The organism is Enterobacter sp. S-33, assembly GCF_028735835.1.
GTDB lineage: Bacteria > Pseudomonadota > Gammaproteobacteria > Enterobacterales > Enterobacteriaceae > Enterobacter > Enterobacter vonholyi.
Genome location: NZ_CP117838.1, coordinates 3,261,818 through 3,492,503 on the forward strand (window position 1 = coordinate 3,261,818; position 230,686 = coordinate 3,492,503).

Annotated in this window: 209 protein-coding genes, 7 tRNA genes and 2 pseudogenes (2 of these 218 cut by a window edge); 69 read left to right on the forward strand and 149 right to left on the reverse strand. The window is 55.7% G+C overall.

Translation table 11 applies throughout. The features are described 5' to 3' along the window. Positions 1–1,607, forward strand: partial view of a phosphate acetyltransferase gene (gene pta, locus PUP35_RS15380; RefSeq protein WP_045327913.1) — the 3' portion only. Its footprint begins 535 nt before the window's first position; the window shows 1,607 of its 2,142 coding nt (coding positions 536–2,142); the start codon falls outside the window, past its left edge; its stop codon occupies positions 1,605–1,607. Positions 1,608–1,679: 72 nt separating this feature from the next. Here pta and PUP35_RS15385 read toward each other — a convergent pair whose 3' ends face one another. The 5 genes from PUP35_RS15385 to PUP35_RS15405 form a co-directional block, all read right to left on the reverse strand. After that, positions 1,680–2,633, reverse strand: coding sequence for a transketolase family protein (locus PUP35_RS15385; protein WP_047174244.1), 954 nt, complete (start codon positions 2,631–2,633; stop codon positions 1,680–1,682). Then, complete coding sequence (locus PUP35_RS15390) at positions 2,626–3,456, reverse strand: transketolase (RefSeq protein ID WP_115875899.1); 831 nt, start codon at positions 3,454–3,456, stop codon at positions 2,626–2,628. Before PUP35_RS15390 ends, PUP35_RS15385 begins: the two co-directional genes overlap by 8 nt. Then, the gene (locus PUP35_RS15395) at positions 3,453–4,844 is read right to left on the reverse strand and encodes a PTS ascorbate transporter subunit IIC (protein WP_115875900.1); all 1,392 of its coding nucleotides are present in this window, start codon (positions 4,842–4,844) and stop codon (positions 3,453–3,455) included. Before PUP35_RS15395 ends, PUP35_RS15390 begins: the two co-directional genes overlap by 4 nt. Before the next feature lie 21 nt (positions 4,845–4,865). After that, positions 4,866–5,138: a PTS sugar transporter subunit IIB gene (locus PUP35_RS15400; RefSeq protein WP_003861447.1), complete on the reverse strand. Its 273-nt coding sequence runs from the start codon at positions 5,136–5,138 to the stop codon at positions 4,866–4,868. Between the two features lie 80 nt (positions 5,139–5,218). Further along, positions 5,219–5,662, reverse strand: coding sequence for a PTS sugar transporter subunit IIA (locus PUP35_RS15405; RefSeq protein ID WP_274240420.1), 444 nt, complete (start codon positions 5,660–5,662; stop codon positions 5,219–5,221). Positions 5,663–5,896: 234 nt separating this feature from the next. Between PUP35_RS15405 and PUP35_RS15410 the strand changes: the two genes are divergently transcribed. After that, positions 5,897–6,916, forward strand: a complete 1,020-nt coding sequence (locus PUP35_RS15410) for a LacI family DNA-binding transcriptional regulator (RefSeq protein WP_127731794.1) — start codon at positions 5,897–5,899, stop codon at positions 6,914–6,916. A gap of 3 nt (positions 6,917–6,919) precedes the next feature. Here PUP35_RS15410 and yfcD read toward each other — a convergent pair whose 3' ends face one another. The 3 genes from yfcD to yfcF are packed head-to-tail and all read right to left on the reverse strand — an operon-like array spanning position 6,920 to position 8,782. Continuing rightward, positions 6,920–7,474 (reverse strand): NUDIX hydrolase YfcD, encoded by a 555-nt coding sequence (gene yfcD, locus PUP35_RS15415; protein WP_032641987.1) that lies wholly within the window; start codon positions 7,472–7,474, stop codon positions 6,920–6,922. Between the two features lie 55 nt (positions 7,475–7,529). After that, positions 7,530–8,081 (reverse strand): phosphodiesterase, encoded by a 552-nt coding sequence (gene yfcE / locus PUP35_RS15420; RefSeq protein ID WP_147301716.1) that lies wholly within the window; start codon positions 8,079–8,081, stop codon positions 7,530–7,532. Positions 8,082–8,137: 56 nt separating this feature from the next. Next, entirely contained in the window at positions 8,138–8,782 is a 645-nt protein-coding gene (gene yfcF, locus PUP35_RS15425) for a glutathione transferase (RefSeq protein ID WP_115875904.1), read from the reverse strand. Between the two features lie 140 nt (positions 8,783–8,922). Between yfcF and yfcG the strand changes: the two genes are divergently transcribed. The 4 genes from yfcG to PUP35_RS15445 all read left to right on the forward strand — a co-directional run bounded on the left by yfcG (position 8,923) and on the right by PUP35_RS15445 (position 11,457). Continuing rightward, a complete protein-coding gene (gene yfcG / locus PUP35_RS15430) occupies positions 8,923–9,552 on the forward strand; it encodes a GSH-dependent disulfide bond oxidoreductase (RefSeq protein ID WP_023312554.1) in 630 nt (209 codons plus the stop codon). A gap of 75 nt (positions 9,553–9,627) precedes the next feature. Then, positions 9,628–9,996, forward strand: a complete 369-nt coding sequence (gene folX, locus PUP35_RS15435) for a dihydroneopterin triphosphate 2'-epimerase (RefSeq protein WP_023312555.1) — start codon at positions 9,628–9,630, stop codon at positions 9,994–9,996. Positions 9,997–10,009: 13 nt separating this feature from the next. Beyond that, positions 10,010–10,903 (forward strand): TIGR01777 family oxidoreductase, encoded by an 894-nt coding sequence (locus tag PUP35_RS15440; protein ID WP_047652574.1) that lies wholly within the window; start codon positions 10,010–10,012, stop codon positions 10,901–10,903. Positions 10,904–10,947: 44 nt separating this feature from the next. Beyond that, on the forward strand, positions 10,948–11,457 hold the full coding sequence (locus PUP35_RS15445; protein WP_271368567.1) for a GNAT family N-acetyltransferase: 510 nt from the start codon (positions 10,948–10,950) through the stop codon (positions 11,455–11,457). 48 nt (positions 11,458–11,505) lie between these two features. Here PUP35_RS15445 and hisP read toward each other — a convergent pair whose 3' ends face one another. The 15 genes from hisP to pdxB all read right to left on the reverse strand — a co-directional run bounded on the left by hisP (position 11,506) and on the right by pdxB (position 25,549). Beyond that, complete coding sequence (gene hisP, locus PUP35_RS15450) at positions 11,506–12,279, reverse strand: histidine ABC transporter ATP-binding protein HisP (RefSeq protein ID WP_014832781.1); 774 nt, start codon at positions 12,277–12,279, stop codon at positions 11,506–11,508. Between the two features lie 8 nt (positions 12,280–12,287). Then, on the reverse strand, positions 12,288–13,004 hold the full coding sequence (locus tag PUP35_RS15455; RefSeq protein WP_008502590.1) for an ABC transporter permease: 717 nt from the start codon (positions 13,002–13,004) through the stop codon (positions 12,288–12,290). Then, a complete protein-coding gene (locus PUP35_RS15460) occupies positions 13,001–13,687 on the reverse strand; it encodes a histidine ABC transporter permease HisQ (protein WP_014832782.1) in 687 nt (228 codons plus the stop codon). Before PUP35_RS15460 ends, PUP35_RS15455 begins: the two co-directional genes overlap by 4 nt. An 88-nt stretch (positions 13,688–13,775) precedes the next feature. Continuing rightward, positions 13,776–14,558 carry a histidine ABC transporter substrate-binding protein HisJ gene (gene hisJ / locus PUP35_RS15465; protein WP_126303491.1) on the reverse strand — a complete coding sequence of 261 codons (783 nt, stop codon included), beginning with the start codon at positions 14,556–14,558 and terminating at the stop codon, positions 13,776–13,778. 226 nt (positions 14,559–14,784) lie between these two features. After that, positions 14,785–15,567, reverse strand: coding sequence for a lysine/arginine/ornithine ABC transporter substrate-binding protein ArgT (argT, locus tag PUP35_RS15470; protein WP_023616063.1), 783 nt, complete (start codon positions 15,565–15,567; stop codon positions 14,785–14,787). 313 nt (positions 15,568–15,880) lie between these two features. Next, positions 15,881–16,450, reverse strand: coding sequence for a UbiX family flavin prenyltransferase (locus tag PUP35_RS15475; RefSeq protein WP_274240434.1), 570 nt, complete (start codon positions 16,448–16,450; stop codon positions 15,881–15,883). Between the two features lie 89 nt (positions 16,451–16,539). Continuing rightward, positions 16,540–18,057 (reverse strand): amidophosphoribosyltransferase, encoded by a 1,518-nt coding sequence (gene purF / locus PUP35_RS15480; RefSeq protein WP_021241570.1) that lies wholly within the window; start codon positions 18,055–18,057, stop codon positions 16,540–16,542. 33 nt (positions 18,058–18,090) lie between these two features. Continuing rightward, complete coding sequence (gene cvpA / locus PUP35_RS15485) at positions 18,091–18,579, reverse strand: colicin V production protein (protein ID WP_000262116.1); 489 nt, start codon at positions 18,577–18,579, stop codon at positions 18,091–18,093. Positions 18,580–18,744: 165 nt separating this feature from the next. Beyond that, positions 18,745–19,443 carry a cell division protein DedD gene (dedD, locus tag PUP35_RS15490; protein ID WP_111965258.1) on the reverse strand — a complete coding sequence of 233 codons (699 nt, stop codon included), beginning with the start codon at positions 19,441–19,443 and terminating at the stop codon, positions 18,745–18,747. Continuing rightward, positions 19,433–20,701: a bifunctional tetrahydrofolate synthase/dihydrofolate synthase gene (gene folC, locus PUP35_RS15495; RefSeq protein ID WP_274240441.1), complete on the reverse strand. Its 1,269-nt coding sequence runs from the start codon at positions 20,699–20,701 to the stop codon at positions 19,433–19,435. Before folC ends, dedD begins: the two co-directional genes overlap by 11 nt. Positions 20,702–20,771: 70 nt before the next feature. After that, positions 20,772–21,677, reverse strand: a complete 906-nt coding sequence (gene accD, locus PUP35_RS15500; RefSeq protein WP_111965256.1) for an acetyl-CoA carboxylase, carboxyltransferase subunit beta — start codon at positions 21,675–21,677, stop codon at positions 20,772–20,774. Positions 21,678–21,831: 154 nt separating this feature from the next. Further along, positions 21,832–22,491, reverse strand: a complete 660-nt coding sequence (locus PUP35_RS15505) for a DedA family protein (protein ID WP_008502599.1) — start codon at positions 22,489–22,491, stop codon at positions 21,832–21,834. Between the two features lie 28 nt (positions 22,492–22,519). Next, positions 22,520–23,332 (reverse strand): tRNA pseudouridine(38-40) synthase TruA, encoded by an 813-nt coding sequence (gene truA / locus PUP35_RS15510; RefSeq protein ID WP_115875908.1) that lies wholly within the window; start codon positions 23,330–23,332, stop codon positions 22,520–22,522. Further along, on the reverse strand, positions 23,332–24,345 hold the full coding sequence (locus tag PUP35_RS15515; RefSeq protein WP_032646629.1) for an aspartate-semialdehyde dehydrogenase: 1,014 nt from the start codon (positions 24,343–24,345) through the stop codon (positions 23,332–23,334). Before PUP35_RS15515 ends, truA begins: the two co-directional genes overlap by 1 nt. Before the next feature lie 67 nt (positions 24,346–24,412). Beyond that, the gene (gene pdxB, locus PUP35_RS15520) at positions 24,413–25,549 is read right to left on the reverse strand and encodes a 4-phosphoerythronate dehydrogenase PdxB (protein ID WP_111965253.1); all 1,137 of its coding nucleotides are present in this window, start codon (positions 25,547–25,549) and stop codon (positions 24,413–24,415) included. Positions 25,550–25,662: 113 nt separating this feature from the next. Between pdxB and flk the strand changes: the two genes are divergently transcribed. Then, positions 25,663–26,667: a flagella biosynthesis regulator Flk gene (gene flk / locus PUP35_RS15525; RefSeq protein ID WP_045402671.1), complete on the forward strand. Its 1,005-nt coding sequence runs from the start codon at positions 25,663–25,665 to the stop codon at positions 26,665–26,667. Between the two features lie 42 nt (positions 26,668–26,709). On the opposite strand, the gene PUP35_RS15530 is transcribed toward flk, so the two are convergent. Next, positions 26,710–27,888, reverse strand: coding sequence for an MFS transporter (locus PUP35_RS15530; protein ID WP_032659215.1), 1,179 nt, complete (start codon positions 27,886–27,888; stop codon positions 26,710–26,712). Between the two features lie 207 nt (positions 27,889–28,095). After that, positions 28,096–29,313 (reverse strand): beta-ketoacyl-ACP synthase I, encoded by a 1,218-nt coding sequence (fabB, locus tag PUP35_RS15535; RefSeq protein WP_014832795.1) that lies wholly within the window; start codon positions 29,311–29,313, stop codon positions 28,096–28,098. A gap of 158 nt (positions 29,314–29,471) precedes the next feature. Between fabB and mnmC the strand changes: the two genes are divergently transcribed. Continuing rightward, positions 29,472–31,469 (forward strand): bifunctional tRNA (5-methylaminomethyl-2-thiouridine)(34)-methyltransferase MnmD/FAD-dependent 5-carboxymethylaminomethyl-2-thiouridine(34) oxidoreductase MnmC, encoded by a 1,998-nt coding sequence (mnmC, locus tag PUP35_RS15540; RefSeq protein ID WP_274240448.1) that lies wholly within the window; start codon positions 29,472–29,474, stop codon positions 31,467–31,469. Positions 31,470–31,527: 58 nt separating this feature from the next. Here the strand turns inward: mnmC and PUP35_RS15545 are convergent, their stop codons facing one another. Genes PUP35_RS15545 through prmB form a run of 6 tightly spaced genes read right to left on the reverse strand, consistent with a single transcriptional unit; the run spans position 31,528 to position 36,079 of the window. Continuing rightward, a complete protein-coding gene (locus PUP35_RS15545; protein ID WP_274240450.1) occupies positions 31,528–31,806 on the reverse strand; it encodes a YfcL family protein in 279 nt (92 codons plus the stop codon). A gap of 13 nt (positions 31,807–31,819) precedes the next feature. Then, a complete protein-coding gene (locus PUP35_RS15550; RefSeq protein ID WP_274240452.1) occupies positions 31,820–32,365 on the reverse strand; it encodes an elongation factor P hydroxylase in 546 nt (181 codons plus the stop codon). Further along, a complete protein-coding gene (locus tag PUP35_RS15555) occupies positions 32,365–33,174 on the reverse strand; it encodes a sulfite exporter TauE/SafE family protein (protein ID WP_008502609.1) in 810 nt (269 codons plus the stop codon). Before PUP35_RS15555 ends, PUP35_RS15550 begins: the two co-directional genes overlap by 1 nt. Further along, positions 33,174–33,998 carry a penicillin-insensitive murein endopeptidase gene (mepA, locus tag PUP35_RS15560; RefSeq protein ID WP_115875912.1) on the reverse strand — a complete coding sequence of 275 codons (825 nt, stop codon included), beginning with the start codon at positions 33,996–33,998 and terminating at the stop codon, positions 33,174–33,176. The genes PUP35_RS15555 and mepA overlap by 1 nt, the downstream gene beginning before the upstream one ends. A 2-nt stretch (positions 33,999–34,000) precedes the next feature. Next, entirely contained in the window at positions 34,001–35,086 is a 1,086-nt protein-coding gene (gene aroC / locus PUP35_RS15565; protein WP_115875913.1) for a chorismate synthase, read from the reverse strand. A gap of 60 nt (positions 35,087–35,146) precedes the next feature. Further along, positions 35,147–36,079, reverse strand: a complete 933-nt coding sequence (gene prmB, locus PUP35_RS15570; protein WP_008502612.1) for a 50S ribosomal protein L3 N(5)-glutamine methyltransferase — start codon at positions 36,077–36,079, stop codon at positions 35,147–35,149. Between the two features lie 145 nt (positions 36,080–36,224). Here prmB and smrB point away from each other — a divergent pair, with 145 nt between their 5' ends. Continuing rightward, positions 36,225–36,776, forward strand: a complete 552-nt coding sequence (gene smrB / locus PUP35_RS15575) for an endonuclease SmrB (RefSeq protein WP_008502613.1) — start codon at positions 36,225–36,227, stop codon at positions 36,774–36,776. Between the two features lie 46 nt (positions 36,777–36,822). Here smrB and sixA read toward each other — a convergent pair whose 3' ends face one another. From sixA to PUP35_RS15595, 4 genes are all read right to left on the reverse strand, one after another. Beyond that, the gene (gene sixA, locus PUP35_RS15580; RefSeq protein ID WP_045330962.1) at positions 36,823–37,308 is read right to left on the reverse strand and encodes a phosphohistidine phosphatase SixA; all 486 of its coding nucleotides are present in this window, start codon (positions 37,306–37,308) and stop codon (positions 36,823–36,825) included. A 209-nt stretch (positions 37,309–37,517) separates the two neighbouring features. Continuing rightward, positions 37,518–39,665, reverse strand: a complete 2,148-nt coding sequence (fadJ, locus tag PUP35_RS15585) for a fatty acid oxidation complex subunit alpha FadJ (RefSeq protein ID WP_274240454.1) — start codon at positions 39,663–39,665, stop codon at positions 37,518–37,520. Next, complete coding sequence (fadI, locus tag PUP35_RS15590; protein WP_115875915.1) at positions 39,665–40,975, reverse strand: acetyl-CoA C-acyltransferase FadI; 1,311 nt, start codon at positions 40,973–40,975, stop codon at positions 39,665–39,667. The genes fadJ and fadI overlap by 1 nt, the downstream gene beginning before the upstream one ends. Positions 40,976–41,221: 246 nt before the next feature. Beyond that, positions 41,222–41,506, reverse strand: a complete 285-nt coding sequence (locus PUP35_RS15595) for a YfcZ/YiiS family protein (protein ID WP_023294142.1) — start codon at positions 41,504–41,506, stop codon at positions 41,222–41,224. A 372-nt stretch (positions 41,507–41,878) separates the two neighbouring features. On the opposite strand from PUP35_RS15595, the gene fadL reads away from it, so the two are divergent. Then, on the forward strand, positions 41,879–43,162 hold the full coding sequence (gene fadL, locus PUP35_RS15600) for a long-chain fatty acid transporter FadL (RefSeq protein WP_115875916.1): 1,284 nt from the start codon (positions 41,879–41,881) through the stop codon (positions 43,160–43,162). A gap of 44 nt (positions 43,163–43,206) precedes the next feature. Here the strand turns inward: fadL and mlaA are convergent, their stop codons facing one another. After that, on the reverse strand, positions 43,207–43,959 hold the full coding sequence (mlaA, locus tag PUP35_RS15605) for a phospholipid-binding lipoprotein MlaA (protein ID WP_115875917.1): 753 nt from the start codon (positions 43,957–43,959) through the stop codon (positions 43,207–43,209). 313 nt (positions 43,960–44,272) lie between these two features. On the opposite strand from mlaA, the gene PUP35_RS15610 reads away from it, so the two are divergent. The 3 genes from PUP35_RS15610 (at position 44,273) to PUP35_RS15620 (ending at position 46,679) form a co-directional block, all read left to right on the forward strand. Next, the gene (locus PUP35_RS15610; RefSeq protein ID WP_274240456.1) at positions 44,273–45,202 is read left to right on the forward strand and encodes a formate/nitrite transporter family protein; all 930 of its coding nucleotides are present in this window, start codon (positions 44,273–44,275) and stop codon (positions 45,200–45,202) included. Positions 45,203–45,277: 75 nt separating this feature from the next. Then, positions 45,278–45,352: transfer RNA gene (locus tag PUP35_RS15615), tRNA-Arg, on the forward strand. Between the two features lie 160 nt (positions 45,353–45,512). Beyond that, positions 45,513–46,679, forward strand: a complete 1,167-nt coding sequence (locus tag PUP35_RS15620; protein WP_274240458.1) for a tyrosine-type recombinase/integrase — start codon at positions 45,513–45,515, stop codon at positions 46,677–46,679. A gap of 2 nt (positions 46,680–46,681) precedes the next feature. On the opposite strand, the gene PUP35_RS15625 is transcribed toward PUP35_RS15620, so the two are convergent. The 6 genes and pseudogenes from PUP35_RS15625 to PUP35_RS15650 form a co-directional block, all read right to left on the reverse strand. Next, positions 46,682–47,722, reverse strand: a complete 1,041-nt coding sequence (locus PUP35_RS15625; protein ID WP_274240459.1) for a retron Ec48 family effector membrane protein — start codon at positions 47,720–47,722, stop codon at positions 46,682–46,684. After that, positions 47,722–48,906: a reverse transcriptase family protein gene (locus tag PUP35_RS15630; protein ID WP_023330997.1), complete on the reverse strand. Its 1,185-nt coding sequence runs from the start codon at positions 48,904–48,906 to the stop codon at positions 47,722–47,724. The genes PUP35_RS15625 and PUP35_RS15630 overlap by 1 nt, the downstream gene beginning before the upstream one ends. Before the next feature lie 722 nt (positions 48,907–49,628). Beyond that, positions 49,629–49,901 (reverse strand): annotated as a pseudogene (locus PUP35_RS15635) (ogr/Delta-like zinc finger family protein). A gap of 222 nt (positions 49,902–50,123) precedes the next feature. Beyond that, positions 50,124–51,028 (reverse strand): annotated as a pseudogene (locus tag PUP35_RS15640) (DUF927 domain-containing protein); the annotation flags it as partial. A gap of 137 nt (positions 51,029–51,165) precedes the next feature. Further along, positions 51,166–51,447, reverse strand: coding sequence for a hypothetical protein (locus tag PUP35_RS15645; protein WP_164850637.1), 282 nt, complete (start codon positions 51,445–51,447; stop codon positions 51,166–51,168). A 122-nt stretch (positions 51,448–51,569) separates the two neighbouring features. Then, positions 51,570–51,704 (reverse strand): hypothetical protein, encoded by a 135-nt coding sequence (locus tag PUP35_RS15650; RefSeq protein ID WP_274240462.1) that lies wholly within the window; start codon positions 51,702–51,704, stop codon positions 51,570–51,572. A 179-nt stretch (positions 51,705–51,883) separates the two neighbouring features. Here PUP35_RS15650 and PUP35_RS15655 point away from each other — a divergent pair, with 179 nt between their 5' ends. Next, entirely contained in the window at positions 51,884–52,393 is a 510-nt protein-coding gene (locus tag PUP35_RS15655; protein ID WP_274240463.1) for a hypothetical protein, read from the forward strand. A gap of 434 nt (positions 52,394–52,827) precedes the next feature. Here PUP35_RS15655 and PUP35_RS15660 read toward each other — a convergent pair whose 3' ends face one another. The 25 genes from PUP35_RS15660 to PUP35_RS15780 form a co-directional block, all read right to left on the reverse strand. Next, positions 52,828–54,159, reverse strand: a complete 1,332-nt coding sequence (locus PUP35_RS15660) for a VasL domain-containing protein (RefSeq protein WP_274240465.1) — start codon at positions 54,157–54,159, stop codon at positions 52,828–52,830. 103 nt (positions 54,160–54,262) lie between these two features. After that, complete coding sequence (locus PUP35_RS15665) at positions 54,263–54,733, reverse strand: hypothetical protein (RefSeq protein ID WP_223580092.1); 471 nt, start codon at positions 54,731–54,733, stop codon at positions 54,263–54,265. Positions 54,734–54,747: 14 nt separating this feature from the next. After that, the gene (gene tssE / locus PUP35_RS15670; protein WP_274240468.1) at positions 54,748–55,200 is read right to left on the reverse strand and encodes a type VI secretion system baseplate subunit TssE; all 453 of its coding nucleotides are present in this window, start codon (positions 55,198–55,200) and stop codon (positions 54,748–54,750) included. Beyond that, positions 55,193–55,729 carry a type VI secretion system lipoprotein TssJ gene (tssJ, locus tag PUP35_RS15675; protein WP_274243279.1) on the reverse strand — a complete coding sequence of 179 codons (537 nt, stop codon included), beginning with the start codon at positions 55,727–55,729 and terminating at the stop codon, positions 55,193–55,195. The genes tssE and tssJ overlap by 8 nt, the downstream gene beginning before the upstream one ends. After that, positions 55,710–56,813, reverse strand: a complete 1,104-nt coding sequence (gene tssG / locus PUP35_RS15680; RefSeq protein WP_274240469.1) for a type VI secretion system baseplate subunit TssG — start codon at positions 56,811–56,813, stop codon at positions 55,710–55,712. Before tssG ends, tssJ begins: the two co-directional genes overlap by 20 nt. Continuing rightward, complete coding sequence (gene tssF, locus PUP35_RS15685) at positions 56,768–58,531, reverse strand: type VI secretion system baseplate subunit TssF (RefSeq protein ID WP_274240471.1); 1,764 nt, start codon at positions 58,529–58,531, stop codon at positions 56,768–56,770. The genes tssG and tssF overlap by 46 nt, the downstream gene beginning before the upstream one ends. A gap of 20 nt (positions 58,532–58,551) precedes the next feature. Further along, positions 58,552–60,147: a type VI secretion system protein TssA gene (gene tssA / locus PUP35_RS15690; protein WP_274240474.1), complete on the reverse strand. Its 1,596-nt coding sequence runs from the start codon at positions 60,145–60,147 to the stop codon at positions 58,552–58,554. Next, entirely contained in the window at positions 60,147–63,377 is a 3,231-nt protein-coding gene (locus PUP35_RS15695; protein WP_441315738.1) for an ImcF-related family protein, read from the reverse strand. The genes tssA and PUP35_RS15695 overlap by 1 nt, the downstream gene beginning before the upstream one ends. 169 nt (positions 63,378–63,546) lie before the next feature. After that, positions 63,547–64,707 carry a hypothetical protein gene (locus tag PUP35_RS15700; protein ID WP_274240478.1) on the reverse strand — a complete coding sequence of 387 codons (1,161 nt, stop codon included), beginning with the start codon at positions 64,705–64,707 and terminating at the stop codon, positions 63,547–63,549. A 3-nt stretch (positions 64,708–64,710) separates the two neighbouring features. Beyond that, entirely contained in the window at positions 64,711–64,977 is a 267-nt protein-coding gene (locus PUP35_RS15705) for a PAAR domain-containing protein (protein ID WP_274240480.1), read from the reverse strand. Between the two features lie 332 nt (positions 64,978–65,309). Further along, a complete protein-coding gene (locus tag PUP35_RS15710; RefSeq protein WP_274240481.1) occupies positions 65,310–65,576 on the reverse strand; it encodes a hypothetical protein in 267 nt (88 codons plus the stop codon). Between the two features lie 230 nt (positions 65,577–65,806). Next, on the reverse strand, positions 65,807–66,604 hold the full coding sequence (locus PUP35_RS15715) for a hypothetical protein (protein WP_274240483.1): 798 nt from the start codon (positions 66,602–66,604) through the stop codon (positions 65,807–65,809). 3 nt (positions 66,605–66,607) lie between these two features. Then, positions 66,608–67,381: a hypothetical protein gene (locus tag PUP35_RS15720; protein WP_274240485.1), complete on the reverse strand. Its 774-nt coding sequence runs from the start codon at positions 67,379–67,381 to the stop codon at positions 66,608–66,610. Then, the gene (locus PUP35_RS15725) at positions 67,374–69,401 is read right to left on the reverse strand and encodes a lipase family protein (RefSeq protein ID WP_274240487.1); all 2,028 of its coding nucleotides are present in this window, start codon (positions 69,399–69,401) and stop codon (positions 67,374–67,376) included. The genes PUP35_RS15720 and PUP35_RS15725 overlap by 8 nt, the downstream gene beginning before the upstream one ends. Positions 69,402–69,862: 461 nt before the next feature. Then, on the reverse strand, positions 69,863–72,730 hold the full coding sequence (locus tag PUP35_RS15730; protein ID WP_274240490.1) for a type VI secretion system Vgr family protein: 2,868 nt from the start codon (positions 72,728–72,730) through the stop codon (positions 69,863–69,865). 374 nt (positions 72,731–73,104) lie between these two features. Beyond that, entirely contained in the window at positions 73,105–73,572 is a 468-nt protein-coding gene (locus PUP35_RS15735; protein WP_274240492.1) for a putative T6SS immunity periplasmic lipoprotein, read from the reverse strand. Further along, positions 73,566–74,120, reverse strand: coding sequence for a hypothetical protein (locus PUP35_RS15740; protein ID WP_045134535.1), 555 nt, complete (start codon positions 74,118–74,120; stop codon positions 73,566–73,568). Before PUP35_RS15740 ends, PUP35_RS15735 begins: the two co-directional genes overlap by 7 nt. Then, positions 74,113–76,752, reverse strand: a complete 2,640-nt coding sequence (tssH, locus tag PUP35_RS15745; protein ID WP_274240496.1) for a type VI secretion system ATPase TssH — start codon at positions 76,750–76,752, stop codon at positions 74,113–74,115. The genes PUP35_RS15740 and tssH overlap by 8 nt, the downstream gene beginning before the upstream one ends. A gap of 158 nt (positions 76,753–76,910) precedes the next feature. Further along, positions 76,911–77,402, reverse strand: a complete 492-nt coding sequence (gene hcp / locus PUP35_RS15750) for a type VI secretion system effector Hcp (RefSeq protein WP_023325816.1) — start codon at positions 77,400–77,402, stop codon at positions 76,911–76,913. A gap of 4 nt (positions 77,403–77,406) precedes the next feature. Then, positions 77,407–79,131, reverse strand: a complete 1,725-nt coding sequence (locus PUP35_RS15755; protein ID WP_274240499.1) for an OmpA family protein — start codon at positions 79,129–79,131, stop codon at positions 77,407–77,409. 3 nt (positions 79,132–79,134) lie between these two features. Beyond that, positions 79,135–79,788 carry a type VI secretion system protein TssL, short form gene (gene tssL, locus PUP35_RS15760; protein ID WP_115875936.1) on the reverse strand — a complete coding sequence of 218 codons (654 nt, stop codon included), beginning with the start codon at positions 79,786–79,788 and terminating at the stop codon, positions 79,135–79,137. Next, the gene (tssK, locus tag PUP35_RS15765) at positions 79,785–81,122 is read right to left on the reverse strand and encodes a type VI secretion system baseplate subunit TssK (RefSeq protein WP_274240502.1); all 1,338 of its coding nucleotides are present in this window, start codon (positions 81,120–81,122) and stop codon (positions 79,785–79,787) included. Before tssK ends, tssL begins: the two co-directional genes overlap by 4 nt. An 18-nt stretch (positions 81,123–81,140) precedes the next feature. Next, positions 81,141–82,685, reverse strand: a complete 1,545-nt coding sequence (gene tssC / locus PUP35_RS15770; protein ID WP_127731863.1) for a type VI secretion system contractile sheath large subunit — start codon at positions 82,683–82,685, stop codon at positions 81,141–81,143. A 32-nt stretch (positions 82,686–82,717) separates the two neighbouring features. Then, positions 82,718–83,215 (reverse strand): type VI secretion system contractile sheath small subunit, encoded by a 498-nt coding sequence (gene tssB, locus PUP35_RS15775; protein WP_111965220.1) that lies wholly within the window; start codon positions 83,213–83,215, stop codon positions 82,718–82,720. Positions 83,216–83,854: 639 nt separating this feature from the next. Next, entirely contained in the window at positions 83,855–83,992 is a 138-nt protein-coding gene (locus PUP35_RS15780; RefSeq protein ID WP_159427010.1) for a hypothetical protein, read from the reverse strand. A 12-nt stretch (positions 83,993–84,004) separates the two neighbouring features. Here PUP35_RS15780 and lpxP point away from each other — a divergent pair, with 12 nt between their 5' ends. Together lpxP and ypdK are read left to right on the forward strand one after the other, a co-directional pair. Then, complete coding sequence (gene lpxP, locus PUP35_RS15785; protein ID WP_024907634.1) at positions 84,005–84,925, forward strand: kdo(2)-lipid IV(A) palmitoleoyltransferase; 921 nt, start codon at positions 84,005–84,007, stop codon at positions 84,923–84,925. 358 nt (positions 84,926–85,283) lie between these two features. Beyond that, entirely contained in the window at positions 85,284–85,355 is a 72-nt protein-coding gene (gene ypdK, locus PUP35_RS15790; protein WP_099458937.1) for a membrane protein YpdK, read from the forward strand. Positions 85,356–85,408: 53 nt separating this feature from the next. Here the strand turns inward: ypdK and alaC are convergent, their stop codons facing one another. Together alaC and PUP35_RS15800 are read right to left on the reverse strand one after the other, a co-directional pair. Further along, complete coding sequence (gene alaC / locus PUP35_RS15795; protein ID WP_274240507.1) at positions 85,409–86,647, reverse strand: alanine transaminase; 1,239 nt, start codon at positions 86,645–86,647, stop codon at positions 85,409–85,411. 18 nt (positions 86,648–86,665) lie between these two features. Next, on the reverse strand, positions 86,666–86,914 hold the full coding sequence (locus tag PUP35_RS15800; RefSeq protein WP_115875939.1) for a hypothetical protein: 249 nt from the start codon (positions 86,912–86,914) through the stop codon (positions 86,666–86,668). Between the two features lie 119 nt (positions 86,915–87,033). Here PUP35_RS15800 and PUP35_RS15805 point away from each other — a divergent pair, with 119 nt between their 5' ends. After that, the gene (locus PUP35_RS15805) at positions 87,034–88,740 is read left to right on the forward strand and encodes a sensor histidine kinase (protein ID WP_115875940.1); all 1,707 of its coding nucleotides are present in this window, start codon (positions 87,034–87,036) and stop codon (positions 88,738–88,740) included. Between the two features lie 3 nt (positions 88,741–88,743). Further along, the gene (locus PUP35_RS15810) at positions 88,744–89,475 is read left to right on the forward strand and encodes a LytR/AlgR family response regulator transcription factor (RefSeq protein ID WP_115875941.1); all 732 of its coding nucleotides are present in this window, start codon (positions 88,744–88,746) and stop codon (positions 89,473–89,475) included. 35 nt (positions 89,476–89,510) lie between these two features. Here the strand turns inward: PUP35_RS15810 and glk are convergent, their stop codons facing one another. Continuing rightward, positions 89,511–90,476: a glucokinase gene (gene glk / locus PUP35_RS15815; protein ID WP_045285807.1), complete on the reverse strand. Its 966-nt coding sequence runs from the start codon at positions 90,474–90,476 to the stop codon at positions 89,511–89,513. A gap of 205 nt (positions 90,477–90,681) precedes the next feature. Between glk and PUP35_RS15820 the strand changes: the two genes are divergently transcribed. Then, a complete protein-coding gene (locus PUP35_RS15820) occupies positions 90,682–91,917 on the forward strand; it encodes an ion channel protein (protein WP_274240514.1) in 1,236 nt (411 codons plus the stop codon). Here the strand turns inward: PUP35_RS15820 and ipdC are convergent, their stop codons facing one another. Next, the gene (ipdC, locus tag PUP35_RS15825; RefSeq protein WP_274240516.1) at positions 91,918–93,576 is read right to left on the reverse strand and encodes an indolepyruvate decarboxylase; all 1,659 of its coding nucleotides are present in this window, start codon (positions 93,574–93,576) and stop codon (positions 91,918–91,920) included. It lies immediately after the preceding gene. Positions 93,577–93,761: 185 nt separating this feature from the next. Between ipdC and mgrA the strand changes: the two genes are divergently transcribed. Continuing rightward, entirely contained in the window at positions 93,762–94,760 is a 999-nt protein-coding gene (gene mgrA, locus PUP35_RS15830; RefSeq protein WP_274240518.1) for an L-glyceraldehyde 3-phosphate reductase, read from the forward strand. A gap of 127 nt (positions 94,761–94,887) precedes the next feature. Further along, positions 94,888–95,229 carry a DUF2502 domain-containing protein gene (locus PUP35_RS15835; RefSeq protein ID WP_111965213.1) on the forward strand — a complete coding sequence of 114 codons (342 nt, stop codon included), beginning with the start codon at positions 94,888–94,890 and terminating at the stop codon, positions 95,227–95,229. Positions 95,230–95,260: 31 nt separating this feature from the next. Here PUP35_RS15835 and PUP35_RS15840 read toward each other — a convergent pair whose 3' ends face one another. Then, complete coding sequence (locus PUP35_RS15840; RefSeq protein WP_008501590.1) at positions 95,261–96,499, reverse strand: Nramp family divalent metal transporter; 1,239 nt, start codon at positions 96,497–96,499, stop codon at positions 95,261–95,263. Between the two features lie 348 nt (positions 96,500–96,847). Here PUP35_RS15840 and PUP35_RS15845 point away from each other — a divergent pair, with 348 nt between their 5' ends. Beyond that, positions 96,848–98,035: a NupC/NupG family nucleoside CNT transporter gene (locus PUP35_RS15845; protein WP_008501591.1), complete on the forward strand. Its 1,188-nt coding sequence runs from the start codon at positions 96,848–96,850 to the stop codon at positions 98,033–98,035. A gap of 44 nt (positions 98,036–98,079) precedes the next feature. Here the strand turns inward: PUP35_RS15845 and PUP35_RS15850 are convergent, their stop codons facing one another. The 3 genes from PUP35_RS15850 to PUP35_RS15860 all read right to left on the reverse strand — a co-directional run bounded on the left by PUP35_RS15850 (position 98,080) and on the right by PUP35_RS15860 (position 100,676). Beyond that, complete coding sequence (locus tag PUP35_RS15850) at positions 98,080–100,269, reverse strand: sensor domain-containing phosphodiesterase (protein ID WP_115875946.1); 2,190 nt, start codon at positions 100,267–100,269, stop codon at positions 98,080–98,082. 214 nt (positions 100,270–100,483) lie between these two features. Further along, positions 100,484–100,559, reverse strand: a tRNA-Ala gene (locus PUP35_RS15855). Positions 100,560–100,600: 41 nt separating this feature from the next. Continuing rightward, positions 100,601–100,676, reverse strand: a tRNA-Ala gene (locus tag PUP35_RS15860). A gap of 217 nt (positions 100,677–100,893) precedes the next feature. Between PUP35_RS15860 and PUP35_RS15865 the strand changes: the two genes are divergently transcribed. Both PUP35_RS15865 and PUP35_RS15870 read left to right on the forward strand, forming a co-directional pair. Next, the gene (locus tag PUP35_RS15865; protein WP_115875947.1) at positions 100,894–101,256 is read left to right on the forward strand and encodes a YfeC-like transcriptional regulator; all 363 of its coding nucleotides are present in this window, start codon (positions 100,894–100,896) and stop codon (positions 101,254–101,256) included. 1 nt (position 101,257) lies between these two features. Continuing rightward, positions 101,258–101,650, forward strand: coding sequence for a YfeC-like transcriptional regulator (locus tag PUP35_RS15870; protein WP_111965210.1), 393 nt, complete (start codon positions 101,258–101,260; stop codon positions 101,648–101,650). A gap of 44 nt (positions 101,651–101,694) precedes the next feature. On the opposite strand, the gene gltX is transcribed toward PUP35_RS15870, so the two are convergent. Next, positions 101,695–103,110 (reverse strand): glutamate--tRNA ligase, encoded by a 1,416-nt coding sequence (gene gltX, locus PUP35_RS15875; protein WP_115875948.1) that lies wholly within the window; start codon positions 103,108–103,110, stop codon positions 101,695–101,697. 258 nt (positions 103,111–103,368) lie between these two features. Here gltX and PUP35_RS15880 point away from each other — a divergent pair. From PUP35_RS15880 to PUP35_RS15900, 5 genes are all read left to right on the forward strand, one after another. Continuing rightward, positions 103,369–103,444, forward strand: a tRNA-Val gene (locus PUP35_RS15880). Between the two features lie 41 nt (positions 103,445–103,485). Beyond that, positions 103,486–103,561, forward strand: a tRNA-Val gene (locus PUP35_RS15885). 29 nt (positions 103,562–103,590) lie between these two features. Then, a tRNA-Val gene (locus PUP35_RS15890) sits at positions 103,591–103,666 on the forward strand. A gap of 4 nt (positions 103,667–103,670) precedes the next feature. Continuing rightward, positions 103,671–103,746, forward strand: a tRNA-Lys gene (locus tag PUP35_RS15895). A 179-nt stretch (positions 103,747–103,925) separates the two neighbouring features. Further along, positions 103,926–104,264 (forward strand): FlxA-like family protein, encoded by a 339-nt coding sequence (locus PUP35_RS15900; RefSeq protein ID WP_111965208.1) that lies wholly within the window; start codon positions 103,926–103,928, stop codon positions 104,262–104,264. Here the strand turns inward: PUP35_RS15900 and PUP35_RS15905 are convergent. After that, positions 104,255–105,196 (reverse strand): LysR family transcriptional regulator, encoded by a 942-nt coding sequence (locus tag PUP35_RS15905; RefSeq protein ID WP_115875949.1) that lies wholly within the window; start codon positions 105,194–105,196, stop codon positions 104,255–104,257. The genes PUP35_RS15900 and PUP35_RS15905 overlap by 10 nt on opposite strands. A gap of 89 nt (positions 105,197–105,285) precedes the next feature. On the opposite strand from PUP35_RS15905, the gene PUP35_RS15910 reads away from it, so the two are divergent. Beyond that, positions 105,286–106,281, forward strand: coding sequence for a bile acid:sodium symporter family protein (locus PUP35_RS15910; protein ID WP_111965206.1), 996 nt, complete (start codon positions 105,286–105,288; stop codon positions 106,279–106,281). A gap of 1 nt (position 106,282) precedes the next feature. On the opposite strand, the gene PUP35_RS15915 is transcribed toward PUP35_RS15910, so the two are convergent. The 3 genes from PUP35_RS15915 to zipA all read right to left on the reverse strand — a co-directional run bounded on the left by PUP35_RS15915 (position 106,283) and on the right by zipA (position 109,565). Continuing rightward, positions 106,283–106,498, reverse strand: coding sequence for a DUF3820 family protein (locus PUP35_RS15915; RefSeq protein WP_003861328.1), 216 nt, complete (start codon positions 106,496–106,498; stop codon positions 106,283–106,285). 1 nt (position 106,499) lies between these two features. Continuing rightward, positions 106,500–108,515 carry an NAD-dependent DNA ligase LigA gene (ligA, locus tag PUP35_RS15920; protein WP_136195532.1) on the reverse strand — a complete coding sequence of 672 codons (2,016 nt, stop codon included), beginning with the start codon at positions 108,513–108,515 and terminating at the stop codon, positions 106,500–106,502. A gap of 69 nt (positions 108,516–108,584) precedes the next feature. Then, positions 108,585–109,565: a cell division protein ZipA gene (zipA, locus tag PUP35_RS15925; RefSeq protein ID WP_248174832.1), complete on the reverse strand. Its 981-nt coding sequence runs from the start codon at positions 109,563–109,565 to the stop codon at positions 108,585–108,587. A gap of 230 nt (positions 109,566–109,795) precedes the next feature. Between zipA and cysZ the strand changes: the two genes are divergently transcribed. From cysZ to crr, 5 genes are all read left to right on the forward strand, one after another. Further along, positions 109,796–110,557, forward strand: a complete 762-nt coding sequence (cysZ, locus tag PUP35_RS15930; RefSeq protein ID WP_111965203.1) for a sulfate transporter CysZ — start codon at positions 109,796–109,798, stop codon at positions 110,555–110,557. Positions 110,558–110,720: 163 nt separating this feature from the next. After that, positions 110,721–111,692 carry a cysteine synthase A gene (cysK, locus tag PUP35_RS15935; RefSeq protein WP_014884739.1) on the forward strand — a complete coding sequence of 324 codons (972 nt, stop codon included), beginning with the start codon at positions 110,721–110,723 and terminating at the stop codon, positions 111,690–111,692. Positions 111,693–112,009: 317 nt separating this feature from the next. Then, on the forward strand, positions 112,010–112,267 hold the full coding sequence (ptsH, locus tag PUP35_RS15940; protein WP_045909449.1) for a phosphocarrier protein Hpr: 258 nt from the start codon (positions 112,010–112,012) through the stop codon (positions 112,265–112,267). Positions 112,268–112,311: 44 nt separating this feature from the next. After that, positions 112,312–114,039 carry a phosphoenolpyruvate-protein phosphotransferase PtsI gene (gene ptsI, locus PUP35_RS15945; protein WP_023332954.1) on the forward strand — a complete coding sequence of 576 codons (1,728 nt, stop codon included), beginning with the start codon at positions 112,312–112,314 and terminating at the stop codon, positions 114,037–114,039. Between the two features lie 40 nt (positions 114,040–114,079). Beyond that, complete coding sequence (gene crr / locus PUP35_RS15950) at positions 114,080–114,589, forward strand: PTS glucose transporter subunit IIA (protein WP_003861316.1); 510 nt, start codon at positions 114,080–114,082, stop codon at positions 114,587–114,589. Between the two features lie 45 nt (positions 114,590–114,634). Here the strand turns inward: crr and pdxK are convergent, their stop codons facing one another. From pdxK to PUP35_RS16000, 10 genes are all read right to left on the reverse strand, one after another. Continuing rightward, the gene (pdxK, locus tag PUP35_RS15955) at positions 114,635–115,471 is read right to left on the reverse strand and encodes a pyridoxine/pyridoxal/pyridoxamine kinase (RefSeq protein ID WP_115875954.1); all 837 of its coding nucleotides are present in this window, start codon (positions 115,469–115,471) and stop codon (positions 114,635–114,637) included. A gap of 5 nt (positions 115,472–115,476) precedes the next feature. Beyond that, complete coding sequence (gene cysM / locus PUP35_RS15960) at positions 115,477–116,388, reverse strand: cysteine synthase CysM (RefSeq protein ID WP_115875955.1); 912 nt, start codon at positions 116,386–116,388, stop codon at positions 115,477–115,479. A gap of 118 nt (positions 116,389–116,506) precedes the next feature. Then, on the reverse strand, positions 116,507–117,601 hold the full coding sequence (gene cysA / locus PUP35_RS15965; RefSeq protein WP_008501607.1) for a sulfate/thiosulfate ABC transporter ATP-binding protein CysA: 1,095 nt from the start codon (positions 117,599–117,601) through the stop codon (positions 116,507–116,509). Further along, on the reverse strand, positions 117,591–118,466 hold the full coding sequence (gene cysW, locus PUP35_RS15970) for a sulfate/thiosulfate ABC transporter permease CysW (RefSeq protein WP_045325891.1): 876 nt from the start codon (positions 118,464–118,466) through the stop codon (positions 117,591–117,593). The genes cysA and cysW overlap by 11 nt, the downstream gene beginning before the upstream one ends. Beyond that, a complete protein-coding gene (cysT, locus tag PUP35_RS15975; protein WP_004123378.1) occupies positions 118,466–119,299 on the reverse strand; it encodes a sulfate/thiosulfate ABC transporter permease CysT in 834 nt (277 codons plus the stop codon). The genes cysW and cysT overlap by 1 nt, the downstream gene beginning before the upstream one ends. Further along, positions 119,299–120,312, reverse strand: coding sequence for a sulfate ABC transporter substrate-binding protein (locus tag PUP35_RS15980; RefSeq protein WP_274240540.1), 1,014 nt, complete (start codon positions 120,310–120,312; stop codon positions 119,299–119,301). Before PUP35_RS15980 ends, cysT begins: the two co-directional genes overlap by 1 nt. 172 nt (positions 120,313–120,484) lie before the next feature. Continuing rightward, a complete protein-coding gene (locus PUP35_RS15985; protein WP_111965199.1) occupies positions 120,485–121,384 on the reverse strand; it encodes a Dyp-type peroxidase in 900 nt (299 codons plus the stop codon). 92 nt (positions 121,385–121,476) lie between these two features. Further along, the gene (locus PUP35_RS15990) at positions 121,477–122,052 is read right to left on the reverse strand and encodes an RpoE-regulated lipoprotein (RefSeq protein ID WP_127731890.1); all 576 of its coding nucleotides are present in this window, start codon (positions 122,050–122,052) and stop codon (positions 121,477–121,479) included. 63 nt (positions 122,053–122,115) lie between these two features. Next, positions 122,116–122,565, reverse strand: coding sequence for a DUF2919 domain-containing protein (locus PUP35_RS15995; protein WP_115875958.1), 450 nt, complete (start codon positions 122,563–122,565; stop codon positions 122,116–122,118). Beyond that, the gene (locus PUP35_RS16000) at positions 122,552–122,977 is read right to left on the reverse strand and encodes a GNAT family acetyltransferase (protein ID WP_014884750.1); all 426 of its coding nucleotides are present in this window, start codon (positions 122,975–122,977) and stop codon (positions 122,552–122,554) included. The genes PUP35_RS15995 and PUP35_RS16000 overlap by 14 nt, the downstream gene beginning before the upstream one ends. 212 nt (positions 122,978–123,189) lie before the next feature. On the opposite strand from PUP35_RS16000, the gene amiA reads away from it, so the two are divergent. Both amiA and hemF read left to right on the forward strand, forming a co-directional pair. Then, positions 123,190–124,065 carry an N-acetylmuramoyl-L-alanine amidase AmiA gene (gene amiA, locus PUP35_RS16005; RefSeq protein WP_023308739.1) on the forward strand — a complete coding sequence of 292 codons (876 nt, stop codon included), beginning with the start codon at positions 123,190–123,192 and terminating at the stop codon, positions 124,063–124,065. After that, positions 124,065–124,964 (forward strand): oxygen-dependent coproporphyrinogen oxidase, encoded by a 900-nt coding sequence (hemF, locus tag PUP35_RS16010; protein ID WP_274240545.1) that lies wholly within the window; start codon positions 124,065–124,067, stop codon positions 124,962–124,964. The genes amiA and hemF overlap by 1 nt, the downstream gene beginning before the upstream one ends. A 45-nt stretch (positions 124,965–125,009) precedes the next feature. On the opposite strand, the gene maeB is transcribed toward hemF, so the two are convergent. Further along, positions 125,010–127,289, reverse strand: a complete 2,280-nt coding sequence (gene maeB / locus PUP35_RS16015) for an NADP-dependent oxaloacetate-decarboxylating malate dehydrogenase (RefSeq protein ID WP_115875960.1) — start codon at positions 127,287–127,289, stop codon at positions 125,010–125,012. A 289-nt stretch (positions 127,290–127,578) separates the two neighbouring features. On the opposite strand from maeB, the gene tal reads away from it, so the two are divergent. Both tal and tkt read left to right on the forward strand, forming a co-directional pair. Beyond that, complete coding sequence (tal, locus tag PUP35_RS16020) at positions 127,579–128,529, forward strand: transaldolase (protein ID WP_115875961.1); 951 nt, start codon at positions 127,579–127,581, stop codon at positions 128,527–128,529. A 19-nt stretch (positions 128,530–128,548) separates the two neighbouring features. Continuing rightward, positions 128,549–130,537, forward strand: coding sequence for a transketolase (gene tkt / locus PUP35_RS16025; protein WP_111965193.1), 1,989 nt, complete (start codon positions 128,549–128,551; stop codon positions 130,535–130,537). Positions 130,538–130,579: 42 nt separating this feature from the next. Here the strand turns inward: tkt and PUP35_RS16030 are convergent, their stop codons facing one another. The 3 genes from PUP35_RS16030 to aegA form a co-directional block, all read right to left on the reverse strand. Continuing rightward, the gene (locus PUP35_RS16030; RefSeq protein WP_274240546.1) at positions 130,580–131,623 is read right to left on the reverse strand and encodes a DUF1176 domain-containing protein; all 1,044 of its coding nucleotides are present in this window, start codon (positions 131,621–131,623) and stop codon (positions 130,580–130,582) included. A gap of 101 nt (positions 131,624–131,724) precedes the next feature. Further along, the gene (gene nudK, locus PUP35_RS16035; RefSeq protein ID WP_149366406.1) at positions 131,725–132,318 is read right to left on the reverse strand and encodes a GDP-mannose pyrophosphatase NudK; all 594 of its coding nucleotides are present in this window, start codon (positions 132,316–132,318) and stop codon (positions 131,725–131,727) included. 66 nt (positions 132,319–132,384) lie between these two features. After that, the gene (gene aegA, locus PUP35_RS16040; protein WP_274240547.1) at positions 132,385–134,361 is read right to left on the reverse strand and encodes a formate-dependent uric acid utilization protein AegA; all 1,977 of its coding nucleotides are present in this window, start codon (positions 134,359–134,361) and stop codon (positions 132,385–132,387) included. 152 nt (positions 134,362–134,513) lie between these two features. Between aegA and narQ the strand changes: the two genes are divergently transcribed. Next, positions 134,514–136,208: a nitrate/nitrite two-component system sensor histidine kinase NarQ gene (narQ, locus tag PUP35_RS16045; protein WP_274240548.1), complete on the forward strand. Its 1,695-nt coding sequence runs from the start codon at positions 134,514–134,516 to the stop codon at positions 136,206–136,208. A gap of 142 nt (positions 136,209–136,350) precedes the next feature. Continuing rightward, positions 136,351–139,464, forward strand: a complete 3,114-nt coding sequence (gene acrD / locus PUP35_RS16050; RefSeq protein WP_127731904.1) for a multidrug efflux RND transporter permease AcrD — start codon at positions 136,351–136,353, stop codon at positions 139,462–139,464. 109 nt (positions 139,465–139,573) lie between these two features. Here the strand turns inward: acrD and ypfM are convergent, their stop codons facing one another. Continuing rightward, entirely contained in the window at positions 139,574–139,633 is a 60-nt protein-coding gene (gene ypfM / locus PUP35_RS16055) for a protein YpfM (RefSeq protein ID WP_015572204.1), read from the reverse strand. 387 nt (positions 139,634–140,020) lie between these two features. On the opposite strand from ypfM, the gene PUP35_RS16060 reads away from it, so the two are divergent. The 3 genes from PUP35_RS16060 to PUP35_RS16070 are packed head-to-tail and all read left to right on the forward strand — an operon-like array spanning position 140,021 to position 141,731. After that, positions 140,021–140,371, forward strand: a complete 351-nt coding sequence (locus tag PUP35_RS16060) for an ArsC family reductase (protein ID WP_115875967.1) — start codon at positions 140,021–140,023, stop codon at positions 140,369–140,371. Positions 140,372–140,381: 10 nt separating this feature from the next. Continuing rightward, positions 140,382–141,509, forward strand: coding sequence for a succinyl-diaminopimelate desuccinylase (gene dapE / locus PUP35_RS16065; protein ID WP_115875968.1), 1,128 nt, complete (start codon positions 140,382–140,384; stop codon positions 141,507–141,509). 24 nt (positions 141,510–141,533) lie between these two features. After that, positions 141,534–141,731, forward strand: coding sequence for a YpfN family protein (locus PUP35_RS16070; protein ID WP_008501627.1), 198 nt, complete (start codon positions 141,534–141,536; stop codon positions 141,729–141,731). 38 nt (positions 141,732–141,769) lie between these two features. Here PUP35_RS16070 and ypfH read toward each other — a convergent pair whose 3' ends face one another. From ypfH to dapA, 6 genes are all read right to left on the reverse strand, one after another. Continuing rightward, on the reverse strand, positions 141,770–142,465 hold the full coding sequence (ypfH, locus tag PUP35_RS16075; protein WP_115875969.1) for an esterase: 696 nt from the start codon (positions 142,463–142,465) through the stop codon (positions 141,770–141,772). A gap of 73 nt (positions 142,466–142,538) precedes the next feature. Continuing rightward, positions 142,539–144,485, reverse strand: a complete 1,947-nt coding sequence (locus PUP35_RS16080; protein ID WP_274240551.1) for a tRNA(Met) cytidine acetyltransferase TmcA — start codon at positions 144,483–144,485, stop codon at positions 142,539–142,541. Then, positions 144,485–145,351 (reverse strand): KPN_02809 family neutral zinc metallopeptidase, encoded by an 867-nt coding sequence (gene ypfJ, locus PUP35_RS16085; protein ID WP_111965183.1) that lies wholly within the window; start codon positions 145,349–145,351, stop codon positions 144,485–144,487. Before ypfJ ends, PUP35_RS16080 begins: the two co-directional genes overlap by 1 nt. A 120-nt stretch (positions 145,352–145,471) precedes the next feature. After that, positions 145,472–146,185 carry a phosphoribosylaminoimidazolesuccinocarboxamide synthase gene (gene purC, locus PUP35_RS16090; RefSeq protein ID WP_008501631.1) on the reverse strand — a complete coding sequence of 238 codons (714 nt, stop codon included), beginning with the start codon at positions 146,183–146,185 and terminating at the stop codon, positions 145,472–145,474. A gap of 109 nt (positions 146,186–146,294) precedes the next feature. Continuing rightward, entirely contained in the window at positions 146,295–147,329 is a 1,035-nt protein-coding gene (gene bamC, locus PUP35_RS16095; RefSeq protein WP_111965182.1) for an outer membrane protein assembly factor BamC, read from the reverse strand. 16 nt (positions 147,330–147,345) lie between these two features. Further along, positions 147,346–148,224, reverse strand: a complete 879-nt coding sequence (gene dapA, locus PUP35_RS16100; RefSeq protein WP_008501633.1) for a 4-hydroxy-tetrahydrodipicolinate synthase — start codon at positions 148,222–148,224, stop codon at positions 147,346–147,348. A 145-nt stretch (positions 148,225–148,369) separates the two neighbouring features. On the opposite strand from dapA, the gene PUP35_RS16105 reads away from it, so the two are divergent. Both PUP35_RS16105 and bcp read left to right on the forward strand, forming a co-directional pair. After that, positions 148,370–148,939: a glycine cleavage system transcriptional repressor gene (locus tag PUP35_RS16105; protein WP_274240556.1), complete on the forward strand. Its 570-nt coding sequence runs from the start codon at positions 148,370–148,372 to the stop codon at positions 148,937–148,939. Further along, positions 148,939–149,409, forward strand: coding sequence for a thioredoxin-dependent thiol peroxidase (bcp, locus tag PUP35_RS16110; protein ID WP_014171119.1), 471 nt, complete (start codon positions 148,939–148,941; stop codon positions 149,407–149,409). Before PUP35_RS16105 ends, bcp begins: the two co-directional genes overlap by 1 nt. A gap of 95 nt (positions 149,410–149,504) precedes the next feature. Here the strand turns inward: bcp and PUP35_RS16115 are convergent, their stop codons facing one another. Then, on the reverse strand, positions 149,505–150,569 hold the full coding sequence (locus tag PUP35_RS16115) for an AI-2E family transporter (RefSeq protein WP_033146172.1): 1,065 nt from the start codon (positions 150,567–150,569) through the stop codon (positions 149,505–149,507). A 221-nt stretch (positions 150,570–150,790) separates the two neighbouring features. On the opposite strand from PUP35_RS16115, the gene bepA reads away from it, so the two are divergent. Then, positions 150,791–152,254: a beta-barrel assembly-enhancing protease gene (gene bepA / locus PUP35_RS16120; RefSeq protein ID WP_111965181.1), complete on the forward strand. Its 1,464-nt coding sequence runs from the start codon at positions 150,791–150,793 to the stop codon at positions 152,252–152,254. A gap of 18 nt (positions 152,255–152,272) precedes the next feature. Continuing rightward, positions 152,273–152,629, forward strand: a complete 357-nt coding sequence (gene arsC / locus PUP35_RS16125) for an arsenate reductase (glutaredoxin) (protein WP_274240563.1) — start codon at positions 152,273–152,275, stop codon at positions 152,627–152,629. On the opposite strand, the gene PUP35_RS16130 is transcribed toward arsC, so the two are convergent. Then, a complete protein-coding gene (locus tag PUP35_RS16130; RefSeq protein ID WP_252093291.1) occupies positions 152,626–153,450 on the reverse strand; it encodes a helix-turn-helix domain-containing protein in 825 nt (274 codons plus the stop codon). The two genes, arsC and PUP35_RS16130, sit on opposite strands and share 4 nt — an antisense overlap. A gap of 145 nt (positions 153,451–153,595) precedes the next feature. On the opposite strand from PUP35_RS16130, the gene celB reads away from it, so the two are divergent. From celB to PUP35_RS16145, 3 genes are read left to right on the forward strand one after another with little or no spacing between them, the layout of a single operon-like run. Beyond that, the gene (gene celB / locus PUP35_RS16135; protein WP_115875973.1) at positions 153,596–154,915 is read left to right on the forward strand and encodes a PTS cellobiose transporter subunit IIC; all 1,320 of its coding nucleotides are present in this window, start codon (positions 153,596–153,598) and stop codon (positions 154,913–154,915) included. Positions 154,916–154,918: 3 nt separating this feature from the next. Next, positions 154,919–155,875 (forward strand): N(4)-(beta-N-acetylglucosaminyl)-L-asparaginase, encoded by a 957-nt coding sequence (locus PUP35_RS16140; RefSeq protein ID WP_248174853.1) that lies wholly within the window; start codon positions 154,919–154,921, stop codon positions 155,873–155,875. Continuing rightward, the gene (locus PUP35_RS16145; RefSeq protein WP_274243283.1) at positions 155,875–157,296 is read left to right on the forward strand and encodes a leucyl aminopeptidase family protein; all 1,422 of its coding nucleotides are present in this window, start codon (positions 155,875–155,877) and stop codon (positions 157,294–157,296) included. The genes PUP35_RS16140 and PUP35_RS16145 overlap by 1 nt, the downstream gene beginning before the upstream one ends. Before the next feature lie 20 nt (positions 157,297–157,316). On the opposite strand, the gene PUP35_RS16150 is transcribed toward PUP35_RS16145, so the two are convergent. The 4 genes from PUP35_RS16150 to PUP35_RS16165 all read right to left on the reverse strand — a co-directional run bounded on the left by PUP35_RS16150 (position 157,317) and on the right by PUP35_RS16165 (position 161,774). Further along, on the reverse strand, positions 157,317–158,018 hold the full coding sequence (locus PUP35_RS16150) for a DnaA inactivator Hda (protein ID WP_211438414.1): 702 nt from the start codon (positions 158,016–158,018) through the stop codon (positions 157,317–157,319). 96 nt (positions 158,019–158,114) lie between these two features. Next, positions 158,115–159,404 carry a uracil permease gene (uraA, locus tag PUP35_RS16155; RefSeq protein WP_045399708.1) on the reverse strand — a complete coding sequence of 430 codons (1,290 nt, stop codon included), beginning with the start codon at positions 159,402–159,404 and terminating at the stop codon, positions 158,115–158,117. Positions 159,405–159,490: 86 nt separating this feature from the next. Next, complete coding sequence (gene upp, locus PUP35_RS16160; RefSeq protein WP_023308769.1) at positions 159,491–160,117, reverse strand: uracil phosphoribosyltransferase; 627 nt, start codon at positions 160,115–160,117, stop codon at positions 159,491–159,493. Positions 160,118–160,343: 226 nt separating this feature from the next. Next, positions 160,344–161,774 (reverse strand): 6-phospho-beta-glucosidase, encoded by a 1,431-nt coding sequence (locus tag PUP35_RS16165; protein ID WP_274240570.1) that lies wholly within the window; start codon positions 161,772–161,774, stop codon positions 160,344–160,346. A gap of 266 nt (positions 161,775–162,040) precedes the next feature. Between PUP35_RS16165 and purM the strand changes: the two genes are divergently transcribed. The 4 genes from purM (at position 162,041) to ppx (ending at position 167,526) form a co-directional block, all read left to right on the forward strand. After that, complete coding sequence (purM, locus tag PUP35_RS16170; RefSeq protein ID WP_274240572.1) at positions 162,041–163,078, forward strand: phosphoribosylformylglycinamidine cyclo-ligase; 1,038 nt, start codon at positions 162,041–162,043, stop codon at positions 163,076–163,078. Further along, positions 163,075–163,716: a phosphoribosylglycinamide formyltransferase gene (gene purN, locus PUP35_RS16175; protein WP_032646794.1), complete on the forward strand. Its 642-nt coding sequence runs from the start codon at positions 163,075–163,077 to the stop codon at positions 163,714–163,716. The genes purM and purN overlap by 4 nt, the downstream gene beginning before the upstream one ends. 207 nt (positions 163,717–163,923) lie before the next feature. Then, positions 163,924–165,984, forward strand: coding sequence for a polyphosphate kinase 1 (gene ppk1 / locus PUP35_RS16180; RefSeq protein ID WP_111965176.1), 2,061 nt, complete (start codon positions 163,924–163,926; stop codon positions 165,982–165,984). Positions 165,985–165,987: 3 nt separating this feature from the next. Continuing rightward, a complete protein-coding gene (gene ppx, locus PUP35_RS16185) occupies positions 165,988–167,526 on the forward strand; it encodes an exopolyphosphatase (protein WP_045399702.1) in 1,539 nt (512 codons plus the stop codon). Positions 167,527–167,530: 4 nt separating this feature from the next. Here the strand turns inward: ppx and PUP35_RS16190 are convergent, their stop codons facing one another. Next, on the reverse strand, positions 167,531–169,771 hold the full coding sequence (locus tag PUP35_RS16190; RefSeq protein ID WP_274240579.1) for a sensor domain-containing phosphodiesterase: 2,241 nt from the start codon (positions 169,769–169,771) through the stop codon (positions 167,531–167,533). A 371-nt stretch (positions 169,772–170,142) separates the two neighbouring features. Between PUP35_RS16190 and PUP35_RS16195 the strand changes: the two genes are divergently transcribed. Further along, positions 170,143–170,313: a YfgG family protein gene (locus tag PUP35_RS16195; RefSeq protein ID WP_008501648.1), complete on the forward strand. Its 171-nt coding sequence runs from the start codon at positions 170,143–170,145 to the stop codon at positions 170,311–170,313. On the opposite strand, the gene PUP35_RS16200 is transcribed toward PUP35_RS16195, so the two are convergent. Then, complete coding sequence (locus PUP35_RS16200; RefSeq protein ID WP_115875979.1) at positions 170,310–171,200, reverse strand: LysR family transcriptional regulator; 891 nt, start codon at positions 171,198–171,200, stop codon at positions 170,310–170,312. The two genes, PUP35_RS16195 and PUP35_RS16200, sit on opposite strands and share 4 nt — an antisense overlap. 97 nt (positions 171,201–171,297) lie before the next feature. On the opposite strand from PUP35_RS16200, the gene PUP35_RS16205 reads away from it, so the two are divergent. From PUP35_RS16205 to PUP35_RS16215, 3 genes are read left to right on the forward strand one after another with little or no spacing between them, the layout of a single operon-like run. Then, positions 171,298–172,527: an MFS transporter gene (locus PUP35_RS16205; protein ID WP_271368341.1), complete on the forward strand. Its 1,230-nt coding sequence runs from the start codon at positions 171,298–171,300 to the stop codon at positions 172,525–172,527. A gap of 51 nt (positions 172,528–172,578) precedes the next feature. Then, positions 172,579–173,046, forward strand: coding sequence for a DUF6130 family protein (locus PUP35_RS16210; protein WP_111965171.1), 468 nt, complete (start codon positions 172,579–172,581; stop codon positions 173,044–173,046). Between the two features lie 11 nt (positions 173,047–173,057). Then, entirely contained in the window at positions 173,058–173,801 is a 744-nt protein-coding gene (locus PUP35_RS16215; RefSeq protein WP_274240584.1) for an alpha/beta fold hydrolase, read from the forward strand. A gap of 54 nt (positions 173,802–173,855) precedes the next feature. On the opposite strand, the gene iolB is transcribed toward PUP35_RS16215, so the two are convergent. From iolB to PUP35_RS16265, 10 genes are all read right to left on the reverse strand, one after another. Continuing rightward, complete coding sequence (gene iolB, locus PUP35_RS16220) at positions 173,856–174,680, reverse strand: 5-deoxy-glucuronate isomerase (RefSeq protein ID WP_274240587.1); 825 nt, start codon at positions 174,678–174,680, stop codon at positions 173,856–173,858. A gap of 9 nt (positions 174,681–174,689) precedes the next feature. Beyond that, positions 174,690–175,580, reverse strand: coding sequence for a myo-inosose-2 dehydratase (gene iolE, locus PUP35_RS16225; RefSeq protein ID WP_127731929.1), 891 nt, complete (start codon positions 175,578–175,580; stop codon positions 174,690–174,692). A gap of 11 nt (positions 175,581–175,591) precedes the next feature. Beyond that, positions 175,592–177,496, reverse strand: a complete 1,905-nt coding sequence (locus tag PUP35_RS16230) for a bifunctional 5-dehydro-2-deoxygluconokinase/5-dehydro-2-deoxyphosphogluconate aldolase (protein WP_274240590.1) — start codon at positions 177,494–177,496, stop codon at positions 175,592–175,594. A 12-nt stretch (positions 177,497–177,508) separates the two neighbouring features. After that, entirely contained in the window at positions 177,509–178,642 is a 1,134-nt protein-coding gene (locus tag PUP35_RS16235; protein WP_274240591.1) for a Gfo/Idh/MocA family protein, read from the reverse strand. An 8-nt stretch (positions 178,643–178,650) separates the two neighbouring features. Then, positions 178,651–179,679, reverse strand: a complete 1,029-nt coding sequence (locus tag PUP35_RS16240; RefSeq protein ID WP_008502116.1) for an ABC transporter permease — start codon at positions 179,677–179,679, stop codon at positions 178,651–178,653. An 11-nt stretch (positions 179,680–179,690) separates the two neighbouring features. Further along, complete coding sequence (locus PUP35_RS16245; RefSeq protein ID WP_274240594.1) at positions 179,691–181,238, reverse strand: sugar ABC transporter ATP-binding protein; 1,548 nt, start codon at positions 181,236–181,238, stop codon at positions 179,691–179,693. Between the two features lie 54 nt (positions 181,239–181,292). Beyond that, entirely contained in the window at positions 181,293–182,222 is a 930-nt protein-coding gene (locus PUP35_RS16250; RefSeq protein WP_008502118.1) for a sugar ABC transporter substrate-binding protein, read from the reverse strand. Between the two features lie 31 nt (positions 182,223–182,253). Continuing rightward, positions 182,254–183,240, reverse strand: a complete 987-nt coding sequence (gene iolG, locus PUP35_RS16255) for an inositol 2-dehydrogenase (RefSeq protein ID WP_274240597.1) — start codon at positions 183,238–183,240, stop codon at positions 182,254–182,256. Between the two features lie 304 nt (positions 183,241–183,544). Next, entirely contained in the window at positions 183,545–185,470 is a 1,926-nt protein-coding gene (gene iolD / locus PUP35_RS16260) for a 3D-(3,5/4)-trihydroxycyclohexane-1,2-dione acylhydrolase (decyclizing) (protein ID WP_274240599.1), read from the reverse strand. 11 nt (positions 185,471–185,481) lie between these two features. After that, on the reverse strand, positions 185,482–186,987 hold the full coding sequence (locus PUP35_RS16265; protein WP_025912803.1) for a CoA-acylating methylmalonate-semialdehyde dehydrogenase: 1,506 nt from the start codon (positions 186,985–186,987) through the stop codon (positions 185,482–185,484). Positions 186,988–187,278: 291 nt separating this feature from the next. Between PUP35_RS16265 and PUP35_RS16270 the strand changes: the two genes are divergently transcribed. Continuing rightward, positions 187,279–188,112, forward strand: a complete 834-nt coding sequence (locus tag PUP35_RS16270) for a MurR/RpiR family transcriptional regulator (RefSeq protein ID WP_021241828.1) — start codon at positions 187,279–187,281, stop codon at positions 188,110–188,112. Between the two features lie 41 nt (positions 188,113–188,153). On the opposite strand, the gene PUP35_RS16275 is transcribed toward PUP35_RS16270, so the two are convergent. The 4 genes from PUP35_RS16275 to PUP35_RS16285 all read right to left on the reverse strand — a co-directional run bounded on the left by PUP35_RS16275 (position 188,154) and on the right by PUP35_RS16285 (position 189,837). Beyond that, a complete protein-coding gene (locus PUP35_RS16275) occupies positions 188,154–188,465 on the reverse strand; it encodes a hypothetical protein (RefSeq protein ID WP_274240604.1) in 312 nt (103 codons plus the stop codon). A gap of 343 nt (positions 188,466–188,808) precedes the next feature. Further along, positions 188,809–189,027 carry a membrane protein insertion efficiency factor YidD gene (yidD, locus tag PUP35_RS22045; protein WP_094934659.1) on the reverse strand — a complete coding sequence of 73 codons (219 nt, stop codon included), beginning with the start codon at positions 189,025–189,027 and terminating at the stop codon, positions 188,809–188,811. A 5-nt stretch (positions 189,028–189,032) separates the two neighbouring features. Beyond that, a complete protein-coding gene (locus PUP35_RS16280) occupies positions 189,033–189,266 on the reverse strand; it encodes a hypothetical protein (protein ID WP_045260197.1) in 234 nt (77 codons plus the stop codon). A 133-nt stretch (positions 189,267–189,399) separates the two neighbouring features. Further along, positions 189,400–189,837, reverse strand: a complete 438-nt coding sequence (locus PUP35_RS16285; protein ID WP_274240608.1) for a hypothetical protein — start codon at positions 189,835–189,837, stop codon at positions 189,400–189,402. A 259-nt stretch (positions 189,838–190,096) separates the two neighbouring features. Here PUP35_RS16285 and PUP35_RS16290 point away from each other — a divergent pair, with 259 nt between their 5' ends. Beyond that, positions 190,097–191,098 (forward strand): tetratricopeptide repeat protein, encoded by a 1,002-nt coding sequence (locus PUP35_RS16290; RefSeq protein WP_248243786.1) that lies wholly within the window; start codon positions 190,097–190,099, stop codon positions 191,096–191,098. A 224-nt stretch (positions 191,099–191,322) separates the two neighbouring features. Here the strand turns inward: PUP35_RS16290 and guaA are convergent, their stop codons facing one another. Beyond that, on the reverse strand, positions 191,323–192,900 hold the full coding sequence (guaA, locus tag PUP35_RS16295; protein ID WP_045371072.1) for a glutamine-hydrolyzing GMP synthase: 1,578 nt from the start codon (positions 192,898–192,900) through the stop codon (positions 191,323–191,325). Between the two features lie 67 nt (positions 192,901–192,967). After that, complete coding sequence (gene guaB, locus PUP35_RS16300; RefSeq protein WP_008502128.1) at positions 192,968–194,434, reverse strand: IMP dehydrogenase; 1,467 nt, start codon at positions 194,432–194,434, stop codon at positions 192,968–192,970. A gap of 158 nt (positions 194,435–194,592) precedes the next feature. Between guaB and xseA the strand changes: the two genes are divergently transcribed. Genes xseA through PUP35_RS16315 form a run of 3 tightly spaced genes read left to right on the forward strand, consistent with a single transcriptional unit; the run spans position 194,593 to position 197,395 of the window. Then, positions 194,593–195,966 carry an exodeoxyribonuclease VII large subunit gene (gene xseA / locus PUP35_RS16305; protein ID WP_274240611.1) on the forward strand — a complete coding sequence of 458 codons (1,374 nt, stop codon included), beginning with the start codon at positions 194,593–194,595 and terminating at the stop codon, positions 195,964–195,966. Between the two features lie 58 nt (positions 195,967–196,024). Further along, positions 196,025–197,044 carry a M4 family metallopeptidase gene (locus PUP35_RS16310; RefSeq protein WP_111965157.1) on the forward strand — a complete coding sequence of 340 codons (1,020 nt, stop codon included), beginning with the start codon at positions 196,025–196,027 and terminating at the stop codon, positions 197,042–197,044. Then, positions 197,045–197,395: a protealysin inhibitor emfourin gene (locus tag PUP35_RS16315; RefSeq protein WP_024908659.1), complete on the forward strand. Its 351-nt coding sequence runs from the start codon at positions 197,045–197,047 to the stop codon at positions 197,393–197,395. On the opposite strand, the gene PUP35_RS16320 is transcribed toward PUP35_RS16315, so the two are convergent. From PUP35_RS16320 to PUP35_RS16375, 12 genes are all read right to left on the reverse strand, one after another. Further along, the gene (locus PUP35_RS16320; protein ID WP_115875994.1) at positions 197,392–197,613 is read right to left on the reverse strand and encodes a zinc ribbon domain-containing protein; all 222 of its coding nucleotides are present in this window, start codon (positions 197,611–197,613) and stop codon (positions 197,392–197,394) included. The two genes, PUP35_RS16315 and PUP35_RS16320, sit on opposite strands and share 4 nt — an antisense overlap. Positions 197,614–197,671: 58 nt before the next feature. Next, positions 197,672–199,213, reverse strand: a complete 1,542-nt coding sequence (locus PUP35_RS16325; protein WP_133294913.1) for a peptide MFS transporter — start codon at positions 199,211–199,213, stop codon at positions 197,672–197,674. Between the two features lie 300 nt (positions 199,214–199,513). Beyond that, positions 199,514–200,986, reverse strand: a complete 1,473-nt coding sequence (gene der, locus PUP35_RS16330) for a ribosome biogenesis GTPase Der (RefSeq protein WP_115875996.1) — start codon at positions 200,984–200,986, stop codon at positions 199,514–199,516. 112 nt (positions 200,987–201,098) lie between these two features. After that, positions 201,099–202,277, reverse strand: a complete 1,179-nt coding sequence (gene bamB / locus PUP35_RS16335; RefSeq protein ID WP_008502135.1) for an outer membrane protein assembly factor BamB — start codon at positions 202,275–202,277, stop codon at positions 201,099–201,101. A gap of 10 nt (positions 202,278–202,287) precedes the next feature. Then, complete coding sequence (locus PUP35_RS16340; RefSeq protein WP_115875997.1) at positions 202,288–202,908, reverse strand: YfgM family protein; 621 nt, start codon at positions 202,906–202,908, stop codon at positions 202,288–202,290. Between the two features lie 13 nt (positions 202,909–202,921). Next, positions 202,922–204,196: a histidine--tRNA ligase gene (gene hisS / locus PUP35_RS16345; RefSeq protein ID WP_032622984.1), complete on the reverse strand. Its 1,275-nt coding sequence runs from the start codon at positions 204,194–204,196 to the stop codon at positions 202,922–202,924. A gap of 80 nt (positions 204,197–204,276) precedes the next feature. Further along, positions 204,277–205,395, reverse strand: coding sequence for a flavodoxin-dependent (E)-4-hydroxy-3-methylbut-2-enyl-diphosphate synthase (ispG, locus tag PUP35_RS16350; protein WP_133294915.1), 1,119 nt, complete (start codon positions 205,393–205,395; stop codon positions 204,277–204,279). 26 nt (positions 205,396–205,421) lie between these two features. Then, positions 205,422–206,435, reverse strand: a complete 1,014-nt coding sequence (rodZ, locus tag PUP35_RS16355) for a cytoskeleton protein RodZ (protein ID WP_274240622.1) — start codon at positions 206,433–206,435, stop codon at positions 205,422–205,424. A gap of 292 nt (positions 206,436–206,727) precedes the next feature. Continuing rightward, positions 206,728–207,894, reverse strand: coding sequence for a bifunctional tRNA (adenosine(37)-C2)-methyltransferase TrmG/ribosomal RNA large subunit methyltransferase RlmN (locus tag PUP35_RS16360; protein WP_014171168.1), 1,167 nt, complete (start codon positions 207,892–207,894; stop codon positions 206,728–206,730). Positions 207,895–208,063: 169 nt separating this feature from the next. Further along, entirely contained in the window at positions 208,064–208,495 is a 432-nt protein-coding gene (gene ndk / locus PUP35_RS16365; protein ID WP_003860625.1) for a nucleoside-diphosphate kinase, read from the reverse strand. Positions 208,496–208,651: 156 nt separating this feature from the next. Beyond that, entirely contained in the window at positions 208,652–210,976 is a 2,325-nt protein-coding gene (gene pbpC / locus PUP35_RS16370; RefSeq protein ID WP_149366381.1) for a peptidoglycan glycosyltransferase PbpC, read from the reverse strand. A gap of 1 nt (position 210,977) precedes the next feature. Continuing rightward, positions 210,978–215,930 carry an alpha-2-macroglobulin family protein gene (locus tag PUP35_RS16375; RefSeq protein WP_274240623.1) on the reverse strand — a complete coding sequence of 1,651 codons (4,953 nt, stop codon included), beginning with the start codon at positions 215,928–215,930 and terminating at the stop codon, positions 210,978–210,980. Positions 215,931–216,216: 286 nt separating this feature from the next. Here PUP35_RS16375 and PUP35_RS16380 point away from each other — a divergent pair, with 286 nt between their 5' ends. The 4 genes from PUP35_RS16380 (at position 216,217) to PUP35_RS16395 (ending at position 220,847) form a co-directional block, all read left to right on the forward strand. After that, a complete protein-coding gene (locus PUP35_RS16380) occupies positions 216,217–217,761 on the forward strand; it encodes a PTS transporter subunit EIIC (protein ID WP_115876002.1) in 1,545 nt (514 codons plus the stop codon). 12 nt (positions 217,762–217,773) lie between these two features. Continuing rightward, positions 217,774–219,141, forward strand: coding sequence for a 6-phospho-alpha-glucosidase (locus tag PUP35_RS16385; protein WP_274240624.1), 1,368 nt, complete (start codon positions 217,774–217,776; stop codon positions 219,139–219,141). 90 nt (positions 219,142–219,231) lie between these two features. Next, a complete protein-coding gene (sseA, locus tag PUP35_RS16390; RefSeq protein ID WP_274240625.1) occupies positions 219,232–220,077 on the forward strand; it encodes a 3-mercaptopyruvate sulfurtransferase in 846 nt (281 codons plus the stop codon). Continuing rightward, a complete protein-coding gene (locus PUP35_RS16395) occupies positions 220,077–220,847 on the forward strand; it encodes a MurR/RpiR family transcriptional regulator (RefSeq protein WP_133294922.1) in 771 nt (256 codons plus the stop codon). The genes sseA and PUP35_RS16395 overlap by 1 nt, the downstream gene beginning before the upstream one ends. Positions 220,848–220,864: 17 nt before the next feature. Here the strand turns inward: PUP35_RS16395 and sseB are convergent, their stop codons facing one another. From sseB to trmJ, 11 genes are all read right to left on the reverse strand, one after another. Next, positions 220,865–221,641: an enhanced serine sensitivity protein SseB gene (gene sseB, locus PUP35_RS16400; RefSeq protein ID WP_133294923.1), complete on the reverse strand. Its 777-nt coding sequence runs from the start codon at positions 221,639–221,641 to the stop codon at positions 220,865–220,867. Positions 221,642–221,719: 78 nt separating this feature from the next. Further along, complete coding sequence (gene pepB / locus PUP35_RS16405; RefSeq protein WP_149366375.1) at positions 221,720–223,006, reverse strand: aminopeptidase PepB; 1,287 nt, start codon at positions 223,004–223,006, stop codon at positions 221,720–221,722. Between the two features lie 60 nt (positions 223,007–223,066). After that, complete coding sequence (gene iscX, locus PUP35_RS16410; protein ID WP_003860650.1) at positions 223,067–223,267, reverse strand: Fe-S cluster assembly protein IscX; 201 nt, start codon at positions 223,265–223,267, stop codon at positions 223,067–223,069. Between the two features lies 1 nt (position 223,268). Next, positions 223,269–223,604 carry an ISC system 2Fe-2S type ferredoxin gene (gene fdx, locus PUP35_RS16415; protein ID WP_003860652.1) on the reverse strand — a complete coding sequence of 112 codons (336 nt, stop codon included), beginning with the start codon at positions 223,602–223,604 and terminating at the stop codon, positions 223,269–223,271. 1 nt (position 223,605) lies between these two features. Beyond that, positions 223,606–225,456: a Fe-S protein assembly chaperone HscA gene (hscA, locus tag PUP35_RS16420; RefSeq protein ID WP_127731962.1), complete on the reverse strand. Its 1,851-nt coding sequence runs from the start codon at positions 225,454–225,456 to the stop codon at positions 223,606–223,608. Positions 225,457–225,470: 14 nt separating this feature from the next. Continuing rightward, a complete protein-coding gene (gene hscB, locus PUP35_RS16425; protein WP_115876009.1) occupies positions 225,471–225,986 on the reverse strand; it encodes a co-chaperone HscB in 516 nt (171 codons plus the stop codon). A gap of 80 nt (positions 225,987–226,066) precedes the next feature. Then, complete coding sequence (iscA, locus tag PUP35_RS16430) at positions 226,067–226,390, reverse strand: iron-sulfur cluster assembly protein IscA (protein WP_003860659.1); 324 nt, start codon at positions 226,388–226,390, stop codon at positions 226,067–226,069. Positions 226,391–226,403: 13 nt separating this feature from the next. Beyond that, positions 226,404–226,790, reverse strand: a complete 387-nt coding sequence (iscU, locus tag PUP35_RS16435; protein ID WP_003860661.1) for a Fe-S cluster assembly scaffold IscU — start codon at positions 226,788–226,790, stop codon at positions 226,404–226,406. A gap of 24 nt (positions 226,791–226,814) precedes the next feature. Next, a complete protein-coding gene (gene iscS / locus PUP35_RS16440) occupies positions 226,815–228,029 on the reverse strand; it encodes a cysteine desulfurase (RefSeq protein ID WP_008502157.1) in 1,215 nt (404 codons plus the stop codon). Positions 228,030–228,148: 119 nt separating this feature from the next. Beyond that, on the reverse strand, positions 228,149–228,640 hold the full coding sequence (gene iscR / locus PUP35_RS16445) for a Fe-S cluster assembly transcriptional regulator IscR (RefSeq protein ID WP_045399615.1): 492 nt from the start codon (positions 228,638–228,640) through the stop codon (positions 228,149–228,151). Between the two features lie 216 nt (positions 228,641–228,856). Then, positions 228,857–229,582 (reverse strand): tRNA (cytosine(32)/uridine(32)-2'-O)-methyltransferase TrmJ, encoded by a 726-nt coding sequence (trmJ, locus tag PUP35_RS16450; RefSeq protein ID WP_111965142.1) that lies wholly within the window; start codon positions 229,580–229,582, stop codon positions 228,857–228,859. A gap of 131 nt (positions 229,583–229,713) precedes the next feature. Here trmJ and suhB point away from each other — a divergent pair, with 131 nt between their 5' ends. Further along, complete coding sequence (gene suhB, locus PUP35_RS16455) at positions 229,714–230,517, forward strand: inositol-1-monophosphatase (protein WP_003860668.1); 804 nt, start codon at positions 229,714–229,716, stop codon at positions 230,515–230,517. 40 nt (positions 230,518–230,557) lie between these two features. On the opposite strand, the gene PUP35_RS16460 is transcribed toward suhB, so the two are convergent. Beyond that, positions 230,558–230,686 carry the 3' end of a nickel/cobalt transporter gene (locus tag PUP35_RS16460; RefSeq protein WP_274240626.1) on the reverse strand. 852 nt of this gene lie beyond the right edge of the window, so only the last 129 of its 981 coding nucleotides appear in the window; the start codon falls outside the window, past its right edge; its stop codon occupies positions 230,558–230,560.

The window sequence follows — 230,686 nt, forward strand, 5'->3', positions numbered from 1 at the left end:
ATGAGCAGGGCCGTACTCGCCCTGACCTGTCCGAGATCTTCGACGACTCTTCCAAAGCGAAAGTCATCAAAGTTGACCCGGCTAAGCTGCAGGAATCCAGCCCGCTTCCGGTTCTGGGCGCGGTGCCATGGAGCTTCGATCTGATTGCCACCCGTGCAATCGATATGGCGCGCCACCTTAACGCCACCATCGTTAACGAAGGTGACATCAACACTCGCCGCGTGAAGTCAGTAACCTTCTGTGCGCGCAGCATTCCGCACATGCTGGAACACTTCCGCGCAGGTTCCCTGCTGGTGACCTCCGCAGACCGTCCAGACGTGCTGGTTGCAGCGTGCCTGGCCGCGATGAACGGTGTGGAAATCGGTGCGATCCTGCTGACCGGTGCCTACGAGATGGACCCGCGCGTCAGCAAGCTGTGCGAACGCGCGTTCGCCACCGGTCTGCCGGTCTTCATGGTGAACACCAACACCTGGCAGACCTCCCTGAGCCTGCAGAGCTTCAACCTGGAAGTGCCGGTTGATGACCACGAGCGTATCGAGAAAGTTCAGGAATACGTTGCGGGCTACATCAACGCAGACTGGATCGAATCCCTGACCGCGACCTCCGAGCGCAGCCGCCGTCTGTCTCCTCCAGCATTCCGTTACCAGCTGACCGAGCTGGCGCGCAAAGCGGGCAAACGCGTTGTTCTGCCAGAAGGCGATGAACCACGTACCGTTAAAGCAGCGGCTATCTGTGCAGAGCGCGGCATCGCGACCTGTGTGCTGCTGGGTAACCCGGATGAGATCAACCGCGTAGCGGCATCTCAGGGCGTTGAGCTGGGCGCTGGCATCGAAATCGTTGACCCAGAAGTGGTTCGCGAAAGCTACGTTGCCCGTCTGGTTGAGCTGCGTAAGAGCAAGGGCATGACCGAAGCCGTTGCGCGCGAGCAGCTGGAAGACAACGTAGTGCTGGGCACGCTGATGCTGGAGCAGGACGAAGTTGACGGTCTGGTTTCCGGTGCGGTTCACACCACGGCGAACACCATCCGTCCACCGCTGCAGCTGATCAAAACCGCGCCAGGCAGCTCTCTGGTTTCTTCCGTGTTCTTCATGCTGCTGCCTGAACAGGTTTACGTTTACGGCGACTGCGCGATCAACCCGGATCCAACTGCAGAACAGCTGGCCGAGATCGCTATCCAGTCCGCAGACTCCGCGACCGCTTTCGGTATCGAGCCGCGCGTGGCTATGCTCTCCTACTCCACCGGCACCTCAGGTGCAGGTAGCGACGTAGAAAAAGTGCGTGAAGCGACCCGTATTGCGCAGGAAAAACGTCCTGATCTGATGATCGACGGCCCGCTGCAGTACGACGCCGCGGTTATGGCTGACGTTGCGAAATCTAAAGCGCCGAACTCGCCGGTTGCAGGCCGCGCTACCGTGTTCATCTTCCCGGATCTGAACACCGGTAACACCACTTACAAAGCGGTACAGCGTTCTGCCGACCTGATCTCCATCGGGCCAATGCTGCAGGGCATGCGTAAACCTGTGAACGACCTGTCTCGTGGCGCACTGGTAGACGATATCGTTTACACCATCGCGCTGACGGCTATCCAGTCTTCGCAGCAGCAGTAATGTTAAAAAGCCCGGTGGCGCTAGCGCTTACCGGGCAAGAAAGGCGACCACTTAACCGGTCGCCTTTTTTATTTACAGCAGCTCGCGCGCCGCCGATACAATGTCATGTGCCGTCAGGCCATACTCTTTCTGCAGAAAATCCTGCGTCCCCACCTGGCCATAACGCTCCTTAACGCCCACCCGCCGCATCGGCACCGGGCAGGTTTCCACCAGCACTTCCGCCACCGCCGACCCGAGGCCGTTGTGAATGCTGTGGTTTTCACAGGTGACGATGCGCCCGGTCTTCTCGGCGTAGTTTTTCACCAGCATCCGGTCGATAGGCTTCAGGGTAAACATGTCGATGACCGCCGCGCTGACGCCCTCCTGCTCAAGCTGGCGCGCGGCTTCCAGCGCTTCCGACACCATGATGCCGTTGGCAATCAGGGTAATATCGGTTCCTTCGCGCAGCACGTTGCCTTTGCCGATTGTGAAGGTTGAGCCAGGCGCATACACGCTCGGTGCCTGCTTACGGATGGTCCGCACCCAGTAGAAGCCGTCGAGATCGATAAGCTGTCGCAGCACGTCCTCGAACATCACCGCGTCGGTGACCTCCAGCACCACCGAATGCGCCAGCCCGCGTACGATGCCCATATCCTCAAACGACATATGCGTTCCGCCGTTGTGGCAGGCCGTCACGCCCGCGTCTGAAGCAATCACCTTCACGTTGTTTCGCTGATAGTCCAGAGACATAAACAGCTGGTCAAAACAGCGGCGGCTGGCAAAGGCGGTGAAGGTGTGAACGAACGGCTTGCGTCCGGTAAGCGACAGCCCCGCCGCCGTGCCGATGACGTTGGCCTCCATAATGCCGCAGTTAATCACGTGCTGCGGATAATCTCGCGCTACGCCGTCCATCGCCATCGAGCTCATCAGGTCTGCTTCGAGCGCAATGATGTCACTTCCGGCCTCAATCTGTTTTGCCACGAAGCCAGCGTAGACCTTACGCATCTCAACGGCGTCTTTCTGTCCTGCCGGTGCAACCTTAATCATGTGAAGCCTCCAGTTGGCGAATCGTCTCGTTGAGGGCCGCTTTGCTCTCCGCGGTCAATCGCAGGTGGTGCGAGTTGCTGAGCTGCTCCAGATACGGCACCCCCTGGCCTTTGATGCTGTCGAGGATGACGACTAACGGACGCGCATCGGCTGCCCGGATCCGCGACGTCACTGCCAGCAGACCCGGAATGTCGTCCCCCTTCACCGTCGCCACGTCAAAGCCAAAGGCGCGGAATTTCCCCTCCAGGTCGAACGCGCTGATGATCTCGTCCAGCTCGCCGTCGAGCTGCTGTTTGTTCCAGTCGACAAATACCGTCAGGTTGTTCAGGCGATGGTGAGCAATAAACTGGAATGCTTCCCAGCACTGCCCCTCGTTCAGCTCGCCGTCGCCGACGATGCAGAAGACCCGATTCGGTCGCCCGGCCAGCCTGTGCGACAGCGCCATACCGCCGGCGATGGAAATCCCCTGTCCCAGCGAACCGGTGGTAGCATCTACGCCGCGCGTTTTCAGGCGGTCCGGATGGCTCGGCAGGCGCGTGCCGTTCTGGTTTAGCGTGCTTAGCTCTTCCACCGGGAAGTAGCCCTTGATTGCCAGCGTGCTGTAGAGCGCCGGGCCCGCATGGCCTTTCGACAGGACAAAATAGTCTCGCTCCGGCCAGTCCGGATCCGCCGGGTCGATTTTCATCACCGCGCCGTAGAGCACGGCCAGCGTTTCAACCACCGACATGCTGCCGCCATAGTGTCCAAAGCCCAGCTGCGTCAGCGACTTCAGCGTCTCAAGACGGATCTGACGCGCGAGTTCGGTTATCTCTTTCTCATTCATGATTTGGCTCCGGTGTTTTCCTGCGCGTTACCGCCTGCAGGTTTGTTTTTCGCGAAGATGTTGTACGCCACCAGCAGCGCAAACAGCGCTACTACCAGCCCGGTGATGGCCAGCGGCGACAGGAAGCGCGCCAGGTTGCCGAGCACAATCCCGACCGCGCCGAAGTCGGCGTCCGAGAAGGTGGTGTTGGCAAAACCAATGGCGCCCAGTACCGGCAGCAACAGGACCGGCAGGAAGGTAATCAGTAGGCCGTTGGCAAACGCACCAATCATCGCCCCGCGACGTCCGCCGGTGGCATTACCGAACACGCCAGCGGTTGCGCCGGTGAAGAAGTGCGGCACCACGCCCGGGAGGATCAGCACCCAGCTGAACTGACCGCAGATGAACAACCCCACAATCCCGCCGAGGAAGCTGAACAGGAAGCCAATCAGCACCGCGTTTGGCGCATAGGGGTACACCACCGGGCAGTCCAGCGCAGGACGCGCGTTCGGCACCAGTTTCTCCGAGAAGCCGGTAAAGGCCGGGACAATTTCTGCCAGAATCAGGCGTACGCCCTGCAGGATAATGAACACCCCCGCCGCAAAGGTGATTGCCATGATGATGGCGTAGACGAGGTAGTTCTGGCCGGCGCTGAAGGTAGCCTCGACGTACTCGCGCCCGGCGCTCACCGCCATGATCAGGTAGATAATCATCATGGTCAGGGAAATGGAGATCGAGCTGTCGCGCAGGAAGCTCAGATTCTTCGGCAGGTTCATCTCTTCGGTTGAGCGGGAGCCTTTGCCGACCTTGCTGCCAATCCAGCCCGACAGCACGTAGCCCAGCGTGCCAAAGTGGCCGAAGGCAATCTCATCGTTGCCGGTAATGCGCTTCATGTAGCGCTGCGCAATCGCCGGGAAGAAAGCCATGATCAGGCCGAGGATCAGCGAGCCGGTAAAGACCAGACCCACGCCCTCAAAGCCTGCTACCGTCAGGATCACGCCAATCATGCACGCCATGTAAAACGTGTGGTGCCCGGTCAGGAAGATGTACTTCAGGCGAGTAAAGCGCGCGACGATAATATTCGCCACCATGCCGAAGGCCATAATCAGCGCGGTCGCTGCACCGTATTTTTCCAGCGCAATGGAGACAATCGCTTCATTGTTTGGAATAATGCCCTGAATCGTAAAGGCGTGTTCGAACATACCGCCTAACGGATTTAATGACCCGACCAGCACCGTGGCGCCGCCGCCCAGCACAATAAAGCCCAGAATAGTTTTAATGGTTCCTTTCACCACGTCCGAAAACGCTTTTTTCTGCGCAACCAGACCAATAAGCGCAATTAAACCGACCAGCACCGAAGGGACTTTTAAAATATCAACAACGAAATTCAGCGTTTCAAGGATAAACATATCCACCTCGCCTTATCAGGGTTATTGTCTTTCGAACCAGGCGCGCAGCTGCGCTTCAAGTTCGTTGATGTCGATGATGTTGTTGATCACCACCAGCTGGCTTTCCGGCACGCTGGCGCTGGCCGCAATGTCTTTTGCCATCACGAACAGATCGGCCGCGCCCGGCGTGGCCGAGGAGAGATCGGAATGTTCAACCTCAGCCTCAATCTCCAGCTTTTTGAGCACCTTTTTTATATTCATTTCGACCATAAAACTGCTGCCCAGGCCAGAACCGCAAATAGCCATGATTTTCATTGTTGTCCCCTTATTTTGAGTAGAGTACGCCCCATCACGCTGACGCGTAATGTTGTGAAAAACCGGATTAAAGAATTAAATCAGAAGCGGTTAATAATTGTTTTAATTTCCTCCCGCGTATTCGCCTGATGCAGTTTCTCCATATCCTCGTCGCTGGAAAATAACTCTGCCAGCGACGAGATCATCTCGATATGGCTATTTTTGTCGGGTGCCGCGAGCATAATAATGACGTCGACAGGGTCAAACTCACCGGCACCAAACGAGACGCCCTGTTTTAGTTTTAATAACGACAACCCCAGTCCTTTGGCGCCTTCCTCCGGCCGCGCATGCGGCATCGCCAGCCCTGGTGCCAGCACATAATAAGGTCCTAACGTGTGGTGCTGCTGAATGATGGCCGTGACGTATTCAGGCTCAATCACCTGCAAATCCAGCAGCGGCTTCGCGCACAGCTCCAGCGCCTGCGGCCAGTTTTCCACGCTCTCCTGCAGCGTGATGGTTGTATCATATATCCATTTTTTGAGCACTTTTTACTCCCGCTACACGCTAAAGATGAGCAAACTTTATTCAACACATCGCTGGATGACTGCGATCGGGATCACAAAGATAGCGCTACCAATCGTTAACATGCAGAAATGTGATAGCGCTATCAAATTACATTCACGGCGCTAAATCACAGCAAAAAAAGGGATTTAAGGCGTATACTGCCTGTCACGTGAAGCGAAGGAAATGAAGAACGCGTCTGGTCAGCAGGAAGGTGTATGTCTCTAACCCGAAAACGGCGCAGTACTGGTAAAGTGACACTCGCCGATGTCGCACAGCTTGCCGGTGTGGGCACGATGACCGTGTCCCGTGCACTCCGCACGCCCGAACAGGTTTCCGATAAATTACGAGAAAAAATTGAAGCTGCCGTGCAGGAGCTGGGTTATATGCCTAATCTTGCCGCCAGCGCGCTTGCCTCGGCGTCGTCGTGGACAATAGCCATGGTGGTGCCCAACCTCTCCGAAGCCGGCTGCTCGGAGATGTTCGCCGGGCTACAGCAGGTGCTGCAGCCTGCCGGGTATCAGATCATGCTGGCAGAATCCCAGCATCGCCTGGAGCAGGAGGAGAAACTGCTGGAGACGCTGCTGGCGTCGAACATTGCCGCCGCTATCCTGCTCAGCGTTGAACATACCGATACCGTTCGCCACTGGCTGAAAAACGCCTCCATTCCGGTGATGGAGATGGGTGCCATGCGCGCCGACCCGATTGATATGAATATCGGGATTGATAACGTAGCGGCCATGTATGAGCTCACGGAAATGGTGATTAAGCGCGGCTACCAAAATATTGGCCTCCTGTGCGCCAACCAGGAGCAGTGGATTTTCCAGCAGCATCTGCAGGGCTGGTACAAGGCCATGCTTCGCCACCATATGTCGCCGAACCGGGTCATTAACGCGGCGATGCCGCCGAGCTTCTCGACCGGCGCGGCGCAGCTGCCTGAATTCCTGCTGGCGTGGCCGGAGCTGGATGCGTTGGTGTGCGTCTCTGACGAGCTGGCCTGCGGCGCGCTATACGAGTGCCAGCGCAGGCGAATCAAAGTGCCGGACGATCTGGCAGTGGTAGGGTTTGGCGATAGCGACGTGAGCCGCGTCTGTCAGCCGCCGCTGACGACGATGGCGGTGCCGCATCGTAAGATTGGAGTTGAAGCCGGGAAAGCACTACTGGAGCGACTGAATGGCGGCGACTGGCGCGATCAAAAGCCCATCGCGTCCAGTCTGTGTCTGAGAGAGAGTTGCTGAAGCTTACTCAGCCTCTTCCTCTTTCTCTGATTTGGTCGATTCGTTTTTGGCGTTGCGGGTCATCCACAGCGCCAGCGCTTTTAATGAATCCGGCGTAAACTCGTCGCAACGCGCGGTAATTTCTTCCGGCGTCATCCAGCAGACTTCACTCACCTCTTCTTCCTGCAGGGCAAACGGGCCGTGAGAAACGCAGCTAAACAGCCCGCCCCAGACGCGACAGTTTTCGTCTTCGAAATAGAACTGACCGTGCTCGGCAAACGGCACACCGGCGATACCTAGCTCTTCTTCTGCTTCTCGACGCGCGGAATCCAGCAGCACTTCATCTGCCTGGACAACCCCGCCTGCGGTGGCATCCAGCATACCCGGGAGAAAATCTTTGGTGTCCGTACGGCGCTGGACCAGAATTTTGCCCATACCGTCATGCACAACGATGTACGTTGCACGGTGACGCAGACGCTCCGCACGCATTTGTTCGCGGCTGGCCTGCGCGATCACTTCATTCTCTTCGCTGACAATGTCAACCCACTCTGTACTTGCCAAATGACTCTGCTCCACCATCGGGAAACCTTCTCTTCTAAGCGCTCTTTCGGCGCGTTTGCAGTTGAGGTGTAACTTACGGATTAATCGCTACCTGCGCAATAACTTGCTGATCATTAAGTGCGATAACGCTCAGGGTATTTCCTTCCAGCATGCCGTAGCTCGCAGGATATCCGCCTTTTGGGAGGCTAACCGAGCCCGGATTAAAGTGATAAATCTCACCGCGTTTTTCCGCAACCGGAATATGAGTATGACCGTAAACCAGGACATCGCCAGCCGCGAGCGCCGGGAGATTATCCGGGCTGAAAAGATGTCCGTGGGTCAGGAACAGGCGGTGTTGTTCGAGCAGCACCTGCTGCCACGGCGCGGTAATGGGAAAATGCAGCAGCATCTGGTCCACTTCGCTGTCGCAGTTGCCGCGAACGGCAATGATGCGCGAGGCGAACCGGTTGAGTTTTTCCGCGACCTGCGCAGGGGCATAGCCCTCCGGCAGCGCGTTGCGCGGGCCGTGATTCAGCACGTCGCCCAAAAAAATCAGCCACTGCGCACCGCTTTGTGCAAACAGGGAAAGGACACGCTCGGTTGCGGGCAGCGATCCATGGATATCCGACGCAAACATCAGTTTCATCAGTCACTCCTCGGTAAAACAGACTGCCCCCATCATACCTTAAGCGTCCGGGCTTATCAGCCCGCGCGCTTAGCCGAGAGTGCCACATAGCGCTGCACGGAGGCACGCTGCCACTGAAACGCAGCATAATCCACCAGCAGCTGCGGCACCTCATCACCGTTGAGGATCAGGCGGTTTAGCATCAACGCCAGATCGGCGTCGGCAATGCACCACTCGCCAAAAAGATTCGGGTTGCCATGGGCAAGCAGCGAGGTGGCGGTTTCAATGAGTTTTTGCGCGCTTTCACGACCTTCAGCGCTGAGCGCTGGCTTTCTCACCCCGGCGAACACGACGTCCGTTGAGCGTTCCACGCGAATTGGCACCAGATCGCTACGCAGCCACGCCTGGATCTGCCGCGCCCGCGCGCGTTTTTGCAGGTCGTGAGGATAGATACGTTCCCACTCCGGGGGGGCGAACCGATCTTCCAGATACTCATCGATCGCCGACGATTCGCTCAGGGCAAAACCATCAATTTCCAGTACCGGCACGCGTCGGGTCAGGTCGTAACCCTGCCACTGTGGTTTGAGATGTTCACCGCCGTCGAGATCAACGGTCTTCAGCGTAAAGGTGAGCCCTTTTTCGGCCAGCGCAACGTATACGCTCATGACATAGGGAGAATAAAAGTTCGCATCGGACCACAACGTGATGACGGGCTGGTTCATAACATCCTCATAGACTGATCGGTTTTTACTCAACATATAATCTCTTTGCCTCGCTGTCACTTGATGAAAACTCACGATTTACAACAACCACCTATACTCATTTGTCATGGCACCACTATTCGCATGGACAGGAGTTGAGAATGATCGACCTTTATTACGCCCCTACCCCAAACGGCCATAAGATCACCCTCTTTCTTGAAGAAGCCGAGCTGGATTACAGGATCATTCGTGTGGATATCAGCAAAGGCGAACAGTTCAGCCCTCTCTTTCTGGCTATTTCGCCGAATAATAAAATCCCGGCCATTATTGATAACCAGCCGGCGGACGGGGGCAGACCATTGAGCCTGTTTGAATCCGGTGAAATTTTGCTCTATCTGGCGGAGAAAACCGGCAAGCTGCTGAGCGGCGAACTGCGCGAGCGTCACCATACCCTGCAATGGCTTTTCTGGCAGGCAAGCGGGCTGGGCCCCATGCTGGGACAAAATCATCATTTTACCGCTTACGCCCCGCAGCCTATTCCTTACGCGATAGAACGCTATCAGGTTGAGACTCAACGGCTCTATGACGTTCTGAACCGTCGGCTGAAGAAAACGCCGTGGCTCGGGGGCGATCATTACAGTATTGCCGATATCGCCTGCTGGCCGTGGGTGAATACGCATGAAAAACATCGCATTGACCTGGCCGCTTACCCGGCGGTGAACAACTGGTTTGAGCGCATCCGGACCCGCCCGGCGACCGAGCGGGCGATGCAAAAAATCCAGCAAATTTAACCCGGTATGAGGCTGGGTGCCTGTGAAGCTCTCATGTATTATGGGCAGGAAATACTGACACGGAGAAGACCTGCAATGTCACAGCCAGACGCTATTATTCGCATAAAAAATTTACGCCTGCGTACCTTCATCGGCATCAAAGAGGAAGAGATCGCCAACCGTCAGGATATTGTCATTAACGTGGTAATTCACTACCCCGCAGACAAAGCGCGGGCCAGCGAAGACATCAACGACGCGCTGAACTACCGCACAATCACCAAGAACATCATTCAGTACGTTGAGAATAACCGCTTCTCTCTGCTGGAAAAATTAACTCAGGATGTGCTCGATATCGCACGCGAACATCACTGGGTCACTTATGCTGAAGTTGAGATCGATAAACTTCACGCCCTGCGCTACGCCGATTCCGTCTCCATGACGTTAAGCTGGCGGCGCCAGGCGTAAACCTGGAGGTTGTATGAAGATTTTGCTGACCGGCGGTACAGGCCTGATTGGTCGTCACCTCATTGCGCGTCTGCAGGCCTTGCATCACGACATTACCGTGGTCACGCGCAGCCCGGAGAAAGCGCGCCAGGTGCTGGGGGCAGGTGTTGATATCTGGAAAAATCTGGCCGAGCAGCAAAATCTGGACGGCTTCGACGCCGTCATTAACCTCGCGGGTGAACCCATCGCCGATAAGCGCTGGACGGAAGAGCAAAAACAGCTGTTGTGCAGCAGCCGGTGGAATATTACCGAAAAGCTGGTCGAGCTGATCCGCAATAGCCACACGCCACCTTCAGTGCTGATTTCGGGTTCCGCAGTGGGCTATTACGGCGATCTTGGCGAGGTGGTTGTAACCGAGGAAGAGCCGCCCCATAACGAGTTTACCCATAAGCTCTGCGCCCAGTGGGAGCGTATCGCCTGCGCGGCGCAGAGCGATCGGACCCGCGTCTGCCTGCTGCGGACCGGTGTCGTTCTCGCGCCGAAAGGCGGCATTCTGGCGAAGATGCTTCCCCCTTTCCGGCTCGGACTCGGTGGCCCCATCGGTAATGGTCGTCAGTACCTGGCCTGGATCCATATCGACGATATGGTCAACGGGATTCTCTGGCTGCTGGATAACGATCTGCGCGGGCCGTTCAATATGGTTGCGCCGTATCCGGTGCGCAATGAACAGTTTGCCCACGCGCTGGGGCATGCCCTGCACCGTCCGGCAATTTTGCGCGTGCCTGCGACGGTTATTCGCCTGATGATGGGTGAAGCGTCTGTTCTGGTATTAGGCGGGCAGCGGGCACTGCCCAAACGGCTGGAAGCGGCCGGGTTTGCGTTCCGCTGGTATGAATTAGAAGAGGCGCTGGGGGATGTGGTGCGGTGAATATGGTACAGTGACAGGCCGTGTTCCGAAGATATGGCGTAACAATGGCAACCATCACCACACCCCGGCTTTACCTCACCCCTTTCGAACCCACTGACTGGGCCTTCTTCCGCTCGCTACGAGAAGATCGCAGTATCATGCGCTACATGGCCGCCATCGCCCCGGAAAAAGAGACCCGACGCGTGTTTGCCGCGCGACTCGCTGCTGCTCATGTGTTTGTTATTCGCGCGCGGGATGATGATACGCCGCTGGGCGATATCGGCCTGCAAATCAGCGCAGAGAATCGTGAAGAGGCGGATATCGGCTATACGGTTGTGCCTGCCGCGCAGGGCAAAGGTATCGCCAGCGAAGCGCTGCGCGCGGTGTGTGATTATGCGTTCAACCAGACCGGCGTGAAAGCGATTAACGCGTATGTCCTGGCGGACAACGGCGGGTCGGTGCGGGTGCTGGAGAAAGTCGGGTTCGTGCGTACGCAGGTGCTGGAAAAGGCGTATGAGATTGACGGCGTGCGCTATGACGACTGGGTGTACAGGTTGGAGTGCGGTGCGGCCTGATGCCCTCACCTCGCCCCTCCCCCATAGGGAGAGGGGGAAAGACAAAATCTACTTCAACGACCCCTTCAGGAACTGTTGCAAACGCGGGCTTTGCGGGTTCGCCAGCACTTCGTCCGGGTGCCCCTGCTCTTCAATTTTCCCCTGATGCAGGAAGATAACATGGTTCGAGACGTTACGGGCGAAGCCCATCTCGTGCGTCACCACCACCATCGTTTTGCCCTCTTCGGCCAGCTTCTGCATGATGCGCAGCACTTCGCCAACGAGTTCGGGGTCCAGCGCGGAGGTCGGTTCGTCGAACAGCAGCACCTCGGGTTCCATCGCCAGCGCGCGTGCGATGGAGACACGCTGCTGCTGACCGCCGGAGAGATGCACCGGGTATTTCATCTGCTGGCGCTCGTCGATGCCCACTTTCGCCAGGTATTTCACCGCGCGCTCGCGAGCTTCATGCTTGCTCAGGCCCAGCACCTGAACCGGCGCTTCCATCACGTTCTCCAGCACCGTCATGTGGCTCCAGAGGTTGAAGTGCTGGAACACCATCGTCAGGCGGGTACGCAGCAGGCGTAGCTGATTTTTATCCGCAACCTTCAGCTGGCCGTCTTTGTCACGCACCAGGTTAATATTCTGCCCGCTCACCACAATCGAGCCTTCGCTCGGTTTTTCGAGGAAGTTAATGCAGCGCAAGAAGGTACTTTTCCCCGAGCCGGATGAGCCGATGATACTGATTACGTCGCCAGCATTTGCCTGCAGCGACACCCCTTTCAGCACTTCATGTTCGCCGTAGCGTTTGTGCAAATCAATAACGTTTAATTTGTTCTCAGCCATCATCTTTCTCAGTGCGTCGAAGAAGGTTTTATATGCTGCAACCAGCGTTTTTCAGCCTTACGGAACAGGCTAATCAGAACATAAGAGATAATTAAATAGAGCACCGCCGCAATGCCAAACGCGGTAAACGGCTGATAGGTCGCGGAGTTAATATCGCGCGCGATTTTGAGCAGATCCGGCACCGTCGCGGTAAAGGCGAGCGCGGTGGAGTGCAGCATCAAAATCACTTCGTTACTGTACGCCGGTAACGCAATACGCAGGGCCGACGGCAGAATGATGCAGCGATAGAGTTTGACCGACGAGAAACCGTAGGCCCGCGCAGCTTCTATCTCACCGTATGGAACCGAACGAATCGCCCCCGCGAAAATCTCGGTGGTGTAGGCGCAGGTGTTGAGCGTCAACGCCAGCACCGTACAGTTCAGACCGCTGCGGAAGAACGCATTCAGCATCTCAGTGCCTTTTACGATCTCAAGCGTATACATCCCCGAATAGAACACCAGCAGCTGCACGTACAGCGGCGTACCGCGAAATACGTAGGTGAACAGCCAGATCGGGAACTGGATGAATTTATTGTTCGACACGCGGCCAATGGCGAGAAACACCGCCAGAATACCGCCCATCACCACGGAGGAGATCAGCAGCCAGAGGGTAATCGCCACGCCGGTAAAGCGGTAGCCATCTGTCCACAGCAGCGATTTCCAGTATTCCTGAATAATCTCAATCACAGGTCAGCCCTCTTCACACCCACGGAGTAGCGACGCTCGAGAAGAAGCAGCACACCATTGGAGACGGTCGTAAAGACCAGATAGATCACGCCGCAGACCACCGCAAAGTAGAACGGCTCCCAGGTGCTCTTGCCCGCCAGCTGAGTCGCTTTCACGACGTCTTCCAGACCGAGCAGCGAGACCAGCGCCGTGGCTTTAAGGATAACCTGCCAGTTGTTGCCGATGCCCGGGAGCGCATAGCGCATCATGGCCGGGAACATAATCCGACGAAACGTTTGTGAAGAGGTAAAACCAAATGCGGTTGCCGCCTCAATGTGGCCTTTCGGCACGGCCATGTAGGCGCCGCGGAAGGTTTCGGTGAAGTAGGCGCCGTAGATAAAACCGAGGGTAATAATACCGGCCACCATCGGGTCGATATCAATTTGTCCCATGCCCATCGCGTCCGTTACGCTGTTCAGCGCAATCTGCAGACCGTAAAAGATAAGCAGCATCAGCACCAGATCGGGAACGCCGCGAATAAGCGTGGTGTAGCCTTCAAAAATCAGCGCCAGCGGTTTGTTAGCCGAAAGCTTCGCCCCTGCGCCTGCCAGACCTATCAGCACCGCCAGCACCACGGAGCTGATAGCCAGCTCAAGGGTGACAAGCGCGCCCTGTAAAATAACGCCAGAAAATCCGTACAGCATACCGCGAGCCCTGTCGTATCGTGAGTGGTGGAACCGTGTCTTTTCCCCTCCCGCAGCGGGAGGGGCCGCACGTTATTTGACGGGGCGATTAGCCGCCGTAAACATTAAAATCAAAGTACTTTTTCGCCAGCTTGTCGTAGGTACCGTCAGCACGCATTTCAGCGAACGCTTTGTTCAGCGCCTCACGCAGCTCGTTGTCTTCTTTGCGCAGGCCCATACCGGTGCCCACACCAAACAACTTCACGTCCTTAATGGACGGGCCGCCAAACTTGTAATCTTTACCCACCGGCGTTTTCAGGAAGCCTTCGCTTGCCGCGACTTCGTCCTGGAATGCCGCATCAATTCGGCCTGCCGTCAGGTCAGCGTAGATATTTTCCTGGCCCTGATAGGAGACGATTTCAATCCCCTTCGGCGCCCAGTGTTCGTTGCCGTAGGTTTCCTGCGTGGTGCCCTGCAGCACGCCGACGCGTTTGCCTTTTAGCGACTCCAGCGTTGGCTGAATGTCAGAAGCTTTAGCTACCACCAGACGTGAATCGGCCGCATAGAGTTTGTCGGTGAAGGCAATCTCCTGCTGGCGTTTTTCGGTGATGGAGAGCGAGGACATGATTACGTCGATTTTTTTCGCTTTCAGGGACGGGATCAGCGCATCCAGCGGGTTCTCAACGTAGGTACACTGTGCTTTGATGCGTTTGCACAGCTCGTTGGCCAGATCGATGTCAAAACCGACCAGTTCACCCTTTGAATTCTTCGATTCGAACGGCGCATAGGTTGGATCGGTACCAATTCGGATTTTCTGCGGAATGGCTGCGAATACCGCGGTGGCGCTGGAAAAGGCCAGTACCAGAGATAGTGACAACACGAGTTTTTTCATATTTATCCTCAACAAACTGTCTTCATACGGGATTTTTACGACGACGGGGTGGTGCTAATGTGCCATTAATCCCCTCTGCCAGGCAAAGACTAATGCCCTTCAGGCGGGAATTTTTGCATTATAAATGCGTAAGTATGCACAAAGCGATCCAATACAGTGCATTTAACGCACTGTATTGGGTCAACCGCTCCCGCAACGCACCTCTCCGGTGCGTTACCGCCAGGTGTTATTCACCGTATACGTTGAAGTCGAAGTATTTCTTCGCCAGTTTGTCGTAAGTACCGTCTTTACGCAGCTCTGCAAAGGCTTTGTCGAAGGCGGCTTTCAGCTCGGTATCATCCTTACGCAGGCCAATACCGGTGCCGTCACCAAAGTACTTTTTGTCTTTTACAGACGGGCCAGCAAACGCGAATTCTTTGCCCGCAGGCTGCTTCAGGAAGCCTTCGCTCGCGGCGACTTCATCCTGGAATGCAGCATCCAGACGGCCTGCCGCCAGGTCAGAGTAAATCAGATCCTGGTTCTGGTAAGCCACCACGTCTACGCCCTTCTCACGCCAGTTAGCATTGGCATAGCCTTCCTGCGTCGAGCCCTGAAGCACGCCGACGTGTTTGCCCTTCAGAGAGTCGATGGTGGGCTTAATCGGGGAGCCTTTCGGCGCAATCAGGCGAGAATCCGCGGCGTAGAGCTTGTCAGAGAAGGCAATCTCCTGCTGACGTTTTTCGGTGATGGAGAGAGAAGAGATAATGGCGTCAATTTTCTTGGCTTTCAGCGACGGGATTAACGCGTCAAAGTCGCTGCCCACCCATGTGCATTTCACCGCAATGCGCTTGCACATTTCATTACCCAGATCGATATCAAACCCTACGAAATCACCTTTCGCATCCTTGGAAGAGAATGGCGCGTAGGTTGCGTCTGTACCGATACGAACCGTCTGTGGAAGCGCTGCGTAGCTACCTGCTGCCGCACTTAACCCCACGAGCAAAGACAGAGCCAGAACCGTCTTCTTCATACATTTACCCTCAAGTACCGTGATTTTATTATGTATTGTGTTGTGTGTTGTGTGTTGTGTTGTGTTGTGTTGTGTTGCAGGCTTCATCTTGCAGGTCTTATGCCACATTGCCGTCTGGTCAAAACTTCGACGTTAAATATGTTAATAAAACGTTGCGATATTGCCTTAATGGTGAAAGATAGCAGGTCTGCCGAACGAACCGGAAAGAGAAAAAGGGAAAAAACGAATTAAATGTCGAGGATATGATCGCCGTTGCATAATTGCCCTGAAACAGGGCAACTTGTCTTTTCATGCACCTGTTTTGTGCACAGATTCAGGCTCCCTGCCAGCGGGTGAAGAGATCGTCGGGCAGGTCGATGTCAAACTGATCCAGCACGCGGTTAACGGTCTGATTAATCACGTCATCCAGCGAGGTCGGGCGATGATAGAACGCGGGTACCGGCGGCATGATGACAGCCCCCAGCTCCGCAGCCTGCGTCATTAAGCGCAGATGGCCCAGGTGCAGCGGCGTTTCCCGCACGCACAGCACCAGGGGACGCCGCTCCTTCAGCACCACATCCGCCGCGCGCGTCACCAGGGTGTCCGTATAGCTGTTCACAATGCCGGAGAGCGTTTTAATTGAACAGGGCAGGATAACCATGCCGGCCGTTTTAAACGAGCCTGAGGAGATGCTGGCAGCGATATCACGGGCATCGTGAACGACATCCGCCAGCGCCTGAACATCGCGCAGGGAGAGATCGGTTTCCAGAGAGAGGGTCTGCCGCGCCGCCTGGCTCATCACCAGATGGGTTTCGACGTCCGCCACGCTACGCAGAACCTGTAACAAACGTACGCCGTAAATCGCGCCGCTGGCGCCGCTGAGCCCAACAATGAGTCGTTTCATGATTTTCGCCCTTACTGATTTCAGGGCAGACTGTGCAGGATTTTGCGGGGAGTTGCAAGTGAGGGCATTCGCCCTCACCTGCCGGAGCATCAACCTTCGTTGTGCATCTCTAAGCTTTCGAGATCGTTCTGCAGCTGGACGGCTTTGGCGTCGTCGTTGCGCAGTGAATCAAGATAGTCGAGGTACTGCTGGTCAACGTCTTTGGTCACGTAAATACCGTTAAACACGGAGCATTCAAACTGCTGAATTTCCGGATTCTCGGCACGCACCGCGTCGATGAGATCGTTCAGATCCTGGAAAATCAGGCCGTCGGCACCGATGATCTGACGAATTTCATCCACTTCACGACCGTGAGCGATCAGCTCGTTGGCGGTTGGCATATCAATACCGTACACGTTCGGGAAGCGAATCTCCGGCGCAGCAGAGGCCAGGTAGACTTTCTTCGCACCCGCTTCGCGCGCCATCTCGATAATCTGCTCAGAGGTGGTGCCGCGAACGATGGAGTCATCCACCAGCAGAACGTTCTTGTCGCGGAACTCCGCGCGGTTGGCGTTCAGCTTGCGGCGCACGGACTTACGGCGCAGATGCTGCCCCGGCATGATAAACGTGCGGCCAACGTAGCGGTTCTTCACGAAGCCCTGACGGTATGGCTTGTCCAGAATGCGGGCGATCTCCAGCGCGATATCGCAGGAAGTTTCCGGGATAGGAATAACCACGTCGATGTCAAGATCGTCCCACTCACGGGCAATCTTCTCGCCCAGCTTGGTGCCCATGTTGACGCGCGCGCTGTAGACGGAAATCTTGTCGATGAAGGAATCCGGACGGGCAAAGTAAACGTATTCAAACAGGCACGGGTTGCTGACCGGGTTATCGGCACACTGGCGGGTAAACAGCTGACCCTTCTCGGTGATGTAGACCGCTTCTCCCGGCGCAACGTCGCGCAGGAATTCGAAGCCCAGGGTATCCAGCGCCACGCTTTCAGAGGCAACCATATATTCAGTACGGCCATCGCCAAGGTCGCGCTTGCCGAGCACCAGCGGACGAATGCCGTTAGGATCGCGGAAAGCTACCATGCCGTGACCGATGATCATCGCCACGCAGGCGTACGCGCCGCGGATCTGGCGGTTTGTCGCGGCAATGGCAGCAAAGATGTTGTCTGCTTCCAGCGGATAGTGACGGAAGTTATCCAGCTCGCTGGCGAACACGTTGAGCAGGATTTCAGAATCAGAGGTGGTGTTAATGTGGCGACGTTTCTCTTCGAACAGCTTTTTACGCAGCTCATGCGCGTTGGTCAGGTTGCCGTTATGAGCAAGGGTGATGCCATACGGTGAGTTGACGTAGAAAGGCTGTGCCTCAGAGGCGCTGGAACTGCCAGCAGTAGGATAACGAACGTGACCGATCCCCATATTACCTTGCAGACGCTGCATATGGCGGGCTTCAAACACATCGTTTACCAGGCCATTCGCCTTGCGTAAACGGAAGCAGTTGTTTGCATCAATGGTGATGATACCCGCAGCATCCTGCCCACGGTGCTGAAGCACCGTTAACGCGTCATAAATCGACTGGTTTACCGGCATGAAACCGGCGATACCGACAATACCGCACATTCGTCTTTTCCTCGTTAAGCCACATCTCAGGGTTTATGCCCTGGGCAAAAAACTCGACGAGCTTTGCAGATAGTCAAAGAACCATCTGATGATGAAGCTGAACTCTGGAATGAGCTGCGATTTCTGCCAGTCTTCGCTTTTGGAGAACCCGGTGAAGGTATCCAGGAAGAACAGGATCGCGGCCACAATCAGCACGCCTCGCAACGCTCCGAAACAGATCCCGAGCACCCTGTCCGTTCCTGACAGACCGGTTTTCTCGACCAGCTGACCTATCACGTAATTCACGATAGCGCCGACAATCAGCGTTGCGATAAACAGCACCGCGATGGCAATTCCGTTTCGGACCAGTTCATCTTCAAAGCCCGTGAACCAGACAGACAGGTAAGTGTAGTAATGACTGGCGACAAAGAAAGCACAACCCCAAGTCACCAGCGATAACGCTTCACGAACAAAGCCACGGATCAGGCTAACCAGACAGGAAAAACCAATCACCGCTATGATGGCGTAATCAATCCAGACCATATGTGTCCCACGATTTAACGCCCTGTCATCCAGTTCGGGGCGAATTCTAACAGAAAAAGAAAACGTTTGCGTAGGGATTTCCTTCCCGCGCGTAAATAAAAAAGGCGCTGAAAAAATGTTCAACGCCGTGGCTTATCGCCTCTCTCTTAAAGGAGCAGGTCGTACTTAGTTTGCGCTGTAGCCCATCACCACACCGCTCAGGCCGGAGATCTGCTTCAGCTCACCCAGCGACCCTTTCAGTTTGTCTTTAGACGCTTCTGGCCCCACGAGGATACGAGTAATTTTACCCTGCACCGGCGTGGAAGGTGAAGTGTAAACACGGTATCCCGCACTTCTCAGTTTGCTCACGACCTCGTTGACTTTGTCGGCGTTTTTCAGCGCACCGAGCTGCACCACGTAGGCTTTACCCGTTGGGGCAGCAGCGTCCTGCTGCGCCGGTTTTGCTGGCGGTGGGGTTTCTGACGCCGCGGCGAGCTGTTCTGCCGTTTTATCGCGCTGCGGTTTCGGCTGCGGCTTCTCAACCGGCTTCGGTTTTTCAACCGGTTTAGGCTGCTCTACCGGCACCGGATCGATATCGCTGCTGCTCGCTGCCGCCAGGCGAGACGGATCGAGCGACGGTGCTGCGGCATCGCCCGCGCGCACCTCTTCCGCCGCGCCTTCCGGTGGCTGAGCAGGCAGCGCCTGCGTCGCCGCGGGCAGCATATCCGGCTCATCGCGGTCACCCGGTTTAGGCACCAGCGGAATAGCGGCAAACTCATCCTGATAATGCTTTTTCTGCCCGTCGAGCAGCCCGGGAAGAATAATCACCCCGAGCGCGACCAGCACAATGGTTCCTGTTAAACGGTTCTGAAACTTACTCGCCACCGGTTCTCCCCGCGTCCATCACTTCCATGACATGTGCCACCGTGTGGAATGAACCACACACCAGCACGGTATCTTCTGGTTTAGCATCCGCCATCGCGGCATGCCAGGCCTGAGCCACGCTACTGTAGATTGCGCCTTTGCCGAGATGTTCCATCAACTGCTCGGCCGTCGCGCCGCGCGGCCCTTCCAGAGGAGCACAATACCAGCTATCGACCACACTCTCCATGCAGGCCAGCGTCCCGCCGATATCTTTATCATGAAGCATACCGATAACCGCCAGCACGCGCCCGGTTTTTGGTAACGATTTGAGACGTCCCGCGAGATACGCCGCCGCATGCGGGTTATGCGCCACGTCCAGAATCAGGCGCGGTGACTCGCTGACAATCTGGAAACGCCCGGGCAGAATTGCGCTCTGAATGCCGTTGCGGATTGCCTGCTCGCTCACCACCAATCCGCTGGCGCGCAGCGCCGCCAGCGCGGTGGCCGCGTTCGGCTGCGGAACCTGCGGCAACGGCAAGTTATCCAGTGCCCCCTGCGCGTCGCTAAAGCGCCAGCCGTTGTTCTGAACCTCATACTGCCAGTCAACGCCGCGGCGCAGCAGACGCGCGCCCTTCTCGTTTGCTACGTCAGCAATAGTGTGCGGCATATCCGGCTCGCCGACCACGGCGGGTTTATTTGCCCGGAAAATACCGGCCTTCTCGCGGCCAATGCTTTCACGATCCGGACCCAGCCAGTCGATATGATCCAGCGCGATGCTGGTGACCACCGCCACATCTGCATCCACGATATTGGTTGCATCAAGACGCCCGCCGAGGCCAACCTCAAGGATCACCACATCCAGCTGCGCCTGTTTAAACAGCCACAGGGCCGACAGGGTGCCGTATTCAAAATAGGTTAATGAGATCTCACCGCGCGCGGCTTCAATTTCCGCGAACGACGCCGTATGCGCGGATTCCGGCAGTTCGCGATTTTGCACGCGAACCCGCTCGGTGTAGCGGACCAGGTGTGGAGAGCTATAAACGCCTACCCTGTAACCGGCCGCCATCAGGACGGACTCCAGCGTGCGGCAGGTCGTGCCTTTACCGTTGGTCCCTGCGACGGTGAACACGAAAGGTGCCGGTTTGAGCACATCTAGACGCGTGGCAACCTGGCTCACCCGTTCAAGCCCCATATCGATGGTTTTACTGTGCAGGTTTTCCAGATAAGAAAGCCACGCGGCCAGGGGCGACGTGGCTTGGGGAATGCTTTTATTTTCCATAATGCCCGGTTGTCATTAACAGATTAGAAAGCAAAAGGGCAGCGCCAACCGGCCCTGCCCTTTTCAGTTATCAGGCCTCGGGTTCCTGATCCGGTACCACCACGCCTTCGCGCGGCTCATCCGGGTTTGGCGCTGGCAGATTCATCAGCTTCGCCAGGATGCTCGCCAGCTTCAGGCGCATTTCCGGACGGCGGACGATCATGTCGATGGCGCCTTTCTCGATGAGGAACTCACTGCGCTGGAAGCCCGGCGGCAGTTTTTCACGAACGGTCTGCTCGATAACGCGAGGACCCGCAAAGCCGATCAGCGCTTTTGGCTCAGCGACGTTCAGGTCGCCCAGCATCGCGAAGCTCGCGGAGACGCCGCCCATGGTTGGGTCGGTAAGCACGGAGATGTACGGCAGACCGCGCTCCTGCATCTTTGCCAGCGCTGCAGAGGTTTTAGCCATCTGCATCAGGGACATCAGCGCTTCCTGCATACGTGCTCCGCCGGAGGCAGAGAAACAGATCAGCGGACAGTTGTCTTCCAGCGCCTGCTCAACGGCACGCACGAAGCGCGCACCGACCACGGAACCCATTGAGCCGCCCATAAAGGAGAACTCAAACGCAGCGGCAACAACCGGCATCCCATGCAGGGTGCCTTTCATGACGACCAGCGCGTCTTTCTCGCCGGTCTCTTTCTGTGCGGAGGCCAGACGATCTTTATATTTCTTGGAATCGCGGAACTTCAGCACGTCTTTTGGCTCAAGCTCGCTGCCCAGTTCTACCAGAGAACCTTCGTCCAGCAGGCTATGCAGGCGGTTGCGCGCCGACATACGCATATGGTGGTCACACTTCGGACACACCTCAAGGTTGCGTTCCAGCTCTGCGCGATACAGAACCTGACCGCAGCTATCACACTTCGTCCATACCCCTTCAGGAATGCTCGCTTTGCGCGTTGGGGTAATGTTGCTTTTAATTCGTTCAATCCAGCTCATTGATAACCTTTCTGCCTGAACCTGGTCGTATGCCAGTTTTGCTATAAGAGGCGAATAATGCCATTTTTGCCTCCAACAGACCATGAATGTTGCACATTAAAACATAACAGCCCGAAACTTTGGATAAAAAAGTGGTCGAACCGCCAGCGTGCATTTACTTCGCTTGTTTTGCCGCCGCACGTTTGTGACGAATAATTTCGATAACGCCAGGCAGTACGGAAAGCACAATTATCGCTACAATCAGTAACTTAAGGTTTTCCTGAACCACAGGGAGATCGCCAAACAGGTAGCCTGCGTAGGTAAACAGCAGTACCCACAGCAGCGCCCCCACGACGTTATACATGGCAAAATGACGATAGGACATATGTCCCATTCCCGCCACAAACGGTGCAAATGTGCGCACAATAGGCACAAAACGCGCAAGGATAATGGTTTTACCGCCATGGCGTTCATAAAACGCATGGGTTTTATCTAAATAGCTGCGACGGAAAATTTTCGAATCCGGATTGCTGAAAAGCCGCTCACCGAATACGCGACCAATCGTATAGTTGACCGCATCACCGACAATGGCGGCAATTACCATCAGCACAACCATAAGATGCACGTTCAGGTCATTGGTGGGTAACGCCGATAACGCCCCGGCAACGAACAGCAGTGAATCCCCTGGCAGGAATGGGGTAACGACCAGACCGGTTTCACAAAACAGAATGAGGAACAGAATGGCGTAAACCCAGACGCCGTACTGCGCGACCAGCTCCGCCAGGTGAACATCAATATGCAGAATGAAATCAATCAGAAAACGTATTACGTCCATATTGTCTAAGCCCTTATTGCACCTTTGTTTAGTCCGCTAAAAACAGCGGGCCCATTGGCGGTTTCGGCAGGTCAAATCGTTCCGGATAGTCTACTGAGACCAGATACAATCCTTCCGCTTTCGCCGTTGCTGCCGCAAGCGTTCTGTCCTTCGCTGCCAGCAGGTCTGCAATCCAGCTCTCCGGCTGGTGTCCGGCACCTACTTCCATCAGGCTGCCCACAATATTCCGAACCATATGATGTACAAAGGCATTGGCTTTGATATCCACCACCACATACGCGCCAAAACGGCTGACGTTGATGTGCATGACGTTGCGCCACGGCGTACGGGATTGACACTGCACCGCACGAAACGAGGTAAAGTCATTTTCACCGATCAGACACTGCGCCGCGCGATGCATACGTTCTGCGTCGAGCGGTTCATAAAAATGCGTCACGCCCTGGCTTAACACAGCCGGACGCAGACGCTGATTGTAGATGACGTAGCGGTAACGGCGCGCCGTGGCGCTGAAGCGCGCGTGAAAATCATCCGGCACAGCTTTCACCCAGCGCACCGCAATGTCACCAGGCAAATTCGCATTTACACCCAGCGTCCAGGCGGCATCCTTACGCACGGCGGTGGTTTCAAAGTGAACCACCTGCCCCGTGCCGTGAACGCCGGCATCCGTACGGCCTGCGCACAGGACGTTAATCGGCTCGTTTGCCACCTGAGAGAGCGCTTTCTCCAGCTTCTCCTGAACGCTGCGCACCTCATTCTGACGCTGCCAGCCATAATATTTACTGCCATCGTACTCAATACCGAGGGCAATTTTATGAACCGGCTTTTGTTCCACGTCTGACATCAGTACAGGTACTCCTGCACCAGTTTTTCAGCGATCTTGACCGCCATCAGCGCGCCGCCGAAGCGAACGTTGTCGGCAACGGACCAGAACTGGACCTGCTCCGGCATACCGTAGTCGTTACGCACGCAGCCAACGGAAAGATGCGCGCTGCCGGTGGCATCGCCCACCTGCGTCGGGAACTCGCTCTCTTCGGAGAGGACGATGTCTTCCCCGCGGCCAAACGCATCGCGCGCCTCTTCTGCCGCCAGGGGACGCAGCGCTTCAAAGCCGACCATCTGCGCGTGACCGTAGAAGACCGGGGACTGCACGACGCTTGCGGAGATCATCAGGCCATCGTCCTGCAGAATTTTACGCACCTCATCGACGATACGGCGCTCTTCGCGCACGGAGCCCTCGCGATCCGGCAATAGCGGCAGCATGTTGAACGCCAGCTGGCGGCCAAAGAAATCATCTTCATCAATCGGAATGCCGTTCAGCAGCTTCGCGCTCTGCCCGGCCAGCGCGTCAACGGCCTTTTTGCCGTTTGCGGACGCCGACAGCAGGCTGGTGACGGTAATGCGCGACAGGCCGCCGTCGTCGATCAGCGGTTTCAGTGCAGTCAGCAGCTGGCTGGTCAGGCTGTTCGGCACCGCAATGACGTTACGGTTGCGGTAGTCAGCCAGCACAAACGGGTTCACGTCCGGCACCACCAGCGGCACATCCGGCTCCATGGAGAACAGGCCGCTCAGGTCAATCACCAGGCAGCCTGCGTTGGTCGCCTCTTCAACGTACGCCGCAGTGGCTTCAGCACCTGCAGCGAAAAACGCCAGCTGCGCCTGCGTCCAGTCGAACGCCGCCGCATCCTGAACCATGACGGACTTACTGTTAAAACGCAGATGCTCACCCGCGCTATCCGTTCGCGCCAGCGCATAGATATCGCCCACCGGGAACTGACGCTCAGCAAGCGTTTCGAGCAGGGCTTCGCCCACGGCACCCGTGGCACCTAAAATGGCAATGTTCCAGCCTTCAGACATGGTGGTTTACTCCAGAAATAAAAAAGCGTCCCTGTCGGAGTATCCGACAGGGAGCATTAAGAAGACATTAATGCGCCGGGTGATGAACGGCGTTAAACCCCAGCTTGTGCAGCAGCGTCGCCGCCGGGGCGTCGTCGCACATCACATACAGGGAAGACCACTCGCGGCGCTCAACGTAGTTCTTGCGCAGCTTATCAAACTCGCCCGGGATCCCCGCCACTTTACGCAGCAGCGCATCATCGCGGCGCACATCATACACCAAATGCACCAGCCTTTTCAGCGTTGCCTGATCGAGCGGGCCGTGGAGAGTAATGCGGCCAAATTCAGGTGCGGGGAGTAAGGTATCCAGCGCCACCTGCTGCGGATGGCCGATAAAGGCGCTATAGGCCTCGAAGACCTGCGTCGTGCCGCGGGCTTTCCCTTCGAGGGTATAACCGGCGATATGCGCGGTGCCCACGTCCACCTTGTTAAGCAGCTCAACGTTGAGGTCCGGCTCCGGCTCCCAGACGTCCAGCACCACGCTGAGATCTTGTCCTTCGTTCAGACACGTCAGCAACGCGGCGTTATCGACTACCGGACCACGACAGGCATTTATCAGAATAGTGCCAGCCTTCAGACGGCGAATGAGCGCCTCATCGGCAAGATGCAGCGACTTATACGGACCCTCTTTAAACAGCGGCGTGTGGAACGTCAGCACGTCACACTGTTCAACCAGCTCGTCCAGCGAGCGGAAATCCCCGTCCTCGCCGTTGTCTTTGCGCGGCGGATCGCACAGCAGAGTGCGGATCCCTAACGCTTCCAGGCGCTTTTGCAGGCGCCCGCCGACGTTACCCACGCCGACAATCCCCACGGTGCGGTCTTTCAGCGCAAAACCGTCGCGCTCGGCCAGCATCAGCAGAGAGGAGAAAACGTATTCCACGACGGCAATGGCGTTGCAGCCCGGTGCGGCGGAAAAACCGATTCCGGCCTGCTTCAGCCATTTATCATCCACATGATCGGTCCCTGCCGTTGCGGTCCCAACGAACTTAATCGCCTTACCGGCGAGCAACGCCTCATTTACTTTGGTCACCGAGCGCACCATCAGGGCGTCGGCATCGTCCAGTTCGTTGACCGGGATCGGGCGACCAGGAACAGCCTTTACGTTACCCAGGCGGCTAAATAGCTCACGGGCGTAAGGCATATTTTCATCAACGAGGATTTTCACGTCTGAGTACCTGTTTGAGAGGAAGAAAACCTGCCAAGTGTGCCATAATCTGGCCGCCAGGCATATACGTCTGCCAGGTTTACGCTGAGTTTTGACTTTAAGGATTTTTGACGATGCAGCCCATTTCAGGTACGCCGCCACGCCCTCCGGGTGAAGGCCCGGTCACGCCAAACGTTGCCGGTGAACAACCGCTATCCACGCAACAGCGCACCGTGCTGGAGCGACTGATCACGCGCCTGATTGCGCTGACTTCGCAGCAGAACGCGGAAGTCTGGGCCGGGGTAAAGCATGATTTAGGCGTGAGAAACGACGCACCGCTGCAGTCGCGCCATTTCCCGGCGGCCGAACAAAATCTGAACCAGCGTATTACGACCGCGCAGCAGAACCACACCACCCGCCAGATTGTTTCTCAGCTGACGGAGCTGCTGGGTCAGGGAAATAACCGCCAGGCGGTAAGTGATTTTATTCGCCAGCAGTATGGTCAGACCGCGCTGGGCCAGCTGACGCCCGACCAGCTCAAAACCGTGCTGACCCTGCTGCAGAATAACGAGCTGTCTATTCCGCAGCCACAGGTGCGCCCGGCGACCGAGCGTCCGCTGCTGCCCGCGGAGCACAATACGCTCAAGCAGATGGTGACGAAGCTGGCAGCGGCCACCGGCGAGCCGACGAAGCTTATCTGGCAATCCATGCTGGAGCTGTCCGGCGTGAAGGCGGGTGAGTTAATCCCGGCCAAACAGTTTACTCATCTGGTGACCTGGCTTCAGGCGCGCCAGACGCTCAGCACCCAGAGCGCCCCTACCCTGCATACCGTCCAGGCCGCGCTGAAACAGCCGCTTGAGCCGCACGAGTTCGAGGTGATTCGGGATTACGCCCAGCAAAACTGGCAGGCCACGCCGCAGACGGTACTGACCACCGCGCAGGTGCAGGATCTGCTCAACCAGATCTTCGTTCGCCGCGCAGAGCGTGAAGGCGGCGTGCCGGAGGTAAGAAACATTCAGCCGATCTACAGCCCGCTGTTTGCGCCGGTCGTGGAAACCTTCCGAACGCTCTCCGCGCGTCCGGGGTTGATGTTTATTGCGCTACTGATTGCACTGGCGATTTTCTGGCTGGTTGTCTGAGGTTTGGCCCGGTGGCGCTGCGCTTACCGGGCCTACAACGGCTCAAGTCCTGCGAAACGCCACCAGCGTCACCACAATCCCAACCACCGCGGAAACCGCACCTGCCAGGAAGACGGACGGATAGCCAAACGAGGTGGCTAACACCCCGGCCAGCGGTCCGGTTACCCCGTATGAGATATCCTGAAACGCCGCATAGCCGCCCAGCGCCGTACCGCGCACCTGCGGGGCCACGCGCTTCACCACTTCAACACCCAGCGCCGGGAAGATCAGTGAACAGCCGCAGCCGGTCAGCGCCGCACCAAGCAACGCAACGGAAGCCACGGGAGCATTCCACAGCAGCAGCAGACCGATGGTCTCAATCACCAGCGACGCCACCGCCACCTTCACGCCGCCAAAGCGATCCGGCATCCAGCCGAAGAAGACGCGCATTAGCACAAACGCGCCGCCAAAAGCGGTGAGCGTAAAACCGGCCATCGCCCAGCCACGGCTCATAAAATAGAGCGAAACGAACGTCCCAATCACCGCAAAACCCACGCCCTGCAGCGCCAGGCCAAGACCCGGCTGCCAGATTTGGCCTACCACGCTCCACAGGGAAGGTCGCTCGCCTTTGTGCGCGGGCACCTTACGCACCGAGCCGTTAAACGCCCACGCCAGCAGAGGTAAAACCATGGTGGTTGCGGCCAATGCCGCAAATCCAAACTGGCTATTGATAAGCAGCCCAAGCGGCGCACCGGCAGCCAGCGCGCCATAGATGGCCATACCGTTCCAGGACATCACCTTACCGGAACGAGCAGGCCCCACCAGCCCCATTCCCCAGGTCAGGGTGCCGGTCAGCAGCTGGCTTTCACCGAAGCCAAGAATTAAACGGCCCAGTACAAGCAGCGCAAATTTATACGCAGCATCGACCGGCAGTAGAGCCGCCAGCAGCCAGGCGCCGCCCGCTAGCCCGCAGGCAAACATGCCCTGCAGCGCCGAGCGCTTGGCACCGTGCTGATCCGCCAGACGTCCGGCGTAACCGCGGGTTAATACCGTGGCTAAAAACTGAATGCCCACAGCAATGCCGACCATGGTGTTGCCATAGCCCAGTTCCTGATGAACGAAAAGCGGGATCACCGGCAGCGGCAGGCCAACGGTCATATAGGTCAGGAATACCGCAAAGGCGATACGGAACAGCGAGACGTTCGCTGAAGGGGTTGTTTCTGTTTGAGTTACTGCAGTCATGCTTTACTCCGAAATGAAGAGTAAGGCGGGAAAATGCCACGCCCCCTCTACCTGATTATCAGGATTAAGGTGCGTTGGTTGACGTTAAACGCTTACGCATTATCGTGAGGATAATGTTGAGGGGTAAAGTTTGCCTGTGAGATCAGCCGCTTGTCAATGCATAAAAAAGGGAGCCTTATGGCTCCCTTTCGGAATCAAACTTAAAACTTATGCTTTCAGCTTACGCATAACCAGCGTGGCGTTGGTACCACCGAAGCCGAAGCTGTTTGACATGACGGTAGTCAGCGTCGCTTCCGTTGGTTTGGTCACGATGTTCAGGCCGGCAGCCTGCTCGTCCATCTCTTCAATGTTGATGCTTGGCGCGATAAAGCCGTTTTCCAGCATCAGCAAAGAGTAGATCGCTTCCTGCACGCCAGCCGCACCCAGAGAGTGACCGGTCATGGCTTTAGTCGCGGAGATCGCCGGGCTGTTGTCGCCGAAGACTTCACGGATCGCACCCAGCTCTTTCACGTCGCCTACCGGAGTAGAGGTACCGTGGGAGTTCAGGTAGTCGATTGGGGTGTCAACGCCGTGCATCGCCATCTTCATGCAGCGCACCGCGCCTTCGCCGGATGGCGCAACCATGTCGGCGCCGTCAGACGTTGCACCGTAGCCCACGATCTCAGCGTAGATATGCGCGCCACGTGCCAGGGCATGCTCCAGCTCTTCAACCACAACCATACCGCCGCCGCCCGCGATAACGAAACCGTCACGGTGCGCATCATAGGTACGGGAGGCTTTATCCGGGGTTTCATTGTACTTGGTGGACAGTGCGCCCATCGCGTCGAATTCACAGGCCATTTCCCAGCCCAGCTCTTCGCCGCCGCCAGCAAATACGATGTCCTGTTTACCCAGCTGGATCTGCTCAACAGCGTTACCGATACAGTGTGCGGAGGTCGCACACGCGGAGCTGATGGAGTAGTTCACACCGTGGATTTTGAACGGGGTCGCCAGGCACGCGGAAACCGCAGAACCCATGGCTTTAGTAACCACGTACGGACCTACCGCTTTCAGACCACGCGGGCTACGCATTGCGTCAGCACCGAATACCTGCGCTTTAGATGAGCCGCCGGAACCGGCAATCAGACCCACGCGCGGGTTGTTCTGATAAACCTCTTCGCTCAGGCCGGAATCTTTGATCGCTTCCTGCATGGAGAGATAAGCATAAATAGAGGCATCGTTCATGAAACGAACCACTTTGCGGTCGATCAAACCGGTGGTGTCCAGTTTGACGTTACCCCATACGTGGCTACGCATACCTGAATCTTTAAACTCTTCAGAGAAAGTGATCCCGGAGCGTCCTTCACGCAGAGATGCCAGGACTTCCTGCTGGTTATTACCGATGCTGGAAACAATGCCCAGGCCAGTAATCACTGCACGTTTCATTCAATACCTCTGTAAGTCGCACTATAGTAAGTTTCGAGTCGCACAATAGCGTACACTTGTACGCCGAACAAGTCCGATCAGACATTTTCTGCGGAAATTTGCACCGATGGACTCACATCGTTAAGATCGTGCCACTGCCTGTCAGACGAGTAACTTACGTGAAACAAAACGCTATACAACCCGCCAACCTCGAATTCAACGCTGAGGGTACACCTGTTTCCCGAGATTTTGATGACGTCTATTTTTCTAATGATAACGGACTCGAAGAAACTCGCTATGTTTTCCTCGACGGAAACCAGCTCAGCACCCGCTTCCCGGCGCACCCGCGGAGCCTGTTTGTGGTCGCGGAAAGTGGATTCGGCACCGGGCTGAATTTTTTAACCCTCTGGCAGGCGTTTAACCAGTTCCACGCTGCTCACCCCGAGGCTACGCTACAAAGATTACATTTCATCAGTTTCGAAAAATTCCCGCTCACCGCGCACGATCTGCGGCTTGCCCACCAGCGCTGGCCGGAGCTTGCGCCCTGGGCAGAACAGCTTCAGGCGCAGTGGCCGGCCCACATCGGCGGCTGTCACCGTCTGATTCTGGACGGTGGACGCGTCACGCTGGACTTATGGCTCGGCGACATCAACGACCTGACCGACAGGCTCGATGATTCGATGAATCAGAAGGTCGACGCGTGGTTCCTGGACGGTTTTGCCCCTGCCAAAAACCCGGACATGTGGAGCCAGCATCTGTTTAACGCGATGGCGCGGCTGGCGCGCCCTGGGGCTACCCTTGCCACCTTCACCTCGGCGGGCTTTGTCCGCCGTGGGCTGCAGGAGGCGGGCTTTACCATGCAGAAGACCAAAGGCTTTGGCCGCAAGCGCGACATGCTGGTTGGCAGGATGGAGCAGACGCTGGACATCCCCGCTCAGACGCCCTGGTTTGCGCGCCGCGCCAGCGCATCGCGCGACGTAGCAATCGTTGGCGGCGGGATCGCCAGCGCCCTGCTCTCGCTCGCCCTTCTCCAGCGCGGCTGGCAGGTCACGCTCTACTGTGCTGACGACGCGCCCGCCAGCGGCGCGTCCGGCAACCGTCAGGGGGCGCTCTATCCGCTTTTAAGCGCGCACGACCCGGCTCTGTTCCAGTTTTTCCCGGCAGCGTTTACCTTCGCTCGTCGCCTTTATGACGCGCTTCCGGTGGCATTCGACCATGACTGGTGCGGCGTCACGCAGCTCGGCTGGGATGAGAAGAGCCAGCAGAAGATCGCGCAGATGCTGTCTCTGGGCCTGCCCGAAGAGATTGCCCGCGCGGTAAGTGCGCAAGAGGTGGAAGACACCGCTGGCGTGGAAACCGGGTGTGGGGGCATTCAGTATCCGCTCGGCGGCTGGCTGTGCCCGGCTGAACTGACCGCGGCGGTCATTACCCTGGCGCAGTCGCGCGGGCTGACTGTGCAGTATGCCTACAAGGTTGAATCGCTGAGCCGGACAGAATGCTGGGATCTGCGTTTTGCTAATGGCAAAGAGGCACGCCATGCCAGCGTTGTGCTGGCAAACGGACATCACATCAGCCAGTTTGCCCAGACGGAGTCGTTGCCGGTTTATCCTGTTGGCGGCCAGGTAAGCCATATTCCCACCGCGCCTGAGCTCGGCAAACTGCGCCAGGTGCTGTGCTATGACGGCTATCTGACGCCGCAAAATCCGTCTAACGGCCATCACTGCATCGGGGCCAGCTATCATCGTGGCGAAACGGATATGCGCTACAGCGAAGTGGATCAGGCGCAGAACCGCCAGCGTCTGATTGACTGCTTCCCGGATGCGGCGTGGGCGAAAGAAGTCGACGTCAGCGCCGGAGACGCGCGCTGCGGCGTGCGCTGCGCCACCCGCGATCATCTGCCGATGGCGGGCAATGTGCCGGACTATCAGGCAACGCTTGAGGTTTATCAGGACCTTGCTAATAACCGGGATAAAGCGGTGAGCGCTCCGGTTTATCCGGAACTGTATATACTCGGCGGGCTGGGTTCTCGCGGGCTGTGTTCTGCGCCGCTGCTGGCCGAAGTCTTAGCCGCGCAAATGAGCGGAGAGCCGATTCCGCTGGACAGAATTACGCTTGCGGGCCTGAATCCGAATCGATTGTGGGTGCGGAAACTGCTGAAGGGGAAGAAGATTAAATAGGGTGCGTTCCGGGGCCCTCACCCCGCCCCTCTCCCACTGGGAGAGGGTGGTGAAACACTTACTTCGCTTTTGCCTGCAGGAACAGGTTGTCCCACATGCCCAGCACCAGAGACTGGTCGCGCGGAGAGAGTTCCCCGGCCTGAATGGCTTTCTCCAGACTGCGGGTCACTTCTTCGTGAACGGCGTCGGCAGAGTGATCGTCCCCCGCTTCAAGCTCGGCTACCGCGAGCGTCAGGTGACCACGCAGATAACCGCTGGCGAACAGCTCATCATCGCTGGCGTGTTCCACCATGTCATCAATTAACGCCAGAATGCGTGATTCAAATTCTGCGATCATCTTCTTTCCTCTGTTAAAGATCTTCCGGCCAAGGGAAGCATTCCGCCGCGATCGCCGGCGTGTGGTAATAATTCTGTAAGGCCTCGATCAGGCGCGCCGGACGTTCCGGGATGCCTTTCTCAAGATATTCCATCACCTGCGCATGCACGCGGCGCTGGAAGACGATACGGTCTGGCTCGAAGTCGCCTTCGAGGTTATCGCAGCTGACGTTGAACGGGAAACCCGTCGCGACGCAGAACAGCCATTCCAGCGCCTGCGGTTTGACTTCCACATCTTCAAACTGCCCCTGCGTCGCGGCGTCACGTCCGTCCGGGCAGTACCAGTAACCAAAGTCTACCAGCTCGCGCCGCGCTTTTCCGGCGATGCACCAGTGCGAAATCTCGTGCAAGCCGCTGGCGTAAAAGCCGTGGGCAAAGACGATGCGGTTATACGGAACCTCGTCATCTGCAGGAAGATAGATCGGTTCGTCGTCGCCTTTAATCAGACGGGTATTAAAATCGTCAGCAAAACAGCCGTCGAAAATCTCAATCAGCTGTTCGTATTTATGCGTACTGTTCATTAGTGCATCCCCAACCAGGTGAGGATCTCCTGTCCATGGCTGTCATAAAGTAGTTTGGCGCTCATCACGGCCGAGACGATGACGATCATCGGGCGAATCAGTTTTTGCCCTTTGCTTAATACCAGGCGCGAGCCCGCGCGCGCGCCCAGGAACTGCCCTGCCATCATCACAAACCCGGTTGCCCAGATAACCTTGCCGCCAATGATAAACAGCAGCAGGCCGCCGACGTTCGAGGTGGCGTTGAGCACTTTGGCATGGGCGGTCGACTTGGCGAGGTTAAACCCGGCCAGCGTCACGAACGCCAGCGCGTAAAACGAGCCTGCCCCCGGGCCGAAGAAACCGTCGTAAAAACCGACGCAGCCCCCGGCAATCAGGGCAAACGGCAGGCCGTGCAGACGACGCTGGCGGTCTTCCTCGCCGAGTTTTGGCATCAGCAGGAAGTAGAGACCGATGCAGATAACCAGCACCGGCAGGATCTGGCGCAAAATATCCGACTGCACGTGCTGCACCAGCAGCGCGCCCGACGTTGAGCCGATAAAGGTCATCAGGATATTGAGCTTCTGATCGGCCAGGCTCACCACCTTGCGGCGAATAAAATAGAGCGACGCCGAGAGCGAGCCGCCGCAGGCCTGCAGCTTATTGGTGGCAAGCGCCTGCGCCGGGCTCATGCCCGCCGCCAGCAGCGCAGGTACGGTTAATAACCCGCCGCCGCCCGCAAGGGCATCAATGAAACCTGCCAGCATGGCCACGAAGAACAGCACCACCAGCAGCAGCGGTGACACCATAAACAGATCGACGAAATTATCCATTAAAGTACATGCTCATCCAGTAGCGCCTGGCAGGAAGGCGGCAGCGGAGGCGGTGTCTTCTTCTCAGGCTTAGAGGTTCCAGGTTTTGCCGGTTCAAACCAGCTTTGCAGTTCCGCACCGCAGCCATCGCCCGGCGGAGGTAGCGGCTGATCTTCACATTCCAGGCTATTCGCCGGGCAGCGCAGACGAACGTGCATGTGCGCTCGATGCTGGAACCACGGCCGCACTTTGCGCAGCCAGTCACGATCGGTTCCGGCATCCAGGCAGAGCTGCTGCTTGATGGCAGGGTTAACGAAAATCCGCGTGACGTCGTTATCTTCTGCCGCCAGCTTGATCATGCTGGAGACCTCTCGCGTCCACAGGGACGGCACAACGCGCTTGCCGTCGCTCGCCACCAGATCCAGCGCCTGCGGTTTCAGCAGTTGGGCGGCGGTCCAGCGGGCTTTCGGCAGCTGCAGGAAGATATCCACATCCAGTCCGGTCTGGTGACTGGCGTGTCCACCGTTAAAACGACCGCCGGCAGGCATCCCCATATCGCCGATCAGCATCGTGCCCAGCCCCAGGTTATGAACCTGGTTTCCCAGTCGCTGAATGAACAGCACCAGATCCGGGTGGCCGAAGTAACGACGCTGGTCGGTACGCATCACCTGATAGGTCTCCGATTGCAGCGGAAGTTCCTGCGCGCCCACGATACAGCCGTTGGAAAAAGCGCCGATCGACTGCGCGCTCCCCGCCACCGGATGGGTGATTTTTTGCCACGGTGTGGCGGCCAGACTGGCTCCACTGGCAAGCAGCGCCAGCAAAGCAATTGCGGTTTTTTTCATGTTTACCAGCGTGGAATGGTGGTCGTCACATCCGCATTCTGCGCGCGCTGGCGCAGGAAGTGATCCATCAGCACGATCGCCAGCATCGCTTCTGCGATCGGCACCGCGCGGATCCCCACGCACGGATCGTGACGTCCTTTGGTGATCATCTCAACTTCTTCGCCATCGCGGTTAATCGTGTGGCCCGGCACGGTAATGCTGGAGGTTGGCTTCAGCGCGATGTTGGCAACAATCTGCTGCCCGCTGCTGATCCCGCCCAGGATGCCGCCCGCGTGGTTGCTCTGGAAGCCCGCTTTCGTGATTTCGTCGCGGTTCTGGCTGCCGCGCAGGGATACCACGTCAAAACCGTCGCCAATCTCAACGCCCTTCACCGCGTTGATGCTCATCAGCGCGTGGGCGATGTCGGCGTCGAGACGGTCAAATACCGGCTCGCCCCAGCCTGGCGGGACGCCATCGGCCACCACGGTCACTTTCGCCCCGATGGAGTCGCCCTCTTTTTTCAGGCCGCGCATCAGTTCGTCCAGCGCGTCCAGCTTGTCGGCATCGGCACAGAAGAACGGGTTTTGCTCGACCAGATCCCAGTCTTTGATCGCCAGCGGAATGTCGCCCATCTGGGTCAGACAGCCGCGGATAACGATACCAAATTTCTGCTGCAGGTATTTTTTGGCAATGGCGCCAGCCGCCACGCGCATTGCGGTTTCACGGGCGGAAGAGCGTCCGCCGCCGCGATAGTCGCGGAACCCGTACTTTTGTTCGTAGGTATAGTCGGCATGGCCCGGACGGAACACGTCTTTGATGGCGCCGTAGTCCTGGGAGCGCTGATCGGTGTTTTCAATCAGCAGACCAATGCTGGTGCCGGTGGTTCGGCCTTCAAAGACGCCGGAGAGAATTTTGACCTGGTCCGGCTCGCGACGCTGCGTGGTGTAGCGAGAGGTGCCCGGACGACGACGGTCGAGGTCGTGCTGTAAATCGGCTTCGGTCAGTTCGATGCCTGGCGGTACGCCATCAACGATACAGCCCAGCGCCAGCCCGTGTGACTCGCCAAAGGTGGTCACGCGGAATAACTGTCCAATAGTGTTTCCTGCCATCACGGCTCCGATGTTGTTGTTTGTGTTTGAGCGTTGTGAAACGGGCCGAAGCCCGCTGGATTAATCTTTATAGATGCTGAAGTGTTCGCGCGCGTCGAGCAGCTGCGCTTTGGTCAGCATAAAGACGCCGTCACCGCCGTTGTCGAACTCAAGCCAGGTGAACGGCACATCCGGGTACTGCTCTATCAGATGTACCATGCTGTTGCCCACTTCACAAATCAGAACGCCGTCGTCGGTCAGATAATCCGGCGCGCAGGCCAGAATGCGGCGGGTCAGCTTCAGGCCGTCAGAGCCAGAAGCCAGACCCAGCTCCGGCTCGTGGCGGTATTCGTTCGGCAGATCGGACATATCTTCCGCATCGACGTACGGCGGGTTGGTGACGATCAGATCGTACTGCAGCGTCGGCAGATCGCGGAACAGATCGGAGCGAATTGGCGTAACGTGATGGATCAGGCCGTGCTCTTCAATATTGTGTTCGGTCACGGCCAGCGCGTCGGTGGAGATATCGACGGCGTCCACTTCCGCTTCAGGGAAGGCGTACGCGCAGGCAATCGCGATGCAGCCGCTGCCGGTACACATATCGAGAATGTGCTGCGGCTGATGGCCGATCAGGCCTTCAAAGTGGTTGTTAATCAGCTCACCAATCGGCGAGCGCGGCACCAGCACGCGTTCATCGACATAGAACTCGTGGCCGCAGAACCAGGCTTTGTTGGTCAGATAGGCGACCGGAATACGCTCGTTCACGCGGCGGATCACGCGCTCAACGATGCGGTGTTTTTCGCTGGAGGTCAGGCGCGCGGTGCGCATGTCTTCCGGGATATCCAGCGGCAGGTAGAGTGACGGCAGCACCAGCTGCACGGCTTCATCCCATGGGTTATCGGTACCGTGACCGTACCAGATATTGGCGGCGCTGAAGCGGCTAACCGACCAGCGCAACATGTCCTGTATGGTATGCAGCTCGTTTACTGCTTCATCGACAAATATTTTATCCACTCTTTCCTCCAGGGCATGCTCGCATAATTTTCGGCGGCTAGTTTGCCATGAAGACGGCGATAAATCAGCAATGACGCGTCGCGCTTGAGGTTAAAAAATGCGTTTAGTCGGGTACACTATCGGAAATACGAGATGAGAATGACGAATGAAAAAGAAAACATCGCTCAGCGAGGAGGATCAGGCGCTCTTCCGACAGCTGATGACCGGGACGCGTAAGATCGCGCAGGACACCATCGTTCATCGCCCGCAGCGTAAAAAAATCAGCGAAGTCCCGGTCAAACGCCTGCTGCAGGAGCAGGCCGATAACAGCCACTATTTTTCAGATGAATTTCAGCCGCTGCTTAATACGCAAGGGGCTGTTAAGTATGTACGCGAAGACGTCAGCCATTTTGAGCTGAAAAAATTACGCCGCGGGGATTATTCGCCGGAGCTGTTTCTCGATCTCCACGGCTTAACGCAGATGCAGGCCAAACAGGAGTTGGGGGCATTGATCGCCGCCTGCCGTCGCGAACATGTTTTTTGCGCCTGCGTAATGCATGGCCACGGTAAACATATTCTCAAGCAACAGACGCCCCTGTGGCTGGCGCAGCACCCGCACGTGATGGCTTTTCATCAGGCACCGAAAGAGTACGGCGGAGATGCCGCGTTGCTGGTGTTGATTGAAGTGGAAGAGTGGCAACCGCCAGAGTTGCCCTGACAGAATGGCGGGAAGCACATTGCACCCCGCCATATCGCACGTCACGTCAGATCGCTTTTGCCATCTTCAGGTTGCACGGACTCATTTGCCAGTTGAAGACACCTTTGCCCGTTTCGTCGAGAGAAACATTGGCAATAGCGGATGTCGTGAACATAGGCGGGGTCTCGCCAGGGCAAAGCTCAGATACCAGATAGCCAACCAGTGGCAGGTGGGAAATGACCAGCGCGGAAGCGACACCTTCATTGCACAGCGCCTGAAGATAAGCGCTGACAAGGCCTACATCGCCACACGGGGTGAGTTCAGGGAGAACATCCACGCTGGATGGTAGGTTCATACACTCCCCTACCACGTCCAGCGTCTGTTCTGCACGCAGGAACGGACTCACCAGAACGCGTTCGATGTCCACTTTTTGACCGTTAAGCCAGGTCGCCATCAGACGAGATTCGTCGCAGCCACAGACGGTCAAAGGACGTACTGAGTCACTGGCGGCATCGAGTGCCGCGTCGCCGTGACGCATGATAAAAACTTGCATATTGCACCGCTTTTGTTAACCAGAATCACCGGCGTTAACTACCCGCGATAAATGCTGAGAGGTAGAAAACCCGATGGCCGGGCATTGTGCCTGATCCATTCGGTGAATGAAACGCTGTTTTTTACCTCAATGGCGTAAGTATAGTCAATCTCTGTTTACAAAATCGCCAGAACAGGTTCCTTCACCTCAGGATTTACCCTTCTTTGACCTCAGCTTACGAGGACAGTTTCCCTTGCTGGCCAAAATGTCTGGCCCCGTTCCGCCATCTGCAATAATTGGTCACACGGTGTAAACCGTGGACCATACTGCGAAGCCAGACGTTGCAGGATTGCAACCACTTCACCCGCGCCGAGCGTATCCATGTAACGGAACGGGCCGCCAAGGAACGGCGGGAAACCAATGCCAAATACCGCACCAATGTCTCCATCGCGCGCGCTCTTGATCGCCTGCTCACCAAAGCAGCGCGCCGCTTCATTGAGCATCATCATCACGCAGCGCTCAGCGCACTGAACGGCGGAGAGTTTTCCCTGACCAGAAGTCGTAATAAGTCCATAAACCGAAGGGTCGACCTGTTTCCTGCTTTTACGCCCTTTCGCGCCGTAAAGATAGAAACCGCGTTCATTTTTTCTGCCTTTGCGATCGTCCTTCAAAATCGCAGAAACAATATTTGCAGGTGGGCTGAAACGATCGCCATATGCGGCTTCCAGCACTGGTATAATTTTAGTGCCGGTGTCTATTCCCACCTCATCCAAAAGTTGGATTGGACCTACGGGGAAACCAAACTTTACCAGCGCCTCGTCGACGTGCTCGATCTTCTCTCCCTCCGTCAGCAATCGCATGGCTTCATTAATATAGGGAGCCAGAATGCGGTTAACGTAGAAGCCGGCCTTATCTGCTACTACGATCGGCGTTTTCCCCTGCTTCTTCGCAAGTTTGACTACCGTGGCGATGGTTTGCGGACTGGTCGTCGCGTGTGGAATGACTTCCACCAGCGGCATTTTTTCGACCGGGCTAAAGAAGTGCAGCCCAATCACCTGCTCCGGACGCGCGGCTTTCGCCGCGATATCGCCAATCGGTAATGACGACGTATTGGAAGCAAAAATGGTATGCGGAGCACAATGTTGCTCAACGTCTGCCACCATCTGCTGCTTAAGCGCCAGATCTTCAAACACGGCTTCAATCACCAGATCGCGGTGCGCAAAACCGCTGTAATCCGTCGTACCGGAGATCATCGCCAGGGTTTTATCACGCTCGCTTGCCTTGATATGGCGGCGTTTCACCTTTTGATCAAGTTTCTGCCAGCTGTACTGCAGCGCGTGGTTGATACCCTTCGGATTGATGTCTTTGATACGTACAGGTAATTTGCCTTTGCTGGCGGTAACAAAAGAGATACCGCCGCCCATGAGCCCCCCACCCAGTACGCCAATGGCACGCAGCGGTGCAGGATCAGCCTCGCTGCCGGGATCTTTTTTCACGTCCGTGCTGGCGAAGAAGATGCTGCGCAGCGCCTGTGACTGCGGCGTCATCGCCAGTTCGCCGAAGGCTTTGGCCTCCGCGGCATAGCCGCTGCTGCTTCCCTGCGACAGCCCGGTTTCGATCACTTCCAGGATCCGCTTTGCCGCCGGGTAGTTGCCTTTGGTTTTTTGTTCAGTCTTTTTGCCCACCATGTTGAACAGAAGCGTTCTTCCCAGCGGGCCAGCCAGCACGCGCTCGCGTACCGGCAAAGGACGTTTTGCCTGACGCCCTTTCAGCGCCAGCTCGACGGCGGCCTCCAGTAAAATAGACTGCGGCACGACGTCATCGACCAGACCGGCTTTTAGCGCCTGACGGGCACGCAGCTGTTTACCGGTCAAGATCATCTCCAGCGCCGTGCTGACGCCCACGAGGCGCGGCAGCCGTTGCGTTCCGCCGGAGCCAGGCAGCAGGCCCAGCTGCACTTCCGGCAGGCCCAGAATGGTTTTTGCATCGTCAGTACAAATCCTGCTGTGACATGCCAGCGCCAGCTCAAGCCCGCCGCCCAGACAGGCGCCGTGGATCGCTGCGATAACCGGGATCGGCAGGCTGTTGATCTCCGACATTACCTGCTGGCCCTGACGCGCCAGCTCTTCGGCTTCCAGTGCGTTTTGCGCCCGGTCGATCATGTTGATATCCGCCCCGGCGATAAAGTTGTCGGGTTTGGCAGAGATAAACACCAGGCCGCGAATGGCTTTGTTTTCGCGGATCTGCTTTAGCATCGCGCGCACCTGAACACCAAATTCGGCCTTCAGGGTATTCATCTTTTCATCAGGCACATCAATAGTGATAACGGCCACGTTATCGAGGCGAACCGTCAGATTAAATGCAGATGGCATATCCATTATTCAGCCTCCAGAACCATTGCTGCGCCAAGGCCACCCGCCGCACAGGCGGTAACGAGGCCAAACCCGCCGCCCCGGCGACGGAGTTCATGTAATGTTTGCGTGATCATTCGCGCACCGGTGGCGGCAAACGGATGACCGTAGGCGATAGAACCACCCAGCACGTTGAACTTACTCTGATCCACTTCGCCTGTGGCATGGGCGCGGCCCAGCACATCGCGCGCGAAACGCTCGCTTGCCAGTAGCTGAACGTTTGCCAGAGTCTGTGCGGCAAACGCTTCATGCATATCAATCAGGGTTAAATCAGCCATCGTCAGCCCCGCGCGCTCCAGCGCCAGCGGCGTGGACCATGCCGGACCTAACAACATGTCCTGCCAGACATCAATGGCGGTGAAGGCATAGCTGCGTAAATAGCCCAGGGGAGTGATGCCCAGCTCTTTCGCGCGGGATTCGGTCATCAGGATCACGGCGGCGGCCCCGTCCGTCAGCGGCGTACTGTTCGCCGCCGTCACCGTGCCGTGCTTGCGGTCAAACGCCGGGCGCAGCTTTGCGTAATCCGCCAGCGTCGAGGTGCCGCGAATATTGTTATCTTCCGCAAGCGGTTCGCGATAGGGCGGAATGTAGGCGGTCATGACCTCATCGGTCAGCTTGCCTTCCGACCAGGCTTTTGCCGCAAGCTGATGCGAGCGATGCGCCAGCGCATCCTGCTGTTCACGGGTAATGCCGTAGGTTTTCGCCATCTGCTCGGCGGTATCGCCCATGCGCAGGCCGGTGGAGTATTCCGCTACGGCAGGTGGCACGGGCATCAGATCGCGCAGACGTAAACGCGAGAAGAGTTTGAGTTTTTGACCCGTTGTACGGGCTTTGTTGGCATCCACCAGGATGCGCGCTAGCTTTTTACTGACCCCAATCGGCAGCACCGAAGAGGAGTCAGCCCCACCCGCTATCCCGGCGCGAATGGTACCCGCCATCAGGCTTTCGGCGACGTTAGCCACGGCCTGGAAACTGGTTGCGCAGGCGCGGCTGACGCTGTAGGCATCGGTATGCACGTTCATCCCGGTACCGAGTACGATTTCCCGCGCGATGTTGGGAGCTTCAGGCATCTGCACGACCTGACCGAACACCAGCTGCTCGATGACCTCAGGCGGAATTTCGCTGCGAGCCAGCATCTCCCCCACTACCATTTTCCCCAGGTCAACGGCCGGTATGCCATGAAACGCCGTTGCCTGACGCGCAAATGGCGTTCGCAATCCACTGACTATGGCAATGCGATCGCCCTGACGGGTAATTAGCGGTAATGCCTGACTCATAACACTCCCCTGTAAAAAATTTTTCGCAAACATAAAGTGGTCTGACCTGATAATAGTCTTAACCATTTTTTTACATTCAGCCAATCGGGGAAACGAAAAAATGCGAGCTAAAACACAGAGAAGAAAAAGAAAATGCCCCTGCATGGCAGGGGCATTTGTGCGGTTTGTTGCCGGGTGGCGGCGTTGCCTTACTCGGCCTACACGATCGTAGGCCCATGCAAGCGAAGCGCCGCCGGGCAAAAAGGATTAACGCAGACCTAGCTGGAAAATCAGCGTTTCTGCTTCGCAGGCGAAAACAAAGTCGATGTCCAGCTTCACGCCGCCTTCCACTTCGGTGAAGGTCGACTTGATTTCACACGGATCGGATTCAACATCACGCGCACGCTTGCTCAGCGCGGCCAGGGTCTCTTCCGCTTCGGCACGGTTAGTGAACACACGGCTGTAAGACGCGGTGCAATCGGAGTTGTCCATGATGGTCCCAACATCCATACAGCAGCAAACCGGGGTTTCATCAGCACTGCATTTACTCATAGCTCAATTTCCTCTGTATTCGCGCAGCGCGCGAGATAAACACGATGCTGATATTTTACGCCCCGGCGCGGGCTCTCTCCAGCCGTTAATGGCGCAAAAACGGATAAGTGACCAATATCACACTAAAAAATGATCCAGAACAAAAACCACCCTTTTGGGTGAGTCGCGATGGTCACAATTTTGCCAACCAGATCTCGTTTCGCGAAACATGTTTGAAAATATTAATAAACAAACTTGCAACATTCTGGCTGGTCAGACCTATACTCTGGCCACTGGTCTGATTTGTCTGTCATACCTCAGACCCTACACTTCGCGCTCCTGTTACGGTATGTAACAATTATTGAATAAAAATAACTCAATGAGGTTATGGTCATGAGCCAGAAAACCCTGTTCAACAAGACTGCGCTGGCAGTCGCAGTGGCACTCGTCTCCACTTCCGCCTGGTCAGCGGGCTTTCAGTTAAACGAATTTTCTTCCTCTGGCCTTGGCCGTGCGTATTCCGGTGAAGGCGCTATTGCTGATGATGCGGGTAACGCGAGTCGTAACCCCGCGTTGATCATGATGTTCGATCGTCCGACTTTCTCTGCCGGTGCGGTTTATATCGACCCTGATGTCAACGTTTCTGGTAAGTCGCCTTATACGGGTGCGAGCCTTAAAGCGGACAACATTGCCCCAACAGCATGGATCCCCAACCTGCACTTCGTTGCGCCTATTAACGAACAGTTTGGCTGGGGTGCATCCGTAACGTCTAACTACGGCCTGGCTACCGAGTTCAATAACAACTACCCGGCTGGTGAATACGGCGGTAAAACAGACCTTACTACGCTGAACCTCAACCTGAGCGGTGCGTATCGCCTGAATGATAACTGGAGCTTTGGTCTGGGCTTTGATGCCGTCTACGCCGATGCCAAAATCGAACGTTATTCCGGGGAACAGACTGCGCGCCTGCCTAAAAACAGCAATAAAATTGCCAGTCTTGAAGGTGATGAATGGGGCTATGGCTGGAACGCCGGTATCCTGTACGAGCTGGACAAAAACAACCGTTGGGGCCTGACCTATCGTTCCGAAGTGAAAATTGACTTCGACGGCGATTACAAGAGCGGCATCCTGACGCCTGTGAACAACCTGGTTCCTGGTGCGGGTACAACCATTCCTTGGGGAACGTCCAACCAGACCGTTCCAGGTTCACTGTCACTGCATTTGCCAGAAATGTGGGAAGTGTCCGGTTACAACCGTGTTGCGCCGCAATGGGCTATCCACTATAGCCTGGCCTATACCAGCTGGAGCCAGTTCCAGGAGCTGAAAGCGACCGGAACCAATGGCCAGACGCTGTTTTATAAGGACGAAAGCTTCCACGACGCCTATCGTATTGCGTTGGGTACCACCTACTACTACGATAAAAACTGGACTTTCCGCTCCGGTATCGCATTTGACGACAGCCCGGTTCCGGCAGACAAACGTTCCATTTCCATTCCGGATCAGGATCGTTTCTGGTTAAGCGCGGGCGCGACGTATGCGTTCAACGAGAATGCATCCATCGATGCGGGCGTATCTTATATGCACGGTCAGAAAGTGACGTTCCAGGAAGGCCCTTACGAGTTTACCTCTGAAGGTAAAGCCTGGCTGTTCGGTACGAACTTCAACTACGCGTTCTAACCGCGACAGAATCAAAAAAGGTGAGCATTGCTCACCTTTTTTATTTACTCAGAATCGATATCTTTTAGTTCGTTCTCGATCGCCTTCGCGTTTGGATTCTCTTCCGGCTTCAGCTTACCGCCGTTGGCAATAAAGTCATGATTCTGGAAGTACGCTTCACGTACCATAATGTACGGGTCAGAAGACTGGCGCAGCAGGCCATCAGAGTCAAGCAATTGCGCGCGGGTTTCAATCCCTTCCACCGTCCATTTACCCACCGACAGCGGCCAGGTCAGCCATGACAGAACCGGATACAGCGTATCGACCATATCACCACCGTCATCACGCACGGTGAAGCTGCCATAGAACGGCAGATGAACGTAAGGGCCGTAACCGACACCATAATGCCCCAGCGTACTACCAAAACGGTGCGGCTGTTCACGCTGAAGTTTCGGGTTCGCCATGCCTGCGACGTCAATAAAGCCGCCCATCCCCAGAATGGAGTTCAGGAAGAAGCGGGTAAAGTGGACCATCCCCTGGTAGGGGTCGCCCTGCAGGAAGTAGTTCACCATTACCGCAGGCTCTTCGAGGTTGCTGGTAAAGTTACTTAACCCGTTACGCGCGGGCTGTGGAACATAATCGCGCCATGCCACTGCCACCGGGCGAACCACATACGGGTCCAGCACGTTGTAGTTTAAGCTATACATGGAGCGGTTAAATCCTTCGAGAGGATCGGAGCGGCCCGTTTGCTCCCCAGAGCTGGCGCAGCCCACAAGCATCGTCGCGCCCAGCGCAAGCGCCGACAGCCGAAGTTTCATAAATATCTCCCTGTTCAGTATGGCTATCGTTGATTGCCATCCGTAACGGAGCCTGATGCTCCGTCTGTAAACGTGCAAGCGATTGTAACAGCACGTTTACCGATGTCTATGAGCACAATTACGGGCAGTAACCACCGTGACTCTGATCTCAGCATAGCCTGGCTTTTAGAATTCGTTTCGCTGGCAATTTTATAATGCCTTTGAAAGAGATGTATCACCTTTGTTGTCATTGCTGCCAATTTAAGAGCATCCCCACAGGCATCCCGACAAAAGCCGCTACGCTTAACAGAAAGATCAATCTCCGGGAGCATATATGAAAGAAGTGGGCGAAGAAAAAATTGGCGAGAGCAATGAGGAACTTGAAATTGAAAGCGAGGAGAAAGCGCGCGGCGAGAAAATAGAAATTGACGAAGATCGACTCCCTTCCCGCGCGATGGCCATTCACGAGCATATCCGCCAGGACGGTGAAAAAGAGATGGAGCGCGACGCGATGGCCCTCTTCTGGTCAGCCATCGCTGCAGGGCTCTCAATGGGCGCATCTCTGCTTGCGAAAGGGATATTTCATGTGCAGCTGGAAGGCGTACCCGGCGGTTTTTTACTCGAGAACCTCGGTTATACCTTCGGCTTTGTGATTGTCATCATGGCCCGCCAGCAGCTGTTTACCGAAAACACGGTGACCGCCGTTCTGCCGGTGATGCAAAACCCCACACTCGGAAATTTCGGTTTATTGATGCGGCTCTGGGGCGTGGTCCTGCTGGGAAATATCATCGGCACGGGCATCGCGGCCTGGGCGTTTGAATATATGCCGATATTTGATGAACCCACACGGGATGCATTTGTAAAAATCGGCATGGATGTTATGAAAAACACGCCGGTCGAGATGTTCTCGAATGCCATCATCTCCGGCTGGATTATCGCCACGATGGTGTGGATGTTCCCTTCAGCAGGCAGTGCCAAAATTGTCGTGATCGTACTGATGACCTGGCTGATTGCGCTGGCGGACACCACGCATATTGTGGTCGGTACCGTTGAAATCCTCTATCTGGTCTTTAACGGTACGCTTTACTGGAGCGATTTCTTCTGGCCGTTTGCCCTTCCGACGCTGGCGGGAAACATCTGCGGTGGAACGTTTATCTTCGCGCTGTTAAGCCACGCCCAAATCCGTAACGACATGTCAAACAAACGCAAAGCTGAGCTTAAGGCACGGGAAAATGATGATAAATCGACAAAAAAAACGACCTGAATGGTGACTCTTTGAGCAGTCAGGCGGCGATGCGCTTAACGCAAAGTGTAAATAAGGCTATACTCGTGCCGCCTCGTCCCCTTAGTTAAATGGATATAACGAGCCCCTCCTAAGGGCTAGTTGCAGGTTCGATTCCTGCAGGGGACACCATGACCACATCTCAACAAGTCTCATAACTTCCATAACTCACTGATTTAAATGCTAATCAACAATCTTGTTCGTCCAGTAAAGTGCCATTATTTCTAATAAAATCTATACATCTTTGCGTATATGATTGTGTATAACTGAGTTCGATCTTTTTTCTATACACATGCTGCTTTCTGACATCCAAATAAAACGAGCAAAACCAAAGGATAAGACCTATACATTGAATGATGGCATTGGATTATCACTTCTTGTTGATACATCAGGCAGTAAAGGCTGGCGCTATCGTTACCGCTTCGCAGGCAAGCCGAAGATGATTTCCTTTGGCGTATACGGTGATGTATCGCTTGCAAAGGCGCGTGCTAAACGTGACGAAGCTCGTTCGATGATGGCCAAAGGGATCAACCCTAGCGAGGCCAGAAAGGCTGAAAATATTGCGTTGCAGTTTGCACATGAGAACAGCTTTGAATCTGTAGCAAGGGAATGGCATGGTTCAAAAAAAGCCACGTGGTCAGAAGGGTACGCAAAAGAAGTTCTCAACTGCATGGAAAAGGACATTTTCCCTTTTATCGGCCCACGACCAATCGGACAGATTGAACCGCTGGAGCTGCTTACCGTTCTGCAAAAGATTGAGAAAAAGGGTGCTTTAGAGCAAACCAGTAAGATCCGCCGCCGTTGTGGTGAAGTTTTACGTTATGCCGTCGCCACCGGACGAGCGAAATATAACTTTGCTCCTGATTTAGCTATTGCACTCAACAAGCCTAAAACTCAGCACTTCCCGTTCCTGACTGAAAGTGAGTTGCCCGAATTCGTCAATGCTCAGGATAACTATCAGGGCAGTTTAGTCACCAAATACGCCACACAATTGTTGATGCTAACAGGTGTACGAACCTTTCAACTTCGTGCAGCCGAATGGGTAGAATTTGATTTAAATAATGCTCTCTGGGAAATTCCTAAAGAGCGAATGAAGAAGCGCCGCCCTCATCTTGTTCCGTTATCTACACAGGCGATCAGCATTCTTAAAAAACTTAAAGATATTACTGGTAATTACAGTCTCGTTTTTCCAGGAAGAAACGACGTCAGAAAACCAATGAGTGAAGCTAGTATCAATAAAGTGATAAAGTTACTCGGCTATCATGGCCGCTTAACGGGCCACGGTTTTAGACATACCATGAGCACTATTTTGCATGAGCATGGTTTCGAAAGCGCCTGGATAGAAATGCAGCTTGCGCATGTTGATAAAAACTCTATACGTGGGACCTATAATCATGCGCAATATTTAGTAGCAAGACGAAGGATGCTCCAATCTTACGCTGATTCTATTTATAAATAGCTTCAAACATATGCTCTTTTTACACTGGATAATTCAATATTTATATCTGTGAATGTTAAATTTATACAATCTATTAACTCAAACACCTGTTCTTCGATTAAAACAAACTCATTCTTTGGACCTGTACTAATCTTCACCCCTAGCAATCCAATAGCATCCAACATACTGACTTGATGATGAGTATAGACATATTTTCCAGATGGATCTGTTATCTTATTATTTGCATCAGTAATAACCTCAATTATTTTCTCTATCTTATTTTTATACTGGAGCGATATAGAGATATCGCCTTTTTTTGAATAAGGAAAAATCAGACTGTACCACTTATATATATTTACCTTGTCTGGTGATATAAATTTCCTTTTCGATATTTCAGCATTTACGTAATCCCTGAACATATTCAAATGTGAAATATGATTAGTCAAGTTACTGTTTTTCACACCAGTTTTATAAGTCATTAATGCAATACCAATACCGCCAATAGTACTAATTAATGTAATTAACCATGCAGCAGACTGAAGAATAATAGACACACTATTAAAATGCATCAAAAAAGTTGTTACACACTTATCAGTAAAACAAAAGTCTTTCTGATAGAGTTTTTCACTATAAATAGTGAGAACAGAAACAACTGCACTACAAAAAATACCTATAACAAAAACAGAGATAATAGTTAAAATCAATCCTCTTATCTCTTTATCCCGGCCAAAGTCACCCAATGGTATACGATCAAGTAGTTTGCCGAGCCATACTAAAGGTAACTTAATCAAAAACAAAGGTGTACTAACTATAAAAATAACCAAAGTGATAAAGAGCGCTATAACGCGTTTAAATACACATTTAAATCTTTTAATGACTCTAATCCAACTTCTTTCAAGACTTATCAAAGAACCTTGGTTTGTACCTCTTTTGAAGATTAAAGTGACAAATCCCCAAATGCTGCTTAGTAATTGTGATATTACGCTAGAAATGTCTCTACAAAGGAAATAGAACGACATATTCATAGCTTTAAAGTCATCCCCGAGCTTATTAAAGCCAATCATTAATACTTAACCTTTTCAAGACGTTTTTTAAAACCATCTGCGATTGAAACGAACCCTGCAGTTCTTCTTAGAATGATTAAATTAAAAAATGCCAGGTCATACTTCTTTTTATAATAGTCTTTCTGAGAATTCCCACCTTTATAAGAATTTTCTAAGAATTGTACAGCCCTTTCAATTTTATCAATATCCCTTTTTGCTGCCTTGGGCTGTATCAATTTTAACTTCGCGGAGAGTATTTTATACTTCCCATGCTTGACTCGCCCTAACTTATTTACCCTACCCACACACCTATTGTATTCAAGTCGATATGCTATGCTTGTAATGGAGTTATTTTTTTTCGCTAACTGCTCTAAATTATGGACAGAAGCTCTAATTCGCCCTACCTCATCAGAAGGTAAACGAGGTTCATTAAAAGAAATACGCAGCCCATGAACTTTCAAAGACTCAGTAGAAATGTTATGAACCTGAGTTTTATCCTCATTTAAAGGCAAATCTTTTTCGTCCAACATGGATTTGATATGTTCCAATATCTGATTCATATTGTAACCAACTAATTTTGAAGAAACAGTAATATCATCAACCAACCGAGTGTAAACTAATTGTTTTCTTCTGGCCCGATTTACAACATTATGCTCAAGATCAAAAAGACACAATGAAGCAATATAACTTGAGGTTAACGCTCCTTGAACGATTTTATGATCATAGCAACAGATATCCGTCAAATAGTTAAGAACTTCACCTTTGAATTTAAAAACACGCTGAAATATGGAATAAACAATATCTCTATGTATGTTATCAAAAAAATTCTTAATATCTACTTTAAGTATGGTCTTAGCATTGCAATGTTGTTTTGCGCATGCAATATAATGCCGTTCAATGCCTGCTTTTTTCTCTTCTTTGTTGGTTGGGACTGAGCCATATATAAAGCCAGGCCAAATAATCAGTTCTTTAAATATTCTATTGTTAATTCTTTTTTGTATACGTCTAATTAAAGGATGAGGGTCATAAACATCTCGAGAATCTCCATTTATTTTTTTTACTTGCTTCTTTTTATATCTCAAATGTGAAGGCATCTCACGAGCTTCATTTAAATCTGAAAGAGAAATATTCAAGCAAGAACTTAAAGAGTGCAAAGATCGCAGAGAATTTGTGTTTGGTTTTTTTATCGGAATATCAGTAATCATGATAACTTTCCATGCTCAGAAATCAAAATTACATCCGGCCTCCCTCATGCTCAAGAGGGCAAAAGAATAGGGATGCTTTCGTCAAAAGCCCTTAGCAACTGCCCCTATTCTTTGACCGGACGCAATTGAGGACGGCTACAGCCCCATCGTTGCCGGCCAGGCTTTGTGGGGGTTCCGTTCCAGCCTGTACGTTTGCACAGGCGCTCTCACATGTACACTGCGAGAGCGGAAGCTAAGAAACTATAAACTTTGACTGCGGCAGGCAAACGGTACGTTCGCGCTGATAAGATATTATCATTGACGTTATGAGTTTCAAGGGTTTGCAGTTATTTTTCTCAGTACCTACCAAAATTGTGACCGGATCACCAAAATCGCACTACACCGCGCCCGCCTGCGGTTTTCAGATCGCAAAAATTATTCAGTTGGGATTTTTTACAAATGATAGAGCCAGACCGCGCCACAACTGGGGATTTACAGCGAGCAGGGAACTGAAAAGAGTGAAAAGAATTTCAGCTTTTTTCAGTTTAGCTTTACTCCAACATCGTAACCACTTGAATTAAGCTATTGATAGTAAAAAGATATATAATTTTAGGCGAGATTTTTCATGATAACTGACGGCACACTTAAAAGTTAACAAACTGATTCTTATAGACATTTTTTCTTGAGCAGCTGAAATTTAATGAACCGAAGCCGGGAAAATTTTAGTTACTCCCGCGAGCCGCTCACTGGCTCTCTTTGGCTGCCAACAGGAGTTCTAATGCTTTTTGTCGCTCGTCCGGTGGCAGGGCATCCATTAGCTCTTTAATCCGTCCCTGGCCGCGCAAAGCGCTGAGACTAATCGTATGTGAGAAGGAAACGTTCATCACAAACGTATGCCCACACTCTACATTTGAGCATTAACAGTACACATCTGATAATTTAGGGGGCTTTCGGTTTGTTTTCCTCACCGTTGCCGCAGACATACACTCCAGGCAGTAAATTTTCATCACTCGCATAGCTAAACCTCTGTTGCCTGAGAGAAGAAGGGATTTTGGTTCCCACCCTCTTGTTCTGAACGTGTAACACTGGTAACACGCGTAACGTCGTTGATTTAATTGAAATTAATCTGTTACCAGTGAGCCAAATAAAGAGGTAACGCGTGGTAACACACTGATTTTTGTTATCACTGTTACCAGTGTTACCAGTGTTACCTCATAAAAATAAAACTCACGCGATAACTATTCGGGATCGGCGCTCCCCAGTACTTGCGTATTAAACTGGTACACGCGCTTAAGCCCTATTTCTGGCAGGCGAACGCTGTTTTGCGTTCTCCCGTCTTCCCCGGCTTTCAGCCAGCCCACCTCAACACACAATCTGGCCACCTTTCGTGAATCGAACCCTTTACAAATTTCTTTCCAGCCAGATGGCAATACGTAGAAGGTCACAGTGGATTCCGTCACGTTGTCGCCCTTATCCACTTTCCTGAACCCCATCATCGACAGTGGGCGGTTCTTATCATCGTGCCAGTCAGCAAAGCGGCTGAACTGGTTACGTGTCATATAATCCCTGACCTGCTCCAGAGCGGTTTTATCCTCCTGGTTCGCGGTATGTCCACGATCAGCCATCCATGAGGCCAGGCAACACTCAGCAGCCCTGACGCCTCACCCTCAGGCCATCCGGTTATCCCGGCTTGTGTGGCAAGTTCTCCAGCCATAGCAACCAGCGCAAAACGGGTAACGGCGCGCCCAACCTGATTTCCTGCATCCGCAGGGGTTAATCTGCAGGTGTAGCCCTTCAGCAGCGCTTTTGCCTGGCTGGTCAGTTCCTGGAGATCGGCTGTCAGACAATGCAGCCAGTCGCGGAAGGGTGAGCCATGATAATGAATTACGGCGTGTTCCAGATGCTCCGCCAGCGCTTTACCACCACTAAAGCCGTGCAGCTCCTCAAATACTCCATGCTTACCCGAATCACTCGGGATCTGGATCATGCGTACTTCTACCCCGGCGTAGGTTCGCTCTCCGGCATTGGCGGCGTGCTCGACCAGTGACGGCTCCCCCGTGGATAGAAACAACAAATTCCAGCGGTTTGTTTCCCGTACCGAACCATCAGTTCGGGCGGGGGCATTGCCCTGGCCGTTAGCCTGCAACACGGTGTCATTAAGGTTCTTTTTGAATTCTATATGACACCTTTTTCGAGGATTTTCGTTAAGTGTCGTTAGGGTGTACCCAATAGCACTTACAAAAAATCCCCAGAAGGGGATTTTGTTGCTAGCGCCAATCATTAACGTGAAAGCAGCTGTACATCAACTTGCTCGTTACTCTCATCCTTGTTAATGATTGTGCCGTCATCACAAACAAGTAATTCGTCCGTCTGAAGCCACAACTGCGAGTCAAGCTCACCACCACCAGTCACACGCCAAACAGAACCATCTTCCAAAGTAAGTATTGTTCCATCGTCGTTTTTGGTCTGGAGCCAGTGGCCCGACTCGCAGTTAGCCCATGAAAAAGATGGAAAGGCCAACAGCAGAGCTACAACCCCTGCACTGGTTAATATATTTTTCATTATTCACTCTCAAAGCCAGAAATTGTTTTGGAATGCATTAATGCATTGTCATTACCCAGTTTGAGCCAGAAAGCATCATTAGTACATGGCTCCCGCATGGTTGCCCCCCCGGAATTCGTAGCTTACTCATAGGAACAATACCCACCCTTATGATGGCTGCCCGTGCCGCCGTGCGGGTGCTCTCCCTTAGGACAGGCTAGCGCCACACTTGCAATGAACATCAAACCAATTGCCATCATTATTTTTTTACCTTTCATGATTATTTCCTTAGCCAATAAAAATCCCATATATAATGCATGGATTAATCATTATGTTTTAATGCCTAAGTGCGTTCAAATGACAATCACAACTTTTATCCATTCATTAACACGATCGACTCTACTTGGGCTTCAGTGCCGATTGCCCCGCCCTTTCCCGTCACCGCCAAAGGATCATCTTGTTTACTAAAAGCCCCTTCCAAAAACTAACTGCCGCCGTACAGCAACTTCGTAAACATGAACAGGCGATTCGATTAACTCCCGAATATGAGGTGTTCACTATGCCCCAAACAATACACTCGATATACGCGCTTAAGCTATTGAGCCTATACGACAAGCTTTCCTGTGAGGCCCTTACCTCATGGTTTGGTTATGTCAGGGCGCAAATCAAGGCGACCCGTGACGAACTTGATGTAGAGGGTAAAAAGAAATACGAGGCCTACATTGGGAAAGCCGCAGAAAAGGCACCAACGCCATTCGGGAGCCTTAAGCGCCCCCCGGATACTCTCACTGACTTGATAAATATTCCCTCAGGAGAAGCGCAGAAGACAGACGGGAGATTTCTGAAAGACTTTGGATTGTTACTAGTTTCCTTGAGGAATATCGCTATCAGGGCATTGATGATAGATATAGAGAATATGCCCGCACTATCATTGCCGGAATTGACACCGATCAGCTTCCTCAGATGATTACAGGTCTTATTGTTCGTGAAATTTTCAAGTTGGTGCATACCGATTGCCGCGCTGACGTGCTGGCGTTCGTTAATTCTGGTATCACAGACCATGAGTTTTGGCGGCATACGGCCCCGGACGAATATGCCGAGGTTTTCCTGATTATGAGTTGTCCCCTGAATCCTGGACGCTAAAAAACGCCGGGATATATTGTGCGCACGAGGGGATTGCACGGCGGAGTCTTTGGTATGGACATGATGTTTATGTGGATGAGTTTATCGTGTCTTTGGCTGGTAGCCTTCTGCATAGGAAATATCCCTGAAAGTATCCCTCTTAATCCTCCCACTTATTAATATGCTTTATGGTCATGTGTTTAATCGGGTGATACATTCCTGCAGGGGACACTTGACCTCCACGCGTTTTCGAACACATTCGCCTGTGCGCCGCAGAATTCACGGTGCGGAAGAATCCCGTTTTATTTGAGCATAACGCGTTGCCAGCTGTCTTAGACGCAACTCCAGCTGGGTCTTTTCGGCTTCAGGAAGCGCACTTTCAGCACTATGCTCTGATAGGCGCCGGAGTTGTTCTTCAGCCGGTATGGTTTGGTTAAAGGACTGTATCGTCGAAAAAACCACCGATTTAAGCTCACTTATCGTGATATATTTTCCTTTTTGCTCATCCAGACTACTCAGCCTATGGCTCAGTTGCTGAAGCTTCATCATTCCCTGATACCAGCTGTTCATGGAATCGACAGGCAACGCTGCCGCGTTAAATTTTTGCTTCCACTGCACGGTGAGCGACTTCGCTTCCTCCGGCTGCAATGTCTGGAGTTGCGCTAACAACTGAAGGCTGTAGGAAATATTCCAGTCAGGTGGCAGCTTATCCAGTCGGGCAAGCTGCTGCTGCGTTTCGGTGATAAACGTGGACGGAATGGTGCCTCGCTGCGCTAACGCGTCTTGCTGAACAGGTGTAAGCACTTCAGGTAACGGCGCCAGCGAGGCAATGGCCTGAGTCGTTAAGGGATCCGGTCTCGACAGAAAGCCCCCTCCCCACGCCACGGCGAGGCTAACCACCAGCACAGAACACATCCCGGCGACAAAGGGTTTCCATGGTCTGACAGACCCTTGCGCAGTCGGACGATCCTTTGTATCCGGCTGATTTTCCTGCTGCACAACGTAGACCCATTTCACTTCGCCAATCGGTTCTGCCCTCTCCTGAGGTAACTCGCGACCGGGCATTATTATCGCATCCAAATCTGATGCGTCATTACCGCTTTCCAGCCGTTCAGCACTTGAACGTATCAACGTTCGTAACGTATCGAACTGGCTAAGGTGTTTGAGTTCGAGGCGCTGGAGGACTGCGCCCAGGCTGGTAAGCAACGCTTCAGCACTATAAAGCTCACGTAGATGGCTGTTGTTCAATGCAAGCATGCGCATGCGCTGCTGCAGGCGCTGGCTCAGGCCACTAAGGATTTCCAGACGAGCGTGTAGCGTCTTCGGCCAGAAAACGTCCCACTGGCGGCTAATCAGGGCCTCCAGAATTGCCAACCCTTCGTTCAGGCCAGCTAATCCAGACAGTTGAGTACGGGCAAGGGTGTACCAGGCCGCAGTCTGCAACTCCACACCGTTTTGTTCAAACAGAGAGAGACAGAGTTTTTCGACATATTGCCAGTTCACATCCGGGCGAGCAGGATGCGTAAGCTTGCCGAGTTCATCGCGAAGGGCGGCGTAATCTGGCAGCGTACGCGGGTCGCCGCCGGTTTTTAACGTTATATGTGTGGTCATCCTGAAGGGCCTGCATATCCGTGTAGTTAATTTCGTCAGTTGAGATGTAAGGCTATTTTGCGATTAAAAATGCAGTGACTAATAAAAGGAATGAATGTTATCGCTATGGCAGCAGCGCTAAAATCAGACCGTAAAAAATGCCTTCATCAAATAGTTGTCCTGAACGGGATGAGGTCGCAGGGGGAGTAAAAATCCAGCCATTTACGCTCCCCACACGCATGAACAGGCGTCCCTGAGAAATCACCTTATCCCCGGAACAGAAAGTCACCTCGACACAACCTGCTACGCCCTGTCCATACAGAAAGATCGGCATAAATCTGACCGCTCGGCTGCCATAACGCAGAACGATACCGGAAATCTCAAAAGCCCCGCCCTCCACCAGCAGATCCGGAACGGATACCGTCAGTGGCTCCACATTCAGTCCCGTATCTGTCAGCCACGCGTTCATCTCATCCTGAAGCTCAGCCATTCGCTGGCGAAACTCTGCAATATCAGCCTGACTCCTGCTGATTGCAGGAACAGGTGCAGGTTGTCTTGCCTGCAACTTCTTCAGGAACTGTGATTTTACGGACATGATGTTATCGGACCTTATATACGGAGAGTGGTGTCGAGATACTGCTGTTGCCTGAGATGCCTTAACAGGACCCGTCCTTCGGGCATAAATTCAGTCCCGTAGCGCACCAGGCCAATCCCTTTAAGTTCAGCATCAATGGCATAGCGCAACTCACCAGGGATTTTCTGGTCGAGCAGAATGACATTTATGCTTTTCAGGCGCGGTTCATATTTGAGCAGAACGGCAGACAATGTGCCCATCAGCTCATGGGCCGTTCCCGGCATGCCCTGCAGGATTTTGGTCATGTCCGGCAGGCCGTAGTCAGGCAGATGCGCCAGCGTGCCGGCGCGGCAGTTGAGGATACGCTGCATGTTATCGAGTACGGACAAAACGACCTGGTTCTGCTCGCTGACCTGATGCAGGTCGAGGCCGCCGGTGAAGTTGCCATAAAGTGTTTCATACAGTGAAGGACGGAATGACTCACTCATCTTTCAGCGCCTGCAGAGTCAGTCGATTGTTGCCCGCGTCAATAACCCGGGCCTTATCCGGATCAAGCTCATCGCGGCTCAATACTACACGCCAGGTGTTGTTCTCCTGGTCCGGTGACATAAACATCCCGGCCACTGCCACATACTGCGCATCTTTTTCCATTGGCATATCAACCGTGACCGCCCCCCCGGGCTGCAGCCTTATATCTTTCTCCGCCATGAGGTCTGCCTTGACGGCCTGGCTGTCGTCTTTAAACAATGAGGGGTAGTCTGTGCTATCAAAGGTTTTGCGGTCTTTAAGCTGATAAATACGCACCACCGTCGACAGAGCGACACCACCAGCATTGCTGTTCACGGCTTCACGGGCACGAATATCGAGATGCAGAGTTTTTATCTGCTTATAAAAAATCGATTTGGTCACAGCAACGGTGCCGTCTGTCACTTTTTGCTTCAGCCCACAGCCCGCCAGCATCAAGGTGATACCCGCGACCAGCGCAGCCAGAGGAAATTTACCAGCGGTAATCGCCATCTTCATCGGTCTCCCTGCGGTGAATATTTTCCTGTACCCGCTCATAGCGGCCCAGATTAATGGTGATTGTTTTTGGGTGTGATGCGGTCTTGGCCGCATTCAGCGGTCGCATCACGGCAGTGCGGCCCAGTTGCACCGCCCCTGCGTTGGGTTTACTGCTCATGGTCGCGTCAGGAAGCAGACTGCGATCGACACACAGCTGTAGCCGCACATCGAGGCGGGAGCCAAGATAGACATGCAGGAGCGCCATCAGGTCCGTGTGAAGCTCCCCATCCGGTAACCAGCCCCACACCTCTGCCGGGTCAGTGGTGGTCAGACGCATCAGCACCTGACTGTTTACGTCGGTGGCATAGTTCCCCATCACCGGACGGCTGGTCAGGGTGACGGGCTGCCTGACGCTCATGGTCAGTGGCTTCTTCAGCGGTACACGGCGTTTGTCGTGGTGCCAGATTTTTGCCTGCGTGTTAGGTGCCAGCAGGCGCACCAGCGAGGCCATGCCTTCTGCGGTAGGCCCCGGCAGCAACATGACCGGCAACAGTGCCAGAAAGCGCGAAGCCGGAGCCGCGATATTGTCCGTGCAACCGTTAATCCCGAGCCCGGCCAAACCCAGCAGATACTGTGAAGTTTTGTCCTTACCGCCTTCTGCAAACGTTGCCGGATACGAATATTTACGCCAGATACGGTAGTACTGAGCAATCAGCCGGTGGTTGAAGATATCAAGGAAGTCCGCGTTAGCTTCGTACCCTTCCCGTCTCTGGGCGATGTCATCGATATAGTGCGTCGGCAGCGGAGACTCCACGCCGTAGAGCCCCATAAAGGTGGTACGAATCGTGGTTGGAAGGTGCGGATGTTCCGGTAGCTCTGCCCCTTTGATTTCAGAGGCCGGGAACCCCATCCCCGAATGGGGTCGAAAGCGTACCGGCTCTTGTCGCACCTGCCAGGTGCTGCCAGTGACCGGTTTATCCGGCTGGCTCTGCTCCAGTAGCTGACAGAAACGGTAAAAATTCATGTACGGCAGTCGGTCGCCCAGCTGCGCTATCAGCCTGGCAGACGCGGACTGTGATTCTCTTTCCACCGGATGCATTTTCCTTCTGGCTGAACAATGAGGGTAAGCTGATTGAACTGGTTCATATCGGCATACAGCGCAAAGAACCGGTTGAGCATTTCACCGAACAGGTGAATATCGCCCTCGCCGGTGAAGCCGTTGCTGTCGAGGGTCACTTCGATATCCAGCCCCCGAAGCAGGTAGCCCTGTTCAAAACGTTGAAGGCGATGGTGCTCCACGTGCTGAATCGCCTCCAGACGCCGGGTGTTCAGTTCATCTTCCTGCCAGTTATAGAGCGCCAGCGTCCCGCGCAGCACTTCGGCAGTACTCATCATGTTCAGGAACCCGGATCCCAGGTGGCTTAGCACCCGCCAGTGAAAACGGTCTTCAGAAGGCGGATAGACTGGCAGCGTTGGTTTGCAGAGGTTGCGTACTGAAAGTTGTGTACTGACCACCTGCTCACAGCGGTCAAGCAGCGTACTCTGTAGTGCACGGCGCGGCAGCTGGCCGTTGGTGCCGGTGATTTGCAGCGATACGGCTTCACGCTCAAACAGGCGGTCCTCTTCCCACTGGTGCCCCCCAAGGATAAGCCAGGTGTCATACAACCCGGTCACGCTGCGCTTTACGCGGGTGTGGTAGTAACGGGGTGGTGCATGACGGCGCATCATCCCGCCCTTGTGCCTGAAGCTGCTGAACGGCACATACTCTGCGTCACTGGTCCGGTTTGAGCCTGTCACCGAATCCACCGAATAAATCTCGGTATGTCCGTCCTGCAGACGTTTGGGGCGCAGCAGGTACTCGCTTTCAAGCACGGTAATGGTGAGTGGGTCAGCTTCCAGTGTGAACAGGTTAATCACCGGCACACAGTGCAGACGAACCGCGTCATCGGTGACCGGCAGCTCTGATGGCCACGGTGTGCTGAACACGACTTCGATGTCGAAATACTCTGCTCCGGCAGATGGCGTAATGCCGTCCAGCCCGTTGAGGTGGACAAACATAAACTTGTCACGGAAAGTAAAGTACTCCAGCAGCAGCTGGTAGCCGCTGAAGGCGGTATCGCCCTTCGGCCACAGGCAGTCTTCCTCCGCAAAACCACCCGGCGAGAAATACCCGTCGAGGCGAATACGGTCGGTCTGCCCGGGCAGACGCATATACAGGGCAGCCTGTCGTTTGGTGAGCATCAGGTGCAGCTGGCTGCTGACCGGGGCATCCGCCCCGAGATAGAGACTCAGGTGGCTGAGATCAGCATGGGACCAGTCCGCCTGGGTGCTGCAGGCAAAACGCATCCGCAGCAGCGAGCGCCCGTCCGGCTCAGTGGTCATGGTCACCCCAGAGATATTCAGCGGGTTGAGCATCACATCGCGGGTGGTGCGGTAGCGACAGACCGTGTTTTTCGGCCCCACCGGGCGGGAATACACTTCCAGCCCCGCGGGCATCACTTCCGCCATCTTAACAGTCTGAAGCGCAGGCGTGAACGCAACCACTGAGAGTGACGGAATGGTTCTCAGGTAGTGTGGCCAGAGCATACTGACCAGCCCCTCGGTCAGTTCCGGCAGGTCGTCGTCGATCTTCTCCCGTAGCCGCCCCATTGAGAAGGCAAAGCCTTCGAACAGCCGTTCAACATACGGATCGGGTGTGCCGGCCTTATCCAGGTCGAGCATTGCTGCACGATCGGGATGGGTTTGAGCGAATTCTTTCGCGGCTTCACGCAGGTACCGTATTTCTGCGTCGTAATAACGCAGGGTCAAATCTTCCATTTATTTCTGTTCCTGTGGATTTAACCGCAAAGCACGGCGGCACGGGCTGGATCGACGGCGATCAGCCCGGCAAGTAACTGGTCCATTACCGGTGTAAGGCGGGCCTTTTCAGCCTCGCTGCGACCGGCTTTCAGGCGCAGGAGTTTCAGATGGCGGGCCTGCACCTCAAACATCAGCTCAGGCTCCCACTCACTGAGGGTCACTTCTCTTGCACGCTCACCCAGTTCTGCAAACAGGTGCACCGCCAGGTCATTTTTACCGTACTGCTCAGCAATTCGTCCCATCAGCAGACGCAACAGCCACTTCTGACGATCGGTGGTCATGCCCGGCCGGGTCTGCAACCAGCCCAGCGCGGCATCCGGGCCTTCACTGTCGGCCAGCGCCACGGCTTCCGGCTCCAGCGCCAGAATGTCATCGTTACCGGCGGTGGCCGGGGCTGATGGCGTATCGTTGTCCCACCCACCAGTGGTATCAATCACGCTATTCTGGATCCAGTTCAGCGTCACTTCGTCCGCAAACGGTGTACCGTCACTGAACGCAAGTGTCTCCAGCCCGGACAGGCGAGACAGCAGCCCTTTCAGGTCAGCCACGACAATGTCGGCCAGCGTCTCCTGACCGGATTTCGTCAACGCCTGGTGGATATACCACTGCAAATCCAGCCACAGGTGATTGGCACCGCGGGAAAATGTACTGTCGGCCGTTTCCAGCATTTCAGTCCAGTTCTGCTGCAGGTAGAGACGTTTGAGTAAAGCGCGTTGATCCGCCCTTGGCGGCTCAATGCGTGTGCGCCCCTGCGCATCCGGGGCCGGGATGGCCCGCAGGGTGTCGTGCCGCAGGCTTTTCATCAGATGGTGTGCTGACAGCCAGCCGTCCGGCTGCTCGCGCAGATATTCAGTAAGGGTGCGGGCCTGGGCCAGCAAATCCTGACCGGAGGTGATCCGCCCGATGGCCGGGGCATCGCTGTGGCTGGCAGCCGAAGGGGTGTCGCTGGTGCTGGCATTCTGCGGTACCACCGCATCCACGCCTCCCGCTTTCTGCAGACGACTTTCCAGCGCGCTATAAAGCGCATTGAGTTCGGGACGGGTTTCATCCGGCTCATTCTCAATAAGCTGTGATATCAGCAGCAGCGCACCAGTGGTTCGCATCGCATCGATCCTGACCACTTCCGGGTACAGGGAAAGCGAGTCGGTCATACGCGAACCGGCCAGCCATTCCAGTGCCGCCTTACGGCTGCGGTCACGCTGCGGGTGCAACTGTGGTCCAAAGCGCTCCAGCAGACCAGCCAGCAACTCGAGTCCTTCGGCCAGCCCCTGCTCACCTTCGCGGTGTAGCTTCGCCCAGCAGTAGTATGTTGCCACACGGATATCTTTTGCAGTCGTGGTCAGCAACTTCTCTGCCAGCCGGCAGATGAGTTCGGTATCCGCACCGGAGAGTTTATTGATCTCCTCGCGCATCTGCTGGAAGTCATCGTCATAGCCCGGGTCTTCACCAACGGGCGATGAGCCGGACAGCGGCTGCAGCCAGCTTTCCCACTGCGCCACACGTTCACGGGTTGCTACAAGCAATGGTTCCTGTTCTGTCTGGCAGGCACTGAGTAAGGCATTGAGCGTGCTCATCAGTAAACCTCCGCTACATCAATGTTCGCACTGGCGACCTGGCCTGATGGTGCAACTCCGGTCGTGCTGAAGATGGTTTCCGGAAGACGGAAATTGCGCAGTTTCAGCAGCGCCAGCGGGCCCTCGCCGGCTTCGGTACGCAGGGTATAATTGAGCGTACGACCATCCTGTGCCTTCCAGCTCAGGCTGTAGCTGCTGCCCACGCCCGGATACGCTTTCACGCTGGCTTTATCGAGCAGGCGAATCAGCCCCCAGCTACCCGGAATATCGGCGTACTGGCGGGTGCCAGCCTGCGTGCTAATCCAGCTAAGATTGGCCCCCGGGGCTTCAGTATCAGCAGGCCAGGTGAACCGCTTCCATGCCGGCATCTGGTTCACATAAGTCAGCTTCTGGCTGTCGATAATCATGTCGGTCTGCATAACCCCATCGGCGGTGCCCGGACGCAGTTCGAAGTTCATGCCAGCATTGCCTTCGGTGAAGGCCACATCCGAAATGTGACTCAGGGTGTTAATGGCGTTGAGGAATGCCGGATTAAACGCCAGCCCCTGCGAGTTGATGCTGTCAGGTACCCAGTGGTTGCCCTCTCTGTGCAGCACACCTTTGAGGCGGGTCTGCAGGAACTGAGCGATACGCCCGGAATCCGCGTTGAGGTATTTGGCCAGCAATGGCAGAGAAACATCGCTGCTGGAGTTATTGAACGGATAACGGCCACCAAAGGTACTGTTCCACTCAGCCACCACCGCCTGCTGCCACTGGGCATTGAGGCTCTCGGCCGCCGGGGTCAGCACCAGCTGCCAGGCCTGCTCCATCGGATTCACAAATACCGTACGCCCAAAGCCGCTCCATTCCTGACCCAGGCCTGCTGCAATCAGGCTGCCGTAGTCGCGGGTTTCGGTCATGTCAACCGCTTTACCCTGAAATACGGTCTGGGCAATGGTCTGGGTCATGGCCTGAGGGTCTGCGGCATTAGTCACCTGCTGCAGACGCAGACGCACCTGCGTCACGCGAGTCAGGTACGACTGCAGGCTCAGCGCCTGCGCACCGGTGTTGCTTTTATCCATCAGTGCCAGTACCGGATCAAAGGTTGCATCCAGCGGACCGTGAACGCCGGCACTCTGGTCAATGGCATCCTTGTTATCACCACCGAGCAGATTTTTGGCTGATTTAACCAGAGAATCCGAAATCGCCTCGCCGGTTTGCCCGGTGCGCCCCTGCACATTCAGGGTGTTCATTAGCGCCACCAGAGGTGACTGACGCACGTCGGCCATCAGGGTCAGCTGGTCAATGGAATCCGACAGCGTGGTGGCCTGGTTCCAGCGCAGGCTGTTGAGGAATTCCAGCCAGGCGCCGCCAAAATCGGCAAAATAACGCTCCGTCAGGCGATTTTTAAGTGCTTCCGGGGAGATTTCATCCTGCTTATTGACCGGACGTTTGCTGTCAGTCAACACCCAGTCGAGCTCGTCCCGGCGCGCCTTCACCACCTTCTCGATGGCAGGCTGGATGGCCTGCTCCCAGGCCTGGCGGGTAAACATGCCTGGCACGATCTCAGTGGTGCTGAACAGGCGGGCTGCATCAGTATCGCCGGTCATATCTTCGAGACGCATATCCACATACAGATGTGCCACCTGTGAAAGCATTTTCTGGTACAGAGTCGATTCGCTATTACGCACCCCCATCAGGCGAACCAGCAGGGAACGCGCCTGGCTGACCATGTTTTCATCAGCTCGCAGTTTCCACTCAGGATGTGTGACCAGTTGTTCACCATAAAACGACAGCAGAGACGGGGCCACGCCTAGCCAGATACCGTCCTTCACACCGTCACGCTTCGGCCAGTCCTGAAGCAGCACCGTGCTAAACCAGTCACCATCCATATGCTCAGGACGCGCCAGCATCAGGTAAAGTTTCAGCTGGTCATAGGTTGCTTTTGCCCTCTGCTCGCGCAGCGGGCTATCCGGAGGCAGCCCGTTAAAGGCACTGACCTGCTTCTGCAGATGGTCTGCAGCCGCATCCCGCAACAGCGGCAACGCGCTGTCCTGATAGCGTGGCCAGAGTGCGGCCAGCAGGGCGTTATTCTGGCTCAGCCCGGCCTTTTCGTACCATGGCACACCATGCTCAGAGCGGTACTGCAGGCGGGCCAGCGTTTTCTGGAGTTCAGACAGCGCGTGCAGGCGCTGCTCCAGCGGCTGATTCTGTCGGGCGGCAAGTTCGGCCTGGGCATTCGCACCGGCAATCTGGCTGCGGTTGGTGACATAAGCGATGCTCATCCACATAGCCCAGCTCACCATCGTAAGCGCAGCAGCAGATGCCATTACCTTGCGCCATGGAATACCGGGCTTGCGAGGACGCAGCCCGGCAGGAAGCGTCCGGACTGATTCAGGCAGAACATCCCAGCGCTTATCCATGCCCCAGTGGTGCGGCACGGCACGTTCGGCACCGGCAGAGGGCTGACTGAACACCACACCGGCCAGCGGCAGCGGGCGGTAGGGATTGAGCATCACCGACAGCGGTGCGGTCACGCTCTGTGGCTCACGAATCAGCTGGTCGGCAAGCGTCAGCAGGAAGTTATGTTTTACCTCACCGCAGGTCTGCTGCAGACCCTGTGATATCAAATCTGGCGTCAGGGCGGAGAGTTGTTCTGCCAGCCCCTCGGTACGACAACCGGCAGGCAACAGGCAGCCGGTCGCCTGCGTAATGCGTCCTTCCTGCTTACCGGCTCGTGGGTGCAGGCACCAGACATAAAGCGGGAGTTTCCAGCCAAGCGTATCCATACGCGCGCTGATAGCATGAGACAGGGAATCCATGGTGCTTTCTGAAGGTACCGGTAGCGGCTGCTCCAGCCCAGGCGCTGAGAACTGGTCAAAGGCCGAGGTGACCCACACCAGACCATCCACCGGACGGCGGCGCAGTTTGCGCAGCGCGGTCAGCCAGGCACTGTCGGCTGGGGTATTGAGGTCACCGCCCCACAGCAACAACGTGCCTCGGTCTTCCTGCCAGAGCTGGCCCGTAAGACCAGGAGTCAACTGCTCCACCTCAGATATGGTCCCAGTGACCAGCAGAATGCGTGTTTTACGTCCCCAGCGCCGACCGTAGAGGTTACGCATGGCGTCACGGATAGTATCAACGGTGACATTGCGTGGCGGAGTCCGGGCAACTCTTGATTCATCAGAAGGCAACGCATTGTTCTTCTGTTCCCGCCAGCGATGATATCTTTCCTTCATAAACCGGAACATAAACGGCGTATAGAAAACAATCAGCAGGACTATCCATACGGCAACAAATGCAAGCACTTGCTTCAGTCGGGTATCAAGGCCATACGTGGGACCAAAATGCAGGATCAAGGCCACTATAATCGCTGAGATGCAGGCTATTATGCCGGCAAGCCCCCCTCTGCTCCATGTACTACCCGGCATCATTACTTTCACTCCCTGAGGTAACAGTACTGACAAAACGATCAGCACCTGAGGTAAACAACCCTAAAACAGGTTTGTTGCTGACGGACACGATGTCGGCCAGTAATGTGGTTAGAAGCCACGCACTCCCGGCCCCTGGAATACCGTTATACTTTTCCAGTACATCAATTTCCTGGTGCACCCACGGTGTCAGATGTGATTGAGACGCGGTCATTAAATCAGCAAACCCGTCATTCCAGTGCCCGTAATCACAGAACACGTTTGATGTCTGACAGGCGATCGTTTGTGTTTCGAGGAACAAACCCATATCAGTCTTAAAATTTGGCATATCCAGCAGCATCGGTCGCAATATGCGGGCAGAGTGAGGAAGCTGGTATTTTTCAGCAACATCATCGCTGGTAAGTACCATCGCTGCGAGTGCATCGGAATACTGTTCAGCCCCCTGATTCTGCAATATCAGGATCAAATCAATATCGAAAACGGGATTTTTAAGGCGCTCTTCGATCCAGGCAAAAGAAAGGACTTCACAACATGAAATCGAACCTGTCGGCGCACGCCCTGGATAAATTTTTCCCCATGATTTGCGAAACCGGGTCTCGAAGTCAGACGAAATCGTGTCGCTCACAATGGTGACGTTGAACGGCACTGTCGCAGGCAACATCGCGATTGCCTTTTGTACACCGGCCAGCCCCAGTTCGAGCAAGGAGGTGGACGTCGTCGATTTCGCATCAAAATGGCAGGTCAGTGAAAGAAATTGCGGTGCATCTGCAGCATCTGATTTAGCAATGGCGTCAGAGGTCACTCCGGAAGGTAGCAGTATGCTGCTTCCGAGTACAGCCAGATAACGTCCAGCCCAGGCTTCCCACTGTTGCTGTCCGTATTCAGCTTCCTTCTGCAAAAACTGATGTTCATTGATTATTCTTCCCCACAGCCATCCCCGCAAACAAAACAGAAAAAACCAGCCAAGAACCGGGCTGGATGCCAGCCACCAGATATTGAATGCAGCCAGAGCCTTAACCATCCCTGACGCATGCAGGATAAACAGCAAAACCCCCACAACTGCGGCAACAACTCCTGCTAACAGCCATCCAAAAAATGATGGCTCAGGAGGCAACTCCATTGTTGTTGCTTTCGTCCTTTCCCAGCCCATTGATTATCCTACTGTGCTGTTCTGAGCACTTGAAATTACAGTACAACCGCACTGACATTTGCAGCCATTGACGACAACAGCCCGACCGTTAAATGTCCGGTGCGGTGATCCTTCCACGATAGGATTAGTTCCATGCCCTTCTATGGGGCAACTCACCATATCACCAACTAATGCGGCCTTTTTTCCGTCGACAGTAATATTGGAAGAGGCAGAGATCACTTTTCCACCGTGAGAAGTTTTGTCACCAAGCAAAACCAAGCCTTTTGTCATGTTGAACCCTCGAAAAAATAAACAAAAATCATTTAACTTTCATTTTATCGATCTTATCAAAATTAGGGGAAAACGTTCTTTCAGGAGCAACACTTCTACCCGTACAAATAACATTTAGATATTCACCTTTCATTTTCTTTTTTAACCCAACAAACCTTGTCACTTCCCCCTTATCTATTTAAGGGGGGCTTATTGAACTAACATCACCAACACGCAATGATAGAAAGTCTCTCTTACCAAATAGCGATAAGCCATTCTCCCCCCTCAACTTTTCTTTTTATATAAGGATACTGTTTAGGAAATAAATCCACATCCTCAATGACAAAGGTAAATTATCCATTACGAGAAGCATAATTATCAAAGGCGAGAGTCACACCAACCACCGTGCTAGGAACAAGATCTTTGCCAAGAAGTATCGCATCTATATACTTGATACCGAAATTGACCACACTCAACGTCCATTTACATGAACCACCACCAGCCATAGCAACTTTTGCTATCAAAATATCCCCGCTATCTTGCCGCATGAGGCCCCCAATAACGTTATAGCTTGGCTCTGTGATAATTGAGCCATCAAATCCACTGATTCTTTTTTTCATGCATTCATGCGAGATGTATCGGACCTCAAGCGGAAACTGTTTAGTGTAATGAGAGGGATTGTGAACTTCTATGGCTATAAAATTGGCATCTACAGGCGGCAAGAGTACTCAATTGGTCACTCGACTCCCCCCTCCAGCCATAAAAACTGCCAGAAGCAGCATCATTAACTTTATCTTAGTAAGCAAAATCACGTCTCCCTCAAAGAGGTAAAACAAAGCTGATCAGCAGATTATTTCCCACCAGATCCGTTGACTTTGCTAAAATCAGGTGTTGTGTTTTTTGATGAAATGACGCTCCCATCTGGATAGACAAAAGAATACATAGCATCTTTCCCCTTCTTATTAGGGAATATCATCAATACTTTTTTACTTTCGTCTATAGAGGGATTGTAATTTATTAAAACATTTTCGTTAGGCTTATAATCCAACTTCACTTTCCAAAACGCATCTTCCTTACCGAAAAGATATAATTTATCCCGCATAGTAGACTGTGGGCTACCCTTCCATTTTTTTATAAAAGGATAGTATTTTGGAGTGTAATTAAAATCATTCCCCGCCACTGTATCAAATTGTCCATTCCGCGCAGCATCAGCATCAAAAGCAATAGTTACACCAACCGCAGTACCGGGTACAAGATCCTTACCAAGATGTGTCGCGTCTATATACTCGATACCTAAATTGACCACACTCAACGTCCATTTACATGAACCACCACCAGTCATAGCCACTTTTGCTTTCCAGATATCCCCGCTACCTTGCTGCATGGGGATCCCAATAACGTTATAGCTTGGCTCTGTAATAACTGAGCCATCAAACCCGCTCACTCTTTTTTTCTTACATTCATACGAGATGTATCTGACCTCAAGCGGAAACGGTTTCGTATACTGAGACGGATTTTTGACTTCAACATTGACCCATTTGGTATCTATAGGCGGGGATAACGTTTTATTTACGGCCCGACTCGTACTGCAACCAACAACAGAGAGAAATATAAAAGAAAGGAGCAAAGTCTTATATCCTTTATTCATCTTCTATTTTTCCAGTATGCTTATATCTGGATGAGTTGAGCCGTCCGATACGACAGTACCATCAGGATATATTATTTTATAATATGCCCCCACTCGATACTCTACTGGCGCAACCATTTTTACAACTTTTGACTCATCAAGTTTTGGTGAAAATATAACAACAACATCATTGCTGACATTGAAAATAATTCTTTTTTGTATGAAATCTTTTTTACCAAAAAGCTCTAACGCATCATTTTTCTGAATCCTTTTGTTAGTATGAATCAAAGGATAATAATTAGGTGCTAATTTTAAGATATTACCTGTTACCATATAAAACTGCCCATTTCTAGAAGCATCATTATCAAAAGCGAGCGACACCCCTACCGCAGTGCCAAGTACAAGATCTTTGCCAAGATGTGTTGCATTTATATACTCGATACCTAAATTAACCGCACTCAATGTCCATTTACACGTACCACCACCGGTCATAGCAACTTTTGCTTTCCAGATATCCCCACTCTCTTGCTGCATGGGGACCCCAATAACGTTATAGCTTGGCTCTGTGATAACTGAGCCATCAAATCCACTCACTCTTTTTTTCTGACACTCATGTGATATATATCTGACCTCAAGCGGAAACGGTTTCGTATACTGAGAAGGGTTTTTCACTTCAAAATTGACCCATTTAGTATCCTCCGGTGGAGATAACGTCTTGTTTACGGCCCGGCTTATGCTGCACCCTGTAGAGGAAAACAACATCAAGGAAAGCAGAATAATTTTTGATTGGTTATACATTTTCCATTACCTCTTCTGCATATTGAGCAAACCGCAAAAGTGTATCATTGCCAGACGGCATAGATAATGTTGGAGTCAGCGACACTCCCAGCAAGCCTTCGATATTAAGAAACATTTCATTTCTGGATAATTCATCAGTCGGTATATCATTTTTATTTTCTGCCATCTGCTCCCTGAAAGAATCAACATTATACATATGCTCAGTAAATGTGCGTTTTTCTACTATACCGGCGTTATCAATCAACTCTAACACCTTGTTATACATATAAGGCATATAGGACGTCATAAAGTGTTCAAAAATATTTATATTAACCCCCCTGTCCGGGTTGCTGCCTTTAGGGAAGAAATCATTTAAATCCGATTGCGTCAATGACGCTTTAAAATCTTTCTGTTTCTTCCCGGCCTGCTGCATCTCTTGTTCCGCCAGAGCGGGCACCAGATAAAGCTTAGCCTTTAGTGGAAGTGGATTTCTGATGGTAATACACCCAGCAGGAGTTGGGAGAGCCCTCTTACACTCATTCCATTCCCGGCTCTGTGTGGCTGTGAGAAAGACAACCGTATTGCCGTGGTGCCAGAAGCAGTCTCCCCAGGCAACCATCTGGTAAGCGAGAAGTTCACCCACCGACCAGAAAAAACCCAGAGTACCGCCCAGCCACCCCCAGAGTTTATATAACTCATTATCCAGATTAGCTTCTGCCGGGACCGCAGGAATCGGGTCGTTATCATTGACATGCCGGAAATGGGTAATCTCCGACAATTGCACCACAGCATCGCGGGTAAATGTTCGCGGCATCCCATAGGTGTATAGTAAAGGATTATAAACTTTTAATTTTGCAGCATGGATAAGAGCTAAAGCCCCACCTAAACTGTGACCACAGATAAATAGCATTCTACTTTCAATAGTTTTTAATAATTCTAGTATTTCTTTATTGAATTTCTTTTCAACGCGACTATATCCACTCCAGAATCCGGTATGTACTTTTCCAGCAGGCAGTATACTGGTACATTGCGTTTTATCTATATCACAGACTTCAGAATTTACTGGTCTGAACGCAAGATCCGTCCCCACATCAAACAAGCTGGCCGTACCACCCCAGGCAACAATCACCTTATCCGCGTTATAAACATAATAAAGCTGCGTATCACCGTCTGCCTTTGTTGCAGCAGAGTCGCCCTCTGCTTGTGTTGTTCCATGTGGATTCTTTTCGTCTACTTTAGGCAAAGTGTCTCGTGAGGTATCCATAAATACCGGGGGATAATATCGCTCACTAAAGGGAACATCCTGTACTAACGTATTCCATGCAGATCCATCTTTATAAAGCTGAGGTAAGCGGGAAAGGTCCTGACACTGGTTAATAAAAAAGCGTGTTATTGACACTGTATCCAGAGTGCTGTCGTTTGCATAGGCAAGCGTTGCTGCGGCCCCAAGGTTAATTCCATTCGCAATGGAATAGTCCTTTTGATGATGCAGAACAAGCTCCCATGCTCTGAAAGGGCATATTTCTATTACATGACGCATTTCAAGTTCATTCGTCCGAAATTTAAAGCCCTTAAATGCCGTTTTCGCAGGAAAGTGATATGCAGGTAACATTTCCCCGGGTCTTAATTCCAGGTCTGGTGCACTCTGACAAAGTTCACCGATAACAGTATAATGCCAAATATACCCTTTCTCTTCAGCTTCAGGGCGAACAACAGAATCATTTTCCGCATCGCGGCTAACACGCAAGGCGCGTTTTTCCATTTCCGTTGCCAACTTATTGCCATCTAACGTCAGCCTCAGCTCCAGACCGTGCGGCATATCGACCCTGATTAGCCCGTCAGCATCGCTCTGACCAGAATAAGTGAATCCCTCCACCGGCCCGGAAACTGGATGAGAACTTTCAACAGTCCATGGCATATTTGCCACAGAATCACCCTGTTCATCTACCAATTGAAACTCAACCCAATAAGGTTTTTGCCTTCCCGCCGTAGCTTTTGTCTCTGTATGTGTCACAGATGTCACTAATGAATTTTCTGCCATAAACATCCCTCTTTATTCAGATTTAACGAAAATTCATGAACTCTTTTCTCTTGTAAGATAAAATGTCCCAAGCTTAATTATCTCTGATAAGGATACAGCGGCAAGAAACATCGCTCCAACTTTAATTGACATAGTTTTGAACATCCATGGTAATATCGAAAAAGAAGGGATCATGAAGAATAGTCTGAATGGCGTTTGAACATAGACTATCCAATTCGCATACTTCCACTTTTTTAAGAACATTACAGCAGAAAATATAACTGACACGTTAAACAGCAACGAGAAAGAAAAAAGGATTAGCGAATAAACACCTTGCTGCGGATAGATTTCACTAAAAGATAATATATCATCAACTAAAGGAATTCGGCCCTGTGAGATATTCAAGCAACCAAATCTGATAATGTAAAAGAGGTCAAATATGGCCCAACAATGCAATACACGATTCCGTTTTAAAATAAATTTCATTTACTTCCCTCATAGACATCATCAGCGGTCGTTGGTTGCCAGTGCCACGACTGACCTGTAACAGCCCAGGCATCATCACCTTCCAGAAAAGTTTGCGTGACCTTTCTCTGTTCTCCGTAACGATGTACTGCCGATTGCTGCGCTATCTCGTCTGTAGCATCAGATGGCAAAGGCAGCCATTCCTGAATTTTATCTCTTTTCGTATTCATATAGTCCTTTCCTTCAGAACCAAAAACACGTCCTTCATCTCCCATAGAGGTTAAGCGATTGATTGCCATAATTGCAGTATTTTTCAACCCATGATAATCATGATCAACAGTAACCCAATGCCCAGGCCCTTCATTCTTTTGCTCACGTGGAAATTCAATGTTTACGTTGCCAGGCATCGACGTGTAAAGCGGTGCGGTCTTTCCTGACAAGTCGGATATTCCTTCAAATATCTCACCATCAGGAGACGTTACTTTATAACTGGTGAATGGTTTAATATCTCCTGATTCGGGATCGGTAACGGTAAAAGTTCCGCCATATCCTTTAGTGAAAGTCACCGGCGGTGTATCTAAACTGGCAGGACCAGTCTGATTAACATTGGCCGCTTTCAGCAAAATATTTCCCGGACATCCCAGCTCAATATTCTCGCCACTAAGTTTTATATAAGCACCACCGCAACTTAAAATCAGTTCCTTGCTGGCATTTACCTTCACGCTCCCCTGACCACTGGCGACAGTAATGTCCTGTAATGCTGAGACATTCATGGCATCAGCTTGTGCCTGAATATCAACCTTCCCTGCCCCTGCATACATTTTCATTCCTGCAGCCTGTGCAAACAAACTTACAGCCTCGCTTGCCGCTACAGTGAACGATTGCCCGGTGCTGATATCCGTGTTTTTACCTGACATGAGGCCAATACTTGCCCCGCCTGAAGCAAGCCGGACAGCCTCAGGACTGAGAATGCCTATTCCAGCGGGAGCACTGACCAGCATTCCTGGCATTTTCAGATATTTCAGTGAGCTGTTTAGCGTCTTTTGGCTGTCGATGTCAGATACTGTCGCCTGTGCCCCTTTCGCAGCAGCCTGGAGGCTTCTTGCCAGCGTGAGTGCCTGCTCCAGTTGTTCTACAGCCCTGTCCATTTCAAGCATTTTACTGCCGACGTCAGGCTGAGCATCTGCTGTAAGCAGAATGCCCTTACCACCACGAACGCTGACCCAGTCGTTAGTGCGCAGCTCCGCCCCCTCGCCACGAAGAGTTCTGGATGCATTGACGTTGTGACCTAAATTGAGTTGGGTTTTGCCGCCATACTCCGTACTGAGCTTAACGTGCTCTTCGCCGCGCTTGTCCTCCATCCGCAGTTTGTTCAGGCCAGCTGTGCGGATAACGTTACGCGTGCTGTTGGCTTCAGTGACGTGGTCAACGTGGCGGGAGTCGTGCATGGCATGGGCGATATACGGTCGATCCGGATCGCCTTCATGGAACGCAATGGCAACCTCAGTCCCCTGTATCAGCGGGAAGTGAAAGCCATACTTGTCGCCGCCGTAGGGTTTGGCAAAGCGTACCGGCATACTTTCCATGCCCTGGCGTTTGTCGTCGCGGTCCGCATCGAATTTCACCCGGTACATACCCGATGCATCCTGCCAGGCGTAGATATCGTTATCTTTGGCGCTGGTCACTCGTGCCATCAGGGTGCCGCTGACCACCGGGCGCTTTTTAGCGGCAGGTCGCCAGCATCGGTTCTCGTAATATGGCATCCCCTCCCACATCACTATCAGGGCATCTTTACGACTGGCTATATAGCCCGTGCGGGTAATGATAATACCGTTGTCCGTTTCTGACGGCAGTGTCGGCGGTACCACACGTTCACTGATGGTCAGCACCTGGGCCGGAGAAAGCAGGGCATCATTACTACAGCCGCTGATAGTCGTCTGCCCGGACAGGAAACGCTCATGCTCCAGGCGTGCCCAGAAGTTGCCGGTTTCTGCTGCGGGGGTGATTTTGTCGCCGCGTTCAAGATGACGTGGCAGGTAGTGATACACATCACCGTAGGTCACACCTTCGCCATCCCCCCTCGTCATGTCTGCCGGTACAGAAGTCAGGATATTCTGGGCTTCACGGTGGTTGTAATCACTGGCGGTGACAGAGCGCTCGACTACGTTCTGTCGGACGTGAACCCCCCATACCGAGTCCGCTGCATTATCACTCATGCCCGATGGACTGCTTAGTGGCAGCGACTTACCGAACGTCCATGCACTCTGCTTGTCTGCAAAATGCACCACCTCAGTCTGGGTGTCGGGTTGCAGGGTAAAGAAGTAGAAAATCCCCACTTCAGCCAGCAGACGCTCAATGAACGCGAGATCGTTTTCCTTGTACTGGTTAATCTGTTCACGCTTCGGATAGTCAGCTTTGAGGGTGAACTCATACTCCCAACCTTTCAGGCCATGCTCCTGCAATACTTCAGTGACAACTTCCGGTACTGACTTATTAACAAAAAAGCGGTGGGTACGGAATTGATTGCGCAGCAAAGACAGGAACGGCTCAATAATAATCTGGTACGTCGCCTGGTCACGTGAGCCACTGATACGCTTAAAATGCGTCACCACACCATGCACCACTTTCTGCCCGGTCAGCCCCATCAGAGGCCCGGTCCCCATGATCAGCGTGGCAGGCTTAGTCAGCAGTTGCGCTGAACTGATATTTTGATCGCTGCTGGTAAAGATAACCTGGTAGTAATAAAGCTCACTCATAAACTCCTTACCGCTGAAAGTTTCCACATCCAGTAAGGCTGTGCAGGACGGAATATCCAGACGATAGCGGTTCAGCCCGCCTTCAGTTAGCGCAGCCAGGGTGTTCTTCAGTGTATCTGTCAGACTCATGATTTTGACTCCATGGGATAACCTGCTGTCCATGACTTTATTGCCAACGGGTAAGTAACAGGTTTAATCAGGGGTACTCAGCGCGTACGAAAAAGAGTGATTACGGCTCCAGCCCCGACAGCACACATGAGGGCTTTAACCAGCAACACGGTCATTTCAAAGTTGTCCATCGCATTTTCCCCATTACCACTGATGGGAATAAAACGCTTAACAAACGTGTAAATAAAAGCTTCGGGTGGAAATAGAACACCAACAATAACAAACAGAAATAAGATGAAAGATTTCAATCTACTAGCCACCCCAACGTCGGGAAACAAAAGATTAAGCTATATATTCACAAAAAAAACTTTAAATACGGAAACTTATTACACTTTCTATTCTGGAGCCTTAATTGAACCATACGGCCTTGCGAATTCGCGATCTGTCAAAGGGAAATTATACACTTGATTATTATTAATACCGACACCAACAACAAAGCTTCTCGCTTCTTTATTATCAAGTCTTGGATGAAGTACAAACTCAACTATATACTTGCCACCATCTTTAAAATTAAAATAAGATGGAGGAATACATAATTCACCTTCAATAATCTTAAGGCCGGGGGAAAAATTAAAATCTTTCTCCATTGAAGGCGTCCCTCGCAGATTGATACCCATATCTACTGGCTGATAATCTTGTGCATTATCAATATTCACGCAAACATTATCACCCTTTTTACTCACCTGTGCAGTTTCATCAAAACGAAATCTGTCACCTGGTCCAGGGCATCCCGTCAGGATTGGAAGACAAAAAAACGCTAACAACAAAGAGTTAAGCTTAATAAAATAGTTACGTCTCACCATGGAAAGCCCCTCAAAGCATTTTTATATCCCTCACGTATCACCGACTCAGAAGTATCCCCATCGAGCGTAATATCGGGATATCTTTTATTTTCAAGATGACTCCAGATTTCATACCCAAAAGTCTGTAAAACAAAATTATCTGCAATAATCTGCGCCTGCTGCTCCATCGGATATTCGCTTAAGAGACGACCATCAAGGGTATAACGGTAACTCACCATCCAGCTCACCAGCCCTCTGAAGATCACATTCATTCCTTTTCCACGCTGCCAGACATGACTTATTTCATGGATGAAAAGATGCTGAAGACTGTCGGTTGTCTGTGAGAAATCATCGAAATATAGATCACGAAAATAGATCTCCCCGTTCGGGGTCATCGCCGTATTGTTATCCTGTAAATTGAAAGGGAGATAACTTTCTCTGTGTATCCATACTTTCGAATAATCAATGGTGGATAAAAAAACGGATTGCGCCAGCTGTATTTCCCCCGCCGTGAGTAGTCTGACACCACCCTCTTTGATTCTGAACCCATCCTGCGTTTCATCAGCCATGTGTAAACTCCAGCCCTATGCCCTCTTCCTCACTCCATCCCAGAGTCAGGGAGTGTAGTTTCTGCTTCGCCGCCATATGGCTCAGCAACTGCTGACTCAGCACCGGCAGAATCTGCTGATTCAGCAGACTGTCAACATTCCTCGCACCAGTATCCGGCAGCAGGCAGGCGGCGGTCAGAGCGTCATACAGGCTCTCTTCAATATGCGTCAGCAGGCCGTAGTGTCGGTTCAGCCGCTTACTGACCTGTGACAGCTTCATCTCCACGATAGTTCGCATCGCCGCTTCCGCCAGCGGGCGATATATCACCGTCTGGAAGCGGGCCAGCAGCGCCGGCTGGAAGTGATCGCGCAGTATCGGACGCAGCAGCTCGTGAAGATCGCCTTCGCTGGCCTCCGGCTGCTCGTCAAGCAGCTGCATCAGGTGGTCGCTGCCGAGATTCGAGGTCATCAGAATGACGGTGTTGCGGAAGTCGATTTCACGCCCTTCGCCGTCGCGCATAAAGCCGCGATCAAAGACCTGATAGAACAGGTTCATCACGTCACGGTGGGCTTTTTCGACTTCATCGAGCAAAACCACACTATACGGGCGCTTGCGCACGGCTTCGGTCAGGATCCCTCCCTGGCCATAACCGACGTAACCCGGAGGGGAGCCCTTCAGTTGGGAAACCGTATGCGGCTCCTGGTATTCTGAGAGGTTAATCGTAATGAGTGACTTCTCACCGCCGTACATGAAATCGGCCAGCGCAAGCGCGGTTTCGGTTTTCCCCACGCCGCTCGGTCCCACCAGCAGGAATACGCCCTGTGGGCCATTCTCTGAGGTGAGACCCGTTTTTGCCGCACGCAGACGCTGGGCGATGGCCTCGAGCGCCACATCCTGCCCGACCACACGTTTACCCATTTCATTTTCCAGGGTCAGCAGTTCGGTCTGCTCATCTTTCATCAGCGATGACAGCGGAACGCCTGTCCAGTCAGCAATCACGTTGACAACGGTGCGTACGTCAACATCCACGGAGAGCAGCGGGTTGCTGTGCTGCATGCCGTTCAGTTCCTGCTGCAGCGTGCGCGTCTCGCTTTGACGGGAGATGTCCTGGCGGCTTTCCAGCAGTTGTTCGGTGAGTTTCAGTTCCTGCCCGTACTGCGTTTCAAGCTCATCGAGAGCAACGATAAGAGCTTTCTCTTCCTGCTCAATGACGGTCAGGCGTTCACCATGGCTCTGATTGCCGACAGCAATATCTTCCAGCAGCGCCTGCTTCTCCATTTCAAGAGAGGTAATCTGCGAGCGAATGGAGGTCAGCTGTTCCGGCACCGTATCGAGGCTCATGCGGACGCGCGCTGCGGCGGTGTCGAGTAGATCAACCGCCTTATCCGGCAGCTGGCGGCCCGTCAGATAGCGGCGGGAAAGCGTAACAGCAGCGCGCACCGCATCGTCGGTAATGTGCACGCTATGGTGCTCGGCGTAACGCGATTTCAAACCACGTAGCATCAGGCAGGCGGTGTTATCGTCAGGCTCATCGACTTTTACCATCTGGAAACGACGCTCCAGGGCCGCGTCGCGTTCGAAGTACTGCTTGTACTCGCTCCAGGTAGTGGCCGCAATGGTACGCAGTTCGCCACGCGCCAGCGCCGGTTTCAGCAGGTTCGCTGCATCGGCGCCTCCCGCCTGGTTGCCCGCGCCGATGATGGTATGCGCTTCATCAATAAATAGCAGGACCGGGGATGGGGATTGCTGCACCGCATCGATGACGTTTTTCAGCCGCTGTTCGAACTCGCCTTTCACGCCTGCACCGGCCTGCAGCAGGCCCAGGTCAAGGGTACGCAGAGTGACCGCTTTCAGGGATTCAGGCACATTACCCTCGGCAATACGCAATGCCAGGCCTTCAACCAGTGCGGTTTTCCCCACGCCCGGCTCGCCGACCAGAATCGGGTTGTTTTTGCGGCGACGAGAGAGGATATCCACCATCTGACGGATTTCTGTGTCGCGGCCAAACACCGGATCGATCTTCCCTTCCTTCGCTTTGGCGGTGACATCGAGGGTGAATTTATCAAGCGTGTTCTGCAGCGCAGGGCTCAGCTCCCCCTCTTTCATTTCCACGCCAGCCGGACGCCCGACAAACTCCACCTCACCACCGTGGTTCTGTGCCAGCTCGGCTTCGCGCTGCATTTCCGGACGCTCATCCGATTGCGCATCCAGCAACGGTCGCAGGCGCTCCAGCTGGCTTTGAGCAAGCGTTAACAACGGCCAAAGGCCGTCACAACGTGCCAGTTTCGGTTTTTCCACCAGGGCCATCAGCAGATGGACGCTGCGAATGTGCTCTTCACCATTGAGTGAGGCCAGTAGCCAGGCTTGCTGCATCAGAGTCTGGATGTCATCAGAGAGCTGGGGCCGATGGCGCACGGAGCGAGGTTGTCTGTCGAGCCAGCCGAGCAGATCCTGCCAGATGCCATCCATATCCCATTCATAGCGACGCGCCAGCACCGTCAGGTCACCTTCCCCCTGCTCCAGCAGCTTAAGCAGCCAGTGCTCCGGCAGAATTTCGGCATGGGCACGGGTCTGACAAAGCGAAGCTGCGCCTTCCATCGCTCGGGCACAGTAAGGGTTCAGACGACGTAACAGGATGGCTGGATTTTCCATGAGATTCTCTCTTTGTCGGTTCCTGGACACGCTACCGCCCCTCGCTGTTCACCAAAGCGCATAAGGTCAGGCAGGCAGATTGTTTTTTCTTTGCTGAGTGCCCGCATCTCAGGCACTCAGCAAAAAACTGCGGACAGGAAAACCTGCCCGCATCAGGATTACGCCGTGGCGCGTTCGTTCCAGGAATCGGAATGAATGATGTTGCCGTCTTTGTAGGTCCAGGTGATTTTTTCGTAACGCAGTTCAACGCGTTCAAGATGGTTGTGCTTCTCTTTAGAAGGATCCTTGATGTCATACATTTCAGGATTCACTTTCACTACCTTCACGTTTTCCAGTTTGGTGTTGAAGTACTCCACTTCCTGACCCGCGTCGTTGATTTTGTACCACTTGAATTCAGCGGATTTCAGGGTCTGACCGGTGGTCACCGCCTTGTACAGGTACGGGCTGGAGGAATCGATTTCCTTCGTGAACAGGAACGGCGTGTGGATACGGGTACCGGTCAGCTTGCCGGTGTTGTTGTCGGTCGGGATGTACAGATTATGTTCCTGAGCGACCACTTCGATGCTGCCTTCACGATCCTGAACGTCAACAGACCCTTTGATGTCCGCGCCGCCGTCGTCCTTCAGCCAAAGATAAACAGGAATTGCCATGGAATTACTCTCCATTGTGTAGTGAAGCGTCATCATCCTGCGATGACGCCGGGTGTTTGCCGGGTATCTGACAGGCGTTCGCCTGCGGTACCAGACTAATTTCGACACGGCGGTTAAGCGCACGCCCTTCCGGGGTGTCGTTGGTTGCGACAGGGCGGCTTTCGCCATAGCCCTGCACCGCAAAACAGCTTTCGGGTACGTCGCCGGTATCCCGCATCCAGTCGCGCACTGCTTCGGCACGTTTCTGAGAGAGTGTCTGGTTCAGTTGCGGATTGCCGGTGTTATCGGTATGCCCTGACACGACAATCAGCCAGCCCGGCTTCGCCTTCACGCCGACCAGAGAATTCACCAGCATTTTGATCGAACCGGCTTTTAGCGCCGATTTACCCGAATCGAACAGCGACATGCTGTCGAGACGAATGGTTTTCGGACCCTGAATAATTTTCTTAATGACCGGAGGCGGCGGTGGCGGAGGTGCCCAGTCACTGACTGCGGCCTCAACGGGCGGAATCAGTCGCAGTCCCTGATACAGACCCAGGCGATAACGCAGTGGCTCCCCGCGACGTTGCCAGTCGTCCAGCAATGCGCCATCGGCCCGCAGGCGCTGCTGCGCACGCAGTTTCGGGGCAACAGGCTGACCCGTCAGTTGGTGATATAACGCAAGGTGATCGCCAACGTTACGAATGAGGAGCTGGTTGTTCATCCAGGACGCCAGCATCGCCAGCGCGAGAAAAATCCCGCCCAGTAATCCGGCATAACGCCAGAACACCATCCTGCGGCTCACGCCACGTCGGCGCGGCAACGCCGGCAGCAGCAGTTCAGGCAGCGGCAGTGGCTCGGTGCTCACAAAGGCATCCGGTGGCAGCGCCGTCACGGAAGTGACGTGTTGTTGCCAGAGATTGCCCGCGATACCATTCACCGGCACCATGCACATACCCTGCACGCAGGGCGACATCACCGGTAACTCCCCCCGCCGTACCGACAGCAGGTCATTCACCGCGCTCTTTTGCCAGGCAAGCAGACTGTCCAGCCACAAGCCATGGCTCAAACGCGAAAGACGCCCGTCCGTTCCAATTTCCAGAGGCCAATCCGTCAGTGACACATTACCCTGACCGGGCTGATACACCTGTATACCGCTTCGCGGGCTTACCGTGGTAAACCAGACGGGTTCAGCCTCTGCACAGGCCGCAGGAGGAGATACCCAGGTCACGGTCCACAGCGGGGGGATAGTGCCAAATTCCGCACGGCACCGGACGACAGCACGCTGCCAGCCCCGAAGATGCTGGATAAAATCATCGCCGGAGGTGTGCTGTTCAGGTACCACCGCCAGCATGACGGAGATTTGCGGCACCTGAGCCGGACGCACCAGGCTCAGGTGTTGTGCCAGGAGTGGCAACTGCTCCGCATCCTTCACCCACAGATACCAGCCCTGTCGGGTTTCCCGGTTACGGGAGCCGGACACAAACAGTGGGCAGTTGTCGCCACAAACAAGGATCACCGCACCCTGAAAATCTTCCGGCGGCAGATTTTCATCCACAATTTCCCGGACAGCGGTCGCCCGTGCCTGAGAAGCCCGGCGCTGACGCCAGAGCATCACCCCGGAAACCAGCACAACCAGCAGACTGAGTGCCACACGGCTGCCCAAGGACAGTGGCCAGAATCCCAGAATGAGCCACAGCGCCAGTACAGCACCCAGGGCAGTTAACAGACTTCGGTACGCATCCCGCATCGCTTACCCCGGCCTGACGATCTGGCTTACCAGCTCGGTAAGTGAAGATGAAAGGAAAAACCAGAGCGCAGCCAGGGCGACAGCGACCACAACCCAGCTCAGCCAGTACCCGCGACGGCCGCTGCGCAGACGCGATGCGCGGGCAACAATGGGGGCATCCTGTGCCAATGTGAAGGCGGGCACCCGCTCTGCGAGAGCGCGAACAATATCTTCCCTACGCTCATCATCCTGAGCGCGATACTTTCCCACGAACCCCAGTTGCAGAGTCCGGTACATACAGGTCAGGACGGCGGTATCAGGGGCAGTTTCTTTCAGCAGGTTACGGATTCTTTCCCATAGCTCTTCACCAGCATTGAGTGTACCGAAGAAGTGAGCCTGCAGCGGGTCACGGCGCCAGGTCAGGTAGCCATCATCGGTGGTTCCCCGGTTCATCACGCTCTCATCAAGCAGTGCACACAGGGCATACACCATATGGTCGCGGCTGATGTCGCTGTAACCTGCCTCCGTGAGCGCAGCTTTCGCCTCCCTTACCAGACGGCAGGCACGGCGATAGAGCCCTTCCCCGTCACGCACTTCCTGACCACCCTGCAGTTGGCTGGCCATCAGCCAGCCAGGGTAGAAGATATTTTCTATCTGACTGAGTTCAGATTTATTCATGTACGCAACACCGCAAAGAGTTCGAGATCAACATCACCCAGCGAGCGTGGGGTATAGAAGGTACAACAGCCCATCTCAAGCATTGCGTGAGCCGCCTCACTGCTCAGATCCAGCGAGAAATACTGGTTCTCAAGGCGCAGCGGGATAGCGGCCGGAACATGCGTCAAAGGCTTAATCAGCATCCCACTCAGAGCCACATTCACCACATCCGAAACATCATCGAAGCTGCCCGCTTTACACAACTGCGGGAATTTAGTCTGAAGCTCATGGTTCGGCATGGAAGAACGTACTGAGAGGTAGAAGTCCGCCCCTTCGCGCAGGCGTGCATCGTGCAGTGCACCCTTCCAGATCTGGTCCTGATGCTCTAGGTGAATACTTACTACCCGCGACGGCAGGCTCGCTTCCAGAAGCTTGTCCAGCAGTGCCAGCAGCGGTGGGAATACCCGTTCAGGTGCATCGTGCTGGTAAGCAGGGATGTCACCAGCGTCATGCTCCAGTGAGAATGTCAGCAGACTGCCGGCAAGACGGGTCAGTTCGCGATACAGGAGTTCCGGGTGACGAGCGGGCGTCTGCAGAAGTTCCGTTAACACCGGCTCGGCGCTGTTCAGAGCATTCAGCAACCAGAACAGGGAGACATCCGCGACAGCAAAGTCAGCCATCCGCTCATTGCTTTCACGGCGCATGGCCATCAGGCGACGGCGGCGGGCCTGCAGACGAACCAGCAGGTCACCCAGTTCGGTGGTCAGCGAAGGGCTGGCAGAAACGGAAAGCATGGGGGGAATGAAAGCAGGGTCCCGACCCCACTGCCCCTGAGGATTACGCACCAGACGGGTAACCGGACAGGTTAAGTATGCCGTGTTTTCCTGGCTGGACAGACGCAGTGTTAGCGCATTACGTAGAATGGCGAGTTCCCCGCTTTCATGACCAGCCAGTTCCTGCACCACCACACGTTCGGCTTTCCAGCGACGTGGGCGTTCACTATCCTGCCCGTTATCGAGGTTGCCACCACTGGCGCTCAGCAGCGGCAATGCGGCAACCACCTCAACAGCCTCAAAGCCGTTTGCGGCAGACAAATCACAGACCGGCGGAATATTATCCGCCAGATCCGTATCAACAATCGTGCCATCCTGGAAACGTACGACCAGACGGATGGCATTCAGACGCGAGAGCGCAAGTGCAGCATCATCAAATTCTGCCGCAACCACGCCCCAGGGATGAGAAATACCCATCCGGGCGACCATGCTGGCAACATGCTCACTCCAGCGGACCTGCTGCTGGAACTGTTGCGGGGCCAGAGCGGCCCCATCCTCCCAAAGTGGGCGGTAAATTTTCATCCCTGATCACCCCTCGCCTTACGATTTCGCTTTCGGCATCTGGGAAACCAGCGACAGGTTGACGTCCATCCCTTCCACCTGGAAGTGTGGAATCGCATACAATTTCACGCGGAAGAAGCCTGGGTTATCTTCAATATCTTCCACCACCACTTTTGCATCACGCAGTGGATGAGACGCCTGCAGCTCGTCGCCCGGATCGGTCATTTCGGTCACCAGACTGCGGACCCAGGTGTTCAGTTCCAGCTCCAGTAGTCGACGATCCTTGGTGGTACCGATGTTCTCGCGCTGAATTAGCTTCAGGTAGTGGGCAATACGCGACAGCAGGAAGATGTACGGCAGACGCGCATTGATACGGCTGTTGGCCGTTGCATCAGCGGTGTCATACAGCGCCGGTTTCTGAGTGGAGTTTGCTGAGAAGAAGCAGGCGTAGTCGCGGTTTTTGTAGTAGGACAACGGAATAAAGCCCAGATTCGCGAATTCGAATTCACGCGTTTCAGGGATCATCACTTCGCTCGGTATTTTTACCTGATTGCCGGTACCCAGGTCATACAGATGGATAGGCAGATCCTGAACCGCACCGCCGGCCTGCGGGCCACGGATTTGGACACACCAGCCGTTATTAATAAAGCTACGCACCATGTTGGAAGCGAAGGCAAACGACGCATTCGTCCACAGGTATTTGTCGTGATCCGGACCTTTGACTTCTTCTACATAGTTGAAACTGCGAACCGGAACGGTATCCGGGCCATACGGTAAACGTCCCAGTACGCGCGGCATCACCAGACCGATGTAGCGAGCGTCGTCCGTATCGCGGAACGATTTCCACTTGATGTACTCGGCGCGGTCAAAATAGTTACCTATATCTTTAATCGCAGCAACGTCTTCCATTGACTCCTTGAGGAAGAATTTCGGGCCTGCCGAGCCGATAAATGGCATATGTGCAGCCGCAGATACTTTTGAGATGTTGCGCAGCAGAGCGACATCCTGCGCTGAAGCATCGAACTCATAAGCGGAAACCAACGCCGCAATCGGCTCGCCGCCCGGGGTATCGTATTCATCAATGTAGGTGTGTTTATACAAACCACTCTGGATGACTTCCGGGCTGTCTTCAAAGTCCTGGCGCAGCTCTTCTTTAGACATGCTCAGAAGCTCGATTTTTACGTTCTGGCGAAAATCTGTTTTATCAATCAGCGACTTCACTCCGCGCCACAGGCTCTCAACCGACTGAAACTCTTCATGGTGCATAACGGCGTCCAGCTGGCGGCTTATCTGGTAGTCGAGCTCAGCGATATGGTGATCGATCAGGCTTTTATCCAGTTTTTCGACCTTCGAGCCTGCCTTGGTCAGGCATTCCAGAAAGACCTGCATACCTGCGGTGAGACGCTCGTCAGCGGTCGCATCCGACATCGCCTGCGCATCTTGCCAGATATCCAGCGCGCTCAGCTCAGAGACTGGGTTCAGATTGATTTTCTCAAACAGTGAGGCGTACACCCCACCCACAGCAGGGCGTTCCAGCACCACGCTTTCCCCGCCAGCAGTATTATTTTGTACAGACATGAGCATTCCTTGATTAATCCGTTAAAACAGCATGATGATTAAGGTTTTTTTGAAGCCAGCGCGGATAACTCATTTCGCAACTCAGCACTAAGCGTCTGGTCAAGAACGATTTTCTCCAGCTCTTTTCGGAAAGTCTGGTTATCCAGCAGGTTGGCCTTCAGATCGCGGAGCAAGTTGCGCATCGCCAGCATCGCCTTAAGCTGTGGAATTTGGGCCGCCACCTGCTCTGGCGTGAAATCTTTCATGCTCTGGAAAGTCAGCTGAATGTTGTCCTCACCGCCATCTTCAGACAGCGTATTTTTAACGGCCAGATTAACTTTTGGGGAATATTCGGAAAGAACGCTATCAAAATTATTTTTGTTGATATTAACTTTTTCACGTTCTGATATTGGTGCAGATTCCTGCCCATTACTGAAATCACCTGTAACAAGCAATTTCAAGGGTAATTCCATTTTCTTGCTTGCTCCGCCAGTATGCAGGTCAAGCTTCAGGTTAATACGTGCCTTAGGCACCTCATTCTGAAAACTGTCAGCCATTTAATCATCCCTCTTTGTTTAGCTATGCCAACTTCACGGTATCGTTCTTGATGCGCAACAATAGAATAATGATCGAAACAAAATCAAATACACAGATCATTTATCCACGACAAGAATTTTCTTAAGAATTTTCCTCTAATACATTATCGCAAATTGCCTAATTAACTCAGAAAAAGAAACTGCTCTTTTCGCACAAATCGAATATTTGTATCGCAGAAGGGATTGCAGCCAGAGAGATGTTAATAAAAAAATCTTGTTTTGATTTGCATCACAGCACCACGCCAAAAAACGCTAAAGAACTGCAATATCTTATTGCGGCACGATTAAAAGGGGAACGTAATCGAGGAAAGAAGGCGACCACTCGATTGACAGCATGAATAATACTTAAGAATTTTCATAAAGAAAATTCTTAAGTATTATATGAAGGGGTAAATAAACGCGTAAATATTTAATTTGGCGAAAATCAACGACGCATTTTTTTCGTTACGCTTTCTTTCTGAACGCTAACGCTACTGCGTTCCGCTGAGGCAGGAAAGGCGCTTTCCATGTGAAAGTCGATAAAATCTGTAAAATCAAGGACCTCTCGGGCTGCCGCTTTTTTAATCAAAAACGAGTAATAGCACATATCGTATAACGGTGCTACATTACGCCGCCCGCCCAAATCAGCAGTGGCCAGGCAACGCCGTAAAGTTCGGTAAAGCCTGCAACCATCACCTTGAAGAACGGTCTTATCGGCACGTCGTATCGCAAACTCTGCGCTACCTTTACAGGCTTCATATAGGTTCTACTATTTTGTCTCAATCCAAATTTCAACGCGCGTTTTTACACCCGCGTTACTGGTTTACATGGTTTGGTCTTGGCGTACTCTGGCTGCTGGTTCAACTTCCATACCCTGTCCTGCGCTTGCTGGGGTCGAAACTGGGCAGCGCTTCCCGCGTTTTCCTGAAACGTCGCGAATCCATCGCGCGTAAAAATATTGAGCTTTGTTTTCCGCAGTACAATGCCGAAGAGCGCGAGAAACTCATTGCTGAAAACTTCAAGTCTATCGGCATGGCGCTGCTTGAAACGGGCATGGCCTGGTTCTGGCCGGATGAGCGTGTCCGCAAGTGGTTTGACGTGGAAGGACTGGATAATCTGAAACGCGCGCAGATGCAAAAACGCGGCGTGATGGTCGTCGGCGTTCACTTTATGTCGCTGGAGTTGGGTGGCCGCGTGATGGGGCTTTGTCAGCCAATGATGGCAACTTACAGACCGCACAACAGCGCTCTGATGGAGTGGGTGCAAACGCGTGGCCGCATGCGTTCCAATAAGGCGATGATCAGTCGTAATAACCTGCGCGGTATGGTCGGCGCTCTCAAGAAAGGAGAGGCCGTCTGGTTTGCACCCGATCAGGATTATGGACGTAAAGGCAGCAGCTTTGCCCCCTTCTTTGCGGTGAAAGACGTTGCGACGACTAACGGTACCTTTGTCATTTCTCGATTATCGGGCGCCTCCATGCTGACCGTGACGATGGTGAGAAAAGCAGATAAATCAGGCTACCGTCTGCACATCTCCCCTGAAATGGCTAACTATCCGGAAAACGAGTGCGAAGCCGCAGCGTTTATCAATAAAGTCATCGAAACTGAAATCATGCGTGCTCCAGAGCAGTATCTGTGGATGCATCGTCGTTTCAAAACACGCCCTCTTGGCGAAGCCTCGCTCTATATTTAAGCTCTTCATGAAGGTTAGTTTCGCTAAGAAACTAACCTTTTCAATCACCTGTCTTCCCGCTGAAAACCCGTCACTCATTGCGTCGCTCAAAGTGAATTTATTGCGTTGTGAAATCAAACTGTCGCCGTTCCACGACACTCGTAAGTAGCGGAAATTATTTAAAAAAACCCCTCTTGTCACCCTTCATTTTTAGGCGTACATTAGCGCCGTCTGGCAACAGGAAAGCACAGAATTCTGAGCTGGAGTCAGCGGCGTAACGGGAAAATTCTCATTTTCGTTTTGACCGGATTTCAGCTCTCTATAATCAGGTGGACTCTGTTTTTATATGCGTACCACAAGATACGCGGAGCGATGAAACGTGAAATATTTCTTTATGGGCATTTCGGTGATTGTTTTAGTCTGGGCCGGAACCTTTGCCCTGATGATTTAGTGAAGAACATGCAGTCAAAAAAAACAGGAGCCATCGGCTCCTGTTTTTTTATGTCATGACGATGCGGGATGTTCTGCGACGCTCTTTGAGGTGAGAAGACCATCGGCCCGGAACATACTCTTGATGCCCCTCACCGCCTGACGAATACGGTCGCTGTTTTCAATCAGGGCAAATCGCACATGGGTGTCGCCATAATCACCGAATCCAATGCCAGGCGAGACACACACTTTTGCATCCTGGAGCAGTTTTTTGGCAAACTCCAGCGATCCCATCGCCGCGTACGGTTCCGGAATTTTTGCCCAGACGTACATAGACGCCTTCGGCATTTCCACCATCCAGCCCGCTTCATGCAAGCCTTTTACCAGCACGTCACGGCGGCGCTTATACTGGGCGGCAATCTCGTGAACGCACTGCTGGTCGCCCTCTAGGGCAGCGATAGCCGCGACCTGCAGCGGCGTGAAGGTGCCGTAATCGTGGTAACTCTTAATGCGCGCCAGTGCGCTCACCAGCGTTTTGTTACCCACCATAAAGCCAATACGCCAGCCCGCCATGTTGTAGCTTTTCGACAGTGTAAAGAACTCTACCGCCACGTCACGCGCGCCCGGGACCTGCATAATCGACGGGGCTTTCCAGCCGTCATAGACGATGTCAGCATAGGCTAAATCGTGAACCACCAGCACGTCATAACGCTTAGCCAGCGCAACAACTTTCTCGAAGAAATCAAGCTCCACGCACTGCGCCGTTGGGTTCGACGGGAAGCCGAGGATCATCATCTTCGGTTTCGGATAACTTTCGCGAATCGCACGTTCCAGTTCATTAAAGAAATCTACACCTTCCACCAGCGGCACAGAGCGGACCTGGGCGCCGGCAATCACCGCGCCGTAGATATGGATCGGATAGCTTGGATTAGGCACCAGCACCGTATCGCCATGATCCAGCGTAGCCAGCATCAGGTGTGCCAGCCCCTCTTTCGAGCCGATGGTGACAATCGCTTCACTTTCCGGATCGATATCAACCTGATAGCGATCCTGATACCAGCGCGAGATCGCGCGACGTAACCTGGGAATACCGCGAGAGGTTGAGTAGCCGTGCGTATCCGGGCGCTGGGCAACCGTGCAGAGCTTTTCAACGATATGCGGTGGCGTTGGGCCGTCAGGGTTACCCATGCTGAAATCGATAATATCTTCGCCGCACCGACGCGCAGCCATTTTCAGTTCAGCAGTGATATTGAAAACATAAGGGGGGAGACGATCGATACGCGTAAAACGGCGTTCAGGACTGAATTCAGCCATAGATTCCTCAGATTAACGTTAGCGCCCGGACCGTCCGAGCGACGCTGCCACCGATGTGGCATGTTTAGAAAATAACCTGAAAAAAATCATGCTGTCGAGAGGGAAATGAAAAAAAAGCGATCGACTAAAAACCGGAACCCGGCTGCGCCTAAAAGCGGAAGCCCCTGTTTCAGGATCGGCTGTCTGATAGACGTTATTTAACAGGATGATATCAAACCAGTTACCTGACGATGCGCCGTTCAGAAAAAAACAGGACGCATCGGTCATCGTCAGATAATCCCCTTTCAAAATTATGGTTTTTCCTCATTTGATAAACCTGACGGATAGCTGGTCAATACGCGCCAGGTTTTTTATCATGGTTCTTTCCCGTTTTCCCAGGTCTACTCGTGCACGAAATATTCACTATGCTGCTGGCGGTTTTTGACCGTGCGGCATTAATGCTGATTTGCCTGTTCTTCCTCATTCGCATTCGCCTGTTTCGCGAGCTGTTGCACAAATCCGCACACTCGCCAAAAGAGCTGCTGGCCGTTACCGCTATCTTTTCCCTGTTCGCCCTGTTCAGCACCTGGTCAGGCGTGCCGGTAGAGGGTTCGCTGGTTAACGTGCGCATTATCGCCGTCATGTCTGGCGGAATTTTGTTTGGCCCCTGGGTGGGCGTCATCACCGGCGTGATTGCCGGAACCCATCGCTATCTGATTGATATCGGCGGGGTGACGGCGGTGCCCTGCTTTATCACCAGCATTATCGCCGGGGTGCTATCCGGCTGGATCAGCCGCAAAATCCCGAAAAAACAGCGCTGGCGCGCCGGGATTGTGGCGGGCATGGTGTGCGAAACGCTGACCATGATCCTGGTCGTTATCTGGGCCCCCACCACCGCGCTGGGGCTGGATATCGTCTCGAAAATCGGTATTCCGATGATTCTGGGCAGCGTGTGCATCGGCTTTATCGTGCTGCTGGTGCAAAGCGTTGAAGGCGAAAAAGAGGCAAGCGCCGCACGTCAGGCCAAGCTGGCGCTGGATATCGCCAACAAAACGCTACCGCTCTTCCGTCACGTTAACGCGGAATCATTGCGTCAGGTCTGCGAGATCATTCGCCACGACATTCATGCTGACGCTGTCGCCATCACCAATATTGACCACGTGCTGGCCTACGTCGGCGTGGGGGAACACAACTATCGCGACAACGATGACACCATTAGCCCGACCACCAGACAGGCGATTAACTACGGTAAAATCATTATTAAAAACAATGATGAAGCCCACCGAACGCCGGAAATCCACTCCATGCTGGTGATCCCGCTGTGGGAGAAAGGCGTCGTGACGGGCACGCTGAAAATTTATTACTGCCACGCGCATCAGATCACCTCCACGCTGCAGGAGATGGCCATCGGCCTGTCGCAGATTATCTCGACTCAGCTGGAGGTTTCGCGGGCAGAACAGCTGCGTGAGATGGCAAATAAGGCAGAGCTTCGCGCGCTGCAGAGCAAAATCAATCCCCATTTCCTGTTTAACGCGCTGAACGCCATCTCCTCGTCCATTCGTCTTAATCCGGACACCGCGCGCCAGCTGATTTTTAATCTGTCGCGCTATCTGCGCTACAACATCGAGCTGAAAGATGACGAGCAGATCGACATCAAAAAAGAGCTGTATCAGATAAAAGACTACATCGCGATTGAGCAGGCGCGCTTTGGCGACAAGCTCACGGTCATTTACGATATTGATGAAGAGGTCAACTGCGTGATCCCGAGCCTGCTTATCCAGCCGCTGGTCGAAAACGCGATTGTTCACGGCATTCAACCCTGTAAAGGCAAAGGGGTGGTCACCATCAGCATCACCGAAAGCGGAAACCGGGTGCGGATTGCCGTGCGCGATACCGGCCACGGAATTGATCCTAAAGTCATTGAGCGCGTCGAGTCTAACGAGATGCCCGGAAATAAAATCGGCCTGCTGAACGTGCACCACCGGGTCAAGCTGCTTTACGGCGATGGACTGCACATTCAGCGTCTTGAACCGGGCACCGAAATTGCTTTTTACGTCCCGAATGAGCGCTCTCCGGTCCATTCGACAACATCACTGTTGCCCCAGGTGGAGTAACCCATGAAAGTTATTATTGTCGAAGATGAAATTCTGGCTCAACAGGAGCTAACCTGGCTTATCAACACCCACAGCCAGATGGACATTGTGGGTACGTTTGATGACGGTCTGGACGTGTTGAAGTTTTTGCAGCATAACCGGGTCGACGCCATTTTTCTGGATATCAATATTCCGTCGCTGGATGGCGTATTGCTGGCGCAAAACATCAATCAGTTTGCCCATAAGCCGTTTATTGTGTTCGTTACCGCCTGGAAAGAGCACGCCGTAGAGGCCTTCGAGCTGGAGGCGTTTGACTATATCCTTAAGCCTTACCAGGAATCGCGGATTGTGAGCATGCTGCAAAAGCTGGAGGCCGCATGGCAGCAGCAGACAGCCCCTGCTAACGCCAGCCCAACGATAAGGGACAACGACACCATCAATCTGGTCAAAGATGAGCGCATCATCGTGACGCCGGTCAATGATATCTACTATGCCGAAGCCCATGAAAAGATGACATTTGTCTATACGCGGCGGGAATCTTACGTGATGGCGATGAACATCACCGAGTTTTGCAGCAAGCTGCCTGCGTCGCACTTTTTCCGCTGCCACCGCTCGTTCTGCGTGAATTTAAACAAGATCCGCGAGATCGAACCGTGGTTTAACAATACCTATATCTTGCGCCTGAAGGATCTGGATTTTCAGGTGCCGGTGAGCCGCAGCAAGGTGAAAGAGTTCCGCCAGCTCATGCACCTGTAACGAAAAAGCCCTCTCCCGCGGGAGAGGGCCAAGCATCAGAGAATCTGACCGAGAACCTGACGCAGGTGGGCACCCGACCCCAGCAGGCCTGGGTTATCATGCACGATCAGATAAACCGGGATGTCCTGCACGTAGCTTCTGAAGCGCCCTTTATCCTCGAACCCGCCGCGGAAGCCGGAGGCTTTGAAGAACTCCAGGAAGCGCGGCACAATGCCGCCCGCGATATAAACGCCCCCGAAGGTGCCCAGCGTCAGCGCCAGGTTGCCGCCGAAGCGTCCCATAATCACGCAGAACAGCGACAGGGCACGACGGCAGTCAATGCAGCTGTCCGCCAGCGCGCGTTCGGTAACGTCTTTTGGCTGCAGATTTTCCGGCAGACGACCGTCTGATTTCACAATCGCCCGGTACAGGTTCACCAGTCCCGGACCTGAAAGGACGCGCTCGGCGGAGACGTGGCCGATCTCAGCGCGCAATTCTTCGAGGATAATGCCCTCTTCTTCGCTGTTAGGCGCAAAGTCCACGTGACCACCTTCACCCGGCAGGCTCACCCAGCGCTGAGCGACATGCACCAGATGTGAAACGCCCAGGCCGGTACCGGCCCCGTAGACCGCAATCGGCTTACCCTCGACCGGTTCAGCGCCGCCAAACTGGATCAGATGCTCCGGCTTCAGCATCGGGATCGCCATGGACACCGCGGTGAAGTCATTGATGATTTCAAGATGCGCAAAGCCGAGGTTTTTTTTCATTTCGGCGATGGAGAATGCCCAGGTATGGTTGGTCATGGCGACCCAGTCGCCGGTTATCGGGCAGGCAATGGCGATGCAGCCATCTTCAACGCTCACCTGATGTTCTTCCAGATAGACGCGGACAACGGCCTCAAGGCTTGGATAATCCAGCCCGGAATAGGTTTTCGCCCGGGAAATTTCACCACTACTTACATCGCATAATGCGAGGCGCGCGTTCGTGCCGCCCACATCACCTACCAACGCATACTTTGTCATTCTTCAACTGCTCCGCTAAAGTCAAAATAAATCTTTGGGACACTGTAAATTCAAGGCGTGATAACAACAACGACCGGAAGGTGAATGCCCGTGGATTATCGATCTTCGTCACAGAATAACTTTACCGTTTCAGCACCTTTTGCACTATTGCCATAAGGCTTAATGTGCAAAGTAACGTAATACCGTTTTGTACAAGGAAATCATCATGCTCCACCCGCGAGCCAGAACCATGCTGTTGCTGGCCATTCCGGCGCTCATCATCGGCGTGGTTTCAAGTCTGGTGCTCATTGTCGTGATGAAAGTCGCGTCGGTGCTGCAAACACTATTATGGAACGCGCTTCCTGCAGGACTGGGCGTCCCCGCTGATTCTCCTGCCTGGATCGTTGGAATGCTGATGTTAACCGGTATAGCGGTGGGTCTGGTGATCCGTTTCAGTCCCGGCCATGCCGGCCCCGATCCGGCACAGGAACCGTTGATTGGTGCCCCGGTTGCGCCCTCGGCGTTGCCAGGGCTAATCATTGCGTTGATTCTGGGCCTTGCCGGCGGCGTCAGCCTGGGGCCAGAGCATCCGATTATGGCCGTGAATATTGGCCTGGCGGTTTTTCTCGGTTCACGCATTTTACCTCGTGTCGGCGCGCTGGACTGGACCATTCTCGCCTCCGCAGGCACCATCGGGGCGCTATTCGGCACGCCCGTTGCGGCAGCACTGATCTTTTCGCAGACGCTCAGTAGCAATAACGATGTCCCGCTGTGGGATAAGCTGTTTGCGCCACTGATGGCCGCCGCCGCCGGGGCGTTGACCACCAGCCTGTTTTTCCATCCCCATTTTTCACTCTCCCTGCCCCACTACGGCCAGATGCAAATCGCTGATATTTTCAGCGGCGCCATCGTCGTCGCCATCGCCATTGCGCTGGGCATGGTGGCGGTATGGTGTCTTCCACGTCTGCACCGGCTAATGCACAGACTCAAACACCCGGTGTTGATTCTGGGAGCCGGCGGTTTGATCCTCGGTATCTTAGGGGCAATCGGTGGGCCGGTGACGTTGTTCAAAGGTCTGGACGAGATGCAGCAGCTGGCCTTCAGCCAGGTATTTAGCGTCTCCGACTATCTGCTTTTTGCCTTGATCAAGCTGGCAGCGCTGGTGGTGGCCGCCGCCTGTGGTTTCCGCGGTGGACGCATCTTCCCGGCGGTCTTTGTCGGCATCGCGCTGGGGCTGATGCTGCACGAGCATGTCGATGCGGTCCCTGCGGCGATTACCGTCTCTTGTTCTATTCTGGGGCTGGTTCTGGTGGTCACGCGCGACGCCTGGCTAAGCCTGTTTATGGCGGCGGTAGTCGTACCGGATTCGACGCTTTTCCCTCTGCTTTGTATCGTGATGTTGCCCGCCTGGCTCCTGCTGGCGGGCAAACCGATGATGATGGCCTGGCGAAACGACAAATAATCAGGCGCTATTGCGCGCCTCCAGCGCTTTGGTAATCGCCCCCAGCAGCGGCGGGATATCCGCTTTCGGCAGCATCACCTCAATCAGCGAGAGCCGCTCGTGGTGCGCTACTTTTTCAAGGACGTCCGCCAGCTGCTCCGCTTCACTGACCCGCCAGCACTGGGCCTGAGGATCAAGGCTCAGAGCCTGCGGGATTTGCGTCCAGTTCCATAGCGCAATGTCGTTATACCGCTGCTCAGGCCCATGGATCGCTCTTTCCACCGTGTACCCTTCGTTGTTAAGAACCAGAATGATGGGGTGTTGTTTATCCCGCAGCATCGAGCCGAGCTCCTGGATGGTGAGCTGCGCCGCGCCATCCCCCGTCAGAACAATCACGCGCCGGTTCGGGCAGGCCGTCTGTGCGCCAAATGCCGCCGCCAGCGTATAGCCAATCGATCCCCACAGCGGCTGGACGATAAAATTCACGTCCGCCGGCAGACGAAGGTCGATCGCGCCGAAGGCCGAGGTGCCCTGATCCGCAAGAATGATGTCTCCCGGACGAATAAACGTCTGCAGCGTTTGCCAGAAATTCGCCTGTGTCAGCGAGCCATCCGGCTGCGGGTAGGCCATCGAGCTTTGAGAGGATGGCACGGGCGTACCGTGCACGTGCTGTTTACACAGCTCCACCAGCGTTTCGATTGCCTGAAGCATGGGGATGCCGGTAAACCAGATATCACCAACGCGTGAAGCATGAGGCTGAACTTCTATCGTTTGTGCCGGGGTGAGCTGATGCGTGAAGCCGGCGGTAAGGGTATCGGTAAATCGCGTCCCGATGCACAGCACGATATCAGCCCCTTCAATCGCCTCTTTTACCGCGCCGGCGCTCGCCGAACCGCTGTAGGTGCCGTAAAAACCAGCGTGACGTTCGTCGAATATACCCTTGCCCATCAGCATGGTGGCGTGTGCCATCGGTACGTCTTTGACCCATTTCTGTAGCGCATGCTTCAGGCCATGGCGCAGGACAAGGAAATCGGCCAGCAGCGCAGTACGCTTGCTTCTGGCAAGCTTGTTCTCAGCGGCTTCCCGGAACGCTTTCAGGCAGGCGCTATCGGCATGCGCATGGCGGAGCGTGAGAGCGCTTACAGGAGGCGTGGCGGCCTTTTTTGCCACGTCGGCAGGCAGCATCAGATAGCCGGGGCGGCGCTCCCGGAGCATAGTGGTTAACACCCGGTCGATTTCATAGCAGGCGTTTTGTTCGGTCAGGATCGCCTGTGCAGCAGTAATCGGCTCGCTCATATGATAAAAATGACGAAACTCACCGTCGCCCAGCGTGTGGTGCAGCAGCTCACCTCTTTGCTGTGATGCCATCCCCGGCGCTCCCACAATATGCAGTACCGGAACATGTTCGGCATAGCTGCCCGCAATGCCGTTCATGGCGCTTAACTCTCCTACGCCAAATGTCGTCAGCAACGCGGCGAAGCCCTTACATCGGGCATATCCGTCCGCGGCATAAGAGGCGTTTAACTCGTTGGCACAGCCCACCCAGCAGATATCGGGGCTGTCTATCACGTGGTCGAGAAACTGCAGGTTATAGTCGCCCGGCACGCCAAACAGATGATCGGCTCCACAATCTGTAAGACGGTCCAGCAGGTAATCGGCGACGCAGTATGGGGTACGCATGAACAGGTATCCTTCTAATGTTGACCTTACCTTGAGTATTAAATAAGCGTGATGGCTGTCCAGAATTGGCGATAAGAAGGGCATGGAAAGAATGCTTTACAAAAAAGGCTGCGCTATGCTGCTTTTTTTCCTAAAAATGTAAACGCATACACTGATTTTACACTTCAGCGCCAGAGGTTACGAAAATGGGTTATCAGCCGGACAAAAATCGTTACGGGACAATGGAGTATCGCCGCTGTGGGCAAAGCGGGCTCAGGTTGCCCGCCATCTCGCTCGGGCTGTGGCATAACTTCGGTGATACCACCCTTATCGAAAACAGCCGTCAACTTTTACAGCGTGCGTTCGATCTGGGCATTACGCATTTCGACCTTGCCAACAACTATGGCCCGCCACCGGGATCGGCCGAACGTAATTTCGGCCGTATTTTACAGGAGGACTTCCTGCCCTGGCGCGACGAGCTAATCATCTCAACCAAAGCGGGCTATACCATGTGGGAGGGTCCTTACGGCGACTGGGGGTCACGCAAATACCTGCTGGCAAGCCTCGATCAAAGCCTGAAGAGGATGGGGCTGGAGTATGTGGATATCTTCTATCATCACCGTCCTGACCCGCAGACGCCGCTGCTGGAAACCATGAAAGCGCTTGACCATGCGGTGCGTCAGGGGAAGGCTCTGTATGTTGGATTATCCAACTACCCCGCTGAACTGGCCCGCAAGGCGATTGATATCCTTGACGATCTCGGTACGCCCTGCCTGATCCACCAGCCGAAATATTCCCTGTTTGAGCGTGCGCCGGAAGAAGAATTGCTGGACGTGCTGCAGGAAAAAGGAGTCGGCTGTATTCCCTTCTCGCCGCTGGCCGGTGGGCAACTGACCAACCGTTATTTGAACGGCATTCCCGCAGACTCACGCGCGGCAAGCGGCAGTCAGTTCCTTAACCCCGACCAGCTCACCGAAGAGAAGCTGGAGAAGATTAGAAAGCTGAACGCCATGGCGGAAGAGCGCGGCCAGAAGCTGTCCCAGATGGCGCTGGCCTGGGTATTACGTCATGAGAGTGTGACCTCAGTGCTGATTGGGGCGAGTAAAGCGGCTCAAATTGATGACGCCGTGGGGATGCTGGCAAACCGCCATTTCTCTGTGGATGAGTTGGCCCGTATAGACGCGATCCTGAGCAGTTCAATATAAAACCGTTTTTAGCAAAAAGTGCTCTCCCCCAGGAATTCGGAGTTGAGGCGATGATACGAAGCTTTACCAACTCGTAAAATTGCGTTAACAGGCCCACCAAAGGCCCCGATCGTGAAGGAGAAAGAGTATGTTCAGGTCACTGATTCTTGCAGCGGTATTACTGGCTTCGGCGCCGCTGATCGCCACTGCGGGCGAAATCACCCTGTTGCCATCAGTAAAATTACAAATTGGCGATCGTGACGACTACGGCAGATACTGGGACGGCGGCTACTGGCGCGACCGTGACTACTGGCACCGTCATTATGAATGGCGCGGCGATCGCTGGTGGAAACATGATAACGGCAGACACCGCGGCTGGTATAAAGACAACGCGTATGAGCGCGGCTACCGTGAAGGCTGGAACGATCGTGACGACCGTCGCGGCGGCTGGGGTCGCGGGAAAGGTCATGGTCACGGCCATCACCACTAATAAAAAAGGAGCCATGGAGGCTCCTTTTTTGTTAAAGACCCAGTGCGGTTCCCACCAACAACCACAGGTTCAGCGCAACGACCACCACCACGATGGCCCATCCGGTTCGTTTTACCAGCGTTGAGTTAACCAGCTCGCCCATCAGAGTTTTGTTGCTGGTAAAGATCAGCAGCGGCACCAGCGCCAGCGCGATACCAAAACTCAGCAGAACCTGGCTCATGACCAGAATTCGCGTTGGGTCGAGACCCATCAGAATCACCACAAATGACGGTAGCATGGTGACGGAGCGACGAACCCACAGCGGAATGTGGAAGCGGACAAACCCCTGCATCACAACCTGGCCTGCCAGCGTGCCCACCACCGTAGAAGAGAGGCCTGCAGCTACCAGGCTGAGACCAAATATCGTGGCGGCAGCATGGCTCAGCAACGGCTCCAGCGTGAGATACGCCTGGTCGAGATCGGCAATACCGGTATGACCGTTAAAGTGGAAAGCCGCGGCTGCAGTCGCCATCATCGCCAGGTTTACAAACCCTGCGATGGTCATAGCGATCGCGACGTCCCACTTGGTGGCGGAGTAACGCTCTTTACGCGTCCCACCGTGGAGATGCTGCGTCAGCGAGGAGTGCAAATAAATCACGTGCGGCATGATGGTCGCCCCCAGCACCCCGGCGGCCAGGAACACCGCTTCCGACGTTGGCAGGCTTGGGATCGCCATCCCTTTACCGAGCTGTGCCAGATTCGGCTGTGAGAAAATCAGCTCGACAATGTAGGCCGCCGCCACAAAAAGCAGCAGACCACCAATCACCTTCTCCAGCGGCTTTTGACCCCGACGCTGCAGCATCAGGATGAGGAAAGTGGCAATCCCGGTCAGCACCGCCCCTTGCAACAGCGACACGCCCAGAATCAGCTTAAAGCCGATCGCTGCACCGATAAACTCAGCGAGGTCAGTGGCCATGGCGATGATTTCAGCCTGAACCCAGTAGAGCCAGACGGCGGGGCGCGGGTAATGGTCGCGAATTTGCTCCGCCAAGTTTTTACCCGTCGCAATCCCCAGCTTTGCGGAGAGCATCTGAATCAGCATCGCCATCAGGTTAGCCCAGACGACCACCCACAGCAGCTTATAGCCGAAGCTGGCCCCGGCCTGAATATTGGTCGCAAAGTTTCCTGGATCGATATAGCCAATGGCAGCGATGAATGCAGGTCCCATTAATGCAAACCGCAACTTGCGCGCGGCTCTGCCACTGCTACCCTCTACGCGACTGTTTGTCATTTCTGCCTCTGAAATATAGCCTTTGCTATGTTTAATGCTATCAAAATGAGAATGATTATCAAGATCATTTATAAAGTTTGCAGTGATTTCTCTGATAGCTTTGAACGATAGACGGGCGGGTAAGTGGGGCGATCTAACCGAAACTGAAATCGCGCATGCTTTTGTGAAGACTAGCACACAAACTTAACTTTTCACTCATTTACCTAACATAACAAAAATGTATTGTGGATCACTATTTTTGAGACTCGTCACAGGATGTAACTATAGTGTGTCCTCGATCTCGTTTTCTTTTCGCTTGTTACATAGAATGTGCACGAAAATTAAACCTGCCTCATATTTGGAGCAAATATGGACCGCGTCCTTCATTTTGTCCTGGCACTTGTTGTCGTTACTGCACTTGCATTGCTGGTCAGCACAGACCGCAAAAAAATTCGTATCCGTTATGTTGTTCAACTGCTGGTCATTGAAGTTTTACTTGCGTGGTTCTTCCTGAACTCCAACGTAGGCCTCGGCTTCGTGAAAGGCTTCTCCGAAATGTTCGAAAAACTGCTCGGATTCGCCAACGAAGGGACCAACTTTGTCTTCGGTAAAATGAACGACGAAGGTCTGGCGTTCTTCTTCCTGAAGGTTCTCTGCCCTATCGTCTTCATCTCCGCGCTGATCGGTATTCTGCAGCACATCCGCGTTCTGCCGTTCGTGATTCGTGGAATTGGTTTCCTGTTATCCAAAGTGAACGGTATGGGCAAGCTGGAATCCTTCAACGCCGTCAGTTCCCTGATCCTCGGTCAGTCTGAGAACTTCATCGCGTATAAAGATATTCTCGGCAAGATGTCCCGCAACCGCATGTACACCATGGCGGCAACCGCAATGTCTACCGTTTCCATGTCTATAGTGGGCGCGTATATGACCATGCTGGAACCAAAATACGTGGTTGCTGCGCTGGTTCTGAACATGTTCAGCACCTTTATCGTTCTGTCGCTGATCAACCCGTACCGCGTTGACGCAAGCGAAGAGAACATTCAGATGTCAAACCTGCACGAAGGCCAGAGCTTCTTCGAAATGCTGGGTGAGTACATTCTGGCCGGTTTCAAAGTCGCGATTATCGTTGCCGCCATGCTGATCGGCTTCATTGCGCTGATTTCTGCGCTGAACGCCCTGTTCGCTGCGGTGCTGGGTATCTCCTTCCAGGGGATTCTGGGCTACATCTTCTATCCGGTTGCATGGGTGATGGGTGTTCCGGCTCACGAAGCGCTGCAGGTGGGCAGTATCATGGCAACCAAGCTGGTTTCTAACGAATTCGTTGCAATGATGGATCTGCAGAAAATTGCCAGTACGCTTTCTCCGCGTGCGGAAGGCATTCTCTCCGTGTTCCTGGTCTCCTTCGCGAACTTCTCGTCCATCGGGATTATCGCGGGTGCGATTAAAGGTCTGAACGAAGAACAGGGTAACGTGGTATCTCGCTTCGGCCTGAAACTGGTTTACGGCTCTACGCTGGTGAGCGTCCTGTCAGCGTCCATTGCGGCACTGGTCCTGTAACGTTTACCGTGAAACAAAAACCGGGAGCCAGGCTCCCGGTTTTTTTATGTCCGTAATTCTTCCAGCGGTTTGGGTTTGCCTATCAGGTAGCCCTGCAGGTAATCCACACCGAAGCGGAGCAGCATCTCCCGCTGCGCCGGTGTTTCCACATATTCCGCGACGACGCAGAGCGATTTTGTCTTTGCCAGATTACACATCGACTGCACAATCATTGCATCCATGTCGTCTGTACAAATGTCTTTCACAAAGCAGCCGTCGATTTTAATGATGTCCGCCTGCAGGCGTCTGAGACGCTCATAGTTAGCGTAGCCAGTACCAAAATCATCGATGGCGATCCGGAAACCATACTCCCGCAATTGCTGAATATTATTGATACTCGTGCCTGAATTTGAGAAAGCCTGCTCTTCAGTAATCTCGATCACGACGGCCTGCGGTGCCACGCCGTACCGTTCAAACAGCGCGCAAATCTCGGTCGCCACCTCTTTTTGCATCAGCGTCAGCGGCATCAGATTGACGGAAAAACGGGCGCCAGCGTGCGTTGCAGGGTTATCTCGCAGCCATACCAGTAATTTTTCCATGACGCACATATCAAACCGGTGGCTGAGGTTGAACTGCGCAATCAGCGGAATAAAGCGGTCAGGGGTAATAATCTCCCCCTCGCTCTCCATTCGCGTCAGGATTTCATAGTACCCGCTCCCGTCCGCCTTCTGGATCGGCTGCGCATACAAATTGAACTGCCCCGCCTCCAGGGCATGCTTAATCCGAGCCAGCATCAGGACACGCTCTGTCGTTTGCCCTGATGCCACCTCAAGACTATTCGTTAGCGCGAGTACGTTTTGCTCTCCGCAGGCCTGTTCTGCCAGCCAGCTTAGCTGCCCCAGCGTGTGATGCAGTTTCTCGCCGTCTTCGACCATTCCCCATGATGCACCAAACTCAATATCCAGCCCGGTGTTGTTCCAGAAAATCTTATTGCTGTTGAGCCGATCGACCATATGCTGGAGACGTTCAGCAATTTCCGGCCCGAGCAAGACCAGCACCAACTCGCTTCCGGGCAGCTGGAAGAGCAGCTCATCTTTTTGCAGGAGCGGCTGAAGCGACGTGGCGATCGTTCGTTTGCAGTGGACCCGCATGATAATCCCGTAGTGGCGGCTCAAAAACTCCAGATTATCCATGCGCAAAATGCACACTTTGGCATCCGGATGAATTTCAAGGTAATCCTCCAGCGCACGAATATTAGGCAGACCGGTAAGAGGATCGGTCAGCGCCCTGTCCTGCCAGCCCCGCTTCAGCCACTCGCTGCGCTGGTAAATGCGAGACATGTAAAGCAAACAGATGGCGAAAGAGATCAGCACGGAGAGGATAAAGGAGAGCGAATGTCCCGATTCCACCCCGTTAAGGAAGTTGTAGTTGTATGTCAGCAGCAGGAGCGCTGAGGTGGCCCACAGCAGAGAAATCAACGCATAGGTCAGGCGGCTTATCGCTAAGGTAAAAAGAATAAATATCAGCGGCATCAAATAGCCCGCAATGACCGGTGACTCAAAAGGACCACATAAAATGACAAGAATGAAGCTTAAAAGCGCTAACCAGACAAAAATATATAATGGATTCTTGTGATAAAACATGGGCTTCACGCTTCGCCGCCAGAAGGTGACGGCATAACGAGGATTAATTATCATTCTTAGCGGGTAATAGAACATCATGGTAAAAATCAGCGCCGCGCATATCAGGCTTTGAATATCCACAACGTTATAAATTACCGTGCCTTCGCCGAAATAGGTCGAAATTGTCACCGGAAAATCAAAGAAATAGCCTGCCATATACATCGACAGCTTAATACCTAATGGCACGACAAAACCGAGCCAGAATATACGAAGCCCGATGTGTTTGTTAGGGATACTGTAGCGCCAGCGCTTGCCCAGCATAAGGCGTAGCAGGCCGCACCCCGCGAATAACGCAAAGGTCTGACAGAACAGTAAAACTGGATATTGTAGCGGCGCTAAATTAATATAGAATAAATTAGTGACAGTAAAACCTAACAGAATGGGAAGAATTGCTCTGCGCCCAAATATCAGAATTACCGCCAGCATAACGCTGAGTGGCAACCATGCTAAATAAACGTCGTGACCATTAACAATTGCGCGTGGAGAAAGATAACGGGAGACAGGTACCGCAATCAGGCAAAGTGCCAGGGCAATCATAAATATCTTTACATTATCATACGTTTTTTTATTCATTAATCAGGGACGTTATTTTCCAGGAGAATCATTGACCGGATGGATAATAGGTTTATTAATTGCGCGAATCAAGTTCAAGTCTATTTATAGACCGGTTTATTGATTACGATTGAGGTGAGGTACAGAAATACCTTCTTTTTGATAACAAAATGCGGTAAAGGGCGTTACAAACAGATAAAAAAAACCCCCGTCATTCGACGAGGGTTTACAATTTTGGTGGAGCTAAGCGGGATCGAACCGCTGACCTCTTGCATGCCATGCAAGCGCTCTCCCAGCTGAGCTATAGCCCCACATATGACTTTACTGACCGTACTCTGTTGGGTTCAGAGTTTGGTGGAGCTAAGCGGGATCGAACCGCTGACCTCTTGCATGCCATGCAAGCGCTCTCCCAGCTGAGCTATAGCCCCATCGTAAAGCTGTCATGTTGACGGGCGGCATAATATGAATTCCGCTGCGGAGTGTCAACGGCAAAATCAATTCCAGCTATTCAATCGCCGAAAAATCATGCAAATGAATCACTTTGCGAGCCTGCTCGCAGTCAGGAGTTAAGCCTGTCACGTTTTCACGTTAAAGGGTGCTATAAAATGAGCCGCTAATTAACCCCACAGATATTCAGGAAATTGCATGATCAAGGAACGAATGACGCCAGAAGAGTTAGCCCTCCTCACTGGCTATAGCCGACAGACCATCAATAAATGGGTACGCAAAGAGGGTTGGATTACGTCACCAAAGCCAGGCGTCCAGGGCGGGAAAGCGCGTCTGGTACATGTGAACGAAAAAGTCCGTGAATTTATCCGCAGTGCACGTCGGGCAAGCGAAACGTCCGAACTGCCAGAAGGCGTCAGTCATGATAGTTCACTTCACACCCTGCTCCTGACGCTAGCCAATGAAATGACGCCGGAAGAGCAGAAGCAGATGACATCGCTATTACTGCGAGAAGGGATCACCGGATTATTGCAACGTTTAGGGATTCGCGATCGGGACTGACATGAAAAGATTACGGAGCAAAATGACCACGGAAGAGCTGGCGGAGAGTTTGGGCGTCGCCAGGCAAACGGTTAATCGTTGGATACGCCAGCAGGGATGGAAAACCGAAGGGCTCAACGGCGTGAAAGGCGGTCGCGCGCGACTCATTCATGTCGATGCGCGCGTGAAGGAACATATTATGAGCCTCCCGGCAATTCGCACCCCTCACGAGGTTTACCATCTCGCGGAGGCCACGTCTTCCTACAATACCCCCTCTTCAAACCTGTATCCGGGCATTATTGAGACGCTGGAGAGTATGACTAAGCCGGAGCAGAAGCGTCTGGATGCGTTATTGAAGCGCGAAGGCATACACGGATTTCTTAAGCGTCTGGGGATTGCAGAAGAAGAAGCATAAAAAAACGGCAGGTTCCCCTGCCGTTTGTTTTATCTGAGACGTTATTACTGCTGATTTTCTCGTTCAGCGATAAAGTCCAGCGCCTTGTTAATGCGCGCCACGCTGCGTGATTTGCCGATGGCATGAACCGTTACGTCCAGCGCCGGAGACTGACCCGCACCGGTCACCGCAACGCGCAGTGGCATACCGACTTTACCCATGCCGATTTCCAGCTCGTCTGCCGTCGCCTGAATGGCGTGATGCACATTCTCAGCGGTCCATTCGGTGAGCGCAGCCAGCTTGTCACGCACCACTTCCAGCGGCTGACGCGCAACCGGACGGAGGTGTTTCTTCGCGGCGTCCGCGTCGAACTCAGCAAACTCTTCATAGAAGTAGCGGCAGCTTTCAGCAATCTCTTTCAGAGTTTTGCAGCGCTCGCCGAGCAGTTTCACCAGATCCGCCAGCTCAGGGCCAGTGCGGGTATCAATATTTGCCTGCTCAATGTGCCACTGCAGGTACGTCGCCACATATTCTGGCGGCATGGTATTGATGTAGTGATGGTTCAGCCACTGGAGCTTGTCGGTATTAAACGCGCTCGCTGATTTGCTGACAGAGCTCAGAGAGAACAGTTCGATCATCTCTTCACGGCTGAAGATCTCCTGGTCACCGTGAGCCCAGCCCAGACGCACCAGATAGTTCAGCAGCGCTTCTGGCAGATAACCGTCGTCGCGATACTGCATGACGCTGACCGCGCCGTGACGTTTAGACAGCTTTTTCCCGTCGTCGCCGTTGATCATGGAGACGTGCGCATAAACAGGCACAGGGGCGTTCAGCGCCTTCAGGATGTTGATCTGACGTGGCGTGTTGTTGATGTGGTCTTCACCACGGACAACGTGAGTAATTTCCATATCCCAGTCGTCAACCACCACGCAGAAGTTGTAGGTTGGGGAACCATCGGTGCGGCGGATGATCAGATCGTCCAGCTCCTGGTTGCTGAATTCGATCGGGCCACGGATCTGGTCGTCAAAGATCACAGATCCCTCTTGCGGGTTAGCAAAACGCACCACGCAAGGCTCATCAGCAGCGTGCTCGCTGTGGTCATGGCGGCAGCGGCCGTCATAACGCGGCTTTTCACCATTCGCCATCTGCTCTTCGCGCAGCGCATCCAGACGCTCTTTGGAGCAATAGCACTTATACGCCGTGCCCGCGACCAGCATTTCATCAATGACCGCGTTATAGCGGTCAAAGCGTTTGGTCTGGAAATATGGACCTTCATCCCATTCCAGATTCAGCCAGTTCATCCCATCCATAATGGCTTCAATTGCTTCTGGCGTGGAGCGCTCAAGATCGGTGTCTTCAATACGCAGCACGAACTCACCTTTATTGTGGCGTGCGAAAAGCCAGGAATAGAGAGCGGTACGTGCACCACCGACGTGCAGATAGCCTGTCGGGCTCGGCGCGAAGCGAGTTTTGATTTTCATGAAATGGCCTTACGTTATAAAGATGCCGGCAATCGGCAAATCCTGGGGAAAAAACGATGGGCAATATTCTATCACTGTGGGGGGATTCCTCAATGTTGATCCCTTTATCGTGACCGAGTTTGCGATTTTTGTTTAGAAATCATGCGCCACAGCCCGTTTCGCGATCGTTTTGCTTAATTTTACGACGAACGAATAAAAACTTTAGAAAATGCGTTGACTCATTTTCAACTCTCCCTATAATGCGACTCCACACAGCGGGGGTGATTAGCTCAGTTGGTAGAGCATCTCCTTTACACGGAGGGGGTCGGCGGTTCGAGCCCGTCATCACCCACCATCTACTTCGGTAGACCCGCAGTATAGATAAGAATTGAGATTGGGCGATTAGCTCAGTTGGTAGAGCATCTCCTTTACACGGAGGGGGTCGGCGGTTCGAGCCCGTCATCGCCCACCATTCTCACCTTATCGCAGCAGTTCCGAAATGGGCGATTAGCTCAGTTGGTAGAGCATCTCCTTTACACGGAGGGGGTCGGCGGTTCGAGCCCGTCATCGCCCACCATTTCGGGTCGTTAGCTCAGTTGGTAGAGCAGTTGACTTTTAATCAATTGGTCGCAGGTTCGAATCCTGCACGACCCACCAATGTAAAAAGGCGCCCTAAAGGCGCCTTTTTGCTATCCGCAGTTTGTCTACTTCCCTGCCTTCAACGTCGCAATCAATACTGATTGTGTATCGATGCAACTCCCTGCCAGATATGGCAGTTTTGCTCAAGCTAATCCCATTGGTGCCGATACCTCTGTTTTATAACGCGAGGAAAAAGTATGACGACCATTCAGGCTTCAACCCAACAGATTCAAACCAGCGGCGCGAGCGGAACTTCGAGCAGTAACGATATCTCTGCGCAAATCACCCGCATTCTCGACAAGATCAAAAAACTGACCCAGCAGTTAAAAGAGCTGTCGAACAGCCCCATCAGCACCGACGAGAAGAAAAAGCAGCAGGAACTTATTCAGACCCAGCTCAAAGTGCTGCAGGCTCAGCTCGCGGCGCTGCAGCGCCAGCAGGCCGAAGAGGCCCAGAAGAAGCAGGAACAAAAACTGGGCAAAGTGGAAGGCGTGAATAGCCCGTCAGACAATAATCAGATTGATATCTACATCTGATCTTCTGATGCGTTAAACAGTGGGTCGCGTATGCGGGCTTCGGTTAATCGTTGTGCCTGGATACGCACCACTTCCCAGATAGCCTGCGCCGCCCCCGAGAGTGAACGATTTTTTCGCCGCACCAGCATCAGCTTTCGCTCGACAACGGGCGTTAATCGCCTGACGGCCAGTCTGCTTCCCTGCGGCAGGGGGAGCGCCAGGGCGGGCAATACGCTGATGCCAATGCCGGCTTCCACCATGGGAAACAGCGTCGCCGGGTGACCAATCTCCTGCACGATTGTTGCCTTTACGCCCTGATTCACCAGCGCGGAATCAATCAACGGACGGCTGCCCGAGGCATAATCCTGTAATACCAGATTCGCGCGCTGCAGGGACTGCCAGCTGACCTCCGGCAACGAGGCCAGCGGATCGTCGTCACGGCAGAGCAGCAAAAAAGGCTCAGAGAGTACGCTTTCGCACGCCAGATCGCTTGCCTGACCGGGATCGATAACAATACCAAAATCGACATCCCCCTGGCGGATGCTTTCCAGCACCCACTGTTGCGGCCTGTCATGCAGCACAAAATCAATGTCCGGGTAGCGATGGCTTCCCTCGGCAATACACTGAGGTATAAGGTGTGCGGATATCGTCTGGCTGGCCGCGACCCGCACGGTACCCGAAAGCTGCTGGCCCAGCCTCCCCACGTCTCTGAGCGTGCTGTTGAGCTCATCCAGCAACCGTTCAAGGCGCAGAGCGAGCTGCTGCCCCGCTTCGGTCAGCACCACTTCACGCGTGGTTCGGTCAAGTAACCGGACGCCAGTCTGATTTTCCAGCTCTTTCACGCTGTGGCTAACCGCCGACTGGCTCAGGCCAATCATCTCCCCTGCCCGGCTAAAGCTACGAGCCTGCGCCACGGTGACAAAAACACGAAGCTGACGGAGTGAATAATTCATCTTTTTAATTCATGAATGGATGCAATAAATCAATTTTATTTCTCAAATGAAAAAAAGCACAATAGCGTCATCTGTTTTCAGGAGTCATTATGAAACTATTTCGTATTGTTGATCCGTTTACGCTCACCCTGGTAGTTACCGTTTTACTGGCCTCTTTCTTCCCCGCTCGCGGCGGTTTCGTTCCGTTTTTTGAAGGGCTGACGACGGCCGCCATCGCGCTACTGTTCTTTATGCACGGCGCAAAGCTCTCCCGCGAAGCCATTATCGCGGGCGGTAGCCACTGGCGACTACACCTGTGGGTGATGTGCAGCACGTTCATTCTGTTTCCGATCCTCGGGGTGCTGTTTGCCTGGTGGGCGCCGGTTAACGTCGACCCGGCGCTTTACACCGGTTTCCTGTATCTCTGTATTCTTCCGGCCACGGTGCAGTCCGCCATTGCCTTTACCTCTCTCGCGGGAGGGAACGTGGCGGCCGCGGTCTGCTCGGCATCGGCATCCAGCCTGTTAGGGATTTTCGTTTCGCCGCTGCTGGTAGGCCTGCTGATGAACATGCACGGTGCGGAAGGTAACCTTGAGCAGGTCGGCAAAATCTGTCTGCAGCTGCTGCTGCCGTTTGTGCTGGGGCATCTTTCCCGACCGTGGACCGGCGCGTTTGTGGCGAAGCATAAAAAATGGATTTCAAAAACCGACCAGACCTCGATTCTGCTGGTGGTTTACTCCGCCTTCAGCGAAGCGGTCGTAAACGGGATCTGGCACAAGGTGGGGGCAGGCTCGCTGCTGTTTATCGTGGTGGTCAGCATCGTCCTGCTGGCGATTGTTATTGCCGTTAACGTCTTTGTGGCACGCAAATGCGGCTTCAACAAAGCGGATGAAATTACGATCGTATTCTGCGGTTCGAAAAAGAGCCTGGCGAACGGCATCCCGATGGCCAACATTCTGTTCCCGACCTCGGTGATTGGGATGATGGTGCTGCCGCTGATGATTTTCCACCAGATCCAACTGATGGTCTGCGCGGTGCTGGCGCGTCGCTACAAGCGCCAGACCGAAAAGCTGGCGCAGGAAGAGACCCGCGCCGCGAAGGCTTAAGTTAAGGACGTTTCAGGGGCTGCACCAGCTGAGTCAGCCCCTCGGTTTTGATCAGTAACGTGATAGCCATCAGCTCGCCCAGTCGCCCTGCCGGGAATTCATCCTTACGGGCAAACCACAGCAGATACTCCTCCGGCAAATCAATCAGCCTGCGGCCCTTGTATTTACCGAACGGCATCTCGGTATTGGCGATCTCAACGAGCTGCTCTTTCTCCACGTTACTCTCCTAACAGACGCATCATTTCCACTTCGTCGATAACCTCAATGCCGAGCTCCTGGGCTTTCGCCAGCTTCGAACCCGCCGCTTCACCGGCGATCACCAGGTCAGTTTTCTTCGACACGCTGCCCGCCACTTTCGCCCCCAGCGCCACCAGACGTGCTTTGGCATCGTCGCGTGAAAGCTGGCTCAGGCTGCCGGTCAGCACCACCGTTTTACCGGCGAACGGGCTGTCGATCTCTTCAGCGTTAACCACCACCGGCGCGGGCCATTTAATGCCCTCTTCCAGCAGTTCGCCGATGACGTTACGGTTGCTCTCTTCGGCGAAGAAGTTAAAGACGTGCGTGGCGACGACAATACCTACGTCCGGGACTTTCTGCAGCTCCTCAATGCTCGCCTTTTCCAGCGCCTCCAGCGTACCAAAGTATGCTGCCAGACCTGCTGCGGTTGCTTCACCCACTTCACGAATGCCCAGCGCGTAGAGGAAACGGGCGAAAGTCGTCTCTTTTGCGGCTTCCAGCGCGTTAACCACATTCTGGGCAGACTTTGGTCCCATGCGGTCCAGACCGGTCAGTTTACCAGCGGTCAACCTGAAGAGGTCCGCTGGCGTGTGGACGTACTCTTTCTCAACCAGCTGATCGATAATCTTGTCGCCCATGCCGTCAACGTCCATTGCGCGACGGGAGACGAAGTGCTTCAGTGACTCTTTACGCTGCGCGCCACAGATTAAGCCACCCGTACAGCGCGCCACCGCTTCACCTTCTACGCGCTCAACGTCCGAGCCGCACACCGGACAATGGGTCGGGAAGACAACTTCGCGCGTATCGTCAGGACGCTCTGACTCAACGACGTTAACCACCTGCGGGATCACGTCCCCTGCGCGGCGAATCACCACTTTGTCACCAATGCGCAGGCCCAGGCGTTCGATTTCATCGGCGTTGTGCAGCGTGGCGTTACTCACCAGCACGCCCGCCACCTGCACTGGTTCCAGACGGGCGACCGGTGTAATAGCCCCCGTTCGACCGACCTGGAACTCCACGTCGCGAACGAAGGTCATCTGCTCCTGAGCCGGGAACTTAAACGCCACCGCCCAGCGCGGCGCGCGCGCCACAAAGCCCAGCTGCTCCTGCAGCGCCAGCGAGTTCACCTTGATGACCACGCCATCAATATCAAACCCGAGCGTCGGACGGTCCGCTTCCACCTTGTGGTAGAACGCCAGCACCGCTTCCGGCGAGTCGCAGAGCTGAACGCGGTTGCTCACCGGCAGGCCCCACGCTTTAAACTGTAGCAGGCGTCCAAGGTGCGTATCCGGCAGCTCGCCGCCCTCAAGAATACCCACACCGTAGCAGAAGAAAGTAAGCGGTCGCTTCGCGGTAATACGTGGGTCGAGCTGGCGCAGCGAGCCCGCCGCCGCATTACGCGGGTTAGCAAACACTTTCCCGCCGGTGCGACGAGCCTCTTCGTTAATTTTCTCGAAGCCCGCCTGCGGCAGGAACACTTCGCCGCGCACTTCCAGACGTGCAGGAATGTTGTCACCCTGCAGCCTCAGAGGGATCGCGCGGATGGTACGCACGTTGGTGGTGATGTCTTCGCCCGTCGTGCCGTCGCCACGCGTCGCGGCACGCACCAGCACGCCGTTTTCATAGAGAAGACTGACCGCCAGGCCATCCAGCTTCAGCTCGCAGCACCAGGTGAGAGAGTCGCTGCTTTTCAGGCGATCCTGCACGCGCTTGTTAAACGCGAGGAAGCTCTCTTCATCGAAGACGTTATCCAGCGACAGCATCGGCACTTCATGACGCACCTGGCTGAAAGCGCCCAGCGGCTCAGCGCCGACGCGCTGGGTGGGGGAATCCGGCGTGATGAGTTCAGGATGCTGCGCCTCTAGTTCGCGCAGCTCGCGCATAAGGCGGTCATACTCCGCATCCGGCACTTCCGGCGCGTCCATAACATGATAGAGGTATTCATGATGGCGAAGCGTGGTTCGCAGTTCAGTGAGTTGTTGTTCGATTGAGTCCATATCGCACCATCAATGAGAAAAAACCCCCGACATGCGGGGGTTGAGGAGGAGTTGAAGTCAACGCGGCGATTACGCGTTAGCTTCCTTAACTTCGCGGATGCGGTCCTGATACTCGCGCAATTTCTGCGGGGTCATCATTCGACGCTGATCGTCGAGCACCACGCCACCGACTTCGTCAGCGATGTGCTGAGCGGACTGCAGCATCAGCTTAAAGTTTTGCAGTTCATCACCGTAGGACGGCACCTGCATAAAGATAGTGACGCCCGGGGTAACGAAATCACCGGTCATTTCCGGATCGAAGGTGCCAGGGTTAACCATGTTGGCCAGGCTGAACAGCGCCGGACCGCTACCGTCAGGGCTCAGGTGGCGATGGAAAATATTCATATCGCCAAACTTGAAGCCTGCCTGTTGAATACTGTTAAGCAGCACATCGCCATTGAGATGGCTACCGTGATGCGCGGCCACGTTCATGATGATCACCGCTTCTTTACGCTGCGGTTTTTCAACAACCGGCTCTGGCTCTGCAACGGGCTCAGGCTCAACGTGCGGGGCCGGAGCAGGCTGAGGCGCAGGCTGTAAGTGAACAGGCTGCTGCGGTTGTTGTACTGGCTGAGCAGGTTGTTGCTGCACGGGCTGCTGAACCGGTTGCTGAACCGGTTGTGGCGCAGCAGGCTGCTGATAGACAGGCTGTTGCGGCGGCTGGCGCACCGGTTCTTCCACAGGCTGCGGCGCTGGCTGGCGCGGCTGTGCAGAAGCATACGGCGGTTGATACTGGTGCTGCGAAGGACGAGGCGCTTCATGCTCCCCATGGCCAGCGCCGGGCGCAGTATTGACCCGATGAACACGAACTTCACCCACGCCGTCGTCATCGCTGCCGTCGATGTCATCTTCACTGTCATCGTCGTCACGACTGGACTTCATGCGCTTCAGTGGGCGATCGCGAAACATCGAGGAACGCTCTTTACGGCTGGTCCAGAAACCATGTACCAGTAAAGCGATTATGGCGATCGCGCCAACAATGATTAATATCAGACGCAAATCCTGCATCATTATATTCTCTGTTGTTCTAACACCTTGCCACCACGGCAAACATTTACTCACTAAGAGTATTTGCCGTTTACGTCAAGTGCAAGTGTGTGCAGAGCATTCACAGCATAAAGATGAAGGAAATCGTGCTTTTTGCTGGTTTTTCGAACATTTCCGAACTGGTCATTGCTCCGTAAGTGGATAATATAGGCGGGCAATTCCACTGGTTGTGTAAAAAGGAGTACAGCCTGGCTATGGTTTCAACATCTTCTTCCCCCCCTCGCAGCGGCGTCTGGTATTTTTCTCAGGGCTGGAAACTGGTCTCCCTGCCGGGGATTCGACGCTTCGTCATTCTGCCGCTGTTGATCAACATTATTCTTATGGGCGGCGCGTTCTGGTGGCTGTTTACAAAACTGGAGAGCTGGATCCCGTCGCTGATGAGTTACGTGCCGGACTGGCTGCAGTGGCTTAACTACCTGCTCTGGCCGGTGGCGGTGATCTCCGTGCTGCTGGTGTTTGGCTACTTCTTCTCGACAATTGCAAACTGGATAGCCGCACCGTTTAACGGTCTGCTGGCGGAACAGCTGGAAGCGCGGCTTACCGGTGCGACGCCGCCGGACACAGGGATATGGGGGATCATGAAAGACCTCCCTCGCATTATGAAGCGCGAATGGCAGAAGTTTGCCTGGTACCTGCCCCGCGCGCTCGTGCTGCTTATCCTCTATTTTGTGCCAGGCATTGGCCAGACCGTGGCACCGGTGCTGTGGTTCCTGTTCAGCGCCTGGATGCTGGCCATTCAGTACTGCGACTATCCTTTCGATAACCACAAGGTACCGTTTAAAGAGATGCGCACCGCCCTGCGCAGCCAGAAGGTCGCCAATATGCAGTTTGGCGCACTGACCAGCCTGTTCACCATGATTCCCTTCCTTAATCTGTTCATTATGCCCGTCGCCGTTTGCGGCGCGACGGCGATGTGGGTCGACTGCTACCGTGCTAAGCACGCGTTATGGAAATAATGCAAAAATGTGTAAAGCAGGGGTGGCTTATGCCGCCCCTTATTCCATACTGATCCCCATTATTTCCTTGCAGTATATAGATATGCGAATTCCTTACTTCCCCCTACCCGCTCAACAGGTATGCTGGGTCGGTATCCCAATTTCATACAGTTAAGGACAGGCCATGAGTAAGATTTATGAAGACAACTCGCTGACTATCGGTCATACGCCCCTGGTTCGACTGAACCGTATCGGTAATGGACGCATCCTGGCGAAGGTCGAATCACGTAACCCGAGCTTCAGCGTTAAATGCCGTATCGGTGCAAACATGATTTGGGATGCTGAAAAACGTGGCGTACTGAAGCCTGGCGTTGAGCTGGTGGAACCAACCAGCGGTAACACCGGTATTGCTCTGGCCTATGTTGCTGCTGCGCGCGGCTACAAGCTGACGCTGACTATGCCAGAAACGATGAGCATCGAGCGTCGTAAGCTGCTTAAAGCGCTTGGCGCGAACCTGGTTCTGACCGAAGGCGCGAAGGGCATGAAGGGCGCCATTCAGAAAGCCGAAGAGATTGTAGCCAGCGATCCGGCGAAATATCTGCTGCTGCAGCAGTTCAGCAACCCGGCAAACCCGGAAATTCACGAGAAGACCACCGGTCCGGAAATCTGGGAAGATACCGACGGCCAGGTTGACGTCTTTATCTCCGGCGTGGGTACCGGCGGTACGCTGACCGGCGTGTCACGCTATATTAAAGGCACAAAGGGTAAAAAAGACCTGATCACCGTTGCCGTTGAGCCGACTGACTCACCGGTTATCACCCAGGCCCTGGCCGGTGAAGAGCTCAAACCAGGCCCGCATAAAATCCAGGGTATTGGCGCAGGCTTCATTCCGGGCAACCTGGATCTGAAGCTGATCGATAAAGTGGTCACCATCACTAACGAAGAGGCCATCTCTACCGCGCGTCGCCTGATGGATGAAGAAGGCATTCTGGCGGGTATCTCTTCCGGTGCGGCCGTTGCGGCAGCGCTCAAGCTGCAGGAAGACGAAGCCTTTACCAATAAGAATATTGTGGTTATCCTTCCGTCCTCGGGTGAGCGTTACTTGAGCACCGCACTGTTTGCCGATCTGTTTACCGAAAAAGAGCTGCAACAGTAGTGCCAGCATGTTAATAACGCGTAAAAAAGCACCTTTTCAGGTGCTTTTTTGTGGCCTGCTTCAAACTTTTACCCCTCCTGGCATTGCTTCACCCCGTTGGGTCTGGTATTTAAACCAGCAATTATTTTGATGCGTGAAATTAATCGGTGAATGAAATAGCCTTGCTGAATCGATTTTATGATTTGGTTCAAGTCTTGCTTTCGCTGCATAATGTTTAATGACGATCGAAACGTCAGCGCTAACAATACAGGCTAAAGTTCAGTCGCCAGGCTAGACTTTAGTTCCACAACACTAAACCTATAAGTTGGGGAAATACAATGTTCCAGCAAGAAGTTACCATTACCGCTCCGAACGGTCTGCACACCCGCCCTGCTGCTCAGTTTGTTAAAGAAGCAAAAGGCTTTTCTTCTGAAATCACTGTGACTTCCAACGGCAAAAGCGCGAGCGCAAAAAGCCTGTTCAAACTGCAGACTCTGGGCCTGACTCAGGGCACCGTTGTCACCATCTCTGCGGAAGGTGAAGACGAGCAGAAAGCAGTTGAGCATCTGGTAAAACTGATGGCTGAGCTCGAGTAAGTTTCCGGGTTCTTTTAAATATCAGTCACAAGTAAGGTAGGGTTATGATTTCAGGCATTTTAGCATCCCCGGGTATCGCTTTCGGCAAAGCACTGCTGCTGAAAGAAGACGAGATCGTCATCGACCGGAAAAAAATTTCTGCCGACAAGGTTGATCAGGAAGTTGAACGTTTTCTGAGCGGTCGTGCCAAGGCATCTGCGCAACTGGAAGCAATCAAAACTAAAGCTGGCGAAACTTTCGGTGAAGAAAAAGAAGCCATCTTCGAAGGGCACATCATGCTGCTCGAAGATGAGGAGCTGGAGCAGGAAATCATAGCCCTGATTAAAGATAAAGGCATGACGGCCGACGCGGCTGCGCATGAAGTTATCGAAGGTCAGGCAACTGCCCTGGAAGAACTGGATGATGAATACCTGAAAGAGCGTGCGGCTGACGTACGTGACATCGGTAAGCGCCTGCTGCGCAACATCCTGGGTCTGGCCATTATCGACCTGAGCGCAATTCAGGATGAAGTGATCCTGGTTGCCGCGGACCTCACCCCGTCTGAAACCGCACAGCTGAACCTGAAAAAGGTCCTCGGTTTCATCACCGACGCGGGTGGCCGTACCTCCCACACCTCTATCATGGCGCGCTCTCTGGAACTGCCTGCCATCGTGGGTACCGGTAGCGTCACCTCTCAGGTGAAAAACGGCGACTATCTGATTCTGGATGCCGTAAACAATCTGGTTTACGTCAACCCAACTAATGAAGAGATCGATAAACTGCGCGCGGTTCAGGAGCAGGTTGCGACTGAAAAAGCGGAACTCGCTAAGCTGAAAGACCTGCCAGCTATCACCCTGGACGGCCATCAGGTTGAAGTGTGCGCAAACATCGGTACCGTCCGCGACGTTGATGGCGCTGAGCGCAACGGTGCGGAAGGCGTAGGTCTCTATCGTACAGAATTCCTGTTCATGGACCGCGACGCGCTGCCAACGGAAGAAGAGCAGTTTGCTGCCTATAAAGCCGTGGCTGAAGCGTGTGGCTCTCAGGCGGTTATCGTCCGTACTATGGACATTGGTGGCGACAAAGAGCTGCCGTACATGAACTTCCCGAAAGAAGAGAACCCGTTCCTGGGCTGGCGTGCGATTCGTATCGCGATGGATCGTAAAGAGATCCTGCGTGACCAGGTTCGCGCGATCCTGCGTGCCTCTGCTTTCGGTAAACTGCGCATCATGTTCCCGATGATCATCTCTGTTGAAGAAGTGCGTGCACTGAAGAAAGAGATCGAAATTTACAAGCAGGAACTGCGCGACGAAGGTAAAGCGTTTGACGAGTCAATCGAGATCGGCGTAATGGTGGAAACACCTGCGGCGGCGACTATTGCGCGTCATTTAGCCAAAGAAGTTGATTTCTTTAGTATCGGCACCAATGATTTAACGCAGTACACCCTGGCAGTTGACCGTGGTAATGATATGATTTCACATCTCTACCAGCCAATGTCACCGTCCGTACTGAACTTGATCAAGCAAGTTATTGATGCTTCTCATGCAGAAGGTAAATGGACTGGCATGTGTGGTGAGCTTGCAGGCGACGAACGTGCTACACTTCTGTTGCTGGGTATGGGTCTGGACGAATTCTCTATGAGCGCCATTTCCATCCCGCGCATTAAGAAGATTATCCGTAACACGAACTTCGAAGATGCGAAGGTGTTAGCAGAGCAGGCTCTTGCTCAACCGACAACGGACGAGTTAATGACGCTGGTTAACAAGTTCATTGAAGAAAAAACAATCTGCTAATCCACGAGATGCGGCCCAAATTACTGCTTAGGAGAAGATCATGGGTTTGTTCGATAAACTGAAATCTCTGGTTTCTGATGATAAGAAAGACTCCGGAACTATTGAGATTGTTGCTCCGCTCTCCGGCGAGATCGTCAACATCGAAGACGTGCCGGATGTAGTGTTTGCTGAGAAAATCGTTGGTGATGGCATTGCTATCAAACCAACTGGCAACAAAATGGTTGCTCCAGTTGACGGCACCATCGGTAAAATTTTTGAAACCAACCATGCGTTCTCTATCGAATCTGATAGCGGTATAGAACTGTTCGTTCACTTCGGTATCGACACCGTTGAACTGAAAGGCGAAGGCTTCAAACGTATCGCGGAAGAAGGCCAGCGTGTTAAAGTTGGCGACCCGGTGATTGAATTCGATCTGCCACTGCTGGAAGAAAAAGCCAAGTCTACCCTGACGCCGGTAGTTATCTCCAACATGGACGAAATCAAAGAACTGATCAAACTGTCTGGCAGCGTCACCGTGGGTGAAACCCCGGTTATCCGCATCAAGAAGTAATTCTTGCCCGCACAGAAAAATGGCGCCTTCGGGCGCCATTTTTGTTTATGCCGGGAGGATAAGCTCGTCGTAGCCTTTCGACTGGGTATAGAGCATCACGTCCGTCACCCGATCGCCGGCCATGCGAATGGCATCTGCAACGGTTTTCCCCTCTACAATTCCGCTCACCAGCTCTGAACAGAACAGGTCGCCCGTCCCTTTCAGATCGGTTTCTACGCGCGGGTGCGCGCTGACGGTCACGCCATCGCGGGTGACCAGCACCACGTGGATGTTTTGCGGGTCGTCAGCGACCGGCGCGCTGGTAATCGCCACCCATTTCAGGCTGTCAGAGAGCAGTCCCTGTGCCGCCGCGATGGCGCTTTCCGGCGTGCGGCACGGTTTGCCGCTTAACACTTCCAGCTCGTAGACGTTTGGCGTAATCCCCTGCGCCAGCGGCAGCAGGTGCTCCCGATACGCCTGCGGGATATCCGGCTTCACGTACATCCCGCTGTCGATATCGCCAATAACCGGGTCGACCAGCACCAGCAGATCAGGATGCTGAGCTTTGACCGCCTTCAGCCACTGCGCCAGCAGGACGATCTGGCTGGCATTTCCCATATAGCCGGTGGTAACCGCCTTAAGCTCGCGCAGGATCTCGCGCTCTTCCAGCGCTTTCAGGTAGCCGCTGAACCACTCATCGGGGATCACGCCACCATAGAAGGTGTCATAGTGTGGCGTGTTGCTGAACAGTACCGTTGGCACGGCGGTGACGTTCAGCCTGTGGGTTCGAATATTCGGCACCGCAATGCTGTTACCCACGCTGCCGTAAACCACCTGCGACTGTACCGCGACAATATCAGTTTGCTGCGCCCGGGTATTATCCCGGAATAGAATCATCTCCATGACGCTTAAATCCCCGCCCCCTGCGAATAACTCTCTTCACCAAAGACGCCGGTAGACAGATAGCGATCGCCTCGATCGCAAATAATCGCCACCACCACAGCGCCCGGGTTTGCCTGCGCTACCCGAATCGCGCCCGCTACCGCGCCGCCCGAGCTGACGCCGCAGAAGATACCTTCGCGCACGGCCAGCTCACGCATGGTATTTTCCGCCTCGCGCTGGTGAAGATCCAGCACCTGGTCCACAAGCTGCGCATTAAAGATGCCGGGCATATACTCCGCCGGCCAGCGGCGAATGCCCGGAATGCTGCTCCCCTCTTCCGGCTGCAGGCCCACAATGGTGACGGCTTTGTCCTGCTCGCGCAGAAAACGCGATACGCCGGTAATGGTGCCGGTGGTGCCCATGCTGGAGACAAAATGGGTGATTCGCCCGTCGGTTTGCTGCCAGATTTCCGGGCCGGTGGTGGTGTAGTGCGCGTACGGGTTGTCCGGGTTATTAAACTGATCGAGCAGTTTACCTTCGCCGCGCTCGGCCATTTCTAACGCCAGGTCGCGCGCGCCTTCCATCCCCTGCTCTTTGGTCACCAGAATCAGCTCGGCCCCGTAGGCACGCATCGCGGCGCGGCGCTCCTGGCTCATGTTGTCAGGCATCAGCAGCTTCATGCGGTAGCCTTTCAGCGCCGCAATCATCGCCAGGGCGATACCGGTGTTACCGCTGGTGGCTTCAATCAGTACGTCGCCCGGCTTAATCTCGCCGCGCTTTTCAGCCTGGACAATCATCGACAGCGCGGCACGATCTTTTACCGACCCCGCCGGGTTATTGCCTTCGAGTTTGACCCAGATTTCGCTGCCGTTAGCCGGCCCCATGCGCTGAAGTTTGACCAGAGGGGTGTTGCCGATGGTGTGTTCGAGTGTATTCACGTTTTTTACTCAATAAAAAAGCCGGGTGGCGTTTCGCTTACCCGGCCTACAAGACGCAGTGATAACTGTAGGCCCGGTAAGCGCAGCGCCACCGGGCGATAAACATCCTAATAACCTATCAGGCTGACTCCGCCAGAGCAATATCCTCGCGCGTCTCGATGCGCTCCTTCCCGTGATAAATCCGGGCATGCTGCAGCCCGACAAACAGGCGCTCCCCCCGGTGCGGCGGGACATCGTCGCGCATGACCACGGTCAGCGGCTCGGTATACCAGCCCAGCGGCTGTACCACCAGTTGGGTGTAGTGACCTTTAGGGCTCGCTTCCAGCACCTGCACCGGCAGCGGTGAATCCAGGCTGGTTCGGCGGCTCACGTCCACTTCCCACGGACGCAGGAACAGATCGACCGGGCCCTGGTGCGCGGAGGTATAGCCCAGCGGCCAGCGGTGCGCGCCCACGTGGAACTGACCGCCGCGAATAGTGCCCTGCAGACGGTTCACCTCGCCCATAAACTCCAGCACGAAGCGGGTCGCCGGTTCACGCCAGAGCTGCTCCGGTTCGTCAACCTGCTCAATGTTGCCCTGGCTCATGACCACCACGCGATCCGCAACTTCCATCGCCTCTTCCTGATCGTGGGTCACGAAGACGCTGGTGAATTTCAGCTCTTCATGGAGCTGACGCAGCCAGCGGCGCAGCTCTTTACGCACCTGCGCATCCAGCGCGCCGAAGGGCTCATCCAGCAGCAGAATTTGCGGTTCAACGGCCAGCGCGCGAGCCAGCGCCACGCGCTGTTTCTGCCCGCCGGACAGCTGGGCCGGGAAACGATCCGCCAGGTGAGCCAGCTGCACCATCTCCAGCAGTTTGGTCACCTTCGCCTTAATGGTTGCCGCATCCGGGCGCTCGCGACGCGGCAGCACGGTAAGCCCAAACGCGATGTTGTCAAACACGGTCATGTGGCGGAACAGCGCGTAATGCTGGAACACAAAACCCACTTTACGATCGCGGGCGTGCAGGCGGCTCACGTCGGTACCGTGGAAGCGGATGTGCCCGCTGGTCTGATGCTCAAGCCCGGCGATAATGCGCAGCAGCGTGGTTTTGCCCGAGCCGGACGGCCCCAGCAGCGCCACCATTTGTCCGGAAGGGATATCCAGCGAGATATCATTCAGCACCTGGGTGCGACCAAAAGACTTCTTAATATTGGCAATCTCAATGCTCATGATTTCCCTCCTGATGCTGACGTTTTTCCTGATTTTCTAAACGCCACTGCACCACACTCTTCAAAAACAGGGTCAAAATGGCCATCAGCGTCAATAACGCTGCGGCAGTAAACGAGCCGATGGTGTTGTAGTCCTGCTGCAGCAGTTCAATCTGCAGCGGCAGCGACAGGGTTTCACCCCGGATAGAGCCGGAAACAACGGAAACGGCACCGAACTCGCCAATCGCGCGGGCGTTGGTCAGCACCACGCCGTAAAGCAACGCCCAGCGGATGTTCGGCAGCGTCACGCGGCGGAACATTTGCCAGCCCGAAGCCCCCAGCAGCACCGCCGCTTCGTCTTCGTTGCTCCCCTGGCTTAACATCACCGGCACCAGCTCGCGCACCACAAACGGGCAGGTCACGAAGATGGTGACCAGCACCATGCCCGGCCAGGCGAACATGATCTGCAGGTTATGCGCATCCAGCCAGCCGCCCAGTGGGCCGTTGGAGCCGTAAAAGAGCAGGTACACCAGGCCCGCCACCACCGGCGACACGGCAAACGGAATATCCAGCAGGGTCAGCAGCAGCTGACGTCCGGGGAAGTTAAAGCGCGTCACCAGCCACGCCAGCAGGGTCCCGAACACCAGGTTCACCGGGACGGTGATCAGGGCAATCAGCACGGTGAGCCAGATGGCATGGAGCATATCCGGGTTCGCCAGGTTTTCCAGCGCGGGCATCAGACCCTTGCTGAACGCCTGAACGAAAATATAAATCGTCGGCACGACGAGAATGAGGGCGGAAACCAGCACGCCCGCCCCAATCAGAAACCATTTACCCCAGTTGATGCGGGGCGCATCGTATCGCTTCAATTGCGTAACTTCCGCCATCAGTGACCTACCACACGTCGACCAAAGCGACTTTGCAGAGTGTTAATCGAGTACAGCAGCAGCAGCGAGGCGGCGAGGATCACCGAAGCAATCGCGCTCGCCGCCGGATAATCAAACTCCTGCAGGCGGATGAAAATCATCAGCGAGGTCACTTCCGTTTTCCAGGCGATGTTCCCGGCGATAAAAATCACCGCGCCGAACTCACCGAGGCTGCGGGTAAACGACAGCGCGACACCAGCCATCAGCGCTGGAGAGAGCTCCGGCAAAACTACCTTGCGGAAGCTCTGCCAGCGCGTGGCGCCCAGCGTTTCCGCCGCTTCTTCGTATTCCGGACCCAACTCTTCCAGCACCGGCTGCACGGTACGTACCACAAACGGGATGCTGGTGAAGGCCATCGCCACCGCGATACCGAGCCAGGTGTAGGTTACTTTGATATCAAATTTCGCCAGCCACTCGCCGTACAGCCCGTTTACAGAGAAGAGCGACGCGAGGGTCAAACCCGCCACCGCCGTCGGCAGCGCAAACGGCAGATCCATCAGGGCGTCAAGCAGCGTGCGGCCCGGGAAGCGATAGCGGGTCAGGATCCACGCCATCAGCAGGCCAAACACGCCGTTAAAAATGGAGGCGACAAACGCCGACAGCAGCGTCACCTTATAGGCCGCCACCACCTGCGGGTTGGTGACCACGTCCCAGTACTGCGCCCAGCTCATCTGAGCAAGCTGCATCACCAGCGCGCTGAGCGGCAACAGCAGGATCAGGCAGACGAACAGCAGGCTGGTCCCGAGGCTTAAGGTAAAGCCCGGCAGGACGCGTTTTGTCGAGACAGCAAACATTACTTATGCCCCGCCGCCAGCAGTTTGTCTAACTCACCGCCGCTGGCAAAATGCGTTTTCATCACATCAGGCCAGGAGCCAAAATGGTCTTCCACGCGGAACAGCGCGGTCTGCGGGAATTTATCTTTCAGCTTGTTCATCACGTCCGGGTTGTTCACGCGGTAGTAGTAATCGGTAATGATGGTCTGCGCCTGAGGGCTGTAGAGGTAGTTGAGATAGGCTTTTGCCGCTTTCTCGGTACCGTTCGCCTGCACGTTTTTATCCACCCATGCGACCGGGAACTCGGCCAGAATGTTGGTTTTCGGGATAACCACCTCAAAGCCCTGCGCTTCATACTGCTTGCGGATGTTATTCACTTCCGATTCAAAGCTGATCAGAACATCGCCGAGACCTCGCTCCGCGAAGGTCGTTGTCGCCCCGCGGCCGCCGGTATCAAATACTTCGACGTTTTTCAGGAACTGGGTCATGAACTGCTCGGTTTTGGCTTTATCGTTACCGTCAGCCTTGTCCGCCGCGCCCCACGCGGCTAAATAGGTATAACGCGCGTTACCGGAGGTTTTTGGGTTCGGGAAAATCAGCTTCACGTCGGAACGCACCAGGTCGCTCCAGTCGTGGATATTCTTAGGGTTGCCCTTACGCACCAGGAAGCCCATGGTGGAATAAAACGGGGAGCTATTGTTCGGCAGTCGGCTCTGCCAGTCCGCCGGGATGAGCTTGCCTTTGTCGTGCAGGATCTGCACGTCAGTCACCTGGTTGTAGGTCACGACGTCCGCTTTCAGTCCCTGAAGAATGGCCAGCGCCTGCTTGGACGACCCGGCGTGGGACTGCTTGATGGTGAGCTTATCGCCGTTATTGTCTTTCGCCCACAGCTGTTCGAACGGGGGATTAAGGGCGGCAAACAGCTCGCGGGAGACGTCATACGAACTGTTCAACAGTTCAGTCGCCTGCGCCTGTGCCACCAGCAGTAAACCTGCCAGCGCCAGAGTTCCTTTTTTCAGTACAGTAACGGCCATTGCGCACCCTTATAAATGTGATGACTATCTTATAGTCATAATATTTATAACGGGGATGAAAGGAGTAACGGTTTTATATACCGTTTGGTGATTTAGAAGCAGAAAAGGGAATAAGGGTGAGGCCTGGTGCCCTCACCCCTGCCCTCTCCCGCAGGGAGAGGGAGAAATGCCATTACAGCGCTAGCAAACGCTCAACGGACGGCGCAAAGTAGTAGCCGCCGGTCACCGGTTTGGTGAAGCGCAGCATGGCGTCGCGCTTGCCGTCGGTATCGCCGAACATGCTCAGCAGCTGCTGCTCGATGTTATACAGGCGCGCGCAGTAGGCGCAGAAGTAAAGGCCGTGCGTTCCGCTTGCCGTACCGTACGGCAGGCTCTGGCGGACAATCTTCAGCCCTTTGCCGTCTTCTTTGAGGTCAACGCGGGTCAGGTGCGAGGTAACGGGACGGTCGTCGCCGTCGATCTCTTCGTTAGCCTCTTTCGTACGGCCAATCATCATCTCCTGGTCGTGCACGCTCATGCGGTTAAGCTGCTTGAGGTTGTGCTCCCAGCGCTGCACGAACACGTAGCTGCCGCCCGCGTCCACGCCATCTTTGATTACCGCGACTTCACGACGCGTCTCTTCCCCTGCCGGGTTTTCGGTTCCGTCGACAAAGCCGCTCAGATCGCGCTCTTCGACCCAGCGGAAGCCGTGAACCTCTTCCTGCACATCAATGCTGTCGCCAAAAGCCGCTACCGCCGCCTGGGCAACGGAAAAGTTCACGTCGTGACGCAGGGAGAGAATGTGGATCAGCACGTCGTATTGGGTTGCCGGAGCCAGACCTTTGCCGTATGGGATGAAGTCCTTCAGCTCTTCTGCCCCTTCGCCACCGCTCAGCTGACGCCAGACGTTATTGCCAAAGGCGACAACGGCGCCGAGGTGTGCTTCCGGGAATTTGGCTTGGAAGGTCGCCAGTTTATCAATAAACGCTTTGCTGGCCGCACGTAGGGCATCCACGTCCCCTTTAACATTGGCTTCAATCCAAATCGCCGCGCGGCAATGTTCTGGCAAAATGCCACTCTGAACCTGAGACATCGCTCCTCCTGAAATAAAGATGCCACGTCAGCGTGGCATTGATGGCGGGTATTATACCCGGATTTCAGCGAGGCGGTTTGCTCAGGCGCAAATTACTGCTTCCAGAGTATTTTGCTCACTTTCCAGCTCTTAAGCGTGTCGTCAGACGGCATCAGTCCTTCCGGGCCGCTCCAGGTGCCGGTGAAGACATAGCTGATGTGCTGGCTGCCTTCAGCCTTACATTCCACCGCAACCTTGTCGTCAGACGGCACGCTGGCGCAGTTGCCAAAGGCCTGCTTATAAAGATCGCTAAACGGGGTCCCCACCTTCACACCGCTCGCCGTCGGAATATCGTCATCCATCACCGCAATTCGGTTGACCGTGCCTTTGTCACCGTTGATCACCAGCGCCAGCTTGTCGCCCTTCAGCGCCTCGTAGTAGCGAACAATATTGCCATTCTCCGTTTTCATGCCGCTGCGCAGGCGGTAATCACTGCTGAGCGCATCCTGGATAGCATTCTGATCCAGCGCCGTCGCGGCGGTAATTTTCCCCACGCCCTGCTCGGTTACTTCCGTTGATGAGCCAAACCAGTTCCACGGATACGCAGCGGACCAGTTAATGGAGGAGAGCGTCGAACAGCCGGTCAATGCCAGCGGGAGAGCGCATAAGAGTAAACGCAGCGATTTCATTGAAACGTCCTTACTTGTTAAATCAACGCTTGTTGGAGTGCGACATCGGCAAAAAGTGCCGGATTAATCATCCTGAGGCGCAAAACAGGCGCGAAGACGCGGGTTGGTCATCAGCCACAGCAGCGCCACAATATCAGCAACCACCAGCGCAACGCCGGAGCCCGTCAGCGGTTCACCGTACCACCAGAGAACCGGCTGCCATAAGAGCAGCGCAGTCTGGGCAAGGATTAGCAGCCAGCGAAGCGTGCGCCAAAAACGAGGGATCAGGTGCCGTCGTCCGCTACACAAAAAAGCCACCACCGCCGGTACGCCCGGCAGTAAGCCGAGCCAGAAAGCATCGTGATCGGGATAAAAAAGATTCAGCAGCGTATCGCCCTGCCCGCGCGACGCGGCGGCCATCACAAACAGCACCCAGGTACGGGCCTGGAGCAGCAGAACGCACCAGAATAAAAAGGGCAGCCTGACGCGGCCCTGCGCGTCATAGTCTGCCGGATGAATCTCAGTACTCTTCATCTTCGATCAGACGCTTTCCCAGATTCAGCACGTCAGAATGCTCGTAGCCCAGACGCTCATACATGCCCAGCACCACATCGTTATCTTCCCGAACCATAATCTGGATTTTCGGGCAGCCGCGGGCGATCAGCTTCTTCTCGAGCCGGTTAAGCAGCGCATTGGCAATGCCGCGACCACGGTATTCCGGATGGACGCCCAGATAATAGGCCGAGCCGCGGTGGCCGTCGTAACCGCCCATTACCGTCCCCACAACCTCACCGTTGACTTCCGCGACCAGGAACAGACTGACGTCGTGATTCACCTTACGTTCGATATCCATTTCCGGATCGTTCCACGGACGCAGCAGATCGCAGCGCTCCCAAAGGGTAATCACCTCTTCGAAATCTTCCTGGCGAAAAACGCGTATCTCCATGGTATTAACCGCCTTTTCGGGTTTAAAAACTGTGATTATGGCGCGAAGCTCGCCTTTAGCCAATAACCGGGGAAAATCTCGCCAAAATTTGGCATAATGTCACTTTGTCACGTATTGAAATGAAAAGTAAAACAATTCTCAACATGGACTGTCGTAACGGGAAACACGATACGATATAACACCAGGACCCCATTTTTTAGTATTCAGGCCGCATGAGCACATTCAAACCATTAAAAGCACTCACATCGCGTCGTCAGGTTCTCAAAGCGGGGCTGGCGGCCTTAACGTTAACGGGTATCGCAAAGCAGGCTCAGGCGAAAGACGAGAGCACGCTTAAAACCAGTAACGGACACAGCAAACCGAAAACCAAAAAGCCGGGCGCGAAGCGTCTGGTGATGCTCGACCCTGGGCACGGCGGCATTGATACCGGCGCCATCGGCAAAAACGGGTCGAAAGAAAAACACGTCGTGCTGGCGATTGCAAAAAATGTGCGGGCGATTTTACGCAGTAACGGCATTGACGCCCGTCTGACGCGCTCTGGCGATACCTTTATTCCGCTGTATGACCGCGTAGAGATCGCCCACCAGCACGGTGCGGATCTGTTTATGTCGATTCACGCGGACGGCTTTACCAACCCTTCTGCGGCAGGTGCCTCGGTGTTTGCGCTTTCCAACCGCGGCGCCAGTAGCGCCATGGCGAAATACCTCTCCGACCGCGAAAACCGGGCGGATGAAGTCGCCGGGAAAAAAGCCACCGACAAAGACCACCTGCTACAGCAGGTGCTGTTCGACCTCGTGCAGACGGATACGATCAAAAACAGCCTGACGCTTGGCTCGCACATCCTGAAGAAGATTAAGCCGGTGCATCGCCTGCACAGCAAAGGCACCGAGCAGGCGGCGTTCGTGGTCCTGAAATCACCGTCCATTCCGTCCGTGCTGGTGGAAACCTCCTTCATCACCAACCCGGAAGAGGAGCGACTCCTTGGCACCACGGCATTTCGTCAGAAGATCGCCAACGCTATCGCCTCCGGCATTATCAGTTATTTCAACTGGTTCGATAACCAAAAAGCGCACTCCAGGAAACGTTGATGAAACCCGATGCACAACTGGTCAAAACTTTCCTGCTGCAGCTGCAGGATGAGATTTGCCAGAAACTGGCCGCCGCAGACGGCGGAGAATTTCAGGAAGATACCTGGCAGCGCGAGGCCGGCGGCGGCGGGCGCAGCCGCGTGCTGCGTAACGGCGGCATTTTCGAACAGGCTGGCGTGAATTTTTCCCACGTTCACGGCGACGCCATGCCCGCATCTGCGACGGCACATCGTCCCGAACTCGCGGGCCGCAGCTTCGAAGCGATGGGCGTCTCGCTGGTGGTGCACCCGCACAATCCGTTCGTGCCAACCAGCCACGCCAACGTGCGCTTTTTCATTGCGGAAAAGCCGGGGGCCGATCCGGTCTGGTGGTTTGGCGGCGGTTTCGACATGACGCCCTACTACGGCTTCGAAGAGGATGCCGTGCACTGGCACACCACCGCGCGGGATCTTTGCCTGCCGTTTGGCGAAGACATTTACCCGAAATATAAAAAGTGGTGCGACGACTACTTTTACCTGAAGCATCGCGACGAGCAGCGCGGCATCGGCGGACTGTTCTTTGACGATCTCAACACGCCTGATTTTGATACCGCGTTCAGCTTTATGCGCGCGGTGGGTGAAGGCTATACCGACGCGTACCTGCCTATCGTCGAACGCCGTAAAGACACCAACTACGGCGTGCGCGAGCGCGAGTTCCAGCTCTACCGCCGCGGGCGCTACGTGGAGTTCAACCTGGTGTGGGATCGCGGGACGCTGTTCGGCCTGCAGACCGGCGGGCGCACGGAGTCAATTCTGATGTCGATGCCGCCGCTGGTGCGCTGGGAGTACTGCTACGAGCCAAAAGAAGGCAGCCCGGAGGCTGCCTTAAAAGAGTTTATTCAGGTTCGGGATTGGGTGTAACCCTAACCCTCTCCCTTTGGGAGAGGGTTAGGGTGAGGGTAAAAATTACAGCGGCTGCGTCTGCGCCTCAACCACCGCCAGCGCCACCATATTCACGATACGGCGCACGGAGGCTATCGGCGTTAACACGTGCACCGGCTTCGCCACGCCCATCAGCACCGGTCCTACGGTCACCCCTTCAGAGCTGGAGACGCGCAGCAGGTTATAGCTGATACGCGCCGCTTCCACGTTCGGCATAATCAGGATGTTTGCCGATCCTTTCAGCGGGCTGTCCGGCATACGTTCGTTACGGATGCTCTCCACCAGCGCGGCATCGCCGTGCATTTCCCCGTCAATCATCAGCTCCGGCGCACGCTCGCGCACCAGCGCCAGCGTCTCACGCATTTTGCACGCCGCCGCTGATTTGGACGAACCGAAGTTAGAGTGCGACAGCAGTGCCACCTTCGGCTCGATACCGAAGCGGCGCACGGTCTCGGCGGCCATCACGGTGATCTCCGCCAGCTCGTCCGGGCTCGGATCGTCGTTAACATAGGTGTCAGCGATAAAGGTGTTCCCGCTCGGCAGCAGCAGGGCGTTCATCGCCCCGGCGGTATGGACGCCGTCGCGATAGCCGAAGATCTCCTGCACCACGCTAAAGTGCTCGTGATAATCCCCGATGGTACCGCAGATCAGCGCATCCGCCTCGCCGCGATGGACCATGATCGCGCCGATCACCGTCGTGTTGCTGATGACGGCTTTCTGCGCCTGCTCCTGGGTGATCCCCCGACGCTTCATGATCGCGTAGTATTCGCTCCAGTACTCTTTGAAGCGCGGATCGGATTCGTTGTTTACGATCTCGAAGTCGACGCCCGGCTTAATCTGCAGGCCCAGCTTCTGGATACGCATTTCAATCACGCTCGGACGACCAATCAGGATCGGTTTCGCCAGGCCTAATGTGATCAGCTCCTGGGTGGCGTGCAGCACGCGCGCCTCTTCCCCTTCCGCTAGCACCACGCGCTTCGCGTCGGCGCGCGCCTGAGAGAAGATCGGCTTCATGAACAGGTTGGTTTTATAGACAAACTCGGTGAGTTTATCGACGTACGCGTCGAAGTCGTGAATCGGACGCGTCGCCACGCCGGAATCCATTGCCGCTTTGGCAACGGCTGGCGCAATTTTAACAATCAGACGCGGGTCGAACGGTTTTGGAATGATGTAGTCCGGGCCAAAGCTCAGATCCTGATCGCCATAGGCTGAGGCAACCACTTCGCTCTGCTCGGCGTGGGCCAGCTCCGCGATGGCGTGAACGGCTGCAAGCTTCATCTCTTCGTTGATCGCCGTCGCGCCGACATCCAGCGCGCCGCGGAAGATGAACGGGAAGCAGAGCACGTTGTTGACCTGGTTCGGGTAGTCCGAACGGCCGGTACAGATGATGGCGTCTTCACGCACCGCTTTCGCCAGCGGCGGCAGAATTTCCGGTTCCGGGTTGGCCAGGGCCAGGATCATTGGCGCACGCGCCATCTTCTTCACCATCTCCTGGGTCAGCACTTTCGGACCCGAGCAGCCAAGGAAGATATCCGCGCCGTCAATGACGTCCTCAAGCGTGCGCTTGCCGTCGTCTTCTACCGCATACGCCGCTTTGGTTTCCGCCATGTTCGGCTCGCGGTCTTTATAAATAACGCCCTTGGAGTCGCAGACCACAATGTTGTGTTTCTGCATACCCAGCGCCACCAACAGGTTCATACAGGCGATGGCCGCGGCGCCGGCGCCGGAGACCACCATGCGCACGTCGGAGAGGTTTTTCTCTACCACGCGCAGGCCGTTGAGAATCGCAGCGGTGCTGATAATGGCCGTACCGTGCTGGTCATCATGGAACACGGGAATATTCATACGCTCGCGCAGCTTCTGCTCGATATAGAAACATTCCGGCGCTTTGATGTCTTCCAGGTTGATCCCGCCGAAGGTAGGCTCCAGCGCGGCCACTACGTTGATGAACTTGTCAGGATCGAGTTCATCCACCTCGATATCGAACACGTCGATACCGGCGAATTTCTTGAACAGCACCCCCTTGCCTTCCATCACCGGCTTACCGGCCAGCGCGCCGATGTTGCCCAGCCCCAGCACCGCCGTGCCGTTAGAGATCACGGCGACAAGGTTGCCGCGCGCGGTGTATTTGTAGGCCGCCAGCGGGTCTTTTTCGATTTCCAGACACGGGGCAGCTACGCCCGGGGAATAGGCCAGCGCCAGATCGCGCTGAGTTGCCAGCGGCTTGGTTGGGGAGACCTGGATTTTGCCCGGGACAGGGAACTCGTGAAAATCGAGGGCACTCTGTTTCAACTGCTCATCCATCTTATTTTTCCTTTCACGTATCGGTCAAAAGGGTGACGTAAGCGATCCTGATGCACACCCTGGTGTGCCGCCTAGTATCGCCTCAGGCCGCCTCCTAAACTTTGAAGGCAGCCAAACTCTCACCATCACACATTAAAAATTGTTATCAATTTATAACAGCCATGTTACCCGTCTCAAAAGCAATGCCTCCCCCGTCTGCTATGCTTTTTTGTTAAGTCCATCATGATTTTTCCAGAAGTGTGAACTAACGCACTCATCTAACTCTTTTATTTCCAAGGAGTAATCATTTATGAACCAGCTAGACGGCATCAAACAATTCACCACGGTGGTGGCAGACAGCGGCGATATCGAGTCGATTCGCCACTATCAGCCGGAGGATGCGACCACCAACCCTTCGCTACTGCTCAAGGCTGCCGGGCTTACCCATTTTAGTCATCTGATTGATGACGCCATTGCCTACGGTAAAAAGCGCGGGAAGACGCAGGAGCAGCAGGTCGCCGAAGCCAGCGACAAGCTGGCGGTTAATTTTGGTGCGGAAATTCTTAAAAGCATCCCGGGCCGCGTCTCGACCGAAGTCGACGCCCGCCTCTCTTTCGATAAAGAAAAGAGCATTAACAAGGCGCGTCGCCTCGTGGAACTGTACGAGGAACAGGGGATAGATAAATCACGCATTCTGATCAAGCTCGCCTCCACCTGGGAAGGCATCCGCGCGGCAGAGGTACTGGAAAAAGAGGGCATCCACTGCAACCTGACGCTGCTGTTCTCCTTTGCACAGGCGCGCGCCTGTGCCGAAGCGGGCGTGTTCCTGGTGTCACCGTTTGTCGGGCGCATCTACGACTGGTACCAGGCGAAACAGCCGATGGATCCGTACGTGGTGGATGAGGATCCGGGCGTGAAATCGGTCCGTAATATCTACGACTACTACAAGCAGCACCGCTACGAAACCATCGTGATGGGTGCCAGCTTCCGCCGTACCGAGCAGATCCTCGCCCTGGCAGGCTGCGACCGCCTGACAATTTCACCCAACCTGCTCCAGGAGCTACAGGACAAAGAAGAAACGGTGATCCGCAAGCTGGTGCCGACCTCCACCGTTCTGCCAAAACCGAAAGCCATGACCGAAGCGGAGTTCCGCTGGGAGCACAACCAGGACGCCATGGCCGTGGAAAAACTGGCGGACGGTATCCGCCAGTTCGCCGTCGACCAGCGCAAACTAGAAGATCTTCTCGCCGCCAAACTTTAACCTTGCCACGGAGTGAACTATGTCCCGTAAAGAGCTAGCCAATGCCATCCGCGCCCTCAGCATGGATGCCGTGCAGAAAGCCAATTCCGGCCACCCCGGCGCGCCGATGGGCATGGCTGATATAGCCGAAGTACTGTGGAACGACTTTCTGAAGCACAACCCCAATGACCCCACCTGGTACGATCGCGACCGCTTTATTCTCTCCAACGGTCACGCCTCAATGCTGCTCTACAGCCTGCTGCACCTTTCCGGCTACGATCTGCCGCTTGAGGAGCTGAAAAACTTCCGCCAGCTGCACTCCAAAACGCCGGGGCACCCGGAGATCGGCTATACGCCGGGCGTGGAGACCACCACCGGGCCGCTCGGCCAGGGGCTGGCAAATGCGGTCGGGCTGGCGATTGCCGAACGCACGCTGGCGGCACAGTTCAACCAGCCGGACCACGAGATTGTCGATCACTACACCTACGTGTTTATGGGTGACGGCTGTCTGATGGAGGGGATCTCCCATGAGGTCTGCTCCCTGGCGGGCACGCTGGGGCTCGGCAAGCTGATCGGGTTCTACGATCACAACGGCATCTCCATCGACGGGGAAACCGAAGGCTGGTTTACCGACGACACGGCAAAACGCTTCGAAGCCTACCACTGGCACGTGGTGCATGAGATCGACGGTCACGACCCTGAGGCGGTGAAAAAAGCGATTCAGGAAGCGCAAAGCGTGAAGGACAAACCGTCCCTGATTATCTGCCGCACCACGATCGGCTTCGGCTCGCCGAACAAGGCGGGTAAAGAAGAGGCGCACGGCGCGGCGCTGGGCGAGGAGGAAGTGGCGCTGACCCGGCAGAAGCTGGGCTGGAAACATCCGCCGTTTGAGATCCCGAAAGAGATCTACCGGGCATGGGATGCACGCGAAGAGGGTGAGAAAGCGCAGCACGCATGGAACGATAAATTTGCCGCCTACAAAAAAGCGCATCCTGAACTGGCGGCCGAGTTTTCCCGCCGCATGAGCGGCGGTCTGCCGGAAGACTGGGACGATAAAACCCAGGCGCTGATTGAAAACCTGCAGTCCAACCCGGCGAAAATCGCCACCCGTAAGGCGTCGCAAAATACCCTGAACGCAATCGGCCCTCTCCTGCCTGAGCTGCTGGGCGGCTCGGCGGATCTGGCGCCGAGTAACCTGACCATCTGGTCGGGCTCGAAATCGCTGAAGGAGGACATTGCCGGGAACTATATCCACTACGGCGTGCGCGAGTTCGGGATGACCGCGATTGCCAACGGCATCGCCCACCACGGCGGCTTCGTGCCCTACACCGCCACCTTCCTGATGTTCGTCGAGTACGCCCGTAACGCGGCGCGCATGGCAGCACTAATGAAGGCGCGGCAGATTATGGTCTATACCCACGACTCCATCGGTCTGGGAGAAGACGGCCCCACCCACCAGGCGGTTGAACAGCTGGCGAGCCTGCGCCTGACGCCGAACTTCAGCACGTGGCGTCCCTGCGATCAGGTCGAAGCTGCGGTGGGCTGGAAGCTGGCGGTAGAACGCCACAACGGCCCAACGGCATTAATTCTGTCGCGCCAGAACCTGGCGCAGATTGAGCGTACCCCGGAGCAGGTGAAAAACATCGCTCGCGGCGGCTATATCCTGAAAGACAGCGGCGGCAAGCCGGACGTGATCCTGATTGCCACCGGCTCCGAGGTGGAAATCACGGTGAAAGCGGCGGAGAAACTGACCGCCGAAGGCCACGCGGTGCGCGTGGTGTCCCTGCCTTCTACGGATATTTTCGATGCCCAGGACGAGGCGTACCGCGAATCGGTACTGCCCTCAAACGTCGCAGCGCGCGTGGCGGTGGAAGCCGGTATTGCCGACTACTGGTACAAATATGTGGGTCTGAAAGGGGCGATTGTCGGAATGAGGGGCTACGGTGAGTCCGCCCCTGCCGACAAGCTGTTCCCGTACTTCGGCTTTACCGTTGAGAACGTGGTTGAGAAGGCGTTAAGCGTGCTGTAGCGCGGTCTGCGTGCCCGGTGGCGCTACGCTTACCGGGCAAAACTAGCGCGTGATCCACAGCGTGGGCCAGGCATCTGGCCCGTTCCAGTTATCACAGCTGGGCTCCTCGGCGTAGCGCACCAGGCGGAATCGCTGTCCGTCAAAACGCCAGCGCGTCTGGACTCCGCAATCGCCCAAACCGCGCCCCAGCGCCAGCGTTGTCAGCTCGCGCGTCTTTTCATCGAAGCTGGCATTCATCAACTCCATTTCGCTCCCGTCGCCTGACGGCGTAAACGGCAGACGCAGCCTGACGCTGCGTGCGGTGAACGGTTTTTTACGTGATACCAGCCACGCCAGATCGACCGTGTTATAGGCCCCCGCCTCGCAGCTGACGATCAGCAGCGCTTTCTCATCGGTTAACGCGGTGACGCGCACTTCCCGGCGGTTAGGATCCAGCGAGCACTGGCTGCTGTTCATCCTGCCGGTGCCATAGTCCAGCAGGTCGTTCAGTTCGGCGTGGGAGAGTGGCGTCGGGGTCGGATTGACGACCGCCACCTTTTTTAAGGCGGGTGCAGGCGGAACGCTTAACGGCGGATCGTCACCTTTCTTGATCCACGCGGTTTCGCTGCCGATGCGCTTTTGCTGCGCATCAATGAACAGTAGCGCGGCCTTAAGCCCGGTCAGTGAAATGACCTGCTTACCGCCGCGCAGAGTCAGGGCCTTCCCTTCCTGGATATTTTTCAGAAAGGCGGTGATGGTGGCCGCATCGTCCGTTTTCAGATGCCATGGCGTGAGCTGCCAGCGCTGTTTGTCCAGCTTCAGAGGAACGCTATCCAGCAGCAGCCGGGTGGCAATCTCTGGCTCTTTGATCGAGGGTGTATCAAGACCGCCAAGATCGATACGCAGAGTGGCATCCGTTTTCGCCCCGGCGCTACGGGTGAGCGTCATGACCAGACCACGGTGTTCACCCGTGTTGCGTGCAAGGCAAAAATTCTGGTTATTGCAGGTTACCTGCCAGTCAGAGAAGGCTTGCTGCGCAGGTGCAGCCCGCACCTGCGGCGCGAGAAGCACACAAAACAGGTAAAACAAAAAGACGCTGTAGCGCATGAATGACACAATCCCGGAACGAAAACGCTTAACTGGGCAGTATCTTCGTGTTCCCGGCGGGGTTGCTCAATCGGATTTATCAGATATACCCGAAAAATGCACTACATCCGTTCGGAAGCAGCGTTCATCAACCCGGTCGTCTGTAAATACTGCAGTAATATCACTGCCTTACCATCCCTGATTTCGCCTGAACGCATCATCTCCAGCGCCCGGGTAAAAGGAAGCTCCAGCACTTCAATATCTTCATCCTCTACGCCACCGCCCCGGTGCGTGCGCTGGGCGTCGCTGTATTCGGCAATGAAGAAATGCACAATTTCCGTTACGCCGCCCGGAGACATAAACAGCTCGAAGACCTTTTTGACCTCACCCACTTCGAAGCCGGTTTCTTCTACGGCCTCTTTGCGGATACAAACTTCCGGCTCATCGTCATCGAGCAGGCCCGCGCAGGTTTCAATCAAACGTCCATCAGGGTTGCCATTAACCCATGTCGCCACCCTGAACTGACGGATTAGCACTACGCTCTGCTTGTCACGGTTATAGAGCAGAATGGTCGCTCCGTTGCCGCGGTCGTAGACCTCGCGTTTGTGGCGGATAACCTCACCGTTGCTACGTGTAAGATCATAGGTGATGTTACGCAGGACAAAGTAGTTTTCAGAAAGAATTTTGTCTTTGATAACGTCAATTTTCAGGGTCATACGGGCTCCACAACACAATGAGTCGTCCTATACTACGCCGTGAATCCCGCTTTGTCGCCCGCCGGTTTAATGATGTTTTGGCGCGTTAACCCCAAGCCAGTCGAGGATCCCTTGCGCGGCATGGCGCCCTTCCGCCATTGCGGTTACCACCAGATCCGCGCCGCGTACCGCATCGCCCCCGGCGAAGATCTGCGGGTTGGTCGTCTGGTAACGGTAACAGCTCTCGACCGATGCCACGATCCGCCCCCTGTCATCCGTTTCGACACCCTGCGCCTGCAGCCACGGCATCGCGTGCGGGTTAAAACCAAACGCCATGATGACCGCATCCGCGGCCATCACAAACTCGCTGCCCGCCACCGGAACCGGTCGCCGCCGTCCCTGCGCATCCGGCTCTCCGAGCTCGGTACGCAGCATTCGGATACCGTTGACCTTTCCGTTCGGATCCAGCGCCAGCTCAACCGGCTGGACGTTAAATTCAAACGCCGCCCCCTCTTCTCTGGCGTTCTTCACCTCTTTCTTCGAGCCCGGCATGTTGGCCTCATCCCGACGATAGGCGCAGGTCACCTTCGCCGCACCGTGGCGTAACGCGGTTCGGACGCAGTCCATCGCGGTATCGCCCCCACCAAGCACCACCACGTTTAAGCCATGGGTGTCGATGTATGGTTCGCTGGCCGTTGCCTCCAGCCCCATAACATGGCGCGTGTTGCCCACCAGGAAAGGCAGCGCGTCGTAGACCCCTGGCGCGTCTTCATGTGGGATACCCGCCTTCATCGAGCGATAGGTTCCCACGCCAATAAACAGGGCGTCGTAATCGTGCTTTAACTGCGACATCGACACGTCCTGGCCCACCTCGCAGTTAAGCTCAAAGCGGATCCCCATCGCGGTAAATATCTCTCTGCGCCGCGCGAGCAGCGATTTGTCCAGCTTGAACGCCGGGATGCCAAAGGTCAGCAATCCGCCAATTTCCGGGTGCCGGTCATAGACCGTCACGCTCACGCCGCGGCGCGCCAGCACGTCGGCGCACGCCAGCCCGGCAGGCCCCGCGCCGACGATCGCGACGCGTTTACCTGACGGCGTGACGGCGGACATATCCGGCCGCCAGCCCATCGCCAGCGCCCGATCGGAGATATAGCGCTCGATGTTGCCGATGGTCACGGATCCTGCCTCTTCACGTATTGTGCAGGCACCCTCGCATAATCGATCCTGCGGGCAGACGCGGCCGGTAATTTCAGGTAAACAGTTAGTCTGATGAGAAAGCTCGGCCGCGCCGGCGATATCTCCCGCGTTGAGGCGCTCGATCCACTGCGGAATGTGGTTGTGCAGCGGGCAGGTCCACTCGCAAATGCTGTGCTCTCCGCATTTCAGGCAGCGCGACGCCTCGCGAACGGCCTGTTCGGCCCGGAACGGCAGGTAAATTTCGTTAAAATGGCCCACGCGTTCTGCGGCAGCCAGCTTGTCGGGCTCGCCGCGTGGCACCGTCGCCTGCATCTGCTGCAGTTTGGTGCGCGGAGCATCTTCTCCGACGACCTCCGCATGCCAGGGCTGCGCCTCCAGGCAGGCCGTGCGCTGTCGGCGTGATTTCGTCAGATTGTCCAGCACGGCAGACGTCGCCAGGGAGAGGACATCCGCCGGGCAATTTTCGATACAGGCCGGGCCGTGTGGACGCGTCAGGCAGAGATCGCATTTATTCGCCGAAGCCTTCACGCTGCCGTTGTCGAGCGGGGTGACGATAATCTCCATCGTGCCAAACGGGCAGGCCACCACGCAGGCCTTACAGCCGATGCATTTTTGTTGATTCACCTGTACGCTGTCATCGCATTTGCTGATGGCGCCGTTCGGGCAGCTTTGCGCGCAGGGTGCATTTTCGCAATGATGACAGGTCACGGGGCGGCTCTTCTCGCCAGCTCTCAGGACCGTGATACGCGGATGAAAATGGCGCTCGCTCAGGACATGCTGCTCATCGTTGTGCGCCATCACGCAGGCCACTTCGCAGGCGTGACACCCAATGCACTGCTGGCTGTTAGCCATAATAAAACGATTCATAACCACACCTGTTTTTGGTTCAATAACCTTTCTCTTTATAAGAGTATGGTATTTACGCATCACGGTGCGATCGGGCAACGTTCAAATGCCTGAAGCGCCCAATTATTTCCAGTGAACCTGTGGCAGATCAATTTTATTCAGAGAGCCGTTCTGTGACCGTTAAACGACCCGTTTCCGGAAGCCTTGCCTGGGCTTTCTTTTCGATCATAGCCCTGTCCGTGCTGACCAGCACCGTCGCGCTGCTGACGCTGGCAAGCAGCCAGCGTGATGCCGAAGCCATCAATATCGCCGGTTCGCTGCGCATGCAGAGCTATCGCATGGGTTACGAGATGCAGCGCAACAGCCCTTCTCTTGCGGCACATCGCGAGAGCTGGCAACAGACGCTCGGCGCGCCTGCCCTGCAAAAGCTGAACCGCTGGTACGTCCCGGACAATGTGAAAGCACGCTATCAGCAGCTGCATGTGGCCTGGCAGGAGATGGATGCGCGCATCGCCCGCGGCGACAGCGCGTGGTATCAACGCAATATTGAAGATTTTGTCGGGCGCATTGATGCCTTTGTGCTCGCTCTGCAGCACTACACTGAACATAAAATTCAGACGGTCACCCTGATCTCGCTGGCTGGCGCACTTGGGATCCTGCTGCTGACGCTGTTTACCCTGCGACGCATCCGTCGCCAGGTGGTGCTACCGCTGAATAACCTGGTGGCGGCCAGCGAACGCATTGAGCGCGGCGAGTTTGCCACACCTGCGCCGGATAGCGCCCTGCCGAACGAGCTGGGCCAGCTTTCGCGCGCCTTTAACCACATGTCAGCCGAGCTGGATACGCTCTACCGTTCTCTCGAAGCCTCGGTCGCTGAAAAGACGCGACATTTGCATGAAGCCCACCAGCAGCTCGACATGTTGTTCAAGTGCTCTCAGGCGCTGAATACCGGCCAGATAGACAGCCACTGCTTCCGGCATATCCTGCAGATTGTCCATGACTATACGCAGATGAATTATCTGGAACTGCGCACCAGCGACGACTGGCGGCTGTGTGAAGGGACGGAGGCTGAGGGTATCCCTCTGCAAAACCTGCCGGTACTGATGCAAGACACGCTCTACGGCGAGCTGCGCTGGCAAAGCGAGGCGGACAGCGTCCCCCTTCCGCTGATGAGAAGCGTGGCGACTATGCTCGGGCGCGGACTGTACTTTAACCAGGCGCAAAAGCATTACCAGCAGCTGCTGCTGATGGAAGAGCGCGCGACCATTGCCCGCGAGCTGCACGATTCGCTGGCGCAGGTGCTGTCGTATCTACGCATTCAGCTTGCGCTGCTCAAACGCGCCGTGCCCGAGGAAAATACCCCGGCGCAGACCATCATCACCGACTTCTCCCGCGAGCTGAACAATGCCTGGCAGCAGCTGCGCGAGTTGCTGACCACCTTCCGCCTGACGCTGAACCACGCGAACTTACCCGCGGCGCTGCAGGAGTCCCTCGACATGCTGCAGAGCCAGACGCAGGCCAAACTGCATCTCGACTGCCGCCTCTCCTCGCTGGCGCTCGATGCGCAAAAGCAGGTGCATTTGCTGCAGATCGTGCGTGAGGCGGTGTTGAATGCCATTAAGCACGCGCAGGCCAGCGAGATCACCGTAAGCTGCGTGACCTCAGTGGACGGGACGCACAGCGTCAGCATTCGTGACAACGGTATTGGGATTGGCGAGGCCAGCGAGCCGCCGGGACATTACGGCCTGAATATTATGCGCGAACGCGCGCAACGGCTCGGCGGGATGCTGCACTTCTCGCAGCCGCAAAACGGCGGCACGCTGGTCAGCGTGACGTTTCCGGCGCCCACGCCGTTAACGGGTAAATAACGGTAAAGAGGGAAGCGCAGGGAAAAGCGCATGATAATTTACATTATCTCCTTTATTTCTCCACGTTTGACCTGGGCCTTACCGCTAAAGTTATGCGGGCAATAAACAATAATGACGTGCAGCAAAACGAGGTCATACTTTCATGGCGAATTTTTTTATCGATCGCCCCATTTTTGCCTGGGTGCTTGCCATCCTGTTGTGTCTGACAGGCGTCCTGGCGATTACTTCACTTCCCGTTGAGCAATACCCCGACCTGGCACCGCCGAACGTGCGCGTCACCGCAAACTACCCCGGCGCGTCGGCACAGACGCTGGAAAATACCGTCACGCAGGTTATCGAGCAGAACATGACGGGTCTGGATAACCTGATGTACATGTCCTCGCAAAGTAGCGCCACGGGACAGGCGACGGTGACCCTGAGCTTCAAGGCGGGCACCGACCCGGACGAAGCGGTGCAGCAGGTCCAAAACCAGCTGCAGTCGGCCATGCGCAAGCTGCCCCAGGCGGTGCAGAACCAGGGCGTAACCGTGCGTAAAACCGGTGATACCAACATATTGACCATCGCGTTTGTCTCGACAGATGGCTCAATGGATAAACAGGACATCGCGGACTACGTCGCCAGTAATATTCAGGATCCCATCAGCCGTATTAACGGCGTCGGGGATATTGACGCCTACGGCTCACAATACTCCATGCGCATCTGGCTCGATCCCAACAAGCTCAACAGCTATCAGATGACGGCGACCGACGTAACGAATGCCATCAAAGCCCAGAACGCCCAGATTGCGGTGGGGCAACTGGGGGGAACGCCTTCCGTTGATAAGCAAGCCCTGAACGCCACCATCAATTCGCAATCCCTGCTGCAGACGCCGGACCAGTTCCGCAACATCACCCTGCGCGTGAATCAGGACGGGTCGGAAGTGCGTCTGGGCGATGTCGCCACGGTGGAAATGGGGGCCGAAAAATACGACTACCTTAGCCGCTTTAACGGCAATCAGGCTTCCGGTTTGGGGATTAAACTGGCCTCCGGCGCGAACGAAATGGCGACGGCAAAACTGGTGTTAGACCGTCTGGATGAGCTTTCACAGTATTTCCCGCACGGGCTGGAGTACAAAGTCGCCTATGAAACCACCTCCTTCGTTAAAGCCTCCATTGAGGACGTGGTGAAGACCCTGCTGGAAGCCATCGCGCTGGTGTTCCTGGTCATGTACCTGTTCCTGCAAAACTTCCGCGCGACGCTGATCCCCACCATTGCAGTCCCCGTGGTGCTGCTTGGGACCTTTGCGGTGCTTTACGCGTTCGGGTATAGCATTAATACCCTGACGATGTTTGCGATGGTGCTGGCAATTGGCCTGCTGGTGGATGATGCCATCGTCGTGGTTGAAAACGTCGAGCGCATCATGAGCGAAGAAGGGCTCTCTCCGCGCCAGGCGACGCGTAAATCCATGGGTCAAATTCAGGGGGCGCTAGTCGGTATCGCGATGGTACTGTCGGCTGTCTTTATCCCGATGGCCTTCTTTGGCGGCACCACCGGGGCGATTTATCGCCAGTTCTCGATCACCATCGTCTCGGCGATGGTGCTCTCCGTGCTGGTCGCGCTGATCCTCACCCCCGCGCTGTGCGCCACCCTGCTGAAACCGCTGCATAAAGGGGAGCATCACGGGCAGAAAGGGTTCTTCGGCTGGTTTAACCGCATGTTCGACCGCAACGCCGCGCGGTATGAATCTGCCGTTGGGCGTGTACTCCACCGCAGCCTGCGCTGGATGATGGTTTACGTCGTGCTGCTGGGCGGGATGGTGTGGCTGTTCCTGCATCTGCCCACCTCGTTCCTGCCGATGGAAGACCGGGGGATGTTTACCACCTCGGTGCAGCTGCCGAGCGGCGCAACGCAGCAGCAGACGCTGAAAGTGGTCCAGAAAGTGGAGCAGTATTTCTTTACTAAAGAGAAAGATAACGTCGTATCCGTCTTCTCTACCGTCGGTTCCGGGCCGGGCGGGAACGGGCAGAACGTCGCCCGCATGTTCGTCCGCCTGAAGGACTGGGACGAGCGCGATACCAGAACGGGAACATCATTTGCCATCATTGAACGCGCGACCAAAGCCTTCGCGCACATCAAAGAGGCGCGCGTCTTTGCCAGCAGCCCGCCGGCAATCAGCGGCCTTGGCAGTTCCGCCGGGTTTGACATGGAGCTGCAGGATCACGCCGGTGCGGGACACACGGCGCTGATGGCGGCACGCGATAAGCTGTTAGCGCTGGCGGGCAACGATCCCGGCCTGACCCGCGTTCGCCATAACGGTCTGGATGACAGCCCGCAGCTTCAGGTGGATATCGATCAGCGTAAGGCGCAGGCGCTGGGCGTGTCGATCAACGATATCAACGATACCCTGCAAACGGCTTGGGGCTCGAGCTATGTGAATGACTTTATGGATCGTGGCCGCGTGAAAAAAGTCTATGTCCAGTCCGCCGCGCCGTTCCGCATGCTGCCGGATGATATTAACCGCTGGTTTGTCAGGAATAACGCTGGCGGCATGGTGCCGTTCTCTGCCTTTGCGACTTCGCACTGGGAGAGCGGTTCGCCACGCCTGGAGCGCTATAACGGCTACTCTGCGGTTGAAATCGTCGGGGAAGCCGCGCCGGGCGTCAGCACCGGTACCGCCATGGACACTATGGAAAAACTTGTGCAACAGCTGCCCGCCGGCTTTGGTCTGGAGTGGACGGCCATGTCTTACCAGGAGCGCCTCTCCGGGGCGCAGGCTCCCGCACTTTACGCACTTTCTCTGCTGGTGGTCTTCCTCTGCCTTGCCGCCCTGTATGAAAGCTGGTCGGTCCCGTTCTCCGTCATGCTGGTCGTGCCCCTTGGCGTCATTGGTGCCCTGCTCGCGACCTGGATGCGCGGTCTGGAGAACGATGTTTACTTCCAGGTGGGTCTGCTCACCGTGATTGGGCTGTCGGCGAAAAACGCCATTCTGATCGTTGAGTTTGCCAACGAGATGAATGCCAAAGGCCACGAGCTGATGGCGGCCACGCTGCACGCCTGCCGTCAGCGCCTGCGCCCGATCCTGATGACGTCACTGGCGTTTGTCTTTGGCGTACTGCCGATGGCAACCAGTACGGGAGCAGGCTCCAGCAGCCAGCATGCCGTCGGGACGGGGGTCATGGGCGGCATGATTTCGGCCACCATCCTGGCCATTTATTTCGTTCCGCTGTTCTTTGTGCTGGTGCGTCGTCGCTTCCCGCTAAAGGAACGTGCTGAGTAAGTGATTGAAATAAAAAAAGGCGGCTTTATCGGCCGCCTTTTTACTGTGTGATTAATTCACACTATGGTTATTTTACTTATTTTAGTGCTCTTGCAATTCTTACTGAATGTCATTTACGAAGCATGCCTTCGATAAAATCTTTCCAGTTCCCCAGTTCACGTTCAATCATAACTACCTCTCTTATTATTATGCGCATTCTACAAAAACGGGCCATCATTGTGAAGACTATTTAACCAATTGCTGTGATTGTACCCCACGTCCTGCGGGGATTTATGATAAATATGAACGGTGAGACCTCAATTTTTTGTGACGGCCAGCAATATTTTGAAATAACCCTACGGATGGGTGAGTTTTATTTTATTTGCTGAGTTTATTGGGTTTTTAAAGTTTATGGACATCTATGCTTAAATGGTGAAAGAATATTCAGCGTACAGATGTGAGTTGAATTAATATAAAGTGTAAATCCAGACGATTCCTGAATGTGTTATATTCCACTTAAGGATATATCTTCGAATTTACTGAACATTTAATCATCATAAGGTCAAAAGGATTCACCATGGTTGTGATGTACGGCATTAAAAATTGCGACACCATCAAAAAAGCCCGTCGATGGCTGGAAGCGAACGGCGTGGAGTACCGTTTCCACGATTACCGCGCCGATGGGCTTGATGCAGAATTTCTGCATAGCGCTATCCGCGAACTGGGCTGGGAAGCTCTGCTGAACACTCGCGGTACCACATGGCGTAAACTGGACGAATCTCTGCGCGCCAGCATCACCGATGCCGACAGCGCGGCAAAACTGATGCTCGAGATGCCGGCAATTATCAAACGCCCATTGCTCTGCGCGCCAGGGCAGCCTATGCTGCTGGGTTTCAGTGAAACCCTTTATTCCGACTTTTTTCGTTGAGGTGTAGTTTATGTCATGCCCGGTCATTGAGCTGACTCAGCAGCTTATTCGCCGTCCTTCCCTTAGCCCGGACGACGCAGGTTGTCAGGCTCTTATGATTGAACGCCTGCGTGCCATCGGTTTTACCGTTGAACGCATGGATTTTGGCGATACCCAGAACTTCTGGGCGTGGCGCGGCCAGGGCGAAACGCTGGCCTTCGCCGGGCATACTGACGTCGTTCCCGCCGGTGACGCGGACCGCTGGATTAACCCACCGTTTGAGCCGACCATTCGCGACGGCATGCTGTTTGGTCGCGGCGCGGCAGACATGAAAGGTTCTCTGGCGGCGATGGTCGTGGCGGCAGAGCGCTTTGTGGCGCAGCATCCGAACCACAAAAACCGCCTCGCGTTTTTGGTAACCTCCGACGAAGAAGCCAGCGCGCACAACGGTACCGTGAAGGTTGTTGAAGCGCTGATGGCACGCAACGAGCGTCTCGACTACTGCCTGGTCGGTGAGCCGTCCAGCACCGAAGTGGTGGGTGACGTCGTCAAAAACGGACGCCGTGGCTCTCTGACCTGTAACCTGACCATTCACGGTGTGCAGGGCCACGTAGCTTATCCGCATCTGGCCGATAACCCGGTCCACCGCGCCGCGCCAATGCTGAGCGAGCTGGTGGCGATTGAGTGGGATAAGGGCAACGAGTTCTTCCCGCCGACCAGCATGCAGATTGCGAACGTCAAGGCCGGGACCGGCAGCAATAACGTGATCCCGGGGGATTACTTCGTCCAGTTCAACTTCCGCTTCAGCACTGAGCTGACCGATGAGATGATCAAGGCGCGCGTTGTTGCCCTCCTGGAAAAATATCAACTGCGCTACACCGTGGAGTGGTGGCTTTCCGGCCAGCCGTTCCTGACGCAGCGCGGCAAACTGGTGGATGCGGTGGTGAACGCCATCGAGCACTATAATGAAATTAAGCCACAGCTGCTGACAACGGGTGGCACCTCAGACGGACGCTTTATCGCCCGTATGGGTGCTCAGGTTGTCGAACTGGGGCCAGTGAACGCAACCATTCATAAAATAAATGAGTGTGTCAATGCGGCAGATTTGCAACTGCTGGCCCGTATGTATCAACGTATTATGGAGCAACTCGTCGCCTGACGAACGCTCTGAGAGGAATAGCGAATGGATTGGCTTTCAAAGTACTGGTGGGTTCTGGTGTTGGTTTTTCTGGTCGGCGTACTGCTTAACGTGATTAAAGACCTTAAGCGCGTGGACCATAAAAAATTTCTCGCCAACAAACCGGATCTTCCCCCGCACCGTGATTTCAACGACAAGTGGGACGATGACGACGACTGGCCGAAGAAAGACCAGAAGAAGTAACCGGTCCGTATCCCCTCTCCTGTGGAGAGGGGATAACCTCACATAAACTCAACAATATCATCGTTATCCGGTTTGCCGCCGCTGAGCGCTTCATCAAAGTAGTGCTTCGGCACGGTATAGCGCAAACGATCGAGCGCGAACTGCATGCTGCGGTCGTCAATCGCGTGGCCCAGATCGTCAACGATATCCAGCGTCACATCCCCCCCCTCACGAATCAGCGCTTCCTGTGCGTCAACCGCATGCGAGAGCTCAATCACCCGGTCTTCACCGCCGTGGATTAAGTGGATCGTGGTTTGCGTGGTTGCGCTAGTCGGTAACGTCGCAAAACGGCCGTTAAACGCAATCACCCGTGACACCAGACCCGGGTGCGCCTTTACGCTTTCCAGCGACATGATTGACCCCTGCGAGAAGCCAATCAGCGCGGTCGCCTCGGCACCCACGCCGCTCTGCTGCTGCCAGTAGCGGACAACGTCGATAAAGGTCGGCATGATGGCGTCAATGCGCGCCTGACGGTTCTCTTCCGTCACGCCCTGAACCGAGAACCACTGGCGCCCGTTCGGGCCGCATGGCTCTACGCCACCGATGCTGACAATCAGCGCTTCGGGGAAAACGGGTGCAAACCAGCTGCCAATCTGCCCCATATTGACGGCATTATCGCCAACCCCATGAAACAGAAGCAGTAACTGTTTAGCCGGTTTGTCAGGGCTTTGAACAACAAAATGATCGTGTTTCATGGTGGTCTCCTTAATAGATGACCTGGATTCTACGCCTCCCGACGTGAATGACCATGCCACTTTACTGAAGAAGTCATTGAAAAAATTGCCATTGCAAAATGTCTTCTTTCAACTGATGGCTGCGGGGATAATCAAGGCTTTCAAGCGCTTGCGCGGTTTCACTGCGCAGCTTTGCCAGCAACGCTTTTCGCCCGACGTCTTCCGTTTTTCCTGCCATTTTCCCTCGCAGGGCCGGAAGCGGCATGTCTACGGCTAACAGCAGCCGCGTCAGCGCGGCAACCGAGGTTGAAAACGCACGGTGTGCAAAAGCAAACCCCGCCAGCTCCAGCCAGTCGTCACTATTAAGGGTAGCTTCCCATCGGTCTTCCACGGGGATCTTTTCACCGTTCCAGGCAGACAGGACGCGCATATCCCGGCACAAACGCTGATGTTCCTGCGCGCACAGCCGACGCCCTGCCTCGCTAAGCGGCAGCAGCGCCATCGCCGTGTAGCAGCCGCTGCTGGCTTCACGATGGCTGCCCATCCGCACCAGCACAAAGCCGCACTGCTGCCAGAAATGCCAAAGTTCATCGGTGTAACCAAAGCTCACCGACAGATAATCTTCGCCGCAGGCGCTGCGAACAAGCGCCTGGCCAATCCCTTCCCGCTGACGGCGATGGTGCACGGCAATGCGGGTCACCCGCCGTCCTCTGAGCGTCGCCGCCAGCGGAGAGCCGCCGTGTGCCGCCAGAGACTGCGCCACCAGGTTCCCGCGCGGACGCCGGAACCCCGCCCACACGGCACGGCTAAGCTCAGGGGACAGCCCGCCCTCCTCCACCAGCCATAGCGCCCCGGCGATAACCGGGTTCGTTTCGGCAACGGCAAACTGCTGCCCGGGCGCGTCCATCATGCGGCGCAAATCGAGCGGCGAGGTGCGGTAATGCGCCGCGCAGAGGAGCTCATACACGCTCGCGGCAAGCGCCGGGCGGCTTTCCCATGCCGTCGGCGCCAGAGACGTTAAATGCACCTCTCCTTCCGGGCGACGGTCGATCAGCGTATCGTCAAACAGCAGCGCGCTGGCGACGATCCGCTCAAGCGGGCAGCCCACCGCCCAGCGCACAGGTGTAGATAAGCTGTAGCGCTGCAGCCCGGCAAACCGACCGCAGAATTTAAGCAAAAATCCCCGGCCCGTCCCTTCATAGCCCTGCACCGTGGTGGTTAACAGCACGCGGGGGAAACGGGCAACTAGCTTTTCCAGCAGAGGTCCGGGGATCGCAGCGGCTTCATCAACAATCAGCCAGTCTGCCTGGCGTGAAGAGGCAAGCAGCGCGTCCGGGGCCATAAAATGAAAACGCTCTCCGGCAAAGCGGGCGATGATATCCGTTGCCCCCTTCGACGGCGCGGTAACCACGGCGCTGCCAGCAATGCGGCTCAGCAACATTCCTGCCAGGGCTGATTTTCCGCGCCCACGCGCGGCGGTGACGGCCACGATGCCACCCGACATCCCCTGCAGCACATCCAGGATCTCAGCCTGTTCGCGCTGCGGGGCGCCGCTGGCAGGCTGCCAGTCTGGCGCGTCGGGTAAAGGCGGAAGGGATAACGCGCGGCCCTGAAGCCAGACAATCGCGTCGGGATCGGCTGCAATCGTCCGGGAGAAATGGTGGACAAAATGCGGCGTGGCTATTGCTTCCGCGCTGTCGCTCCAGCGCAGTGAATCGCTGTCTGGCAACCCGGCCCACGCGTCGAGTGGCGGAACCCGTAGCACCAGAAGGCTTCCGGCGCTCAGCGTTCCGCTCAGGGCGGCAAACGCGGCGACATCAAACCCGGCGCTGGCGTCAAAAACAGCATGCCGAAACTCGCGTCCCAGCAGGCCGCTGATGGCTTTTGAAGGATGTTCGTCAAGCCTTACCCAGTCTCCGGGCAAGGCGGCACGCAGGGCAAGCGCCTGGGTTAACGTCCACTGTACCTCGCCGCTGAGCACCACCAGCCGACGATGGCCGGTGCGCTCAAGCTCGCGTATCAGCTGTTCAAACGCCAGCATTACATCGCTTTGCCGAAGGTATTACACTGCGCCGGGTCGCCGCTGTCGAAGCCGCGTTTGAACCAGCTGTAGCGCTGCTGTGAGGTACCGTGAGTGAAGCTGTCCGGCACGACGCGCCCCTGGCTCTGCTGCTGAAGACGGTCGTCACCGATAGCCTGAGCGGCGTTTAACGCCTCCTCAAGATCGCCGGATTCCAGAACGCCCTGCTGCTGCATGCTGTGGCCCCAGACGCCCGCGAAGCAGTCCGCCTGCAGCTCCATTTTGACGGACAGTCGGTTAACTTCTGCCTGCGAGGCATTTTGCTGCAGCTGGCGCACCTTAGGCTCAATCCCCAGCAGCTTTTGCACGTGATGGCCGACTTCATGCGCGATCACGTAGCCCTGGGCAAAATCACCGTCAGCGCCAAGCTTGCGTTTCATGTCATCGTAAAAGGAGAGATCGATATAGACGGTGCCGTCCGCCGGGCAGTAGAACGGCCCCATCACGGACTGTCCGGTGCCGCATCCGGTGCGGGTTGCGCCCCGGTACATCACCAGCTTCGGCTGCTGGTAGGTACGCCCCATCTTCTCAAACAACTGACCCCAGGTGTCTTCCGTTGTGGCGAGGATAACGGAGGTAAATTTGGCCGCTTCATCTTCATTCGGGCTGATGGAGTGCTGAGATTGCTGCTGTTGCAGCGGCTGACCGGTCATCAACCCTGTGAGGTCAACGCCGTAATAACCCGCGACTAAAACCACAATCAGCAGGATGATGCCGCCCTTACCGCTGGGTAAACGGAAGCCGGGTCCACCCATTGAAGGACCGCCGCCGCCATCACTGCGTCTGTCTTCTACATTGTCACTTTCACGACGCCCTTGCCAGCGCATAACCACCTCTAACTATTCCATTTATAATAGCTATGATCGTAGGCGGTTAACGGCAAGATTACCATAGGAAACAAAGGTAAGACGCCAAAGGATGCGAACATCCTTTGGCAAGTGAGGGAGTTAGTCGAGCTTAACGCCTAAACGGTGAGCAACCGCTTCGTACGCTTCAATCAGGCCACCCAGGCTCTGGCGAAAACGGTCTTTGTCCATTTTATCCAGCGTTTCTTTATCCCACAGGCGGCTACCGTCTGGTGAGAACTCATCGCCCAGCACCACTTCGCCTTTGAACAGACCAAACTCCAGCTTGAAGTCGACGAGGATCAGGCCCGCGTCATCAAACAGTTTTTTCAGCACGTCGTTGGCTTTGTAGGTCAGCTCTTTCATGCGCGCCAGGTTCTCTTTGTTCACCCAGCCGAAGGTTTCGCAGTAGGAATCATTGACCATCGGATCGTGCATGGCATCGTTTTTCAGGAACAGGTCGAACAGCGGTGGATTCAGTTCAATACCTTCTTCAATGCCGAGACGCTTCACCAGGGAGCCCGCCGCACGGTTACGAATAACGCACTCAACCGGAACCATATCCAGTTTTTTCACCAGACATTCCGTATCGGACAGCAACGCTTCCATCTGGGTCGGGATACCCGCTTCGGCCAGTTTGGTCATAATGAAGTGGTTGAACTTGTTGTTCACCATGCCTTTACGATCGAACTGCTCAATGCGTGCGCCATCCCCTGCTGACGTATCATTGCGGAACTCGAGCACCAACAGATCCGGGTTTTCCGTGCTGTATACGGTCTTCGCTTTGCCACGATACAACTCAGCTTGCTTCTGCATCTTCATTACTCCTGGTGTGATGATTTGTGTTCAAAACTGGGGATATTATGCCACGCACACGTTTGCGTAGCACTAAAATAAAAAGGGCTGGATTCACCAGCCCTCGTATTTATTTGCTGAATGCTGCCTGGAAGACAGCGACCAGCGCATCGTTCTGCGACTGGGTCAGCGTGTGACCTTTTGGATCGATAAACTGCAGACTGCTGCGGTTATCCAGGTCGCCTACCTGAATCTTATAGTCACCGGAGGCAAGCTGTGGATCTTTCGCGCCCAGTTCCTGCCACGCGCTGTCGGAGAGCGGCTTATAGGTTGCCGTCATGCTGCCGGTTGAACGCGTGCTGTCGGTCACTTTCATACCCACTTTTTCCAGCGTCGCTGGCAGACGTTGCCAGGTCTGGTTAAACGGTGCACGCACTACCAGCATTGGCAGGCCGGTATCATCCGCGCCGCTCTGAACATCGAAGGTCACACCGTTACGGCTCTGCGCAGCGTTGGCGGCATCGGTAGCGGTCTTATCCAGACCTGCGGCAATCACGTTCAACATTTCGGTACTGTAACGCTGCAGGGACGCGGCATCCGCAACCGGTTTACCCGCCTGCTCCAGGTTCAACAGCTTAACGTTGACCGCCTGCTGATAACCCTGTGGTTTAACGGAGACTTGATAGCGACCACGGTACTGCTGGTCTTCATCCAGACGGTTCCATTCGATCCAGTCGGTGGTTAACGTCTGGCTGGCGTCATCGCGTTTATCGATGGTGTAGTTCTTCGACTGAATGACGCTGACAACCTGCGGCCACAGATTGCTACCGCGCGCGCTCTCAACCATCAGAGACGCCGTATCACCGGTGAACTGGGTACGCGCCCCGCTAACCAGCGCCAGAGGCTGTGCTGGCGGACGAATATCAAGCGCTTTACCGACCAGGCCGCTGCCGTTGGTCACGGGAATATTATAATCGCCGTTCTGAATCGGCAGGATCATACCAGCCGGTGCGTGAAGTTCAGCAAGCGGGGTCGCATCCAGATAGGATTCATCACCGCTCACCTGGCGCTTGTAGCGCGAGTCTGAACTACAGGCAGCGAGCAGCATAACAAGCGAAACACTCGCAACCTTCGCCAGGCGCGACTTCTGTACTGAATAAGCCATCAAATCTCCCTAAACTCTACAGCAAACCGGCATGCTTCAGTGCAGCCCTGACGATATCACGACCGTGGTCGGTGATCGGTGTCATTGGCAGACGCAGCGTATCGGTTGCTACAAGACCCAACTCCTTGCATGCCCATTTCACTGGGATCGGATTGGGTTCGACAAATAATTTATTGTGCAGCGGCATCAGACGCTGATTAATGACGCGCGCTTCATCAAAATGACCTGCTGCGGCCAGTTTGCACATTTCTGCCATGTCGCGCGCCGCAACGTTTGCCGTTACGGAGATCACGCCATGGCCACCGAGCTGCATAAAGTCCAGCGCGGTCGCATCATCACCACTCAACAGGATAAAGTCGTCTGAAACCAGCTCTTTGATCTGATGAACGCGGCTTAAGTTCCCTGTCGCCTCTTTAATACCGATAATATTTTTTACTTCCGAGAGACGACCAACGGTTTCCGGCAGCATATCGCAACCGGTACGGGACGGCACATTATACAGAATTTGTGGCAAGTCAGTATGTTCAGCGATGGCTTTGAAGTGCTGGAACAAACCTTCCTGAGTAGGACGGTTGTAGTAAGGAGTCACCGTCAGACAGCCAACGATGCCGCTGTCGTTAAAACGTTTGGTCAGGCTGATAGCTTCTGCGGTTGCATTAGCCCCTGTGCCCGCGATGACCGGAATACGTCCGTCAGCCAGTTCCAGGGTCAGCATCACCACATCGCCGTGCTCGTCGTGGCTCAGCGTTGCGGATTCACCGGTAGTCCCTACCGAAACGATCGCCGAGGTTCCGTTGGCGACATGGTAATCAATGAGCTTCTTCATGCTTGACCGGCAGACATTACCTTTTTCATCCATCGGTGTAACAAGCGCGACAATACTTCCCGTGAACATGAGCCATCCTCTGTGCGAACAAGAGCCTCAATGTTACGTTTGGAACTGTAATAAAAGCAAGCGACCTGAGGCTCTCAGGCGGTTGTATGCATGTTTTTTTTATGCTTTCCTTAGGAAGACTTAACCATGCAAAGGAAGAACAGGTTTGACAACCTCATCACAACATTACCTGGTTATCACTGCGCTGGGTGCCGACAGGCCGGGTATCGTGAACACCATCACCCGCCACGTAAGCAGCTGCGGCTGTAATATCGAAGACAGCCGTCTGGCGATGCTCGGTGAAGAGTTCACATTTATTATGTTACTTTCCGGGACATGGAACGCCATCACGTTGATTGAATCGACCCTGCCGCTGAAAGGGGCCGAACTGGATTTGCTGATTGTCATGAAGCGCACCACTGCGCGTCCGCGTCCGGCACTGCCTTCTACCGTCTGGGTACAGATTGAAGTGCCTGATTCTCCGCATCTGATTGAGCGTTTCACGGCGCTTTTTGACAGTCATCAGATGAATATTGCCGAACTGGTTTCCCGTACGCAGACAAGCGATGACCATGGTCTTCCGGTGCTGTTTATTCAAATTACCGCGCACAGCCCTGCCTCACAGGATGCGTCAAATATCGAGCAAGCGTTCAAAGCCCTCTGTACAGAATTAAACGCGCAGGGCAGTATAAGCGTCGTCAATTATTCGCAGCACGAACAGGATGGAGTTGAGTAATGAACCCACTGAAAGCCGGTGACATCGCACCGAAATTTAGCTTACCGGATCAAGACGGCGAGCAAGTAAATTTGACCGACTTCCAGGGACAGCGTGTTCTGGTCTATTTCTACCCGAAAGCCATGACCCCCGGCTGCACCGTACAGGCCTGCGGCTTACGCGACAACATGGACGAGTTGAAAAAAGTCGGCGTGGAAGTGCTGGGTATCAGCACCGATAAACCAGAAAAGCTGTCACGATTTGCTGAAAAAGAGCTGCTGAACTTCACGCTGCTTTCTGATGAAGATCATCAGGTATGCGAGCAGTTCGGCGTCTGGGGCGAGAAGACGTTTATGGGTAAAACCTACGACGGCATCCACCGCATCAGCTTCCTGATTGACGCTGACGGTAAAGTTGAACACGTGTTTGACGACTTCAAAACCAGCAACCACCACGACGTGGTGTTGAACTGGCTGAAACAAAGCGCCTGATAAACAGCAAAACGGCAACCCAGGTTGCCGTTTTTCATGTTTTCTCCCTCTCCCCGTGTGAAGGGGTCGGGGTGAGGGCATCAGGCCGCCCCCCTCTACTTCTCTTCCACCGCCGGCACATCCGGCCACGCGTGGACGACCGCTTTAATCAGCGTAGCCAGCGGAATAGCGAAGAACACGCCCCAGAATCCCCACAGCCCGCCGAAAATCACCACGGATAAGATAATCACCAGCGGATGCAGGTTCACCGCTTCGGAGAACAGCACCGGCACCAGCAGGTTACCGTCCAGGCCCTGAATAATCAGGTACACCGCGAAGCAGCTCCAGAACTCAGTCCCCAGCCCAAACTGGAACAACGCGACCCCAACAACCGGAATGGTCACCACAAACGCGCCTATGTACGGGATCAGAACCGACAGCCCCACCAGCACCGCCAGCAGCAGCGAGTAGTTCAGGCCGAAAATCAGGAAGCCAATCCAGGTCGCTACCCCCACGACAATCATCTCCAGCACCTTGCCGCGAATGTAGTTGGTGATCTGCTGGTTCATCTCTTCCCAGACCTGCCCTGCCAGCCCGCGGTTGCGCGGCAGAATACGGCGCACGGCGTTGAGCATTTGATCTTTATCTTTCACCAGGAAGAAGACCATCAGCGGCACGAGCACAAGGTAAACCGCCAGCGTCAGCAGTCCGACCAGGGACGCCAGAGAGTACTTCACCACCGAATCACCCATCGTCATGATGCGGGCGCGCATATTTTCGGCCATCGCGTCGATAATTCCGGCATCCATCAGGGCCGGATAACGGCGCGGCAGCGTGGCGGCAAAATCAGACAGCTTGTTCAGCATGCCGGGCATGTCGCGGATCAGGTTAATTCCCTGCTGCCAGGCGACCGGCATCACCACAAAAGCCATTAACAGCAGGATGCCGACAAACAGCACCAGCACGATGCTGGTCGCCCAGCGGCGGGAACAGCCGATATGTTCCAGACGCGCCGTGGGCCACTCCAGCAGATACGCCAGCACAATCGCCACCAGCAGAGGGGCGAGCAGGCCGCTGAAGAAGAACAGAATACCGAACCCGGCAACCAGAATAACCAACAAAGCAATGGCTTCCGGGTCGCTGAACCGACGCCGGTACCACTGCATTAACATTTCGAGCATACAACCCTTCCCTGAATCGAATGGCGGGAGTGAGACGGTGAATTGTATCTAACTGTCACAAAAAAGACTTTCGCTTTTTGTATCCCGATCGCAATCCGCAAAACCCTGATGAATGGGATTTTCTTCATGCTACAACACGGCTACACTCGCAGGGCAGCAGAGATGAACGATATGCCGGTTCATCGGTCAAATTAGCACATCCAACATACAGGACAGTGGTTATGTTCAGGCAATTGAGAAAAACACTGGTTGCAACACTGATTGCCGCGGTGACGGTCGGTCAGGTGTTGCCCGCTTTTGCTGACTCGTCCGATTCATTGCCGGACATGGGCACCACAGCAGGAAGCACGCTCTCTATTGGGCAAGAGATGCAAATGGGGGATTACTATGTTCGCCAGCTGCGCGGCAGCGCCCCGCTGATCAACGACCCTTTGCTGGTGCAGTACATAAACGGGTTGGGGATGCGTCTGGTAGCGCACGCCGACTCGGTAAAGACCCCCTTCCATTTCTATTTAATCAATAATGACGAAATCAACGCCTTCGCCTTCTTTGGCGGTAACGTGGTGCTGCATTCGGCGTTATTCCGTTACTCTGACAACGAAAGCCAGCTGGCCTCGGTAATGGCGCACGAAATTTCGCACGTCACACAACGTCACCTGGCGCGTGCGATGGAAGACCAGAAACGTAACGCTCCCCTCACCTGGGTGGGTGCACTGGGATCGATTCTGCTGGCGATGGCCAGCCCGCAGGCCGGGATGGCAGCGCTGACCGGTACGCTGGCGGGAACGCGCCAGGGAATGATCAGCTTTACCCAGCAAAACGAGCAGGAAGCGGACCGCATCGGGATTCAGGTGCTGCAGCGCTCGGGCTTTGACCCGCAGGCCATGCCGAGCTTCCTGGAAAAACTGCTCGATCAGGCGCGTTACTCTTCCCGTCCGCCGGAAATCCTGCTGACGCACCCGCTGCCTGAAAGCCGACTATCGGACGCGCGTAACCGTGCAAACCAGATGCGTCCTGTGGTGGTCCAGTCTTCGCAGGATTTCTACATGGCGAAAGTGAGAACCCTGGGAATGTACAATTCCGGGCGTAACCAGCTCACCAGTGACCTGCTGGATACCCTGGCGAAAGGCAACGTGCGTGAGAAAAACGCCGCGCAGTATGGTCAGGCGCTTCAGGCGATGGAAGCCAGCAAATACGACGAGGCGCGTAAAGCGCTGCAGCCGCTTCTGGCTGCCGACCCGAACAACCCGTGGTATCTCGATCTGTCGACGGATATCGATCTGGGGCAGAAGAAAACCGCCGATGCGATTAACCGTCTGAAAGGAGCGAAAGACGTCCGTACCAACCCGGTGCTGCAGCTTAACCTGGCGAACGCTTATCTGCAGGGCGGCCAGCCGGGTGAAGCGGCGACTATCCTGAACCGCTACACCTTTAATAATAAAGACGATCAAAACGGCTGGGATCTGCTCGCTCAGGCGGAAGCCCAGCTCGGCAACCGCGATCAGGAGCTTGCGGCGCGTGCCGAAGGCTTTGCCCTGGTGGGCCGCCTCGATCAGGCGATTTCCGCGCTCAGCAGCGCCAGCTCGCAGGTCAAGCTTGGTAGCCTACAGCAGGCCCGTTACGACGCGCGTATCGATCAGCTGCGCGGCCTGCAGCAGCGCTTTAAGCCGTACGAGAAGATGTAATAAAGGAGAATTCACGTCATGACAGACGCCGTAAAAATTTATCACAACCCTCGCTGCTCCAAGAGCCGCGATACCCTGAGCCTGCTGAAGTCTAACGGCGTTGAGCCGGAAGTGGTGCTTTACCTTGATACACCACCTGACGCGCAAACCCTCCGCCAGCTGCTGCGCATGCTGGGAATGGGCAGTGCTAGAGAGCTGATGCGTCAGAAAGAAGATCTGTATAAGTCGCTTAACCTGGATGACAACCGTCTCACCGAGGCTGAACTGGTCCAGGCGATGGTTGAAAATCCAAAGCTGATTGAGCGCCCGATTGTGGTGGCGAACGGCCAGGCGCGCATTGGACGTCCGCCGGAAGACGTGCTCGAGATCCTCTAATCGTTACGCCGCAGCGCTTCAAGAAAGGCCTGCGGCGTACTCTCTCCTAACTTTTTCTGCGCTTTTCCCCGGTTGTAAAATTCGCACAGCTGGATCAACAGCTCGCCTGCCGGCTCACTGTTCAGGCGTGGAATGATTTCACAGAGCGGCTGAGCAACCTGAACAGCGCGGTACTGCTGCGGATGCACCGTAACGGTGGTATTACGCTCCTCTGGCTTCACCTCGAAACCAAAAGTCTCAATAGATTGAATATCAGCCGGACAGGCTTCCAGCGCGTCGTGCGCCCAGCGGGCCAGCAGCTGCGGAGAAGTGCCCGCGTACAGCCGGGCGTAGCACCAGCCGCTCACCGGTTCACGCGCCCAAAGTAGATGCTGTTCTCCGCCATCGTCCATATGCAGAGACAGGGGCTGATGATGTAACAGAAGTTTTTGCGGCACGATACCTGCCTTGAGCGCCTTTTTCCCCTGCAACGGAGCCCCTTTTTGTTGCGCAGAGGTCGGTTTGAGGTAGCGGTTCAATGTCGCCCGGGATACGGGGATCCCCAGCACGCCGTTTACAATCTGCAGCAGTTCATCAAGCGGCGCTCCCGAGACGTCACGCAGGACATTCACCAGTGCGATCTGCTCTTGTCTCAACACTTTGTGTATCACTTTTGGCGTTGTGTGGTTGTCCGAAATCTGCTCGCGGTTGCGCCAGCGCCTGACGGTAGTGACCGAAATGCCCAGCTCAGCGGCAAGCTCTCTGTCGCTTTTATCTGACTGCTGAAGATAGCGACGGATGCGCGGCGTCGTGGTGGCATTAGCATGCAGTTTAATTTCCATCGCAAGTCCTCAGAACTAATCTTATGAGATTTATACTACAGCAGCGATTGCTTTGTGACCGATTTCACCTTTCGCTCGCCACGCTTCACTGATAATTCCCAGACATAACACAACCAACACCCCTCAATCTTGTACGGAGTTCACAATGAACAATGTTCTGGGATTTCTTGAAGCAAAACTGATGCCGCTGGCGGCCAAAACGGCCCAGCAGCGTCATCTCGGGGCCATTCGCGGCGCCTACGTATCCTTCATGCCGTTTATCATCGTCGGCTCCGTTCTGCTGGTGATCTCGTCATTCCCGAATCAAGCCTATCAGCAGTTTATGTCTCAGGCCTTTGGTGAGAGCTGGAGCGCCATTATTGAAATCCCGTTCAACGCGGTGTTCTCCACCATGTCGCTGTTCATCAGCTTCCTGGTGGCCTTCCGCCTGGCGGAACACTACGGTGAGGATCGCATCTCCTGCGGCATCCTGGCGCTGGTCGCCTTTCTCATCCTGACGCCCTTTATCAAAGTGGCGGAAAACGGCGGTATTACCGTCATTCCGGTGGAGTGGATTGGCAGCAAAGGGCTGTTCGTGGCGATGATTGGTTCTCTGCTGTGGACGGAACTGTTCTGCTGGCTCAAGCGCAAAAAACTGGTCATCAAAATGCCGGACGGCGTGCCGCCGGCGGTGCAGGAGTCGTTCGCGGCATTAATCCCGGCCCTGCTGGTGATGATTCTGGTGCTGGGTATCCGTATCGTGTTTGAAAACACCCACTACAACACTATCCACCAGTTTATTTACGAAGTAGTGGCCACGCCGGTGCGCCACTACGGTACCTCTTACTTTGGCGCGCTGATGACGGTCTTCAGCATCACCATTCTCTGGTCAGTGGGCATTAACTCCGGCTCGATGATTAACGGCATCATTCGCCCGCTGTGGATGGAGAACCAGACCGACAACATCGCGGCCATTCAGGCTGGCGCCACGCCGCCGCACATTATCACCGAACAGTTTTTTGACATGATCTGGATGGGCGGCGCGGGGGCCACGCTGTCGCTGGTCATTGCGATGCTGATTTTCGCCCGCAGCAAAAACATGCGGGAAGTGGCGCGCCTCGGCGCCGGGGCGTCAGTGTTTAACATCAACGAACCGATCCTGTTTGGCCTGCCGGTGATCATGAACCCAATCATGCTTATCCCGTTCAATCTGGTGCCGCTGGTGCTGGTTACCGTGCAGTATGCAGCGATGAAGATTGGCGCGGTTGCCGTCACCACCGGGGTGTTTATTCCCTGGACGCTGCCACCCGTTATCAGCGGTTTTATCGTTACCGGGCACCTGAGCGGCAGCGTGATGCAGCTTATCAACCTGCTAATTGGCGCCATGCTGTACCTACCTTTCATGCGTATCGTGGACAAACAGTACCGCGCGGCGGAAATGGTCACCGTTACGCAAACCGACACAACCCTTGCAAAACAGGAGTAAAGCATGTGGGGAATTATCGCGACCTGGAGAATGGCGCTTGAAGGCGTCACCGAGTCTGCATCTGCGCTGGCTGCGGGGAAACCGGTCTCGGCAGCGGTGGTGGATGCCGTCGCCGCCGTCGAAGATTTTCCGTTTTATAAATCCGTCGGCTACGGCGGGCTGCCCACCGAAAATGGCGAAGTGGAGCTGGACGCCGCCTACATGGACGGCGATACGCTGGCGTTTGGTGCCGTGGGCAACCTGGTGGATATCGCCAACCCGGTGCGGGTGGCGCATGCGTTAAGCCGCCAGCGCTACAACAGCCTGCTGGTGGGCCAGGGCGCGCGCGAATGGGCGCTGAGCCAGGGCTTTGCCGACAAAACCATGCTCACTGACCGCGCCTTGCAGCACTACCGCAAACGCTGCCGTGAAACGCTGGATAAGGGCTTAAGCCCTTACGACGGGCATGACACCGTCGGCATTATCGGCCTCGATAAGCAGGGCTCGATGAGCGTCGCCACCTCCACCAGCGGCCTGTTCATGAAAAAGCGCGGTCGACTCGGGGATTCGCCCATTATTGGTTCCGGATTTTACTGCGACAGTGAAACCGGCGCCGCCACCGCCACGGGCGTCGGTGAAGATCTGATGAAAGGCTGCACCAGCTACGAAATCGTCCGCCGCATGGCCCAGGGCATGACGCCTCAGCAGGCTGCCGATTCGGTAGTGTTCGAACTGGAAGACAAGCTGATGTCGCGCTTTGGCCGCGCGGGCGATCTCTCAGTGGTGTGCATGAACAACAAAGGCGAATTTGGTGCCGCAACCAACATCAAAACCTTCTCGTTTGTGGTGGCGACGGCTCGCCAGCCTCTCACCGTTTTTCGTACCGAACGCCTGCGGGAGAAAACGCATTATCACGCGGTAGATGATGAGTGGATGCAGGCCTATGCCGCGCGGATCCGCGCGCCGATTGAGGAGTCATGATGATTACGTATCAGTTTATCAACGCGCTTTCTGACGCGGCTCCGCAGAGCCATTTGATTGCGTCCGCCTCCTGTACGCATTTGCCCGAAACGGCGCTGGTCGCAGAAATGCGCGAGTCTGCCAGCATCGCTGACACCCGCTTTGGCTGCGCCCCGTTTGCCCGGATCACTCTGCTGCCAGATGCCCTCTGGCAGGATAGCCTGACCGAAGGATTGCTGACGGCGCTGCGCCCGCTGCTGGCCTCGCCCGTCAGCCCCGAGCTGATACTGGACGTTACCGATATCGACGATGTGGTGCTGGCGCAGGCGCTGCGTTTTCTCTTTAATCAGGCGCACAGGCTAAGCGATCTGAAGCTGAGGAAAACGGATGATTCGACGGTGCGCCTTACGCACATTACTGCCCTTTGCCTGCCGGAACAGCAGGCAAAACTGGAGGGAATCTTCCGCCAGCAGCAGGCCATCGCCCACGGCATGGTCGCTGCGCGACGGCTGGCGGATATCCCTCCCGACCGCTGCACGCCGCATTTTGTGGTGGAAGAGGCGCAAAAACTGTGTGCCGCCTTCCCTTTACTGCGCTGCGAGGTGTTGGATGAAAAGCAAATCGTTGAGCAGAGTCTGGGGCTGCTGCACGCCGTTGGCAAAGGGGCTACCTGTCCGCCACGTCTGCTGGCGATCCATTATGACGGCGTCAACGACGGACCGGTGCGCTGCTATGTGGGTAAAGGAATTACATTTGATACTGGTGGCCTGTGGCTGAAGGAAGGCGCGGGCATGTATACCATGAAATACGACATGTGCGGTGCGGCTAACGTGCTGGGCCTGATGCTGACCGCCGCAGAGCTGGCGCTGCCCGTACGCATTATGGGCGTGCTGGCACTGGCGGAAAACGCCATTGGCCCGGACGCCATGCAGCCCGGCACGGTAGCAACGGCCTGCAACGGGATCACCGTTGAAATCAACAATACCGACGCCGAAGGCCGACTGGTGCTGGCAGACGCCATCGCCTGGGCCAGCCAGCGGCATCCGCAGGCGCGCTATATCATTGATATGGCCACCTTAACCGGTGCGGTCGTGAAGGCGCTGGGGTATGAATTGAGCGGATTAATGACGCAGGATGAACCGCTGCGCGCGGCGCTGACGCTGGCGGGCAAGCAGAGCGGCGATGAAGTGTGGTCCCTGCCGCTGGATGCGCGGCTGAAAAAACAGACCGACAGCGCGATCGCCGATCTGTGCAACACGCCGACCAATAATGCAGCAATCAGTGCTTCGGCAGCGTGGCTGCTGCACCACTTTTGCCCGCCGACAATCCCGTGGGCGCATCTGGACATCAGCGGTACGGCGCTGTGGCGCGAAAACGGACGGAGCGTGGCATCGGGAAGACCGATTCCACTTCTGGTTGAGCATCTAATTGGGGATATTTAGCCGCCACCGGGCGAGAAAATTCAAAGCTTGAGAATATCTTTCACAAACGGAATGGTCAGCTTGCGCTGGGCGGTAATGGAGGCGCGATCGAGCTGATCGAGCGTGTCAAACAGCGTACGCATTTCGCGATCCAGCCGCTTGAGCAGAAAGCGGCCCACGTCTTCCGGCAGCTCAAATCCGCGCTGTTTTGCGCGCAGCTGTAACGCCTGAAGCTTATCTTCATCCGACAGCGGCTGGAGCTTGTAGATTTGCCCCCAGTCCAGACGAGACGCCAGATCCGGCAGCCCCAGATTCAGCTGTCGCGGTGGACGATCGCCGGTGATCAGCAGCCGGGTTTTGCCCGACTCCAGGATGCGGTTGTAGAGGTTGAAGATCGCCATTTCCCACGGCTCGTCCCCCGCCACGCACTCGATATTATCGATGCAGACCAGCGAGAGATGTTCCATTCCCTCCAGCACCTCAGGCACGAACCACGTACGTTTATCCAGCGGCACGTAGCCTACTGCATCACCGCGCGCTGAAAGCTCCGCGCAGGCGGCATGCAGCAGATGGCTGCGCCCCGCGCCTTCGCGTGACCAGATATAGATGTATCCGCTGTGATCCTGGCGCAGCACGTTTTGCAGTGCAGCCAGTAAAGAGGGGTTATCACCCGGCCAGAAACTCGCGAAAGTTTCGTCGTCAGGGAGATAAAGTGGCAGAGAGAGCTGTGCCGGTCCGTTCAGAAATACCTCAACCAGAGATCCTACGTAAAATCGGAAAGGAGTTTAACACGGAACCTGCAAGGAGAGAACCGGGCGATCCCTCGCCCGACTTTTCGATCAATGTGACGCTTTTTCGCTTTCGTCCGCGTCCAGTACCACCTCTTCAGGGCGGATCACTGAGATCAGCTTGAAGATCAGGCTCAGGCCAACGCCGACGATGGTCGCGAGCGCCATGCCCTTCAGCTCGGCCGCACCGATGTGCACCTTCGCGCCGCTCACGCCGATAATCAGGATTACTGAGGTCAGGATCAGGTTCTGCGCCTTGCTGTAATCCACTTTGGATTCAATCAGCACGCGAATACCGGAGGCACCAATTACCCCGTACAGCAGCAGAGACACGCCGCCCATCACCGGCACCGGGATGATCTGAATCGCTGCCGCCAGCTTGCCGACGCAGGAGAGCAGAATGGCGATGATCGCCGCGCCGCCGATAACCCAGGTACTGTAGACGCGGGTAATCGCCATCACGCCGATGTTCTCACCGTAGGTGGTGTTTGGCGTTGAGCCAAAGAAACCGGAGATAATGGTGGAGAAACCGTTCGCAAACATGGAACGATGTAGACCCGGGTCACGGATCAAATCGCGCTTAACGATGTTCGCCGTCACCACCAGGTGGCCGACGTGCTCCGCAATCACCACCAGCGCCGCAGGCAGAATGGTGAAAATCGCAAACCATTCGAAGCGAGGGGTGTAGAAGGTTGGCAGCGCGAACCAGTGCGCCTCGGCAATCGGAGTGGTGTCCACCACGCCCATCGCGAAGGAGAGCGCGTAGCCCGCCAGCACGCCGATCAGGATCGGGATGATCGCCATAAAGCCGCGGAACAGGACGGAGCCAAACACCGTTACGCCCAGCGTAACCAGCGAGATGATAATGGTTTTGGAATCCGGTGACTGGCCGTCAGCAGGCAGCAGACCGGCCATATTCGCCGCCACACCCGCCAGTTCAAGACCGATGACCGCAACGATGGCGCCCATCGCCGCAGGCGGGAACATCACGTCCAGCCAGCCGGTACCGGCTTTCTTCACAATGAAGGACACCACGCAGAACAGGACGCCACACATGATAAAGCCGCCCAGCGCGACTTCATAACCCAGCGGCAGCAGCAGCAAAACCGGCGAGATAAACGCGAAGCTTGACCCCAGATACGCCGGGATTTTGCCTTTACAGATAAAGAGGTACAACAACGTACCGATGCCGTTGAACAACAGCACGGTTGCCGGGTTAATGTGGAACAGGATTGGCACCAGCACGGTTGCGCCAAACATGGCGAACAGGTGCTGCAAACTAAGCGGGATAGTCTGTAAAAGCGGCGGTCTTTCACTCACCCCGATAGCACGGCGCGTCATAGTGTTTTCCTCTGAGTAGTATTGTTGTTGGTGTTTTATTCAAAAAAAAGCCGACTATCAAAGTCGGCTTATTTATCGTTATTCGATTATTTCGTACCAAAGATCTTATCGCCGGCATCGCCGAGCCCCGGAATGATGTATCCGTGCTCGTTCAGGCCCTGGTCGATAGAGGCGGTATACAGCTCAACGTCCGGGTGCGCTTTTTCCAGCGCCGCGATCCCTTCCGGAGCCGCAACCAGCACCAGCACCTTAATGCTGTTACAGCCTGCATTTTTCAGCAGGTCGATGGTGGCGATCATCGAACCACCGGTCGCCAGCATCGGGTCAACCACCAGCGCCATACGCTCGTCGATGTTAGACACCAGCTTCTGGAAGTAAGGAACCGGCTCAAGGGTTTCTTCGTTACGGTAGATCCCGACCACGCTGATGCGCGCGCTTGGCACGTGCTCCAGCACGCCTTCCATCATGCCGAGACCGGCACGCAGGATTGGCACCACGGTAATTTTCTTACCTTTGATCTGCTCAACCTGCACCGGGCCGTTCCAGCCTTCGATGGTGACTTTTTCTGTTTCCAGATCGGAGGTCGCTTCGTATGTCAGCAGGCTGCCGACTTCAGATGCCAGTTCGCGAAAACGCTTCGTGCTGATGTCATGCTCACGCATCAGGCCCAACTTGTGTTTAACGAGTGGGTGTTTCACTTCCACAATCTTCATTCTCTTTCTCCTCTGAGGCGGCGTCCGCAAAAAAATCGCGGGATTATACCGCTTTTTTCGGATTAGGCCATACCCATCTTGCTTGACGTATATCAAGCAAAGTGATTTAGAGACAAAAAAACCGGAGGCGAGACTCCGGCTTGGGTGCGGGTTCTGCCCGGTGGCGCTGCGCTTACGCGGACCTACGTGTAGTGTAGGTCGGGTAAGCGTTAGCGCCACCCGGCAATTACAGGCTATCGCCGTTGCTCGCAATTACCTGCTTATACCAGTCGAACGATTTCTTCTTGCTGCGGTTCAGCGTGCCGTTGCCTTCATTGTCTTTGTCGACAAAGATAAAGCCGTAGCGTTTTTTCATTTCGCCCGTACCGGCAGAAACGAGGTCGATACAGCCCCACGGGGTGTAGCCCATCAGATCCACGCCATCTTCCTCCACCGCTTTTTTCATCTCGCGGATGTGGGCGGACAGGTAGTCAATGCGGTACTGGTCGTTCACCGTGCCGTCGCTCTCCTGCACGTCGATCGCGCCAAAGCCGTTTTCAACGATAAACAGCGGCAGCTGATAGTGATCCCAGAACCAGTTGAGGGAGTAGCGCAGCCCCACCGGGTCAATCTGCCAGCCCCAGTCCGATTTCTGCACGTACGGGTTAGTGACCAGGCTCTTGCTCTCGTCGTAATCCAGCTGCGGGTTATCCGCCATCGCCTTGGTGGCAAAGGACATATAGTAGCTGAAGCCGATGTAATCGACGCAGCCCTGCTTCAGCGCGGCTTTATCTTCTTCGGTAATATCCAGCGTGAAGCCGCGACGCGCAAAGTAGTTGAGCAGATGCTGCGGGTACCTGCCGCGCACGTGCACGTCGGTGAACCAGTAGCGGCGGTGCATGGCATTCATCGCCATCATCATATCGTCCGGCGCGCAGGTGAGCGGGTAGATAGGACACATGGCAATCATGCAGCCAATCTGCAGCGACGGGTTAATCTCGCGCCCCGCCTTCACCGCCAGGGCGCTGGCCACCAGCTCATAGTGCGCCGCCTGGAACATCACCGGCTCACGGTCTTCACCCGGCGCGTACTTCAGCCCGGAGTTAGTGAACGGCGCAAAGTCTTCGTGGAAGTTGGCCTGGTTGTTGATCTCGTTGAAGGTCATCCAGTACTTCACTTTATGCTGATAGCGCTGGAATACCACTTTTGCAAAACGAACGAAGAAGTCGATCAGCTTACGGTTGCGCCAGCCGCCGTATTCCGTGACCAGATGGAAAGGCATCTCGAAGTGAGACAGGGTGATAACCGGTTCGATGCCGTACTTCAGGCATTCGTCGAACAGGTCGTCATAGAATTTCAGGCCAGCCTCGTTAGGCTCAAGCTCGTCGCCTTTCGGGAAGATCCGCGTCCAGGCAATAGAGGTGCGGAAGCATTTGAACCCCATCTCGGCAAAGAGTCTGATGTCTTCTTTATAGCGGTGGTAGAAATCAATGGCTTCATGGTTAGGGTAATTTTTCCCTTCCAGCACGCCGTTGGTGATTTCACGCGGCACGCCGTGCGCGCCCGCGGTCATGACGTCGGCCACGCTCACGCCTTTTCCGCCCTCTTTCCAGCCGCCTTCCAGCTGGTGCGCCGCAACGGCCCCACCCCACAGAAAATCTGCTTTAAATCCTGACATTCGCTTTCCCTCATTCTGCGTTATTATCTGCAAAAACAATTACAGAAACCGGTTTCAGTTTGATGATGTGCAAAGGGAATAACCGTTGCAAGCAGTTCTCAGAAACCGGTTTCATTTTCGTGAACAGAGTCAAGTTTGGCTGCATTCACGGGGTGCACAGAAAAAAAGATCTCCACGTCCAGAATAGGCTCGCAAACGTTTGCCTGGACTGTTAGAATTGCGCCGATTTTTCTTACTAGCTATGCAATCGCGTGGGGATTTAAGCCGTGACCAACAAAACTTCTCTCAGCTACAAAGATGCCGGTGTTGATATTGACGCAGGTAATGCGCTGGTTGACCGAATCAAAGGTGTGGTGAAAAAAACCCGCCGCCCGGAAGTGATGGGTGGTCTGGGTGGCTTCGGCGCACTGTGCGCGCTGCCGCAAAAATATCGTGAACCTGTTCTGGTCTCGGGTACTGACGGTGTAGGCACTAAACTGCGCATGGCGATGGATTTAAAACGTCACGACACGATCGGTATCGATCTGGTCGCGATGTGCGTGAATGACCTGGTGGTACAGGGCGCAGAGCCGCTGTTCTTCCTCGATTACTACGCGACCGGCAAACTGGACGTAGATACCGCGGCAAGCGTGATTAACGGTATCGCCGAAGGCTGTCTGCAGTCTGGCTGCGCGCTGGTCGGTGGTGAAACCGCAGAAATGCCGGGCATGTATCACGGCGAAGATTATGACGTCGCGGGCTTCTGCGTCGGCGTAGTAGAAAAATCAGAAATTATCGACGGCAGCAAAGTGGCCGATGGCGATGTGCTGATCGCGCTGGCCTCCAGCGGCCCGCACTCTAACGGCTACTCCCTGGTGCGTAAAATCCTCGAAGTGAGCGGCTGTGATCCGCTGACCACCGAGCTTGACGGTAAACCACTGGCTGACCATCTGCTTGCGCCAACACGTATCTACGTGAAGAACGTGCTCGAGCTTATCGAGAACGTCGACGTTCACGCCATTGCCCACCTGACCGGCGGCGGCTTCTGGGAAAATATTCCGCGCGTTCTGCCGGACAACACCCAGGCGGTGATCGACGAATCCTCATGGCAGTGGCCAGCCGTGTTTAACTGGCTTCAGACCGCGGGCAACGTGAGCTCTCACGAAATGTACCGCACCTTTAACTGTGGCGTGGGCATGGTTATCGCCCTGCCGGCAAGCGAAGCGGATAAAGCAGTGAAGCTGCTGACGGAGAAAGGTGAAAACGCGTGGAAAATCGGTACGATTAAAGCCTCCGATTCCGAACAGCGTGTGGTCATTGAATGAAAAACATCGTGGTGCTCATTTCCGGCAACGGAAGCAATTTGCAGGCCATCATAGACGCCTGCAAGCAGAAGAAAATCAACGGCACCATTCGGGCAGTATTCAGCAACAAGGCCGACGCGTTCGGCCTTGAGCGCGCGCGGGAAGCGAACATTCCCGCGCACGCGCTGGAAGCCAGCCAGTTTGCCGGGCGTGAAGCCTTTGACCGCGAGCTGGTGCATGAGATTGATGCCTACGCGCCGGACGTAGTCGTGCTGGCGGGCTATATGCGCATTCTGAGCCCGGCTTTTGTAGAACACTTCGCCGGACGTCTGCTGAATATTCACCCTTCTCTTCTGCCGAAATATCCCGGCCTGCATACCCATCGTCAGGTTCTGGAAAATGGCGATGAGGAGCATGGCACCTCCGTGCATTTCGTTACCGACGAGCTGGATGGCGGTCCGGTTATCCTGCAGGCGAAAGTCCCGGTCTTTGACGGCGATAGCGAAGAAGACGTGACCGAACGCGTGCAGACCCAGGAACACGCCATTTACCCGCTGGTGGTAAGCTGGTTTGTCGACGGACGTCTCGAGATGCGCGACGGCGCTGCCTGGCTGGACGGCGTTAAGTTACCTCCGCAGGGCCATGCGGCGGAAGAGTAGTTTATTATGTCGGGTGGCGCTTCTGCGCTTACCCGACCTGCCTGATGCATTACCCGAATGTCCCCTCCCCAACCCTCTAAATTCCCCAACAAAAAAAATAACTGTCATACTTTTCTGGCACTGTTGGACATATCGTGGAAATGCTCGCCATAATAAGGACGAGACGGATTTACCACGTCCTGTGATTGAACTGGAGTGTGAGCTGTAATGGGTCAGGAAAAGTTATATATCGAGAAAGAGCTAAGCTGGTTAGCATTCAACGAACGTGTACTCCAGGAAGCGGCAGACAAAAGTAACCCGCTGATCGAGCGCATGCGTTTTTTGGGTATTTATTCGAACAACCTGGATGAGTTCTACAAGGTTCGCTTTGCCGAGCTGAAAAGACGCATCATCATCAGCGAAGAACAGGGCTTAAACTCGCACTCGCGGCATCTGCTGGGCAAAATCCAGTCCCGCGTGCTGAAAGCCGATCAGGAATTTGACGGCCTGTATAACGAACTGCTGCTGGAGATGGCGCGCAATCAAATCTTCCTGATTAACGAACGCCAGCTTTCCGTTAACCAACAAAACTGGCTGCGCCACTACTTCAAACACTATCTGCGCCAGCACATTACCCCCATTCTGATCAACCGCGAAACCGATCTGGTGCAGTTTTTGAAAGATGACTATACCTACCTGGCGGTGGAAATTATTCGCGGTGAATCTATCCGTTACGCGCTGCTGGAGATCCCATCCGACAAGGTGCCGCGCTTTGTGAACCTGCCGCCGGAAACCCCGCGCAGACGCAAACCAATGATCCTGCTGGATAACATCCTGCGCTACTGTCTGGACGACATCTTCAAAGGCTTCTTCGATTACGATGCGTTAAACGCCTACTCGATGAAAATGACTCGTGACGCCGAATATGACCTGGTGCACGAGATGGAAGCCAGCCTGATGGAGCTGATGTCATCCAGCCTGAAACAGCGCCTGACGGCTGAACCGGTGCGCTTCGTCTATCAGCGCGATATGCCGGACGCCATGGTGGAGATGCTGCGTGAGAAACTGACCATTTCGCGCTATGACTCCATCGTTCCGGGTGGTCGTTACCACAACTTTAAAGATTTTATTGGCTTCCCGAACGTCGGCAAAGCCAACCTGGTGAACAAGCCGCTGCCGCGCCTGCGCCATCTCTGGTTCGATAAATTCCGCAACGGATTCGACGCCATCCGCGAACGCGATGTCCTGCTCTACTATCCGTATCATACGTTTGAGCACGTGCTGGAACTGCTGCGTCAGGCCTCGTTCGACCCGAGCGTGCTGGCGATCAAAATCAACATCTACCGCGTGGCAAAAGATTCCCGCATCATCGATGCGATGATCCACGCGGCGCACAACGCCAAAAAAGTCACCGTGGTGGTTGAGCTGCAGGCGCGCTTCGACGAAGAGGCGAACATTCACTGGGCGCGACGTCTGACGGAAGCCGGTGTGCACGTCATTTTCTCCGCGCCGGGGCTGAAAATTCACGCCAAGCTGTTCCTCATCTCTCGTAAAGAGGGCGATGAGGTGGTGCGTTATGCCCACATCGGTACCGGGAACTTTAACGAGAAAACCGCGCGAATTTATACCGATTACTCGCTCTTAACTGCCGATGCCCGCATCACTAACGAAGTGCGCCGGGTCTTTAACTTTATCGAAAACCCGTACCGTCCGGTGAGCTTTGACTATCTGCTGGTCTCGCCGCAGAACTCGCGCCGTCTGCTGTACGATATGATCGATAAAGAGATCGCCAATGCCCAGAAAGGGCTGTCGTCCGGCATCACGCTGAAGCTTAACAACCTGGTCGATAAAGGGCTGGTGGACAGGCTGTATGCGGCGTCCAGCTCCGGCGTACCGGTTAATCTTCTGATCCGCGGCATGTGCTCGCTGATCCCGGAACTGGAAGGCATCAGCGACAATATTCGCGTGATCAGCATTGTTGACCGCTACCTGGAGCACGATCGGGTCTATATTTTCGATAATGCGGGTGATAAGCAGGTCTATCTTTCTTCGGCAGACTGGATGACGCGCAATATTGACTACCGAATTGAAGTCGCGGCACCGCTGCTGGATCCGCGCCTGAAGCAGCAGATTCTCGACATCATCGAGATTCTGTTCAGCGATACCGTGAAAGCACGCTATATCGACAAAGAACTCAGTAACCGCTATGTACCGCGCGGCAACCGCCGTAAAGTGCGGTCGCAACTGGCGATTTACGACTATATCAAATCACTCGAGCAACCCGATTAACCTATGCCGATAAATGATAAGACCCCACGCCCGCAGGAATTCGCCGCGGTCGATCTTGGCTCTAACAGTTTCCACATGGTCATCGCCCGTGAGGTGGATGGCGCGTTGCAGATCATCGGTCGTCTGAAGCAGCGCGTACACCTGGCGGATGGTCTTGATGAACGCAGCATGCTCAGCGAAGAGGCGATGGAGCGCGGGTTAAACTGCCTGTCGCTGTTTGCTGAGCGCCTGCAGGGCTTCTCGCCCTCCAGCGTGTGCATCGTGGGCACCCACACCCTGCGCCAGGCCCTGAACGCACCTGAGTTTCTCAAGCGGGCCGAAAAGGTGATCCCCTACCCGATTGAGATCATCTCCGGCAACGAGGAAGCGCGTCTGATCTTCATGGGCGTCGAGCACACCCAGCCGGAAAAAGGGCGCAAGCTGGTTATCGACATCGGCGGCGGTTCTACGGAGCTGGTGATCGGCGAAGACTTTGAGCCTCGCCTGGTGGAAAGCCGCCGTATGGGCTGCGTCAGCTTCGCACAGATGTATTTCCCGGGCGGTAGCATCACCCGCGAGAACTTCCAGCGTGCGCGGATGGCGGCCGTCCAGAAGCTGGAAAACCTGGCCTGGCAGTACCGTATCCAGGGCTGGAACGTGGCGCTGGGCGCGTCGGGTACCATCAAAGCGGCGCATGAAGTGCTGCTGGCGATGGGTGAAAAAGACGGGTTTATCACGCCCGAACGCCTGACATTGCTGACCGAAGAGGTGCTGAAGCATAAAAGTTTTGATGCCTTAAGCCTGCCGGGTCTTTCCGACGAGCGTAAGGTGGTCTTCGTTCCGGGGCTGGCCATCCTCTGCGGCGTGTTTGATGCCCTCGCCATTAAAGAGCTGCGCCTTTCCGACGGCGCGCTGCGCGAAGGTGTGCTGTATGAGATGGAAGGCCGCTTCCGCCATCAGGATATTCGCAGCCGCACCGCGCAAAGCCTGGCTAACCAGTACAACATCGACCGCGAGCAGGCGAAGCGCGTGCTGGACACCACGGTGCAGATGTACGAGCAGTGGGAAGAGCAGAATCCGAAGCTCGCGCACCCGCAGCTTGCCGCGCTGTTAAAATGGGCCGCAATGCTCCACGAGGTGGGGCTCAACATCAACCACAGCGGGATGCATCGCCATTCGGCCTACATTCTGCAAAATAGCGATCTGCCTGGCTTCAACCAGGAGCAGCAAACCATGATGGCGACCCTGGTGCGTTATCACCGCAAAGCCATCAAGCTCGACGACCTGCCGCGCTTCACGCTGTTCAAGAAAAAACAGTTCCTGCCGCTTATACAGCTGCTGCGTCTGGGCGTACTGCTCAATAACCAGCGCCAGGCCACCACCACGCCGCCCACGCTGAAGCTTAAAACCGACGACCATCACTGGACGCTGAGCTTCCCGCACGACTGGTTCAGCCAGAACGCTCTGGTCCTGCTGGACCTGGAAAAAGAGCAGCAGTACTGGGAAGCGGTCACCGGCTGGCTGCTTAAAATTGAAGAAGAGAGCGCCGACGTCGCCGCGTAACGGTTCAGGCGTCCGCGCAGGACGCCTCAGCTTCCAGCAGCGACTCAAGCGGCGCCGGTCTGCCAATCAGATAGCCCTGCACATAATCGATGCCTAGCGCGTGAACCGCGCTACGTATCTCTTCGGTCTCGACGTACTCCGCCACCACCAGCATCTTCTTCATGCGCGCCAGATGGCAGATAGACGCCACAATCTGATAATCCAGGCTGTTGTTGACGATATTGCGGATAAAACTGCCGTCGATCTTGAGAATATCCGCATCCACGCTTTTCAGCCGCGCATAGCTCGCATAGCCGGTGCCAAAATCATCAATCGCAATACGTACCCCCATTTTCTGCAGCTGCCGGAGGATGTGTAGCGCCTGCTCCGCATTGCAAAAGGTGCTGCACTCCGTCACTTCAAAAATCAGCTGCCACGGCTCAATGGCGTATTTCGCCAGCAGGCGACTTACCTCAAGCGGAAACTGCACCCGACATACGGTTGAGGGGGCCAGATTAATGGCGAAACGCTGGCCGGGCAGCCTTTCGCGATGCGCGGCCAGGAAGCGCAGAGTATACTCCAGCACCCACAAATCCACCCGCGAGGAGAGGCCAAACTCCTGCGCGACGGGCAGGAACCGATCGGGAGAGATCAATAGCCCGTTGGCATCCGGCATCCGGAGCAGGACTTCGTGATAGCAATCGCCACGCAGGCCGCGAACGGGTTGAACCAGCAGGGTGAATTCGTCGTTATCAAGCGCCTTTTGCAGGCGGCTCATCATCGCAACTTTATCCTTCAGGTTACGCTGCAAATGGACGGCCCCACGCTGCTGAAGATTTTCCGGATGGTTAGAGGCGAGCGACAGATCGGCAACCACGCCCAGTTCACCCAGCACCAGATACAGATGGTTAACCGGGGACCGGACATAGCAATAGCTCACTCCCACCTGCGGCTGAAGCGGCATGCCGTCCCAGACAAAGCGGAACTGCTTGATATGCTCGTCCAGGGTTTCAATTCGCTGCTGGTGCGATTCCGCGTTGAGCCGCACCGCCATGTCATACCCGGTGAGGTGATACACCTGCTCGTTGGGCTGGAGGGTACCGTTTACCCACTGCGCCAGCTGCTGTTTGTACAAAATACGCAGCAGCACGCCGTAATTTCGACCCAGAATTTCCAGCTCCGGAATACGCAGCAGGCAGAGCGCCGACCACGGGTTTTTCGCCAGATCGCGCGACAGCGCCCGCAGGTTAGGCATATGGACGACCGGATCGAGCAGCGCCAGCCTGCGCGAGCGTTTGTTCACCGCGCGCTGCCGGGTTGCCAGCATCGACATAAAAACCACCACGAACGAGAAGACCAGGTAACTGGAAGAGGTGATCGCCAGCTGAATGTCATACCCCGGGTTCACCGGGATATAGCGGTAAAAATAGTGAATAGATACCAGCAGTATCGGCGTCCAGATAAGCGAAATCAGTATATAGCCAAAACGCATCGCGCCCCAGAGCATCACCGGCATGAGCAGCGACAGGGTGTAGTTCGTGGTGAAAATGGAGCTGTTTTCATTCATCGGGAGCAGCAGCAGCGTAAGCAGCCCGCCTAGCGCAATCGCCCACATCAGAAACTCAATGACCGTCACCTTTTTATCTATCTGGGAACGGATCTGCGAGAAAAGGCTTTTGAGATAGCGCGGATGGCGAATCAGGCGGATCAGCAGATAGCTCAGCGGCACGCCCGTCAGCCCGCTGACCAGCAGCGTCTGATAGTTAATGAGCGTGCGAATATTAAGAGGGTTTAATCCCGCAAGGCTCTGCCGGCTCTCATACACGCCTAAATACACCGCAAACTGAAACAGCACCAGAAATAGCGTCGCGGGGCAGAAGACCTGCCAGAAGATGCGCTGCGCCATCAGCCGGATGTCGCCGTATGCGGTCATATTCCGTCTGGGTGCAAACACCCGGTAGCCGCCCCAGCTCAGCACTAAAGGGACGACAAAATGGAGCATACCAGCGACCGTTTCGAACATGCCGACCGAGGGGTAATAGCGGATAAACAGCGACAATACGATCCCGGGCAGCGCTTCCAGCCCAAAGAACATCATCAGCGAAAGCAAAAATGAGAGGGGTAAATAATAGAGTGCCGCAATACCGTCTCCCAGCTGCGTGAAGGTATTCGCGATGCTCAGCACGGGAAGTAAAACCACAGGCAAAATAAGCGGCAATGCCCACCAGCGGTTTTCATTTTTTTTCAGGAAAGCGAGAATGTTCATAGATGCCCGGTTAAACCCCTTTCGCTCCAGAGGGAAAATAAAGACAGGCATCCAACCTGACGTACGCGCCGCCCGGCGGCGTGCGGGGCGAACTGTGTGGAGGAAGGATTTTAAATATAAGGGCCGGGAATCCGTTGACTTAAATCAAACTACTTTACGCAAATTACTCTTTGTGGCGTTTTTTTTGAAATAATTTTCTTCATATTATCAATATGGTAAATGCATTAATTAAATTCAATAACATTAATTAATGTATACATTGACGGTTATTTACACACTGCAGAATTGACCCCTTCTTCCCGCTGTGCCTTAATATCCTTATCGCCCAAAAGGGCTTACCCAGGATAAACAGAGTGAGTCAGGTCACGCGTATGCGCAAACGACATCGATTTAACACCCGAATGACCCGCATCATACTGCTCATCAGCTTTCTGTTTTTCTTTGGCCGCTTCGTTTACTCCTCGATTGGCGCCTGGTACCACCATCAGGACAAAACCCAGTCGCAGCAATCCAGCCTCACCGTCGACACCGCTGACCGCTAAACCGCCGAAGGATGCTGCACGAGCCGAATAATGGCCGCTATCCCTTTGCTGAGGATTTTATCCTGTCGCATCACCACCGCCAGCTGCCGCTGCAGCATGGGCGTAAGCGACATCACGCATAGCCCTTCGCGATCGCCATCCTGTTCTACCGCCATTCGGGGCACGATGCTGTAGCCCAGTCCCGCGCGAACCATGCGTTTGATCGCCTCGATGCTGCCAAGCTGCATCACCGGTGCGATCGTTAATCCATTAGCCGCAAACCAGCCATCGATCAGCGTCCGGGTTCCGCTACCTGATTCAAAGGCAATCAGCGGCTGAGCGTGCAGCGCATCCGGGGTAAAGTCTCTGAAAACATCCTTCAGCTCCGGCGAGGCGATAAAAACAAACTCTTCGTCCATCACCGGCATGACGTCCAACGCCTTGCCACTCACCGGCAGCGTGACCAGCCCCATATCGAGACGGTTCTCTTCGATGGCCCTGACGATATCGCGGGTGTTGCCCGTCGTCACCCCCACGTTCAGGAGCGGATAGTCGCGTCGTAGCTGCTCCAGCAGAGGTGGCAGAAAATGAATGCAGGCCGTTGCCCCCGTGCCAAGCGTAATAGTGCCGCTCACATCGTGGCTGAATGCGCTCACCGACCGAATGGCGTCATCCACCACCTGCTGAATACGCTCCCCATGCGCCAGCAATGCCTCTCCGGCTGCCGTCGCCTTTATCCCTCGCCCGGTACGCTCCACCAGCCGCGTTTGCAGAAACTGCTCCAGCTGGCGTATTTGCAGGCTGACGGCGGGCTGGGAGATACCCAGCACATCCGCTGCTGCTGAAAAGCTGCCGCGCTGGATCACCAGACGGAAGGTGGCGAGATAGCCCAGATTAAGCGTCGTCATTCAAAGTTTCTCTTATACCGCGCATAAGGTTGCAGCCCTGCCAGCACAATACCGCGCCCGTTATGCTCAGGACAACTGCATAGCGGAATGAAAAATAATGGAAACACCTGCCCTGCCACGCCGCCTCGCCCTCACAGCCGGATGTAATCAACTCATCAACTGGGGGATCTCGTTTTATATGCCGGGCACCTTTGCGCTGGCCATTTCAGCCGACCGTGGATGGTCTTCACCGCAGATTTACCTCGGCCTGACGCTGGCGATGCTGGTGATGGCGGCGGTATCCCCTTTTATAGCCCGCCTGCTGGCATGCTTTGGCGGTCAGACGGTGGTGATGAGCGGAACGTTGCTGATCGCCGCAAGCTGCGCAGGGATGGCGTATACCCAGACGCTTTTTGGCTGGTACTGTGCCTGGCTGGTCGCCGGCACAGGCATGCGCCTGTCGCTTTACGATGCGCTGTTCGCCGCGCTGGTGAACCTCTACGGGCAGCAGGCGCGCAGAACAATCTCACGCGTCACGCTGGCGGGCGGACTGGCCTCCGCCGTCTTCTGGCCGCTGGGCGATGCTCTGCTTCAGGTTATGCGCTGGCAGGACGCGCTGCGCGTCTATGCTCTGCTCGGCCTGCTGAGCGCGGCGCTGATAAGAACGCTTCCCCGTCAGCGGCGAACGATTACGACAAAGCTCACCTCGCCGCCTTTGAGCAACGAGCGGCGTAACGGCTGGCTTTATGCCATCTTCATTGCCCTCATTACCTTTGTTTCGAACGGCACGTCCACCCATCTGCCGGAGTTTATTGCCCACTTCGGTCTGCCTGTCGCCATCGGCATGCTGTGGGGGATCGGCCAGACGGGTGCTCGCTCGCTGGAAGTGCTGGCGGGCGCCCGCTTAACCCCCTTCAAACTCACGCTTTTTACCGCGCTCGCCATGCCGCTCTGCTTTCTGGTTGGGCTAAGCAGTTCCCAGTTTGTCTGGTGCGCGGCCGGATTTGTGTTGGGTTACGGTGCCATCAACGGGCTGGTCACCATCGTGAAAGCCACGCTGCCGCTGGAACTGTTTAACACCGAAAGCTATGCCCGCCGTACGGGCATGCTGCTTATCCCGGGCCAACTTATGGCCGCAGCCTCACCGTTTGCCTATGCGTGGCTGAACAAAACGCTGGGGATCGCTGGCGCAATGGGGGTGTCGACGGGGCTGACGCTGGTGATTGCCGGGCTGGCGATAGCGATCGTGCGCTGTCCCGGGAAGCAAACTGTATCGCACTGTATCCAGAGCGCCACGCTGACAAACGGGTACAAAACGCCGCCTCCGGCAAATATCTCCGATACATAAAAATGGTTTTCTTTCCCTGTCGCCATTCAGAACCGATGAGGAGAGAGACCGATGACCCGTCGTTATGCACTTATCACCCTGCTTATCCTGGCATCTGTAGCCCATGCCCAGGCCACGCCGCTGGACAACCTGAGCGCCGGGGACGTTAACGGCCCCGCCGCCGTTGCCCCGCTGGCGCAGCCGCAACCACCCGCAAAGCTGATCGTCGATCCCCCGCTTGCCGGGCCGCTGAGCAAAGGCGCGGTGTTTATACAGTACCGTGCCGAAAACCTGCGCATCGAGCCGGTATTCGGACCTGAAGCGCTCAAGGTCACTCCGCGCATCGGGCACATTCACGTGGTGGTGGATGACGCGCCGTGGCACTGGGCTGACGCCAGCGGAGAGCCGGTAATTCTGGTGGGGCTGCCCGCAGGGAAACACAAGGTGACGATTATTCTGGCCGACCCGACGCACAAGCCGCTCGACCGCAAAACCATCGAATTCACCGTACCACCCCACGCGGCGGTCCACCACTTTTAAGGAGTCTCAAGATGAAAGCACTGACTGTACTAACGGCAGGCCTGCTGGCGCTTTCCGCCAGCGCCTTTGCACAGGGTAAAACCAGCGTCGTGCTGGTTCACGGCGCGTTTGCCGACGGCAGCAGCTGGAATAAGGTGATTGCCCTGTTGCAGAAGCAGCACGCCGAGGTCATTGCCGTCCAGCTCCCGCTCACGTCGCTCAACGATGACGTTGCCGCCACAAAGCGGGCCATCGCCCGCGCGCAGGGTGACGTAGTGCTGGTGGGCCACTCCTGGGGCGGCACCGTGATTAGCGAGGCGGGAAACGATGCGCGGGTTAAATCGCTGGTGTACGTGGCGGCGTTCGCCCCGGATTCCGGCCAGTCGACGGCGGATCTGGCAGGAAGCTACCCTGCGCCGCCGGGTAGCGCGGGCATTGCCAAAACGGCGGACGGCTATTTATACCTGCCGACGGACGCCGTCAGGAAGGATTTCGCGCCTGACGTGAAGCCAGCCATTCAAGATACGATTGCAGCCACGCAGGGGCCAATTAAGGCTGAGGCGTTTGGTGAAAAAGTCGTCCACGCGGCGTGGCATGACAAACCGAGCTGGTATGTGGTTAGCAAGAATGACCGAATGATCAACCCCGATCTTGAACGGGCGATGGCGAAGACGATCCACGCGAAAACCACCGAGGTGGCGGCAAGCCACGTATCGATGGTGAGCCAGCCGCAGATCGTTGCCCGGACGATTGAGCAGGCGATTGAAGCAAAATAATATTTTGTAAATTGTAGGCCGGGTAAGCGCAGCGCCACCCGGCAAAAAATAGCCTCAGTGCCCGCTATCCCCGGGATAATCGCGATTAATCCACGCGTGATCCTCCTCCCAGGTGAACATCCATTTGCGCACCGGCCCGGCCATCACGTTGAGGTAGTAGCTGTCATATCCGGCCATCGTCGCCACCGGGTGATAGCCCTTCGGCACCATGACCACGTCACGGTTATAGACCGCCATACACTCATCCAGCGTTCTGTCGTCGGTGTAGACGCGCTGCATGCAGAACCCCTGCTCCGGGTTGAGGCGATGGTAGTAGGTCTCCTCCAGATACGTCTCCTGCGGCGGGTTATCCGTGTCATGCTTGTGGCTCGGGTACGAGCTGGTGCAGCCCTCGTTAGTCCAGACCTCCACCACCAGCAGGCTGTCGGCGGGCTTGTCTTCCGGCAGAATATTGTGCACGTAGCGCTGGTTGCGGCTCTTACCGCGCGCTTCGCCGTCGATATCCTGCGGCGCAATCAGCCGCGTCGGATACGTGCCCTTGCCAGGCGCGGCGCAGACCGCCAGCTCCAGCGTCGTCAGCGCCTTCACCTGCACCGTCTCCTGCGGGGTGACGTACACCGCCCACGGCTTGATGCGCTCGAACGGGCTCATCCGCCCGCCAATGTCGGTAAACTGCGCGGAGGGCGTGCTGATGGAGGCGCGTCCGGCGACCAGCACCAGACAGCGCTCTTCGCTGACGGCGGTCAGCGTCAGCGTCTGCCCCTCCTGCAGCTCATACGCCTCAAAGCCGACGTACCCCCACCCTGCGCTTTCCGGCGTGACGGACTGGGTGCGTCCCTCCGCGTTCGGCTGTTGCCAGCGTGATAGCAAACGTGACATGTCGCCTCCTCAGATAAGCCCGGCGTCGCGCGCCAGGCGGCTCAGGTTGTTGTACCCCAGACGGGCGTAGGTAAGCGGATGGGCAATGGCCGGATCCTGCTCCGCCTCGACCACCAGCCAGCCGTGATAGTCCTGCGCCTTCAGCAGCTGCATAATCGGCGGATAATCCACGCAGCCGTCGCCCGGCACCGTAAACACGCCGCTCAGTACCGCATCAAGGAAGCTGGTTTTACGGTTTTTCACGTCCGCCAGCACGTCGGCACGCACGTCTTTGCAGTGAACGTGGTTGATGCGCGACGCCCAGCGCTGCGCCACCGCCAGCGGATCGGCCCCGGCAAAGGTCAGATGGCCGGTATCGAGCAGTAGCCCCACCGCGTCGCCGGTGTGGGTCATCAGGTTGTCCACGTCGTCGGCGGACTCAATCACCGTGCCCATATGGTGATGATAGGCAATCTGCACGCCCTGCTGCTGGGTGTAGCGGGCAAATTCGGTAAGCTTCTCACCGTACTCCTTCCAGCGTGACTGCGGGAAGCGCGGGCGCAGATGCACCGGGGTCTGCTGCTCGCCGTGAATGCAGCCGCTCACTTCCGCAAAGACCAGCACCTTCGCCCCCAGCTCGCGCAGCAGCGCCAGGTGGGACTGCACGGCGGCGATCTCCTCCTCCACGCTGCGCTCCAGCAGGCGGCCGGAATACCAGCCGGAGACCAGCTGCAGGTCGTGGCGCTGCAGGATGGGGCCGAGCAGGCGCGCTTCGCGCGGGAACTTATTGCCCAGCTCGAAGCCGGCGAAACCGGCCTCTTTACCTTCACTCAGGCAGGTCTCCAGCGACGTCTCTGCGCCCAGAGAAGGCAGATCGTCGTTCGTCCACGTCAGCGGGTTAATGCCCAGTTGTACACTCATTGTCTTCTCCATTATGCGTGTCCGCGCTCGCGCCACCAGGCGATAAGCTGCAGGTAGTTGTCCCGGATGCGCGCCACCAGATGCGCATCGTCAATATCGTGTTTCAGCCACGCGCGGGAGGCATCGCCGAACAGCGTGCGCCCTACGGCGAAGCCTTTAACCAGCGGCTGCCCCGCTGCGGCTTTAAAGTCAGCGCGCAGCTGTTCCGCCGGGGCGTCCAGGCCGAGGATCACCACCCCGCGGCAGTGCGGGTCCCGGCGTTCGATAATCTCGCTCAGTGCCGTCCAGCCCTCGGCGGAAAGCGGCGGCAGCTTCCACCAGTCCGGGTAAATGCCGAGGTTGTAGAAGCGGGAGATGGCGCGCAGGTAGAGCTCGTCGCTGCGCGGCATGGTCGCAGGCAGGATCACCTCCAGCAGCAGCTCGTGCCCGGACTGGCAGCAGGCGTGGTACACCTCAGCGATTTTCTGCTCCTGCTCCAGGCGCAGGCCGTGGGCATCTTCCGGGTGGAAAAAGACCAGGCACTTCACCACGTGCTCCTGCGGCCAGCTGATAAGCTGGGTGCCGATGTTGCCGTGCTCCATCTCCAGCGGACGCGAGCCAGGCAGCTCAATGGGGCGACCAATCCACCACCCCTCGCCGGTGATGGCGTTCAGCGCGTCCTGTCCAAAGGTGCCGTCGCACAGCAGGCCGGCTTTGCCCTCCAGCCCGGCCCGGCTCGCCGCCTCGCGGCTGGCCTGCAGGATCAGCTGCTTGAGGGCAGGAATACGCTTAAGCGACGCGCCGCACTGCATCGCCATATCCTCAAGCTGGCTGCGGTGGTCGAAGGCCATCACGCACAGCTCCGGCCACTCGCGGCGGCGGGTGGTCACCCGGTGGAGATGGTTAAGACGCGGGTCGAGATCCGGGCGCGGCACATCTGCAGCGCGCGAAAGATAGTCATCCAGCTCGATTTTGCTCGGCATCGCCGGGGCGCAGCCGTGGCGCGAGACCACCAGCGCGCCGCAGGCGTTGGCGTAGCGGCACGCCTGCTCCCAGCCCTCGTCGTTCAGATAGCCGCGCAGCAGGCCGGACATAAACGCGTCCCCCGCGCCGAGGACGTTCAGCACCTCCACGCGCACGCCGGTCACCGTCAGGCCGTCGTCCAGCCGGGGCGGAATGGCGTCGGTATAGACCGAGCAGCCGAGCGCGCCGCGTTTGCAGACCAGGGTGGCCTGACTCACGGCACGCACCTGCCCCAGCGCCTGCAGGGTATCCGTGCTGCCGCCCGCAATGTGAAACTCCTCCTCGGTGCCGACAATGACGTCGAAGAGGTGCAGTACCTCCTGCAGCTCGCGGGTGACCTTATCGGCGGCGATAAAGCGCGTTTCGCCGTCGCCTAAGGCGGTGAGCCCCCACAGCACCGGACGGTAGTCAATGTCCAGCACCGTCCGGACGCCGTGACGGCTGGCATAGCCCAGCGCCGTCAGCACCGCCTCGCGGGTCTGCGGATGAGAAAGGTGGGTCCCGGTGATGGCAAGACACCGTGCGGAGGCAATGTAGCTTTCGTCCACATCGCTGGCCGTAATGGCCATATCCGCGCAGTTATCGCGATAAAAAATCAGAGGAAAGGTGTCCCGGTCTTTAATGCCGAGTAGCACCAGCGCCGTGAGGCGGTCTTTATCTGTAATCAGATGGCTGGTATCGCAGCCCACCTGGTTGAGCTCTTCGCGCAGGAAGCGGCCCATATGTTCATCGCCGACGCGCGCCAGCATCGACGAGCGCAGGCCCTGGCGCGCGGTGCCGTACGCCACGTTGCCGGACGAGCCGCCGAGGTATTTGGCGAAGCTCGACACATCCTCCAGACGGGCACCAATCTGCTGACTGTAGAGGTCTACCGCCACGCGGCCCATGCATATCACATCAAACTGCTTTTCCACGTTGATACCTCATCAGACAATGTCGTTCACGTTCAGCCAGCGGCCTTCCCGGTGCGAAAGCGCGATCGCGTCCAGCACGCGCGACACCTTCCAGCCCTCTTCGAAGTCCGGCCACATCGGCGCGTCGGCGGCAATCCCGTCCACCAGATCGCGCACCTCCACCGTTTTTTGATCGTTAAAGCCAATCCCGTGTCCTGCGCCCATGCAGAACGCGGCGTAGTCCGGGTGAGCGGGGCCGACGAGCAGCGTGCGGAACCCCTGACGGTTCACCGGATCGTCATGCCGATAGAGCTTCAGCTCCGCCATGCGCTCCTGGGTGAAGCTGATGGCGCCTTTCGTCCCGGTGATGACGTACGACAGCCCCATTTTGCGGCCGCAGGCGACACGGGAGGTTTCAATTACCCCCTGCGCCCCGCCCGCGAAGCGCACCATCGCGTGGGCCTGATCCTCGTTTTCGACGGCAATCATCTCCGACGCTCCGGCCTTCGCCGGGCGCTCCGGGACCACGATCTTCAGATCGCCGCAGACCTGCTCGATATCCCCCACCAGGTACTGAGCCATGTTGACGATATGCGCCGCCAGGTCGCCCAGCGCCCCCAGCCCGGCGGTCTCTTTAAAGCAGTGCCAGTGAATAGGCGACAGCGGGTCGGCCATATAGTCTTCGTTGTGGGTGCCGTAGAAGTGGATCACCTCGCCTATCTCGCCGCGGGCGATAATCTCTTTCGCCAGCTGCGCCGTCGGGTTCTTCATGTAGTTGAACCCCACCAGCGTTTTCACCCCGGCCCGCTTCGCGGCGTCAACCATCTCCCGCGCGTCGTGGGCGTTCAGCGCCAGCGGCTTCTCCGAGTAGACGTGCTTGCCGTGGCGGATCGCCTCCAGCGCCATCTCTTTATGCAGATGGTTAGGTGAGCAAATATCCACCACATCAATAGCCGGGTCGGCCACCAGCGCCCGCCAGTCGCCGGTGGAGCGGTTGAAGCCAAACGCCTGCGCGCGCTCTGCCGCCAGCTCCGGCGTGACTTCCGCCACCATCTCGCGCACCAGCCTGCCGCGCAGGTTGAACACCGTCGGGGCCTGGGCATAGGCGATAGCGTGCGCCTTGCCGATATACCCGGTGCCAATTAATCCAATACGAACCTCTTTCATCGTGATCCTCACAGTGCGCCGCGACGGCTCTTGGCGTAGGTGTCAAACGCCACCGCCAGAACGATAATTAATCCGGTGATAATCTGCTGGTAGTAGGCCGAGACGTTCATCAGCACCAGGCCGTTAATCAGAATCCCCATGATGATGGAGCCGATAATCGTGCCGCCGATGCGCCCGTAGCCGCCCATCAGCGAGGTACCGCCGATCACCACCGAGGCGATGACGCGCAGCTCAAAGGAGATCCCGGCCACCGCCTCGGCGCTCCCAAGACGCGCGCTCAGGATGAAGCCCGCCAGCCCCGCCAGGCAGCCAATCAGCACGTAGACGCTGACCAGCACGCGCTTGACGTTCACCCCCGCCAGGCGCGCCGCCTCCGGGTTACCGCCGATGGCGTAGACAAAGCGGCCCCAGCGGGTTTTATGCAGCGCCAGATAGCCGCCGAGGGCGACGATGGCGAAGATCCAGATCGGAATGGAGATGCCGAGCAGCTCCCCGCGCCCCCACCAGCGGTAGCCCTGATCGAAACCGGCAATCGGCGCGCCGTCGTTGATCACCAGCGTCAGGCCGCGCCAGATGGTCATCCCGCCGAGGGTCACGATGAACGGCGGCAGGCGCAGACGGGTTACGCCCAGACCGTGCAGGAAGCCAATCGCCGTGCCCATCGCCAGACAAATCCCCAGCCCAATCAGCCAGCTCATGCCGCCCCAGGCGTTCGGGTCGACGGTGGTGAAGTTGTCGCCCTTAATCACGTACGCCGCGGTCATGGCGCAGACCGCCAGAATGGAGCCGACGGAAAGGTCGATCCCGGCGGTCAGGATGACAAAGGTCATCCCCACGGCCATGATCCCGTAGATGGAGACTTCGGTCAGGATGTTGAAAATATTGCGTTCAGAGAAAAAATTGCTGTTCTGCGACTGAAAGAAGATCAGCAGCAGGATCATGAAAATCAGCACCCCGAAGCGCTCGAAGAAGGCGATGGGATCGATGCGTCCGGCGCGTTTGACCGGGGCCTGCGTTTTAGAAATCATCTGCGTCATGAGAAACTCCGTTATGCCGCGTTCAGGGCGTTGTGGTTGATGGCCATCATCGTCATCAGCCGTTCTTCGTTAGCGTCGTCACCTTGGATCTCGCCGGTCACTCGCCCTTCGCTCAGGGTGATGATCCGGTCTGACACCGCCATCACTTCAGGCAGATCGGAGGAGATCACGATCACCGCCACGCCCTTTTTCGCCATGTCAAACAGCACCTGGTGCACTTCTGATTTGGTCCCCACGTCAATGCCGCGCGTCGGCTCATCTACGATCAGCACCCGCGGGTTGAGTGCCATGCAGCGCGCGAGGATCACCTTTTGCTGGTTACCGCCGGAGAGCTTGCGCACCTCCTGCGCGCTGTTGACCATTTTGATCTGCAGCGCCTTGCGGTAGGACTCGATCAGGTCGTCCTCTTTGCGGGTATTCACGAACCAGCGCCACTGCAGCAGCGAGGAGAGGCAGGAGAGCGACAGGTTGTCGCGAATGGACAGCCCCAGCACCGCCCCCTCTTTTTTGCGGTCTTCCGGCACCAGCGCCACGCCCTGGTCGAGGGCATACAGCGGGTCACGCGGCTGGTAGGGCACGCCGTCCAGCTCAAAGCTGCCCGAGGTAAACGCGTCCGCGCCAAAGAGGCAGCGGGCCACCTCGGTGCGCCCGGCGCCCACCAGTCCGGCAATGCCTAAGACCTCCCCGGCGTGGACGTGGAAGCTGATGTCGTGCAGGGCGATGCCGTGCGGATCCAGCGGCGGCTTTTCGCGGCTCAGCCCCTTCACCGCCAGGCGGACGGGCTTGTCCTCATGATGCGTTTCGCTGGCGGGACGGCGATTAAAGGCCACGTCGCGCCCGACCATCAGGCGGATCAGCTGTTCGACGTTGGTCTCCGCCACCGCGCCGGTGCCGGTGAAACGGCCGTCCTGGAAAACGGTGAAGCGGTCGCAGAGCTGGAAAACTTCGTGCAGACGGTGGGTAACGTAAATAATGCTCACGCCACGGTTTTTAAGCTCGCGCACCACGCGGTGCAGGCTTTCCACCTCGCTGTCGCTCAGCGCGGCGGACGGTTCGTCCATAATGATTAGCCTGGCGTTGAGGGTCAGCGCCCGGGCGATCTCCACCATCTGCTGCTGGGCCACGCTCAGACGGGCGACCGGGGTGGTCGGCGCAACGTTCAGCTGCAGATAGTCGAGAATGACCTGCGCCTCCTGGTTTACCGCCTTTTCGTCGACGATCAGGTTACGTTTACGCGGCTCGCGCCCGAGAAACATGTTTTCCGCGACGGTCATGTTGGGCAGCAGGTTGAATTCCTGATAGATGGTGATAATGCCCTTGTTCTGCCGTTCCACCGGGGAGTCGTCCACCGGCAGCGTTTCGCCGTTGAACCAGATCTCCCCGCGGGTTTGCGGCTGCGCCCCCGCGAGCGCCTTCAGCAGCGTGGATTTACCCGCCCCGTTTTCCCCCAGCAGGGCGTGGATCTCGCCCGCGCCGACGGTCAGCTGGGCGCTGCTTAACGCCCAGACGCCGGAAAAGCTTTTTGCCAGGTCGGTCACTTTCAGTAAGGGTTGCGACATCGGTCTGCTCCTCCTTTAGAGTGAGCCGCCGCGCCAGCGACGGCTGCGGATAAATCAGTTACCGGCCTCACCGATACGCTCAGCCTGCTGCAGGTTCTCTTTGGTGATCAGCGTCGGCGGGTAGTCGGCCCCGGTGATGGCCTTCTTCTCGCGCACGTTGGCCACCAGCTGGCTCATCGCCGTCTGCACCGCAAAGCCCGGACGCTGGTCCGCCGTTACCGCCAGCCAGCCGTCGCGCACGCGGGCCAGCGCTTCCGGCACCGCGTCAAAGCCGGTGACCAGAATTTCACCCGGCTTCACGCCCTGGCTCTGCAGGGCTTCGATCGCCCCCAGCGCCATGTCGTCGTTGGCGGAGAGGATCACCTGCGGGCGTTTCGGCAGCGAGGGCAGCACGCTTTCCACGATGCGCATCCCTTCAGAACGCATCCAGTTGCCGGTCTGATCGGCGACGATCTTGTACTTATCGCCACCCGCCTTCAGGCTGTCGCGGATCCCTTTAGTGCGTTCGATGTTGGAGGAGGAGCCCGGCTGGCCGGTCAGCAGAATGATCTCCGCCCCGTCGGGGAATTTGGTTTTGACGAAGTCGCCAATCGCCTGGCCGCCTTTGTAGTTGTTGGCGCCAAAGTGCGGCACTTTCTTCTGGCTGTCGACGGAGCGGTCAAGGGTGACCACCGGCAGCTTCGCATCCTGAATTTCATCCACCGCGCTGGAGACCGCGTTCACGTCGTTAGGGGAGACGATAAAGCCCTGCGCCCCGCGGGTGATGGCGTTTTCCAGGTCAGCCACCTGCTTCGGTGAACTGCCCTGCCCGTCCAGCACCTGAAGCTTCACGCCCATCTCTTTTGCGGCTTTTACCGCCGTGCGCTGCATGTGAACTTCAAACGGCATGGCCAGGTTTGGCGTACTGAAAACAATTTGCTCGTTTTCGGCGAGAGCGGCCCCGGACGTCATGGCGATGAGGGCGGCTACGATCAGTTTTTTCATTATTATGTCTCTCTGTGTAGGGTTGTGGTGTTTAGAGGACGATCTCACGCTGGCTGCGCAGTGACTCCAGCGCTTTATCCGCAAGGTACAGCGCACGTTCACCATCATCGCCGCTGCAGTCAGGCACCGCTTCGCCGCGCAGGACCGCGACAAAGTGTTCCCATTCCGCGGCGTAAGCGGATTTGTAGCGCTGCAGGAAGAAGTGTTCCGGCAGCGCGCTGGTGCAGCCCTGTTTGCCGTAGTGCTGCACCTGGTTTTCCAGAATGTTGCCCGCGCACAGCAGCCCTTCGGAGCCGTGCAGCTCCAGGCGCTGGTCGTAGCCATACGAGGAGCGGCGGCTGTTGACGATGGTCGCCATCGCGCCGGAGGCGTATTTCAGGACGATAAACGCGGTATCGATGTCGCCTGCCTCGCCAATCGCCGGATCCACCAGGTTGCTGCCCTGGGCATACACCGACACCGGCTCTTCGCCCATGATGAAGCGGGCCATGTCAAAATCGTGAATGGTCATATCGCGGAACATGCCGCCGGAGACGCGCACGTACTCCGCAGGCGGTGGAGACGGGTCGCGGGAAACGATCAGCAGCGATTCCGGCTTGCCGATGCGCCCGGCCTGCACGTCGGTTTTCACGCGGCGGAACTGCGGGTCAAAGCGGCGGTTAAAGCCGATAAACAGCGGCACGTCGTACTCTTTGACCACCTTCAGGCAGTCGCGCACGCGGGCAAGGTCGAGGTGGACCGGCTTTTCGCAGAAGATGGCCTTGCCGTGGCGGGCGGCCATTTCAATCAGGTCCGCGTGGGTATCGGTCGCGGAGGCGATCAGCACGGCGTGAACGTTAGGGTCGGTCATCGCTTCAGTCAGGCTCTGCTGGCGGGCCTGATACTGCGTGGCGAGGCGGGTGGCAAATTCCTGATTCGGGTCAACCACGGACCAGAGCGTGGTCGCGCCGTGGCTGGCGATGTTAGCTGCATGTACCTGGCCAATTCGGCCAGCGCCCAGTAAAGCAATGTTAAACATAACGGCTCCCGGTGTTGGTGAATGCTGTGAACTAACGACCCTATAAATAAAACATTTATTTCATTTTTATAAATAGTGAAAATTATGTTTTTGAGTGCGGGTTAACACTTTTGAGATGAATGAGATAAATTTTGTTATCAATCTCACAACATAGGTGAACGTGCGGCAACTCCCCTCACCCCGGCCCTCTCCCTCAGGGAGAGGGAGTAAAAAACCACACCGAGCCGTCCCCTCTCCCTGAGGGAGAGGGTTAGGATGAGGGGAAAACAAAAATGAAATGAAAATTTCGTTACTTCGGGAAAACTCAATACTGACGGGCTTTTTTCACCTGCGACTGCGTTTGCTCCGCGGCCTCACGCACGGCAGACGACTCTGCCACCTGCGCATCACCGGTTCGCCACCAGGAGGCGTAGTCGTGGGTCATGGTCTTCGGCAGCACCTTGATGTCCAGCAGCGTCGGGCCAGGATGAGCGCGGGCCGCCTCAAGCGCCGCCAGCAGGCTTTGCTCGTCGTGCACCCGCCACGCGCGGCAGCCGTAGCTCTCCGCGTTTTGTGCGAAATCGACCTTCACCAGCGGCCCGTCAAGCCGCCCGGTTTCCGGGTTGCGATGGCGGTTTTCCGTGCCAAAGCTGCCCATGCCGTGCCCCATCTGCAGGTTGTTGATGCAGCCAAAGCTGGCGTTATCAAACAGCAGAACGGTGACCTTAATGCCCTCCTGAACGGCGGTTTGCAGCTCGGAGTGGAGCATCATGTAGGAGCCATCCCCCACCATGGCGTATACCGGCTGCTCGGGTCGGGCGAGCTTCGCGCCAATGGCTGCCGCAATCTCGTAGCCCATGCAGGAGTAGCCGTACTCCAGGTGATAGCTGTCCGGCGTTTTGACCTGCCAGAGGCGCTGTAAATCCCCCGGCAGCGAACCGGCCGCGCCCACCACGATGGCGTTATCTTCCACATGCTGGTTGATGAGCCCCAGCACCCGCGTCTGGGTCAGGCGGGTATTGAGCGCCTCGCCGTATTCCGCCAGCTGCGCGTCCAGGTGCCCCGCCACTTCGGGCGCGTCGTCAGGACGCCACTGGCGATCCCACAGGCGACGGCACTCGTCGCGCCAGGCGGATTTCGCCTCAGCGATCGCCTCTCCCCAGCCGCTGCGGTAACCACCAAGCGCGTGGGTCAATGCCTCGAGCCCGGTTTGAGCGTCGGCAATCAGCGCCTTGGCGTCCAGCTTCAGGGCGTCAAACTCGGCCACGTTCAGCAGCAGGAATTCCACGTCCGGATGGGAAAAGAGCGCCTTGGAGCCGGTGGTAAAGTCGGTCAGGCGTGTGCCGATGCCGATCACCAGGTCGGCCTGCGGCGCGAGCTGGTTGGCCGCCATCCCGCCCGTCACCCCTACGCCACCGAGGTTAAGTGGGTGGTCACTTACCAGCGCCCCCTTTCCGGCCTGGGTTTCGGCAAACGGCAGCTGCAGCGTCTCGACAAATTCGCGAAACGCCTCATGCGCGCCGGAATAGCGTACGCCGCCGCCGCACACCACCAGCGGGCGATGCTTGCGGGCGATCAGCGCCCGCGCCTGCGCCAGACGCTGCGGATCGGGCGGACGACGCTCGATGTGGTGCACGCGACGCGCGAAGAAGCTCAGCGGGTAATCCCACGCTTCCCCCTGCACGTCCTGCGGGAGGCAAATCGTCACCGCACCGGTATCTGCCGGGTCAGTAAGCGTTCGCATCGCGCTGAGCATCGCGCTCATGAGTTGCTCCGGGCGGTTAATGCGGTCCCAGTAGCGGGAGACCGGACGGAAGCAGTCGTTGGTGCTAATGCTGAGGTCGTGATACTGCTCAATCTGCTGCAGCACCGGGTCCGGCTGGCGGCTGGCGTAGATATCGCCCGGAAGCAGCAGCAGCGGGATGCGGTTCGCCGTGGCGGTTGCCGCCGCCGTAACCATATTGGCGGCACCCGGCCCGACGGAGGAGGTGACGGCAAAGATGCGCTGACGGCGGTGCTGTTTGGCGAATCCCGTCGCCATATGGGCAATGCCCTGCTCGTTGCAGCCCTGCATCACCTGCAGATGGCCCGGATCCTGCTCCAGCGCCTGGCCGATACCCAGCACGTTGCCGTGCCCAAAGATCGTCGCCACACCCTCCACGAAGGGCGTTTCGTTGCCATCCACGCTGACGTACTGTTGATTCAGGAACCGGACCAGCGCCTGGGCCATGGTCATACGTTCGGTTTGCATAAAATCTCCTGTCAGCCCAGCGTCGGCATGGAGAACGCAGCGCCTGTCTCCTGCTGCATTTCCGGCCAGCGCGCGGTGATGGTTTTCATTCGGGTGTAGAAACGCACGCCGTCGTTGCCGTGGACGTTGAGCGCGCCGAAGATGGAACGCTTCCAGCCGCCGAAGCTGTGGAACGCCATCGGCACCGGGATCGGCACGTTGACGCCCACCATACCTGCCTGCACCTCTTCGCAGAAGCGGCGCGCGCAGCCGCCGTCACGGGTGAAGATTGCCGAGCCATTACCATATTCATGGCGGTTAATCAGGTCCACCGCGCTGGCGTAATCTGCTACGCGCACCACAGAAAGCACCGGACCAAAAATCTCTTCTTTATAGATGGTCATCTCCGGGGTGACGTTATCGAACAGCGTCGGCCCGACGAAGTAGCCCTGCTCGTGGCCCTTCACGCTGAAGCCGCGACCGTCCACGCGAAGCGTCGCCCCCTGCGCTTCTCCGCTGTCGATGTAGCCCAGCACCTTGCTGCGGTGCGCGGAGGAGATGAGCGGCCCCATTTCGTTTTCCGGCGTCTGGTCCAGCCCCGGCCCGACGCGCAGCGCGGCAATCTGTTTTTCCAGCCGGGCGCAGAGGTCATCGGCGGTGTTATCGCCCACCGCCAGTACCACCGAGAGCGCCATGCAGCGTTCCCCCGCCGCGCCGTAGGCCGCGCCCATGATGGCGTTGGTCGCCATCTCCATGTCGGCATCCGGCATTAAAATGCAGTGGTTTTTCGCACCGCCCAGCGCCTGGCAGCGCTTACCGTGGGCGGACGCGGTCTGGTAAATGTATTCCGCAATCGGCGTGGAGCCGACAAAGCTCACCGCCTGCACGCGCGGGTCGGTCAGGAGCACGTCAACGGACTCTTTATCACCCTGCACCACGTTGAAGACGCCGTCCGGCAGGCCGGCCTCTTTCAGCAGCTGCGCCAGCGCGAGCGCCAGAGAAGGGTCTTTTTCCGACGGTTTCAGCACGAAGGTATTCCCGGTCGCCAGCGCAATCGGGAACATCCACATCGGCACCATCGCCGGGAAGTTAAACGGCGTGATCCCGGCGCAGACCCCGAGCGGCTGCATCAGCGAGTGGCTGTCAACGCCGGTCCCGACGTTCGCCGAGTGTTCACCCTTTTGCAGATGCGGAATGCCGCAGGCAAATTCGACCACTTCCAGGCCGCGGGTCAGTTCGCCCACCGCATCGGAGAAGACCTTGCCGTGCTCTTCGCTAATGAGACGGGCCAGACGTTCCATATTCTCTTCCAGCAGCGCCTTGAAGCGGAACATCACGCGCGCGCGCTTAAGCGGAGCATGACGCGCCCACGCCGGAAACGCCTGCTGCGCGGCGGCAATCGCCTGCTCCGTTTCCTGTGCCGTACTCATCACCACCTGGCGGATCTGCTCGCCGGTGGCCGGGTTGAAGATCGCCTGAACGCGCTGGCCTGAACCGGTGACACATTCGCCGTGAATAAAATTCGCTACCGTCTCCATCCTTAACCTCTCGCTGTTGATACGTGACTTGACCTGAACACTGTGTACTGAACACTATATATGAAACAAATATTCCATTTTAAGTTGAAATAAAATAAATGATGATTATTGTGATCAAGGATGGATTTTTATGTTAACAGCCAGCACCACTGACGCCGCGTGCGCTATTAAGGGTTCTCGGGCGAGGAAATGACTGAATCTTCTGTTTCATTTTTGCTGCCAGATGGATGGCCGACATTTAAAAAACGCGGTTTTGCGTTTAGAATCATATGACTGTATTTGGGGGATAACATGACGACAGCAACCAGCCTGAACGAACTGCAGCAGCAAATCCGCGATCGCTACGATAGCCTGAGCAAGAGGCTGCAGCAGGTCTCCCGCTACGTGCTGGACAACACCAACAGCGTGGCCTTTGATACGGTTGCCGTCATTGCCGAGCGCGCCGACGTGCCGCCCTCGACGCTGATCCGCTTTGCCAACGCCTTTGACTTCACCGGCTTCAACGAAATGAAACAGCTGTTTCGCATGAACCTGGTGGAGGAGACCGCCAGCTACAGCGACCGCGCCCGGCTGTTCCGCGAGATGGAGAGCGAGGCCGTGCCGGAAACGCCGCTCGATATCCTGCAGGAGTTTGCCCGCTCGAACGCGCAGGCGCTGCAGCAGCTGGCCGCCCGCGCCGAGCCGGAGATGCTGGAGCGCGCGGTACAGCTGCTGGCCGACGCCGACACCATCTACATCGCCGGACTGCGCCGCTCCTTTAGCGTCGCCGCGTACCTTACCTATGCACTGAGCCATCTGGAGTGCCGCCCTATCCTGCTCGACGGCATGGGCGGGATGCTGCGCGAGCAGATCAGCCGCATTAAGGCGCGCGACATCGTGGTGTCGATAAGCTTCTCGCCGTACGCGGAAGAGACGGTGATGGTCAGCGAAACCGCCGCCAGCGTCGGCGCGCGGCAGATTGTGATTACGGACAGCCAGATCAGCCCGCTGGCGACGTTCAGCGATCTCTGCTTTGTGGTGAAAGAGGCGCAGGTGGATGCGTTTCGGTCTCAGTCGGCGACGCTGTGCCTGGTGCAATCGCTGGTGGTGGCGCTGGCGTATCGCCGGGATAACAGCGAAAAATAGTTCACGCCTCCGGCTCGGCACGCCGGGCCGCAGACTTTACGTTATTTTTTATATTCTTTTATTTTTGATAAATGTTCGAGCTTCTTTCGTTTCCACCATAAAGATAGCAATGAAGATGCCTCGTCATCAGTCTTATCCATAATGACTGGCTGATTGATAGAAATGAAGCTTAATGCCGAGGTAAACATAATCAATAAGCACACCGCAGCATTACCCTCATTATACCATGACCTTGTAAAGATCCCCGTGAGGTACAACCCGTAGCAACTACCAAGGAAAAGTATAGCATTAAGTAATAATGTAATAATTCGCCACTTTCCAAATAAATATAATTTAGCTTCAAAATATTCCATAGAGACTCCATGTTATTGGGGAACCAGATGCATCAGGCACCATAATGTTTGGCTGAATTCTTATCTAGGAACTCTGCTCTACTTTACGCAGCGAGGCGCAGGAAATGCATTCCTGTATCTAAATAACTTTGCATATTGCCTATCCACTTTAGCCCGGCTTTGTTGATTACCGATGAATGCAATGGCAGCACTCATGAGGTAGATAAATCATCCGTCTAAGTAATCACCGCCAGCGCCATAAGGCTGCGGGAGAACTTATTTTATTCTTAATCGTTCTGGTACAGCATTATTCATTGTGACCAGAGCGTGACGCTTAGCAGGGCAGTCGAAAGCTAGCCCACACTCAGTGACAACGGTGTGGTGGATAATCGATTCCACCGTTCGGCGGCCTGCAGCGCTGAAAACGCTTGAATGCAATTTTCCATCCCCGGCAGAAACCAAAGCGCTTGATGCTGACAAACGTATATTTTGAACATGAAGGGTGATAGCGACAGCGCCGTCTGACGCTGTCTGGTGCATGTTTGCGGTAAAGCAGTATCAGCCAGAAGCTCAGACTACGCATCACAGTTAAACCTCTTTCCTGAAGGTAATAACATAGTACTGCATAAATTTAACCTTACTGCCGCCAAAACAGCCCGGTCGTTCTTCAATACCGATAGTATCAACTCGCTGAAATTCCCAGCCCTGCGCTGCCCACTCGTTGACCACGTCCTCAAGGTATTGCGCAGCAATACCGATTTTGTTGTCTTTAGCCCTGACTGAAATGTTGGGTGGAACCTGGACCATTTTGTACTGAAACATTAGATTAACCTTGTTGTTAACGGTGGCTGATTATTCGCTCTGCCAGGAATAGCGACAGAGGCGTTAAATGCCGCTGGCCATTCCGGGAATTATGTATTGTTTGCATAAGCTGGTTCTGTGCACAGTGATTGCTTTACTTAACTCTTCGCACATCTGCTGTAGTACCTTCAACCTGCATTTTGTAACCTGTTCCGCTATTGTAAATTAATGCCTCCGGTCTGTATGAATACTTGTATTCATAGTGGTAGGTGCATTGCTTCCACACCTGCCCGTTAGTGAGAGTGTAAACGGTTTCGCCTTCCCATCCTTTAAATTCGCCATCAATTCGTGATTGGATGACATCAGTGATTTGTCTGACGGGTACAACTTTGTCTTTCCCATCTATCTGCAGATAAAACCGTTCATTCGCTCGTAAGAGATTGACATTAGGTCGATAGGCATAATGATACCAGTACATGTATTGCGCCTGTAGCCAGTATGTCCCGTCAACAAACCTGAATAAAACCTCGTCATCAAAACCTTCGAAATCACCATCGATTTTTGTTTTGCGTACAAGTTCATATGTGCTCATAGTCATTCTCCATTGGATATAACTTTTTCTCTACTACAAGCTACTCCTTTATTTGTGGTGATATCAACCGCAAATAGGAGCATGGTCTAAATATTTCGGTAAAATATTCATGATACGAATATTTTATTTTTAAATATATCTCTTGTGAATTTTTTATGATGGAATTCGAGGCGCGTCAAATAAATTCTGGTTAGTCCGTTACGATTATTACAAACCTGGCTTATATTGTTACCAGGCAGGGCTAACAGGAAACAGGGCGATGGGTTTAATTGGAAAACTACGCAGTATTTTAGGGCATCAATCTGGCAAGAGAGAACCTTCATCTACGCATGAACGCAACACGGAACTGGAGGGTAAATGGCTTACCGTGGATCACCCTTACTTCTTCGGTCACGCAAATATTTCGCCGGATAAGCGCTGGGTGGTGGGCTGCGATGATTCGGATGGTAGCAGCCTTGGAGGCCACAGGATGAAGGGCAATGGCCGTGTCATTCTTGTCGATTACCCCTCTGACAGGATTGTGTATGAGCTAAAATGTTTTGCACGCCCTGTCGATGCCGCGGTTTCTGATTCCGGTAGTTTCATAGTCCACGATTGTGGTTTCGGTAGTGCACTTAGCGGGGATATCATCGCTATCAACACCAGCGGTGATGAAATCTACCGTCGGCATTACTGCGCCAATATCTTTAATATTGGTTTGTCCCAATGTGGCCGGTACGCAGCTGTCCAGACAGCAAATGCAGATAATAAAGACAGTAATATTTTGGAGGTTCTCGATCTTCAAAAAAGACAGCAAATGTTTACAGTTCGCCCCGTCGGGACCTGGGCAGATTGCTATTTATTCGATACAAACGCTGACGGAGAGTTATGCCAACTACGCGTCAATCTTCGTGATCTTGGATACTTCCGTTATTCCACCGCTGGTGAGTTCCTTGATGCTGAATCACTACAGATAGCCCAGTTGGACAAAGGTGATTACACCACAAAGATTATGGCCGCGCAGGAGTTGCTTAAGACGGATACCACCGAGGAAAGCGCCAGGAAAGCTCTGAGCGTCGCTGATACAGCTCTTACGCAGGGAGCCCGAGAACGATATGACTGGGGAGCGCTAGCTCACAGGATCAGAGGGGAGTCGTTTGAATCGCTTGGGCAGTTATCTGACGCTTTGGAAGCCTATGAGCAGGCACTTGCAATGAATCCTAAAGTGGGTGTATTGCGCCGGGCAACCACTCTGCGTAAAAAACTTTCTGCAAAGAAATAAAACGCCCTCCTAATACGGTGCAAGTAAAATAAGTAAAGATGATGAGACATAATGGCACGAAACCGTGATCATTTTAGCCAGCGCACAAAAACGGAACTGGCTCTTCGGGTCAGCTATCAGTATTCAAAATGTAAATGTCCAACTATATGTACTAAAAAGCCCGCAGTTACGCGGGCTAAGAGTACTTTACTATTTTTACGCGCTGGCTATTGCCAGACGTAAAATCATTCCCACTCAATCGTAGCCGGTGGCTTACCGCTGATGTCATACACCACGCGTGAAATGCCGTTCACTTCGTTGATGATGCGATTAGACACGCGGCCCAGGAAGTCATACGGCAGGTGCGCCCAGTGCGCGGTCATGAAGTCGATGGTTTCCACCGCACGCAGGGAAACAACCCAGTCGTACTTACGGCCATCGCCCATCACGCCGACGGAGCGAACCGGCAGGAACACGGTGAACGCCTGGCTTACCTTGTTGTACAGGTCAGCTTTGTGCAGCTCTTCGATGAAGATAGCGTCCGCGCGACGCAGCAGGTCGCAGTACTCTTTCTTCACTTCACCCAGCACGCGCACGCCCAGACCCGGGCCCGGGAACGGGTGACGGTAGAGCATGTCGTACGGCAGACCCAGTTCCAGACCGATCTTACGCACTTCGTCTTTGAACAGCTCGCGCAGCGGTTCAACCAGGCCCATCTTCATCTCTTTCGGCAGGCCGCCCACGTTGTGGTGAGATTTGATAACGTGCGCTTTACCGGTGGCGGAAGCCGCAGATTCGATCACGTCAGGGTAGATGGTACCCTGCGCCAGCCACTTCACGTCTTCCAGCTTGAGCGCTTCTTCGTCGAACACTTCCACGAACACGCGGCCGATGATTTTACGTTTGGCTTCCGGATCGTTCTCGCCTTTCAGCGCGTCCAGGAAGCGCTGCTCGCCTTCCACGTGAACGATGTTCAGACCGAAGTGGTCACCAAACATGTCCATAACCTGCTGGGCTTCGTTCAGACGCAGCAGACCGTTGTCCACGAAGACGCAGGTCAGGTTTTTGCCGATGGCGCGGTGCAGCAGCATCGCGGTCACGGAGGAGTCCACGCCGCCGGAGAGGCCGAGGATCACTTTGTCATCGCCAACCTGCTGGCGGATACGCTCAACGGCGTCGTCGATAATTTTTGCCGGGGTCCACAGGGCTTCACACTGGCAGATGTCGCGCACGAAGCGCTCCAGCATGCGCATACCCTGACGGGTGTGGGTCACTTCCGGGTGGAACTGCACGCCGTAGAAGCGTTTTTCTTCGTTCGCCATGATGGCAAACGGGCAGCTTTCGGTGCTGGCAACGGTCACGAAGTCAGACGGGATAGCGGTGACTTTGTCGCCGTGGCTCATCCACACGTCCAGCAGCGGTTTGCCGTCTGCGGTCAGGGAGTCTTCGATACCGCGCACCAGCGCGCTGTCGTTAACCACTTCAACCTGCGCATAGCCGAACTCGCGCTCGCTGGAGCCTTCTACGTGGCCGCCCAGCTGCATTGCCATGGTCTGCATACCGTAGCAGACGCCGAATACCGGCACGCCAGCTTCGAACACGTACTGCGGCGCGCGCGGGCTGTTCTCTTCGGTGGTGCTTTCCGGGCCGCCGGACAGGATGATGCCGCTTGGATTGAATTCGCGAATCTGTGCTTCCGTGACATCCCACGCCCACAGTTCACAGTAAACGCCCAGTTCACGCACGCGACGCGCCACCAGCTGAGTGTACTGAGAACCAAAGTCCAGGATGAGAATGCGATGTTTATGAATGTTTTCCGTCATTGACGCTAATTCCGAGGCAAGTGAAACAAAAACAGAGCGCCCGGCAGAAGCCGGGCGCGGAAATTAATTAGGAGCCCAGACGGTAGTTCGGGGACTCTTTGGTGATCGTCACGTCGTGAACGTGGCTCTCCTGGATACCCGCACCGCTGATGCGTACGAATTCCGCTTTAGTACGCAGCAGGTCAATGGTACCACAGCCGGTCAGACCCATACAGGAGCGCAGGCCGCCCATCTGCTGGTGAATGATCTCTTTCAGACGGCCTTTATAGGCAACGCGACCTTCGATACCTTCCGGCACCAGTTTGTCTGCGGCGTTATCGGTCTGGAAGTAACGGTCAGAGGAACCTTTGGACATCGCGCCCAGGGAGCCCATACCGCGGTAGGATTTGTAAGAACGGCCCTGGTAGAGTTCGATTTCACCCGGGGATTCTTCGGTACCGGCCAGCATAGAGCCTACCATCACCGCAGCTGCGCCCGCTGCGATCGCTTTCGCGATGTCGCCAGAGAAGCGGATACCGCCGTCAGCGATAACCGGAATACCGGTCCCTTCCAGCGCTTCAACCGCGTCAGAGACCGCGGTGATCTGCGGAACGCCCACGCCGGTCACGATACGCGTGGTACAGATAGAGCCAGGACCGATACCCACTTTCACCGCGCTGCAGCCGGCGTCAGCCAGCGCGCGAGCGCCTGCGCCAGTAGCTACGTTACCGCCGATGATCTGCAGGTCAGGGTATTTAGCACGGGTGTCACGAATACGCTGCAGAACGCCTTCGGAGTGGCCGTGAGAGGAGTCAATCAGCAGGACGTCAACGCCCGCGGCAACCAGCGCGTCAACGCGCTCTTCGTTACCAGCACCTGCGCCAACCGCAGCGCCGACGCGCAGACGGCCATGCTCGTCTTTACAGGCGTTAGGCTTACGTTCTGCTTTCTGGAAATCTTTAACGGTGATCATGCCGCGCAGGTGGAAGTTGCTGTCAACAACCAGCGCTTTTTCAACACGTTTTTCGTGCATTTTTGCCAGCACCACGTCGCGGGTTTCACCTTCGCGAACGGTAACCAGACGCTCTTTTGGCGTCATGTACACGCTAACAGGCTGGTTCAGGTCAGTCACGAAACGCACGTCACGACCGGTAATAATACCAACCAGTTCGTTCTCTTCGGTCACAACCGGGTAACCGGCGAAGCCGTTACGCTCGGTCAGGGCTTTCACTTCGTGCAGCGTGGTGGTTGGCAGAACGGTCTGTGGGTCAGACACGATGCCGGATTCATGCTTCTTCACGCGGCGAACTTCTTCTGCCTGACGTTCGATGGACATGTTTTTGTGGATAAAGCCAATGCCGCCTTCCTGTGCCAGGGCAATAGCCAGGCGCGCTTCAGTCACGGTGTCCATTGCCGCAGAGAGCATAGGAATGTTCAGGCGAATGGTTTTCGTCAACTGCGTGCTGAGGTCGGCAGTATTCGGCAGAACGGTGGAGTGAGCGGGAACGAGGAGGACGTCGTCAAACGTCAGTGCTTCTTTAGCGATACGTAGCATGGGCAATATCTCTGACCTGGGTGGTTAAATATTGCCGTGGCATTATACAGAGCGTAACCGATTGCATCTACACTTTTTTATAAAAAAGCTTGCGATTGCCTCTCAGCAGGTTACTATCGACTGAATAACTTGCTGATTTAGAATTTGATCCCGCTCACATGTTATCCTCTCAATCCCCCTCAATTTATACCGTCAGCCGCCTGAATCAGACGGTGCGTTTGCTGCTTGAGCAGGAAATGGGGCAGGTCTGGATCAGCGGTGAGATCTCTAACTTCACGCAGCCGTCCTCCGGTCACTGGTACTTTACCTTAAAAGACGACACCGCCCAGGTGCGCTGCGCAATGTTCCGCAATAGCAACCGTCGCGTGACGTTTCGCCCTCAGCACGGCCAGCAGGTTCTGGTTCGCGCCAATATCACCCTGTATGAGCCGCGCGGCGACTATCAGATTATCGTCGAGAGCATGCAGCCTGCGGGCGAAGGCCTGCTGCAGCAGAAGTATGAACAGTTAAAAGCACGGCTTTCTGCCGAGGGGCTGTTCGACCAGCAGTACAAAAAGACGCTGCCCTCCCCCGCCCACTGCGTTGGGGTCATCACCTCGAAAACCGGTGCGGCACTGCACGATATTTTGCACGTCCTGAAGCGTCGCGACCCTTCCCTGCCCGTCATCATCTACCCGACCGCCGTGCAGGGTGAAGATGCGCCGGGCCAGATTGTGCGCGCCATTGAGCTGGCGAACGCGCGTCAGGAGTGCGACGTCTTAATCGTCGGACGCGGTGGCGGCTCGCTGGAAGACTTGTGGAGCTTTAACGACGAGCGCGTGGCGCGGGCAATCTTTGCAAGTCAGATCCCCGTGGTGAGCGCCGTCGGCCACGAAACGGACGTAACGATCGCCGATTTTGTCGCGGATTTCCGCGCGCCGACGCCGTCCGCGGCGGCGGAAGTGGTCAGCCGCAACCAGCTGGAGCTGCTGCGTCAGATTCAGAACGGCCAGCAGCGTCTTGAGATGGCGATGGACTACTACCTCGCCAACCGGACCCGGCGCTTTACCCAGCTTCACCACCGTCTACAGCAGCAGCACCCGCAGCTGCGTCTGGCGCGTCAGCAGACCGTTCTGGAACGTCTGCGTCAGCGCATGAACGTTGCGGTGGACGCGCAGCTTAAGCGCGCGATATCGCGCCAGCAGCGCGCGACCCAGCGCCTGAACCAGCAGAACCCGCAGCCGAAAATTTATCGCGCGCAAACGCGAATTCAGCAGCTGGAGTATCGTCTGGCGGAAACTATCCGTGCGCGACTGAGCACCACCCGCGAACGCTTTGGCAATGCGGTGACCCACCTTGAAGCGGTTAGCCCCCTCTCCACGCTGGCGCGCGGCTATAGCGTGACGACGGCGACGGACGGCAAAGTGCTGAAGCAAACCAAACAGGTGAGTACAGGCGATGTGCTGACGACGCGCCTGTCAGACGGCTGGGTAGAAAGCGAAGTGAAATCAATTAAACCGGTGAAAAAAACGCGTCAGCGTAAAACCGGATAATTCTTCGCCGGTTACTTACTATACTGCTGCTATTCCCTTTTTTAATAAGGAGAGCAGCATGACCCATCTTAATAGCGTTATTCCGCCGTATATTCTTCGTCGTATTATCGAAAGCGGTTCCGAACCGCAGCAGCGCTGTGCCCGCCAGACCTTAACCCATGTCCAGACGCTGATGGCACATATGCCCGGCAAACCCGCTGCGCCGCACGTGAATAAAGCCGGGCAGCTTGAGCGTGATATTTACGACGCAAAGCAGACTCAGGAACTACCAGGTACGCAGGTGCGTTACGAAGGCCAGCCGTCGAACGGCGATATAGCGGTGGATGAGGCCTACGAGTATTTAGGTATTACCCATGATTTCTTCTGGAAGGAATATCAGCGCGATTCGCTCGATAATAAAGGGCTTATTTTAACCGGTACCGTTCACTATGGCCGGGAATATCAGAACGCCTTCTGGAACGGACAGCAGATGGTATTCGGCGACGGTGACGGGGAAATATTTAACCGCTTTACCATCGCCATAGACGTCGTGGCGCACGAGCTGAGCCACGGCGTGACCGAGACCGAAGCCGGGCTTATCTACTTTGAGCAGTCCGGCGCGCTGAACGAGTCGCTGTCGGACGTGTTTGGATCACTGGTGAAGCAGTACCATCTGAAGCAAACCGCCGATAAAGCGGACTGGCTGATTGGTGAGGGATTACTGGCAAAAGGCATCAACGGCAAAGGGCTGCGCTCGATGTCTGAACCGGGCACCGCCTACAACGATCCGCTGCTCGGCAAAGACCCGCAGCCTGCACACATGAAAGATTTCATCAAAACGCGTGAGGATAACGGCGGCGTGCACTTGAACTCCGGCATCCCCAACCGGGCATTTTATCTGGCCGCGACGGCGATCGGCGGCTACGCCTGGAAAAAAGCGGGTTATGCCTGGTACGACACGGTTTGCGATCGCAATCTGGCGCAGGATGCGGATTTTGAGGCTTTCGCAAAACTGACGATCGCGCACGGAGAGAAACGTTCCGGCGGCGACGTGGGGGCGGCCATTAAACAAGCCTGGGAACAGGTGGGAGTGTTGTAAATGCAGGTTCCGGAACTGACGGATGACGCCGTTGTTGAGCTGGCCCGGGAAGGCGGCGTCGCTTTTATTCCCAAGCTGAGCGGACAGCGCACCATCGCGCTCTCCTCGCTCAATGAGGCCCAGCGCCAGCGACTGGTAAGCATCCTGGAGCAGGCCTTTCCACGCGGCCAGCCGCCCGGGCAAGCCTCTTCACCCGGCAGCGGCGACCAGCGCTATTTCCGCATCCAGATTATCTGGACCGGGCAAAATCAGGCGCACTACGCCGATATCATCGTGCTGGTACCGGAGCAGGAAGCGCCCGAGTCGCTGGTCGAGCTGTGGAAGAAAGGCGAAGGCTGCGTGTGCGATTAACCTTCGGCCCGAACGAACTCCACGCGTTTTTTGGAGATAAGACCGTGGCCGTTCTGGCAGAAATAATCCACCGCCCCACAGGCTTTTAAGACCTGGAGTGGCTGATGGCACTCCGGGCAGCGGGCTTCAAGCGCAATATCCTTATTACAGCTCTCGCAGTGTGCCACCCCGTTCAGGGGCTCAAGCGGTGCCCGGCAATCCGGGCAGGTAATCGTCATATTCTCTCCTGTTGGGTTTTATCGGGGCAAGATAACTGCCCCGCCAGGGTGAATGTTATCAGGCTTCAGCCGCCGGTTTAGTCTGCGCATTTTCCAGCATGCGGCGTACCGGAACAATGAGGACGATCAGTACCGCTGCACAAATCAGCAGCGCGATGGAGCAACGCGCAAAGAGATCCGGCAGCATATCAAGCTGGTCGGCCTTCACGTGGCCGCCAATCAGACCCGCCGCCAGGTTACCCAGCGCGCTCGCACAGAACCACAGCCCCATCATCTGGCCACGCATTCTTTCGGGCGCAAGCAGCGTCATGGTCGCCAGGCCAATCGGGCTGAGACACAGTTCGCCGAGCGTCAGCATCAGGATGCTGCCCACCAGCCAGAACGGCGATACGCCCGCCCCACCGCTGCTCAGCACGTTCTGTGCCGCCAGCATCATCAGGCCAAAGCCCGCTGCGGCACACAGGATACCGATAACAAACTTGGTGATACTGCTCGGACGAATGTTCATGCTCGCCAGCTTTGGCCACGCCCAGCTGAACACCGGTGCCAGCAGGATGATGAACAGGGCGTTGATTGACTGGAACCACACCGCCGGAATTTCGAAATCGCCGATCATGCGGTTAGTGTAGTCGTTGGCAAACAGGTTGAACGAGGTTGGCTTCTGTTCAAACGCGGACCAGAAGAACGCCGCGGAGATCAGCAGAATAAAGCAGACCAGCAGCCTGGCGCGCTCTTTACGGTTCAGGCCTGCAAAAACAAACAGATAAATAAAGTAGAGGGCAACGGATGCAGCAATCACGTAGACCAGCACGCTGGCTACCGCGACCGGGTTAATCACAATCACGCCCTGCGCAATCAGCGTCACGAGCGTTGCCACGCCTGCCGCCAGCGCCAGCAGCCAAACGCCCACGCCGTTACGCTTCACCACCGGGCTGTTCCAGGTGGAGTCGAGGCCAACTTCGCCGTCATAGCGTTTCATGGCCGGAACGGCAAACACGCGGAAGATAATCAGCGCTACCAGCATCCCGATACCGCCAATGCCAAAGCCCCAGTGCCAGCCGTGGGTTTTAATCAGCCAGCCGGAAATCAGCGGCGCGATGAACGAGCCCATGTTGATGCCCATGTAGAACAGCGAGAAACCGCCGTCACGACGCGCGTCGCCTTTTTTATACAGGGTACCGACCATTACCGAGATACAGGTCTTAAACAGCCCGGAGCCGAGCACGATGAACATCAGGCCGATAAAGAACAGGTTGTTCCCCATCACCGCCGAGAGCGCAATCGACAGGTGACCGAGCGCAATCAGAATCGAACCGTACCAGACGGCTCTCTGCTGGCCGAGCCAGTTATCCGCCAGCCAGCCGCCCGGCAGCGCGGCCAGGTACATGGTACCGGCAAAGATACCGACAATCGCCGAGGCGTTTTCACGCGCCAGGCCCATCCCGCCGTCATAGACGGTGGCGGCCATAAACAGGATCAGTAACGGACGAATGCCGTAAAACGAGAAACGCTCCCACATCTCGGTGAAGAACAGCGAACCGAGCGGATACGGGTGGCCGAAGAACGTTCGGCTCTCTTTTTGATTAACAGTGGATTGCATAATTCTCCCGAAAGGTATGTCGTCGTGCTTGTAAACACCAGCAGGTACGCCGGCCAGTTACGTATCTGGCCGATTTTTTACATGCGGCGAAAAGTTAGTTAACCATTTGATAACCAGGCGCTAGTTTTGTCTAGTACCGGCCCCTGGACTTTAAGATGAAAATTCGACGATTGTCTACTTTCTTAGATTTAAACATGGTTAAAAGTGAATAGTGATTGACTTCACACAGAGAAAACCGGCGGTATGATTAGACAAAAAAAAGCCCGCGATAGTCGCGGGCTTTTGTGTGTTCAGCAAAGCTTATTTGCTTTTCTTAATGTGCTTAATCAGACGCTTACGCTTGCGCATCTGGTTTGGCGTCAGGGTGTTGCGCTTGTTGGCGAACGGGTTTTCCCCTTCCTTAAACTGGATACGGATAGGCGTGCCCATCACGTCCAGCGATTTACGGAAGTAGTTCATCAGGTAACGCTTGTAGGAGTCCGGCAGGTCTTTCACCTGGTTGCCGTGGATCACCACGATTGGCGGGTTATAACCACCGGCGTGGGCGTATTTCAGCTTCACGCGACGACCGCGCACCAGCGGCGGCTGATGGTCTTCCGCAGCCATGTTCATGATACGGGTCAGCATGGCGGTGCTCTGACGACGGGTGGAGCTGTCGTAAGCTTCACGCACGGATTCGAACAGGTTACCCACACCGCTGCCGTGCAGCGCAGAGATGAAGTGTACGCGGGCAAAGTCGATAAAGCCCAGACGGAAGTCGAGGGTCTCTTTCACCTGCTCACGCACTTCGTTGCTCAGGCCATCCCACTTGTTGACCACGATAACCAGTGAGCGCCCACTATTGAGGATAAAGCCGAGCAGAGAGAGGTCCTGATCGGAGATACCCTCGCGTGCGTCGATGACGAGCAGCACTACGTTAGCATCTTCGATCGCCTGCAGGGTTTTGATAACGGAGAATTTCTCCACCACATCGGTGATTTTCCCGCGCTTACGCACCCCGGCGGTGTCGATGAGGACATATTCACGCTCATCGCGCTGCATCGGGATGTAGATGCTGTCGCGGGTGGTCCCCGGCATATCGTAAACGACCACGCGCTCTTCACCCAGAATACGGTTAGTAAGCGTAGACTTACCTACGTTTGGACGACCCACGATGGCCAGCTTGATCGGCAGGTCCTGCGGGTTGAAGTCGTCTTCAGGCTCTTCTTCGCCCTCTTCTCCGTCTTCGAACTGCGCCCAGTATTCAGCGTCTTCGTCTACTTCTTCCGGCGGGTTTACTTCGTCCACCCACGGCAGCAGAACGGTTTCCAGCAGGCTGGTAACGCCACGGCCATGCGATGCCGCGATAGGATAGATTTCACCCAGGCCCAGAGACCAGAAATCCGCGATGGCCTGATCGGCATCGATGCCGTCGGTTTTGTTCGCCACCAGGAAGGTTGGTTTTTCGCGTGAACGCAGGTGTTTAGCGATAGCGGAGTCCGCCGGCATCAGGCCAGCGCGTGCATCCACCATGAACAGCACCACGTCCGCTTCTTCAATCGCCAGCAGCGACTGTTCCGCCATGCGGGTTTCCACGCCGTCTTCCGTGCCGTCAATACCGCCGGTATCAATACAGATGAACTCGCGTCCTTCCACCTCTGCACGACCGTACTTACGGTCACGCGTCAGCCCCGGGAAATCCGCAACCAGCGCATCACGGGTGCGTGTTAAACGGTTAAAAAGAGTGGATTTTCCAACGTTAGGGCGCCCGACAAGCGCGACCACAGGTACCATGTTTGAAGCCTCATAAAATTCAAAATAACGTCGCTTTCGCGGCGTTTTTAAAAATGTCAAAACGGCTCCTGAGTGAACAGGAGCCGTTTAGTATACTACAACCGCCGGGTAATTAACGCGTGATCGCGTACAGCGTGCCGTCTTTTGCCTGAATCAGCAGTTTGCCGTCGGCCACAACCGGGTCGGTCAGGAAACCAGAGCTGTCGACTTTTTGCTGCGCAACAAAGCGGCCGTTATCCGGATCGATCCAGTGCATATACCCTTCGCTGTCGCCCACAACCAGGCTACCGTTGTACAGCGCCGGTGCGGTCAGCAGACGGTGCAGCAGGTCGCTTTGCGTCCACAGCGTTACGCCGCCTTCGGTGCTCAGGGCCAGCAGACGGTCGTTCTGGTCTACCATATAGATACGGTTACCTTCAACGATGAAATCATTCACCGAGCCCAGCTCACGTTTCCACATGATCTGGCCGCTGCGCAGATCCAGCGCGGTCAGGTTGCCGTTGTAGGCCAGGGCGTAAACCACACCGTTAACGATAACCGGCGTTGTGTCCACGTCGCTCAGACGGTCTATTTCCGTTGAGCCGGTGGCCTGAGAGATACGCTGCTGCCAGATCATCTGGCCCTGCTGCATCAGCACGGCGCTCACGCGACCGTTATCACCGCCCACAATGGCAGCACCAAATGCGGTAGCCGGCGCGGATTCGCCGCGCAGAGAGAGCGCAGGCATATCCAGGTTAACGGTCCATTTCACCAGACCGTCCGCTTCGTTCAGCGCCTGCAGCTGGCCGTTGCTGGTATGAATCAGCACCAGGCCGTCGCTCACCACCGGACGAGACAGGGATTCACCCGCCACGGTTGTTTGCCATGCAATGGAGCCGTCGCTGCTGTTCAGCGCATACACCTGCGCCTTTTCGCTGCCCACGTAAACATGGCCACCGGCAACGGTCAGACCGCCAGAGAGCAGTGCAGGCTTACGGGAGAACCAGCCGTCTTTTTCCGCCAGGTTAACGGACCACACTTCTTTCCCGTCATCGGCGTTCACCGCTTTCACGGTACCTTTGCGGTCAGCGGCATAGACAACGCTGTCTGCATACGCTGGATGAAGGTTGGAATAGAAATCACCAATCCCATTGCCCACGGAGACATCCCACGCGGTGGATGGGGTAAACTGGTTTTCAACCGTCGGCAGTGGGGACATTTTCACAACGTCTTCTTCGCCACTGAACAGTGAACAACCACTCAATAACGTAACAGAAAGCAGTCCTGGCAGAAGTAATTTACGCAATTGCATCGGGTCCCTCTCAGACGGACAAATTATTTATTTTCATCTGCATCATTTCGCTCAGCGCAGGTGAAGCATTGCTCTCTACGCCAGCTTGCCACGCTTTACGCGCGCCCGCTTTGTCACCTTTGCTCAGCAGTGCTTCACCGCGCAGATCGGCAACGATGGCAGCAAAGCCTTCGCCTTTGATGGTATCGAGCGTTTTCAGCGCATCGTCAGCTTTCTTCTGCTGAACCTGAATACGTGCCAGGCGCAGATTGATCACCGCTTTCAGGTTTTCATCACTGGCGGCAGCAAGGCCCTGAGACAGCTGTGCAGCGGCTTTATCCAGTTCATTCTTATCAACGTACTGCTGAGCCACTTCCAGCGCAGCCAGTGCACCGTAGGTGTTTTTGTTGTCAGCCGCAAACTTTTCTGCCGCCGTCAGCGTTTGAGGCTGATCGGCACGAATTGCGCTCACGGTATTTTCATAGGACAGAGACGCGCCGCGCGCGGAATCTGCCTGATGATTGTTCCAGTAACGCCAGCCCACCAGCGCACCGATACCTAAAACAACCCCAACAACCAGCGCTTTGCCGTTTTCAACAAAGAAGCGCTTAATCGCGTCGACCTGATCGTGTTCGTTCTCGTAAATTTCCACGCAGTCCTTCTCCTTAGCCCAATAGAGTGCGCAAGTGCGCCGCAACGCCGTCCTGCGTTACCGTTGTCTGCTCACCAGAGCGCAGGTCCTTCACCACCACTTCGCCGTTAGCCACTTCGGACTCGCCCAGCACCAGTGCAATACTTGCGCCCCACTTATCGGCACGAGCAAACTGTTTTTTAAAGTTGCCGCCGCCATGGTTGGTCATCAGCTTAACGCCCGGCAGCGCATCGCGCACGCGTTCGGCAAGCTGCATCGCCGCAGACTGCGTTTCCGCGCCTGAGGCCACCAGGTATATATCGACAACGGAATCTGCTTTAAATTCCGGATTAACTGCCTGAACCAGCAAAACAAGTCGCTCAAGACCCATCGCGAAGCCAACAGCAGGTGCTGCGCGACCGCCAAGTTGCTCTACCAGACCGTCATAACGACCGCCCGCGCACACGGTGCCCTGAGAGCCGAGGCTCGTGGTCACCCACTCAAACACGGTACGGTTGTAGTAGTCCAGACCGCGTACCAAACGCTGGTTTACGGTGTAGGCGATGCCAGCCGCTTCAAGGAGCTTGCACAGGCCCGCGAAGTGTTCGCGAGATTCTTCATCCAGGTAGTCACCCAGCGCAGGCGCATCGTTCAGCAGTGCCTGAACATCCGCGTTTTTGGAATCCAGAACGCGCAGCGGGTTGCTGTACATGCGACGTTTGCAGTCTTCGTCCAGCTTCTCTTTATGCTGTTCCAGGAACGCCACCAGCGCATCGCGGTAGTTAGCGCGGGCTTCCAGAGAACCGATAGAGTTCAGCTCAAGGGAAACGTGATCGGCGATACCGAGGGCGCGCCACCAGCGGGCGGTCAGCATAATCAGTTCGGCGTCGATGTCCGGGCCCTGCAGACCAAAGACTTCCACACCCAGCTGATTGAACTGGCGATAACGACCTTTCTGAGGACGTTCGTGGCGGAACATCGGGCCGATATACCACAGGCGCTGCTCCTGATTGTACAGAAGACCATGTTCGATGCCGGCGCGTACGCAGCCCGCCGTACCTTCCGGACGCAGGGTCAGGCTGTCGCCGTTGCGGTCCTCAAAGGTGTACATCTCTTTTTCAACCACGTCGGTGACTTCACCGATCGCGCGTTTGAATAACGGGGTCTGCTCTACAATCGGCAAACGGATTTCGCTGTAACCGTAGCTGCCGAGCACCTGCTTCAGCGTGCCTTCAATGCGCTGCCAGATGGCGGTTTCGCCAGGCAGATAATCGTTCATGCCGCGGATGGCTTGAATGTTTTTTGCCACGTTTATTCTCTTTCTATATACAAAAAAAACCCAAAGAATGGGTTCAATCATACATGGGAAGCGGCACGCTTCCCATCACGTTATTTTTCAACCTGCTGGATGCTGATACGCTGTGTCTCGTCCATCATGGCGGCTTTGGCGCGGATGCGGGCTTCAAGCTGGTCGATCATGTCGCTATTATCCAGACGATCTTTACGAACGCCATCTTCATAGAGACCACTTTTCTTGTTACCGCCGGTCACGCCCAGGGTTGACACCAGCGCTTCACCCGGACCGTTTACCACACAGCCGATGATGGAGACGTCCATCGGGGTGATAATGTCTTCCAGACGTTGCTCCAGGGCATTCACCGTCCCGATCACATCAAACTCCTGACGTGAGCAGGTTGGGCAGGCAATGAAGTTGATCCCACGCGCGCGAATACGCAGCGACTTCAGGATATCGAAACCGACCTTGATCTCTTCGACCGGATCGGCCGCCAGCGAGACGCGCAGGGTGTCACCAATCCCTTCTGAGAGCAGTAGCCCAAGACCGATCGCGGATTTTACCGAGCCGCTGCGCAGGCCGCCCGCTTCGGTGATCCCGAGATGCAGAGGCTGGTCGATCTGCTTTGCCAGCAGGCGATAAGACTCTACCGCCAGGAACACGTCGGACGCTTTTACGCTGACTTTGAACCGATCGAAGTTAAGACGATCGAGATGATCGACGTGACGCATAGCGGATTCGAGCAGCGCCTGTGGCGTAGGCTCGCCGTATTTTTCCTGCAGGTCTTTTTCCAGGGAACCGGCGTTAACGCCAATACGGATAGGGATATTTTTATCGCGGGCGCAGTCCACGACCATGCGGATACGCTCTTCGTTACCGATGTTGCCCGGGTTAATACGCAGGCAATCGACGCCGTATTCGGCCACTTTCAGTGCGATGCGGTAGTCGAAGTGGATATCAGCCACCAGCGGAACGCTGACCTGCTGTTTGATCAGTTTGAACGCCTCTGCGGCATCCATGGTCGGGACGGAGACGCGAACAATGTCCGCACCTACACGCTCTAATGCTTTGATTTGGTTGACCGTCGCTTCCACATCGGTGGTGCGCGTGTTGGTCATCGACTGAACGGCGATAGGTGCCCCATCGCCGATTGGCACATTCCCAACGTAAATCCGTTTCGATTTTCTACGTTGAATCGGAGCCTGGTTATGCATGAAAAATCTCCCGCGTTGCCCGTCTGTTACTGTGCTGCTGATTGTTCGGCATTAACGGTAAGACGTGCAACCTGGTTAGTTCTGATAAAGCGGCTCAGGTCGACAGGTTTTCCTTGATACTGGATCTGTACCGCTGCCGGAGCGCCGATTTTAAGTTTATAAGGAGCCTGGCCGATTAGATTTAACGTGCCATCTTTACGCTGCAGGCCGCTGAACAGTTTTTTACCAGTCGCGTCAGTAACTTCCAGCCAGCAATCGGCGCTGAAGTTCATCACCAGTGCGTTAGGATCGGCTGCTGTCGCCGTACCCGCCGGGCTGGTTGGCAGAGACGCTGCGGTATTGTCTGCAGGCTGAGTAGCCGCAGGCGCGTTCGCCGCCGTATCAACATTTGCCTGAGAAGGGGCAACAACCGCATTTTGATCCTGAGCCTGCGGCGCATTGGTGTCAGCCGTTGCTGCAGGAGCCTGTGCCGCACCGGTTGCAGACGCGTCAGGCGCTGCGGTCTGTGGTTCGCTGGAGGACGCAGCACCGTCGGTATTCAGCGGCACGCTCTGGCCGTTATCCGTTCCGGCCTGGTTGAGTTCAGCAGACGATTGATCGGCCATGGTGGTGATCTCTTCCTGCTGCGCCTTGTGGTTTTGCCACCACCATGCACCGGTCAGACCGATCACCACAAACAGCACAAGCCAGGTAAAGCTCATCAGCCAGCCGTCACGTTTTTTACGACGTTTCCCCAGAGAGAAGGTCTGCATCGGCGCAACTTTTGCTGCACGGACCGGCGCCTGCTTCTCCATCATTGGCAGTAATTCGTTTTCGGGGATATGCACCAGTTTTGCGTAAGAGCGGATATAACCGCGCAAGAACGTTGAAGCCAGATCGGCAGGCGCCTTATCTTCTTCAATATCGCGAACCGTGGAAACCTTCAGGCACAAGCGTTCCGCAACGGCTTGCTGGCTGAGTCCGAGTTGTTCACGGGCGTTGCGAAGACGAACGCCAGTGGAGAGTGCTTCATGTTGGTCGTGAGTGGCTTCAGTATTCATTCGCTACAACTACTGGTACGTGAAAAATAAGGGTTCAGGCGCCGGTGAGTCACAATGCCACCCGCACCGCGAAACTTCTGGTCAGTTAACCTTGAACAGAGAGTATAAGACTGTCAGCCCGGAGATGACAGTACAGCCCTGCCCGTACGGCTAAACTGTTGTTACGTCGTTACATACTGCCCGAAAGTCGGATGAAACGCACCGTAATTATTAATCAGTCATCACGAATCTGACTGATTATTCATAAGACTATGCCTCACGGCGCAGATAATGCGCCGTGAGTGCATAATAATCAAACAGCTTTAACCGCGATCGTCTCGCCCTGCATGCGTTTACGCAGGGTACGTTTGGTACGGTCAATAACATCACCCGCCAGCTGTCCGCATGCGGCATCAATGTCATCACCACGGGTTTTACGCACGATGGTGGTGAAACCATACTCCATCAGCACCTTGGAGAAACGGTCGATACGGCTGTTCGAGCTACGGCCATACGGCGCGCCCGGGAACGGGTTCCATGGGATCAGGTTGATTTTGCATGGCGTATCTTTCAGCAATTCAGCCAGCTGATGCGCATGTTCAGTACCGTCGTTGACGTGGTCAAGCATCACGTACTCGATAGTGACGCGGCCCTGGTTGGCGTTGGATTTCTCCAGGTAGCGACGCACCGCAGCGAGGAAGGTTTCGATATTGTACTTTTTGTTGATCGGCACAATTTCGTCACGAATTTCATCGTTTGGCGCGTGCAGGGAGATCGCCAGCGCGACGTCAATCATGTCGCCGAGCTTGTCCAGCGCAGGCACAACGCCAGAAGTAGACAGCGTGACGCGACGCTTGGACAGACCAAAACCGAAGTCATCCAGCATGATTTCCATCGCCGGAACGACGTTGGTCAGGTTCAGCAGCGGCTCACCCATCCCCATCATCACCACGTTGGTGATAGGACGCGTACCGGTTACTTTTGCCGCGCCCACGATTTTCGCGGCACGCCAGACCTGGCCAATAATTTCTGAAACGCGCAGGTTACGGTTAAAGCCTTGCTGCGCGGTTGAGCAGAATTTGCACTCCAGCGCGCAGCCAACCTGGGAGGAGACGCACAGCGTAGCGCGGTCTTCTTCCGGGATGTAGACGGTTTCAACGCGCTGATCGCCAACCGCAATCGCCCATTTGATGGTGCCATCCGCGGAGCGCTGCTCTTCCACCACTTCCGGCGCGCGGATTTCAGCCACTTCTTTGAGCTTGTTGCGCAGGACCTTGTTGATGTCAGTCATGTCATCAAAATTGTCGCTGCAGTAATGGTACATCCACTTCATGACCTGATCGGCACGAAACGGCTTTTCGCCCATCTCTTTAAAGAACTCGCGCATCTGCTGACGGTTCAGATCCAGCAGGTTGATTTTTCCATTTTTATTGGGAACCGCAGGAATGGCGACTTCGGAGGTATTCACTAATTCAGACATAATATTTACCGGCCTCGTTGTTACACGTTATGGCCCATGGAGGGTTGAATAGAAACGCCCCGGAAAGCGGTCTGCTCGTCCGGGGCGTTGCATTGTACAAAGTCTGGCGCAGGGATGCCACGTCTGGACGCGGCATTTACGAAAATAATGTGTAAACGAAACCGTTAAATTAACGGGTACGTGGACACACTTCGCCTTCAGCGAAGAAGAAAGCGATTTCGCGTGCAGCAGATTCAACAGAGTCAGAACCGTGGGTACCGTTCTCGGTGAAGCTATCTGCATAATCAGCGCGCAGAGTACCAGCCAGCGCGTTGTCCGGGTTGGTTGCGCCCAGCAGATCACGGTGACGCTGCACTGCGTTTTCGCCTTCCAGCACGGAGACCACGATTGGACCGGAGGTCATGAACTCAACCAGGCCGTCAAAGAATGGGCGACCTTCGTGCTCAGCGTAGAAGCCGCGAGCCTGCTCAACGGTCAGGTGCAGCATTTTGGTGCCAACAATTTTGAACCCTGCAGATTCAAAGCGAGCGAAGATACTGCCAATAACGTTTTTTGCCACCGCGTTTGGTTTGATGATGGAAAAAGTACGTTCAATAGCCATGATAACCTCTGTCAATGTTCTGTTGTTTTGCATACCTGAGTATGGTGTGGCGCGGATTATAATGAGCAATGGCGCCATTGCCTATGGATTCAGGTAACATTTTTTTAAAATAAGACGAGTTTTAGCAACAGCTCACATCAGAAAGCTTTTTTCAGGTCACTGCAGCGTAAAATTCACCGTCGCGACCTGCCCGGTCTCATCCATAACGAGTAACTGATAATCGCCCGGTTTATCAAGCTGTAATGTGTAAACTCTTCCCTTCACATTCAGCGGTTCACCGTTCAAAAACCACCAGCGCTCACCGCTATTGCCGGTCGCCTGAAGCGGCAGCGAAACGCGGGGTTCCCCCGGCAGACGTTTGATGACGGCCCCTTCGCGCACGCCTGTCAGAATGAGTGGCGCAGGTGCGTCCTGCGACAGCGGAGGACAGGTTGTTGATGAAGGAGGGACCCGTACCGCACGACGCTCGGTTGCGGGTAGCCACGGCTCCAGCGGCAGTGGCCAGACATCCAGGACTTTCTCTGTAGCATCCGGGCAATCTGCCGCCACGCGTTTACCTGATTTATCCAGCCAGACCGGGAAACGGATCCCGCGTATGCCTTCCTGTTCGGGCAAGAGCAGCGTGGGCGGTTCACTCCCATCCAGCAGCCAGGTCGACAGGCGACGTCGACAGTTTTCACTGCCTTCCGGCAGCGACTGGCCGCCCGGCCAGCAGATTACGCCCCTCCCGACGCTCTCCGGACGCGGATCGCGCGGCAGGCGGGCTTCGTCTACCGTTGAGCGCGACTGAAGCAGGTTATTGACCTGGTTTAATAGCGGCACCGCGCTGGCAAACCCAAACTGTCCCGCCACGGGCGTACCGTCCGGTCGCCCGGTCCAGATGCCTATCACGTAACGGGCATTCAGACCGATGGCCCAGGCATCACGGTAGCCGTAGCTGGTGCCGGTTTTCCACGCCAGCGGCGCAACCTGCGGTAGCGCATTATCCGGCAGTGGCTGCGCTTCATTGGCAAGAATCCGGCGAATAATCCACGCCGAGCCCGGTGATAACAGCGGACGTTCAGTCAGCGGATCGCCCGGCTGCAGGCGCAGCCTTCCCGCCCTACCGTGTCGGGCAAAGGCGCTGTAGGCAGCGGTGATATCTGCCAGCCGCGCGCCTGCCCCGCCGAGGATCAGAGACAGATTTGGCTGCGCCCCCGCTGGCAGGATCAGCGGCAAGCCTGCATTGCTCAGCATCCCGGCAAACCGTTTTGGTCCGTAGGCTTCCAGCACCTGTACGGCCGGCAGGTTGAGAGAGCGCACCAGCGCTTCACTCATGCTGACCGGTCCGTGGAAACCGCTGTCAAAATTTCCCGGGCGATAATCACCGGTTTTTCTTGGAACGTCCTGAAGCAGCGAGGCGGGATGGATCAGTCCTTCATCCAGCGCCATGCCGTAGATAAAGGGCTTTAACACCGATCCCGGCGATCGGATCGCATTGACCATATCCACGTGGCTGAAACGCGTGTCATCGTTGATATCCACCGACCCCACCCAGCCGCGCACTTTCATATCGGTATGATCGACCACGATCATCGCCAGCGAGCTGCGTGCCGGCAGGCGGGATTTCCAGTTCATTGCCAGCTCTTCCAGCTGCCGCTGCAGTCCGGCATCCAGCGTGGTGACAATTTTCGTGTCGCGACTTTTGCCGAGCATCATCCGTGCAAAGAGCGGCGCCAGCTGCGGCATCTGCCGGGGCGCCAGCCATACTGATTCTTCACGGGATTCTTTGACCTGCTTTGCGGACCAGACGCCCTGCGTCGCCATGCGGTCGAGCACTTTGTTGCGCGCCGCTTCGGCCCGTTCAGGCCAGCGGTCCGGGCGTAAACGACTCGGTGCCTGCGGCAGCACCGCCAGCAGCGCCGCGTCGGAATAGCTGAGCTGCGACGGCGGCTTGCCCAGATACGTCCAGCTTGCAGCCCCCACGCCCTGCAGCGTACCGCCAAACGGGGCGCGGTTGAGATAGAGCGTGAGGATCTCACGCTTGGAAAGATGCCACTCCAGCTGCATGGCACGCCAGAGCTGGCGAATTTTGCCGCCAACGGTGCGCGGATGCGGGTCCAGCAGTCGCGCGACCTGCATGGTGAGCGTGCTGCCGCCAGAAACCACTCTTCCGGAAGTGAGATCCTGCCAGGCAGCGCGCAGAACAGAAAGCGGGTTTACGCCGGGGTGATCCCAGAACCAGCGATCTTCATATTGGATCAGCGCCTCAAGATAACGGGGAGATACCTCTTCGATCGTCACCGGATAGCGCCAGATCCCATCGCTATCGGCAAAACGCCAGAGCGGCGTGCCCTTCTCATCCACCACCACCCGGGCAGGGTTAACCTCTTTCAGAGGCAACGGCCACAGGCGGTCGGCGGCGACAATTAGCCCCCATAAAACGAGAAGCGCTCCCGCCAGCCAGAGCCAGCGGGAGCGTGTCAAACGTGCCATTCGCATATTACGGAACAACAATCAGCGGGCCACTGGCCGCCCCCGTTGCCCGCCACTGCGGCACATACATGGACTCGACCATCGGAACCGGCACCTGGTAGGTTCCCGGCGTCACGGCGCGCGCCAGATAGACCAGCGTGACCGGCTGACCTTCATTTACCGGCACGGCGGCCACAAAGCGGTCGTCGCGGAATTCCATATGCTGAATGTCCGCCTGCTGCATCTGGCTGAGCAGGTTCTGTACTTCACTACCGCTGTCCTGCAGGCTGGCGCTGCTGCTCGCCAGGTTCTGGTTTTCCAGCTCCAGACCCGCAGGGAGGAGATCCACCACCAGCGCATCCGGCACGTTCTGGCTGGCTTTAACTTCCAGCCACACCAGCACCAGCTCACCGCTCTTCAGGGAAGAGAGTGATTTAGTGCTGCCGTCGGTTGCCAGGATATGACGTTCAACCTGCAGCACGTTCGCGCTCGGCTGAGGGGTGTATTCCGGATATCCGGTGCTGTCCAGACGCACCCACAGCGGAGTCGTGCCGGTATTGGTCACCTGCAGCGCGCCAAGCTGGTCGCCGCTCACGTTTTGTACCAGTGACTTATCGCCGCCTGATGCGGTCTCAGACAGAGAGGTTTTCGCCTGCCATGTACCGGACAAGGTTTGCAGCGAACGTCCGGCCAGGAACAGCGCGTTGCTCTCCTGCGTTGACAGCCAGCGTTGGCTGAAGGCCTGTTCAGACAGAGCATTCAGCAGCGTATTCTGCGCATCCGGCAGCAGCTTGTACTCCTCCAGCAGGGAGAGCATCAGCGCGTTATCGCGAAGCTGGCTGCCGTAATCGGCCATCCAGGTTTTGCTGTCGTTACGCGGTGTTTTGAGAGCCAGATCCAGCGCCTGCTGGCTGCGCGGCGCATCGCCCATCAGCTTGAGCGCCATGCCCAGCTGCATGAGCGGTAGCCCGGACGCCGCCTGAGCGTGACGTTCCCAGATTTCACGCAGCGCGCCCAGCGGTGCTTTTTGCTGACGTGCCAGCACCAGAGCGGCATAGGCCTGCACGGCAAATTTACTGGCCTGAGTATCGTCGCTGTAGCGAATGGACATCATGCCCGGATCCTGCAGGTAGCGCAGCAGGCGGCTATTGGCGTTATTCACCGCATCGGCAGGTACGCTGTAACCCTGCTCGCCCGCGCGCACCAGGAAGTCGGTCACGTAGGCCGTCAGCCAGTACTCTTCCGGACCGTTTTTATCCCACAGCGCGAACCCGCCGTCTTCACGCTGCATCTGCAGCAGACGGGAAATACCGATATCAATGGCGGCACGGCGTTTATCGTCCGTATCACCTTTGATGCCAAGCGCCGTAAGCTGCGCCGCGTTAGTATAGAGCGACGGGAACAGGCCGCTTGCGGTCTGCTCCAGGCAGCCATACGGATAGGCCTGCAGCTCACGAATGTAGCGCGCCAGGTTGAGCGGTGGTTTTCCGCTCAGCAGCAGTTGCCCCTGCAGGGTGGCAGGAGAGAAACCGTTACTATGCTGCGCCGGTGCGGTCCAGGATTCGCCAGGGTTCAGCATGGCACCGGTATTGACCGTCTGCGCCGGGAACGCCGGACGCACGCCGATTTTCCAGCTCTTCTGCTGTGGCGCAAAGGTCTCGCCCGGAAGCTGCAGGCCGATAACCTGTGCTGTCACCTCACCGTCACCATAGCCTTCCAGCGCACGCACCGGAATAAAGAGGGTGGTTCGTGCCCCCGGAGGCAGTTGCACCGGCTGCGGCTGTCCGCCTTCCAGCGATAGTTTGCCTGTTGCGGTCAGGGCAACGTTCAGCGTTTGCGGCTGGTCGGTCAGGTTGGTTAGATCCAGCGTCAGCCGCGAGGTGTCTCCGCTTGCCAGGAAGCGTGGGGTATTCAGCTCGGTAATAACCGGCGCGGCTACAATAATCTTGCTTTCACTGCTGCCGAAATCGTCCTCCGTCCAGGCCTGCGCCATCAGACGCAGCTCACCGTTAAAGTCTCCAATCGGCAGCGTAATCGTGCCTTCCCCGTTGGCATCCAGCGTGACCGGCTGTGCCTGCTGGGCAATGATGGTGACGTGGTTCACCGGCGGTTTGCCGCCGCGCTTCAGTTCATCCCCATCGCCACCGAAGCGCAGCGCGGCCAGGCGGCCCTGCCCTTCAATGACCTGGCCATAAATGTCGTAGATATCCGCGCCGTAGCGCTTCTGACCAAAGAAAGCCTGCCAGGGATCAGGCGTCACGTAATCGGTAATGTTCAGCACGCCGCTGTCCACCGCCGATACCAGGACGTTCACCTTCTGCGGCACGGCCCCCTCTTTCACGCTGGCTTTCACCTTCACAGAGAGCGTCTGGTTTGGTCGCATTTTCTGCGGGCTATCGAGCGCAATATTCAGGCGACGGTTTTCGTCGCCCATCGGCAGATGCAGCAGGCCGACCGCGCGTTTCGGCGTAGCGGATTTTGATTTATCCCCAGGACGCACCACCAGCGTACTCAGATAAAGATCGTGACGTTTCCACGCCTTGTCGACCGGGATCGCGAGATCAAGCCCGTTTGCCGGTACGTCGATCTCTTTCCACCACAGCGGCCCTTCGCTGGACTCGATCATCGCATAGCCCTTGCCAGCGGCCGGCGCGGCAATGTGCAGGTTGATGGTATCGCCTGGCTGATAGGCTGGCTTATCTAGTTTTAGCGTCACGCGGTCAGGCCGCGCGGCTCCTGTGCCGTCGCTGTTATCCTGCCAGCTATACCCTGCCCAGAAGCGTACGCTGCTGACCATCTCATCAGGTGCTTTCACCTCGAGACGATAAGAGCCCCACTCCACCGGGAAGGTGACTTTACCCGTCTCGTTGGCCTTGAGCGTCAGCTCCTGCTCGCCTTCAACCAGGTCTTTCTGATCGAACTGAGACTGCCAGCCCTCGCTCTCAGACCAGTTCCAGAAGTAGTCGCGGCGCTCGCGGATCAGGCGAACCTGCAAACCGGACACCGGTTTTTTCGCGCCGCTGGCATCGGCGTAAACGATATCGAAGCTGGCGTTGCCGTTCTCATCAACAATCGGCTGGTTGACGGTGGTATCGGTGCGGTAATCGTAAACCGCCTTGCTGGCGAACTGAGGACGGATACCCGGCAATTCCGCTGCGGGCCAGATGGCCTGCTCAGCACGACGCGTCACTGGGCGACCGCCCGACTCCAGCAGGCTGGCCTGCAGGATAAGCTGCAGCGGAGAGTGCACCTCTTTCCACTGGCTTTCGGTAGAAACCTGCCCACGCCCCTGCTCATCAAGCGTAAGCTGCACTTCATCCAGACTGCGGCTCAGGTTCTCTTCGGCGATATCGCCAAACTGGAAGCCCGGCAGCGCAGACACCGCGTCACGCAGCGGACGCAGGAAAAGCTGGCCCTGCAGAGAATTACCGTTGGCCGGTGCGCCATACAGGTAATAGCCCACCACGTTAAAGTCGACGTTATCCTGCGGTGATAGCGGCGTTTTTTGTCCGCTCAGGTTGAGCGCCATGCGCTCTGGCATGAAGTCTTCGACATGGAAGTCCCACAGACGCTGCAGGTTATCGCCCGTGTTGGCGCGTATATGCCACATGCCGGTCTGCGCTCCGCTGTCCAGCGTATAGTTAAAGCGATAGAGCCCGTTCTCTGGCTTGACGACAATGGTACGCGCGACCTGTCCATCCGGACGCAGCACGTCAAGCTTCACGGGCTGATCGGGAAGTGGCTTACCGTCACTGTCGCGCAGCAGGCCGTTGAGGATCACCGTTTCACCCGGGCGGTAGAGATCGCGCGGGCCAAACATAAAGAACTGCTTGCTGTAGCCGGGGCTACCGGCAATATCGAACTCCGCCAGATCGAGCGCCGGCAGCTTGAGGTCAAGCAGCGTGGTCTGGCCGTCTTTGCTGGCCAGAATCAGCGCGGCCTCTTTGTCGGTTTCAAGCTTCGCATGGCCGTCGGCATCGCTGTTTGCTTCGGCAAGGGTCTGCCCTTTGTCATTCAGCAGGGTAACGGTAACCCCGGACTGCGCCGCCCCGTTTTCCAGGCTCTGGGTGAAGATGTCCAGGCGGTTATGATAACGGTGAGCGGACAGTCCAATATCGCTTAAGGTAAAGAGCGTCGCGGCGTTGCTGTAGTTGTAGTGCCCGGCCTGGTTCATGACCGCGATATAAACGCCAGACTGCTGGAGCGGTTTAATATCCTTCAGAGGCAATAGCAATTTTTCGCGCGTGTTGCGCGCCGGATTAAGATCGAATCGACCGGTGTAAACCAGTTCCGCCATCTTCAGCAGGTTGTCGGATTCCCAGTTGGTCAGCGAGTTACGGTACTCCCACTGACTAACAAGGGAGGCCAACGATTCAGGCTTCACGCGGTAAAAGTTGACATCGACATTGTTGACGTTGAGCGCCATAACCGGCAGCCCTTCCACCACTTTACCCGGCAGCAGCGAGCCGCGGCTGGCAAAACCGACGGTGGGTTCAACGTCCCGGGTGGTCAGGGCTTTCTCATAATCAGTACCAAACGTCGCTTTGTTCAGCGCCTGCAGGCCAGGTTCAACGGTGACGACCAGGTTGCGGTTAGGCTCCAGATGGCGCAGGCGAAGCTCTTTCAGGTTAGGCGCAAGTTCCCACGCCCCGTCAACCTTGCCGCTTTTCTTATCCACGACATGCACTGTTTTCGCGAAATCCTGTTCAGGATTCAGCGGAACAGAAAAGGTCAGCACCAGCGTGGCAGCACCGTCTAGCTGGACTTCAGAGGCATCCAGCAAGGTCAGCGCTTTTCCCTGACTCTGGGCGGCCAGTTTAGCCAGCGTTTCAGCATTGGGCTTTTCCGCGGCTTTTGGTGTGGATGCGGTGGATGCCGCGGGAGCCGCAGCCTGAGATTTATCGTCGCTGTTATCACAGCCGACAAGCGTAAACGTGGTAAGCAGCGCAAGAGAGAGCGCGGCTAAGCGAAACGGTTTCATCCTTTGTCCCTGGCCCAGGGGGCCTGTTGGTCGTCGTCCGGATAAGTATTATCCGCAAGTTTCATTAATTCAAAAAGTCCAATTTTAGAGTCTGGAAAGCGCCTCGCAGAGTGACATCACGCCGCTACGCCGTGATGGAACCGCGATCACAAGACATAACGTCACATGTTACCTTCCAAGTCATTTGTTTTTAAAACAATAAGATAGCTGGATAAACGTGCCTGAAGACTGCTAGTTTTATGACCATGACGCACCCCGAGTGCGCGGTTCAATAAGAGAGAAAGCCATGAAACGAGCCGTGAACGCCCTACAAAATTTCGGAAAATCATTGTACGGACCGGTACTTATCTTACCGATCGTCGGTCTGTTTATCGCCTTTGGTAACGTGCTGGGTAACGGTAATCTCGCGGAGTACCTGCCGTTTCTTGGACATCCTCTGATTCAGCATACTGGTCAGCTTATCGCGAAATCTGCCGTGTCGGTGCTGGTTAACCTGGCGCTGGTGTTTGCCGTCGGTATTCCGATTGGTCTGGCGACGCGTGATAAAGGCTATGCCGCACTGATTGGCCTGGTCACCTTTATCGTGTTCATCAACGCCATGAACGTCACGCTGCAGCTGCAGGGCGCGCTGGCGCCAGTTGCCCAGATGAAAGCGGCCGGACAGACAATGGTGCTGGGCGTGCAGGTGCTAGAGATGGGGGTCTTTGCCGGGATCCTGACCGGAGCGCTCTCCGGATATCTGTACAATAAATACTCCGGCGTACAGTTTAACGGCGCGATGGCGATTTACTCCGGCCACTGTTTTGTCGCCATTGTAATGCTTCCGGTCTCCATGCTGCTCGGCGTGGTGATGAGTGAACTGTGGCCCTTTGCCCAGCACGGCATCAGCGCCCTGGCGCTTGCCATCAAAGGCTCCGGGCCGTTTGGCGTGGCCATCTACGGCTTCCTGGAACGCATTCTGGTTCCCACTGGCCTGCACCATCTGGTTTATACGCCGTTTCTCTATACCGAGCTGGGCGGTACGCAGGAGGTGTGCGGCGCAACATATCAGGGCGCGCGCAATATCTACTTCGCCGAGATGGCTTGCCCGAACGTGAAGCAGCTCAGCAGCACGGTGGTGTGGGACGCGCGCGGCATCAGCAAAATGTTCGGCCTGCCTGCCGCCGCGCTGGCGATGTATATGACCGCAAAGCCGGAGCGTAAAGTCATTGCGAAAGCCATTCTTATCCCCGCGGCGCTGACCTCGCTGCTGGTCGGCGTGACCGAGCCGATTGAGTTTTCATTCCTCTTCGTCGCCCCGCTGCTGTTCGTGGTGCACGCGGTGCTGACCGGCATCGGCATGATGCTGTTCTCGCTGCTGGGCGTTCACGCCATCGGCGCCAACGGGATTATCGACTTCATCCTTTACAACCTGCCGCTCGGCACGGAGAAGTCCAACTGGCCGATGTACATCGTGGTGGGGCTGATCGTGTTTGCCCTCTACTTCGTGGTGTTCCGCTTCCTGATCCTGCACTTCAACATGAAAACGCCGGGCCGTGAGGATGACGACAAGGAAACGCGCCTTTACAGCAAGCAGGAGTACCAGGCGAAGGGGAATAACGACGGGCTCGGCGAATCCATCGTGGTAGGTCTCGGAGGCCGGGAAAATATTCAGGTCGTGGATAACTGCTACACCCGCTTACGCGTCACGGTGAAGGACGTCGCCATTATCGACGAGCCTCGGCTGAAGGCGACCGGCGCGAAAGGGATTATCAAACAAGGTAACAACGTTCAGGTGGTCTACGGGCTGCACGTCAAAAAAATGCGAGAAGCCGTTGAGACGTTTCTCTGAAAGGAGCTAAAGATGTTTACACCCCCATTCATTCTGTCGATTGCCGGCGGCGGCAGCACCTACACGCCGGGTATTGTGAAAAGCCTGATGGTGCGCCTGCAGGATTTCCCTCTGGCCGAAATCCGCCTTTATGACATCGACGAGGCGCGTCAAAGCACCATTGCGCCCGTCGTCGAGAAGGTGGTTCGCGACCACAGTCAGAGCATCAAATTTACCGTCACCAGCGATCCGGAAGTGGCCTTCAGCGGCGCGCATTTCGTCTTCGCCCAGATGCGCGTCGGCCAGTATAAAATGCGCGAGCAGGATGAGAAGATCCCGCTGCGTCACGGCGTGGTGGGCCAGGAAACGTGCGGACCCGGCGGGCTTGCCTACGGCCTGCGCACGATCCTGCCGATGGTAGAGCTTATCGATCTGGTCGATCGCTACGCGCATGAAAAAGCCTGGATCGTGAACTATTCCAACCCGGCGGCGATCGTCGCGGAGGGCGTGCGGCGTCTGCGCCCGAACGCGAGGGTGCTGAATATCTGCGATATGCCGGTGGCCGCGATGCGCAATATGGGGGCAATTCTGGGTGTCGATCGCCACAAGCTGGAGGTCGACTACTTCGGCCTGAACCACTTCGGCTGGTTTACCCGCGTGCTGGTGGACGGCGAAGACAAGCTGCCCGAGCTGCGTAAGCATATCGCAAAGTTTGGCCTGCTGACGGAAGACGCGGCTAAAACCGATCCGCAGCATTCCGATCCTTCATGGGTGAAGACCTGGCGCAATATCAAGCCGATCATGGACAACTTCCCGGAGTATCTGCCGAACCCGTATCTGCAGTACTACCTGATGCCGAACCAGATTGTGGAGCATCAGAACCCGGACTATACCCGCGCCAATGAAGTGATGGACGGGCGTGAGAAAAAGCTGTTCGCCGCTGCCGAAGAATATAAGCGAACCGGGATCCTGCCTGATGCCTTCCACGTGGGCGTCCACGGCGAGTTTATTGTTGATGTCGCCTGCTCGCTGGCCTTTAACCTGCGCAGCCGACATCTGGTGATGGTGGAAAACCGCGGGGCGATCGCCAACCTGCCGTACGATGCCGTGGTGGAAGTGCCCGCTTATATCACCTCCGAAGGCCCGGAACCGATTCGCGTCGGTCAGGTGCCGCTGTTCCATCAGACCCTGCTGCAACAGCAGCTCGCCTCGGAACAGCTTCTGGTGGAGGCGACCATCGAGGGCAGCTATGAGAAAGCCCTGCAGGCGTTCACCCTCAACCGCACCGTGCCGACCATGGAACATGCGAAAGTGATTCTTGATGAGATGATCGAGGCCAACCGCGACTACTGGCCTGCGCTGCAAAAAGCCTGGCAGGACGGCGAACCGGTGAAAAAATAGGGGCTTGCTCGCGAGTTGAACGTGGTTTGCTTGTCGGTGTCAGAAAAAACACCGACAATCCTTTTTTACGGAAAAGAATGGAGGCAACCCATGTCCACCTCATATTTTGTCGCTGCCGACTGGCTGATTGAGCACGGCGACGATCCGGAAGTTCAGATTATCGACGCTCGTATGGCCCCTCCGGGGCAAGAGCATCGTGACGTGCCCGGTGAATACCGTGCCGGGCATCTGCCTGGCGCGGTATTTTTTGATATCGAAGCCCTTTCCGATCACACCTCTCCCCTGCCGCACATGCTGCCGCGCCCGGAAGCGTTTTCCGTGGCGATGCGCGAGCTGGGCATCAGCAAAGATAAGCACCTCGTTGTCTATGATGAAGGTAACCTCTTCTCAGCGCCGCGCGCGTGGTGGATGCTGAAAAACTTCGGCGTAGAAAAAGTCTCGATTCTGGCGGGCGGGCTGGCGGGCTGGAAGCGCGACGAACTGCCCCTTCAGCAGGGTGACGTCACGCTACCGGAAGGCGAATTCGATGCGACCTTTGACGCCCACGTGGTAAAACGCCTGACCGACGTGCTGGTCGTGAGCCATGAAAAAACGGCGCAAATCGTTGATGCCCGTCCTGCTCCGCGCTTTAATGCCGAAGCGGATGAACCGCGTCCGGGGCTGAAGCGCGGACATATTCCGGGCGCGCTGAACGTGCCGTGGGGCGATCTGGTGTTTGAGGGCGAGCTGAAAACCACCGACGAGCTGCGCGCTATTTTTGACCAGTCAGGGGTTGATTTACATCGTCCGATTATTGCCAGCTGCGGTTCCGGCGTGACGGCCTGCGTAGTGATTCTGGCGCTCGCCACGCTCGGCGTAAGCGACGTCACGCTCTACGACGGCGCCTGGAGCGAATGGGGTGCGCGAGACGATCTGCCTGTCGAACCCGCGAAATAATGGATAACCGCCTGGCCACGCTGTTAACGCGCGGGGCGTCGCTGACCCGCGCGGAGTATCGCGTCCTCGCCCACCTCACGGAGCATCCGCTGCTGGTGGGCAACATCACGGTTCGCGAGCTGGCGCAGGCGACGTTCGTTTCTACAGCCACCATTATGCGGCTATGCCAGAAGCTGGGGTTCAGCGGCTTTAGCGAGTTTATCTGGCACTGCAAGCAGCTGCTATCCGACACGCCGCATATTGCCGCTCAGGCGCAGTCGCGTCCTGAACTCCCGGTGCTGTTTAATCAGTTTATCGCCAACTATCAGCATACCTTTCAGTGGGTTACCCAGGAGAAACGCCAGCAGTTTGCTAACCTGCTGCGCCAGAAAGAGAGTTTCTTTCTCTACGGCGCCGGGTTTTCTTATCTGTTTGCGGAGTACCTGACCAAGAAGCTGCAGGTACTGGGCAAAACGGCGTTTATCTCCGGGCCGGGTGACAGCCGGAATATTTTCCTCAGCAACGCCGCCCGCTATCAGGTGTTTATTGCCGTCTCGCGCAGCGGCGAAACGGAACAGGTGCTGGATAAAGCGAGGATAGCCAAAAACGTCGGTATGACGATCGTCGCGTTTACCCGCGCCTCCGCCAATACGCTGGCGGGAATGGCTGACGTGCATTTTGCGCTCTATGACGAAGCGGTACACTTCGCCGCCGAAGCGGCAGGGGTGACGTCGTTTGAGTCGAATCTGGTGCTGCTGATGGATTTACTGCTGCTGGAAGCAACGGGGTGATATTCACCCCGCCGTAATCAGATGATGCGGTTGGTTTTGAGATCGCGCAGGAAGCCGCCCCAGCGACGCTCGTAGAACGGGGTGATGTGCTCGGTAATAAAGTGGCTGATGCCCTTCTCGCCGTTCTTCACCTGGCAGATATCAATCGGCTCGTCGCCCGGTAGCGTGTCGGTTGCCACGCTGCCCGCCGCCTGAATGATTTCGTCGATATCGCCGTCCGCCTCAATACCAATCAGCAGAACCGGCTGTTCGTCCGCACGCTCTTTAATGGAGCAGAGAAACGCGCGCCGGACGGGCTTGAGCGTTTTGAACAGCGTCGTCAGGGAATCAATCATCTGCGCGGGTGGCTCGGCCACCTCAGAGAGCAGCAGCGTTTCGCCCCCTTCCAGCACTTCCTGCGTGCTGAGCGGGTTGCCCTCTTCGCCAATCAGGTGGCTGATTTCACGCGGCGTAAACTCTTTCCCGGTCGGCAGCTTCGCGTTCAGGAATAGCGTCTGGCCGAGCGTCATTTCAAACAGGGTACGCACCGGCATCACCACGAACGCCTGTTCGTCTTCTACCGCTTTCTGAAGCGCTTCCAGCGAGGTGAAGAACGGGATCACCGACGTGCCGTCGTCTTTCTCCCAGTGCAGCAGATCCAGCGCGCTGTCTTCTACGACCTGCTCACCTTCCGCGGCGGTACCCGGCACCCAGACGGTCGATTCCAGCAGGGTGCGGAAAAATGCCGGACGGTGGGCGGGCTCGGTCGCCGCCTGCTCCAGCAGGGTTTCTAATTCGTTTTTGGTTTCGGACATAGCAATTCCAGATGTCGAATTTCCCCCTCACCCCTGCCCTCTCCCATGGGGAGAGGGTTAGGGTAAGGGCAAAGAGCATTACTCAGCCGTTAGCAGGTTCGCCACGGTACGCACGCCCAGACCGGTCGCGCCCGCGGACCACTGCTCAACCGCTGCTTTACGGTAGGTTGCGGAGCAGTCAATGTGCAGCCAGCCTTCGTGATAATTCTCAACGAAGTGGGACAGGAACCCTGCCGCGGTGCTTGCACCCGCCGGGTACGCCGCGCTGGCGGTATTGTTCAGCTCGGCAAAGTTGGACGGCAGCTGGCTGCGGTGGAACTCGGCCAGCGGCAGACGCCAGAACGGCTCGTTTTCCGCAGCGGCGCTTGCCAGCAGGCGAGCAGCCAGCTTGTCGTCGAAGCTGAACAGCGCATGGTAATCGTTGCCCAGGGCGGTTTTCGCCGCGCCGGTCAGGGTCGCCATGTCGATGATCAGCTCAGGCTTCTGGGCAGACGCGTCGATCAGGCCATCGGCCAGCACCAGACGGCCTTCGGCGTCGGTGTTCATCACCTCAACGTTTTTACCGTTGCGGTAGCGAATAATGTCGCCCAGCTTGAAGGCGTTACCGCTCACCATGTTGTCCGCGCAGCACAGATACAGCTTCACGCGCTTTTTCAGACCGCGGGTAATCGCAAACGCCAGCGCACCGGTGATGGTTGCCGCGCCGCCCATGTCGGACTTCATGGAGTCCATGAACGCGCTCTGCTTCAGGCTGTAGCCGCCGGTGTCGAAGGTGATGCCTTTACCTACCAGGCAGGCAAAGACCGGCGCTGCTTTATCGCCGGTTGGGTTGTAGTCCAGCGCCAGCAGGACCGGAGGACGCTCGGAGCCGCGGCCCACGGTGTGGATACCCATGTAGTTCTGCTCGCGCAGGTCTTCACCCTTGGTGATGCGGTAGGACATTTTGTCGCCCGCCACGCCGCACAGCAGGTCAACCGCGCGCTGCGCCAGCTGCTCAGGGCCTAACTCTTCCGCCGGAGCGTTAATGGTGTCGCGCACCCAGTCGATGATTTGCAGGCGGCTTTCCAGCTCTTTTTGACCGGCTTCGTCGAGGTTCGCCCACTCAATTTTGCGGCTGCCTTTCGGCCCTTTGTAACCCGCCCAGAATGCCCAGCTGCGGTCGGTGTCCCACCCTTCGCCTTCCAGCGAGACATGCTTAATGCCCAGACCGTCAATTTTACGCGCGGCGCGCTGGATCAGGCCCAAATCATCGTTGCCCGTCAGGTGCAGGGTAATACCGTCGTTGTTGATGCTGTAGGTGGCTTTTTCGCCCCAGCGCGCGTCGGCGGGCTGCGTAGAGAGCGTAATCTTCATCGCTTCGGTCATTTTATTTTTCCTTATTAGCAACTAGCAAACGGGCCGCCTGAAGGCAGCCCGTTTTGTTATTTATTCTGCTTCATCTAACCAGACTAACAGAATCGCCTCCAGAATTTTTTCATTGGATGCGTTTGGATCGTCGTCGAAATCCTCTAAATCGCAGATCCACTGATGCATATCGGTGAATCGTACGGTCTTCGGATCGAGATCCGGGTTCGCGTCGTAGAGCGCTTCGCCGATTTCACGGCTGTCTGTCCACTTCAGTCCCATATTAATGCTCGCGTGCGTGGTTGATGGTGTAGCGTGGGAATTCCACGACCAGATCTTCATCGGTCACCGCGGCCTGGCAGCTTAAGCGGCTGTCTGGCTCCAGACCCCATGCTTTATCCAGCATGTCGTCTTCATCTTCGGTGCTCTCGGCGAGAGAGTCGAAACCTTCACGCACGATGCAGTGGCAGGTGGTGCAGGCACAGGATTTTTCACAGGCGTGTTCCACTTCGATACCTGCACGCAGGGCTACATCGAGAATGGTTTCACCGGTCTTCGCTTCCAGAACAGCGCCATCCGGACAGAGGTCCGCATGAGGCAAAATAACAATCTTTGGCATATTAAACCTCGTCCACGGACTGGCCTTTCAGCGCGACGCGGACAGATTTGTCCATGCGGCGAGCAGCGAAGTCCTGGGTTTGTTTATCAACGTTTTTAATGGCTTCTTCTATTGCGTCAGCGTCATTGCCTTCGGCCACGGCGCTTAAGCGCGCGGCAGCGTCGTCAATCACCTGGCGCTCAGCGGCGCTGAGCAGCGCGGCGTCGGCAGCGAGCGCGCCGTTCAGGCTCTCCAGCACGCGTGCGGCTTCCACTTTTTGTTCCGCCAGCATACGCGCCTTCACATCCTGCTCGGCGTAGCTCATTGAGTCCTGAATCATGGAGGCGATTTCGCCATCGGTCAGGCCGTAGGACGGCTTCACCTGAATGGACGATTCCACGCCGGTGGATTTTTCCATCGCCGTGACGCTCAGCAGACCGTCGGCGTCCACCTGGAAGGTGACGCGAATATGTGCCCCACCCGCAGGCAGCGCCGGGATGCCGCGCAGCGCAAAGCGCGCCAGAGAGCGGCAGTCCTGCACCAGCTCGCGCTCACCCTGCATCACGTGGATGGACATCGCTGTCTGACCGTCTTTGAAGGTGGTGAACTCCTGCGCGCGCGCCACCGGAATGGTGGTGTTACGCGGGATCACTTTCTCCACCAGGCCGCCCATGGTTTCTAAGCCCAGCGACAGCGGGATGACGTCCAGCAGCAGCATTTCGCTGTCCGGCTTGTTGCCGACCAGAATATCGGCCTGGATCGCTGCGCCCACGGCAACCACTTTGTCCGGGTCGATGGAGGTCAGCGGCGTGCGGCCAAAGAATTCGCCCACGCGCTCGCGCACCAGCGGCACGCGGGTCGAACCGCCCACCATGACCACTTCCAGCACCTCGTTCGCCTCAACGCCCGCATCTTTCAGTGCGCGACGGCAGGCCAGCAGGGTGCGTTTAACTAAAGGCGCAATAAGTTCGTTGAACTGGTCGCGGGTGATCTCTCCCTGCCAGCCCGCAACGTTCACACTTACGGACTGCGCATCGCTCAGGGCGATTTTGGCGTCAATGGCCGCATCCAGCAGTTCACGCTGTACGCGCGCATCGCTGCGATCGCTGATGCCCGCCTGCTCGCGGATGTAGTCCGCCAGCAGGTGGTCGAAGTCATCGCCGCCCAGCGCGGAATCCCCGCCGGTCGCCAGTACTTCAAACACCCCGCGGCTCAGGCGCAGGATAGAGATATCAAACGTCCCGCCGCCGAGATCGTAAACCGCGATTACCCCTTCCTGACCGGAATCGAGGCCGTAGGCAATCGCAGCCGCCGTCGGTTCGTTCAGCAAACGCAGCACGTGCAGGCCCGCCAGACGCGCGGCGTCTTTGGTGCCCTGGCGCTGTGCGTCGTCAAAGTAGGCAGGAACGGTGATCACCACGCCGTCCAGATCGCCGCCGAGCGTCGCCGTGGCACGCGCCGCCAGCGCTTTGAGGATGTCAGCAGAAACACGAATCGGGTTCAGCAGACCGGCCGCGGTCGCAATCATCGGCAGGCCGTTTTCACTGGCCTGCAGCTGATACGGCAGATGCGGGTAGCGGGTCTGAATATCGGCCAGCGAGCGGCCCATCATGCGCTTGACGGAGCTGATGGTGTTGGCCGGATCGCGCGCGGCGTTAGCGCGGGCGTCATAGCCTACCGCGTGACCCTGCTGCTGGTAGTGGACCACGGAAGGCAGCAGATGGCGGCCCTGCTCGTCAGCCAGCGTTTCCGCCTGGCCGCTGCGCACGGTCGCCACGAGGGAATTGGTGGTGCCCAGATCGATACCCACCGCCAGACGACGCTGGTGCGGTGCGGCACTTAAGCCAGGCTCACTAATTTGTAATAAGGCCATAATTGCTTCCGAAATTAAAAATCGAGCAGCTTTTCTTCGAGTTGTTCAGCACTGCTTCGCAGTTTATCGAGAAAACGGAGTTTGCGCACAGTATCTGCCGCCACGTCCCAGGTCTCGTTGTTCAGTTGCTCCACCATCTGCTGATGGCGGGTATCGAACATGCCCTTCACGCGCGTAATAAAGCTTTCCAGACGCACTTCGTCTTTGGCCTGTTCAATCTCATCCAGCTCTTCGCGAAGCTCCAGCTGCTCCATCAGAAACGCCGTGTCACGCACGGTGTGCTGTTCGCTCGCCAGATCGAAACCGTGGAGCGAGAGCAGATATTCAGCGCGCGCCAGCGGGTGGCGCAGCGTCTGCCAGGCCTGGTTGATGGTGGCAGAGTGGGAAACCGCAGCCAGCTGCTCTGCCTGAGTACCGCTCGCGAATTTGTCCGGATGGTACTGACGCTGCAGATCCTGAAAACGGATCGTCAACGCCTGGAGATCGATCGGGTATTGAGCGGGTAGTCCGAAGAGAGTGAAGTAATCCATAACAATCTCAGGGGTAGCCTGTTAGAACAAACCCCACGCGCAGCGGGTAACGCCACGGTGGGGTTTCGGATGACGCGCGGTTAAACGTGGAAGCTTTCGCCGCAACCACACTCGTCTTTGACGTTCGGGTTCGTGAACTTGAACCCTTCGTTCAGGCCTTCTTTAACGAAGTCCAGCTGAGTGCCGTTGAGGAATTGCAGGCTTTTGCCATCGACCACCACCTTCACGCCCTTGTCTTCAAACACGGTGTCGTCAGACGCCGGTTCGTCAACAAACTCCAGTACGTAAGCCATACCAGAACAGCCGGAGGTACGTACGCCCAGTCGCAGGCCAAAGCCTTTACCACGGTTCGCCAGAAAAGAGCTTACTCGCGCGGCAGCGCTGTCGCTAAGGGTAATCGACATACTCAAACCTCAATTATTTTGCTTCACGTTTGCTTTTGTAATCCGCAATGGCGGCTTTGATCGCGTCTTCTGCCAGAATTGAGCAGTGAATTTTCACCGGTGGCAGTTCGAGTTCTTCAGCAATATCCGTGTTCTTGATTGCCTGTGCTTCGTCCAGAGACTTGCCCTTCACCCATTCGGTAACCAGGGAGCTGGACGCGATAGCAGAACCGCAGCCGTAGGTCTTGAAGCGCGCATCTTCAATGATACCTTCATTGTTGACTTTAATCTGCAACTTCATCACGTCGCCACACGCTGGCGCACCGACCATGCCGCTTCCAACAGATTCGTCGCTGTTGTCAAAAGAGCCAACGTTGCGTGGGTTTTCGTAATGATCGATGACTTTTTCGCTGTATGCCATGATTGAATTCTCCTTATGTACCGATTAGTGATGTGACCATTCAATGCTGTTCAGATCCACGCCCTGCTTGAACATTTCCCACAGTGGAGAAAGGTCGCGCAGACGGCCAATGGAGTTGCGAACCAGCTTGATGGTGTAGTCAATCTCTTCTTCGGTAGTGAAACGACCTAAAGAGAAACGGATAGAACTGTGTGCCAGCTCGTCAGTCATGCCCAGCGCACGCAGCACGTAGGATGGCTCAAGGCTTGCAGACGTACAGGCAGAACCGGAAGAAACCGCCAGGTCTTTCAGCGCCATGATCAGCGATTCGCCTTCAACATAGTTGAAGCTGACGTTGAGGATGTTCGGAGCACCCTGCTCGAGATCGCCGTTCAGATACACTTCTTCCATATCTTTCACGCCGTCCCACAGACGGTTACGCAGCGTGCGCAGGCGTGCCATCTCGGTTTCCATCTCTTCTTTTGCAATGCGGTAGGCTTCGCCCATGCCCACGATCTGGTGAACAGGCAGCGTACCGGAACGCATGCCGCGCTCGTGACCACCGCCGTGCATCTGTGCTTCGATGCGGATACGTGGTTTACGACGAACGTACAGCGCGCCGATCCCTTTCGGGCCATAGATTTTGTGGCCGGAGAAGGACATCAGGTCCACTTTCAGCTGGCTCAGGTCGATAGGCAGTTTGCCCACGCTCTGAGTCGCGTCCACATGATAGATGATACCGCGCGCGCGGCACATTTCGCCGATGGTCGCGATGTCCTGAACGACGCCGATTTCGTTGTTAACGTGCATGATGGAGACCAAAATGGTGTCATCACGCATGGCCGCTTCGAGCTCTTTCAGATCGATAATGCCGTTGCTCTGTGGCGCCAGATAGGTGACTTCATACCCTTCACGTTCCAGCTGACGGCAGGTGTCCAGCACGGCTTTGTGTTCGGTTTTGCTGGTGATGATGTGCTTGCCTTTTTTCTGATAAAAGTTGGCTGCACCTTTGATCGCCAGGTTGTCGGATTCGGTCGCGCCGGAGGTGAAAACAATTTCACGCGGGTCGGCACCGACCAGGTCAGCAATCTGATTACGGGCGATATCAACCGCCTCTTCAGCATGCCAGCCAAAACGGTGTGAACGGGAAGCTGGGTTACCAAAGTTTCCGTCCAGGGTCAGACACTGCATCATTTTCTCGGCAACACGCGGGTCCACCGGCGTGGTTGCGGAGTAGTCGAGATAAATCGGTAATTTCATTGCTCTATAAACTCCGTACATCGCTTCAATGCAAGGAATCAGGCAACCGGCTGGATGTACGACCGAGTACACGGGGCGAGTCTTCGCCCCGGCCTGATTCTGAAATACTTATCGTTTTATTACGCGCGCAGTTTGACGTCGATAGCGTCCTGCGCGCGGGTGCTGCGTTGGGAATCATGGCCGTGCTGACGGCCCGATACGTCCAGAACTTCCTGGTTATTCACCAGCTCACCGAGGGTGATGTTGTTGAGGAAGCCGGTCAAACGGTCGCTCAGATCGCGCCACAGCGCGTGGGTCAGGCACTTATCGCCGCCCTGGCAGCCACCTTTACCCTGGCAACGGGTCGCGTCAACGGATTCGTCAACTGCGCTGATCACTTCGCCAACTGCAATACTGCCCGCGTCTTTACCCAGCAGATAACCGCCGCCTGGGCCACGAACGCTGGAAACCAGTCCATTTTTACGCAGTCTGGAGAACAGCTGTTCCAGGTAAGAGAGGGAGATCCCTTGTCGTTCAGAAATATCAGCCAACGGAACCGGGCCCGCTTCGGAGTTGAGCGCAACGTCCAGCATCGCGGTCACGGCATAACGCCCTTTAGATGTCAGTCTCATGTCTTACTTAACCTCAAACTCGCCCCTGCCCGGGGTTTTTTATTGTAAAATGGGGGTATTGCATAGCAGGGCCAAGTCTGACATTCCTGACTAAAATGGTCAACTATTTACTTGACTGTTTTAGTCAGGTATTTAACCTTCTGTGCCTTCATAACCCAGGTGCGGGCTGATGCCCTCACCCCGCCCTTCTCCCACAGGGAGAGGAGGAAATCGACACTACTCTTTATTCTTCTGCTCAATCGACGCAAGAATCCCGCGCAGGATGTTCAGCTCCTGACTTTCCGGACGCGCGCGGGTAAACAGACGGCGCAGCTTGTTCATCACCTGCCCCGGGTGGCCTTCGCGAATAAAGCCGGTTGAGAGCAGCGTCTGCTCCAGATGACCGTAGAAGCGCTCAAGGTCATCCACCAGCGGGTAAGCCGTCTCTTCTTTTGGCTCGACCTCTTTCTCCTGCGTCGCCAGCCACGCCATTCGTACTTCGTAAGCGATAACCTGCACCGCCATCGCCAGGTTTAGCGAGCTGTACTCCGGGTTTGCCGCAATCGCGACGTGATAATGACACTTCTGCAGCTCGTCGTTAGTCAGGCCTACGCGCTCGCGGCCAAACACCAGCGCAACCGGTGCCTGTGCTGCTTCCGAGACACTTTTCAGGCCGCATTCACGCGGATCGAGCATTGGCCACGGCAGCGTGCGTGAACGCGCGCTGGTACCGACAACGAGGCTGCAGCCGGCCAGCGCTTCGTCAAGGGTATCGACGATCTGGGCATTGCCGATTACGTCGCTGGCACCTGCCGCCAGAGCAATCGCCTGAGAGTCAGGCTTCACCAGCGGGTTAACCAGCCACAGGTTCGTTAAGCCCATGGTTTTCATAGCGCGGGCAACGGAGCCCATGTTGCCGGTATGCGATGTTTCAACCAGCACAATTCGAATGTTTTGCAGCATAATTTTTAATGTCTGAATTCAGTGTCTGAAGAATATTCGGGCATATTATCATAAACGGGAGACATAATCCGATCCCGCTGCTATACTCTGCGCCGATTTTCCTGTTCTTTAACATCCAGTGAGAGAGACCGATGCATCCGATGCTGACCATCGCCGTGCGCGCAGCGCGCAAGGCGGGTAATGTAATTGCCAAACACTACGAAACGCCAGACTCCGTAGAAACCAGCCAGAAAGGCAGCAATGATTTCGTGACTAACGTCGATAAAGCCGCAGAAGCGATTATTATCGAAACGATCCGCAAATCTTACCCACAGCACACCATCATCACCGAAGAAAGCGGTGAACATGAAGGTACCGATCAGGATGTTCAATGGGTTATCGATCCACTGGATGGCACCACCAACTTCGTTAAACGCCTGCCACACTTCTCTGTGTCTATCGCAGTACGCATTAAAGGCCGTACTGAAGTCGCCGTTGTGTATGATCCAATGCGTAACGAACTGTTCACCGCGACCCGCGGTCAGGGCGCACAGCTGAACGGCTACCGTCTGCGCTGCAGCAACGCACGCGATCTGGACGGCACCATCCTGGCGACCGGTTTCCCGTTCAAGGCGAAACAGCACGCGACCACCTACATGAATATCCTGGGCAAACTGTTCACCGAATGCGCGGACTTCCGTCGCACCGGTTCTGCTGCGCTGGATCTGGCCTACGTGGCAACCGGCCGCGTTGACGGTTACTTCGAACTCTCACTGAAGCCATGGGATTTTGCAGCGGGCGAGCTGATCGCACGTGAAGCAGGCGCCATCGTGTGTGACTTCACCGGCGGCCATAACTATATGTCTACCGGCAACATCGTTGCGGGTAACCCACGCGTTGTTAAAGCCATGCTGGCAAACATGCGTGATGAACTGAGCGATGCGCTGAAGCGTTAATCCCGGTAATTCCCTCTCCCTGTGGGAGAGGGGATCCCAACTAAAACGGCCGTAATCCCCTTCCCAGCGGCACCGCACTCATCCACATTGTTACCGCAGCCACCAGCAAAATGACCCCGCCCGCCAGCGCAAGCGTGGTCCATCCTACCTGCCGCCACAGTACCGGCGT

What these genes read in the sequence shown, in the direction of transcription:
- PUP35_RS15385 (WP_047174244.1), bottom strand. Translation starts at nt 2,633, where the DNA reads ATGATTAAGGTTGCACCGGCAGGACAGAAAGACGCCGTTGAGATGCGT.
- PUP35_RS15390 (WP_115875899.1), bottom strand. Translation starts at nt 3,456, where the DNA reads ATGAATGAGAAAGAGATAACCGAACTCGCGCGTCAGATCCGTCTTGAG.
- PUP35_RS15395 (WP_115875900.1), bottom strand. Translation starts at nt 4,844, where the DNA reads ATGTTTATCCTTGAAACGCTGAATTTCGTTGTTGATATTTTAAAAGTC.
- PUP35_RS15400 (WP_003861447.1), bottom strand. Translation starts at nt 5,138, where the DNA reads ATGAAAATCATGGCTATTTGCGGTTCTGGCCTGGGCAGCAGTTTTATG.
- PUP35_RS15410 (WP_127731794.1), top strand. Translation starts at nt 5,897, where the DNA reads ATGTCTCTAACCCGAAAACGGCGCAGTACTGGTAAAGTGACACTCGCC.
- yfcD (WP_032641987.1), bottom strand. Translation starts at nt 7,474, where the DNA reads ATGGTGGAGCAGAGTCATTTGGCAAGTACAGAGTGGGTTGACATTGTC.
- yfcE (WP_147301716.1), bottom strand. Translation starts at nt 8,081, where the DNA reads ATGAAACTGATGTTTGCGTCGGATATCCATGGATCGCTGCCCGCAACC.
- yfcF (WP_115875904.1), bottom strand. Translation starts at nt 8,782, where the DNA reads ATGAACCAGCCCGTCATCACGTTGTGGTCCGATGCGAACTTTTATTCT.
- yfcG (WP_023312554.1), top strand. Translation starts at nt 8,923, where the DNA reads ATGATCGACCTTTATTACGCCCCTACCCCAAACGGCCATAAGATCACC.
- folX (WP_023312555.1), top strand. Translation starts at nt 9,628, where the DNA reads ATGTCACAGCCAGACGCTATTATTCGCATAAAAAATTTACGCCTGCGT.
- PUP35_RS15440 (WP_047652574.1), top strand. Translation starts at nt 10,010, where the DNA reads ATGAAGATTTTGCTGACCGGCGGTACAGGCCTGATTGGTCGTCACCTC.
- PUP35_RS15445 (WP_271368567.1), top strand. Translation starts at nt 10,948, where the DNA reads ATGGCAACCATCACCACACCCCGGCTTTACCTCACCCCTTTCGAACCC.
- hisP (WP_014832781.1), bottom strand. Translation starts at nt 12,279, where the DNA reads ATGGCTGAGAACAAATTAAACGTTATTGATTTGCACAAACGCTACGGC.
- PUP35_RS15460 (WP_014832782.1), bottom strand. Translation starts at nt 13,687, where the DNA reads ATGCTGTACGGATTTTCTGGCGTTATTTTACAGGGCGCGCTTGTCACC.
- hisJ (WP_126303491.1), bottom strand. Translation starts at nt 14,558, where the DNA reads ATGAAAAAACTCGTGTTGTCACTATCTCTGGTACTGGCCTTTTCCAGC.
- argT (WP_023616063.1), bottom strand. Translation starts at nt 15,567, where the DNA reads ATGAAGAAGACGGTTCTGGCTCTGTCTTTGCTCGTGGGGTTAAGTGCG.
- PUP35_RS15475 (WP_274240434.1), bottom strand. Translation starts at nt 16,450, where the DNA reads ATGAAACGACTCATTGTTGGGCTCAGCGGCGCCAGCGGCGCGATTTAC.
- purF (WP_021241570.1), bottom strand. Translation starts at nt 18,057, where the DNA reads ATGTGCGGTATTGTCGGTATCGCCGGTTTCATGCCGGTAAACCAGTCG.
- cvpA (WP_000262116.1), bottom strand. Translation starts at nt 18,579, where the DNA reads ATGGTCTGGATTGATTACGCCATCATAGCGGTGATTGGTTTTTCCTGT.
- folC (WP_274240441.1), bottom strand. Translation starts at nt 20,701, where the DNA reads ATGGAAAATAAAAGCATTCCCCAAGCCACGTCGCCCCTGGCCGCGTGG.
- accD (WP_111965256.1), bottom strand. Translation starts at nt 21,677, where the DNA reads ATGAGCTGGATTGAACGAATTAAAAGCAACATTACCCCAACGCGCAAA.
- PUP35_RS15505 (WP_008502599.1), bottom strand. Translation starts at nt 22,491, where the DNA reads ATGGACGTAATACGTTTTCTGATTGATTTCATTCTGCATATTGATGTT.
- truA (WP_115875908.1), bottom strand. Translation starts at nt 23,332, where the DNA reads ATGTCAGACGTGGAACAAAAGCCGGTTCATAAAATTGCCCTCGGTATT.
- PUP35_RS15515 (WP_032646629.1), bottom strand. Translation starts at nt 24,345, where the DNA reads ATGTCTGAAGGCTGGAACATTGCCATTTTAGGTGCCACGGGTGCCGTG.
- flk (WP_045402671.1), top strand. Translation starts at nt 25,663, where the DNA reads ATGCAGCCCATTTCAGGTACGCCGCCACGCCCTCCGGGTGAAGGCCCG.
- PUP35_RS15530 (WP_032659215.1), bottom strand. Translation starts at nt 27,888, where the DNA reads ATGACTGCAGTAACTCAAACAGAAACAACCCCTTCAGCGAACGTCTCG.
- fabB (WP_014832795.1), bottom strand. Translation starts at nt 29,313, where the DNA reads ATGAAACGTGCAGTGATTACTGGCCTGGGCATTGTTTCCAGCATCGGT.
- PUP35_RS15545 (WP_274240450.1), bottom strand. Translation starts at nt 31,806, where the DNA reads ATGATCGCAGAATTTGAATCACGCATTCTGGCGTTAATTGATGACATG.
- PUP35_RS15550 (WP_274240452.1), bottom strand. Translation starts at nt 32,365, where the DNA reads ATGAACAGTACGCATAAATACGAACAGCTGATTGAGATTTTCGACGGC.
- PUP35_RS15555 (WP_008502609.1), bottom strand. Translation starts at nt 33,174, where the DNA reads ATGGATAATTTCGTCGATCTGTTTATGGTGTCACCGCTGCTGCTGGTG.
- mepA (WP_115875912.1), bottom strand. Translation starts at nt 33,998, where the DNA reads ATGAAAAAAACCGCAATTGCTTTGCTGGCGCTGCTTGCCAGTGGAGCC.
- aroC (WP_115875913.1), bottom strand. Translation starts at nt 35,086, where the DNA reads ATGGCAGGAAACACTATTGGACAGTTATTCCGCGTGACCACCTTTGGC.
- smrB (WP_008502613.1), top strand. Translation starts at nt 36,225, where the DNA reads ATGAAAAAGAAAACATCGCTCAGCGAGGAGGATCAGGCGCTCTTCCGA.
- sixA (WP_045330962.1), bottom strand. Translation starts at nt 37,308, where the DNA reads ATGCAAGTTTTTATCATGCGTCACGGCGACGCGGCACTCGATGCCGCC.
- fadJ (WP_274240454.1), bottom strand. Translation starts at nt 39,665, where the DNA reads ATGGATATGCCATCTGCATTTAATCTGACGGTTCGCCTCGATAACGTG.
- fadI (WP_115875915.1), bottom strand. Translation starts at nt 40,975, where the DNA reads ATGAGTCAGGCATTACCGCTAATTACCCGTCAGGGCGATCGCATTGCC.
- PUP35_RS15595 (WP_023294142.1), bottom strand. Translation starts at nt 41,506, where the DNA reads ATGAGTAAATGCAGTGCTGATGAAACCCCGGTTTGCTGCTGTATGGAT.
- fadL (WP_115875916.1), top strand. Translation starts at nt 41,879, where the DNA reads ATGAGCCAGAAAACCCTGTTCAACAAGACTGCGCTGGCAGTCGCAGTG.
- mlaA (WP_115875917.1), bottom strand. Translation starts at nt 43,959, where the DNA reads ATGAAACTTCGGCTGTCGGCGCTTGCGCTGGGCGCGACGATGCTTGTG.
- PUP35_RS15610 (WP_274240456.1), top strand. Translation starts at nt 44,273, where the DNA reads ATGAAAGAAGTGGGCGAAGAAAAAATTGGCGAGAGCAATGAGGAACTT.
- PUP35_RS15620 (WP_274240458.1), top strand. Translation starts at nt 45,513, where the DNA reads ATGCTGCTTTCTGACATCCAAATAAAACGAGCAAAACCAAAGGATAAG.
- PUP35_RS15625 (WP_274240459.1), bottom strand. Translation starts at nt 47,722, where the DNA reads ATGATTGGCTTTAATAAGCTCGGGGATGACTTTAAAGCTATGAATATG.
- PUP35_RS15630 (WP_023330997.1), bottom strand. Translation starts at nt 48,906, where the DNA reads ATGATTACTGATATTCCGATAAAAAAACCAAACACAAATTCTCTGCGA.
- PUP35_RS15645 (WP_164850637.1), bottom strand. Translation starts at nt 51,447, where the DNA reads ATGAAAAATATATTAACCAGTGCAGGGGTTGTAGCTCTGCTGTTGGCC.
- PUP35_RS15650 (WP_274240462.1), bottom strand. Translation starts at nt 51,704, where the DNA reads ATGAAAGGTAAAAAAATAATGATGGCAATTGGTTTGATGTTCATTGCA.
- PUP35_RS15660 (WP_274240465.1), bottom strand. Translation starts at nt 54,159, where the DNA reads ATGACCACACATATAACGTTAAAAACCGGCGGCGACCCGCGTACGCTG.
- PUP35_RS15665 (WP_223580092.1), bottom strand. Translation starts at nt 54,733, where the DNA reads ATGTCCGTAAAATCACAGTTCCTGAAGAAGTTGCAGGCAAGACAACCT.
- tssE (WP_274240468.1), bottom strand. Translation starts at nt 55,200, where the DNA reads ATGAGTGAGTCATTCCGTCCTTCACTGTATGAAACACTTTATGGCAAC.
- tssJ (WP_274243279.1), bottom strand. Translation starts at nt 55,729, where the DNA reads ATGGCGATTACCGCTGGTAAATTTCCTCTGGCTGCGCTGGTCGCGGGT.
- tssG (WP_274240469.1), bottom strand. Translation starts at nt 56,813, where the DNA reads ATGCATCCGGTGGAAAGAGAATCACAGTCCGCGTCTGCCAGGCTGATA.
- tssF (WP_274240471.1), bottom strand. Translation starts at nt 58,531, where the DNA reads ATGGAAGATTTGACCCTGCGTTATTACGACGCAGAAATACGGTACCTG.
- tssA (WP_274240474.1), bottom strand. Translation starts at nt 60,147, where the DNA reads ATGAGCACGCTCAATGCCTTACTCAGTGCCTGCCAGACAGAACAGGAA.
- PUP35_RS15695 (WP_441315738.1), bottom strand. Translation starts at nt 63,377, where the DNA reads ATGTTCCGGTTTATGAAGGAAAGATATCATCGCTGGCGGGAACAGAAG.
- PUP35_RS15700 (WP_274240478.1), bottom strand. Translation starts at nt 64,707, where the DNA reads ATGGGCTGGGAAAGGACGAAAGCAACAACAATGGAGTTGCCTCCTGAG.
- PUP35_RS15705 (WP_274240480.1), bottom strand. Translation starts at nt 64,977, where the DNA reads ATGACAAAAGGCTTGGTTTTGCTTGGTGACAAAACTTCTCACGGTGGA.
- PUP35_RS15710 (WP_274240481.1), bottom strand. Translation starts at nt 65,576, where the DNA reads ATGAAAAAAAGAATCAGTGGATTTGATGGCTCAATTATCACAGAGCCA.
- PUP35_RS15715 (WP_274240483.1), bottom strand. Translation starts at nt 66,604, where the DNA reads ATGAATAAAGGATATAAGACTTTGCTCCTTTCTTTTATATTTCTCTCT.
- PUP35_RS15720 (WP_274240485.1), bottom strand. Translation starts at nt 67,381, where the DNA reads ATGTATAACCAATCAAAAATTATTCTGCTTTCCTTGATGTTGTTTTCC.
- PUP35_RS15725 (WP_274240487.1), bottom strand. Translation starts at nt 69,401, where the DNA reads ATGGCAGAAAATTCATTAGTGACATCTGTGACACATACAGAGACAAAA.
- PUP35_RS15730 (WP_274240490.1), bottom strand. Translation starts at nt 72,730, where the DNA reads ATGAGTCTGACAGATACACTGAAGAACACCCTGGCTGCGCTAACTGAA.
- PUP35_RS15735 (WP_274240492.1), bottom strand. Translation starts at nt 73,572, where the DNA reads ATGGTGAGACGTAACTATTTTATTAAGCTTAACTCTTTGTTGTTAGCG.
- PUP35_RS15740 (WP_045134535.1), bottom strand. Translation starts at nt 74,120, where the DNA reads ATGGCTGATGAAACGCAGGATGGGTTCAGAATCAAAGAGGGTGGTGTC.
- tssH (WP_274240496.1), bottom strand. Translation starts at nt 76,752, where the DNA reads ATGGAAAATCCAGCCATCCTGTTACGTCGTCTGAACCCTTACTGTGCC.
- hcp (WP_023325816.1), bottom strand. Translation starts at nt 77,402, where the DNA reads ATGGCAATTCCTGTTTATCTTTGGCTGAAGGACGACGGCGGCGCGGAC.
- PUP35_RS15755 (WP_274240499.1), bottom strand. Translation starts at nt 79,131, where the DNA reads ATGCGGGATGCGTACCGAAGTCTGTTAACTGCCCTGGGTGCTGTACTG.
- tssL (WP_115875936.1), bottom strand. Translation starts at nt 79,788, where the DNA reads ATGAATAAATCTGAACTCAGTCAGATAGAAAATATCTTCTACCCTGGC.
- tssK (WP_274240502.1), bottom strand. Translation starts at nt 81,122, where the DNA reads ATGAAAATTTACCGCCCACTTTGGGAGGATGGGGCCGCTCTGGCCCCG.
- tssC (WP_127731863.1), bottom strand. Translation starts at nt 82,685, where the DNA reads ATGCTCATGTCTGTACAAAATAATACTGCTGGCGGGGAAAGCGTGGTG.
- tssB (WP_111965220.1), bottom strand. Translation starts at nt 83,215, where the DNA reads ATGGCTGACAGTTTTCAGAATGAGGTGCCTAAGGCACGTATTAACCTG.
- PUP35_RS15780 (WP_159427010.1), bottom strand. Translation starts at nt 83,992, where the DNA reads ATGAAGCCTGTAAAGGTAGCGCAGAGTTTGCGATACGACGTGCCGATA.
- alaC (WP_274240507.1), bottom strand. Translation starts at nt 86,647, where the DNA reads ATGGCTGAATTCAGTCCTGAACGCCGTTTTACGCGTATCGATCGTCTC.
- PUP35_RS15800 (WP_115875939.1), bottom strand. Translation starts at nt 86,914, where the DNA reads ATGACCGATGCGTCCTGTTTTTTTCTGAACGGCGCATCGTCAGGTAAC.
- PUP35_RS15810 (WP_115875941.1), top strand. Translation starts at nt 88,744, where the DNA reads ATGAAAGTTATTATTGTCGAAGATGAAATTCTGGCTCAACAGGAGCTA.
- glk (WP_045285807.1), bottom strand. Translation starts at nt 90,476, where the DNA reads ATGACAAAGTATGCGTTGGTAGGTGATGTGGGCGGCACGAACGCGCGC.
- PUP35_RS15820 (WP_274240514.1), top strand. Translation starts at nt 90,682, where the DNA reads ATGCTCCACCCGCGAGCCAGAACCATGCTGTTGCTGGCCATTCCGGCG.
- ipdC (WP_274240516.1), bottom strand. Translation starts at nt 93,576, where the DNA reads ATGCGTACCCCATACTGCGTCGCCGATTACCTGCTGGACCGTCTTACA.
- mgrA (WP_274240518.1), top strand. Translation starts at nt 93,762, where the DNA reads ATGGGTTATCAGCCGGACAAAAATCGTTACGGGACAATGGAGTATCGC.
- PUP35_RS15835 (WP_111965213.1), top strand. Translation starts at nt 94,888, where the DNA reads ATGTTCAGGTCACTGATTCTTGCAGCGGTATTACTGGCTTCGGCGCCG.
- PUP35_RS15840 (WP_008501590.1), bottom strand. Translation starts at nt 96,499, where the DNA reads ATGACAAACAGTCGCGTAGAGGGTAGCAGTGGCAGAGCCGCGCGCAAG.
- PUP35_RS15845 (WP_008501591.1), top strand. Translation starts at nt 96,848, where the DNA reads ATGGACCGCGTCCTTCATTTTGTCCTGGCACTTGTTGTCGTTACTGCA.
- PUP35_RS15850 (WP_115875946.1), bottom strand. Translation starts at nt 100,269, where the DNA reads ATGAATAAAAAAACGTATGATAATGTAAAGATATTTATGATTGCCCTG.
- PUP35_RS15865 (WP_115875947.1), top strand. Translation starts at nt 100,894, where the DNA reads ATGATCAAGGAACGAATGACGCCAGAAGAGTTAGCCCTCCTCACTGGC.
- PUP35_RS15870 (WP_111965210.1), top strand. Translation starts at nt 101,258, where the DNA reads ATGAAAAGATTACGGAGCAAAATGACCACGGAAGAGCTGGCGGAGAGT.
- gltX (WP_115875948.1), bottom strand. Translation starts at nt 103,110, where the DNA reads ATGAAAATCAAAACTCGCTTCGCGCCGAGCCCGACAGGCTATCTGCAC.
- PUP35_RS15900 (WP_111965208.1), top strand. Translation starts at nt 103,926, where the DNA reads ATGACGACCATTCAGGCTTCAACCCAACAGATTCAAACCAGCGGCGCG.
- PUP35_RS15905 (WP_115875949.1), bottom strand. Translation starts at nt 105,196, where the DNA reads ATGAATTATTCACTCCGTCAGCTTCGTGTTTTTGTCACCGTGGCGCAG.
- PUP35_RS15910 (WP_111965206.1), top strand. Translation starts at nt 105,286, where the DNA reads ATGAAACTATTTCGTATTGTTGATCCGTTTACGCTCACCCTGGTAGTT.
- ligA (WP_136195532.1), bottom strand. Translation starts at nt 108,515, where the DNA reads ATGGACTCAATCGAACAACAACTCACTGAACTGCGAACCACGCTTCGC.
- zipA (WP_248174832.1), bottom strand. Translation starts at nt 109,565, where the DNA reads ATGATGCAGGATTTGCGTCTGATATTAATCATTGTTGGCGCGATCGCC.
- cysZ (WP_111965203.1), top strand. Translation starts at nt 109,796, where the DNA reads ATGGTTTCAACATCTTCTTCCCCCCCTCGCAGCGGCGTCTGGTATTTT.
- cysK (WP_014884739.1), top strand. Translation starts at nt 110,721, where the DNA reads ATGAGTAAGATTTATGAAGACAACTCGCTGACTATCGGTCATACGCCC.
- ptsH (WP_045909449.1), top strand. Translation starts at nt 112,010, where the DNA reads ATGTTCCAGCAAGAAGTTACCATTACCGCTCCGAACGGTCTGCACACC.
- ptsI (WP_023332954.1), top strand. Translation starts at nt 112,312, where the DNA reads ATGATTTCAGGCATTTTAGCATCCCCGGGTATCGCTTTCGGCAAAGCA.
- crr (WP_003861316.1), top strand. Translation starts at nt 114,080, where the DNA reads ATGGGTTTGTTCGATAAACTGAAATCTCTGGTTTCTGATGATAAGAAA.
- pdxK (WP_115875954.1), bottom strand. Translation starts at nt 115,471, where the DNA reads ATGGAGATGATTCTATTCCGGGATAATACCCGGGCGCAGCAAACTGAT.
- cysA (WP_008501607.1), bottom strand. Translation starts at nt 117,601, where the DNA reads ATGAGCATTGAGATTGCCAATATTAAGAAGTCTTTTGGTCGCACCCAG.
- cysW (WP_045325891.1), bottom strand. Translation starts at nt 118,466, where the DNA reads ATGGCGGAAGTTACGCAATTGAAGCGATACGATGCGCCCCGCATCAAC.
- cysT (WP_004123378.1), bottom strand. Translation starts at nt 119,299, where the DNA reads ATGTTTGCTGTCTCGACAAAACGCGTCCTGCCGGGCTTTACCTTAAGC.
- PUP35_RS15980 (WP_274240540.1), bottom strand. Translation starts at nt 120,312, where the DNA reads ATGGCCGTTACTGTACTGAAAAAAGGAACTCTGGCGCTGGCAGGTTTA.
- PUP35_RS15985 (WP_111965199.1), bottom strand. Translation starts at nt 121,384, where the DNA reads ATGTCTCAGGTTCAGAGTGGCATTTTGCCAGAACATTGCCGCGCGGCG.
- PUP35_RS15990 (WP_127731890.1), bottom strand. Translation starts at nt 122,052, where the DNA reads ATGAAATCGCTGCGTTTACTCTTATGCGCTCTCCCGCTGGCATTGACC.
- PUP35_RS15995 (WP_115875958.1), bottom strand. Translation starts at nt 122,565, where the DNA reads ATGAAGAGTACTGAGATTCATCCGGCAGACTATGACGCGCAGGGCCGC.
- PUP35_RS16000 (WP_014884750.1), bottom strand. Translation starts at nt 122,977, where the DNA reads ATGGAGATACGCGTTTTTCGCCAGGAAGATTTCGAAGAGGTGATTACC.
- amiA (WP_023308739.1), top strand. Translation starts at nt 123,190, where the DNA reads ATGAGCACATTCAAACCATTAAAAGCACTCACATCGCGTCGTCAGGTT.
- hemF (WP_274240545.1), top strand. Translation starts at nt 124,065, where the DNA reads ATGAAACCCGATGCACAACTGGTCAAAACTTTCCTGCTGCAGCTGCAG.
- maeB (WP_115875960.1), bottom strand. Translation starts at nt 127,289, where the DNA reads ATGGATGAGCAGTTGAAACAGAGTGCCCTCGATTTTCACGAGTTCCCT.
- tal (WP_115875961.1), top strand. Translation starts at nt 127,579, where the DNA reads ATGAACCAGCTAGACGGCATCAAACAATTCACCACGGTGGTGGCAGAC.
- tkt (WP_111965193.1), top strand. Translation starts at nt 128,549, where the DNA reads ATGTCCCGTAAAGAGCTAGCCAATGCCATCCGCGCCCTCAGCATGGAT.
- PUP35_RS16030 (WP_274240546.1), bottom strand. Translation starts at nt 131,623, where the DNA reads ATGCGCTACAGCGTCTTTTTGTTTTACCTGTTTTGTGTGCTTCTCGCG.
- nudK (WP_149366406.1), bottom strand. Translation starts at nt 132,318, where the DNA reads ATGACCCTGAAAATTGACGTTATCAAAGACAAAATTCTTTCTGAAAAC.
- aegA (WP_274240547.1), bottom strand. Translation starts at nt 134,361, where the DNA reads ATGAATCGTTTTATTATGGCTAACAGCCAGCAGTGCATTGGGTGTCAC.
- acrD (WP_127731904.1), top strand. Translation starts at nt 136,351, where the DNA reads ATGGCGAATTTTTTTATCGATCGCCCCATTTTTGCCTGGGTGCTTGCC.
- PUP35_RS16060 (WP_115875967.1), top strand. Translation starts at nt 140,021, where the DNA reads ATGGTTGTGATGTACGGCATTAAAAATTGCGACACCATCAAAAAAGCC.
- dapE (WP_115875968.1), top strand. Translation starts at nt 140,382, where the DNA reads ATGTCATGCCCGGTCATTGAGCTGACTCAGCAGCTTATTCGCCGTCCT.
- PUP35_RS16070 (WP_008501627.1), top strand. Translation starts at nt 141,534, where the DNA reads ATGGATTGGCTTTCAAAGTACTGGTGGGTTCTGGTGTTGGTTTTTCTG.
- ypfH (WP_115875969.1), bottom strand. Translation starts at nt 142,465, where the DNA reads ATGAAACACGATCATTTTGTTGTTCAAAGCCCTGACAAACCGGCTAAA.
- PUP35_RS16080 (WP_274240551.1), bottom strand. Translation starts at nt 144,485, where the DNA reads ATGCTGGCGTTTGAACAGCTGATACGCGAGCTTGAGCGCACCGGCCAT.
- ypfJ (WP_111965183.1), bottom strand. Translation starts at nt 145,351, where the DNA reads ATGCGCTGGCAAGGGCGTCGTGAAAGTGACAATGTAGAAGACAGACGC.
- purC (WP_008501631.1), bottom strand. Translation starts at nt 146,185, where the DNA reads ATGCAGAAGCAAGCTGAGTTGTATCGTGGCAAAGCGAAGACCGTATAC.
- bamC (WP_111965182.1), bottom strand. Translation starts at nt 147,329, where the DNA reads ATGGCTTATTCAGTACAGAAGTCGCGCCTGGCGAAGGTTGCGAGTGTT.
- dapA (WP_008501633.1), bottom strand. Translation starts at nt 148,224, where the DNA reads ATGTTCACGGGAAGTATTGTCGCGCTTGTTACACCGATGGATGAAAAA.
- bcp (WP_014171119.1), top strand. Translation starts at nt 148,939, where the DNA reads ATGAACCCACTGAAAGCCGGTGACATCGCACCGAAATTTAGCTTACCG.
- PUP35_RS16115 (WP_033146172.1), bottom strand. Translation starts at nt 150,569, where the DNA reads ATGCTCGAAATGTTAATGCAGTGGTACCGGCGTCGGTTCAGCGACCCG.
- bepA (WP_111965181.1), top strand. Translation starts at nt 150,791, where the DNA reads ATGTTCAGGCAATTGAGAAAAACACTGGTTGCAACACTGATTGCCGCG.
- arsC (WP_274240563.1), top strand. Translation starts at nt 152,273, where the DNA reads ATGACAGACGCCGTAAAAATTTATCACAACCCTCGCTGCTCCAAGAGC.
- PUP35_RS16130 (WP_252093291.1), bottom strand. Translation starts at nt 153,450, where the DNA reads ATGGAAATTAAACTGCATGCTAATGCCACCACGACGCCGCGCATCCGT.
- celB (WP_115875973.1), top strand. Translation starts at nt 153,596, where the DNA reads ATGAACAATGTTCTGGGATTTCTTGAAGCAAAACTGATGCCGCTGGCG.
- PUP35_RS16140 (WP_248174853.1), top strand. Translation starts at nt 154,919, where the DNA reads ATGTGGGGAATTATCGCGACCTGGAGAATGGCGCTTGAAGGCGTCACC.
- PUP35_RS16145 (WP_274243283.1), top strand. Translation starts at nt 155,875, where the DNA reads ATGATTACGTATCAGTTTATCAACGCGCTTTCTGACGCGGCTCCGCAG.
- uraA (WP_045399708.1), bottom strand. Translation starts at nt 159,404, where the DNA reads ATGACGCGCCGTGCTATCGGGGTGAGTGAAAGACCGCCGCTTTTACAG.
- upp (WP_023308769.1), bottom strand. Translation starts at nt 160,117, where the DNA reads ATGAAGATTGTGGAAGTGAAACACCCACTCGTTAAACACAAGTTGGGC.
- PUP35_RS16165 (WP_274240570.1), bottom strand. Translation starts at nt 161,774, where the DNA reads ATGTCAGGATTTAAAGCAGATTTTCTGTGGGGTGGGGCCGTTGCGGCG.
- purN (WP_032646794.1), top strand. Translation starts at nt 163,075, where the DNA reads ATGAAAAACATCGTGGTGCTCATTTCCGGCAACGGAAGCAATTTGCAG.
- ppk1 (WP_111965176.1), top strand. Translation starts at nt 163,924, where the DNA reads ATGGGTCAGGAAAAGTTATATATCGAGAAAGAGCTAAGCTGGTTAGCA.
- ppx (WP_045399702.1), top strand. Translation starts at nt 165,988, where the DNA reads ATGCCGATAAATGATAAGACCCCACGCCCGCAGGAATTCGCCGCGGTC.
- PUP35_RS16190 (WP_274240579.1), bottom strand. Translation starts at nt 169,771, where the DNA reads ATGAACATTCTCGCTTTCCTGAAAAAAAATGAAAACCGCTGGTGGGCA.
- PUP35_RS16195 (WP_008501648.1), top strand. Translation starts at nt 170,143, where the DNA reads ATGCGCAAACGACATCGATTTAACACCCGAATGACCCGCATCATACTG.
- PUP35_RS16200 (WP_115875979.1), bottom strand. Translation starts at nt 171,200, where the DNA reads ATGACGACGCTTAATCTGGGCTATCTCGCCACCTTCCGTCTGGTGATC.
- PUP35_RS16205 (WP_271368341.1), top strand. Translation starts at nt 171,298, where the DNA reads ATGGAAACACCTGCCCTGCCACGCCGCCTCGCCCTCACAGCCGGATGT.
- PUP35_RS16210 (WP_111965171.1), top strand. Translation starts at nt 172,579, where the DNA reads ATGACCCGTCGTTATGCACTTATCACCCTGCTTATCCTGGCATCTGTA.
- PUP35_RS16215 (WP_274240584.1), top strand. Translation starts at nt 173,058, where the DNA reads ATGAAAGCACTGACTGTACTAACGGCAGGCCTGCTGGCGCTTTCCGCC.
- iolB (WP_274240587.1), bottom strand. Translation starts at nt 174,680, where the DNA reads ATGTCACGTTTGCTATCACGCTGGCAACAGCCGAACGCGGAGGGACGC.
- iolE (WP_127731929.1), bottom strand. Translation starts at nt 175,580, where the DNA reads ATGAGTGTACAACTGGGCATTAACCCGCTGACGTGGACGAACGACGAT.
- PUP35_RS16235 (WP_274240591.1), bottom strand. Translation starts at nt 178,642, where the DNA reads ATGAAAGAGGTTCGTATTGGATTAATTGGCACCGGGTATATCGGCAAG.
- PUP35_RS16240 (WP_008502116.1), bottom strand. Translation starts at nt 179,679, where the DNA reads ATGACGCAGATGATTTCTAAAACGCAGGCCCCGGTCAAACGCGCCGGA.
- PUP35_RS16245 (WP_274240594.1), bottom strand. Translation starts at nt 181,238, where the DNA reads ATGTCGCAACCCTTACTGAAAGTGACCGACCTGGCAAAAAGCTTTTCC.
- PUP35_RS16250 (WP_008502118.1), bottom strand. Translation starts at nt 182,222, where the DNA reads ATGAAAAAACTGATCGTAGCCGCCCTCATCGCCATGACGTCCGGGGCC.
- iolG (WP_274240597.1), bottom strand. Translation starts at nt 183,240, where the DNA reads ATGTTTAACATTGCTTTACTGGGCGCTGGCCGAATTGGCCAGGTACAT.
- iolD (WP_274240599.1), bottom strand. Translation starts at nt 185,470, where the DNA reads ATGCAAACCGAACGTATGACCATGGCCCAGGCGCTGGTCCGGTTCCTG.
- PUP35_RS16265 (WP_025912803.1), bottom strand. Translation starts at nt 186,987, where the DNA reads ATGGAGACGGTAGCGAATTTTATTCACGGCGAATGTGTCACCGGTTCA.
- PUP35_RS16270 (WP_021241828.1), top strand. Translation starts at nt 187,279, where the DNA reads ATGACGACAGCAACCAGCCTGAACGAACTGCAGCAGCAAATCCGCGAT.
- PUP35_RS16275 (WP_274240604.1), bottom strand. Translation starts at nt 188,465, where the DNA reads ATGGAATATTTTGAAGCTAAATTATATTTATTTGGAAAGTGGCGAATT.
- yidD (WP_094934659.1), bottom strand. Translation starts at nt 189,027, where the DNA reads ATGCGTAGTCTGAGCTTCTGGCTGATACTGCTTTACCGCAAACATGCA.
- PUP35_RS16280 (WP_045260197.1), bottom strand. Translation starts at nt 189,266, where the DNA reads ATGTTTCAGTACAAAATGGTCCAGGTTCCACCCAACATTTCAGTCAGG.
- PUP35_RS16285 (WP_274240608.1), bottom strand. Translation starts at nt 189,837, where the DNA reads ATGAGCACATATGAACTTGTACGCAAAACAAAAATCGATGGTGATTTC.
- PUP35_RS16290 (WP_248243786.1), top strand. Translation starts at nt 190,097, where the DNA reads ATGGGTTTAATTGGAAAACTACGCAGTATTTTAGGGCATCAATCTGGC.
- guaA (WP_045371072.1), bottom strand. Translation starts at nt 192,900, where the DNA reads ATGACGGAAAACATTCATAAACATCGCATTCTCATCCTGGACTTTGGT.
- guaB (WP_008502128.1), bottom strand. Translation starts at nt 194,434, where the DNA reads ATGCTACGTATCGCTAAAGAAGCACTGACGTTTGACGACGTCCTCCTC.
- xseA (WP_274240611.1), top strand. Translation starts at nt 194,593, where the DNA reads ATGTTATCCTCTCAATCCCCCTCAATTTATACCGTCAGCCGCCTGAAT.
- PUP35_RS16310 (WP_111965157.1), top strand. Translation starts at nt 196,025, where the DNA reads ATGACCCATCTTAATAGCGTTATTCCGCCGTATATTCTTCGTCGTATT.
- PUP35_RS16315 (WP_024908659.1), top strand. Translation starts at nt 197,045, where the DNA reads ATGCAGGTTCCGGAACTGACGGATGACGCCGTTGTTGAGCTGGCCCGG.
- PUP35_RS16320 (WP_115875994.1), bottom strand. Translation starts at nt 197,613, where the DNA reads ATGACGATTACCTGCCCGGATTGCCGGGCACCGCTTGAGCCCCTGAAC.
- PUP35_RS16325 (WP_133294913.1), bottom strand. Translation starts at nt 199,213, where the DNA reads ATGCAATCCACTGTTAATCAAAAAGAGAGCCGAACGTTCTTCGGCCAC.
- der (WP_115875996.1), bottom strand. Translation starts at nt 200,986, where the DNA reads ATGGTACCTGTGGTCGCGCTTGTCGGGCGCCCTAACGTTGGAAAATCC.
- bamB (WP_008502135.1), bottom strand. Translation starts at nt 202,277, where the DNA reads ATGCAATTGCGTAAATTACTTCTGCCAGGACTGCTTTCTGTTACGTTA.
- ispG (WP_133294915.1), bottom strand. Translation starts at nt 205,395, where the DNA reads ATGCATAACCAGGCTCCGATTCAACGTAGAAAATCGAAACGGATTTAC.
- rodZ (WP_274240622.1), bottom strand. Translation starts at nt 206,435, where the DNA reads ATGAATACTGAAGCCACTCACGACCAACATGAAGCACTCTCCACTGGC.
- PUP35_RS16360 (WP_014171168.1), bottom strand. Translation starts at nt 207,894, where the DNA reads ATGTCTGAATTAGTGAATACCTCCGAAGTCGCCATTCCTGCGGTTCCC.
- ndk (WP_003860625.1), bottom strand. Translation starts at nt 208,495, where the DNA reads ATGGCTATTGAACGTACTTTTTCCATCATCAAACCAAACGCGGTGGCA.
- pbpC (WP_149366381.1), bottom strand. Translation starts at nt 210,976, where the DNA reads ATGCGAATGGCACGTTTGACACGCTCCCGCTGGCTCTGGCTGGCGGGA.
- PUP35_RS16375 (WP_274240623.1), bottom strand. Translation starts at nt 215,930, where the DNA reads ATGAAACCGTTTCGCTTAGCCGCGCTCTCTCTTGCGCTGCTTACCACG.
- PUP35_RS16380 (WP_115876002.1), top strand. Translation starts at nt 216,217, where the DNA reads ATGAAACGAGCCGTGAACGCCCTACAAAATTTCGGAAAATCATTGTAC.
- PUP35_RS16385 (WP_274240624.1), top strand. Translation starts at nt 217,774, where the DNA reads ATGTTTACACCCCCATTCATTCTGTCGATTGCCGGCGGCGGCAGCACC.
- sseA (WP_274240625.1), top strand. Translation starts at nt 219,232, where the DNA reads ATGTCCACCTCATATTTTGTCGCTGCCGACTGGCTGATTGAGCACGGC.
- PUP35_RS16395 (WP_133294922.1), top strand. Translation starts at nt 220,077, where the DNA reads ATGGATAACCGCCTGGCCACGCTGTTAACGCGCGGGGCGTCGCTGACC.
- sseB (WP_133294923.1), bottom strand. Translation starts at nt 221,641, where the DNA reads ATGTCCGAAACCAAAAACGAATTAGAAACCCTGCTGGAGCAGGCGGCG.
- pepB (WP_149366375.1), bottom strand. Translation starts at nt 223,006, where the DNA reads ATGACCGAAGCGATGAAGATTACGCTCTCTACGCAGCCCGCCGACGCG.
- iscX (WP_003860650.1), bottom strand. Translation starts at nt 223,267, where the DNA reads ATGGGACTGAAGTGGACAGACAGCCGTGAAATCGGCGAAGCGCTCTAC.
- fdx (WP_003860652.1), bottom strand. Translation starts at nt 223,604, where the DNA reads ATGCCAAAGATTGTTATTTTGCCTCATGCGGACCTCTGTCCGGATGGC.
- hscA (WP_127731962.1), bottom strand. Translation starts at nt 225,456, where the DNA reads ATGGCCTTATTACAAATTAGTGAGCCTGGCTTAAGTGCCGCACCGCAC.
- hscB (WP_115876009.1), bottom strand. Translation starts at nt 225,986, where the DNA reads ATGGATTACTTCACTCTCTTCGGACTACCCGCTCAATACCCGATCGAT.
- iscA (WP_003860659.1), bottom strand. Translation starts at nt 226,390, where the DNA reads ATGTCGATTACCCTTAGCGACAGCGCTGCCGCGCGAGTAAGCTCTTTT.
- iscU (WP_003860661.1), bottom strand. Translation starts at nt 226,790, where the DNA reads ATGGCATACAGCGAAAAAGTCATCGATCATTACGAAAACCCACGCAAC.
- iscS (WP_008502157.1), bottom strand. Translation starts at nt 228,029, where the DNA reads ATGAAATTACCGATTTATCTCGACTACTCCGCAACCACGCCGGTGGAC.
- iscR (WP_045399615.1), bottom strand. Translation starts at nt 228,640, where the DNA reads ATGAGACTGACATCTAAAGGGCGTTATGCCGTGACCGCGATGCTGGAC.
- trmJ (WP_111965142.1), bottom strand. Translation starts at nt 229,582, where the DNA reads ATGCTGCAAAACATTCGAATTGTGCTGGTTGAAACATCGCATACCGGC.
- suhB (WP_003860668.1), top strand. Translation starts at nt 229,714, where the DNA reads ATGCATCCGATGCTGACCATCGCCGTGCGCGCAGCGCGCAAGGCGGGT.